Raw genomic sequence first — 226272 nt, 5'->3', positions numbered from 1 at the left:
CAGGCCCTTGAGCGCGCTGCCGCGCTGCACCTTCCAGACCGGCGGCAAGGGCAGCTGCCGGCCATCCGCCAGCGCGATGTGGCGCGAACCTGGCGGGCCGGACGGGCCGCCGCCGCGCCCGCCGTTCAACACCCGCAGCGCGATCACGTTGCGGCCGGCCTTGAACACGCCGGCCGGCACCGGATAGGCGCGCCACATCCACGGCGTGCTGGCGCCGCCCACGCGCACGCCGTTGACCCAGGTGGTGTCGTAGGTGTCGACCGGGCCCAGGTTGAGCTGCCTGGCCTGGGCGGCCTGCTCCGCCGTCAGCGTGATGGTGGCGCGGTACCAGGCCACGCCGTCAAAGTCCTTGAAGCCGGTCACGCCACTGTCCTTCCAGGAGCCGCCGGGCGTGATGTCCGGCCATGCGGCATCGTCGAACCGGGCGCCGCGCCAGCCGCGCTGGGCGGCGTCGGCCGGATCGTGCGCCGTCCACCACGCATCGTTGCGGGCCGCCTCGCCGCGCATGCCGGCCGCAGCGTCTGCGCCGTATTCGGCCACCGCGGCCACCCCGTCCCGGTAGGCGGGCAGCGTGCCCAGCGATCCGGCGCCTATCCAGCCCTGTATCGTGGTGCCGCCCCAGCTGGCGTGGACCAGGCCCACCGGCACCTGGTAGCTGGCCTGCAGCGAGCGCGCCATGTAATAGCAGACGGCGGAGGTCTCGCCCACCGTCTCCGGCGTCACCGGGGTCCAGGCCACGGCGCCCTTGAGTTCCTCCTGCGGCGTGGCGGCGCTGTGCTTTTCCACGTTCAGGAAGCGCATGCGCTGGTTGCGCGCACCCTGGATGGCTTCGGTGGCGCCGGTCGAGGCGCGCAGAGGGAATTCCATGTTGGACTGGCCCGAGCACAGGTAAACGTCGCCCACCAGGATGTCGCTGCGGCTGACGGTCTTGCCGCCCGAGGCCACCTGCAGCGTATAAGGGCCGCCGGCCGGCTGCGCCGGCAGCGAGACGCGCCACTTGCCGCGCGCATCGGCGCTGGCGCTGGCGCCCTGCCCGGCCAGGCTGACGGCCACCGTGGCGCCGGCCGGCGCCGTGCCCCAAACCGTCACAGGCTGGTCGCGCTGCAGCACCGCGTGGTCGGAAAAGATGCGCGCCAGGTCCAGCTCTGCCGCCTGCGCGGACCAGCACAGGCAGGCGGCCGCCAGCGCCAGCAGGGGCGCCGGCTTGCGTTTGGTCTCCATCGTGTCCTCGTGATTATCGTTGTGCCGCAATTGTGCGATCTTGCACGACGGCGGACAATTATGAAAATCACCAGTGGGCCGAACATAATTCATCAAAACCGCGATACCCGTTGGGCTGCGGCCTGATGGTGCGGCGTTTTCTGCCTGGGGGTTCAGTGCCAGCCCTGGCGCCAGCGCTGCGCATCGGTCAGCGCCCTCCAGTCCATGATGCGGCTGCGCCGGCTGTGGACCGCTTCCAGTTCCACCGAGACGATGGGCGCCTGCGGGTCCTCAGGCTGCAGCACGCGCACCACGAGGAAGTGTTTTTCCTTGTGTTGCGGCTGCAGCGCCGTCCATTTGCTCAGCAAGAGCTTGCGGGGATTGAGCTTGATGGCCATGGCTCAGCCGTCGCCGCGGTCCTGGCTGACGTAGGTCAGCTGCGCGGTATCAAAGCCCAGCAGCCGCGCCTGCGCCAGCAGCTGCGCCAGCACCTGGTCCGGGAGGCGCTTGTCGCGCGCCAGTATCCACAGGTAGGAGCGGTCATTGCCCGCCACCATGGACCAGCGGTAGTCGGGGTCGAGCGCCACCACGTGGTAGCCGCCGTAGAAGGGGCCGAAGAAAGACACCCTGAGCGAGCCGACTTGCGGTGCGCCATTGAACAGGGCCCTGCCCTGCGCTTGCTTCCAGCGTCCATCTTTGGCATCGTAGCCGCGGTTCACCACCTCGACCACGCCGTCGGGCCGCAGCGTATAGCTGGCGCTGACATCGCTCAAGCCACGCTCGAAGCGATGGTCGAGGCGCGCGATTTCATACCATTTGCCGCTATAGCGCTGCGCTTCGAAGTTGGTGACCGGCGTCATGCCAGGGGGTGGCGCACTGGCGCAAGCGGCCAGCAGCAAGCCGCAGAAGAGGACCAGGCAACGGGACAGGGATGGCGAGGACATACGTATTTTCCGGATAAACAGGCCATGGGCACGCCCGGCAGCGGGCGCAATCTACTTATCGGTAAACTTTACTACTAACGAGTAGCTTGCGCAACCATGGCACTGAATAGCTTCCCCTGCGCGATGGGAAGAGGCTGGCAGGCGGTCCCCGGGGCGGCTCGGTCAGTCCGGCGCCTGGGCGCCGGGGGTGGTGGAGGTGACAACATGCCAGCCATGCCGCTGCAGGCGGCGCAGCAGCAGGTCGTCGGCGCCGAACCAGGCGGTGATGCGTCCACCGTGCGGATGCAGGCCGGAGACCGCACGGCACAGCACACCGTCCACCACACGCAGGCGGCGGAAGCGCAGCCGCTGCAAGGTCGCCAATTGGAAGCCGCCCGCTACGCGGAACAGCAGTGTGTCGATGGTGTCCGCCACGCCGCGCGCAATGCCGGTGGGATGGTCGGACCGGGACTCTGCGGCCAGGGCGCGGTAGCGCTGCTGGACGGCCGCGAGGAACTCTCGTGCGGTAGCATAGTACATGCGGTATTTCTTCGTGTAGCTGACAGGGAGCAGCATGGTAGCGCACTTTCCACCGGGGCGATATGCAATGTTGAGCGGCCACCCGGCCTTGCACCAGCGGCTCCCGCCCCCATGTGAGGCAGGATGAACAAGCGCGCGCCCATCGCCAGCAGCTGGCATGACTTCCATCCGGCCGTCGCGGCCTGGTTCGGCGCGGCCTTCCCTGCCGCGACCGAGGCCCAGCGGCAGGCCTGGCCGCTGATACAGGCCGGCCGCCCGACCCTGGTGGCGGCGCCCACCGGCTCCGGCAAGACCCTGACCGCCTTCCTGGCCGCCATCGACGCCCTGGTGCGCGACAGCGGGGACGCTCCGCTGCCGGATGCAACCCAGGTGCTGTACGTGTCGCCGCTGAAGGCGCTGTCGAACGATATCCGCCTCAACCTGGAAGCGCCGCTGGAAGGCATCGCCCGCCAGCTGGAAGCCATGAACCTGCCGCCGCACGGCATCCGCGCCGCCGTGCGCACCGGCGACACCACCACGGCCGAGCGCAACGCCATGCGCCGCCGCCCGCCCCACATCCTGGTGACGACACCGGAATCGCTGTACGTCCTGCTGGGTTCCGACAGCGGGCGCGCCATGCTGTCGACCGTGCGCACCGTGATCGTGGACGAAATCCATGCCGTGGCCGGCAGCAAGCGCGGCAGCCACCTGGCCCTGAGCCTGGAGCGCCTCGATGCGCTGTGCGGACGGCGGCCGGTGCGGGTCGGGCTGTCGGCTACGCAAAAGCCGCTGTCGCTGGTGGCCGAATTCCTCGCCGGGCGTGGTGCGGCCGGGGGTGGCGCCGGCGGCGGGTGCGCCGTGGTGGACGTCGGCCACGTACGCGCGCGCGACCTGGCGCTGGAGCTGCCGCCGGTGCCGCTGGAGGCGGTCATGCCCAACGAGGTGTGGGAACGGGTTTACGACCGCATGGCCGAACTGTCGGTCCTGCACCGCACCACGCTGGTGTTCGTGAACACGCGCCGCATGGCCGAGCGCATCGCGCGCCACCTGGGCGACCGCCTGGGCACGGAACACGTGGCGGCCCACCATGGCAGCCTGGCCAAGGAATACCGGCTGGCTGCCGAGCAGCGCCTCAAGCATGGCCAGCTGCGGGTGCTGATCGCCACCGCCTCGCTGGAGCTGGGCATCGATATCGGCGACGTCGACCTGGTGTGCCAGGTCGGCTCGCCGCGCAGCATCGCCTCGTTCCTGCAGCGGGTCGGGCGCTCCGGCCACCACGTGGGCGGCATGCCCAAGGGCCGGCTGTTCCCGACCTCGCGCGACGACCTGATCGAGTGCGCCGCCCTGCTGGACTGCGTGCGGCGCGGCGAACTCGATGCGCTGCGGGTGCCGCCCGCGCCGTTGGATGTGCTGGCCCAGCAGATCGTGGCGGAAGTGGCCTGCCGCGAATGGGGCGAGGACGAGCTGTTCGACCTGGTCCGCCGCGCCCAGCCCTACGCCCGGCTGGAACGGGCCCGCTACGACGCCGTGCTGCGCATGCTGGCCGAGGGCTACACCTCGCGCAACGGCGTGCGCGGCTCCTACCTGCACCGCGATGCCGCCACCCGCACCCTGCGCGGCCGGCGCGGCGGCAAGTTGACAGCCGTGACCTCGGGCGGCACCATCCCGGACAATGCCGACTACACCGTGCTGCTGGAGCCCCAAGGCCAGCCGGTCGGCACTGTCAACGAGGATTTCGCGGTCGAGAGCCTGGCCGGCGACGTGTTCCAGCTCGGGAATACCTCCTACCGCATCCTGAAGGTGGACGCCGGCAAGGTGCGGGTCGAGGATGCCCACGGGGCCGCGCCCAACATCCCGTTCTGGCTGGGCGAGGCCCCTGGCCGCAGCGATGAACTGTCGGCCGGCGTGGCGCGCCTGCGCGCCGAGATCGATCACCAGCTGGCCGGCGGCGAGCAAGGCCAGGCCGCACTGCACCGCGCCGTGGCCTGGCTGGACCAGCACCTGGGCCTGAACGAGGACGCCGCCCGTCAGATCGTCGATTACCTGGCCCGCTCGCGCGCCACGCTGGGCGCACTGCCGACCCAGGACACGCTGGTGATGGAGCGCTTCTTCGACGAATCCGGCGGCATGCAGCTGGTGATACACTCGCCCTACGGCAGCCGCATCAACCGCGCCTGGGGCCTGGCGCTGCGCAAGCGCTTCTGCCGCAGCTTCAATTTCGAGCTGCAGGCCGCCGCCACCGAGGACGCCATCATCCTCTCGCTGTCCACCAGCCACAGCTTCCCGCTGGACGAAGTGTGGCGCTACCTGCGCTCCGCCACCGCCGAACACATCCTGGTGCAAGCCCTGCTGGACGCACCGCTGTTCAACGTGCGGTGGCGCTGGAACGCCACCACCGCACTGGCCTTGCCGCGCTACACGGGCGGCCGCAAGGTGGCGCCCCAGCTGCAGCGCATGAAGAGCGACGACCTGCTGGCCGCCGTCTTCCCCGACCAGGCGGCCTGCCTGGAAAACATCGTCGGCGAACGGGAACTGCCCAGCCATCCGCTGGTGGACCAGACCCTGGACGACTGCCTGCACGAGGCCATGGACAGTGCAGGCTGGCTGGCCCTGCTGCGCCGCATGGAAGCGGGCCAGGTGCGGCTGCTGGCGCGCGACCTGCCCGCGCCCTCGCCGCTGGCGGCGGAAATTCTCAATGCCCGCCCCTACGCCTTCCTGGACGACGCCCCGCTGGAAGAACGCCGCACGCAAGCCGTGATGGGGCGCCGCTGGAGCGATCCTGCCGCCACCGACGACCTGGGCGCACTGGACGCCGACGCCATCGCCAGCGTGGCCGACGAAGCCTGGCCTCAGCCGCGCAGCGCGGACGAGATGCAGGAAGCGCTGGTGGCCCTGGCCTGCGTCACGCAAGCCGAAGCGGCCGGCCAGCCTGGCTGGCCCGGGTGGCTGGAGCAACTGGCCCGTGCCGGCCGCGCTACCCGCCTGCGCAGCCACGAGGGCGCCGATTTCTGGGTGCCGCTGGAACGCCTGGCCTGCCTGCAGGCCGTGTATCCGCAAGCCATGGCCACGCCCGCGCTGGCGATACCGGACAGCCACGCCCTCGACGGCGAGGTCGCCTGGACCCGCGACAGCGCGCTGGTCGAACTGCTGCGCGCCCGCCTGACCGGCTTCGGCCCGCAGCCGCTGGCCGCCATCGCCTCCGCGCTGGCACTGCCGGAGAGCAGCGCCGCCATTGCCCTGGCCACGCTGGAAAGCCAGGGTTACGTCATGCGGGGACGCTACACGCCAGGCGCGGCGGACGAGCAATGGTGCGAACGCCACCTGCTGGCGCGCATCCACCGCTACACCATCAAGCGGCTGCGGCGCGAAATCGAGCCGGTCGAACGCCAGGACTTCATGCGCTTCCTGTTCGACTGGCAGCACCTGTCGGCGGATACCCGGCTGCATGGCCAGGACGCCCTGCCCAAGGTGCTGGAACAGCTGGAAGGCTACGAGGCGGCGGCCGGGGCCTGGGAAAGCGACCTGCTGGCGCTGCGCATGGCCGATTACTCCATCCTTTACCTGGATGAACTGTGCCGCGCCGGCAAGGTGGTGTGGACCCGCATCGGCGCACCGCTGTCGGCCTCCGGCGGCCCGGTGCGCGCCACGCCCATCGTGCTGCTGCCGCGCCGCCAGAGTGCGCTGTGGCACACGCTGCCGGCCGGCGCCGGCCAGCCCGAGGTGTCGCCGCGCGCGGCGCGCGTGCTGGAAACCCTGCGCCGCGACGGCGCCATGTTCTTCGACGAACTGCAGCACGACGCGCGCCTGCTGCCGGTGGAGCTGGAAACTGCGCTGGGCGAGCTGGTGTCGACCGGCCTGGTGAACGCCGACAGCTTTGCCGGCATGCGCGCCATGCTGCTACCGGCCAACAAGCGCGCCAGCAATGACAAGAAGCGCCGGCGCGGTTTCGCCCCGCCCGGGATGGACGAGGCGGGACGCTGGGCGCTGGTGCGGCGCGCGGCGCCGGAAGCGGAAGCGGCGGGCGGCAAGCCATCCCGCAAGCCGCGCCTGCCGCAGCAGCGCCTGCCGCAGGACACTTTGGAATATGTCGCCATGACCCTGCTGCGCCGCTACGGCGTGATGTTCTGGCGCCTGCTGGAGCGCGAGGCCGCGTGGCTGCCGTCATGGCGCGAACTGCTGCCGGTCTACCACCGCCTGGAAGCGCGCGGCGAAATCCGCGGCGGCCGTTTCGTGGCGGGATACTCAGGCGAGCAGTTCGCCCTGCCGGAAGCCATCCCGATGCTGCGCGAAGTGCGGCGCCGCCCACATGATGGTGGATTGGTGTGCATCTCCGGCGCCGACCCGCTCAACCTGTGCGGCACCTTGCTGCCGGGCGACAAGGTGCCTGCGCTGGCCGGCAACCGCATCCTGTTCCGCGACGGCCTCGCCGTGGCCACGATGGTGGCCGGGAAAATCGCCTACCTGGTCGATCCGGTACCGGACCGTGAATTGCTGCACGCCAGCCTGGTGGGCCGCCAGCGCTGAACTCACACGGCCAGGCTGGCCGAGATAATCTGGTTCAGCGCCGCCAGGTTGGCCGGCTTGGTCAGGTGATGATCGAAGCCGGCCTCGCGGGTCAGGCTCTGGTCGCGCTCCGTGCCCCAGCCGGTCAGCGCCACCAGCACCGGGCGGCGCTGCCAGTGCATGGCGCGCAGGCGGCGCGCCACCTCGTAGCCATCCATGCCGGGCATGCCGATATCGAGCAACACGATCTGCGCCGGTTCACGCTTCATCATGTCGAGCGCATCCGGTCCGCTCAGCGCCACCCGCGCCGCGTGGCCGGACAATTCCAGTATATCGGCCAGCATGTGGGCGGCATCGCCATTGTCGTCCACCACCAGGATGCTGCCCGGCGCAGCTTCGGGGATGGCGTCACTGGCCGCCTGCGGCGCGGCTTGCGGCAGCGCGGGCGCCAGCGGCAGCCGCACCGTGAAGCAGCTGCCCTGTCCCGGGCCGCCGCTGGCCGCATGCACGCTGCCGCCATGCAGCTGCACCAGTTGCCTGGCCAGCGCCAGGCCTATGCCCATGCCGCCCTGCGCGTGTTCCCGGGTGCTGCCGGCCTGCATGAACAGGTCGAAGATGGAGGGCAGGTCCTCGCGCGAGATGCCGATGCCGTTGTCCGACACCCGCACCACGGCCTGGCCGTTTTCCGCGCTGACATCCAGCCCGATGCGGCCGCCCTCTGGCGTGTACTTGGCGGCGTTGTTGAGCAGGTTGCCCAGCACCTGGGCGATGCGGGTGGCGTCGGCCTCCAGTTCCAGCGGCGCGTAGGGCTGGTTGACGATCAGCTGGTGCCGGCGCGTCTCGGCCAGCGGCCGCGCGGCCTCCAGCGCGGAATCGACGATGGCGCCCAGCCGCACGCGCTCCCTCTTGAGCGCCACCTTGCCCTGCGTGATGCGGCCTATGTCCAGCAAATCGTCCACCAGGTGCACCAGATGCGACAGCTGGCGCTCCATCATGCCGTGCACCCGGGTGGTGCCGTCCGCATCGCCCATTTTCAGGGGCAGCAGCGCCAGCCCGTTGGCGATGGTCGCCAGCGGATTGCGCAGCTCGTGCGCCAGCGTGGCCAGGAACTCGGTCTTGCGGCGGTCCTCCTGGCGCAGGGTCTGCATGGCGCGCACCCGTTCGATGTGGGCCCAGCAGCGCTCCACCACTTCCTGCGCCAGGGCCACCTCCTCCGGGCTCCAGCGGCGCGGTGTGGCCTGGTGCACGGCCATCATGGCAACCAGGCGGCCATCCTTGACCAGGCCGCAGCAGATGATGGCTTCGATGCCGATCGCGTTGAACATGGCGGCGCCGGTCTCGGCGCTCAGTTCGCGGCGCACGTCGTGTATCACCAGCACGCCGCCGCCGCGCAGCTCGGCCGCCGCGCGCGGGCCGAACAGGTCCAGCGAATACACGCCGGCCGTGCTGGCCACGCCGGGCGCGGTCCAGTCATTACGGATGGTGAAGATATCGTTGTCGTCCTCCAGGTCGGCGTAGGCGCAGCGCGTGGCGCCCAGGTACTGGCCCAGCAGGCGGGTGGTGATCTCCATGATGGCCAGGGCGTCGCTGCTGGCGCGCGTGGCCTGGCCGATGGCGTCCAGCAGGCGCAATCGTTCCTCCACGTTGCGCTGCCCTGTGATATCGCGCGAGATGCCCAGTAGCGCTACCGGTACGCCGGCGCCATCGCGCAGCGGCGTCACCGTCACGTTCCACCAGCGCAGCTGCCCGGCGGCGTTGCGGCGCTGGGCGTCGAACTGGCCGGAACCGCCGCTGCAGGCCGCCGCCAGCGCCACCGCGAGTTCATCGCGCACGCTGTCCGGCCAGGACAGGGCCCAGAATTTGCGCTCGCCCCCCAGCGGCTCCCGTTCCAGGCTGCGCTGGCACACCTGGTTCAGCGCGATCACGCGGCCGTCCATGTCCAGCAGCGCCAGGCAATGCGGACTGCTCTCGAACAGCCAGGTGAACGGCCCTTCGGCGGAAAATGGCAGGCTGGCGACGGCGGCAGGGGGCATGAAAGCTCGTGGTCTGGGAATACAGGCAGTGTAACAGCATGACGAAAAGTAACGTGCACGATCGCACATATGGGAGCGGTACGCACACCGCGCGGCATCCCGATTGCTATAATGGAAACCTGTCCGAACCCATCACAGGAGGATCGTCATGTCCCAGGAACTGATACTCGACCGCCAGCTGGATGCGGCCAAGAACATGGCATGGTGGCTGTATGTGCTGCACGGCCTGAGCCTGCTGTTCACGCTGGGCGCCCTGTCCTTCATCCCGCTGATACTCAATTACGTGCAGCGCCCCAGCACGTCCGGCACCTTCGTGCACACCCACCATACCTGGCAGATCCGCTCGTTCTGGTGGTATGTGGTGTGGATGTGCGTGAGCGCGGTGCTGGCAGCCACCATCATCGGCATCCCGCTGGCCTGGCTGGTGGGCGTGTGCGCCTGGCTGTGGAAAGCCTACCGCCTCATCAGCGGCATGCTGCGCCTGAACCGCAACGAAGCGGCGGCCGTCTGAGCGTGGCAGGCCGCAGCCGCGCCCTGCTGGCGGCCCTGCTGCTGACGCGGCTGCACGACCGCCTGCTGCGCACCATGGCATGAAGGACGACAGTGGCCAGCGCCACCGCGCCGAGTACGCGCGGCGCATCAACCGCGTGCTCGACCACATCGACACGCACCTGGACCAGCCGCTGGAACTGGCGCAGCTGGCCAATATCGCCAACTTCTCGCGCTACCACTTTCACCGCGTGTTCGCGGCCTGGATGGGCGAGACGCTGGGCGACTACGCGCGCCGGCGGCGGCTGGAAAAAGCCGCCTTCCTGCTGGCCTGCGGCCATAGCGCGACCGTGCTGGATGCCGCCATGGCCACCGGCTTCGGTTCCGGCGAAGCCTTCGCACGGGCCTTCAAGCAAAAGTTCGGCTGTCCGCCCAGCGAGTGGATGCAGGCTGCCAAGAGCAATCCTGATCAGGCCCGCCTGCCGGCGCGGCGCTACCATGAGCACTCCCCCAATGCCGAAGGAAGCCTGGACATGGACGTACAACTGCAAGACTTGCCCGCCGTGCGCGTGGCGTATTTTCGCCTGATCGGCCCCTATGGTCCCGCCATCGGCGCGTTCTGGCGCGGCACGGTGCTGCCCTGGATAGTAGCGAACGGGCTGCAGGCGCAAACCTGCTACGGCGTCGGCCTGGATGATCCCACCATCACCGCGTCGGACAAATGCCGCTACGACGCCTGCGTCGCGCTGCCGGACGGCTTCCAGCCCGGCCCGCAGCTTGCGCTGGCCGAATTGCCAGGCGGGCGCTACGCAGTGGCGCATTTCTCGGCCCCGCCCACGGACCTGGCGGCATGCTGGATGGAGCTGACACGCAGCTGGATGCCAGGCAGCGGAATGCAGTTCGACGACCGCCCCAGCTTCGAGCGTTTCGCTCCGGAAGCGCGTCCCGGCAGCAGCAGCGTCAACCTGGAATGCGACATTTGCATCCCGGTCCGGCCGCTGTGAACTGACCCCGCCCTTTATTTGAGCAGCTGCCGGGCGCTGCGCAGGCCGGCCACGATCACGTCGTAGGCTTGCCTGCGCGTCGTTTCGTCCGGTGCGCGCAGCACGTAGGATGGGTGGTAGACCGTCACCACCCAGCGCCCCTCGTGCTGGAATGGCGCGTCCATCACGGACTTCATCGTTGCACCGCCATCGCGCGTGATGGACTTGAGCGCGGTGCTGCCCAGCGCCACGATCACTTCCGGCTGCACCTGCTCCAGCTCCTGTTCCAGCCACACGTGGCAGGCGGCGATCTCGCGCTGGCCCGGGGTCTTGTGCAGGCGGCGTTTGCCACGCAGCTCCCATTTGAAGTGCTTGACGGCGTTGGTGACATAGACCCCACCGCGCTCCACGCCCGCCTCTGCCATGGCCTGGTCCAGCAGCGTGCCGGCCGGGCCGACAAACGGCAGGCCGGCCAGGTCCTCCTGGTCGCCCGGCTGCTCGCCCACCAGCATGAGGCGCGCCTTTTTCGGTCCCGCACCCGGCACGGCCTGGGTCGCATTGCGCCACAGCTCGCAGCGGCGGCACTGGTCCAGCGTGGAGGGTTGCTCCCGCTGCGGCTGCGCATCCTCGGGCGTGATCGGGATGTCGGATCCACGCCGCCTCCCCACGGCCACGGTCTGGCCGGTGCGCCGTTCGCCATTGGCGGCGCCCGACACCAGTTCCGGCACGATGGCTCCCTCCGGAAGATTCTTCCAGAAGCGCGACGGGATATGGCTGCGCATCAGCCCCGCGTTCAGGCGGGCAGGATTGAAGATGCTGCGGTAGTAGGTCAGCCACAGCTGCTCGCCGCCGTCCTCGATGTCGGCCGCGCTGCGCGCCACCGGTGGCCCCAGGTGCAGATGTTCGCCATCCCACAGTACGGCGGCATCGGGCGTGGCGATCATCCAGGTCACATTGCCCATGCGGCGCGCGAAGTGCGCGCCGACCTGAGGCAGGACTTCATGGGTGGGCTCGAACCAGGCCACGAAGCGCGGCGGCCCTTCGGCCTCGGGGCGCTCGCGGAAGCGCACGTAAGCGTGCATATCGTGTTCCTCCCTGCGCACGGCCTTGAGCATGGCGTACAGACGGGCGCCGTCTTCATCGGCAGCGGCCGCCACCTCGCGCTGGCCCAGGTGCCAGCGCCACACCACCTTGTACAGGAAAGCCCAGCGGTCCGGCGCGCGGAAGCAGGCGGCAGATTCCAGCATGTCCATCAACGCGCGCGGCAGGCGCAGCGCCAACACACCGGTCCCGGGACCACGCCCGTCCGTTTGCGCGGCAATAGCCGGTCCATGGCCAGCAGCGGAGCCAGCGTGAGCGGCGCCGGCATCATTGTCCGCCATGGCAGAGGCAGCGAACAGCCCGCCATCCTGCTCGTGCCCCAGCCAGTGCACGGACTCGGGCGGGATACCGCTGGCGACCAGCCCGCGTGCGGCGGCGCGCCATTCGTCGAAGGAGCGCGCCACACGCACCACGGTCTGGCTCATGCCGCCTGCAGCTCCGGCCACAAGCTCATCTGCTCCTGCGGCGCCTCGGCCATGGCGGAGCGCAGGCGCTCGCTGCTGGCGGCGTCCCGCGCCGGGAAATAGTCGGCCGTGATGATGAATGGGGCGATTTTCTTCATGCTGCAGCGCAGCCGCGACAAATCGGCATAGCGCACCTGGCGCAGCCGCCGCAGCTCGACGATGCGCTGGGCATTGCGCAAGCCGATGCCGGGCACACGCGCGATCATGTGCAGCTCGGCCCGGTTCAGGTCCAAGGGGAAGTGCTCGCGGTGGCCCAGGGCCCAGGCCAGCTTGGGGTCGATGTCCAGCGCCAGGTTGCCGCTGGCCGGCAGCAGCTCGCGCGCCTGGAAGCCATAGCCGCGCAGCAGGAAGTCGGCCTGGTACAGGCGGTGCTCGCGCAGCAGCGGCGGCGGCGCCAGCGGCACGCTTTTCGGACTCTGCGGAATCGGACTGAAGGCCGAGTAGTACACACGCTTGAGCTTGTAGCTGCCGTACAGGGTCTCGGCCGTGTTCAGGATCTGGCTGTCGTCGCTGGCGTCGGCGCCCACGATCATCTGGGTGCTCTGCCCCGCCGGGGCGAAACGCGGCGCCTTCGGTTCCTCGGCCTTTTCGTCCAGCTTGCGGCGGATGGAACCCATGGCCAGCTTGATGGTGTGCACGCTCTTTTCCGGCGCCAGGCGCTGCACGCTGTCCTGGGTGGGCAGTTCGATGTTCACACTGAGCCGGTCCGCATACTGCCCGGCCAGGGTAATCAGGGCCGGGTCGGCGTCCGGGATGGTTTTCAGGTGGATGTAGCCGCGGAACTGATGTGTCTCGCGCAGTTCACGGGCGATGCGCACCAACTGCTCCATGGTGTAATCGGCCGAGCGGATAATGCCGGAACTGAGGAACAGCCCATCGATATAGTTGCGCAGATAGAAATCCGTGGTCAGCTTGACCACTTCCTGCACCGAGAAACGGGCGCGCGGCACATTGGACGAACGCCGGTTGACGCAATACTGGCAATCGTACTGGCAGTAATTGGTCAGCAATATCTTGAGGAGCGAGACGCACCGGCCGTCTGGCGTGTAACTATGGCAGATGCCCATGCCGGTCGTCGCGCCCAGACCATCCTTGCCGATAGAGTTGCGCATGGGCGCCCCGCTGCTGGCGCAGGAAGCGTCGTATTTCGCCGCATCAGCGAGGATCTCCAGTTTGTCCCGCAATTCCATCTTAACCTCAATACTGTATGCCCATACAGTATGGTAGATGGCTCTTTGATTTAAATCAAGGGCTACCCAATTGTGCGAAGGCCTGCTGGATATCGGCAATCAAGTCCTTCACGTCCTCCAGGCCGACATTGAAGCGCACCAGGATGCCGGCGTCCGGCCAGTTCTGGCGCATGTGCTGTATGCGATAGGGCATCACCAGGCTGTTGGCGCCGCCCCAGCTGTAGCCTATCTTGAACAGCTTGAGCGCGTCCACGAAGCGGTCGGTCTGCGCCTCCGTGTAGCGCGCATCGAACAGCACCGAGAACAAGCCGCCCGCGCCGGTGAAATCGCGCTTCCAGAATGCGTGGCCGGGGCAATCCTCGAAGGCCGGGTGCAGCACCCTGGTGATTTCCGGCCGCGCCTTGAGCCAGGCCGCCAGGGTGCGCGCGGCCGCGTCGTGCGCCTCGAAGCGCAGCTTCATGGTCGGCAGGCCACGCGACACCAGGTAGGCGTCGTCCGCTCCCACGCCCAGGCCCAGCCGCATGTGCGCCGTGCTGAGGCGGTCGTGCAAGTCCCGGTCGCGCGTGATCAGCGCGCCCATCAGCACATCCGAGCCTCCCGACTGGTACTTGGTCAGGGCCTGCATGATGATGTCCACGCCCAGGTCGAAGCCGCGCAGGGCCAGCCCGGCCGACCAGGTGTTATCCAGCGCCACCACCACCCCCTTCTCGTGCGCGGCGCGGCAGATGGCCGGCAGGTCCGGCACTTCCATCGACACCGAGCCCGGCGCCTCGGTCCAGACCAGGCGGGTGTTCGGCTGGATCAGGGCCGCGATGCCATCGCCTATCATGGGATCGTAGTAGCGCGCCGTGATGCCGAAGTCGTCCTGCAGCCAGCGTCCCAGCTCGCTGTTGGGGTTGTAGACGTTAGCCGGCAGCAGCACGTCGTCGCCGCTTTTCAGCAGCGCGAAATCCACCATGGCGATGGCCGCCAGTCCGCTGGGCGCCAGCAGACAGTACTTGCCATCCTCGATCTCGGCCAGGCGCGCCTCCAGGGTGAAGGTGGTGGGCGTGCCGTGCAGGCCGTAGGTATAGGCGTTCTTTTCTTTCCAGTCGCCCGAGCGCATGGCCGCCACGTTCTTGAACAGCACCGTGGAGGCGTGGTGGATGGCGCTCGGGAAGGCCGCGAAGCCTTCCGGAGCCTGGTAGTCCGTGTGTATCAGCGCGGTCTGTACCGCCTTTTGCGTGGCCATGGTCAGCGCATGTTGCCGGTGTGGCCCAGCGAATAGCGGCCCGGCTGCGGCCACACGGTCAGGCCGTGCGGCTCCTGGCCGACCTTGACCTGTTTGACGTCGCCGTTGGCGGTGTCGAAGCGATACACCACATCATCGAAGCGGCCCGACAGCCACAGCCATTTGCCGTCGGCGCTGACATTGCCCATGTCCGGGCTGCCGCCACCAGGAATATCCCAGGTCGCCACCACTTTTTCGGTGGCGAAGTCGATCACGCTCACATGGCCCTTGCCCTTGCGCTTGCCGTGGATGCGGTGCGTACCGCGGTTGGCCACGTACAGCTTTTTCCCGTCGCGGCTGGGATACAGGCCGTGCGCGCCGACGCCGGTGGAAATGAATCCCACTTCCTTGAACTGGGCCGCGTCCACGATGTGCACACCGTCGGCTTCCATGTCGGCGATGTAGTAGCGCTTGCCGTCTGGCGAGATGCGTATATCCTGCGGCATGCCCTTCTTGGAGGTGCAGATTTCGCCGGGAGGGCCGCCCACGGGCGCCGATTCGGCAAAGCGCACGCTGGGCATCTGCAGCTTCAGGTAGCCCTTGACCTTGCGCTCGGCCAGGTCGATCTGGGCAATGGAGCCGTTGAATTCGCAGGTGAACACCACGGTCTTGCCATCGGGCGAAAAGTCGGCGTGATTGATGCCGCCGCACTGCGGCACGTCGATCGCGTACTGCACCTGCATGGTCCTGGGATCGCGGAAGTCCAGCCGGTGCAGGGCCTCGGCCACCACGATGGCCGATTTGCCGTCCGGCGTGAAGTACATGTTGTAGGGATCATCCACCGGCACCGAGGGGCCGGGCTTGCCGGTGCGCGGATCGATGGGGGTCAGGCTGCCGTCGGTGCGGCGCTCGGCGTTATTGGCCACCCACAGGGTCTGCAGGTCCCAGGCCGGCACCACGTGCTGCGGGCCGTAGCCGACCTTGAACTTGTCCACCACCTTGAGCGTGGCCGGATCGATCACGTACACGTCGTTGGAGCGCAGGTTGGGCACATACACGCGCTCCAGCTGGCCCTTGGTGACGGGCGATATCTGGTCCGGCGCGATGCCCTTGTAGACGTTGACCGACTCGGCGGCCGGGCTGGCAGCGGCAGCGGCCGGCGGCGCCGCCACGCTCCAGTGGTTGGCGGCCAGCAGCGCGGCCAGGCCAGCGCCGGCCGCCGAGGCGGCCATGATGCGGGGGGAAATCTTCATGATGTAGCTATCCTTTCTTTAATTGGCTGCGCCGTCGCGTGCGAAAGCGGCGATGGCGGCCACCGAGGCCTCCACCACGCGCTGCACGCCCAGCTTGCCCAGGTCGGCGCTGGCGCGGCGGGCGTCGCCATGGACGCCATCGCGCTCGGTCGGTTTGGGGCCGCGCGCCAGTTCTTCGGTGCGCACCAGCGATTTGTCGGTGGCCAGCATCAGGGCCGCGTCGGCCAGGCCGGCGTGGGTGCCGATCTCGCCCCTGGTGTAGCCGCGTCCCTCCAGGTCGGCCACGTAGCCGGCCTGGGTGACGTTGTAGTAATCGAGCAGCGCCAGCGCCTTGGCCTTGCCCTCTTTGGCCCAGGCCTTGTTCAGGCGGGCGGCGGCGGCCGACAGGTTTTTCTGGTAGCCGCCATGGTCGCCGATATACACCACGCGCCGGAAGCCGTGCTGGCGGAAGCTCTGCCCGGCCGAAACCAGCAGTTCCTCGAAGGTCGCTTCCGGGATCGAGATGGTGCCGGCAAAGCGCATGTGGGCGGCCGGCGGCGTGATGCTCCCCTCCGGCACATAGGACACCACGGGCGCCACGATGGCGTTGCCCAGCTTCTGGGCGATCATGCGCGCCAGGATGGTGGCGCGTACATTGTGCTTGCCCAGCGCAATGAAGGGCCCGCTTTGCTCGGTGCCGCCGACGGGAACGATGATGGTGGTGGCGCCCTCGCTGATGCGGGCGCGCAGTTCGGTGCTGGTCAGGTCTTCCAGCATCACGCTGGCGGAGGGAGCGGCCTGGGCCGGAACCGGGGCCGGAACCGCCACAGCCAGCAGCAGGAGCGCGCTGGCAGTCAGGCGGGACAAGGACAAATGGGGCATGGATGACTTCTTCTGGACGAAGAACAGCTTCAATATGGCTATCTTCAACGCTGGCAGCCGGACTGTCAACAGGGTCGCCGCACGCACCAGAAAAAAAGGCGGGACGCCGCCGCGTACCGCCTTTTCAGGATGTCATTGCCTGTCACTTAGGGACTGTTCCAACATGGCCAGGGCCAGGCGCTGGCCTGGGCCGGGGCGACGAAGACAGTGCGCTAGCACGGCGAGGAGCTGCAACGACGCCATGGTCATTTTTGAACAGTCTCTTATTGCGCCTGGCCCCACAGGTCGTGTGAATCGGCCGCATTGATCTTCACGTCCACGAACTGGCCCACGGCCAGCTTCTTGTGCGGCTCGAAGGCCGGTTTGACGTACACCACGCCGTCGATTTCCGGGGCGTCGGCGGCCGAGCGGCCGACGCCGCCGCTGCGGTCGATCTCGTCGATCAGCACGCGCACGGTCTGGCCCACCTTGGCCTGCAGGCGCTTTTTCGAAATCTCTTCCTGCAGCTGCATGACGCGGCCGCGGCGCTCCTCGCGCACTTCTTCCGGCACCGGATTGGCCAATTCGTTGGCGGTGGCGCCTTCCACCGGCGAGTAGGCGAAGCAGCCCAGGCGGTCGATCTGCGCTTCCTTCAGGAAGTCCAGCAGGTACTCGAATTCGGCTTCGGTCTCGCCCGGGAAACCGGCGATGAAGGTCGAGCGTATCACGAGATCGGGATTCATCTTGCGCCAGGCCTGGATGCGGTCCAGGTTTTTCTCGCCGCTGGCCGGACGCTTCATGCGCTTCAACACATCGGGGTGGGCGTGCTGCAGCGGCACGTCCAGGTAAGGCAGGATATGGCCGCCCTGCATCATGGGGATGATTTCATCCACGTGCGGGTAAGGATAGACATAATGCAGGCGCACCCAGGCGCCATACGACTTGGCCAGCTCGCCCAGGGCCTGGGTCAGCTGCGTCATGTGGGTCTTGACCGGGCGGCCGTTCCAGAAGCCAGAGCGGAACTTGACGTCCACGCCATAGGCCGAGGTGTCCTGCGAGATCACCAGCAACTCCTTGACGCCGGACTTGAACAGGTTTTCCGCTTCCAGCATCAGCTCCGCGATCGGACGCGACACCAGGTCGCCGCGCATGGAAGGAATGATGCAGAAGCTGCAGCGGTGGTTGCAGCCTTCCGAGATTTTCAGGTAGGCGTAGTGCTTGGGCGTGAGCTTGACGCCCTGGGCCGGCACCAGGTCGATGAAGGGCTCGTGCGGCTTGGGTAAATGGGTGTGGACCGAGTCCATCACCTCGGCCAGCGCGTGCGGGCCGGTCACGGCCAGCACCTTGGGGTGCACCTTCATGATGATGTCGTCGCCGGCCGCGTCCTTCTTGGCGCCCAGGCAGCCGGTCACGATCACCTTGCCGTTTTCGGCCAGCGCCTCGCCGATGGCGTCCAGCGATTCCTGCACCGCCGCGTCGATGAAACCGCAGGTGTTGACGATCACCAGGTCGGCGCCGTCATAGGACTTGGCGGTCTCGTAGCCCTCCGCCCGCAGCTGGGTCAGAATCTGTTCGGAATCGACCAGCGCCTTGGGGCAGCCGAGCGAGACGAATCCCACCTTGGGCGCGGGAGCGCTGGCGTCGGCGGGCTTGGGGATGCGGGAGATGGGTTGCGATTGCATGATGGGTTGCTAAACAAATGCGAGGGGTTGCAGGTAATTTCAGACCAATCGACTATTGTACACCATTCCGCCTCCTCCGCCCCCGTGTGCGCCGCCCGACCCGGTCGGCAGGAGCGAAACTCAGAGCCGCTGTCCGCTGGCGCCGTCAAACAGGGAAACGCCATCGGGGCGGATGGTGAAGGCAAGGCCGTCCCCGGCCTGCAGCGCCTGCCGGTCCGGCACCAGGCACGCTACCTCGGTGCCGTGGAAGTCCAGCCACAGCACGCGGTGAGCGCCCATGGCCTCCACCAGCGAGACGGCGGCGGGCCACGGCGGCAAGCCACCCTGGCCCGCCTCGCCGTAGGCAATAGCGATATCCTCCGGGCGCACGCCCAACACCACCTCCTGCCCGGCGCGCGGCGGCCGCAGCCAGGCGTAGGCGCTCACGTCCAGCTCCATGTGCGGGTTACGGAACCAGGTGCGGCCGCCTTCCAGCGCCAGCCGGCCCCGGAACAGGTTGATGCCGGGTGAACCGAGGAAGCCGGCCACGAACAGGTTGGCGGGACGCTGGTAGATCTCCTCCGGCGTGTCGAACTGCTGCACCACGCCGCCCTGCATCACGGCCATGCGCTGCGCCAGCGTCATGGCCTCGGCCTGGTCGTGGGTCACATAGATCATGGTGGCGCCCAGTTGCTGGTGCAGCTGCTTCAATTCGCGCCGCAGCTCGGTGCGCAGCTTGGCGTCCAGGTTGGACAGCGGCTCGTCGAACAGGAACACGTCGGCCTCGCGCACGATGGCGCGGCCGATGGCGACCCGCTGGCGCTGTCCGCCGGACAGCTGGGCGGGCTTGCGCTTGAGCAGTGGCCCCAGCTGCAGCATGCCGGCCGCGCGCGCCACCCGGCGTTCGATTTCGGCCCTGGGCGTGCCCTTGATGCGCAAGCCGAAGGACATGTTGCGCTCCACGTTCATGGTCGGGTACAGGGCATAGGACTGGAACACCAGCGCGACGCCGCGGTCCTTGGGGTTGGCCCAGGTCATGTCCCGGCCACCGATTTCGATCTGGCCGGCCATACTGTCGATCAGCCCCGCGATGGCGTGCAGCAGGGTGGACTTGCCGCAGCCGGAAGGCCCCAGCAGCACCACGAATTCGCCGGACTTGACGTCCAGGTTGAGCTGGTCGATCACGGTATGTCCGCCCAGCTGGATGTGCAGATTGCGTAACGCTACATTCGACATGGTGCTTATCCCTTGACTGCGCCGGAGGCGATGCCGCGCACGAACCAGCGGCCGGAAATGAAATACAGGCCCAGCGGCACCAAAGAGGTCAGGATGGTGGCCGCCATGTTGACGTTGTACCGGCGCTCGCCCGTGGTGGTGTTGATGATGTTGTTGAGCTGGACCGTCATCGGCAGGTGCTCGGGGCCGGCAAACACCAGGCCCAACAGAAAGTCGTTCCAGATGCCGGTCACCTGCATGATGGCGGCCACCACGATCACCGGCGTGGACATGGGCAGCATCAGCTGCAGGAAGATGCGCCAGAAGCCGCCGCCGTCGATGCGCGCCGCCTTGAACAGTTCCAGCGGCAGCGCGGCATAGTAATTACGGAACAGCAGCGTCATGACCGGCATGCCGAAGATGGTGTGCACCAGCACGATGCCGGGCAAGGTGCCAAACCAGCCGGCCGCCGCCAACAGACGCACCAGCGGATACACCATCACCTGCACCGGGATGAAGGCGCCCATCATCAGGATGGCGAACAGCAGGCCCGCCCCGCGCGGGCGCCAGAACGACAGCGCATAGCCATTGACGGCGCCGACTGCAATCGACAGGACGGTGCTGGGCACCACGATGCTGACGGAATTCCAGAAACCGCCCCGTATGCCCTCGCATTCCAGTCCGGTGCAGGCTGATTGCCAGGCCTGGCGCCACGGCTCCAGCGTGGCATGGGCCGGCAGCGCGAACAGCGTGCCCATGCGGATTTCCTCCATGGGCTTGACCGAGGTCGCCAGCATCACGTACAGCGGCAGCAGGAAGAACAGCGCCGCCACCAGCAGGAAGGCATAGATGCCGAGCCGGGCCGGAGTCCAGGCCAGGCTGCGCCGGCCGGCGCGCGGCGCGGCGCCAGTGCTGTCTCGCGCTTCGGATGGCGCTTGCATGGTCCGCTCCATCAGTGACGCTCCTTGCCCGCGCGTCCACGGGCAAAATACACCGGCGCCACGATGGCCAGCACGGTGGCCAGCAATACGATGGAGGCTGCCGAGGCCAGCCCGATGTTGGCGCGCCCGAACAGGTAATCCATGATGAACTTGGCCGGCACCTCGCTGGCCGTGCCGGGACCGCCCTGGGTCATGGCCACCACCGCGTCGTACACCTTGACCACCATCACGAACAGCAGCACGAAAGCGGTCGACAGCATGGGGCCCAGCATGGGCAGCACGATGCTCACGTAGACGCGCCAGCGCGGGATGCCGTCGATGCGGGCCGCCCACCACAATTCCTCGTCGATGCCGCGCAGGCCGGACAGCATCAGCGCCATCACCAGCCCGGACGCCTGCCACACGGTGGCGATCACGATGGTGTAGATGGCCAGGTCCTGGTCCAGGATCCAGTCCAGGCGCGCGCTGGTGCAGCCCATGCGGTGCAGCGCCTGCTGTATCCCGAGCTCGGGATTGAGCATCCATTGCCACACCATGCCGGTGGCGACGAAGGACATCGCGTACGGATACAGGAACACGGTGCGCAGCACGCCCTCGGCCATCACCTTCTGGTCGATGAACACGGCCAGCAGGAAACCGAGCACCAGGCAAGCCACAATGAACAGCGCGCCGTACACGGCCACGTTGTGCAGCGACAGCAGCCAGCGCTCGTTGTGGAACAGCCGGATGTACTGGGCGGCGCCGACGAAGTCGTTGGCTGGAAAGGTCCTGGAGCTGCTGACCGAGATCCGGGCCGACCACAGCATGGTGCCCAGGTAGGCCAGCAGCGCCGTCGCCGCCATCGGCAGCAGGGCTATATAGGCCGTCCACGAGGCCGTCCACGAGGCCGTCCACGAGGCCGCCAGCGAAGCTGCCGTCGCCCTCCCCTTGCGCACGGCCATGCTTATTCGTCCCGCAGGGCGCGGGCGAAGGCCTGCTGCGCGGCCTCCGGCGCCTGGTTCTTGTTCCAGTAGCTGGTCAACACGTCCTGCAGGGCGCCGTTGGTGTCCGGCGTGGTCAGCATCTCGGAATTGGGCAGCTGGCGCGTCCTGTCCTTGATGATGGCGACGCCCTGGCGTGCACAGATGTCCAGTTGCGTATCATCGACATCGGCGCGGATCGGTATGGAACCCTTGCGCACGCTGAACGCCGCCTGCGGCCCGGGCGCGGTCACCACGGAGGCCAGCAGCTTCTGCGCCTTGACCGCATCCGGATTCGAGGTCCGGGGAAACACGAAGGCGTCGCCGGCCACGATGTACGGGGCCTTGGGACCAAAACCGGGGAAGCAGCCGAAGTCCTTGCCCGCCACCTGCCTGGCCGACGAGAATTCGCCCTTGGCCCAGTCGCCCATGATTTGCACGCCCGCCTTGCCGCTGACCACCAGGGCGGTGGCGTCGTTCCAGTTGCGGCCCGGGGCGCCGGGGTCGGTATAGGCCTTGAGCTTCTTGAAATCGACCAGCACCTGGCGAAAGGCCGGCGACAGCACGGCTTTCTGGTCGCGGTCGCGGTAGACTTTCAAATAGAGGTCGGCGCCGCCCACCATGGCGAAGATGGCGTCGAAAGTGATCTTCTCCTGCCACACCTGGCCGCCGAAGGCCAGCGGGATCAGGCCTGCCGCCTTGAGTTTGTCGAGCTGGGACAGGAATTCATTCCAGCTCTGCGGCTCGGCCGTGATGCCGGCCTTCTTGTAGGCCGCCTTCGAGTAGAAGAACCAGGCCGGCATGTGGATGTCCACCGGCGCCGCGTAGAAATGGCCCTGGACCTTGATCGCGTCCAGTATCGGGGCCGGCATGATGCGCTCCCACCCGCCCCTGGCGGCAACGTCGTCGATGTTGTTGAGCAGGCCCTGCTCGGCGAACTCGCGGAACTGCCTGGAGGTGTTGAATTGGGCCGCCACCGGCGCATTGCCGCCGACGATACGGTTGACGGTGGTGGCGCGCGACTGCTCGGCGCCGGCGATGGCCTGGTCCACCCATAGGCCGCCGGCCTGGTTGTAGGCGTCCGCGAACTGCTTGATGGCGGCCGATTCGCCGCCCGATGTCCACCAGTGGATAACGGTGGCTTTCAATGGCGCCTGGCCCGGGGCGGCGTTGTGCGCCGCCATGGCCAGCGTGAAGGCGCCACCCAGCTTGACTGCATTGTTCATTCTGTCTCCCGTGAGCGTCTGGCGCACATTTTATTCGGATGACACCGCCCGGTCTACGGCGCGGCCTGCGTGCCGATCAGGGCGGCAGGCCGGGAGACTGCTGGCGGCCGCAGGCCACACGGACCGTGCAGGCGCGGCGGACAAATCGCAGCCGGCCCTTGACTAACTTGTCAAAACTGACAGAATGCACTTCCATGAAAAAGAAATTGCTCGCTGCCATCAGTGCCGCCCTCCTGTACGCCTCACCTGCCCGCGCAGCCGATGACGGCACCGATCCTTCGGTGACGGTGCTCAGGCACATGGAGCACTACGTCGTCCAGCAGGACGGCAGCTACACCCAGGTCCGGGAAGTGCTGGTGCAGCTGAACGAGCAGCGCGCCGTCGCCGCCGAGGCCCAGCGCGAGTTCCATTTCAACCGCACGCTGGAAGATGTGGAAGTGATCGAGGCATACACGGAAAAGCCGGACGGCCGCCGCATTCCGGTGCTGCCCGACCAGATCAAGCTGCAGCAGGAACCGGCCTACAGCGGCGCGCCCATGTTCCAGGACATGCAGGTCAAGACCGTGATCTATGCCGACGTGGCGGTGGACGACAAGCTGTATTCCAAAACCCGGCGCGTGCGCAGAACCGCCCTGTTTGCGGGCCAGTTCAGCGACACCACCTTCCCCTACTACCAGCCCACCAAACAGCTGACCGTGACCTACGACCTGCCGGACAGCATGACGCTCAGGGCCGATGAAGCCGGCTTCAAGGCCAGCGCGCCGATGCGCAGCAAGGGCCGCACGGTGTACCGCTGGGACTACCAGCCGGCCGAGAACCCGCGCATCGAATCCGACACCGTGGCCTATTGGGATTTCGGGCGCCACCTGATCGTCTCCACTTTCGAGGACTACGCCAGCGTCGGCCGCGCCTATGACCGCAGCGCGCTGCCGGCCACGGCGACCAGTGCGCGCATCACAGCGCTGGCGCGCGAGCTGACCGAGGGGCTGGACGACCCGCGCCAGCGCGCCCTGGCGATCGGCAACTGGATGCGCAAGAACGTGCGCTACGTGGCGGTTTACATCGGCAACGGCGGCCTGGTGCCGCACAGCGCCGAATCGGTGCTGGACAACCGCTACGGCGACTGCAAGGACCACGCCACCCTGACCGAAGCCCTGCTGCGCGCGGCCGGCATAGCCAGCACGCCGGCGCTGATCAATTCCGGCAACTCCTACAAGCTGTCGCCGGTGGCCAGCCTGGGGCAGTTCAACCACGTCATCAACTACATTCCCAGCCTGGACCTGTACCTGGACACCACGGCGGAGAACATCGCGGCAGGCTACCTGCCCTTCTGGGACCAGGACAAGCAGGTGATCCTGACCCGCACCGGCGCCATGGGCCATACCCCGCTCAGGCAGGACAATGGCATCCGCAACCACTACACGGTGCGCATCGCGGCTGACGGCTCGGCCACCTTCCAGTTCACGCGCGAGAACCTGGGGGCATGGGAAGAGGAAGTGCGCAACGAGCAGCGCAACTGGAAGAAGACCGACCAGGAACGCTTCGTGGCGGAGATATTGAAGTCGTCCGGGGTCAAGGGCAGCGGCGAGGTGGAGCTGGGCGACCTGAGCGGCAAGGACGCCGGCAAGGGCTACAGCTACACCTTGCGCGGCAGCGGAGAGGACTGGGTCTACCTGCCCGGCACCATCGGCGTGCCGGCTTCCAGCGCGCTGTATGCGGGCCTGGCCCAGCAAGTCTATGGCTTGACCAACGAGGCCACCCGCACCCAGCCCTACGTCTGCCCGGAGAACGATATCGAAGAAGACGCCACCTACGAGCTGCCCAGGGAGGCGGCGCTGCTGGCGGTGCCGCCCGACCTCAGCGTCAGCAGTCCCTATATCCAGTACCGCGCGCAGTTCAAGCGGGTCGATGGCAAGCTGCTCATCAAGCGCAGCTTCAAGAGCGGCAAGGCCGGCACCAAGGTGTGCACGCCGGAAGACTACCTGGCCATGCAGGCCGATATCCGCAAGATCGTGCGCGACCTGCGCAGCCAGTTCATCCTGCAGGTGCCGGAAGCGGCAGCGCTACGCACCGGCGCCCCCTGAACTTATTTTTTGGGCGCCACGGTTTTCGGCAGCGTGGGATGCTTGCCCAGCGCCTCCCTGGGCATCACCGGTTTTTTCTCGGCGCGGCTGATCTCGGAAGCGCAATCGGTATCCGGCACCCGGCCCACGTTCACCAGCGGCAGCACGGCGGCCAGCGGATTGACGACGGTGGCCAGCGCCACGGCGGCCCCGCCCTTGAGCAGCAGCGGACCTTTTTCCGGCCCCACCTTGGGATCGGCAAAGGTGCCCCTGGCGTACAGCGGCGTGCGCAGGGTGACGATGCGGGTGCCCTTGGTTTTCGGCCGCACCTTGAGGTCCAGCTGTTCGCTGGCCAGGTCCACATAGCCGGACACGTCGACCACGGCTTCATCGGTGTCCAGCACGAAGCGGTCGATATTGGCGTGGCCGTTGCGCACGTCCGTCTCGGCCGCCATGCAGTTCAGGTGCACCTGCTTGTCGCCAAACAGCTTGACGAATACCGCGTTGGCCACGTTCAGGCCGGCGATCTCCAGCACGAACTTGCTGACCGAGCCTTCCGTCACCACGGCGTTCAACTCGCCGTTAGAGCTGCCCAGCATGGCGGCCACGTTATTGCCCTTGCCGGCCAGCGCGGCGTCGCCATTGACTTCGCCGAAGCTGGCCTGCATGGATTGCAGCTTGGGGAACAGCTCGCGGATCTTCAGGTGGCGCGCCGCCAGCCTGGCCTGGGCGTCGATCACCTTGTCGCGCCCATCGAGGCGGATGTTGGAAGTGACGCGCCCGCCCGCCATGCCGAACTCCAGCGGGGTCAGGGTCAGCACCTTGTCCTTCAGGTGGATGTTGGTGACGATGTCGGTCAGCGGAATGTCGTGCGTGCGCACCAGGCGCTTGCCGGAGAACTTCACGTCCGCGTCCAGCGCGCCCCACTTCGCCGTGTTGAACTGGTCCACCGGCAGCGCCTTGCCAGGCGGCGGCGACTGCACGGCGCCGGCCTGGCGCGTGCCGGCGCCGGTGTCGGCGCCCACCGTGGGACCCAGGTCGGCCAGGCGCAGCTGCTCGGACACCAGCTCGCCGCGCAGGATGGGACGCGGCTTGCGCTGGGCATATTCCAGGGTGCCGGCAATGTCGCTGGCGCCCACCTTGCCGGCGAATTTCTGATAGGTGTAGCTCCACTGCCCGCCATTCTTCCGGGCCAGCAGGCGGCCGTGGGTTTCGTAGGGCGGTGTTTCGGGCAGCAGCACGCCGGTCAGCGGATACAGGTCGGCCATGCTGGCCCCAGCCAGGCTCATTTGCAAGTCCATGCCGGCCAGGGTGCGTGGATCGGTGACGGTGCCGCGCAGCGCCACCTTGTTCTCGCCCAGGTTGGCCCTGGCTTCCACCGGGAAGGTGACATGCTCATCGGTCAGCGTCAGCACGGCGCCGGTGCGCCCGCCCCCGGTGATGGCGGCCTTGCGGTACTTGCCGCCCAGTTCGAATGCAAGGCCATAGGGCTGGGCGTTGGCAATGCTTTTGGCCCTGGCGTTCAAGTCCAGCGCGACCGGCTCGTCCACGTAGCGCAGCTGGCCGCTATTGAAGGCCAGGCGCTGGATATCGACATCCCATTCGGAGGGGCCGTTATCCTTCAGGGTCCAGGAATTGCTGCCATCCTTGCGCCGCTGCAGGGCGATTTGCGGGCCGTCCAGGCGCAGGTCGGTGATGATGAAGTCCTTGTGCAGCAGCGGCAGGATGTGAAAGCCCATCTCGACTTTTTGCGCGCTGGCCATCTGCGGGCCGACGGTGCTCCAGGCCGGATTGCTCATGCGCACGCGCTCGGCGCTGACGTAGGGACGCGGCACGTAGCGGCGCCAGCCCGGCTCGGTATCCAGGCCACGGTAGAACTTCACGTCCAGCTTGCCATCGATGGCGAAATCGCGTCCGGTGGTCTCCGACACCTTGCGGTTGATGTAGGGGCGCAGCAAATTCCAGTCGAACAGCGCGATCAGGACAATCAGCAGCACGATGACACCCAGCACCCCGCCCGCGATTTTCACGGCCTTGGATTGTTTCATAATTGGCTCGGTCAGTGTAGGTAGAGCCTAGCGTACTCCCGGCCGGGGATAGCGTTTGTTAGATAAGTAGCATTAGCTGGTCACTAGCGGCATAGCATTCAGTGGGGACGAAAAAAAACAAACGGCGCGGCTGCCTTTGAGCAGCCGCGCCGTTGCGCTGAAGGCGGAGAGCCTTACTTCTTGTCCGCAGGCGGCACCGGCACGAAGGGGAAGGAACCGAACAGGTTCTTGCTCTGGTTTTGCATCTGCTCCTGCATCTGCACGAACAGGCTCTTGCTCTGGTCGATGTAGTTGTTCATCATGCCCTGCATCATCGGGCCCTGGACGTTCATGAACTGCGTCCACATCTCGGGGCTGAAGGCCTTGCCGTCGAAGCCGCCGGTCGAGGCGCTGGTGAACTTGCGCTGGATGTCGGTGAAGGCCTGTACATTCTTTTCCAGGTAGGAACCCATCATGCCCTGCATGGCGTGGCCGTAGAAGCGGATGATCTGGGCCAGCACGTCGCTGGAGAACATGGGCGCGCCGCTGGCTTCTTCTTCCAGGATGATCTGCAGCAGGATGCTGCGGGTCAGGTCGTCATTGGTCTTGGCGTCGACCACGGTGAATTCTTCGTTGTCCAGCACCAGCTGCTTGACATCGGTCAGCGTGATGTAGGAACTGGTCTGGGTGTCGTACAGGCGACGGTTGGGGTATTTTTTGATCAGGCGGTCAGCATTTTTTTTCGCACTACTCATCACAAGTCCACTTATTGCGCCGCAGCGCGTACTTTAACAATTCGAAAAAAAAGCGAACGTGGGTCCGCTTTCGCACTAGCCTACTTCACCTATTATAGAGGGTAATATACGCGATTTGCATAATTCGATATAAGTTTTAGCATTTATTGCAACGCAACCAGAATGGCAAAAACACAAGGAAGCAGGCCCCATGCGGGCTGGCGGCCCGCCGGGACTGTTGTTTCTTCGCTTCAATCAGCCTTTACTTTTACGTAACGGCCGGGCGCAGCCTCGATGGGCTTGTAGCGCGCATTGCCCAGCTTGGCCTTGGGCTTGACGTCCTTGCCGCCGTGCTCGGCCAGGAAGGCGGCCCATTGCGGCCACCAGCTGCCCGGCTGTTCCGCCGCCCCGTCCAGCCAAGCGGCGGCCTCGGCCGGCTGGGCCTCGTTGGTCCAGTAGCTGCGCTTGTTCTTTTTGGCCGAATTGATTACGCCTGCAATGTGGCCGGAGGCGCCCAGCACGAAGCGCTTGGGTCCGGACAGGATGGCGGTCGAGGCATAGGCCGAATGCCAGGGCACGATGTGGTCCTCGCGCGAGGCGTAGATGAAGGCCGGGGCGTCGATCAACCGCAGGTCCACCGCCTCGCCCGCCACCTTGAGCTTGCCCGGCACCTTGAGACTGTTTTCCAGGTAAGTGTTGCGCAGGTACCAGCAGAACATGGGGCCAGGCAGGTTGGTGCTGTCCGAATTCCAGTACAACAGGTCGAAGGCCGGCGGCTCGTTGCCCTTCAGGTAGTTGGATTGCACATAGTTCCATACCAGGTCGTTGGGACGCAGGCTGGAGAAGGTGCTGGCCAGGTCGCGGCCCGGCATCAGGCCGCCATCCTTCAGGGCTTGCTCGCGCAGGGCGACCTGGGTTTCATCGATGAACACGTCCAGCACGCCCGTGTCGCTGAAGTCCAGGAAGGTGGTCAGCAGGGTCAGGCTGGCGGCCGGCTTGTCGCCACGCGCGGCCAGCACCGCCAGCGCCGTACCCAGCAGCGTGCCGCCAACGCAGAAGCCCAGCATGTTCATCTGGTCCTGGCCGCTGATCTCGCGCACCACCTGGATGGCTTCCATCACGCCCTGCTGCACGTAGTCGTCCCAGGAGATGCGGGCCAGCGCCTGGTTGGGGTTGGCCCAGGAAATCATGAACACGGTATTGCCCTGCTCCACGGCGTAGCGCACCAGGGAATTGTCGGGCTGCAAGTCCAGGATGTAGTATTTGTTGATGCAAGGGGGCACCATCAGCAGCGGCTTCTGGTGCACGGTGGGCGTGGCCGGGCTGTACTGGATGAGCTGGAACAGCGGGTTTTCAAACACCACCTGGCCCGGGGTGATGGCCAGGTTGCGGCCCACCTCGAAGGCCGATTCGTCCGACAACGAGATATGGCCCTTGTTCATGTCGGCCAGCATATTGGCCAGGCCCTTGGTCAGGCTCTCGCCCTTGGTCTCGATGAGTTTCAGCTGCGCTTCCGGATTGGTGGCCAGGAAATTGGCAGGCGACATGGCTTCCACGATCTGCAGCACGGCGAAGCGGATTTTCTGCTTTTGCTGCGGGGTGGCTTCCACCGCCTCCACCATGGCGTTCAGGAATCTGGCGTTCAGCAGGTATGATGCGGCACTGAAGGCCGACATCGGGTTCTCCTTCCAGGCCGCCGACGAAAAGCGGCGGTCGGACAGCTCGGGCGCCTTGCCATTGATGAAGTCCTGCCACAGCGCCGAAAAATCGCGGATATAGTCGTTCTTGAGCTGCTCCAGCACTTCCGGCTTGATGATGGCGCCCACATCCTTGAGCAGCGCGGCGGCCGGATGGGCTTGCGCAGTTGGGGCCGCAGCGAACCAGGATGGCCATTGCCCAGGATCGCCCATGTGGGACATCCAGGCGTTGGCAATGGCTTGCGGGTCGGGCACATTCATAAGTGTTTCCTAAAAATAGTTAAACTTCTTAACAAACTCTGCTTATGCTGCTGATCGTTGCCATCGCGTGGGTGTATGTGGTCGGGCTGATGGCCCTGACCGAACCCACGGTTGTTGCGGGAATTGTAACGTTTTTGTTTTATTGCGTGTTACCGCTGGGGATAGTGGCCTATATCGCGAACAGCGGCAAGCGGCGGCGACGGCGCCAGGCGGCCAGAAACCGCGAATGATGCGCCGCCGCGCCAGCCTCATTTGATCCAGACCAGGGTGGCCTGGCGGCCGGTCACGCCGTCGCGCCGGAAGGAATAAAAGCGTGCCGAGTTGGACACGGTGCAGTATTCGCCGCCCGAGACCCGTGCCACGCCGGCCCGCTGCAGGCGGTGGCGCGCCAGCGCATAGATGTCGGCCAGGTACTTGCGGGGCTTGCCTTCGATGCCGCTGAAGGCGGCCTGCACATGGCGCGCGTCGGACTCGTTGTGCACGGCGCGCATGAAGGCTTGCTCCACGTCGGGACCGACCTCGAACTGGTACTGGCCGATGGCCGGCCCCATCCAGGCGGTCAGCTGGCCGGCGCCGGCAGCGCGCATGGCTTCCACCGTGCTTTCCAGCACCCCGGCCGCCAGCCCGCGCCAGCCGGCATGGGCCGCACCCACCACCCGGCCCTCCACGTCGGCCAGCAGCACCGGCAGGCAGTCCGCCGTCAGGATGGCGCACACCACGCCGCCCCGGGTGGCGATGCTGGCGTCGGCCTCGGGGACCTCCTGCGGCGCGACGCGGCCGGCATCCACCACCGCCGTGCCATGCACCTGCGACAGCCAGGCCGGCTCGGCGGGCAGCAGGGCGCGCAGGATTTCGCGGTTGCGGACCACATAGTGCGGCGCATCGCCCACGTGCACACCCAGGTTGAGGCCGCCATGCCCCATGCCGTCGTCATACGGCGCCGGGCTGACGCCGCCCCGGCGCGTGGTGGACAGCGCCCCCACCCCGGATGGCTGGTCGGGCCAGTGCGGCAGCAGCCATTGCTGCGCTCCGTTCATCAGGGGTTGTCCGGTTCGGTGATGCCGGCCTTGGCGATCAACTCGGCGAAATCCTGCGCCAGCGGCACCAGCCATTCGCATGGCTGGCCGGTGGCCGGATGGACCAGGCCCAGGCGGCGAGCCTGCAGGGCCTGGCGCGGGAACACGTCGGCCAGGTGCTGCTTGCCATAGACCGTGTCGCCCACCAGGGAATAGCCGAGGTGCATCATGTGCACGCGGATCTGGTGCGTGCGGCCGGTTTCCAGGCGGCACTGCACCAGGCTGACAGGACGGCGGTCCAGATCGCCCGTGGCCAGCACCTGGTAGTGGGTAATGGCGGGCTTGGAGGCCAGGCCGGTCACCACCGCCATCTTCACCCGTTCGCGCGGGTGGCGGCCCATGGGCGCATCGATGGTGCCGCTGGGACGCGGCGTGCCCCACACCAGCGCATAGTATTCGCGCTTGACGGTGCGGGCCGCCAGCTGGCGCACCAGGTCGGTCTGGGCCGCCAGCGTCTTGCCGACCACCATCAGGCCGCTGGTATCCTTGTCCAGCCGGTGCACGATGCCGGCGCGCGGCACGCCGGCCAGCTGCGGGCAGTGGTGCAGCAGGCCGTTGAGCAGGGTGCCGGACCAGTTGCCATTGCCGGGGTGAACCACCAGCCCGGCCGGCTTGTTAATGACGATCAGGTGCTCGTCCTCGTAGACGATGTTCAGTGGAACGGGTTCCGGTTTAAAAGCCTCGTCTTCCGGCGCCGCTTGGGGCAGAATAATGATCTTCTCGTCGCCGTACAGGGTGTGCTTGCAGCTGAGAACGACTTTGCCGTCCACGCTGACGTGGCCTTCTTCGATCCACATTTGCAGGCGTCCGCGCGAGAACTGCGGGACCAGCCCGGCAATGACCTTGTCCAGGCGCTGGCCGCAGGCCGCGTCCGACATTTCGAGTTCGATTGGAGACAGGCCGTCATCGTCGTCGCCGTCCAGCAGGTCGGCGTCCGGGCCGGTATCGGGGGTGGCGTCGGTCATGGAGGTAGGAGTTAATATCACAGCATTCCCATCGGCTATAATCAGCCTATTGTAAAACTTTGGTTAAACAGCTTCTTGCAAAACATATGCAAAAAAAATTATCGGTAGTTGCAGCAACTGTCGTTCTGCTTGGTTTATCCGCTTGCAGCTTATTGCCGGACAAGGTCGACGAGACCAAGGGCTGGAGCGCATCGAAATTATACTCGGAGGCGAACGAGGAACTGCAGGGCCAGCACTACGAGCGCGCCATCCAGCTGTATGAAAAGCTGGAATCGAGCTACCCCTTCGGCACCTACGCCCAGCAGGCGCAGATGAACATTGCCTACGCCTACTACAAGTCGCAGGACCAGGCCCAGGCGCTGGCCGCCGTGGAGCGCTTCATCAAGCTGCACCCCAACCACGCCAACGTGGACTACATGTACTACCTGCGCGGCCTGATCAACTTCAACGACCAGATCAGCTTCCTGAACTTCATTTACGAGCAGGACCCGACCGAGCGCGACCCCAAAGCCACCCGCGAAGCCTTCGCCGCCTTCAAGCAGCTGGTGGACAAGTTCCCGAACAGCAAGTATGCGCCCGATTCCATCGACCGCATGCGCTACCTGATCAACGCCATGGCTTCGTATGAAGTGCACGTGGCGCGCTACTACTACCGCCGCGGCGCCTACCTGGCGGCCGTCAACCGCGCCACCGGCGCCGTGACCGACTACCGCGATTCGCCGGCCATCGAGGAAGCGCTGTTCATCATGATACGCGGCTACGACAAGCTGGGCATGACCGACCTGCGCGACGACACCATGCGCGTGTTCAAGCTAAACTTCCCGAACAGCAAGTTCCTGGACGAGGGTGTCAAGCAGGAACGCAAATGGTGGAGGTTCTGGGGCTGAGCCCACCCCTATAAAAGGGCGTTTCAACATGAGCGTGGCAAGGCGCAGCTCCGAAGACAGTGCGCCTGCACGGCGAGGAGCTGCAACGACGCCACGGTCTTGTTGAAACGGCCGCCTATGCAGCTAGTTTGCGGCGGAATATCCAGGTCTGTTCATTGGAGGCTGCGCTGTCAAAGGCGTAGCCGTCCACATCGAACTTCTTCAGCCTGGCCGGATCGCTGATGTTCTTTTCGGCCGCGTAGCGCGCCATCAGGCCGCGCGCGCGCTTGGCGTAGAACGAGATGATCTTGTATTTGCCGTTCTTCCAGTCCTCGAACAGCGGCGTGATCACCGGGATGGCCAGTTCCTTGCGCTTGACCGACTTGAAGTATTCTTCCGAAGCCAGGTTGACCAGCACCTTGGCGCCCTGTTCGGCCGCCGTGCGGTTCAGGGCCCCGGTGATGGTGCTGCCCCAGTAAGCGTATAAATCCTTGCCGCGCGCCGTGTCCAGGCGCGTGCCCATTTCCAGCCGGTGCGGATGGATCAGGTCCAGCGGCCGCAGCAGTCCGTACAGGCCGGACAGGATGCGCACCCTGCCCTGGACGTAATCGAGCTGGCGCGGCGTCAGGGTGCGCGCCTGCAGGCCGCCGTAGACGTCGCCGTCGAAGGCCATCACGGCCTGGCGGCCTTCGCTGGTATCCTTGCTCCAGGATGCATAGCGGGTCACGTTCAGGGTGGACAGCGCGTCCGACAAGTCCATCAGCTGGCCCAGCTGGGCTGGCGAGAACTGGCGCAGGCGTTCGATCAGCTGGGCCGAGTGGTCGAGAAATTCGGGTTCGGTACGGATGTTGGTGGTAACGGGAGTGTCAAGGTCCAAGCTTTTGGCGGGCGACAGCACTATCAGCATAAGATTTCACAGAAAAACATTTCACACAGACTACATGATACCTGTTCCACCAAAACGCATCGTCATCGACACCAATGTCTGCCTGGACCTGTTCGTGTTCCAGGACCCGCGCTGGAGCGCCCTGCTGGCCGCCATCGAAAGCGGCGCGGTGGAAGCCATCACGCGCGCCGACTGCCGCGACGAATACAACATCGTGCTGCACTATGCCCACCTGCCGCTGACCGACGACACCCGTCCGCTCAGCGCAGCCCGCTTCGACCAGTACATCAAGGTGGTGGCGCCGCCGGCATCCGGCGTGCGCCTGCCGGTGTGCACCGACCGCGACGACCAGAAGTTCCTGGAACTGGCGCGCGACGCCGGCGCCGACATGCTGATCACCAAGGACAAGGCCCTGCTCAAGCTGGCCAAGCGGCTGGCCAGGGCCGGCATGTTCAAGGTCATCAAGCCGGAGCAGTGGCCCCCGGAATCCTGAGCCACACCAAGCGTGGCGGCTGCGCTAAAATGGGCCATCGTCCCCATACGCCGCCGCCATGAATAGTCCGCAGCATCCTCCCGTCACCCCCGTCCTGGCCAGCCGTTTGCCCGCCGTCGGCACCACGGTGTTTACCCGCATGTCGACGCTGGCGGCGCAGGTGGGCGCCGTCAACCTGGGCCAGGGCTTCCCTGACTTCGAGTGCGACGGCAGGCTGCTGGACCTGGTGGGCGCCGCCATGCGGGAAGGCCACAACCAGTACGCCATGATGAGCGGCGCGCCCGTGCTAAGGCTGGCCATCGCGGACAAGATCGCGGCCGTCTACGGCCAGCACTACGACGTGAACACGGAAATCACCGTCACGGCCGGCGCCACCGAGGCCCTGACCACGGCCATCCTGTGCGCCGTGCATCCCGGCGACGAAGTGATCGTGATCGAACCGGCCTACGACAGCTACCAGCCCGCCATCACCCTGGCCGGCGGCGTGCCGGTGCGGGTGCAGATGGCGCTCGGCGATGGCGGCTACGGCGTGCCGTGGGAGCGCATCGCCGCCTCCGTCAGCGGCAAGACCCGCATGATCGTCATCAACACCCCGCACAATCCCACCGGCACCGTGCTGCGCGCGGCCGACATGCAGGCCCTGGCCGACATCGTGCGCGGCACCGGCATCCTGATCCTGTCGGACGAGGTGTACGAGCACATGGTGTACGACGGCCAGCGCCATGAATCCATCAGCCGCCATCCCGAGCTGGCAGCGCGCGCCTTCGTGGTATCCAGCTTCGGCAAGACCTACCACGTGACCGGCTGGAAGGTGGGCTATGTGGCGGCGCCGGCCGCGCTCACGGCCGAATTCCGCAAGGTCCACCAGTACAACGTATTCTCGGTCAACACCCCCATGCAGCACGGGATCGCCGCCTACATGGCCGATCCGGCGCCCTGGCGGGAACTGCCGGCTTTTTACCAGCGCAAGCGCGATGTTTTCCGCGCCGGGTTGGCCAACAGCCGCTTCGAGCTGCTGCCGGCCGATGGCACCTATTTCCAGTGCGTGCGCTACGATCGCATTTCGACGCAAAGCGAGGCCGGATTCGCCGAATGGCTGACCACCGAGATCAAGGTGGCCGCCATCCCCGTTTCCGCCTTCTACCAGGATGGCCAGGAGTCCGGCATCGTGCGCTTCTGCTTTGCCAAGAAAGAGGCGACCCTGGCGCTGGCCCTGGAACGGCTGGCCGGGATCTGACATGGCCGACACCACCACCGGCGTGCAGAAGCCATCCGTGCTGCGCCAGCTGAACCAGTGCAACCGCGAGCTGGAGCGGCTGCTGCAAAATCTGCGCAACGAGGACCACGCCGAACGCGAACTGCGCCAGATCGCGCGCGACGTCATTGCCGCCGTGCGGCTGGATGCCGATATCGCCCTGGCCACCATATTCCTGAGCCAGATCGCCGGCACCTATGCGGTGCGGCACTGCATAGAAACCGCCGTGGTGGCCGAAGTGGTGGCGCGCGGCATGGGCAAGACGGAAGCGGAAATCCTGACCGTGACGGCGGCCTCGCTGACCATGAACGTGGGCATGCTGCGCCACAGCGACGGCTTCCAGCACAAGAGCAGCCCGCTCAGCCGCGAGGAAATGGCCATCGTGCGCCGCCACCCGGAGGAAAGCGCGGACCTGCTCAAGTGCGCCGGCATCGAGGACGAGGACTGGATCTCGTGCGTGCTGCTGCATCACGAGAACGATGAGGGGACCGGCTATCCGGCCGGCCTGGCCAGCCCGCAGGTGACGCAGAACGCCAAGCTGATCAGCCTGGCGGACCGCTATTGCGCCCAGGTCTCGGCGCGCAATTACCGCCGCTCCATCCTGCCGGACCGCGCCCTGCGCAATCTGGCCGAGGACCGGACGGCGCCGGCCGATCCCGCCCTGCTGGACGAATTCGCCCGTGAGCTGGGCAGCTATCCACCCGGCTGCCTGGTGCGGCTGCACAATGGCGTAACGGCGGTGGTGTCGCAGCGCGGCGCCGGCGGCCTGCTGCGCCTGCACGGCCTGCGCGACGCCAGCGGCGCCCCGCTGGATGCAGCCGGGCAGCGCGGCACCGAAGACCAGTCCAGCGCCATTGCCCAGGTGCTCAGCGAAGACGAGGCGGCGGTGCGCTTCAGCATGAAGCAGGTGTGGGGCGGACTGGCCAGCCTCTAGTATCCCGCACCGGCTGGCCGTGCGGCGCCCTGCCGTTCCAGCCGCGCCCAGCCTGCCCACGGCCGCCGAACACAGCGCTGCGGACGTCGCACCGGCAGCTGACAGGCCCAGGGAAGCGCTAGCGTGACAGCTGCTCCAGCTTGCGGTCCACGAAAGCCTGCAGCTCGGCCGTCATACCCTTGCCGTTGCGGGCGCGCTGGAACGCCTCGCGCGCTTCCGGCGCATGGCCGCCGGCTTGCAGCGAGATGCCCAGGCCCATCCACCATACGCCATTCTGCGGCGAGAGCTTCAGCGCCGCCCGATAGCGCTCGGCCGCTTCATCGTGGCGTTGTTCGCGCTGCAGCACGCCGGCCACGAAAGCCTGGTATTCGGGACTGCTGTCAGCATAGGGCAAGGTGCGCATCAGGGTGTCCAGCGCCGGGCCGCCGCGCTCGAGCTGCAGGCGCGCCAGCACCATGGCCAGGCCGGGCTGGCGCGGGTCTATGCCCAGCGCCAGGCGCAGCTGGCGAATGGCGTCCTCGGGACGGCGCTGTTCCAGCAGCAGGCTGATATAGGTCTGGCGCGCCGCCTCGTTGCGCGGATCGACTTCCAGCGCGCGCTCCAGGTGGCCCAGCGCCTCGCTGCTGCGGCCTTCCTGCAGGGCCGCCAGTCCACGGCGATAGCTGCCCTCGGACAGCTGGGCGGGGCTGAGGTTCTGGCGTCCGGTGTCCGCTGCATCGGCGGCGGCAGGCGTAGCCTTGCGCCTGCCGCGCGCGGCCGCGCCCTCCCCGGCCTGCGCCAACGCGGGCTGCGCGCCGGCCTTGTCGGCCTTGGAGCGCGCCGCCGTCTGCGGCGCGCCATCAACGCCATCGCCTGCCCCGCCAGCGCTGGAGCGGCCTGCGGCATGTTTCGGCGTGGCCCGGGCAGTGGAACGTCCGGTATCGGCATGCCGGTCCTGCATCACGGCGCCAGCCGCCAAAGCGTCTTGCGCATGCGCTGCCGGAGCGCGGTTGGCGGCTTGCGGCCCCGGCTGCGGCACGGCTGCGGCGCGGGCTGGCGCGGAACCCGGCGCGGACGCCTGTGAGGCGCCTAGCGTTACGCCCTGGACTGACACCGGCGCTGTATCTGAGGCCACAGCCGGGGCCGCAGCCGGGGCCGCAGCCTGGACTGTAGGACTGGCCGCCTGCGCGGCCAGGTCGGCCGCTTGCGGCGGCGGCACCGCCTTCACCTGGGTCACGGCGGGCGGCGGCGCGGCCGGCTTGTTGTGCCAGTAGCGCCAGCCCAGCCAGCCGGCCACCGCGACCGCGGCTATCCCCGCGGCGGCCGCGCCCAGCAGCGCCGGGCTGCGTTCACGCTCCGCGCGCGGCACCGCTTTCAGTTCCGCTTGATGCGGGCCGCCCTGGGCGCCGGCGCCGCCGCGCGCATCCAGGTCCTGCAGCATTTTATTGATCAGGCTCATTTGGTCAGCGCCCAGGTCAGGCCGCAAGCGGCAATCAGCAATCCGGCGCCGCCGGCCAGCCAGTGCCACCGGCGGCGTCCGGCGCCGGGCACGGTATCGTGCGCGGCCACGCTCACGTGGCTGCGCGCCACTTGCTGCCTGCCCTCGCCGTAGCTCAGCATCAGCGCCTTGTTGGCGATGATGTTGACCAGGCGCGGGATGCCGCCGCTGGTGGCGTACAGGCGCGCGATGGCGGCGCGGCTGAACAGCCGCCCGCCCGTGTAGCCGGCCACCCGCAGGCGGTGCGCAAGATAGTAGTCCATGTCGTCGCGGCTCAGCGGGCCGAGGTGGTAATGGAAGGTGATGCGCTGCGCCAGCTGGCGGATGGAGTTGGCCTCCAGGTGGCGGTTCAGTTCCGGCTGGCCGAACAGCACGATCTGCAGCAGCTTGCGCTTTTCCGTCTCCAGGTTGGTCAACAGGCGCAGCGCTTCCAGCGATTCGACCGGGATGGCCTGGGCCTCATCCAGGCACAGCACCACGCGCTTGTCCTGCGCCGCCAGTTCCATCAGCCGGGTGGTGATGGACTTGAGCAGCTGGTGCTGGTCGACGTCGCGCTCCAGGGAGATTTCCAGCTCGTCGGCCAGCGCCAGCATCAGGGTGCGCGGCTCCAGGTAGGGATTGGGGATGTAGGCGGTGACGAAGCCCTCGCCCAGTGTGGTGATGAATTTACGGCACAGCAGCGTCTTGCCGGTGCCCACTTCGCCCGTGATCTTGATGAAGCCCTCGCCGCTGCGCGCCGCCACCAGCAAGGTGTTGAGCGCTTCCTGCGAATGCGGGCTGGTGAAGAAAAAGCTGGTGTCGGGCGTGATCCCGAACGGCATTTCCCGCAGGCCGAAGTGTTGCTGGTACATGGCTACATGCCCCTCTGGCGCGGGTCCAGGTCCTTGACGCGGCGGCTGGAGTCCAGCATGTCCTGGTTCCAGTCGGCGCCGCTCTCGACGATGGTGGGCTTGATCAGCACCACCAGCTCGCGCTTCTGCACCACTTCCGCCGTATTGCGGAACAAGGCGCCCAGCACCGGCAGGCTGGCCGCGCCCGGCACGCCGGAGCGGTCGTTGGTGGTGGACTGGCGCATCAGGCCGCCGATGGCCACCACCTGCCCATCCTGGCCGCGCACCATGCTATCGATTTCCGAGGTGGCCGAGGCGGCCAGCGGCAGGGTCAGCGAACCGGCCGTCCCCAGGTTGACGCCCTTGCTGACGGTGGAGACCTGGCTCACCGAGGGGTGCACGTGCAGGGTCACATAGCCCTGCTCATCGATCTGCGGCGTCACGTCCAGCACCACGCCGGAGAAGAAGGGCTGCAGGGTGACGGTGGGCGTGGTGATGCCGGTGCCGCTGCCGGTGGTGGTGGTGGTGGTGCTGACACCGGTGACGTAGAACTCGTCGGTACCTATCTTGAGCACGGCCTTCTGGTTGTTCAGGGTGGCGATGCGCGGGCTGGACAGCACATGCACCGTGCCCTGCGACTCCAGGAAGGAAATCAGGGCCGAGAAGTTGGAGGTCTGGAACGCCAGGCCGATCAGCGAGCCGGCCGCCTCCGACGCCGCGCCCAGGGTGCTGCCGGCGCTGGCCGTGATGGAGGCGTTGCCGGCGCTGGTCTGCACCGTGACGGGATTGGTCAGCTGGGACAGCGTGGTGCCCGGAGACAGCACGCCGCCGGACACACGGCTGTTGTTGCCTTTGCCGAAGGCGGCCCAGTTCACCCCGCTCTGGAAGTTGGAATTGAGTTCCACTTCCAGGATCTTGGCTTCCAGGATCACCTGGCGGTCCACCGACAGCTGGGTCGCCTTCAGGTATTGCTCGACATTGCGCAGCTCGTCCGGCATGGCGCGTATCACGATCACCCCCGACTGCGGGCTGATCACAACGCTGCGGCCATCCTTGCCGACCGCCACCAGCAGTTCCAGCGACGCCTTCAGCTCGGTCCAGAAGTCGCTGACCGAGGTGGTCTGCACATTGGCGGCGTCGCGCTGGGTCGAGTTGCCGTTGCCGGTGCCGTTGTTATTGTTGCCGTTGTCGCCGTTGTTGTTATTGCTGTTATTGTTGTTGCTGTTGTTATTGCTGCCGTTGTTGTTCTGGTTGCCGCTGTTGCTGGTGCCCGCGTTGGCCACCGAGGTGGAGGACACCCGCAGGCTGGACGTGCCCTTGCGCGCCGCCGTCAGGTAATTCACATGGAACATGCGGGTCTGCATGGTCAGCGGACGGATGTAGATGCGCGTGCCTTCGATCTTGTAGTCGTAGCCGTACAGTTCGCGGATGGCGTCCAGCGCCTCGACCAGGGTCACGTCCTTGAGGTTGGCCGACACGGTGCCGCTCACCTCCGGGTTGATCAGCATGTTGTAGCGCGTTCCCGCCACCAGCGAGTTATAGAACTGCTGCACCGGCACGTTGTTGAACGAGACGTTGAAGCGCTCGTCCAGCACCGCGCGCGCCTTGGGCAGCTGGCCGGCCAGCTGCGACACCGGCGGCAGCAGCGCGCTGGCGACGGCGTCGTTCTGGGCCACGGGCGGCGCCTTGGCGGCAGCGGCCGCCGCCATATCCTGGCTGATCTTGTCGTAGGTGTCGTGTTTGGGGACGCTGGAACATCCGTTCAGCAGCAAACCCAGCACGGCCAGTATCAATATCTTTTGCATAGATCGTTCTCGTGGTTGGACTAGCGCTGGTGCGCCGCCGTCTTGCCGCCCGTTTCGGGGTACAAGGTCAAAACCTGTTTCGCGGCGCCACGCTGCAGCACCACCTTGTTCTTGCCGACTTCGACCAGCACGGCGCCCTGGTATTTCTCGCCCAGGCGCACGGTCTGGCCATCGATTACCGCCACCCGGCGGCCGCCCTCGCCGACCAGCACCGATTGCAGCCTCGGCCCGGCCACCGGCGCTTCGGCATCGGCCGCACCGGCCTGCCGCAGGGCTTCCGGTGGCGGCCGCGTCGGGTCCGCCAGGCCCTGGGCCTGGGCCCCGGCCTGCACGGCGCACACCAGCAGGCAGGCCGCCAGCAGGCGGGCGCGGGTCATAAGGTCATCCATTTCTGATCCAGGCTCAGGGTGTACAGGGTCAGGGTCAGGCGCGCGATCGGATACTGGCCCGCGTCCAGCCTGGCCTTGCCCCAGAATAGCTGGACCGGCAAGGCTTCCAGCGCCTCCATGTAGCTGACCATGTCCAGGTAGCCGCCCTGGAGCACGATTTCCACGCCATGGCGGTATAGCAGTTCGCGCGGCTTGACCCCGGCAGCGGCCGATGTAGGCGGGGCGGCCGGCGATCCGGCGGCAGGCGAACCTGCGGCCGGCGATCCGGCGGCAGGCGATCCTGCGGCAGGCGCACCAGGTGCGGCGCTACCAGCAACTGGCGCCCCGCCGACAGCCACCGAGGCCAGCGCCGGCGATACCCCGGCCTGCGCCGCCAAGGAAGCCGCAGGCGACCCGGCCGGCAAAGCGCCCTGCCCGGCCGTGGCCTCGCTCATGCCGGTCACCGGCAGGCTGCGCAGCGACACCAGTTTCAGCTTGCCATTGGCGCGCAGCAGCTGCTCCAGCAGCGGCACGATTTTTTCGGGCGCGACCAGGCCTTTTTGCACCGCCATCAGGGCCGCGCTGGAGCTTCTCATCTGCTTGCGCAGCTGATCCAGGCGGGCGCGCGTGGCGGCGTCGGGATCGGCCACGAAGCCTTGCGCCATGCGCGCGACCTCGGCGTCGATGCCGGCCACCTGGTTCTGCTGCTGGCTCAGCTCCGCCTGCAGGATGCGCTGGCGCGCCAGCTTGGGTTCCAGTTCCATCACATACAGGAGGAACAGCACCATGGCGGTGGCGGCGGCAAACAGCATGCCGCGCTCACGCAGGGTCAGGGCGTCGATTTTCGCGGCCAGTTTCAGCAATTGCTCCTTCATTTGGCCGTCCCTTCCACGCTCGACTGCAGGCTGAATTCCACATACGGCGCGCTGGCGGCCTGCGGCGCGGCGTCCGCGCTGGCCGCAGCGGCGGGCGCCGCGCCGGGCCGGGCGATATCGAGGCTGGCGAAGGTCTTGCCGCGCATGACCTTTTCGCTGGTCAGGCGCGCGATGTAGCTGGGGATCAGGGTCGGCTGCATGGCGCGGCCCTGCACCCCGATGTCATGGCCGGCGCCGCTGATGGTCAGTCCCGTCAGCCACAGGCCGCTCACGTTCTGGCGCGCCAGCGCGCGGAAGTATTCGGCATAGCCGGCCGTATTGCCCAGCGCCCCGCCCTGCAGCACCTGCTCCACGTCCTTGAGCGCGTGCAGTTCCTGTTCGGCCTGCGCCACTTCGGCGGCCAGCGCCGGGTTGAGGTGGCGCGGCGCGAACTGTTGCCTGGCCTTGAGCAGGCGCGCCTCGCGCTCCGCCACCAGGGTGCGGCCGGCGGCGGCGCGCTGTTCCAGTTCCTTCACCTGGTGGCTGGCGTACCAGCCCACCGCCAGCGCGCCCAGCACGATCACGCCCAGCGCCTGCGCCATGGGCAGCGCCGTGAAAACCTTCTTTTGCTTGAGGAAGATCGGGTTGTACAGGTTGATCTGCTGGCTCACAGCCGCACCTCCTCATCCCGCAGGGCGGCGCCCAGGGTCAGGAAGAAGCGCTGCTGGCGGCTCTCGTCCTGCTGCAGTTCCGGCACCCGGCTCAGGTCGAACACATCCCCCAATTCCATGGCCTCCACCGCCATGTACAGGTTGCTGGCCAGGTGCTCGTGCAGGCCGCTGGCGCCGGTCGGCGCCAGCAGCAGCTTGGCCACGCTCACGTAATGGAACTGGCGCTCGAAGTGGTCCATGGAGCGCTGCAGCTCCAGGGTGATCTTGTCGAAGCAGGCGTGCTGCTTGTCGGTGTCCGGCTCCAGCAGCTGCTGCAGGGTGACGTCGATGCGGCGGGTCAGGTACAGCTCTGCCTTGTAGGTCACGGTCAGCAGGCCGCCCTCGGCATCGAAGGACAGCATGGCCAGGCCACGCCCGGGAATCTCCAGCAGCGCGGAGATGTTACGCTGCGCCATCTCGGGGATGTCGATCACGGACAAAGGCAGCTCGGCTTCGGCAAACAGGTCCTGGCGCGATTGCACCACGCTGTTGCGGGCCGCCACCGCGAACATGGAATGGCCGCGCGCCGTGTTGCCGGGATCGACAGGAATGTCCAGCACGTCGATGGTGGCGTCGTCGATGTGGAAGTCCAGCATGTCCTTGAGGCGCCAGCGCACCGCCGTCTTCAGCTCATCGGGCGGGACGTTGGGCGCGTCCACCGTGAGTATCTGGTAGTCGCGCGCGCCCAGCATGGTGCCGCAGCGGAAGGCGGAGGCGCGCAATTCCTTGTCGACCCGCGCCAGCGCTTCGGCCGACAGCGCCGGCGCGGCCTCCACCAGGGCCGCCAGTTTCACCAGCGGCTTGGCGTCGCGCACGCGCTCGACACGGCCGGCATACACGCCGTCACCGCCGAAGGTGAGCGTGAGGCTGCCGTCCTTTTTTTTCGTCCTGTTGAAGAAACCCATGCCGGCTATCTGGTTGAAGTGGATTACGCGAAGTTTACGCGCTAGATGGTTGATTATATTCAAGTTACCACGGTTTTTTGCTGCAATTTCGTATCAGTACCGCAAAAACACACACATTTCCACATCTAAAGCTGGGCCTGGACCACGCGCTGCACATAATCCGGGCTGCGGCTGGCGTTCGGGCAGGCGCCATTGGCCGGTTCGTTGCAGGCGGTGGAGGTGATCAGGAAGTGCGAATAGGTAGCGCCAGCCAGCTTGACCGGCGTGCCGCAGCTCACCGTCACCGTAAAGGCCGACAAGGTGGTATCGGACGGCATGCGGAACGAATACGTGGCGGGACAGCCCAGATTGACCGCCGGATCGGCGTTCGACTGCGCCTGCAGGGCCTGGTACAGCGCCCACTCCACCCCGGCGCGCGCGGCCTGGTAGGCGCGTGCGGCCTGCTGGTCCTGCACCACGGTATTCTGCTGTCCGGTGGTGATGGAGACGATGGCAACGCCCAGTCCGGCCAGCACCACCAGCAGGAAGATCGCGGTGACGATGCCGATCCCGGCCTGCCGCCGCAACGCATGCACCCGGGGACGGAAAAGTGGATTCATGGCGTGTTGTCAACGTGGATTTGATGGACCAGCGTGGCCCGCTCGGCGTTGTTATCGGCGCGGGCCAAGGTCAGGCTCAGTCCCAGCAGGCCGTTCTGCACGTTGGCCAACTGGGTGTAGTCGAAGACGCAAGCGGTGACATTCGCGGCCATCAGCGCACTGGACCCACCGGAGGGCATGGCCTGGGCCAGGTTGTAGCCATAGTTCCAGTATCGCGTCAGGGTACGCGCGGTGGGGTCCCAGGCATAGGTAACGGGACGCGTGACCACGGCAAAGCGCTGGGTCGGCGACATGTTACGCGACGAGAAGGTGTTGCTCAGCAACGTCACCGTATTGCCGCTGACCTGGGCGACCTGGGCCCGGTTATTGCCCTGGTAGGCATCGGCGTCCTGGAAATCTGTCCCCAGGTTGTAGATCACGATGGAATCGCCCGCCATGATCGCGTAGGGCGCCACCGGCATGGGGCCGACCACATCGAAGGACAGGCCATGGTTGACGAAGTCGAGCGGATTTCCACTACTTTGATTATCCTGCACCGATAGATAGGTGCCGCCCGCCTTGGTCGGGATGAATTCCAGCAGCAGCACCCCATTGATCGCGGTGACGCGTATGCTGTTGGGCAGCGCACCACGCACCTCGCGCGCGATGCGGCGCAACGCCAGGTCGGCCACGTCGCTCAGCTCGGCCCGGCCGACCGCATCCACGTAGTTCTGTACCGGCTGGCGGATGAACAACACCATGATGCCGGCCAGGATGCTGGTCACCACCATCACCACGACGGCTTCCACCAGGGTGAAGCCGGATTGCCGGACGCGCGTCATGGCACCGACCTCGGCGCATAGCGGGTGCGGTAGCCGTCCAATGCGACGAAGTCATTGGCGCCGCCGCCGTAGGCGACCCTGACCGTGATGAGCAAGATGTTCATACTGGCCGGCAGCGTGGTGCCGGTGATGGCCCTGCCTGCCGGCCCCAGCGGCCTGTTACCTGGCGGCGCATCGACGCTGACCGTCACGGTGTAGCCCGCGAGCGCGCCACCGCCCAGCACCGCGCCGCTGGCGTCCAGCAGGACGCCGGACGCATTGGCCAGGCTCTTGCCGGCATAATCGTTGACGTTGTCGTAAGGCCGTGTATTGCCGCTCTCCGCACCAGGGGTGCCGAGCTGCTCCAGCGCGGCCGGACAGTTGATGGCGTCCGCGGCCTGGGCATTCATCGCGTTGGGATCGATCGGATCGCAGTAGGTGAAGCGCGCCATCTGGATTTCTTCCATATAGGCTTCAGCAATCAGCAAGGCTTGCTTGCGGCGCACCGGATCGGCACTGTTGCGGGTGGCCAGATTCATCACCTGCAGCACCGCGGCCGCGGCCACGCCCATCACCACCATGAAAATAATCAGCTCGATCAGGCTCAGGCCGCGCTGGCGTGGAAACGGCTCAATGCACATAGCCGGTCTCCGGTTCGACAGTGAGGGTATAGTTATTGCTGCCGCTGGCGAACCGCAGGACCAGCCGCTGGAAAGCGGAAGCGGTACCGGGCGCGTTGTTGACGTCGGCGGCGCCGTAAGGACGTCCAGCCGCGTCGAAGAAAAAGAACCCGCCGGGACCGGCATCGGCGGTGCTGCCTGCGGTGACGCTCAAGGCAACGTCGGCAGGCCTGCCCTCGCACACCCAGGCCGCAACATAGCTGCTGCCCACGGTGCAATAAGTCTTGGTGGCGCTGGCGCCGCTGTTGCTCCCGGCCGGCGGGCGCGCCAGATTGGCGGCCGAGCATGCGGCATCGAAGCAGGCGGCGAAGCTGTTGCCGTCGGCCCGCACGAACACATTGCGGTTCTGCGCGATGGCCAGCTTTTGCGCGTAGCGGATCACGGCCTTGGCCTGGTCCGCGTAGCCGCGCGCGGCGAAGGTGGTGTTATCGAAAAAGCGCGCCACGCCGATGGCGGCCAGCGCCGAGATCACGACCAGCACAGTCACCAGCTCCACCAGGGTGAAGCCGGCATTGCCAGCCGAGCGCTTGGCGGCGGCGCCCATGGCGGTGCTGGAATTTCGTTTACTTGCAGGCGGTGACGTCGATGGCCCAGGTCGGCTGGCCACTGGCGGGGGCCTGGGTATAGGAAATATAGCAATGCAGCGAGGTCGCCGTGTTGGCTATGCTGTTCGGCACCACCACCATGCCGTTGGCGGGTACGACGGGGGCCGTGGTGCCATCGCCGCCGGTGGTGGTGATGGTGTAATCAGCCGAGCCCAGACCGGCGCCAGTCGTAAAGTCCGTGGTGGCGGAAGGATAGCCATTGGTCACGGCTATGACCTTGCCCTCGTTGGTGACGCTGGCGGCGTTGACCGAGGGATTGACCAGATACTGCCCATGCACCATGGACGAAGTCGATTGCATCGCTCCATAAGCGGCCTTCATGCTGGCGGCGCGTGCATCGCCGCCCAGGTCTGCAAACTTGGGCAACGCCGTCGCCGCCAGGATGCCCAAAATCACGATCACCACGATCAGTTCGATCAGGGTGAAACCCGCTTGCCCCTGGGTGCGGATGGCCTTGTGTGCTGGTTGCTTCATTATCTTTCTCCGTGTACTACGTCAATTAGTCTGTTGTTCAAAGGCAACCCCAACACTGGAGGCGCCGGCAGGCTTGGCGTTGTCTTTGGGCAAGCTCAATAATTTTACCTTGAATTTCAAACGTTTCAATTGGGAACTTCCCAGCGGGTTTCGATTATTTAACAAATACACCAGGGTCTTGTCATTCCGGTCAAAACACCAGTTGCCGGGCCCGATCTGCTCGTCGGAGGGCGCGTAATATTCCCCTGCATAGTTGACAGGCTTGTCTTTCAGCCAATTAAACGGATTTTCTTCGGCCAAGGCAGGCAGATCCTGTGCTTTCCCCGGCAATTTCGCCTGAGCAAGCTTCACATCGAGTGCCGTGCGCACATTGGCCACAACATGGCGCACCGCAACATCCTCCGCCTGACCTTGATAAAACCACACGCTTTTCATCAAGAAACCGGCCAGGATGGCAACGATGGCCGCCGCCACCACGAACTCCAGCAGGCTCGCGCCTTCTTCAGCACACTGTTGCTTAATAGAGACGAAAGTTGCCAAGAATATCAACCCCGGTTGTGCAGCGCAGCCTTGCCCAGGTCCCAGATCGGCAGGAAGATGCCCAGCGCGAGTATCAGCACCATGATGCCGAGGAACACGATCAGGATGGGCTCGATCTGCGACGACAGCGTCTTCAATTCATAGTCGACTTCGCGCTCGTACATCTGGGCGATCTCGTCCATCAGCTCGTCCAGGGCGCCGGTCTCCTCGCCCACCGCGATCATCTGCAGCACCACGGGGGTGAACACGCCCGAGGCCACGGCCGTGCGCAATATGCTCTCGCCGCGCTCGACGCCGTCGCGCATCTGCTCGACGCGGGCCGACAGGTAGGCATTGTCCACCGTCTGGGCCACCACCGTCAGGCCCTGCACGATGGGCACGCCGCTGCGGCTGGACAGGGAAAAGCTGCGGGCAAAGCGCGCAAGCGTGCCCTTGAGCATGATCTTGCCGGCGATGGGCAGGCGCAGCTTGGTCTTGTCCCACTGGTAGCGCCCGGACGGAGTGGCGACCCAGGTACGGAAGCCCCACACCGCCGCCACCGCCGCCACCGCCATCCCCGGCCAGTAGCGCACCGTGAAGTCGGAGCTGGCGATCAGCATGCGCGTCATCAGGGGCAGCTCGGCGTGGAAACTCTCGAACACCTTGGTGAAGGCCGGGATCACGAACATGTTCACCACGATCATGGCGCCCACCATGGCCAGCACCACGAAACCGGGATAGCGCAGCGCCGTTTTGACGCGCTCGCGCATGTCGCGGTCGAACTCGAGGTGGTCGAACAATCGCAGGAATACCTCTTCCAGGCGGCCGGTCATCTCGCCCACCCGCACCATGGACAAATAAAACTGCGAAAACACGTCGGGATGGCGGCGCATGGCCGAGGACAGCTCGCGGCCGGCGTCCAGCGATTCGCGCAAGTCCTTGATGATCCTGGCGAAGGACTTGCTGGTGGCCGATTCCTGCAGCCCGGCCAGGCCGCGCATGATGGGCACGCCGGCTTTCAGCAGCGTGTACATCTGGCGGCTAAACAACTGCACGTCCATCGAAGTCACCTTCTTTTCCAGCAGCCTGCTCCACCAGGTCTCGCCATCGCCGCCGGCGGCCTTCTTGGTGACATTGATCTCGATCGGCGTCACCCCGGTGTTGAACAGCTGGTCGGCCACGGCGCCGCTGTCGGCTGCCTCCAGCACGCCTTGCATCAGCTCGCCGCGCGCATTGCGGCCCTTGTAGGCGTACAGTGGCACGGTCAATCCTCGGTCTGGTTACTGATGCGCATGGCTTCGGCAATGGTGGTGCGGCCCTGCACCACCAGCTGCACGGCGTGGCGGCGCATGGTCTGGCCGGCCATCTGCTCGGTCGCCACTTTCAGGAAATGCGAGGGGTCGGGATCGTTGGCGGCGTCGACCACGGTGCGCGTCATTTCCAGCAGCTCGTAGACGCCGGTGCGGCCGCGGTAGCCCATGCCGTTGCAGTGCGAGCAGCCCTTGCCGTGGAAGTACTTGGCCATGTCCACCTTGTCGCGCAACTCCAGGCTCAGCCATTCGCGCTCGGTCGGGGTCGGCTCGTAGGGGGCGGTGCAGCTTTCGCAAATCACCCGCACCAGGCGCTGCGCCAGCACTGCCTGCAGCGAACTGCCCACCATGTAGCGCGGCACGCCCATGTCCATCAGGCGCAGCGGGGTGCTGGCGGCGTCGTTGGTGTGCAGGGTAGACAAGACCAAGTGGCCCGTCATGGCGGCGCGCAGGCCGATCTGGGCGGTTTCCTGGTCGCGCATCTCGCCCACCAGCACGATGTCCGGATCCTGCCGCAGGGCCGAGCGCAGCACCCGGGCGAAATTCAGGTCGATCTTGTCGTTGACCTGCACCTGGTTGATGCCGGCCAGCCGGTATTCCACCGGGTCCTCGACCGTGATCAGCTTTTTTTCCACCGAATTGAGCTCGGCCAGGGCGCTGTACAGGGTGGTGGTCTTGCCGCTGCCGGTCGGGCCGGTCACCAGCACCAGGCCGTTGGGCCGCTGCACGATGGCGCGGAACTTGTCCAGCACCGGGCGCGGCATGCCGATCGCATCCAGGCGCAGATTCATGCCGCCCTGGTTCAACAAACGCATGACCACCGACTCGCCGTACTGGGTAGGCATGGTCGAGATACGCACGTCGATGCGCTGGTTTTTCACGCGCACGGCAAATCGGCCATCCTGCGGCAGGCGCTTTTCGGAGATGTCCAGGTCGGACATCAACTTCAGGCGCAGCGCCAGCGAGGGCGCGATCTTGATGTCGGCCTCGGTCTGCAGGTGCAGCACGCCGTCGATGCGGAAGCGGATCTGCAGCCGGCCTTCCTGCGGCTCGATGTGGATGTCCGACGCGCGTACCTGGGTGGCGTCGTCGAACACCGACTGCAGCAGCTTGACCACCGGCGCTTCTTCCAGGTTGGGATTGGCCGCCGCCAGCGCGCCGAAGTCCACCGAGGTGTCGCCCAGGTCCTGCTCCAGCTCGCGCGCCAGGTCGGAAATGTCCTCGGTGCGGCGGTAGATGCGGTCGATCACGCCCAGCACCTCGGTCTCGTTGACCACCGCCAGTTCTATGCTTTGCTTGACGATGCGGGCGATCTCGTCATACGCGAACAGGTCGGTCGGGTCCGACATGCCCACCAGCAGGGTGCCATGGCGGTCCTCCAGCACCAGGGCGCGGAAGCGGCGCGCCTGGGTCTCGGGCAGCATGCGCACGATCTCGGGATTGATGTTGTAGAACTTGAGGTTCAGGTAAGGTATGGACAGCTGGCGCGCCAGCGCGCTGGCGATCTGCTCCTCGGTCACATAGCCGTTCTCGATGAAGACCCGGCCCAGCTTGCGGCCACTGCGCTTCTGCTCGGCCAGCGCCAGGCCCAATTGTTCTTCCGACAGCAATTTCTGCTGCACCAGGATTTCACCCAGCCGGACTTTTTCTGGCCTTGCCATATGCTACCCCTCAAACACGATGCGGCCATTCTAGACCAGTTTGCCCAGGATCAACACTGTGTCACCGGCCGAATGGGGGATTTTCATAGTGCCCGCTAGCATTTTTTGTGCGGAATGCGCTACAGTATGGGTCGTTTCACTATGACGCACCCTCCCATGACCGTCCCCGCCCTGCGTTTCCAGCACGTGCACAAGCGCTATGGCGGCCAGTCCGTGCTGCGCGGGGTGGACCTGGAATTGCAGCGCGGCGAACTGTTCGGCCTGGTGGGCGTGAACGGCGCCGGCAAGACCAGCCTGATCAAGTGCATGCTGGATTTCTGCAGCATCGACGAGGGCCGCATCGAGATCTTCGGCCAGCCCCACCACCGTCCCGCCGCGCGCGCCCCGCTGGGCTTCCTGCCGGAACGCTTCACCCCGCCCTACTACCTGAGCGGGACGGAATTCATGCGCTACCTGCTGGGCTTGCAAGGCATCGCCTATGACGAGCAGGCCGCCCACGCCATGGCGGCGGCGCTGGACCTGGAGCAGGCCGCGCTGCGGCGCCCGGTACGCGACTATTCCAAGGGCATGACCCAGAAACTGGGCCTGGTCGCCTGCCTGCTGGCGCCCAAGTCCCTGTACGTGCTGGACGAACCCATGAGCGGCCTCGATCCCAAGGCGCGCGCCCTGCTCAAGCAAACCCTGCGCGCGCGCACCGGCGGCGCCTCCGGCAGCGGCCTGTTCTTCACTTCGCACGCGCTGGCCGATGTCGAGGAACTGTGCGACCGCATGGCCATCCTGCACCAGGGCCAGATCCGCTTTGCCGGCACCCCGGCCGAGTGCCGCGCGCGCTACGGCGCTGCCAGCCTGGAGCAAGCCTTCCTGGCCTGCATCGCGTGACGCCATGTACCTGACCCATTTCGGCCTGCGCGAAAGCCCGTTCGGCATCACCCCGAATCCGGCCTTTTTCTATCCCGGCAACACCCGTGGCGAGCTGCTGGAGGCGCTGCTGTACGTGGTCGGCCAGGGCGAAGGCATCATCAAGGTCACCGGCGAGGTCGGCAGCGGCAAGACCATGCTGTGCCGCATGCTGGAACAGCGGCTGCCGGCCCATATCGACGCCATTTACCTGGTCAATCCCAGCCTGTCGCCGCAGGAGGTGCTGTACGCCATCGCCGCCGAGCTGGGCCTGGCGGCGGGCGGGCTGCGCAGCGACGAGGTGCTGCGCCTGCTCAACGCGGAGCTGATCGCCCGCCACGGCGCCGGCCGCCAGGTGGTGCTGCTGGTGGAGGAAGCGCAAGCCATGCCGCTGGCCACGCTGGAGGAAATCCGGCTGCTGACCAACCTGGAGACGGCCCGCTACAAGCTGCTGCAAATAGTGCTGTTCGGCCAGCCCGAGCTGGACCAGCACCTGGCGCTGCCGGACATGCGCCAGCTCACCGAGCGCATCACCCACAGCTTCGAGGTGCCGGCCATGCCGCCGGCGGTGGTGCCGGAATTCCTGGACTTCCGCCTGCGCGCGGCCGGCTACCAGGGGCCGCCGGCCTTCAGCACGGCGGCGGCGCGCCTGATAGCCCGCGCCTCGGGCGGCATCGTGCGCCGTATCAACCTGCTGGCCGACAAGGCCCTGCTGGCGGCCTACGCGGCCGGCGCCGAGCGGGTCGAGGCCAGGCATGCGCGCCAGGCCGTGCGCGAGGCGCGCTACCGGGCCCTGCGCCCGCCGCGCCACCAGGGCGGACGCTGGCTCACCGTAATGCTGGCCGCGCTGGTGCTGCTGCTGGCCGGCGTGGTGGCCTGGCTCCTGCTGCAGCCGGCGCCGCAGCAGACCGGCCCGCAGGACGGCCGCCGCACCGCTGTGGTTAATCGGGCCGAATCCCCCCCTGAGCGCGCTTTTCAGGCGTGCAATCTTGCCGCTACACGGATTTTGTAAGATCATGTGGTCTAATATTGTAATAACACAACACTTTGTCTTCCCCTGGGGCGGAAAGAAACAATGAAATCATCCATGTCTCCCACCCTGCCCGCCGCCCTTGCCGCCGTCCTGCTGGCCGGCTGCGCCGCGCCGTCGATACCGCCCTCGCCCAACCACCTGAGCGAGCCGGCGCTGCCGGCCGGCGCCATCCCGGACGTGGTGCAGGAGAGCGCCGCCTTGCCGCCGCCCAAGGCCGCCCCGAAGTTGGAAACCTATAGCGTGACGGTGCACAAGGTGCCGGTGCAATCGCTGCTGTTCGCGCTGGCGCGCGACGCCGGCATGAACGCCGACATCCATCCCGCCATCGACGGCCTGGTGACGCTCAATGCGCTGGACCAGACCCTGCCCCAGCTGCTGTCGCGCATCGCCGGCCAGGTCGACATGCGTTATGAAATCAATGGCAGCACCCTGGTGGTGCAACCCGATACCCCGGTCTGGCGCAATTACAAGATCGATTACGTCAACATCGCGCGCAGCACCATCAGCAGCGTGAACATCGCGACCCAGATATCCACCACCGGCGGCAGCGGGGCCGGCGGCACGGCGGCGACGTCCAGCGCCAACTCGGCCAATGCCTCCGGCAGCTCGTCCACCGGCGCCAGCCAAACCGGCAACACGCCGGCAGGATATGGCACCAACAACTCCACCACGGTGGTCAACAACCGTTCGGATAACAATTTCTGGTACAACCTGGAAAAAAACATCCGCGACATGCTGCGCGCGTCCAACCTGTCCGACAATCCCGTCGATCCGCTGTCCAGCTTAGGCACCGCAGCCGGGACGGCAGGCGCCGCCGCCCCGGCCGCCGGGCAAAACCCGGCCGCACCGGCCCAGCCCGCCGCCCCGGCCTTCGACGCCTCCGCCTTTGGCGGCAGCCGCGCCAACAAGAACAGCAGCTCGGTGGTGGTCAACCCCGAAGGCGGCCTGATCGCCGTGCGCGCCACCGCGCGCCAGCATGAAAAAATCCGCGAATTCCTCGACATCGTACTGGGCGCGGCCAAGCGCCAGGTACTGATCGAGGCCACCGTGATCGAAGTCAAGCTGAGCGACCAGTACCAGCAGGGCATCAACTGGTCCAGCATAGGCAAGGGCGGGCTGACCCTGAAACAGGGCCAGGTTGGCAGCACCACCCTGCCCAGCGGCGTCAATCCCGGCACCTCGGCGGGACTGTTCGTGCTGAACTTCGCCAATGCCGGCTCGCGCCTGGGCAATATCGCCAGCACCATCCAGCTGCTGGAATCGTTCGGCAAGGTCAAGGTGCTGTCCAGCCCCAAGATCAGCGTGCTCAACAACCAGACCGCGATGCTGAAAGTGGTGGACAACAATGTGTTCTTCACCATCAAGGTGACCCCGGCCGTGATCAATTCCACCGGCGGCGTGACCACACCGGCCACCTACGAATCCTCGCTGCAGACAGTGCCGGTGGGCTTCGTGATGAGCGTGACGCCGCAGATTTCCGATGACGACCAGGTCACCCTCAATGTGCGTCCCACCATCACCCGCATCGTCGGCTACGAGAACGATCCCAACCCGGCCCTGGCGGACGCCAAGGTGACCAGCAAGATCCCCATCATCCAGGCGCGCGAAATGGATTCCATCATGAAGGTGCCGGGCGGCCAGATCGCCGTCATGGGCGGGCTCATGATGGACTCGGTCGACAACACGCGCGACCAGGTGCCGGGGCTGGGTTCGATCCCGGTGCTGGGCAACCTGTTCTCCTACCGTAACGAGACCAGCACCAAGACCGAGCTGGTCATCTTCATGCGGCCGGTGGTGGTGAAGGACGCCAGCATCAATGGCGACTACCAGGATTACCGCTATCTGCTGCCGGCCCCAGGCCAGGCGGCGCCCAACGCGGCGGCGCCAGCCGCGACTACCCAGGCGGGTGGATTATGAGCTTATTGATGCAGGCGCTCAAAAAAGCCGAGCGCGCCAAACAGAACAGCCTCCACGAGGAGGAACTGGACAAGCCGTCCGAGGCCTACGACGAGGTGCTGGAACTGGCCCAGGCACCGGCGCCGGCCAGTGCCGGCGGCGTGCGCCTGGACCCCGCCGCCACGACCGAACTGAGCCTGGAACCGCTGGGCGACTATACACCGCCGCCGGCCAACCCCTCGGCCCCCATTCCGGCGCCGCCGGCCGGCTTGGCCCTGGACTTCGCGCCCGATCCTGCCCCCGTGCAGCCGCTGGACGCCACCGCTGAGCCGCAAGCGGCGCCTACCCAGCCGGAAATACCGGCGCGGCTGGCGGAGCCCGCGCCCGCCTCCGGCGCGGCGCCCGCCGCGGCCCGCAAACCGCGCGTCGAAGCCGCCTCGGCGGCCCACGCTGCTGCTGCGGCAGCCGCGGCAGCGGCAGCCCAAGCGACAGCCGCCGGCGCAACGCGCGGCGGCGCGGCGCGGCGCAGCGTGGCCGGCACCCGCACCGGCGCGGCCGGCGGCGATGGCGGCGGTATCGACCCGGCCCGACTGCGCCTGATCGTCCTGTCCGGCATCCTGGTCCTGATCGTGGCCGTGTTCGGCTTCATGTACTGGCGCGCCATAGTGGCGCCGGGCGCCGGGGCCAAGCTGCCCATGGTGCCCATGCCGCCCTCCGGCGGCGCCGCCGGCGCAGGCCCCGCCAGCGTGGCTGTCCCCGGCGCACCGGTGGCGCCGGCCGCAGGTGCGGAAGGCGCCGGTGCGCAGGTGCCGGACACGGCCGCCGCAGACGCCATCGGCAACCCGGGCGTACTGTTCGCGGGCGCCAGCAATGCCGAACGCGAGGCGCTGGAGCAGCGCCTGAACCGAACCGAACAGGCCCTGGCCGCCGCCCAGCAAGCCATCGTGGCCGTCCAGGCCCAAGCCACGCAGCCGCGCGCACCGGACGTGCTGCCACCACTGGCCGCCCCGCCCAGCGAGGACATCCGGGTGGCGCGCAACACCCAGCAGCCCCAGGTCGACCCGGCCCTGCTGGACGCCTACCAGGCGCTGCAGGCCAACGACCTGGCGCGCGCCCAGCAGCAGTACGAGGCCGTGCGCCAGCAGGACCCCAACAACCGCGACGCCCTGCTGGGACTGGCCGCGCTGGCACAGCGCCAGGGCCAGCCGCAGCGCGCCGGCGCCCTGTACCAGCGCCTGCTGGAGCTCAATCCGGCCGACGGCGCGGCCCTGGCCGGCATCAACAGCCTGCGCCAGGGCGACCCGGCGCAAAGCGAGAGCCGCCTGAAAGACGCGCTGGCCAAGGACCCGGAATCGGCGCCGGCCCTGTTCGCGCTGGGCAACCTGTACGCGCGCCAGAACCGCTGGACCGAGGCCCAGCAAGCCTACTTCCGCGCCGTCGGCGCCGCGCCCGACAATGCCGACTACGCCTACAACCTGGCGGTGGGGCTGGACCGCTTGAACCAGCCCAGGCTGGCGCTACAGTATTACCAGCGCGCGCTGGACCTGTCGCAGGACAAGCCGGCGGCCTTCGACCGCGCGGCGCTGCGCCTGCGCCTGCAGCAGCTGGGCGCGGCGCACTGAGGACCAGCAGTCTCCATGGAACAAGTGAAACTCCCGCTCGGCAAGCTGCTGATCCAGAAAGGCGTGATCAGCGAGGACCAGTTGCGCATCGCCCTGATCGAGCAGAAGCGCGGCGGCGAACCGCTGGGCAAGCTCTTGATCTCGCTGGGATTCATCACCGAGGCCACGGTGCGCGAGGCGCTGTCGGAAAACCTCAAGACGCAGAGCGCCGACCTGTCCAACCTGGTGGTGGACGCCATCGCCCTGAAGCTGATCCCCAAGGACGTCGCCAAGCGCTACCGGGTATTCCCCATCGTGTACGAGCGCCACAGCGACAACCTGGTGCTGGCCATGTCCGACACCAGCAACATCGTGGCGCTGGACCAGATCAGCGCCATGCTGGTCAAGGGCATCAGCGTGACCCCGCTGCTGGCCAACGAGTCCGACATCCAGCGCGCCATCGACCAGTACTACGGCTTCGAGCTGTCGATCGACGGCATCCTGCACGAGATCGAGACCGGCGAAGTCAATTACGCCAGCCTAGGCAGCACCTCCGACGAATACAGCCAGCCCATGGTGCGCCTGATCGACGCCATCCTGGCGGACGCGGTGCAGCATGGCGCCTCCGACCTGCACTTCGAGCCGGAGCAATCGTTCCTGCGCATCCGTTACCGCATCGACGGCATCCTGCGCCAGATCCGCAGCCTGCACAAGTCCTACTGGCCGGCCATGGTGGTGCGCCTGAAGGTGATCTCCAACATGAACATCGCGGAAACGCGGGCGCCGCAGGATGGCCGCATTTCCATCAAGTTTTCCGGCCGCCAGATCGATTTCCGCGCCTCGGCACAGCCCACCACGCACGGCGAAAACTTCGTGCTGCGCGTGCTCGACCGGCAGAAGGGCATCGTGCCGCTGGACGGCCTGGGCCTGACGGAAGAAGCGCTGACCCTGCTCAAGCTGATGATTGCCCGTCCCGACGGCGTGATCCTGGTAACCGGCCCCACCGGCTCGGGCAAGACCACCACGCTGTACTCCATCCTCAACCACATCAACACGGAAAGCGTCAACATCATGACGCTGGAGGACCCGGTCGAGTATCCGATGAACATGATACGCCAGACCTCGGTCAACGAATCGGCCAAGTTCGGCTTCGCCGAGGGCATACGTTCCATGATGCGGCAGGACCCGGACATCATCCTGGTGGGCGAGATCCGCGACAAGGAAACCGCCGAGATGGCCTTCGCGGCCGCCATGACCGGGCACCAGGTGTATTCCACGCTGCACACCAATTCCGCCATCGGCTCGGTGTCGCGCCTGCTCGACATCGGCATCGTGCCCGACATCATGGCCGGCAACATCATCGGCATCGTGGCCCAGCGCCTGGTGCGCAAGCTGTGCACCCACTGCCGCCAGCCGTTCCAGGCCGAGGAAGTGGAGCGCCGCCTGCTGGGCCTGGAACCGGAAGACCCACCGGCCACCCTGTACCGCGCGGTCGGCTGCGAGCGCTGCGCCCACCAGGGCTACAAGGGCCGGCTGGCCATCATGGAATTGCTGAAGATGACGCCGGCGCTGGACGAGCTGGTGGCGCGCCGCGCCACCACGCGCGAGATCCGCAACGCGGCCCTGGCCGGCGGCTTCCATCCCCTGACCGACGACGGCCTGCGCCGCGTGCGCGAAGGCGTCACCACCCTGGAAGAGGTGGGCCGGGTGGTCGACCTGACGGAGCGCCTCTGATGCCGCAATACCTGTACCGCGCCATGGACGCCCAGGGCCAGGTCCTGCCCGGCAACATGGACGCCCTCAACGAGCCGGACCTGGAACTGCGGCTGTCCCGCATGGGCCTGGACCTGATCGATTGCCGCCCCACCCGCGCCAAGGCCATGGGCCGCAAGCGCAAGGTGACCCGCGCCGACCTGATCAGCTTCTGCTTCCACATGGAGCAGCTGAGCGGCGCCGGCGTGCCCATCCTGGAGGGCCTGGACGACTTGCGCGACAGCCTGGACCACCCACGTTTCCGCGAAATGATCACCGGCCTGATCGAGAGCATCGAGGGCGGCGCCCAGCTGTCGGTGGCCATGCAAGCCTATCCGGAAGCGTTTGACGAAACCTTCGTCAGCCTGGTGCGCGCCGGCGAGCAGAGCGGCAAGCTGGCCGAGGTCTTCAAGAACCTGGAGCAAAGCCTGAAGTGGCAGGACGAGCTGGCCGCGCAGACCAGGAAGATCGTCATGTACCCGGCGGTGGTCGGTGTCATGGTGGCTGGCGCCACCCTGTTCCTGATGATCTTCCTGGTGCCCCAGCTGACCTCCTTCATCAAGAACATGGGCCGCGAGCTCCCGCTGCATACGCGCGCCCTGATCTTCGTGTCCAATATCTTCATCGATTACTGGTACGTGCTCCTGGCCTTGCCGCTGCTGGCCTGGTTTGGCGGACGGGCATGGCTGGCCCGCAGCGAGCTGGCGCGCTACCGCTACGACGCCCTGCGCCTGCGCCTGTGGATGGTGGGTCCGGTGCTGCACAAGATCATCCTGGCCCGCTTCGCCACCTTTTTCGCCATGATGTACGGCTCCGGCATCACGGTGCTGGAATGCATACGGCTGTCCGAGGGCATCGCCGGCAACCGCGTGGTGGCGGCCGGGCTGCGCCGCGCCGGGCAGCTGATTTCCGAGGGCCAGGGCGTGACGGCGGCGTTCCAGAATACCGGCATCTTCCCGCCCCTGGTGATACGCATGCTCAAGGTGGGCGAGGCCACCGGCGCACTGGACGGCGCGCTGCGCAATGTCAGCTATTTCTACAACCGCGAGGTAAAGGAAACCGTGGAACGGGTGCAGGCCATGATAGAACCGGCCATCACCGTCGTGCTGGGCCTGCTGCTGGGCTGGATCATGCTGTCGGTGATGGGTCCCATCTACGACACCATCAGCTCGATTCGATTGTGAGGCCGCCGTGCGCAAACACCTGCTTTATCTGACCAGCGAGGCGCTGTGGGCCTACAAATGGAATGGCCGCAGCCTGGACCAGCCGCTGCGCTTCGAGCAAAGCCGCGCCGGGCTGGACGCCTTCGCCGATTATGTGGCGGGCAAACCCATCCCCTGCTACCTGCTGGCCGACCTGATCGAGGAAGACTTCCAGCGCGTGCAGCTCCCGCACGTGGGCGGCCGCGCCGGACGGCGCCTGCTGGCGCGCCGCCTGCAGCAGCAATACCGCGAGACGCCCTACCGCCAGGTGCAAATCCAGGGCCGCGCCCAGGAAGGCCGGCGCGACGACATCGCCCTGTTCTCCGGGCTCACCAATCCAACCCTGGTGCAACCCTGGGTGGAGATCCTGGAACAGCTGCGGGTGCCGCTGGCCGGACTGTACTCGGCCAGCATGGTCAGCGCCGGCCTGCTGCCCAGGCTGGGCCTGCGCCAGCCGCATCTGCTGCTGGTGACCCAGCACAGCGCCGGCCTGCGCCAGACCTACTTCCGCGACGGCGTGCTGAAATTCTCGCGCCTGACCCTGGCCATGGACCGCGACGGCCAGCCGGTCAGCGTGGCCAACGAAACCGCCCGCACCCAGCAGTTCCTGACCAGCATACGGCTGCTGGAGCGCGGCAGCGTGCTGCACACCGCCATCGTCGCGCCGCAGGCCCTGCTGGCGGCGCTGGACGCCCAGTGTGCCGACGGACCGGAAACGGCCTACCAGTTCATCGCGCTGGAGGCCGCCTGCTCCGCCGCCGGCCTGGACGGCCCCGCGCCGGCGCTGGCCGACACCATCCTGCTGCACCTGCTCGGACGCAGCCAGGCCGCCACCCAGTACGAGCTGGGCGAGGCGCGCCGCTATTTCCTGCTGTGGCGTTTGCGCCGAATGCTGCTGCTGGGCAGCGGTATCCTGGCCGCCTGCAGCGTGGTGTGGATCTGCGCCAACCTCGGACAGTACCGCGCCGACAACGCCGACGCCGAGCGTCTGCAGGCCGAGCGCCTGCGCTATGAAGCGGCCTATGCCAAGGCCATGGCAGGCATTCCGGTCCCGCCGGCCAGCACGGCAAACATGCGCGCCGCCGTCGCCATGGCGCAGATGCTGGCCAGCCAGGGACCATCGCCGCTGGGCATGTTGAGCGCAGTCAGCCAGGCACTAGAGCAGGCGCCGCAGATCCGCCTGCTCGGGCTGGACTGGAAGGTCGACTTGCCGGCTCCGGCCGCCGCCCCGCTCAACAGTGTCGATGGCACTGGCGCCGCGCCCCTGCCAGCCCTGGTCGCGGGGATTCCAGTCCGGCCGCCGCAGCTGCTGCGGCTGGAAGCCGAAGTGATGGAGCAGGCCGACGACTACCGCAGGGTGACGGAGATCATGAATCAATTTGCCCAGGACCTGGCGCGCCGTCCGCGCCTGTCGGTCGCCATCGTGACACCGCCGCTGGACACCCGGCCCTCGGCCAAGCTGAGCGCACGCGCCGGCCAGCAGGACAGCGGCAGCCGGCCCCGATTCGTGCTGACCGTGGGGTGGCGGCCATGAGCGCCTTGCCGCTCGCGGCCCGCGGGCGCCAACAGGCCCGCATCGCGCTGCCGTACTGGCTGCGCGAGTTCGCCCTGATACGCGGCGCCGTCCTGACCGCCGCCGCCTGCGTACTGCTGTGCGCCGCTGGCATAGGCTATACCGACTGGCTGCAGGAGCAAGCGCGCGAACGCATGCTGCTGGTGCACCATGCGCGCGAACGCGCCTACGCCCGCCACGCCCAGGTCGAGCAGGAGAAGGCGGACATCCGGCGCCTGCAGCCGGCGTTCCAACTCCTGCGCGCAAACGGGCTGGTGGGGGAGGAAAACCGGCTGGCCTGGGCCGACGCCATCCGCCAGGCCCAGCAGGGGCTGCGCATGCCCGCGCTCAGCTACGACATCGACGCCCAGCAGCCGCTGCGCCCCGATACACCGGTCGAGCTGGGCGATTACCAGTTGCGGGCCAGCCGCATGAGCCTGCACCTGTCGCTGCTGCATGAGCTGGAACTGTTCAATTTCCTCCGGGAATTGCGCCTGCACGGGTATTACACCGTGCAGGACTGCGCGCTCAAGCGGCTGGCGGCGGCGCCCTCACCGGGCGCGCCCAGCCTCGGCGCCGACTGCACCCTGGTGTGGGTCACGCTGGCGCCCGGTGCGCCGGAAGGGAGCCGGCCGTGAGGTTATGCGCGATCCTGGCCGCAGCGCTGGCTGCGCTCGCGGCGCCGGTCCAGCCAGCCGCCGCGGCCACGCCGGACCTGGGCCGGCTGTTCCTGAGTCCGGCCGAACGGCAACAGCTGGAAGCCGGGCGCGGCAGCTTGCCGGACGCCACCGGCGCGGCCGCCACGACCGCATCCTCTGCAGCGGGCACGCCGGTCGCCACGCCGCCGTCGGTACCGCCGTCGGCCGACCTGACCGCCCCCATCGCCCCCAGCCTGGCGCGCGCGGCCAGGCCGGCCGGTCCTTATACGCCGGCCCCCTACTGGGCGCTGACGCCCGGTGGTTCACGAGGCGCCATCGCCGGCCCGGAAAAACTGGGACCGCCACCTGGCCAGTTCCCGCCCACCGACCCCGTACCGGAAACGGCGCAAGCCGCTGCCCAGCCGGGCCAGGCGGCAGGAACCGCGCCGCAGGACGGCGGCGCCGGCAGCGTAGTGCTCAATGGAGTGGCGCTCAGCAGCAGTGGCCGCACCCTGGTATGGCTGAATGGACAGCTGCAGGTGGCGGCGCCGGCCAGCGTGCAGCGTGCCGGCGCGGCGCCGGTCTGGACGCCCACCATGCTGTCCGGCCGCCAGCTGCGGCTGCGGCCGGGTCAGCGCTACGACCAGGCCACCCAGCAGGTGCGCGATGGCGATGCGCCCTGAGCCGCGGCGCCAGCGCGGGGCAGCCCTGCTGCTGCTGGTGACCGTGCTCAGCCTGACAATGGCGTCCATCCTCATGGCGACCTACGCCGGCGCCCGACTGGATAGCCGCCGCGTGCAGCGCAGCCAGCGCATCATGGGGGAGGCACGCGACGCTCTGCTAGGCTACGCGGTCACCCATGGACGCCTGCCGCGCCCGGCGATATCGGCTTCTGACGGCCGCGAACAGCCGCAAGCTTGCGCCTCGGATGCCGACTGCAGCGGATTCCTGCCGGCCGTCACCTTGGGCGTGCCGGGCAATGACGCCTGGGGCAAGCGGCTGCGGTACAGCGTCAGTCCGGAGCTGACCCTGGAGCAGGCGCGCCCGCAAACCGCGCTCGCCAACCGCAGCGTAGCGAGCCGCGACGGCGGCGGCCGCTTGTTCTATCTGGCCGGCGGCGCCGGCTGCAGCGTGGACCAGCCCTGTCTGCCGCTGGTGCTGCTGTCCAACGGCGCCCGCAATTTCGGCAGTACCGATAGCGGTATCGTGCAAGGCAATGCCGGGATAGGCAATGTGGATGAGCAACGCAACGCCATTGCCACCGACCTGTTTATCGCCAGGCCCGCCAGCGCCGACGCCTATGCGCCTGGCGGCGAATTCGACGACCTGGTGCTCTGGGTCCCGCTCCAACAACTGATCAGCCGCATGAGTGTGGCCACCACCCTGCAATGAAACCGCACATGTCCGTCCAGATCCGTTTTCAGCGCGCCCTGCGCCAGCGCGCGTTTACCCTGGTCGAAGTGGCCATCGTGCTGGTCGTCGTCGGGCTATTGATCGGAGGACTGCTCACACCGCTGCAAACCCAGTTCGAGCAACGCCGCGCATCCGACACACAGCGCGGGCTGGAGGAAGCGCGCGAGGCCCTGTTCGGCTTCGCGCTGCGCAATGGCTACCTGCCCTGCCCCGCAATCTCGGCCAGCGACGGCCAGGAAGACCGCACCGGCCCCGGCTGCACCGAGGGCCGGCGCGCCGGCTATCTGCCATGGGCCACCCTCGGCGTGACGCGCCTGGATGGATGGAACCGCCTGTACTACTACAGCGTCACCCCTGCCTTCAGCAACAGCGCCTATCTGTTCACCCTCAGGACCCCGCGCGATATCAGCATCGCCACGCGCGACGCCGGCGGCCAGCTGGTGGCGGCCGCCGGCGTCGCCGACACGGTGGCGGTCGTCATGTCGGTCGGAAAGAACGGCTACGGCGGCACCAGCAGCCAGGGCCTGCGGCTGGCCGATGCCGGCAGCGGCAACACCGATGAAAAACTTAACCTGGCCAGCGGAGGTACCGCCTTCATCACCCGTGACCCAAGCGACAATCCGGCCGCGCCCGGCGGCCCCTTCGATGACATGCTGGTGTGGATTTCTCCCAACGTCCTGTACAACCGCATGGTGGCGGCCCAGCGCCTGCCATGACGGCCACGCCATCCCTGCTGCGTCCCGCCGCCGCCATCGCCCGCCATACCGTGCTGGAGGCGCGCCGCAACCGCTTGCTGCCGCTGCTGGCGGCGCTGGCGCTGGCGGCGCTGGCCGTCAGCGCCTACCTGCGCGAACTGGCCCTGGCCGAGGGCGCGCAGCTGCAGGCCGCCGTGCTGGCGGCCACGCTGCGCCTGGCGGCGGTGGCGCTGACGGCCGGTTTCGTGGTCACCAGCCTGGCGCGCGAGGCGGCCGACCAGGGCCAGCTGCTGCTGCTGGCCCTGCCGCTGCCGCGCGCCGCCTACGTGCTGGGCAAGCTCGCCGGGCACGCGGTGCTGGCCGCCATCCCGGTCGCCGTGTTCGGCCTGCTGGCGCTGCTGCTGGCGCCGTGGCAGCAGGCCGCGCTGTGGGCCGCCTCGCTGCTGTGCGAGTGCTGGCTGGTGGCTGCCTTCAGCCTGCTGTGCATGCTCGGCCTGGGCCAGGCCCTGCCGGCGCTGGCGGCCAGCGCCGGCTTCTACCTGCTGGCGCGCAGCATCGCCACCCTGCAGCTGCTGGGCCATGCGCCGCAGGCGGCGGCCGACGCCGGCCAGCGCTGGCTGGGCGCCGCGATCGACCTGCTGGCCCTGCTGCTGCCGCCGCTGGAACGCTATACCCGCAGCGCCTGGCTGGTGTACCACGACGGCAGCGCCGCCGCGCTGCTGGACATCGTGCTCCAGACCGCGCTGTACCTGGTGCTGCTGGGCGCGGCCGCCGTGATCGATTTCCAGCGCAGGAACTGGTAAGCCATGCGTCCGCGTCCCCTGTCCGGCGTGCCGCGCCCCGCCCTGTGGCTGTTTGCGCTGGCCTTGCTGGCGCAACTGCTGTGGGCGGCAAGCCGCACGGCGGCACCGCCCCGGGCCGAAGCCCTGCCACAGGCGCCGCCCCAGGCCGCGCTGCGGCTGGCGGCCCTGGGCGAGCCGGAGGCGGTATCGCGCCTGCTCATGCTGTACATCCAGGCGCTGGACGAACAGCCCGGCCTGAGCCTGCCGTGGCGCGGGCTGGACTACGGCCGCCTGGCCGGCTGGCTGGGGCTGGCCCTGGATCTCGATCCGCGCAGCCAGACGCCGCTGCTGGCCGCCAGCCAGCTGTATGGCGCCGTCAGCGATGAAGCACGGGTGCGCCTGATGCTGGACTTTGTCTACCGCCGCTTTGCCGAGGACCCCAACCGGCGCTGGCCATGGCTGGCCCAGGCCGCGCTGGTGGCGCGCCACCGCCTGCACGACCTGCCCTTGGCACGCCGCTACGCGAAGGCGCTGCGGCTGCAGGCCGGCGGCCCGCAGGTGCCGGCCTGGGCCCGCGAACTGGAGGTGTTCGTGCTGGAAGACATGAATGAACTCGACAGCGCACGGCTCCTGATCGGCGGCCTGATTTCCAGTGGCCAGATCAGCGATCCGCGCGAGCTGGCCTTCCTGGCCGCCCGTTTGCGCCGGCTGGAGCAGGCGGCCGCCTCCGGTGCGCCCTCGCACTAGCGGGCGGCGCTGGTTATAATGCCCACAGGCAGCATGGCTGCCGGTACTCTGCGAAAGGAAACTCCATGCCCGGCTCCCGCCACCGTCCATCCCGCCCGTCCGCGCACTCCGGCTTCACACTGGTGGAGATCGCCATCGTCCTGGTCATCATCGGCCTGCTGCTGGGTGGCGTGCTCAAGGGGCAGAGCCTGATCGACAGCGCCAAGGTCAAGAACATCATCCAGCAATCGAACTCGCTGTCGGCCGCCGTCAACGCCTACCAGGACAAGTTCCGCGCCCTGCCCGGCGACGATCTGCAGGGCACCCTGCACGCGCCCGGCGCCACCGGCAACGGCAACGGCGACGGCCAGATCACGGAATACGCGCTGGCGCCCCAGCACCTGGCGCTGTCCGGCTTCATCACCGGCGCCTACAACGGCACTACCGACTTCATGACCAGCGCCCAGGGCGGCGCGGTGTACATCTTCAACGACATCGTGGGCGGCCGCGGCGGCAACGGCATCCGGCTCGACAACCTGCCCGACAGCTTCGCCGAACAGATAGACAGCAAGCTCGACGACGGCAAATACAACACCGGCTCGATCCGCGCCACCGCGCCCTACACCAACAACGGCAGCGTAATCCAGCGCACCGCCGTATTCTTCTGACGCGGCGCCGGCGCTGTTGCGCCACGTACAATAAGGCTTTCTGAAAGCGTGCGCCTCGGCTACTATCGTGTTGCCTGCACGAACCCGGAGGCCCCGTAGTGACAGCAGAGACCCCGTCCCGCCTGCCCTCGATCCGCGCGCAGATCGCGCTGCTGGTGCTGGCCTGCGCCCTGCCCACCCTGATCGCCTTCGGCGCCGTGGTGCGCCAGTTCTACCTGCACGAAAGAAGCGCGCTGCGGCTCGACTCCCTGCAAGCGGCGCGCGCCGTGGCGGCCGCCGTCGACCGCGACCTGGCCCAGGCCCAGGGGGCGGCGCTGGCGCTGTCGTTTTCGCCCAGCTTGCGCGGCGGCGACCTGGGCGCGCTGCGCCAGCAGGGCGCCAACCTGCTGGGCCCGCAGTTCCCGGCCAGCCAGTTCCTGCTCAGCGACAGCGCCGGCCGGCTGGCCATGCAGGCCGGCGGCGCCACGCCGGTCCAGCTCACCCCGGAACGTAACGCCGTCCGCCTGCGCGCCCTGTACGCCCAAGGCCGCCCCCAGCTGTCGCTGATCCACGCCGGCGGCGCACCGCTGCTGGCGGTGGACGTGCCGGTGTACGTCGACGGCCGGCTGGCCTATGCCCTGAGCGCCGTGCTCAAGGCCGACCGCCTGGCGCGCATCCTGGAAGAGGAGCAGGTCGCGGCGCAGCAGGCGGTGGCGCTGTACGACGGCGACGGCGTGCTGGTGGCGCAACGCGGCGCGGCCTTCGGTGCACCCGGCACGCCGGCAGCGCCGGCCCGGCTGGCGCAGTTCCGGCGCCAGCCGGAAGGCCTGCTGGACAGCGAGGATGGACAGGCGCAGGCCATCTACCTGGGACATAGCCGGGCGCCGGTCAGCGGCGCCACGGTGGCGGTGGCCACCCCGCAGTCGTACGCGCTGGCCAGCCTGCTGCAATCCATCACCCACATCCTGCTGGCGGCCGGGGTGGTGCTGGTGGCCGGTTTCGGCCTGGCCTGGTCGGTGGGCGGGCGGGTGGCGCGCTCGGCGCGGGCCCTGCTGGAACCGGCCGCCGCCCTGTCCGCCGGACGCGGCTTCACGCTGGAGCCAATGGCGTTCCGCGAGGCCGAGGCCGTGGCGCGCGCCTTGCGCGTGCTGGAGGCCGATTTGCAGCGCCACCGGCACGGCCTGGAAAGCCTGGTGGCCGAGCGCACCGTCCAGCTGGAAAAGTCGCGCGCCCAGGTCGAGACCCTGTACGCCAAGGCGCCGGTGGGCCTGAGCTACGTGGACAGCGAGCTGCGCATCATCCGCATCAACGAGTTCCTGGCCGCCCTGAACGGCGTTCCGGTATCGGACCACCTGGGCCGCTACGCGCCCGACATGATCGCCGACCAGGCCATCCGCGCCGGCGTGCTGGAGGATTACCGCACCGTGCTGCGCACCGGGCGCGGCCTGGCTGGCGTGGAACGCGCCGGCCGCTCGCCCGGGGGCCAGGTGGTGCACTGGGTGATGAGCTATTATCCGCAGTTCGACGCCGATGGCAAGCTCAGCGCCATTACCGGCCTGGTGCAGGACATCACCACCCAGAAGCGCACCATTGCCGAGCTGCGCCAGTCGCGCCAGCTGTTCCAGTCGGTGGTCGAAAACATGCCGGTGATGCTGTTCGTCAAGCGCGCCACCGACTTCAGCTTCGAGATGTTCAACCGCTACGGCCTGGCCTTGCTGGGCCGCAGCCGGCAAGACCTGGCAGGCAAGAACGACTACGACATCATGCCCGGGGAACTGGCCGACCGCTACCGCCAGGACGACCTGCGCGTGCTGGCCAGCCAGGAGGCGGTCGAGATCGGCATCGAACCGGTGCTGGACGCGGCCGGCCAGACCCGCTACCTGGCCACCAGCAAGGTGGCCCTGCGCGACGAGCGCGGCCAGCCCACCCATGTGATGGGCATCTCGATCGACATCACGGAGCGCAGGCGGGCCGAGGAGGACCTGCGCGCGACCAGCGCGCGGCTGGCCGAGAGCGAGCAGTTCGTGCGCACCATCACCGACAACCTGCCCGGCATGGTGGCCTATTGGGACGCCGGCCTGCGCTGCCGCTTCGCCAACCGCTTCTTCCTGGAGTGGCACGACCTCAGCGCCGAGCTGATCCAGGGTGCGCTGATGGCCGACGTGCTGGGCGAACACGAGTTCGCCCGCAGCCTGCCCTACGTGGAAAGCGCCCTGGCCGGCCAGCCGCAGGGCTTCGGCGGCCAGCTGGCCTGGCCCTCGGGCGCCGTCAGCCACACCTGGATCAACTACATCCCCGACGTCGCCGAACAGGGCCGGGTGCGCGGCTTTTTCGTGCTGGTGTCGGACGTGACCGACCTCAAGGAAACCCAGCTGCACCTGCAGGAACTCAACGAGGAACTGGTGCGGGCACGCGACCGGGCCGAGGCCGGCAGCCGCGCCAAAAGTGAATTCCTGGCCAACATGAGCCACGAGATACGCACCCCCATGAACGCCATCATCGGCCTGGCCCGGCTGATGCAGGAAGCGCCGCTGGCGCCGCGCGAGCGCGGCTACCTGAACAAGATGCAGGGCGCGACCCAGCAGCTGCTGGGGCTGGTCAACGACCTGCTGGACTTCTCGCGTGTGGAAGCCGACCAGCTGGTGCTGGAGCACCTGCCGTTCCAACTCGAACAAGTGTTCGACGGCCTGGGCGCGCAATTGGCCGCGCTGGCCTGGGACAAGGGGCTGGAGCCGGTGTTCGACCTCGACCCGGCGCTGCCCCACAGCGTGCGCGGCGACCCGGTGCGGCTGCGCCAGGTGCTGCTCAAGCTGCTGCACAACGCCATCAAGTTCACCGAGCGCGGCCAGGTGGTGGTGGCGGCCCGCCCACTCGCGGAAGACGACCACGGCCAGGTGGTGCTGGAGTTCGCCGTGCGCGACACGGGCATCGGCATCGCGCCCGGCGAACAGGAGCGCATCTTCGCCGCCTTCGCCCAGGCCGACAGCGGCGCCAACCGCCAGTACGGCGGGGCCGGCATGGGCCTGGCCATCGCACAACGCCTGGCCGGGCTGATGGGCGGAACCATAGCGGTGCATAGCCGGCCCGGGCACGGCGCCGAGTTCGTGTTCCGCTGCCCCTTGGAGCGCGATCCGGGTCCGGCCCTGCCACCGGCCGCGCCGCCCGCGCTGTCGCTGCTGGTGGTGGACGACAACCCGGCCGTGCGGCGCGCCGTGCTGCACGCCTGCGCCATGCATGGCTGGCAGGCCGAGGCCGCCGCCAGCGTGGCCGAGGCCCTGGACCTGCTGCGCGCGGCCGTGTGGCGCCAGCGCGGCTACGACCTGGTGCTGCTGGACCACGCGCTGCCGGCCGGCGCCAGCGGGGCTCTGCTGCGCCAGCTCAAGTCCGAGGCCGGACTGGACACCCCGGTGCTGCTGATGGCGCCCGAGCCGCTGTGCGCCGACCTGGCCGCGCAGCAGCAGCCGGCGGTGGCCGGCGTGCTGGCCAAGCCGGTCACGCCGGCCCGGCTGCTGCGCCAGGTGCTGGCCCAGCGCGGGGTCCTGGACGGCGCCGGATCGGCCCCGCCGCTGGCCGGGCGCCTGGCAGGAATGCGCATCCTGCTGGTGGAGGACAATGAAATCAACCAGGAGGTGGCGCAATTCATCCTGGAACACGCCGGCGCCACGGTGGAGCTGGCGGCCAACGGCCAGCTGGCGGTGGAACGCCTGCGCCAAGCGCCGCAGCGCTACCATGCGGTGCTGATGGACGTGCAGATGCCAGTCATGAATGGCTACGACGCCACCATCGAGATCAGGCGCCAAGGGGCCCTGGGCCTGCCGGCCTTGCTGTCCCTGCCGGTGATTGCCATGACCGCCAATGTGATGGAGGATGACCTGCAGGACGCCGCCAGGGCCGGCATGACGGCCCACATCGCCAAGCCCATCGACATCGAGAACCTGGTGGCCACCCTGCAGCGCCATGCGGGGAGCGCCGTGGCGCCGGCCGAACCGGCAACGGCAAGCGCTGCGGCCATCGCTACCCCGCCACCGCAGGCGACGGCGGCCGGCGCACTGCCCGGCATCGACATGGCGGCCGCATTGCAGCGCCTGGGCGGCCAGCACGATGCCCTGCTGGCGCTGCTGCGGCGCTTCCGCCGCTCGCAGGGGGGCGCCGTGGACGAGGCGCGCGGCCTGCTGGCCGCCGGCCGTCGCCAGGAGGCGGCCCAGGTCCTGCACCGCCTGCGCGGGGTGGCCGCCAACCTGGGCGCCACCGAAGTCGCGCGCCACACGGCGCTGGCCGAGGCGGCCTTGCGCGCCGGCGATCCCGCACTGGACCGCACGCTGGCCGGACTGGGCGCGGCCCTGGCCGTGGTGCTGGAAGGCGCCGCGCCGGAGGATGCCGCCACACTGGAAAGTGGCGCGCTGGATGGCGCCGCGCTGGATGGCGCCGCGCTGGATGGCGCCGCCACCGGTGGCGCCGGGCCGCATGGCGGCGCCGCAGCCGGCCCTGCCGCAGCGCTTGCGCCCGGGCTGCGGGCCGGGCTGGCCGAGTTACATGGTATGCTGCAACAAAATAACTTGAAAGCCTTGGACCAGTTTCAGCAATTGCGCGCCGGGCTGGCCGCCGGCACGGCGGCCGCCCTGGCGGAGGCAATCGATACCCTGAATTTCAAGGCAGCACTCAATATGGTGGAAACAATCTTGCAGCAAGAGGCAAGCGCATGAGCTGGACCGGCCTGGCCAGAAACGGACGCATCCTGGTGGTCGACGACGCGATGGAAAACGTCCAGATCCTGCACCACGCCCTGCGCGACGAACACGAGGTGCTGTTCGCGCTGGATGGCGAGAAGGCGCTGGAGCTGGCCCAGCAGCAAAGTCCAGACCTGATCCTGCTGGACGCCGTCATGCCCGGCATGGATGGCTACGCCGTATGCGCGGCCCTGCAAGCCCATCCGCGCCTGCAGTCCATACCCATCATTTTCGTGACGGCGCTGAGCCAGCCCGAGGACGAAACCCGCGCCCTGGACGCCGGCGCGGCAGACTTCATCAGCAAGCCCTTCAACGTGTCCGTGGTACGGGCCAGGGTGCGTACGCAGCTCATCGTCAAGCGCCAGGCCGATGCACTGCGCGAGCAAAGCCTGACCGATGGCCTGACCGGGGTGGCCAACCGGCGCCACTTCAACGACATGCTGGACAGCGAATGGCGGCGCTGCGACCGCGCCAGCCTGCCGCTGTCGGTGCTGATGATGGACATCGACCATTTCAAGCTGTACAACGACCACTATGGGCACCAGGCCGGCGACCTGTGCCTGCAGCAGGTGGCGGCCGCCATGAAGGCCTGCGCCGCCCGGCCGCAGGATTTGCTGGCGCGCTACGGCGGCGAGGAATTCGTGCTGCTGCTGCCGCAGGAAGCGCTGCACGGTGCCGAGGTGGTGGCGCGCCGCATCATCGAGGCCATCGCCGCACTCGGCCTGCCGCATGCCGCCTCGCCGACGGCGCCGCGCGTCACCCTCAGCATCGGCATCGCCAGCATCGACCTGGCCAGCGAGGATGGCCAGCCGGCCGCCCTGCTGCGCAGCGCCGACGACCTGCTGTACCAGGCCAAGCAGGAGGGCCGCAACCGCTACCTGGCCTGAGCCGCCCTTCAGCCTGCACCGCGGCCCGCTCCGGCCCGCGCCTCAGGCGTGGGTGAAACCGGGCAGGCCGATGTAGCGGGTCAGGTGATGGTCGGTATCGCCCAGGGTCAGTTCCAGGGTGGTCAGGCGCTTGAAATGGTGGGCGGCCGGCAGCTCGTCGGTCACCCCCATGCCGCCGTGCAGCTGCACCGCCTGCTGGCCGATGTAGCGAGCGGCCTGGCCGATGCGGGCCTTGGCGGCCGATACCGCGCGCCGGCGCGGCTCGGCATCGCCGGCGTCGACCCGGGCCGCCGCCAGCATGGCCATGGAGCGGGCCTGCTCCAGGTGGATGTACATGTCGGCCATGCGGTGCTGCAGGGCCTGGAACTTGCCGATAGCCGCGCCGAACTGCTGGCGCGTCTTCAGGTACGCCAGGGTGGCCTGGAACAGCGCATCCATCACCCCCACCGCCTCGGCGCACAGCAGGGCGCAGCCATAGTCGGCCGCCGCGTCGAGGATGTCGCAGGCGCCGCCCAGGCGCCCCATCAGGTGCGATGCCGGCAGCGCCACGTTGCTGAACACCACCGTGGCGGCGCGCTGGCCGTCGATGGTACGGTAGTCGCGCACCGTCACGCCGGGCGCACCGGCCGGCACCGCGAACAGCGAAATGCCGTTGACGTCGCGCTGGCCGCCGCCGCTGCGGGCCGAGACGATGAACACGTCGGCCTGGCCGCCGTGCAGCACCACGGTCTTGGTACCGTCGATCAGGTAGCCCTCGCCGTTGACAATGCCCATGGTCTTGATGTCGGCCAGGTCGTAGCGCGAATGCTTTTCGCTCAGGGCGCAGGCCAGCTTGATGGCGCCATTCGCCACCCGCGTCAGCAGGGCCTGCTGGCCGCCGGCCAGCTTGAGGAAGCGCACCCCCAGCACGGTGGCGAAATACGGTTCCACCAGCAGGGCCCGGCCCAGCTCCTGCATCACCGGCAGCATGTCGACCGCCGTGCCATCGTAGCCGCCCAGGGCTTCCGGCACCGGCAGGGCGGTCAGGCCCAGTTCCACCAGGGCGTCCCAGGCCGGCTGCGAGACCCCGGCCGCCGAGTGCACGATGCGCTGGCGCGCCTCGAAGCCGTAGTCCTTGTCCAGCCAGCGGCGCAGGGCATCGGCGAGCTGGCGCTGTTCTTCGCTGAATTGAAAATCCATCCGCTCCTCACAGTCCCAATATCATCTGCGCGATGATGTTTTTCTGTATTTCATTCGAGCCGCCATAGATCGAGGTCTTGCGGTAGTTGAAATAGTAGCTGGCCAGCGGCGCGGCGGCGTCCTCGCCGGTGGCGGCGTGCTCGCTGCGGCCCTCCAGGTAGGCGCTGTCGAAGGGCAGCGCGTGCGGGCCCAGCACCTCGACCATCAGCTCGGTCAGCAGCTGCTGGATTTCCGTGCCCTTGATCTTCAGCATCGATGCTTCCGGTCCCGGGGTATCCTGGTCCAGCAGGCGCAGCACGGTGGTTTCCAGCGCCATCAGCTCGATCTCCAGCTGGGCCACCTTGGCCGCGAACAGCGGGTCCTGCAGCAGCGGCTTGCCCTGCTTGAAATTCTCGTGCGCCAGCTTTTTCAGGAATTGCAGTTCGCGCTTGCTGCGGCCCACGGCGGCGATGCCGCTGCGTTCGTGGGCCAGCAGGTACTTGGCGTAGGTCCAGCCGCGGTTTTCCTGGCCCACCAGGTTCTGCACCGGCACCCGGACGTTATCGAAGAACACTTCGTTGATTTCGTGATCCTCGTCCAGCATGATGATGGGCCGCACCGTGACGCCTGGCGCGTGCATGTCTATCAGCAGGAAGGAAATGCCCTCCTGCTTGCGCACGGTGGTGTCGGTGCGCACCAGGCAGAACATCATGTCGGCGTGCTGGGCCAGCGTGGTCCAGGTTTTCTGGCCGTTGACGACGTAGTGGTCGCCGTCCAGCACCGCCGTGGTCTTGAGCGCGGCCAGGTCGGAGCCGGCGCCCGGCTCGGAATAGCCCTGGCACCACCAGTCCTCGCAGCTGAGGATGCGCGGCAGGTAATAGGCTTTCTGCTGCTCGCTGCCGAAGGCCATGATCACCGGCCCCACCATGTTGACCCCGAACGGCAGGATGGGCGGGGTACCGGCCCGCGCGCACTCCTCTTCCCAGATATGGCGCTGCAGCGGGGTCCAGCCCGGACCGCCATGCTCCACCGGCCAGCCCGGCGCGGCCCAGCCCTGGCGCGCCACGATCTGCTGCCAGCGCACGTAGTCGCTTTTCTGCAGCCGCAGGTGGTTGCGCACCTTTTTCTGCAGGTCGCTGGGCAAATTGGTTTCGATGAAGCCCCTCACCCTGTCGCGGAACGCCAGTTCTTGCGCCGTATAGTTCAAATCCATGCTGCTCCCCTAAAGCACGACCGTTCTTATCATTGTAGGCCGGACGGGCAATTGTGACATTTTTGTTGCGCGCTGTATGCAGCCTTTAATCGACAGTAATGGCCAGATCGCGCTGTCGGGTAGCGATATTGCCGGCGTAGTCGGCTGCAATGATGCGCAAGATATAATTTCCCGGTCCCAGCCTGGCCACCTGCCAGGCGCCCGGCTCCGCCTGGCCCTTGAGGATACGGTTGTTGATGGCATACACGAAGCGGGTGGCGGCCGCGCCGTGCACGGTGATGCCGCTGGCCCCGGCGTAGGCGGTCTTGACGGCCTCGCGGTTGCGCGGCAGGCGGTCGTACTGCTGGGTGATGACGGGCTGCTCCATGCCGGGTATGGTGTCGCCGTCCGCGTTCAGCAATTGGTAGCCGAGGCGGTACAGGCCCAGGCGGCGGCGCGCCTGGTTGCCGCTGACCTGGTCCCAGGCCTCCACCGTGATCTGCAGCTCGCCCAGGCTGCGCGGCACCAGCAGGCGGCCGTCGCGCATGTCGGCCAGCGGCTTGCCCTGGCCGTCGAGCAGCGCGATGCGCTCGATCTCGGGCGCGATGCTGTCTTCCAGGCCGATGAAGGGCAGCACCAGCGGATTGACCGGCCCGCCGTTGGGCAGGTAATCGAGATGCACATGGGCCATGGCGTTGACCAGGCCCAGGGTGTCGCCAGCCGCGAAGCGGGCGCCGCGCCGCACGCGCACCTGCGCCGGCTTGCCCTTGCCATCGGCCAGCAGCTGGAAGCGCGGGTCCAGCGGCCTGCCGCCCGGGCCGCGTCCCACCGTCATGTGCACATAGCGCAGGCTGTCCAGCGCCATGCCTTCCGACAGCTCGCCAAAGCCCCAGGCCGCCAGCGGATCGGCGACCTTGGCCGGCGTGACGGCCAGCACCGGGGTGCCGGTGGCGGCTTGTACGTCCAGGCCGGCGTGGAAGTGGTCGCGGCTGTCGCCACCGGTCTTGCCCCGCACTTCGCCCATCACGCCCACCACCTCATGCGCCTGGTCCTGCGGTTTGACCGGCCACAGCATGGTGGCCGGATGCGATGGCAGCGGCGCGGGACCTTGCTCCGGCGGGGCGCTGTCGCCGGGTGCGGGAGGGGCGATGCGCAGCAGGCGGAAGGTGGCGGCGTCGGTGGCCAGCAGGGCGCCGTCCGGAGCCAGGGCCAGTCCGCGCGGCTGGTACAGGCGCACGCTGCCGTCCGGCCCGTAGCCGGGCTGGGCCATGTGGTCCACATCCACCAGGGTCACCGCCTCGCCCTTGGGCGTGACCTGCACCACGCGGCCATGGCGGTTGCTGGCCGCGTACAGATAGCCGTCGGCCGACAGGGCCAGCGCCACCGGGCGCAGCAGCAGCGCGTCGCGGTCGTCCTCGGGCGCGCTGGCAACGGTGGTGACGGCGCCGTCCTGGCCCAGCTTGCGGATGGCGTTGTTGCCGGCGTCGGCAATAAAGAGCACGCCGCCGGGCGCCGCCACCAGGGCGGCCGGGGTGTTGAAGCGGGCCTGGGCGGCCGGACCGTCGGCCAGGCCGGCGCGGCCGTCGCCGGCAACGGTGGTGACAGTGCCGTCCGGAGCGATGCGGCGGATACGGTCGTTATAGCTGTCGGCCACGTACACCACGCCGGCCGCATCGACCGCCACGCCCAGCGGGCCGTCGAAGCGGGCCGCCGCGCCTTTGCCGTCGCGGTAGCCGGGCAGGCCGTCGCCGGCCAGGGTGCTGACCATGCCGTCAGGGGTGATCTTGCGGATGGCGTGGTTGCCGGTGTCGGCCACGTACAGGTTGCCTTGGGCGTCCAGCGCCAGGCCGGACGGGGTGTGAAAAGCGGCCGCCTTGCCCTGCCCTTCGGCATAGCCTTCGATGGCGCCGGCCAGCACGCTGGTGGCACCATCCGGTGCGATCCTGCGGATGCTGTTGCCGTCGCCGCCATCGGCCACGAAGATGGTGCCGTCCGGGGCCACGGCCACCCCGTAGGGATCGGCGAAACGGGTGCGGCGACCGCCGCCATTGGCCACGCCCGGCAGGCCGTCGCCGGCAATGCTGGTCACGCGCGCGTTCCAGTGCGGCACCGTGGCGCGCAGGCCGGACTGCCCCTCGGCCGCCGGCAAGCCGCCGTGCGCGGGGCGCGTCGCCAGCCAGGCTGCCCCGCCGCCGGCCGCAGCACCGAACACGGCCAGGGCGGCCAGGGCTATCTTGAACTGGGTAGGCGTCACGGACATTCCTGGAGTTGATTTACAGAAATGAAAGCTTAACCTATCCCATCAGCAAAATACAGGCAAAAAAAAGCCCGCTACAGGGAGCGGGCTGAATCTATTTCCTTGGAGGAGAATAGAGGAGACAGGTCACATCATGCCCGGCTATCGCCTCGAATGCCAATTGCGAGTCGTGATAGCAGATATAGGCAGCCTGAATGAGTTGTCAGACAACATAGCCCAAACTGTGGCTGGCGGCGCTGAACGAGGCCGCGCCCAGGTCAACCAGACCGAGGATTTTCACGATGCTGTCCTGCGTAGCGTTAAAGCTTGTGCCGGCGCCTGCGCCGTTCTGCACCACATAGGTATCGCCCTGGAACTGGAACCAGCTGAGCACGCCGTCGGCCGAGCCGGCAATGGCGGCGTTGGCGGCATCCTGCAGCGTGGCGGCGCCGCCCACGGCCACCTTGGCCGACTGGAAACTGGCGGCCGAGGCCCCGAAGCGCAGGCTGTCCCCGGCGCCCAGGTCGGTGATGGTGGTGTAGGCGCCCAGCTTGCTGGCGGGGCTGGCCACGTCAAAGATGTCGGCGCCGGCGCCGCCTGTCAGGATGACGCTGTCGGCCCGCGCCACGAGGATATCGGCCCCGGCCCCGCCCTGCAGCACGTCGCCGGCATGGTTGGCGGTCAGCAGGTCGCTGCCGGCGCCGCCCTTGATGGTGGCGGCGGCAGCCGAGCTGGCGGCTGTGGCCACGGTCAGGCCGCCGGCCAGGCCGGAGGCGTCGACCAGGGCGACATTGTTGGCGCCAAGCGCGACGCTGACGTTGCCGCTGCCGATGATGCTGAGCGTGGTCACGCCGGACACCGCCGCGCCCAGGCTGACCGTGGTATCTGCCGCCACTGCCACATGGATGGTCTCGATGTTACGGATGGTGGCGGTGACGGGAATGGCCACCACGCCCGGGAGCACGATGTTCAGGATATCCTCTCCGGCGCCGCCGTCCAGGGTGTCGTAGGCGTTCAGCGGGTTGACACCGGAGGAATCGGGAACGGCGTTGAATAGGTCGGCGCCGGCGCCACCGGTGACGATATCGACCAGGAGCGTCAGCCCGTGCGTGGTGACCTGCTGGCCGGTCGGCAGCTGGGCGGCGGTGGCCACGTGGGCCTTGGCCGCGTCCAGTGCCGTGTTCGCCGCCGCAAGGGCGGCCGCCGCGTCGGTGCGGGCCTGGGCGCCGGCGGCGTCATCGACGCCGGTGCTGCTGGCCAGGGTGGCCATGACATAGGCGTCAGCCAGCTCGACCGCGTGCTGGGCGCTCACCACGGCGCTGCTGGCCTGATTCAGCTCGGCGGCGGCGGCGTCCACCGCCAGCTTGGCGGTGGCCACGCTATTGGCTTCCGCCAGCGCCTTGCCGGCGGCCAGGTTGGACCGGGTGGCGGCGCTGGCGGCCACCACGGCGTCACCGGCGGCGGCGCCGTAGGCCTGGGCCGAGCTGAGCACGGCCGAGAGCGCTGCCGCGTCCGCCACACGGGCCTTGGCGGCTTCGCTGGCAGCCGCCGCCAGTGCGTCATCCGCCGTCGCCACGGTTTGCGCCGCGGCCGCCACAAAGGACGCGGCGGCGGCCGCCGCCTTGCTGCCCGCACTGATGGCGGCTGCCACGGCGCTGCTGGCCTTGCCGGCCGCGGCCGACAGCGCCATGGCGGCATCGAACGCGCCCTGAAGATCGGCCGGGGCGCCGCTGGCGGCCTTGATCACGGCCTGGATCTGGGCCACCTGCGCCTTGCTGTAGGCTTCATTGGCGGCCACGGCGCCATCCACCTGGGCCACGGCTACGCTGTTGAGGCTGCTGGCTATCCAGCGCGCCAGGTCGGACGGAGATGCTGCGCAGCCATTGAGCGCCCCCAGGGTCTGCGCCAGCGCTTCCGGCGTGGTGGCCGCCTTCAGGGTGGCGTCGTCATACACCTGGCGCAGGTAGTCGGCGGCCCTGCCGATGGCGGTGCCGCCCGCATAGGCCGCCGCCCCGCCGTCCACGGCGCCGAGGAAATCAGTGAACGCCACGGCGGCCGAGACCTTGGCGTTAAAGGCCGCCAGGTCGGCGCCCTGCGCGCCGCCGGCGATGCTGGTCACGGCAAAGGCCGGAGTAAGCAGGCCTTTGTCGATCAGACCGGTCCAATACGCCAGGCCGGCACTGTCGGCCGGGTGGCCAAACAGGTTGATATAAATCCGTGCCACGATTTGTGTGGTGCTCAGGCCGGCAAAAGTGGCGGTATATTCGGGCGAAGTGGAAAACTGCCGCGACACCTCGGCCAGCGTGAGCCTGCCCGCGTCCAGTTGCGCCTGGTAGTAGGCCAGCCCGCCAGGATCGGCCGGCCGGCTGAAGTACGCCACATACAGCTGCTGCAATTCCGTGGTATGGCTGGTCATGCATTGATCCCTTTTCATTTATCAATTTAATAACCATATTAAGCTGATAATTGCGCTTACGCAAGCACAGTGGCAGGGCAAAAAAAAACCCGCTCAGGGAGCGGGTTGAATCTATTTCCTTGGAGGAGAATAGAGGAGACAGGTGCAATAATGCTGGAGCGCGCGATATTTAGCCAATTTATAGTTGTGATAGCTTATATGCGCGCGCTGAATGACAGCCTTATTTGCCGCCGGCGCTGCCTGCATTCAGGCCATAGGGCAGCACGCGCGAGGCCATGCGGGTATCGGTCTTGAGCAGTCCCACCTCGTCCGCCAGGATGTGCACGGCCTCGTTGAGCAGCACATCCTTGGCGGCCTTGGCGGCTTTCTCGGCGTCCAGCTCGGCCGTCAGCGAGCGTTCATCGGCCTGCAGGCCGTCGTCGGTGCGCAGCGCGCCCTTGACCGCCGCCACTTTGGGATTGGGCGCCGCCTTGCCGCTGGCCGGCTTGGCCGACACCGCCTTGTTCAGCGCATCCTTGGGATCGGGCACCAGCACCGGGTCGTCGCCGCCCGGGGTGGCCGCCAGCAGGCGCTGCTCGCGCAGCTTGGCGCGCGCCTCCTGCTCGTCGCGCTCCTTGCGGCGCGCCTTTTCGTTGAGCGAGATCAGGTTGTCCTTGCGCTGCTTGTTGGCCAGCGCGATATCCTCGGCCAGGTACTGGAAATCCTTGTCCTTGGCGATGCGGGCTTCGTGGCGCTTGTCCAGCAGCGGCACGATGTCCTTCATGTCGCCGGTGGCGATGTAAGGCGCCGGCTTGATCGAGGTCCATGGCAGGGCGTTGTCATAGCTCGATTCGCCGAAGCTGTCCGGATCGGTCATGGACGGCAGCTTGATGTCCGGCGTGACGCCGCGCAGCTGGGTGGTGCCGCCATTGATGCGGAAGAATTGCGCCACCGTCATCTTGAGGTCGCCGTAGCGCGACTTGTCGCTGCTGGCGTAACGGTCCAGGTTGATCATGGTCTGCACCGTGCCCTTGCCGAAGCTGGGTTCGCCGATGATGATGCCGCGCCCGTAATCCTGGATGGCGGCCGCGAAGATCTCGGACGCCGAGGCCGAGCCACGGTTGACCAGCACGCCGAGCGGGCCGTCCCAGGCCATGCCGGCGTTGGTGTCGCTTTCCACCTGCACCTGGCCGTCGCTGTTGCGCTGCATGACCACCGGGCCCTTGTCAATGAACAGGCCGGTCAGCTCGACCGCCTCGATCAGGGAACCGCCGCCATTGTTGCGCAGGTCGATCAGGACATTGTCCACTTTTTCCTTCTTCAGCTCGCCCAGCAAGCGGGCCACGTCGCGGGTGGCGCTCTTGTAATCCTTGTCGCCACGGCGGCGCGCCTCAAAGTCCAGGTAGAAGGTCGGCAGCGAGATCACGCCCACGCGGCGCTTGACGTTGCCATCCTTGACTTCCAGGATGGATTTCTTGGCCGATTGCTCTTCCATGCTGATTTTCTTGCGCACCAGGGCAACCGAGGTGTGCTTGCCATCAGGACCGGCATCAGCCGGCAGGATGTCCAGCCGCACGGTGGAATCCTTGGGGCCGCGGATCAGCTCGACCACGTCGTCCAGGCGCCAGCCCAGCACGTCGGTCATATTGCCCTTGGCGCCCTGCCCCACGGCCAGGATGCGGTCGCCCACCTTCACCTTGCCGGACAGGCCGGCCGGGCTGCCCGGCACCACTTCGCGGATCACGGTGTATTCGTCGCGGGTCTGCAGCACGCAGCCTATGCCTTCCAGCGACAGGCGCATGGCGATCTCGAAGTTGTCCGAGGCGCGCGGGCCCAGGTAGTTGGTGTGCGGCTCGATCGACATGGCGTAGGCGTTCATGAAGATCTGGAACACGTCCTCGTTGTTGAGCTTGCGCGAGCGGCTCTGGTAGTTTTCGTAGCGCTTGTCCAGGGTCTGGCGGATCGCCTTGTCATCCTTGCCGGCCAGCTTCAGGCGCAGCCAGTCATTCTTGACGCGCTTGCGCCACAGTTCCTTGATTTCCGCATCGCTCTTGGCCCAGTCCGCCTTTTCACGGTCATACTGGTAGCTCTCGTCCACGCTGAAATCGAATTTGCTCTTGAGCAGTTCGCGGGCGTAGCCTATGCGCTCGTTGAAGCGCTGCTGGTACTGGTTATAGATGGCGAACGGAATGCTCAGGTCCTCGCCGGCAATGGCGTCATCCAGTTTGGTGCGCGCGTAGCCGAACTGGTCGACGTCGGCCTGGGTGAAGAACAGCTTCTCGGCGTCCAGCGCCTTGAAATAGCGGTCGAAGATTTTCTCCGACATGGCGTCATCCAGGGGCATGGCCTTGTAATGGAAGCGCGACAGGATGCGCGAAGCCACTACCGCGGCCTGGGCTTGGGTGGCCTGGGGCTTCATCTGGGCGTCGGCCGCAGCCTTGTCCGGCGCGGCGGCGCCGGCCTGCAATGACAATGCCGCCAACACGGCCACCAACAGCATATGCTTCTTCATCGGCTTTGCTCCGAAAATCGTTGTTCAGGTATGACTTCATTCTACAGGATAGGCGGGCTGTCCATGGCGCAGTTTCCTGATACAAACTTAAGGGGCGCTGAAAGCAGTGTCCCGGAGTACGTGAAACTACTAACTTCCTGTCTATTTTTCCAATAAGCCATTGTTTTTAAAGAATAAATTGGAGGCCTGACTCCAAAGATGGAGTTGCCGCTCGGAAAAAATCTGCTATCATGACAGCTTAAATCCCCTGCCCGCCTCCGCATCCCCGAGGCACGCGCCTCATCCGCATTCCGCCCCCTGGCCGGCGCCACCAGGCAATGACGTTTTTAATAAGAAGAGAGCCATGACCAAGATTATTAATCCCCGCGACTGGGGTGTAGGTACCAAAATCACCGTATTTACGTTCGGCCTGATCAGTGTGATCCTGGCCATCCTGCTGGCCTTGATCAATGCCAGCACCGCGTCCATGCTGGAGGAGCGCGCCAAGAAGAACGTGGCCGACGCCCTGAACGGGATCAACGACACCGTGGAAGTGTTCCATATCGCCATGAGCAACGAAGCCGGCAGCTTCGCACGCCTGTTTGCCGCCCAGTTCACCGGGGCCTACACGCTGGACGCGTCGGCACCGGTGGAAATCGCAGGCAAGCCGGTACCGCTGCTGAAGAACGGCGGCCGCACCCTCAACCTGGACTTTTCGATACCCGACCAGTTCACCCAGTCCACCGGCGTGGTCGCCACCATCTTCGCTGCCAGCGGGGACGAATTCGTGCGCGTCACCACCTCGCTGAAGAAGGAAAACGGTGAGCGCGCGGTCGGCACCCAGCTGGACCACAGCCATCCCAGCTATCCGCTCCTGCGCGAAGGCAAGAGCTACATCGGCCTGGCCACCCTGTTTGGCAAGCAATACATCACCCAGTACGACCCGGTGCGCGACGCCGCCGGCAAGGTGGTGGGTGTGCTGTTCATCGGCCTGGACATTTCCAAGAATATGGAAATGCTCAAGGAAAAGATCAAGTCCATCAAGATCGGCCAGACCGGCTACATCTACGTGGTCAGCGCCGCGCCCGGCAAAACCTACGGCACCCTGCTGGTCCACCCCAGCAAGGAAGGGGTCAACCTGCTGGACGCCAAGAGCAGCGATGGCCGCAGCTTCATCAAGGAAATGCTGGAAAAGACGGAAGGCAGCATGGTCTACGACTGGGCCGACAAGGATGGCGCCAAGCCGCGCGAAAAGCTGGTCACCTTCGACATGTTCAAGGGCTGGGGCTGGCTGATGGTGGGCAGCGTGTACACCGACGAGATCACCAGCGAAGCCAGCCAGCTGCGCAACCGCTACGCCCTGCTTGGCCTGCTCTCCCTGGGCGTGTTTGCCGTGGCCCTGTTCCTGCTGGTGCGCGCCAACGTGACGCGGCCGCTGGCGCGCGCCGAGCAGGCGGCAGAGCGCATCGCCGAGGGCGACCTGGACGTGCATGTCGAAATCAGGAACAAGGATGAGATCGGCCTGTTGCTGCGCGCCCTGAACAGCATCAGCCGCAACCTGTCCGGCGTGGTGGGCCAGGTACGGCGCGGCGCCGAGCAGATCGCCTCGGCCTCGACCGAGATCGCCACCGGCAACCTGGACCTGTCCTCGCGCACCGAAGAACAGGCTTCCAGCCTGGAGAAAACCGCCGCCTCGATGGAGCAGCTGAGCAGCGCCGTCAAGCACAATGCCGACAATGCGGCCCAGGCCAACCAGCTGGCCCAGGCGGCGTCCGACATCGCCGCCCGCGGCGGCGTCGTGGTGGCGCAAGTGGTGGACACCATGGGGTCCATCAACGATTCCTCGCGCAAGATCGTGGACATCATTTCCGTGATCGACGGGATCGCCTTCCAGACCAACATCCTGGCCCTGAACGCGGCCGTGGAAGCGGCCCGCGCCGGCGAGCAGGGCCGCGGCTTTGCCGTGGTGGCATCGGAGGTGCGCACCCTGGCGCAGCGCTCGGCCACGGCGGCCAAGGAAATCAAGGCGCTGATCGATGACTCGGTCGGCAAGGTGGCGGCCGGCAGCAAACAGGTCGAGCAGGCCGGCAGCACCATGCAAGAAGTGGTGGACAGCGTGCGCCGCGTCACCGACATCATGGGCGAGATCACCAGCGCCAGCGAGGAGCAGCGCGCCGGCATCGTCCAGGTGCATGACGCCGTGGCCCAGATGGACGGCGTGACCCAGCAGAACGCCGCCCTGGTGGAAGAAGCGGCAGCGGCGGCCCAGGCCCTGCAGGACCAGGCCGCCGAACTGGCCCAGGTGGTACAGATATTCAAGCTGGGCGTCCAGGACAGCCAGGACCGGCACTACCCGGCGCTGCGCTAAGCCACCCCGTCCTCACCCGCCGCCGCATGCACGCGGCGGTTTTTTTTCGCCCACCGTTTTTATGTTGCCAGGAATGATATAGTTTCCTTTTATTCACATTCCTTGCCCCTATGCGCCGCCACTTCCTCGCTACGCTGTTTGCCACCCTGCTGTGCCTCGCCTGGCCGGGCCTGCCGTGGGCGCAAGCCGCGCCGCCCGGCACCGGCTCTCCATTCCAGCACGGCTCCGGCGTGGCGGTCACCAGCCTGACGCCGGAGCAAGCCGCCAACATCGCCACCCTGGGCCAGGTGTGGGGCTTCCTCAAGTATCACCACCCGCGCGTGACCGCCGGCGAGCTGCCCTGGGACGACGAGCTGCTGCGCATGCTGCCGGCCATCCTGGCCGCGCCCGACCGGGCCGCCGCCAGCGCCATCCTGCAGCGCTGGATCGCCGCCCTGGGCCCGGTGGCGTCCTGCCAGCCCTGCACCACGCTCGATACTCGGGACTTGCAGCTGCGCTCTGCGCTGGCATGGCTGGATGCCGGCGACCTGGGCCCGGAATTGCGCGCCACCCTGCGGGACATCTACCAGAACCGTCCGGCAGGCAAGGAGCAATACTATGTGCGGCACCAGCAGCCGGTCGGCAACCCGGTATTCGAGCATGAAGCGGGCTACCCGCAGCTGGTGTTCCCGGATGCCGGCTACCAGCTGCTGGGACTGTTCCGCTACTGGAACATGATCGAATACTGGGCGCCCTATCGCGACCAGATCGGGGAAGACTGGCACCAGGTACTGCGCGACAGCATCACCGGCGCCGCCCTGGCCAAGGACAAGGCTGCCTACGAGCTGCACATGATGGCCCTCATCGCCCGGGTCCACGACACCCACGCCAACCTGTGGAGTTCGCTCCAGGTGCGGCCGCCGCAGGGGACCTGCGCGCTGCCGGTGCGGGTGCGCTTCATCGATGGCCAGGCCGTGGTCTACGCCTACGCCGACCCGCAGGCCGGCCCGGCCACCGGCCTGCTGCCAGGCGACGTGATCGACAGCCTGGACGGCACGCCGGTGGCGCGCCTGGTGCAGCTGCGCAGTCCCTATTACGCCGCGTCCAACGACGCCGCCCGCCTGCGCGACATCGGCCACAGCCTGCTCCAGGGCACCTGCGCGCCCGCCCGGCTGCGCGTGCGGCGCGGGCAGGAAGCGCTGGCACTGGCGGCCATGCCGGAACCGGGGCTGGCGCTGAACCGGGAGCGCATCACGCACGACCGTCCCGGCGAGACCTTCCAGCGCCTGGGCCAGGATATTGCCTATCTCAAGCTGTCGTCGATCAAGTCCGACGATATTCCGGCCTACCTGGAAGCTGCGGCCGGCACCAGCGGCCTGATCGTCGATATCCGCAATTATCCCAACCAGTTCGTCGTGTACACGCTGGGCCGTCACCTCGTCAGCCAGCCCGTTCCTTTCGCCCGCTTCACCACCGGCGACGCCGCCAACCCCGGCGCCTTCCGCTGGGGCCAGCAAGCAGCCCTGTTTCCGGCCGCGCCGCACTACCCGGGCAAGGTGGTGATACTGGTGGACGAAATATCGCAAAGCCAGGCCGAGTACACCGCCATGGCCTTGCGCAGCGTGCCCGGCGCCAAGGTCATCGGCAGCACCACGGCCGGCGCCGACGGCAATGTGAGCCCCATCGTGCTGCCGGGCGGCCTGCGCACCATGATCAGCGGCATAGGCGTGTTCTATCCCGACCGCCGGCCCACGCAGCGCGTCGGCATCGTGCCCGACATCGAAGTACGCCCCACCGTGGACGGCATCCGGGCCGGACGCGATGAAGTGCTGGAGGCGGCCATCGCCGAGCTGCGCCGGGGGCAGCAGCCCTACAACGCGGCCAGCGTCCACCACCCGGCGGCCGCGATCAGCAAATAAGGCCAGGAGCGCAGCGAGATGCGCCAGTCGGCCGAAGACGGCCAGCAGGCCAGGAACTGGGGCGCGACGGCAAACGCCAGCGCCAGGTCCAGCCACTGGAAGTGCAGTCCGGCGCGGGTGCGCCACCATGCCACAACGAAGGGCAGCAGCAGCACCAGAAATGGTGCCAGCGCGGACGGGGCGGCGTTGTACCAGCGCACCCGGGTCAGCTTGACCGAGCCCAGTTCCCAGCCCTGCCCGACGCGGCGCGGTATCACCGTGAAAGTGGCGGGCCGGGCCCAGGTCAGCAGGCCGACGCAGAAATGCGCCAGCTCGTGGGTGATGGTGCCGGCCAGCGTGAACAGGAAGAACACCGGATGGCGCGCCGACAGGGCGCGTATGACCAGCGCCAGCAGCAGGGAGGGCGCCAGGTAGATCAACAGGTCGCGGTGGTGGCATAGCCACGCGGGCGCGAGCACTGAACAGTCGAGCAGGCTGGCCATGGCGCATGGTCGCATGCCGCCCGGGGCGCGTCAATTTCAGCGCGCCCCGGCCTTAAGGCGGAGCCGCCGCTCGCCAGTTCCAGGGATGCCCGCGGGCGCGCCGCTTCCTAGAATACCGGGACGCATCCGCGTCCACCATCTCTAGAGGCTATCATGAGTATCCTGCAAGACCTGCTGACCCCGCAAGACTGTGCCCTGGTGCTGCTCGACCAGCAGGCCGGCCTGCAATTCGCCGTCCAGTCCATGGACCGCCAGACCCTGCTGAACAATTCCGTGGCCCTGCTGGAAACGACACAGGCGTTTTCGCTGCCGGTGGTGGTGAGCACCTCGGCCAGCAAGGTCTACAGCGGCCCGCTGCTGCCCGACCTGGCGGCCCTGCTGCCGGACCATCCCGTCATCGAGCGCAGGAACATGAATGCCTGGGAGGACGCCAATATGCTGGCGGCGATCCAGGCCACCGGCCGCAAGCGCCTGATTTTTTCGGGCATGCTGACCGAGGCCTGCATCAGCTTTGCCGTACTGAGCGCCCTGCGCGACGGCTATGAGTGCTACGTGGTGGGCGACGCCTGCGGCGGCCTGACCGCCACCGGCCATGAGCTGGCGATGCAGCGCATGGCCGGCCAGGGCGCGCAGCCGACCAGCTGGATACAGGTACTGCTGGAGCTGCAGCGCGACTGGACCCGGCGCGACACCTACGACGCGGCGCGCGCCGTGGTCGAAAAACATGGCGGCGGCTACGGCGTCGGGCTGCGCTATGCGCGCCAGATGCTGCCGCCGCTGGCGCCGCCGCCGGCGGCCTGAAGCCGCGTTCGCGCCACCATCCGGCCGCCCATCCGACGGCCAGGCGCCGCTCAGGCGGCCAGCCTGCGCGACGGCGGCAGGGCGGCAGTCGGCTCCGCACCTATCCTGAACACGCTGACCGCCTGCGCCAGCCGCGCCGCCTGCGCTTGCATGGACTCGGCGGCGGCCGCCGCCTGCTCCACCAGGGCCGCGTTCTGCTGCGTCACCTGGTCCAGCTGGCCCACCGCAGTGTTAACCTCATCCAGCCCGGCGCTCTGTTCGCCGGTGGCGTGGGTGATCTCGGCAATGATGCCATTCACGCGCTGTACGCCGGCCACGATATCGCGCATGGCAGAACCGGCGGTCTCGACCAGCTTGTTGCCCTCGTCCACTTGCGCCACCGAGTCGACGATCAGCGCGCTGATTTCCTTGGCCGCCGAGGCACTGCGCTGGGCCAGGTTGCGCACCTCGCCCGCCACCACGGCAAAGCCACGGCCCTGTTCACCGGCCCGGGCCGCCTCCACCGCCGCGTTCAGGGCCAGGATATTGGTCTGGAAGGCGATGCCGTCGATCACCGCGATGATGTCCGCCATCCGGCCCGAGGAGACATGGATGGCTTGCATGGTGGCTTCCACCCGCGCCACCACGTCGCCGCCCTTGCGCGCCAGCTCGGCCGCGGCGGCCGCCAGCTGGTTGGCCTGGCGAGCGTTGTCGGCGTTGTGGCGCACGGTGGCGGTCAGTTCCTCCATGGAGGACGCCGTTTCTTCCAGCGAACTGGCCTGCTGCTCGGTGCGCACCGACAGGTCCTGGTTGCCGGCTGCGATCTCGGCCGACGAGGTGGCGATGTGATCCGTACCGCCGCGCACCTCGCTGACGATGGTCAGCAGGCTGGCATTCATGTCCTTGAGCGCGGCCAGCAGCTGGCCGCATTCGTCGCCGGAATGAACCTCGATGGCGCCGGTGAGGTCGCCGCCGGCCACACGCCGGGTCGCTTCGACCGCCGCCTTCAGGGGCCGCGTGATGCTGGTGGTCAGCAGCCAGGCCGATACCGCGCCCAGCGCCAGCGACAGCAGCGCCAGCACGGTCACCAGGGTGGCTGCGGTCTGGGCCAGATGCTCGACTTCGCGCGCGGTGGCGTCGATGGCCTCGCGCTGCATGCGCACCAGGTCCAGCACCAGCTTCTGGTACTGCGCCGTGCCCGGCAGGAACACCTGGGCGAACACGCGTTCAGCCTCCTCCGGCCGGCCAGCCTGTTTGAGCTTGATGATTTCGTCGCGCGAGGACAGGTACACTTTTCGCTGCTCCCCTATCTGGGCGAACAGGCGCTGCTCGGCCTCGCCGTCCAGCATGGTTTCCAGCTGTTTCTGGATTTCGCCCGACGCCTTGGACGACGCGGCCGCCTCCTCCTTGAAATAGGCGCCCAGGCTCAGGTCGCTGCTCTTGGCGATGGCCGTGGTGCGGCGTATGCCGCTGTCGATCTTGCCGTACCAGTCCGAAATCAGGCGTTCCTTGGCCAGCGGCAGCTGCATCATCTCGCGGGTGGCGGCGGCCACCTCGTTCAGGCGCCACACGCTGATGGCGGTAATGACCATCGAAAACAGCAATATCAGGGCAAACCCCAGTCCCAGCCGCCTACCTATTCCCCACCTTCCCAACATACGTGTTCTCCTGTGACAACCGCTCAGAGCAAACGGTTTCAGGGATTCTAGTTTTGTAATTTCCTAAATGCAATGATATAGCCGTTGTCATACAACCATGTGTTGTAAAGTTGCCAAAAGTCATTTTTTGCGCTACAAGGCCTTGATTTTTTTCTCAGGGCGATTCTGGGAATAGGCTGAATGAGGGATATGCCTAAGTAGTATATCTAGTTGTATGACAACGTACATCTCGGCTACGATACGCGCAACACAGTGTTCAGAAGGAGACCCGCATGACCACGCAGCAAAAAGCCAGCCGTGTGCGCTGGCTGATCCTGGCGATCCTGTTCATCGTCACCACCATCAATTACGCCGACCGCGCCACCATCGCCATTGCCGGTCCGGAATTGAAGAAAGTGCTGGGCCTGAGTCCGGTACAACTGGGCTTCGTGCTGTCGGCCTTCGCCTGGTCCTACGTGCTGGCGCAATTGCCGGGCGGCTGGCTGCTGGACCGCTTCGGCTCCAAGATCACGTATTTCTTCAGCATCTTCCTGTGGTCGGTGTTCACCATGCTGATGGGCACGGTCGGCTTCTTTGCCGGCGCCACCGCGCTGGCCGTGCTGTTTGCGCTGCGCCTGATGATAGGCGCTGCCGAGGCCCCCTCCTTCCCCGGCAACAGCCGCCTGGCCTCGGCCTGGTTCCCCACTGCCGAGCGCGGCACGGCGGCCGCCATCTTCAATTCGGCGCAATACTTCGCCACCGTGCTGTTCGCCCCCCTCATGGGCTGGCTGGTGCACGCGCTGGGCTGGCAAAGCGTGTTCTACGTGATGGGCGGCCTGGGCGTGCTCATGTCCTTCATCTGGCTGCGCACCGTGTACGGTCCCAAGGAGCATCCGCTGATCAACGCCGCCGAACTGGCGTACATCCAGGCTGGCGGCGCCCTGGTCGACCTGGAAAGCCAGGGCAAGGCGGCCACCGCCGTCAAGTTCGACACCTGGTCGGCCATCCGCCAGCTGTTGGGCAACCGCATGCTGCTGGGCGTATATATCGGCCAGTACTGCATCAACACCCTGACCTACTTCTTCCTGACCTGGTTCCCCATCTACCTGGTGCAGGAACGCCACATGAGCATCCTGAAGGCGGGCTTCGTGGCCGCGCTGCCGGCCATCGCCGGCTTCCTGGGCGGTGTGCTGGGCGGCGTGATTTCCGACGTGCTGATCAAGTCGGGCCGTTCGCTGTCGGTGGCGCGCAAGACCCCCATCGTGGGCGGCCTGCTGCTGTCCATGAGCATGATCGTGTGCAACTACGTGGAAGCCGACTGGGTGGTGGTGATGGTGATGTCGCTGGCCTTCTTCGGCAAGGGCGTGGGCGCGCTGGGCTGGGCCGTGGTGGCGGACACCTCGCCCAAGGAAGCCGGCGGCCTGAGCGGCGCACTGTTCAACACCTTCGGCAACACGGCCGGCATCACCACCCCCATCGTGATCGGCTACATCCTGGAAGCCACCGGGTCCTTCGCCGGGGCCCTGGTGTTCGTGGGCGCCAATGCGGCGGTGGCGGTGCTGTCCTACCTGGTGCTGGTCGGTCCGATCCAGCGCTTCGAGTTCAGCAAGCCGGTCACGCGCTAGGCTGGCCGCTGCCGGAAAACCGCGATTTTTCGCGGTTTTCATTGACATTCAAATGATAATGGTTATCATTCATATTCTCATTTGATTCATAGGATAGAGCTCCATCGTGCGCGCCTTCTGGACCCTGGTACACCGCTACGCCGGCCTGCTGACCGCCGCGTTTTTGTTCATCAGCGGGGTCACCGGCGCCATCATCTCCTGGGATCACGAGCTGGACGATGTGCTCAACCCGCACCTGATGCACGCGAGCGCCACGGGCGCGCCACAATCCTCACTGGAGCTGGCGCGCCAGGTCGAGGCCCGCTATCCGCTGGCGCGCGTCACTTTCGTCACCCTGCAGCCGGAACCAGGCGCATCGCTGGCCCTGGGCGTGAGCCCGCGCGTCGATCCCGCCACCGGCAAGGCGGCCCGGCTGGGCTTCAACCAGGTGTTTGTCGACCCTGTCAGCGGCGCCGAACTGGGCAAGCGCGAATGGGGCGCGGTCTGGCCCATCACCAAGGAAACCCTGGTCTCCTTCCTGTACCGCCTGCACTACACCCTGCACATCCCCGAGATGTGGGGCATAGACCGCTGGGGCATCTGGCTGATGGGCGGCATCGCCATGATCTGGGTGGTGGACAGCTTCGTCGGTTTTTACCTGACCTTGCCGGTACGGCGCCGCGCCGCCGCCGGCAAGACGGTCCCGGCAGGCAAGTCGTGGTGGCAGCGCTGGCAGCCGGCCTGGAAGGTGCGCTGGACGGGCGGCAGCAACAAGCTCAACTTCGACCTGCACCGCGCCTTCAGCCTGTGGACCTGGGGCTTGCTGCTGGTGCTGTCGTTCACCGCCTTCTCGCTCAACCTGTACAGTGAAATCTTCTTCCCACTGATCCAGAAGGTGTCCAAGGTAACGCCCTCGCCGTTCGACACCCGAGCGCCGCACGACGCCCACCATCCGATCGAACCCAAGGTGGCGTACGCCGACATCATTGCCCACGCCGGCGCCGAGGCGCGCCAGCGCGGCTGGAACGAACCGGTGGGCAGCGTGTTCTACGCCGACGCCTGGGGCATCTATGGCGCCAGCTTCTTCCAGCCGGGCGACGACCATGGTTCGGGCGGGGTCGGCCCGGCCGTGCTGTACTACGACGGCGTGGACGGCCGCCTGCTGGGCGACCGCCAGCCGTGGAAAGGTACGGCGGCCGACATCTTCGTGCAAGCCCAGTTCCCGCTGCACTCGGGCCGCATCCTGGGCCTGCCGGGGCGGATACTGATTTCCTTCATGGGGGTGGTGGTGGCCATGCTGAGCGTGACCGGCGTCATCATCTGGTGGCGCAAGCGCGCCTCGCGCGTGGCGACCGCCGCACGGCGTGCCCAGCAGCCAGCGTCACTGGGCGACGAGGTGGCGGCCTGACACTGTACAATACGCGCCGCCTCGTTCAGGAGTATTGTTCTCTTTTCAGGACGAACAGTACTCCCGACGCCATGAATAATCCCTCCCGCGCAGAGATGGACGCCAAGATCCAAAGGGCCGAAGCGCGCTTCGACGCCCGCTTTGCCGCCATCCTGCAAACCGGTGTCCAGATACAGGCGGACATCCGGAACCTCAAGATCACGACTATCATCACCGCCATCAGCTCCATCCTGGCGGTGGCGACCTTCAATGCAACCCTGCTGTCCGGCATGGTGGCCTCGCTGGAGTCGGGCAGAAACATGACGCAGGCACAAGCCGAGGTCAAACGGCAAATCGCCGAGACCGACGCCCTGCTCAAACGCGTCAGGGAGGACGCCGAACGGGCACGTGACGCGGACCGTGACAGCAAACAATAGCGCACTTGATGCCGCCCCAGGGCGGCATCGCCTTAGTCCGGGCTAGTGGCGGCCGGTGTAGAAGCAGCGGCCGCAAGCCTGGCGGTAGCTTTCGTTGCCGCCTATGCTGATCTGTTCGCCTTCCTGGATGCGCTTGCCCTCCTCATCCACGCGGATATTCATCGTGGCTTTCTTGCCGCAGGTGCAGATGTTCTTCAATTCCTCGATATCGTCGGCCAGCGCCAGCAGGTAGGCCGAGCCGGGGAAAGGCTCGCCGCGAAAGTCGGTGCGCAAGCCATAGCTGATGACCGGGATGCCGCGCACCTGGGCCAGCTGGTGCAGCTGCTGCACCTGGGCCGTGGTCAGGAACTGCGCCTCGTCGATCAGCAGGCAGGCGATTTTCTGGTCGATGATGTCGAGGAAGTTGGTGGCGGCGTCGAACACCTCGGTCTCGCGCTGCGGCCCCAGGCGCGACGTCACCTTGCCCACCCCGTAGCGGTCGTCGATGGCGGCCGTGAACAGGCGTACCGCCTGGCCCTGCTCCTCATAATTGTGGGCCACCTGCAGCATGGCGGTGGACTTGCCTGCGTTCATCGCAGAGTATCGGAAATAAAGTTTTGCCACTGCAGCCTTCCTGGTATGAGGACAGCCGGTTGACCCAGCTACAATATGGTGCGCGATTATAAACCCGGTCCCGCGAAAAAGTGCATACTGGCTGTTCCGTCAACCGCCGGAGTCAGATATGCCTACCCCCGCATTGTTCACACTGATCGGCAACACGCCCCTGGTCGAAGTCACCCGCCTCGATACCGGGCCTTGCCAACTATTCCTCAAGCTGGAATCGCAAAACCCGGGCGGCTCGATCAAGGACCGCATCGGCTTGTCCATCATCGAAGCCGCCGAGCAGGATGGCCGTTTGCAGCCGGGCGGCACCATCATCGAAGCCACCGCCGGCAACACCGGCCTGGGCCTGGCGCTGGTCGGCCGCCTGAAAGGCTACCGCGTGCTGCTGGTGGTGCCGGACAAGATGTCGACCGAAAAAGTCCTGCACCTCAAAGCCCTGGGCGCGGAAGTGCGCACCACCCGCTCCGACGTCGGCAAGGGCCATCCCGAGTACTACCAGGATGTTGCGGCCCGGCTGGCGGCCGAGATCCCGGGCGCCTTCTTCGCCGACCAGTTCAACAACCCGGCCAACCCGCTGGCGCACCAGACCACCACCGGCCCGGAAATCTGGGAACAGAGCGGCCACGCAGTGGACGCCATCGTGGTAGGCGTCGGCTCGTCCGGCACCCTGACCGGGCTGACGCGCTACTTCCGCGAGGTGTCGCCCCGGACCGAATTCGTGCTGGCCGACCCGGCCGGCTCCATCCTGGCCGAGTACATCAACACCGGCAAGCTCAGCGAAGTCAGCGGTTCCTGGGCGGTGGAAGGCATAGGCGAGGACTTCGTGCCCGCCATTGCCGACCTGTCCGGCGTGCGGCGCGCCTACACCATCACCGACCAGGAAAGCTTCGACAGCGCCCGCCAGTTGCTGCGCGCCGAGGGCATCCTGGGCGGCTCGTCCACCGGCACCCTGCTGGCCGCCGCCCTCAAGTACTGCCAGGCGCAAACCACGCCGAAAAAAGTGGTCACCTTCGTGTGCGACACCGGCACCCGCTACCTGTCCAAGGTCTACAACGACGGCTGGATGCACGACCAGGGCCTGCTGCCGCGCCCGCGCAGCAACGACTTGCGCGACCTGATCGGCCGCCCCTACGACGAGAACGAGGTGGTCAGCGTCTCGCCCGAGGACAGCCTGCTGGTGGCCTTCAACCGCATGCGCAGCGCCGACCTGGCCCAGCTGCCGGTGCTGGACCACGGCAAGCTGGTCGGCATCATCGACGAGTCCGACCTGCTGCTCAAGGTGGAGCACGACGCCAGCCAGTTCACCGGCCTGGTCGGCGCCACCATGACCGCGCGGCTGGAAACCCTGCACCCCCAGGCCGGCATGCAAGCCCTGCGCAACACCCTGGACAGCGGCCTGACCGCCGTGGTGGCCGACGGCCCCACCTTCTACGGCCTGATCACCCGCTTCGACCTTCTCAACCACTTGCGCAGGACGCTATCGTGACCGACCATACCAGGCACCGGCTGGCCACCCGCGTGATCCACGCGGGCCAGGCCCCCGATCCTTCCACCGGCGCCATCATGCCGCCCATTTACGCCACCTCCACCTTCGTGCAGGACAGTCCCGGCGTGCACAAGGGGCTGGACTACGGCCGCTCGCACAACCCCACCCGCTGGGCGCTGGAGCGCTGCGTGGCCGACCTGGAAAGCGGCGCCCAGGCCTATGCCTTCGCCTCCGGGCTGGCGGCCATCTCCACCGTGCTGGAACTGCTCGATGCCGGCTGCCACATCGTGGCCGGCGACGATATGTACGGCGGCACCTACCGGCTGTTCGAGCGGGTGCGGCGGCGCAGCGCCGGCCACCAGTTCAGCTACGCCGACCTGACCGACCCGGCCAACCTGCTGGCCGCGCTGCGTCCCGAGACGCGCATGGTGTGGGTGGAGACGCCCACCAATCCCATGCTCAAGCTGGCCGACCTGCAGGCCATCGCGGCCATCTGCCGCGAGCGCAACATCATTGCCGTGGCCGACAACACCTTTGCCAGCCCGCTGGTGCAGCGCCCGCTGGAACACGGTTTCGACATCGTCGTGCACTCCATGACCAAGTACCTGAACGGACACTCGGACATCATAGGCGGCATCGCCGTGGTGGCGGGCGAACCGCGCCAGCAGGCCTGGCGCGATCAGCTGGGCTTTTTGCAGAATTCGGTGGGCGCCATCGCCGGTCCGTTCGACAGCTTTTTGGCGCTGCGCGGCATCAAGACCCTGGCCATCCGCATGGAACGGCATAGCGCCAGCGCCCTGGAACTGGCGCGCTGGCTGGCGCGGCAGCCGGAAGTGCGCACCGTCTGCTATCCCGGCCTGGAGACGCATCCGCAGCACGCATTGGCCAGGCGCCAGATGCATGGCTTTGGCGGCATCATCTCCATCGACCTGGCTACCGACCTGGCCGGGGCGCGCCGCTTCCTGGAGCGCTGCGAGGTGTTCGCCCTGGCCGAAAGCCTGGGCGGGGTGGAAAGCCTGATCGAGCATCCGGCCCTGATGACCCACGCCAGCATTCCGGCGCAACAACGCGCGCGGCTGGGCATAGGCGATGGCCTGGTACGGCTGTCGGTGGGCATAGAAGACGTGGAGGACTTGCGGCGCGACCTGCGCAACGCGCTCGATGCGATATAAACGCCCCTAAAGCGCCTAAAACGCCCTCTTTTCCACGTTCCGGCTGCTGGACATCTTTGCTACCATCGCAATCCTGTGCAATTTGACTGCAAAGGATATGGAAATACTGCTGCTGGTGGCCGGCGTCCTGGTGGCCGGCTTCATCTACTCGCTGCTGGTGGCCGGGACCAGGCCCGTGGTCGGCAGCGACTACTATTCGGTGTCCAAGGACGGCCGCGTGATGGCCACGCGCAAGGGCAAGGTCAGCTGCCTGCGTCCGCGCACCACGGCCGAAGGCTTGCTGGTGCGCCTGCGCGCCGGCACCCGCACCGGCGAATTCCCGGTGCACGTACTGGTGGCCGAGGCCCACCTGCCCAATCCCGGCTATGAACGGGTGCGCCACAAGGATGGCAACATCCGCAACAACCATGTGCACAACCTGCAGTGGTTCTAGCACCGCAGTGTGCGCGATGGGACGTCCAAGTTTCTATCGATAAATATTATCGCGTCTGGGTTTCAGCATCGATCTTCGATCGTGCTGCGGTATCGCGCATACAGAGGCAGACAAGAAGGGTGCAGGCCATCACTGCGGTGGCGTACCAGTAGAAACCGCTTTCCATGTGGATCGACTTGAACCACAGCGCCAGATACTCGGCCGTTCCGCCGAAAACCGACACGGCGAACGCATACGGCACGCCGACGCCGGTGGCCCGGATGGTGGCGGGGAACAGCTCGGCCTTGACCAGCGCATTGATCGAGGTGTAGCCGGACACGATGATCCAGGCACAGGCGATCAGGGCGAATGCCTCCCAGGGACCGCTGGCATTACGGATGGCGGTCAGCAGCGGCACGGTAAACAGCGTGCCAAGCAGCGCAAAGCTCAGCAGCAAAGGGCGGCGCCCGATCCGGTCCGACAATGCGCCGTAGATGGGCTGCAGGCACATCGCGAACAGCAGCGACGCGGCCGAAACGGCGGTGGTCTGGCCGTCGGTAAGCCCGACGGACAGGCGCAGGAATTTCTGCATGTAGGTAGTATAGACATAGAAGGCCAGGGTGCCGCCCATGGTCAGGCCGACCACCAGCATGACCTCTTTCGGATGCCGGGCCAGCTGCTTCAGCCCGCCCATGGCAGCGGCTTTCTTGCGCGCCGTCTCGAACGACTGCGTCTCCGGCATGTTGTGGCGCATGCGCAGGGCCAGCACGGCGAGGACCGCGCCCGTGACGAATGGAATGCGCCAGCCCCAGGCGCGCAGTTGGTCGGCGTCGAGGAGGAATTTCTGCAGCAGGAGCAAAAGAAGCAAGGCCAACAGCTGGCCGCCAATCATCGTGACGTACTGGAAGCTCGTGTAGAAGCCCCGGTGCTTCGATTCAGCCATTTCCGCTAAATAAGTGGCGCTGGCGCCGTATTCGCCGCCCAGACTGAGGCCCTGCAACAGGCGCGCCAGCAGCAGCAGGCTGGGCGAAAGAATACCGGCAGTTGCATAGGTCGGCGCGCAGGCTATCAGCAGGGAACCGAAGCACATGAGCAGGACGGAAGCCATGAGGGCGGTTTTGCGCCCATGCCGGTCGCCTATGTGGCCGAACAAAACCCCGCCCAGCGGACGTACGAAAAAGCCAAGGGCGAAGATACCCGCCGTTGACATCATCTGCGCCGTCGGGTCCTGTGCCGGGAAAAACGCATTGGCGAAATACAGCGCGAAGGCCGAATAGCAGTAAAAATCGAACCACTCGACGAGGTTGCCGGCTGAGCCGACGAAGATGGCGCGCAGGCGCTTGCCGGAAATCCGATCGCTGCTGGCGGTACCTGCATGGGCCACTGTCGTTGTAACGGTGTTCATTGTTGTCTCCTTTTAACTGACGGGGGCTCCGCATGGCTCCCGTTGCGAAGCGTCCACTATCTCAGGCAATGGCAAGGCGCACATCCGCAACATCATCACGCCCTCCTCCGTAAAACTACGGAGGAGGATTCCAAACCGGCGAGGGAGCTGTTATCGTCTGCCAATGTGTCGATTAAGAAATTCAATGCCCTCCTGGCTGCAAGCACGTCATTGGCGCCGTTTCGCCGCTGCCGCCGGCGCGCTGATCCTGATCGCGCTTTCCGGGAACTGGGCCGAACAACACGAGCTGCAGTCCAGGATAGAGGCATTGCGCCAGGCCGCCGCAGCCAACACGCTGGGGCTGCGCGGCCTGGTGGAAAAGCACAACTTCCTGCCGTCCGCCGCAGCGCGCCACCCGGCCGTGCAGGACCTGCTGAGCGCCCCACGCGACGCGGCCCTGCAGGCGGTCGTCAACGACTACTTCGCCGACCTGCAGACCAGCACCGGCGCCACCGCGCTGTACCTGGTGGACCGGGCAGGATTGACGCTTGCCGCCAGCAATTGGCGCACCCCGTCCAGCTTCATCGGACAGTCCTACCGCCAGCGCCCCTACTTCAAGGACGCCGTGCAGGGCCGGCGCGGATTGTTCTATGGTCTCGGACTCACCACCGGCCAGTCCGGTCTGTTCATCGCGGAGCCCGTGCGGGTAAAAGGCGCGGTGCTCGGCGTCGTGGTCGTCAAGATCAGCCTGGAGCCATTGCAGGCGGCGTGGATGCGCGCAGCCGACCCGGTAGTGCTCAGGGACAGCCGCGGCATCATTTTCCTGAGCACCGTGCCCGCATGGCTGTTTCACGCGGTCCGCCCGGTTCCCGACACGGACCGGCGCTGGGTCGCTGAACATGGCCAGTACGGCAGCCGGGAACGCTTCGACGTGTTGCAGTGGGCGACCGAGGACGGCGGCACGCCCGGCTTCGTCCTGCATACCACGGTCAACGGACGCAGCATGGACCTGCTTGCGCTCGATACGCCGTTGCCGGAGCTGGGCTGGACCCTCACCGTCACCACGGACATGAAGGAGGTGATCCAGGCGCGCCACGCCGCGCTAGCGCTCAGCGCGCTGGCGGTCGCCTTGCTGCTGCTGGGCGTGCTGTACTGGCGCCTGCGCGAAAAGCGCTTCGTCGAACAGCGCGCGGCCCGCCTCGAACTGGAACGCCGGGTCGAAGAACGCACCCGCGACCTGCAGGAAGCGCATGCGTTCCGCCAGGCGATGGAAGACTCACTGCTGGTGGGGATGCGCGCCCGCGACCCCGAAGGCGCCATCATCTATGTCAATCCGGCCCTGTGCGCCATGGTGGGATACAGTGCCGAGGAATTGCTGGGCTGCCGGCCGCCTTACCCATACTGGCATCCGCAGGACCTGGAAAAACAGGCGCGCGAAAGCGACGCCGCCTTGCAGGGGCGCGCGGCGCCGCACGGCTTCGAATCGCGCATCCGGCACAAGGATGGACGCGACGTGATCACGATGGTCTATACGGCCCCGCTGGTGGATGCGCAGGGCGTGCACCGTGGCTGGATGAGTTCCGTGGTGGACATCACCGCGCAGAAGGCGGCCGAAGCCCGCCAGCGCGACCAGGAACTTCGTCTCCAGCGCAGCGCCCGCCTGGCCAGCGTCGGCGAAATGGCTTCCACGCTGGCGCACGAACTCAATCAGCCTCTGATGGCCTTGTCGAATTTCGCCGTGGCGGCGCGCGCACTCGCCACGCGCGCCGCCATGCCGGGCGACGCCGAACTGCTCGCCAGCACGCTCGACGACATCGTCGGCCAATCCAAGCGCGCCAGCGAAATCGTCAAGCACGTACGCGCCTTCATCAACCCGCAACGGGCGCACTACGAAATCGTCTCGATCGGCAGCGTGATCGCCCACGCGGAGACGCTGCTGAAGCCCGAATTGCAGCGCGATGGCGTCACCCTGCGGCTGGCCCTGGAGGACGCTCACGCGCTGGTGCGTGGCGACCGGGTCCTGCTCGAGCAGGTGCTCGTGAACCTGGTCCACAACGCCCTGCAGGCCATGCAGGAGCAGCCACGGCGGTCTTCCGGCCCCCGCAGCATCGAGTTGTCCAGCCGGCGCGTCGTTGAGGGCCTGAGCATCACCGTCGCCGACCAGGGGCCGGGCATCCCTCCCGAACAGCTGGAACAGGTATTCGCCCCGTTCTTCACCACCAAGCCCGAGGGCTTGGGCCTGGGGCTGAACATTTGCCGCACCATCGTCGAGGCCCACGGCGGCTGCATCTCGGTGGAAAACCGCGCCGGCGGCGGCGCCGCCTTCACCTACATCCTCCCTATCGCACCATGAAAGACATGCCACTCACGCTGTACGTCGTGGACGACGACGAAGCCCTGCGGCGCTCGCTGGTGCTGCTGCTGTTTCCGCAGGCGCTGGCCGTCCAGGCCTTCGGGTCCGGCGAGGCCTTCCTCGGCGCTGTCAACATGCGCCAGCCGGGCTGCGTGATACTCGATCTGCGCATGAAAGGGATGAGCGGTCTGGCCGTGTTCGAACGGCTGCTTGCCGAGCACAGTCCGCTCGTGACCCTGTTCCTGTCCGCGCACGGCGACATTCCAACGGCCCTGGAAGCGGTTCGGCGCGGCGCCTACGACTGGGTTGAAAAACCGGACACCCAGCAGTTGCTGGACAAACTACCGGCAGCCATCGACATGGCACGCACGCGCGCCCAGGCGCTACGGCTCTGGGCCGAGTTGACACCGCGGGAGCGCGAAGTGGCGCGCCTCGTGGGACTGGGCCAGCCCAACAAGGAAATCGCCCGTATCCTGGTGCCGCCCTGCGGTCCGCGCTCGGTGGAAACCCACCGCGCCAACATCTTCAGCAAACTGCAATGCGCCAACGACAACGAGCTAGGACGCTGGCTGGCTGCGCATCCGTGGCTGGACTGACGAGGCCCATTTCCGTTGCCGATGACATTTCCTGGCTAACGCTTCTCGTCGCTGATGTTGTAGCCGGTGACGCGCCAGGCGCCATCCTTCTCGTGGATGGTGGTGACGGACTCGCTCACCCTGGCGTTTTTTTCGAAGCGTGATTCATACTCGAAGGAGATGGACGCGCCCCCCGGCTTGGGGGTGGTCTGCTTCAGCGTGCGCGACTTGATGTTGCCCAGCGGTAGATGGGTGGCGCTGATCAGCGTGGTCCACGCGAACTTCGGCATGCCATCGCGCACCCCGGCCGCGCTGCTGTTGTAGGCCAGGCTGTACTCCTCCGCATCGACCAGCTTGAGCCACTTCTCGGCGGCGGCCTTGGCCTCTGCGATGTCGGCGGCGCTCTGGGCGCAGGCGGCGGAACTGGCAAGCAGCGCGCCGATCAACATGGCGGACGACAGAACTTTCACGGCAATCTCCCCTCGAAGTGACGATATGCCGAAATGATAACCTTCCCCGCCCCATTCCGCTCCCGGCCTGCGACGAACTGCACAATCCGGGGCACAGCCTGTCGAAACTTTGCGCTCGCTCAACCGGAGGATCAAGTCTATTTTAGGCGGCGACCCACCGCACAACATATTTGTTGTATCCTCAGAAAGATTGGTAGCGGGCTGGTACAGAGAATCAAGAAGGATCTCGGTCTGAAATAAAGAGGAGCCCAACATGCTGAACTATCCCGTCATCCTCACTCCTGACTCAAACGGGACTTATCTCGTCGATTTTCCTGATCTCCCGACAGTGCATTCCGTAGGTAATGACGAAGCGGATGCATTATTAGAAGCCGCTGACGCGCTGGAGACTGCGTTGTCGGTCTATTTTGACGAACGCCGCCCGATCCCCTTGCCGTCGGAAAAAAATACCGGAGACACTGTCGTCGCACTTTCTGCATTAAGCACCGCGAAAGTTCTGATTTGGAACGAAATGTTCGCACAGAAGATGCGTAAAGCCGATCTGGCGCGCTTGCTCAAGGTACATACTCCACAAATCGACCGTCTATTTGATTTGAAGCACTCGTCCAAGATCGAGTTCGTAGAACAGGCAGCAAAAGCGCTTGGCAAGCGGTTGAGTATCTCGCTGATTTGAACGGATCTGGTTCTGGCGCTCGATACACTTCGACATTTATCGTTACACCGCCCGGCCCCATCCCAACCTATACTGGCCTCTCCCTTACGTTGATCAGGAGACCACCATGAAACAATGGTTCCATCGCGCCGTCGCGCTTGCCGCTGTAGGCTACCTCGCGCTGGCCGGCCAGGCTGCTGTCGCCCAGGAAGATAAGGCCGAGAACATGAAAAAGCAGCTGGAAGCGCGCTTCGCCGCCGCCGACAAGGATCACGACGGCAAACTGAGCAAGGCCGAAGCGGAAGCCGGGATGCCGCGCCTGGCCAAGGCCTTCGACAAGATCGACGCCGAGCACACCGGCTACCTCACCCTGGCCCAGGTCGAAGCCTACATGGCCCAGATGCGCAAGCCACCGCAGTAAGGCAGCCGCTCCCGCAGCCCATCTCCGGACAGGCTGCCGGCCGTCCGGCAGCCTGGTTCGCCTATGGACGAGCCATAGCGTTTACACATCAGGATGTCCTTTCCTGGTTCGGAAATACGATGCAGCGCGTGTGGCGCTTGCTGTAGTATGGACGAACGCCTCTTCCTTGCATCGCGATTCCGACTCCCTGGCCGCTACGCGCCGCACCACGGTCACTGTGCACCGCCGGACCCGTGGTGCGCGACTGCCCACCGCCTCCGATCGCCGGTAGGGAACGGCATCCTAACTTCGACGCAAGGGAAACTGTCCAGTGAAAAACAATCCTTCGTTCACGACGACTGAACTTCGGCACCTCTTGCAGCTGAGCGGGGAACTGTTGAATACCACAGCCCCGCTGGATGCCCTGCACAGTATCGGGGTCGGCGTTTCCCGCCTGTTTCATCCCGGCGCTCTGGTCATCATCGTGGCCACCGAAGGCGACGCCCTGGCCATCGAATTCGATGGCGAAGGCGTGCGCCGCAAGCTCGGTTATCACGCCGGCCTCAGCGAGCTAGCCCAGCAGTTATTGGCCAGCGATACCGTATCACCGTCCATCGATCAAGCCGGTGGCGAGAACCGCTACGCGTGGGCGAAATTCCCCCCACCAAGCGCGGGGATCATCCTGGTGTCGTGGCCCAATACCGTTCAGACCAGGATGGTGTCATCGGCCCTGGCCATCGTACAGGATGTCGCCGAGCTGACAGGCGCAGTCATGGGAAAATTTCAGGAGCAAACGCGCTTGCGGCGGGAAATAGCCGATCAGGCGCAGGCGCTGGAGGCCAGCAGCTCGGCCCACGCGCTCGAACTGGACAGGCGCAACAAGGAAGAACACTCGCTGCGCATGCTGTCCTGCACCGACGAACTTACCGGGCTCAACAATCGGCGCGGCTTTTTTCTCGACGCTGAACGCAGCTTTCAAATTGCCCAGCGCCAACGGATGCAGTGCGCGGTCATTTTCGCCGATGTGGACAATCTCAAACGCATCAACGACCAGCAGGGGCATGACATCGGTGACCAGCTCCTGTGCGACGTTGCCGCCGTGCTGAGGAAGTCTTTCCGGAAAGCGGATGTGGTTGCGCGCCTGGGCGGAGACGAGTTCGCCGCGTTCACGGTCGCGGATGATTGCCCCGACCGCATCGTGGAACGCCTGGGCGCACGCCTGCAGGAATTCAACCGTACCCTGCCAGTCCGTCCCTATGATGTGGGCTTGAGCACCGGCATAGTCCGATGCGATCCCGATTCGACCATGAGCCTGGCGGACTATCTGCTGGACGCGGACAAAGCCATGTATGCCGTCAAGCTCGAACGCCGCAGCAAACAGCAACTATTTACGCCAGCAAAGTGATCTGCCGCTGCCACCGGCAGGCAATGCCTATTTCTTCATTGCCGATTTGGCGGCGACCAGTTGCAGCGCATTGCTGACAGCCTGGGTACTGGGGCGGCGATGGTGGGCGGGCGCGGATAACACGCGCAGCGCTGTCGCGTGCGGCACCCCATGGCTAACCATGTGCTCCAGCGCAGGTCCGATTCCGTCAACGGCCGCCAGCACCACCGCTTCATCAATCGATTCCACTGGACCGTCCGTCCGCCGCTCGGGCTCGTCTTCTCGCCTCTGTTTGATTCGCAAGTCCATGGCAATTCCCCCCCAAAACACCAGTGTTGGCCACTGCCAGCGTCCGCTCTGTACGCAGGCCCACATAGCCACGGGTTAGTGCGTCATCCAGTGAAATCCCGCCGCCGGCCCTATTCCCCCGGGTGGTATTTGCGCTCCAGATGCCGCTCCACGTCCTCGCGGTAGAACCAGACCTCCTTGAACTCGCCCTTGGTGTACATGGCCGCCTGGTCGTTGAAGTGCGGCGAGGCCGGATTGCTGCTCTGGCCGCCGGCCAGGATGCTGCGCGCCACGATGCGCGGGCCGAACTCCACCGCCGCCACGAAGCTGTTGCCCCGGTCACCGTAGATGTGCTTGGTCTTCTGCTTACCGGTCACGCCAAACGCGGCCAGCGAGCCCCAGTTGGCCGAGGCAAAAGCCACCGGCAGGCTGGGCTTGTTGTCGTCATGCGGCTGGACGATGTCGCCGGTCAGGCGCTGGAAGCGGTTGATCTCGCCCCAGGGCGTGCGCCAGGTGCCGAAATCGGCCGCCAGCTTGTCCGACGCGCGCAGCAGGGCTTGCAAACGCTGCTGCGGCGTCACGCATTCCCGGATGTAGTCCAGCACCGGCATCTCGCGCTGGCGCGCCTTGGGACCGAAGGCCATCGCCAGGTCCTGCACCCAGTAGATGGCCAGCGAGGTGGGCACCGATTCCAGCGTGTAGCGCATGTCCCAGCCGCGCAGGGCCTCGATTTGCGGCGCCAGCGCGGTGCGCTGCACGTCGTCCTTGCCCAGCTTGTCGTACGCGTCGAACAGCTGCGGCAGCAGCGGCTCGAAGGCGGGCAGCTGGTTGTCGTAGGCGGCCTTGATCAGGCTGTCCAGGGTGAAGTCCTTGCGGTTTTCCAGCACGCGCACGGCGTGGATGCCGCGCGGGTTCTCGCCGTTCTTGGACATATAGGCCGGATAATCGGCCTGCTTGGGACTGTAGGGCCCGGCCGCCGTGTACGGCCAGTTGTTGGTGTTCTGTATCCAGCCGTTTTTGGGATTGAACAGGTGAATGGTTTCCTCCACCGTGTGCAAGCCCTTCCACTCGGTGGCCGGATCGCTGCCGTCGACCGGGTGGGTCCAGTCGAAGCGCGGATCGCGGCGCGGGATGAAATTGCCGTGGAAGTAGGCGATATTGCCATCCGCATCCGCATACACCGTGTTGTTGGACGAGTTGGTGCGCAGCTCCAGCGTCTTGTAGAACTGGGCGTAGTTGCGCGCCTTGGTGCGGATGTACGATTGCGTCAGCGCCTTGAGCGGCTCGTTCATCAGCTTGACCGCAATCCAGCGCCCTTCGCGCGAGCGCACAATGGGGCCGTGGTGGCTGTAGTAGGCCGTGATGGTCTTCTCGGCCATGCCGGTGGCGCTCTTGTAGGGCAGCTTGATGTCCACCACCTTCAAGGGCCGCAGTTCCTTGCCGTAGCGGTAGAAATAGCGGCCATTCTTTTCCACCACGGTTTCCAGGTACTCATCGATCACGTCGCCGCCGCCCGAAGTGTGCATCCAGCCCACGCGGTCGTTGAAACCCTGGTAGACGAAGAACTGGCCCCAGGTCACGGCGCCGTAGGCGTTCAGGCCCTGCTCGCTGTGCACCTGCACCTCCGGGCGGAAGTAGAAGGAGGTATGCGGATTGATCATCAGCAGCGCGTGGCCGTTTTTGGTCTGCGCCGGCGCAATGGCGAAGCCATTCGACCCCTTGGGCTCGGCGTCGCGGTTCGGGCCGGGTTCCGGCACGGGACGGCCGGGCAGGTACGGCGGCCCGCCCGGCCGCGCCGGCGCAGGACGCGGCGGCCCGTAGAAGCGTTCCAGCTGCTTGAGGTCGACCGACTCGATATCGCCGCCTATGCTGCCCTCGCTGAAGCTGAGCGCCATCCACGGCTCGAAGCGCGTGATCAGCTGCGGCTTGACCTCGGGATGGGTGTGCAGATACCAGTTCAGGCCATCGGCCCAGGCCACCATCAGCTTTCTCAGCCAGTCCGGGCTGGCCGCGTACTGGCGCTTGAGTTCGGCCGGGGTGATGAACAGCTTCATGCGCAGGTCTCGGTACAGCTCGGCCTCGCCCTCCACCTCCGCCAGGCGTCCCATGGCGTTGATGAAGTTCAGTTCCACGCGGCGGAAATCGTCCTCGGCCTGCGCGTACATGAGGCCGAACACGGCGTCGGCGTCGGTCTTGCCATACACGTGGGGGATGCCCCAGGTGTCGCGCAGGATGGTGACGCGTTGGGCGGCGGCCTGCCAGCGGGCCGCATCGCCTGCCGGCGCGGAGGCTGGCGCCGCTGCGCCGGGCGCCGCTGCGCCGGGATCATGTAAGGCAAGCAAGGCAATCAAGGCCAGCGTGGGGCGCAGGTAGGACATGCGGTGGTAGCTCCGTGGTGTGATGGTTCAGCTGGCGTCGATCAGCTCGTCGATACGGGCCTGCAGGGCGGCATTCTCCGCCTTCAGGATGGCGTTGCGCTGACGCAGGGTGGCCACTTCGGCGCGCAATGCCTCCAGCTCGCTCGGCTCCTCGCCTTCCTGCGGCTCGCGCGGCGGCTTGGGCGGACGGGCGGCGGCGCGCTGTTCGCGCACTTCCTTGGCGGCCTGCTGCAGCTGCTTCTTGCCGCCCGCCACCGCCGCGACCTGGGCCGCCTCCGGCAGCGAGGCCACGGTGGCGGCCGCGTTGATGGAGATGGTGCCCGAGCGTACCGCCTCCACCAGTTCCGGGGTGGCGGTCTTCTGGATCTTCTCGATCTGGCTGATGGTGTTGGCGCTCAGGCGCGCGGCGCGGGCAATGTCCTCGCGCGAGGCCAGCGGCATCGCGGCCGGCTTGGCCTTGGCCTGTTCTTCGCCCGATGGCTCGGGCGGCGCGATGGCGGCATCCTCGGCGGCGGCCTGGGCCGACAATTCGGCCGCGCGCGCAGCCATGATTTCCTTCTTGCGCAGGGCCAGCACGCCACGCTGGAAGTCCGACACGCTGCGGCGGCCCAGGTGGTTATCGATCATCCACAGCTTGACGTCGTCCAGGTTGCGGAAGCTGGTGTTTTCCGTGACCTTGAACGGGATGCCGTGGCGCTGGCAGATTTCGTAGCGGTTGTGGCCGTCGACCAGCACATCCTGCCACAGCACCAGCGCGTCGCGGCAGCCCTCGGCCAGGATGCTGCGCTCCAGGGCCTGGAATTCGCTTTCGGTGAGGGGATCGATGTAGCTGCGCAGGGTATCGTTGATCTTGATTTGCATTCGGTTTTCCTTGAAATACGGACGCGCCGGGCCGCAACGCGGTGCGCCGTCCAGCATGCTACACCATATGGGCAGATGCAAAAACCTTGGATCTGGGGTTGGGGATGCAAATTGCAAGCAGCCCGCCGTGCCCCTGCATGCAATTTATACTTTCTATTTCAGCAACATGGTATGCTAGTCCAGATAAACTTCCCGCTCCAGGAGTCCAGATGCAGGTGCTCACCAATCCGATCGCTGTCATGTTTCTATCGTTCATCATCGGACTGTTCGCGGACTATGTACTGCGCAAGACATCTCTTTATGCATGGCTGAGCCAGCGCTACTTGTTTTCTGACGAACGAAGCTACGAAACGATAGGGGTCGGGCTGTATCGAAAAATCCTGTTGGCGACGCCGCTGCGCATGTTCAACCCCAACATCAAGCTGCCGAAGACGCGCGACCTGCGGCTGCTGAAGGATATAAGGCAGCACATGGCCACCGCAGAGGTGTCGCATTGGGCAGGCTTTGCCGTGATGATGGCGGTGACGGTGTACGCATGGAACGCCGCCGGGCCGAAGACAGGCGCCAGCTTTATAGTCTTGAATGCGGTTGGCAACCTTTATCCTTGCCTGCTTCAGCAATACAACAAGCGTCGGCTGCATCAATTAATTGCTGCCATGGAGAAGCGCCAGCCACTCAAGGTATGAGCAATATGCAACACAGCGCCGTTAGGTGCGCCAGGGCACAGAACAGCGCACCCCACCCGCCTATGCTCTTCTTTACCCTCAGAGGAACATACAGCGGAGAACGCCATGAAAGAGAAAATTGATTACAGGGGCTACAAAATCGAAATCCACGCCTCGCGCTACGAATTCGGCCCACGCAGCGGCTTGTGGAGCGGCGCCTACAAGTTCTGGGACCCGGGCACGCCCAAGGTAGTCCATATTGCCGGCTGCGGCGCCCTGCCCAGCGCCCAGGCCGCCCGCGCCAAGGCGCTGCAGTTTGCCTGCATAACCATCGACGAAAAAATCGCGGCCGCCCGCAAGTTCCTGGCCGCGATTCCGGTGTAATATGGTTTGAGCTACCGCAGGAGGTCATCATGCACGACACTTACACCCGCCAGCAAGGCGCTGGCCGCACCTACGATATCGAATACAGCGGCCTGCGCTACCGCATCGAACTCGATGGCAAGCTACTCAAGGAAATCAGCCTGCCGCTGGAACACGCGGCCCATGGCAGCGAGGCCGCCTGGCGCTCGGCCGTGGCCGATATCGAATACCTGCGCGGCATGCCGGAGAGCTGACCTGCCAGGTGGCAGCAGGCTGACTTGCGCACGGCCTCTATTCCTACTTACCGGACCCGGCGTTGAAGCGACAATGTCTTCACGCCGTCCTTCGGTAACCACGTAAGAATGGAGAATGTCATGCACATCAAGACCATCGCCGCTATTGCAGCCACCGCAGCCACTGTCGCCAGCTTCGGCGCCCATGCGCAAACCACGCCCACGCCGGTTGATACGCCGCCGGTGCAAAACGACGTCGTGCAGCAGCAACAACCGCAGCCGCAGCCGCAGCCGCAGCCGCAGAACGATGCCATGCAAACGCAGCAAGGCATGCAGTCGCAGCAGGCTATGCCAACCCAGCAGAATGACGCCGGCAAGCTGCCTACCGACCAGAACGTGACGCGCCAGCAGGAACGCACCGTCACCCAGCCGGGCATGCAAACCCGCGCCGATGTCCGCGCCGAAGTGAGCAACAAGAACCAGCCCTCGCACGTGCTAGGGGAAACCCGCACCGGCGCCCCTGATTCGACCGTAAACGGCTCGGCCGGCGCCATCCGGACGGCCAAGAAGGACGGCCAGCCGGAAGTGCGCTAAGCACCCGGGGCGCCCGGGAGTAGACCCGGCATGGCTGCCCGCCAACACAGCGGGTGGCCGATGCGGATAAACGCATGGCTGCACTGAACGGCACAGGCCGCAGTGCGGCCCTTTATTGCAACGGCAGCACTTCCAACGGCACCCCGCCGCGCGCCGTGCGCAGGTTCACCAGCTTGACCTCCTCCAGCGCATTCTCCGGCTGGCCATCGCTGGTGACTGCCAGTGCGATGGTGTTCTGGCCGTTCGGGTTCAGCACGCCGGGGGGGATCACGAAGGTGCGCTGCGGGCCGATATTGGCGATGAACTGGCCCATGTTCCAGCCGTTGACGAACAAGAGCGCGCGGTTCTCGCGGTCCGAGCGCGGCTTGCTGGCGTCGCCAAAGGCCAGGCCCAGCTGCACGTCATGGTCCCTGGGCAGGTCCAGCGCGAAGCTGGTCTTGAGCCAGTAGGTGCCGGGCGCCGGCGGCGCGTCGGTCAGTTTGGCGTCGCTCCAGCCGCTGGTGCCGGTGGTGGGCAGGTGCCAGCCCTCGCGCTCGCCATACAGGCCGCCATTGTTCAGCGGGCCGCGCAGCGCATCGACGATCTGCTCGCCGCCGCGCTTGCCCTGGATGCGCCATTCAATGGGCACGCCGTAGCGCTGGCCGCCCTTGGCGTGCAGCGAAGCCGAGATCAGACCGCGCGCCTCGCGGTGGTAATCGTCCGCCATCAAGTCCCAATTGTGCGAATTATTGCGCACCATGACCGAGATCACATGCTCGCCCGGCGCCAGCTGCCGGCCCAGCGAGAGCTTGATGCTGTCGGTGGTCTCGGGGAAGGAACGGCCCACGTCCAGCTCCTGCTGGCCCTGGAATTTGCCATCGACCCAAACCTGTATCAGGCCGGCGCCGCCGGCGCCATAGAACAGTTCCAGTTGGTTGGTCCTGGGATCGGTGACCTTGGCGCGGCCGCGGTACCACACATCACCATGATGGAAACCGTAGTCGCTCATGGACAGCGTGGGCTGGCCGCGTTCCGGCAGGGTCCAGGTCTGGGCTGCCGAGGCGCGGTGGTCGGCCTTGACCCACTGGCTGTCGTCAAAGCCCGGCTGCGCTTCCGGGCTGTCGGCGCGGCGCTTCCAGTTCAGCGTGGCCAGGTTTGGCAGCTTGATGGCGTCCGGTCCCTTGACGCTGCCGGTCTTCACGCTGCCATCGGGCTGGGTGGTGAGCGACAGGCGCTCGCCGTTGAAGGTGGCGGACGAAAACGCCGGGCCCCAGATCTCGAAGGCGCTGGCCTGGGTGGTGTCGCCGGTCAGTTTCAGCTGGCCGTTGGCCAGGGTGGCGCCGCGCACCAGGGCGGGCGTGAGCTGCAGCACCTGGCCGGCGGCCGTCTTCTGGGTCCAGAAATTCAGACTGTTCTTTTCATCGGCCAGCAGCAGCAACAGCGGGCTGCGGCCGCCGCCGCTGATGCGCACGCGCGCCAGGCCGTCATGCACATAGCGCAGTTTGAGGTCACCGGATTTGGCGTCGAAGCTGGATTCCACCTTGCCGGCCAGGACTTCGACCTTGGGCGCGCTGGTGTAGCGCAGCACAGTCTCGCCCTGTTCGCCGTCACGGCCATGCAGCAGGGCGATATCGCGTTCGCCGTTGCGCAAGTGGGTCTGCAGCTCGGAAGTCGAGTACACCAGGTGCTGCCGCTCCAGGGCGTAGCTGGCCAGCAGCATCTTGGCGTCCTGGCCTTTCAGGCGCAGCGGCAGCTGGTAGACGCCATCCCTGGTCGAGAGCTCGACGCTGAAACTGTCGTCGCTGGTCAGGCTGGACGGGCTGTGCACCGCGAACAGGATGTGGGTGCCCAGCTGCGGGTTGACGTTGTGGTAGACCTTGACCTTGGGCGAGGTAGGCTTGAGCTCCGGTCCCTTGTCCATGTAGGCAAGGGCCTGCTCGGCGGCCTGCACGAACATGCCCTGCTGCTTGAGCGCGATGGCTTTGGGGCGCAGGCCGCGGTCTTCTGAGATCGGCGCGCCGTAGTCGTAGGAGGTGTACACCACCGGACCGGCCAGCCAGCCCCACGACGTGCCGCCAAAGGTCATGTAGATATTGTGGATGGTGATGCGGTTGATCAGGTTGGTCCCGTAGAACACGCGCTGGTAGCCCTTGCCCTGGCGCTCGGCCGTGCAGTTGTAGGTGCCGTTGGAGCCCCAGTAGTCGAACCAGCCGCCGCCCAGTTCGGCCGCGAATCCGGGCGTTTTGGGCGAACTGAGGGCGCCAGCCTTGGGACCGGGCTTGCCGTACATGCCCCAGTCGGGCGCCTGGTTGGGGCCGGACGGATCGGCAAACACATTGCAGGTGCCGCCCGGGTAGCCGTCGAAGGCGTACATGTCGGTCGGGCCCTGGTTGGCCCAGGGCGCGGTGGAATCGGGCGGGGTCCAGTCGGGCAGGCGGCCGGCGGCGTTGTGGAAGAAGGGTACGGTGATGCCGTCCGCGCGCGCCTTCCTGGCCAGGTGGGCCATCTGGCGCACGTGCTTGGGTTCCACCTTGCCCAACTCATTTTCCAGCTGGTAGGCGATCACATTGCCGCCGCCGTTGGTCACCTGGTGGCGCGCGATGATGGCGTTAATCTGGGTCATCCACTCGTCGGCGGCGGCCAGGTAGACCGGGTCGTCGGTGCGCGCCTCGGCGCGGCTGCGGAACATCCAGCCGGGGAAGCCGCCGCCGGTCAGCTCGGCGTTCACGTAGGGGCCGGTGCGGGCAATGACGTACATGCCCTCCTCTTCCGCGATCTCCAGCGCGCGCTCGACATTGCGGATGCCGGAGAAGTCATACACGCCCGGCGCGGGCGAGTGGTAGCCCCAGTCGAAGTAGAAAGCCACGCCGTTGAAGCCGACCGCCTTCATCTTTTGCAAAATGTCGCGCCACAGCGAGGGGCTGGGCAGGCGGAACGGGTGGACCTCGCCCGACCACACCACGATGCGCTTGCCGTCCACCATCAGCGAATGCTCATCCCAGCTGACCTTGGCCGGTTTGCCGGCCGGCTTCAGGGTTTGCGCCAACGCCTTGCTGTCTTCGATCACGACGGCGGCGCGGCCGACGGCGCCGGATACGCCGCTGACCAGTTTTTTGCTGCTCCATTTATCCAGGCCGCCCTGGCTATCCACATACCATAGACGGCTGGCGGCGTCGCCAAAATACAGGCGCCAGCCGCCGTCGGCCAGGCGCAGCAGCGACTGTCCGCCGGCTGACTGGCCCCAGCCGGCCCAGTCGCCCTGTTTGGCGACGGTCCAGGGGCCGCTCAGTGAAGAAGCCGTGGCCAGCTCGATGTAGCCGCTGGCCGCGTTGCGGGCCAGGGCCGTGTAGCCTGCATCGGTGGCAGTAATGACGGTGTCGGTATGGCTGCCGGCCAGGCCCTGCAGCGCTTTCGGCGCGCTCCACTTGCCCAGGTCAGCGCTGGCCTCCAGCAGGTAGCCCCCGGCCAGCACCACCTTCAAGGTTCCGTCCTTGTCGCGCAGCCATTGCGGCGCGGCTGCCCTGGCCTGGCCGGGCAGCGCCACCGGCACGTTGCGCACGAATTGCCAGTGCTTCAGGTCTTTCGAGCGGCTGAGGCCCAGCTGGGCGCCGCTTACGTACACCACGTAGTAATGGCCATCGTGCCGGATCACGGCGGGGTCGCGCAGCTGGGCGCTGGCGTAAGCTTCCGAGGCCAGCGTGGCGAAGGTGGAACCATCGGACGAGGAAAACACGCTCAGCCTGTCCTGCGCACCGAGCGGCACCCCGACCATGAGGAAGCTGGAGCCGGCAATGGCGGCGCGCGACTGCGCATCCTGCGCGCCGGTGTCGGAGGCCTGGGGGATGCCCAGCTCCTGGGCCATGCCGTTCAGGGCCAGCGCGACCGCCGCCGCCCCCACGCCCAGTTTGAATACACGATGAAGGGAAAAATGGCGAGGCGTGGCGGTGAAGGTCATGGGTCTGGGCTAACAGTGGAGACAAGCGCAGATCATAAGTGCTTTTACCAAAAAACCAAGCCAACTATTTGTCAACAATTTGAGCGATTTGATCGATACCGTCCATTTTGCCGCCAGGCGCTGACGGCATGACGGGCTGTGCGCCTACAGGGCCGCCACGGGGTGAGGTTTATGCTGAAAGAAACAGCAATTTGATTTCAGGAGCACACATGCAAGAGTTACAGCACGATCCCGCCGCCACCCTGGCCACCGCCTCGGCCGAGGGCCATCTGCTCATCATCGGCGGCCATGAGGACCGCGAGGACGACAAGGAAATCCTGGCGCGCTTTGTCGAGCTGTCCGGCGGCAAGAGCAGCCGCATCGTCGTCATCACGGCGGCCAGCACCGTGCCGGACAAGGTATGGGACATGTACCAGCGCGCCTTCGCCGACCTGGGCGTGGCCGATTGCGTGCACCTGGAGATCGCCTCGCGCGCCGACGCCAACGCGCCGGCCAGCGCCGGGCTGCTGCGCGGCGCTGGCGGCATCTTCATGACCGGCGGCGACCAGAAACGCCTGCTGGCCAATATCGGCGGCACCGCCCTGGACGAGGAAATGCACGCCGCTTACCGCGAACGCGGCGCCTGCGTGGCGGGCACCAGCGCCGGCGCCTCGGCCATGTCCGGCCACATGCTGGCGGCCGGACAGGTCGGCACGCAGCCGGAAAAAGGCGCGGTCAACATGGGCGCGGGCCTGGGGCTGCTGCACGGCGTGGTGGTGGACCAGCATTTCTCCGAGCGGCATCGCCTGCCCCGCTTGCTGACGCTGGTGGCGCAGAACCCGTATCTGCTGGGCATAGGCATAGACGAGGACACCGCTCTGCTGGTGCGGCGCGGGGTCGGCATCGAGGTGCTGGGTTCCGGCACGGTGACCGTGGTGGACGGGCGCGACATGCATTCGACCATGGCCGACACCAAGCTGCACGACTGCCCGGAGCTGATCGACGTACGCCTGCACCTGCTGCCGTCCGGCAGCCGCTACTGCCTGGCGCCGCAGCAGCGGCCCGGCACCGGGGCCCCGGCCGGTTGCGAGGCGCCGGCGCCGCTGTTGGACTTCCTGCGCATGGTCACGGGACGCAAGGAGCATCACAGTGCGAGGTTGACTGTCGTGTAAGCCCCGTCCCACACAGTGTCGGGTTGCGCGCCGATTTGGTGCATCAGCTTGGCACTTGATAATTCCGTGCGGGCAAGAAGCCTCCCAGGCGGCTGGCCTTATCACTCCCAAATACTGAAGAGACCCTTTATGTCCACGTCCAACCTGGCATCCGCATTACCCCAGCGCGCCGCCGCCCCGGCCGCCCAGACGCAGCACGGCGCGGCAGCCAGCGCCAAGGAAGTCTACCTGTTCCTGCAGGGCGAACCGGACGAGCTGCGCCGCGCCGCCGCGCGCGCCTACCTGCGGCGCGAGATCGACGCCGCGCGCGCCTGCGCCATCGACCTGCCCCAGGACCCGGCCGCGCTGTCCACATGGTCGGCGCGTCATGCCGACGCCGTGGGCCAGGCCTACAGCGCCTACCTGCGCGAGCGCCGCGCAGGCAGCCCGCGCCGCTACTTCGGCAACCTGTCGCATGCCCGCTACTTCCTGCGCGCGGTGGCGCCCACCAAGCTGGTGGACGGCGCCTGGCTGTACGGCTGCCTGGCGCACTGGGACGATCCCGATTTCCGCCCCCTGATCCAGACCTACCTGGAAGAACTGGGCAACGGCGTGCCGGACAAGAACCACGTGGTGCTGTACAAGAAGCTGCTGGCCGATCACGATTGCGCGCACTGGGACGACCTGTCCGACGCCCACTTCGTGCAGGGCGCCATCCAGCTGGCCCTCGGTTGGAACGCGCGCCACTTCCTGCCCGAGATCATCGGCTACAACCTGGGTTACGAACAGTTGCCCCTGCATTTGCTGATCACGGCCTACGAACTCAATGAACTGGGCGTCGATCCCATGTACTTCACCCTGCACGTCACGGTGGACAATGCCGGCACCGGCCACGCCCACAAGGCCATCGAGGCGCTGCGCCAGCTGCTGGTGCAGCACGGCGACGAGCCGGACTTCATGCGCCGCGTGATGGACGGCTATCGCCTGAACGAACTGGGCGCCGGCACCACCAGCGTGATCGCCGAATTCGACCTGGAGACGGAACTGGTGCGCATCCTGTCCGACAAGGCCGCTGTCGGCAAGAACATGCACTCCGATTACTGCCGGGTGGCGGGCCGCAGCATCAACGACTGGCTGTCCGACCGCGCGCAAATCCCGGCCATGCTGTCCGCGCTGGAAGCGGCGGGCTGGATCAAACGCGGCGTAGCGCCGGAGCACAGCCGCTTCTGGCGCCTGATCCAGGGCGAGCGGGCCGAGATGTTCGGGGTGTTCAGCGCCTACGAGCAGCAGGTGCTGGCCGACTGGATCGCCAGCACGCGCGACGGCGCGGGCAGCGCACAGAGCCCGCGCGTGGCCAGCCACCGTGCCCGCATGCGCGCCCTGGATGCGCTGGGCGATGGTCCGCCGCCGCGCCAGCACGACGGCCGCCTGCGCGGCATCATCCGGCGCCGCTATGAAGATGGAGAGGCCAGCCTGGCGGCCGGCGGCTCGGCCCTGTACCAGCTGGAACAGCAGGTCGCAGCCCAGGGCAGCAAGCGCGCCGCCATGGAACTGCTGCAGACCCAGATGTCGCCGGCCCGCCACCACGGCGCGCGCGGCCTGATGGCCACCCGCCTGTTCTGCCAGTTGCTGGATTGCGCATGAACGCGCCCGTGTATTCCGTCAGGGTGGTGGTGCACGGCGGCGCCGGCGCCTCGCGCGACCATGTGGACGGATGCGTCCAGGCCGCCGGAGCCGGACGCAGCGCCCTGCTACGCGACGGCGACGTGCTGGCCGCCGCCATCGCCGCCGTCACTGTGCTGGAGGACGACCCGCGCTTCAACGCCGGCACCGGCTCGGTGCTGCGCATGGATGGCCACACGGTCGAAATGGATGCCGCCGTAATGGATACCCATGGCCGCCTGGGCGCCGTGGCCTGCTTGCGCCGGGTGCGCAACCCGGTGCAGGTGGCCGAGGCCGTGTCGCGCACGCCGCACTGGCTGCTGTGCGGCGAAGGCGCGGACCGCTTTGCCCGCAACGCCGGTTTCGCGTTATACGACTGCGTGACCGACCAGGCCCGCAGCCGCCACGCCGCGCTGATGGCGCAGCTGCGCACCGATACCGAGGTACGGCACGGGGTCTCCAACCCGGCCTTCCTGCGCCTGTGGAACTACCCGGATGCGCCGCCAGCCGGATCGCATGCCTGCGACACCGTGGGCGCGGTGGTGCGCGGCGCCGACGGCCACTTCGCCGTGGCCGCATCGACCGGCGGCGCCGCACCGTCCCTGCTGGGCCGGGTGGGCGACACGCCCATCGTCGGCGCTGGCTTCTACGCCGGCCCGGCCGGCGCGGTGGCCGTCACCGGCATCGGCGAACACATCGTGCGCCATTTGCTGGCGCACCGGGTCTATCAATGGCTGGCCGGCGGCACGCCACTGCAGCAGGCCCTGGACCAGGGCGTGGGCTTGTTCGACCGCGAGATCGACGTCGGCCTGATCGCCGTCACCGCCACCGACAGTGGCGCGGCCAGCAACCGCGACATGCCCTGGGCTCAAGCCTGAACCTCACCGGATTTTCTATCATGCACATCGTAGAACAACGGCTGCTGCGCGGCCCCAACCTGTACGCGGGCATCCCCTGCCTGCTGACCGTGATCGAGCTGCAGGAGCTTGGCGCCAGCAGCGCCGCCCTGCCCGGCTTTGCCGGGCGCCTGCTGGCATTGCTGCCCTCGCTGGAGCGGCATCCCGGCCCTGGCGGCCAGCCGGCCGGCTGGGGCGACCACCTGCGGCGCGGCTGCGGCCTGGCCCACGTGCTGCGCCACGTGGCCATGGAATTGCAGGCGCTGGCCGGGGCGCCGGGCAGCTACTCTCGCACGCGGCGCGAGCGCAGCCACACCGGCCGCTACCGCATCGTCTGCGCCTACCAGCTGGAAGCCGTGGCGCAGGACGCCTTCGCGCTGGCGCTGGACCTGGTGGCGGCGCTATCGCGCGGCGAAGACTTCGATATGGACGCCCCGCTGGCGGCCCTGCGCCAGCAGGCCGAACGACGCGCCATCGGCACCAGCACCGGCGCCGTGCTGGAGGCGGCGCGCCGCCGTAGCATCCCCTGTCACCGCCTGAGCGAGGAAGGCAACCTGTTCGTGCTGGGCTGGGGCGCCAAGCAGAAGACGCTGCAGGCCACCATCACGGGCGACACCGGCACCATTGCCGTCCGTATTGCCAGCGACAAGCAGCTGACCAAGACCCTGCTGTCCGAAGCCGGGCTGCCGGTACCCAAGGGGCACACCGCCGCCAGCGTGGAGGAAGCGCAATCCGCCGCGCGCCGCCTGGGCGGCATCGTCACCATCAAGCCGCTGGACGGCAACCAGGGCAAGGGGGTCACCACCATGTGCCAGACTCCGGAGGAAGTGGCAGCCGCCTATGACTTTTCGCGCCAGTACAGCCGCCGCGCCATTGTCGAGCGCTACGTGCAGGGCCGCGACTACCGCGTGCTGGTCACCGGCGACAAGGTTGCCGCCGCCTCCTGCCGCCTGCCGCCCGCCGTGACCGGCGACGGCCAGCGCACGGTGCGCGCGCTGGTCGAGATCGAGAACCAGAATCCGGCCCGGGGCGAAGGCCACGCCAATATCCTGACCCGCATCCCGCTGGACGCGGCGGCCGAGGCCATCGTGCGCGCCCAGGGCCTGGAGCTGGACAGCGTGCCGGAACCGGGCCGCTACGTCACCCTGCGCGGCAACGCCAACCTGTCCACCGGCGGCACCGCCGAGGACGTGACCGACCTGCTGCCGGCCGAGACGCGCGACATCTGCATCCGCGCCGCCCGCAAGATAGGGCTGGACGTGGCCGGCATCGACATCGTGTGCCAGGACATCGCCCAGCCGCTGCGCGAACAGGGCGGCGCCATCATCGAGGTCAACGCGGCGCCCGGCATCCGCATGCACCAGTATCCCAGCCGTGGCCAGAGCCGCGACGCCGGCGGCGCCATTGCCGACGCCATGTTCGGCGGCGACCAGGGCCGCATTCCCGTGATTGCCGTCACCGGCACCAACGGCAAGACCACGACTTCCCTGCTGCTGGGCCATACGGCGCGCCTGGCGGGCCGGCGCACCGGCGTCACCACCACCGAGGGCATCTACATCGACGGCCAGCGCATCACCAGGGGCGACTGCTCCGGCTACTGGTCGGCGCGCACCGTGCTGGGCGCGCCGGAAGTCGATTTCGCCGTGCTGGAGACGGCGCGCGGCGGCATCCTCAAGCGCGGCCTGGCCTTCGACCGCTGCGATGTCAGCGTGGTGCTCAACGTCAGCGCCGACCACCTGGGGCTGGACGGCATCGATACCGTGCGCGCCCTGTCGCGCGTGAAGGCGGTGGTGGCCAAGGCCGCCTCGCGCGCCGTGGTGCTGAACGCCGAGGACAGCCATTGCGTGGCGATGGCCGCGCAGCTCGATCCCGGCGTGGAAGTGCTGTACTTCGCCCTGTCGCACGACCACCCGGTGCTGGCGCGGCACATGGAACAAGGCGGACGCGGCGCCTTCCTGCAGGATGGCATGCTGGTGCTGTGCAATGGCGCGCGGCGCCAGGAACTGCTGGACGCGGCCGCCATGCCAATGTCGCTGGGCGGCCATGCGCGCTTCAATATCGCCAACGCGCTGGCGGCCGCCGCCGCGCTCAGCGCCAGCGGCTTCGACCCGGCCCAGATCGCGGCGGGGCTGGCCACCTTCGTCTCCGACAACAAGACCAACCCGCTGCGCGCCAATGTCTTCAAGCTGGGCGGCGCCACACTGATCGTGGACTATGCCCACAACCCGGCCGCCTACAAGGCGCTGGGCCAGGCCGCGCGCGGCATGGCGCGCGGGCGGCTGATCGGCGTCATCACCGCGCCCGGCGACCGGCGCGACGCCGACCTGCGCGAAGTGGGCCAGGTCTGCGCCGCCCACTTCGACGATCTCACCGTCTACGAGTCCAGCCTGCGGGGCCGTGCGCCCGGCGAGCCGGGCCGGCTGATCATGGCCGGTGCGCAGGCAGCCGGCACCGCTTGCCGCCTGCAACAGATCGACGACGTCCGGACCGCCCTGCGCCTGGCCATTTCCGCGTGTGCACCCGGCGACGTGCTGGTGTTCAGCTGCGCCTCGGCGCTGGCCGACGTGGTCGAGGCGGTACGCAGCGAACTGCCGCCCGCCGCCGCCGAGATGGCCGCCGACCTGGCCCTGGCCGCCGAAACAGCCTGATAGCGGCCTCACAGCACCCAGAGCGCCGCGCCTCCCCCGGCGCGGCGCTTTGCTTTTTGCACGCATACCCCGTTAGAATGTGTACGCCGGATGTGATCGTTATCATGCGGCGAGCCGCCGGCACCGGCGCCCATCATCCGGAGAGTCCATGTTCGACAAGACCTTGGGCTCCGGGACCGCCGCCCATGCCGTCATCGGGCCATTGGCGGCGAAAACCTGGATTACACTGACATGAATGTGCTGGATATCTGCCAGCTCAAATAAGGGACAGCGCATATGCACCATCTGTTTGACCTGAGCGGGCGTGTGGCGCTCGTCACTGGCGCCGACACAGGCCTGGGACAGGACACTGCCGTGGCGCTGGCCGCAGCGGGCGCCGACATCGTCGCCGCCGGCCGCAGCGATCCATCCGACACGCCCGCGTGCGCGCCAGCGGTCGATGGCGGATGGCTGGCGCGATGAGCATCTTTCCTCCCTCATCCAGTGCCGTGGTGTGCTTCGGCGAACTGCTGCTGCGGCTGGCCGCGCCGCGCGGCGAACTGCTGCTGCAAAGCCCGCAGCTACAGGCCTGCGTGGGAGGCGCCGAGGCCAATGTGGCGGTCTCGCTGGCGCACCTGGGCCACACGGCGCGGCTGGTCAGCGCCATCCCCGACCAGGCATTGGGCCGCCATGCGCGCGACGTGGTGCGTGGACATGGCGTGGATACCGGCGCTGTCGGCTACGCGCCCGGCCGCATGGGCCTGTACTTCCTGGAAGCGGGCGCCATGCTGCGCCCGGCGGACATCATCTATGACCGCGCCGGCTCGGCCTTCGCGGCCCGCGCCGCGTCCCGCTACGACTGGGACAGCCTGCTGGCCGGCGCCGGCTGGCTGCACGTCTCCGGCGTGACGCCAGCTGTCAGCGCCGAGGCGGGACAGGCGGCGCTGGATGCGGTGCGCGCCGCCTCGCGCCAGGGTGTGCGCGTCTCCTTCGACGGCAACTACCGCGCCAAACTGTGGGAAGCGCGCGGCGAGAGCGGCGCCGCCATCCTGAGCGCCATCGTGGAGCATGCCGACCTGGCCTTCATCGAACAGCGCGACATCGCCCTGCTGCTGGGTGCTCCCGCACTGGCGGACGGTGCGCGGGCCGATGCCATGGTAGCGGCCTTCGATGCCTTCCCGCGCCTGGCCGCCATCGCCGCCACCACCCGCGTGCAGCACAGCATAGACCGGCACGAACTGTCGGCCGCGCTGTACACCCGCGGCGGCGTGGCGCAGACGGCGGCCACGGAAATCAGCGGCATTGTCGACCGCATCGGCACCGGCGACGCGTTCGCGGCAGGCATCCTGCACGGCCTGCTGCGCGGCTGGGAAAGCATGGACTGCGCCCGCTTCGCGCTGGCCGCCGCCTGCTCCAAGCACAGCGTGACGGGCGACTTCCATCCTTTGTCCGAAGAGCGCATCCTGTCCATGATGGAAGGCTCGCTGGACGTGCGCCGCTGAGCGCCTAGCGTACCTGGCGGATGGCGCCGCCGTCCGTGTATTCCAGTGGCGCGATGGTGATCGAGCGCCGGTAACTGCCGCCGCCAGGCAGCAGATTATCGTGATAAAACACGTAGCTTTTGCCTTCGTGTTCGATGATGGCCTGGTGGTTGGTGGAGATCTTCAGGTAATCGATCACCACGCCGCGATAGATGAAAGGTCCCAGCGGCGAGTCGCCGGTGGCATACAGGATCTGGCCCGGCCAGCCGCTCGAGAAGGTGAAGTAATACACGCCGCCATGCTCATGCAGGAAAGGCGCTTCGCCATACTTTTTCTTGGGGTCGCCGGCCGGCAGGCCCTGGATCACCACGTCCTGGATGGCGCCATCCAGGCTGGCCATGTCGGCCTTCAGCTTGACCACCTTGGGCACGCGGGTGCCGAAGTACATGTAGGCCTGCCCCTGCCGGTCCACGAACACGGCCGGATCGATGGGCTCATCGCCAGCGTTGGCGTCGCGCGCCTTGTCCACCAGCGCATCGGCGCGGGCGTCGGCAAAGCCGCCGTCCGGACGGCTGGAGACGGCCACGCCTATCTTGTCGCCGCCTACTGGCGCATAAAAGTAATATTTGCCATTGCGGTAAGCCGCCTCCGGCGCCCAGGCCTTGGCATCCGGCTTGGCCCATTTGAATACGGTGACGTCCAGCGGGATGCCGGCGTCGGTCCAGGTCTTCATGTCCGGCGAAGTGTACAGGCGCCAGCTGGTCGAATCCCAGTACTTACCGGAGTTGGAGGCGTCATCGGTGGCGTACAGGTAAAAGCGGCCGTTGAAAACATGCGGTGAAGGATCGGCGTTGAAGCGCGGCGAAATCGGTTCGGCGGCGAACGATATGGCCGGCATGGACAGGGCCATGGCCAGCAGGGCGGCAAGCGGATATTTCATGGCAGACTCCAGATAGCGGAACAGTGCGCGCATGCTAAGCGCGCGGCCGGTGCCTGTGTGCCACCCGGGCGGCCGCCGCAGCAAAAACTCACTATCTTGAGCAGCTCGGTGCCAAGGCGGGAGGAATGTAACGGCGGAAAAAGGAAAGCCCCGAACAAGCGGCAACTTGACGGGGCTGGGGTCAGTTCGTGGAGAAAGCACGTTTTGACTGAGTGCAATGATAGGCTGCGATTCTTAAATTTCAATTAATCTTATCGAACAGGCTGGAAAATGCTATCGCGCAGACCTGAGCAGCAGCCCAGGCTGGTGATTTTGTCTACCTTTGTGCTAGAATCCTGCCCTCCCTCCCTCGCCCGGATGGTGAAATTGGTAGACACTGGGGACTTAAAATCCCCCGCCTGCAAGGGCGTGCCGGTTCGACCCCGGCTCCGGGCACCAATAACCCGTAGGGCTACTTAGAAATGCTGAAAATTTGTGCAGTTCCGCAAATTTGAGCTTGTTCCGCATTCACCGTGGAAGATTTATTGTTACTTAAGTAAATCTGCACAGAGATGGCGCCTGCGCGGGATCAATGCGATCCTCATATTAGCTAATAAACCAGCTTTCCTCTGATGTAGACATGCCTCAACTGACTGATGATCGGCCCGATACCGAGACGGCCACCATCGTCGGCAAGGGCCTGACCATAAGCCGGATGTGCTGACAGTCTCGACTGGTGCCCTTTGCGCTCGACGGCATCGTTAATCCGGTGTGCGTGGACCCGTGGGTGCAGGACGGGCCAATCGAGAAATGGTATCCGCCGGTAGTGATGCGCCTGTGCGCGGGCCGTAGGCAGACACCCTACCAGCGCAGCCTCCAACTCTGCCTCGTATTTCCGCCCGCGCGGCCAGTCACGCGCCAGCGCCTTCTCACCATCACTGGCCGCTAACGCCAACGGGCACTAGTCACCGCATGCGCTGCGCCGTACCGGCGCGACGATGATGCCGGGCCTGGGCGTGTCGCTGGACGCCATTGACCGCTCCCAGAACCACGTGCTCTGGGCAGCAAGGTCCGGCGGCACTACATGCATCACGACTACGCCGAGGAGAATCTCGCGGCTTGGGCGGCGTTGGGCGCGCAGTTGCGAACGATCTTACGATAGGAGATGGCCATGGATGCCAGAGGGAAGACAACACGTCTTGAAGCTAATAGCTTCCAGCGCCGCAGAGCTGGAGACTATGCTGAAGCGCATTGCCGGGGATGCATGAGTGGCAAAAATATTATCTACCGGGTCGATGCTGGCAACAACTTTCCAGAAAACCTTTGCCAAATTATCCCCGCAACAAGGAAAGAGGCCATCTCATTCCTCGGCCAGCTGATCCTGCTTGATACCGACCACCCGCCAGCCTAGCTGCACTTTCACCCCTTGAAGAACTGCATGGTTCCGTCCGTGCGTGATCCAGCGAAAAAGGTGAAGGTCTACACCATCCACATCACGACCGATGACACCTACAAGGCCAGCTTCACCTTGGAGGATGGGATCGCGCACATGCGGGTATGTGGCGGCCACGATCAGGTCGACAAAAATCCCTAACGTCCATTCAGCAAGCAAAAAAATCAGAAAACGGGAACTGAATCCATTCCATTTTGTCCGTTAGGGGCATCGGTCAGGGCATTAAACGGCCGAGCTAGCCAGACTTGGCCTGCATTTTAAACGCACATGCGAACTCTGCGGTTCCCGCTCTGGCACCAATAGGCTGCTCCCATACTGAAGATTTGAGCAGCTTCCCCTCAGATGGAGGCGTCGCGGCGACGAGTATTATCTGCACGGCGCCGACGGGCCGCCGCGCTAATCAAACCCAACCCGAGTAGCAGCATAGTGTAGGTCTCGGGCTCAGGCACTACTCCGGCAGAAAGAACCATGTCATCTATCATCAGGTACCCGTAGCTAAGGCCGAATATGTTGATATAGTCTGCGCCCGAGAGATTAATGTTTAGCAATTGGTAGCTGTCAGTAATTGCGAACACCTTCCTGTCAATTTCTTTCCCGTCTTTGTAAGCGGCCACATACAGCGAGCTGTTGTCGGGTAGTGCGCAGCACACCCGCGCCCACATACTGGTTAACGAAATATTGCGCCCCTTTATATTCAGTCCGTCCAGGAGAGGACCGGTCAACAAATTGTTACCCGAATGGGCCACGCTGGAGCCAGCTTGCACCACGCTAAACTCCGGCTGATCGTATCGTCCAGACCCCCAGTGCACGCCGTATTCCGTCGTGAGTGTGTGGAAGTAAGAGTTACTGTATGGGTCCTTGGTGAAAGTGGTGATGTCTTCAAAATCAATGCTAGCGGCGCTCGATGCTGTCGACGCCAGGAGACTGGTCAACATCATCAACCCGCAGAAGAGTTTTTTATACATGATAAAACCTATAAAGAAGTGGCTGGAGTTGCATAATTTATCATTTTATATTCTTTTTTGAAAGCTTTATATATGAGTCAGACTGATAAGTTCGCGCATTGTCGATGGGGGGCCATCGGCGTTCGCAGAAGCATTACCGATATGTAATTTTCACTGTCGCTAGCAGTGCTACGATGTCTCTGCATCACCCTGAAGTGGTTTTTGGGCCGCGCTCTTCCGCGCGGCCATTTTTTTGCTGCAGTGCAACGTGCGCGTTGCAAGCAACCCACAGGCAATCGCTTTCCTCCCAAAAGTCAGCGCAATGTCCAAGGCAGGCAGCGCTGACGTGCTATATTTTTGGGCAGGCGGTTTTCTCCGCCTGCGCCCGCCGCCCACCTCAGACCCGTGAGCGTTCGCCGCCATGACGAACACCAGCCGACCAGGCAACACTCTCGGGGATAGACCATGATGGCAGAACGCCGACACAACCGCGCACTCACGGCCGTGATTGTACAAACCATAGCGCTGGACCGCATCCGGGGCTGCGCTGTGGCGTGGGCATATGGCTGCAAATGGGGCATACCGGCCAGCACGCTGACCCGCGTGCTTTCCAGCGAAGGCAGGCGGCGCACCACCGACCTCCCGGCCGATGATCATCCGCTACACCTGCACCCATACGCGATACCGGACAGCGACCGCATTGGCGGTGTCGCGGGACATATCCAGCCCAACGCAGATTTTTCCAGCTGAGCGCGGCCGGCCGCAAGCCAGCCTGCCAGCCTAGTCCCAAGTGCCGTAGAATCGCGTCTAGCATGCGCACGACATGGGGAGACATTATGCAGCTGAAAGACATCATGAGCAGGGACGTCGTCACGGTGGAACTGGACGACAAGCTGGCCCTGGTCCAAGAGATATTCCACCACGGGAAGTTCCACCACGTGCTGGCCATGGAAAAAGGCGAGCTGCTGGGCGTGGTCTCGGACCGCGACCTGTACAAGGCGCTCAGCCCCAACATCGGCACCGCCACCGAGAGCTACAAGGATACCGCCACCCTGAACAAGAAAGTGCACCAGGTGATGTCGCGCCGGCCTGTGGTGCTGCGCGAGGAATCCACGCTCGATGACGCCATCGACGTCTTCACCAGCCACGACATTTCCTGCATCCCCATCCTGTCCCAGGCCGACAAGCTGGTCGGCATCGTCAGCTGGCGCGACGTGCTGCGCGCCCTGCGCAGCAGGCCGGCCTGACCGCCAGCGGCCAACGGCGCGTCGCCGTCGCCCGCCATTGGCTATAGTCGCCGCTACAGGAGGAGCGATGGCCCGGGGGCGTATCCATATCGGCATTTCAGGCTGGCGCTATGCGCCGTGGCGCGGGGTATTCTATCCGCAGGGCCTGGCGCAGGCGCGCGAACTGGAATTCGCCTCGCGCGCCCTGCCCACCATAGAACTCAACGGTTCCTTTTATTCGCTGCAGCGGCCGGCGTCCTATGAGGCCTGGTACGATGCCACGCCGCCCGGCTTCGTGTTTGCCAACAAGGGCAATCGCTACCTGACCCACATCCTGCGGCTGGGCGATGGCGTGGAGCAGGCGCTGTGCAATGTGCTGGCCTCCGGCCTGTTCAAGCTGCGCGACAAGCTGGGCCCCATCCTGTGGCAGTTCCCGCCCAATTTCCGCTTCGATGCGGAGCGGATGGAGCGCTTCCTCAGCCTGCTGCCGCACGACCTGGAACACGCCCAGGCCATGGCCCGCCGGCATGATGCGCGCATGAACGGCAGGGTAGCGCTGGAGATCGACGCCAACCACAAGCTGCGCCATGCGCTGGAAATCCGCCACGAGAGCTTCGCCGATCCCGCCTTCGTGGCCCTGCTGCGCAAGTACAAGGCGGCGCTGGTAGTGGCCGACACCGCCGGCAAGTGGCCCTATTACGAGGACGTGACGGCCGATTTCATGTATCTGCGCCTGCACGGCGCCGAGGAACTGTACGCCAGCGGCTACGATGACCAGGCGCTGCAGCGCTGGGCTGCGCGCATCGCCGCCTGGGCCAGCGGCGGACAGCCGGACGACGCCCGCCTGATCTCCCAGCATGCGCCGCCCAGGCGGGCCTCGCGCGACGTCTACTGCTACTTCGATAACGACATCAAGGTGCGGGCGCCGTTCGATGCGCGCTCGCTGCTGTCCAAGCTGGGACTGGACGACGGCCTGGCGCCGTTGGGCGTTTAAACCGTTGGCGGCCTGCGGTCGCGTCCCACAGGCGGCACGCGGTGCTTGGGACCGGTCCGCTGCGCGCGGTAGATGCCGACATAGCCCGAGCACAGGTAGCTGGTCACGCAGGCCAGCGCCGCGAAGGGGCCGATCTGCGGCCCGAACAGTTCGATCGCCATGATGGTTGACGCCAGCGGCGTATTGGCGGCGCCCGCGAACACGGCCACGAAACCCAGTCCCGCCAGCAGCGGGAACGGCAGCTGCAGCAGCGGCGCCAGCGCGTTGCCCAGGGTGGCGCCGATGAAGAACAGCGGCGTCACCTCGCCGCCCTTGAATCCGGCGCCCAGCGACGCCACGGTGAACACGAACTTGCCGGCCCAATCCCACGGCGCCAGCGGATGCTGGAAGGCTTCCACGATCACGGGTATGCCCAGGCCGATGTAGCGCGTTCCCAGCCACCACACGGCCAGCGCCACGGCGGCGCCGCCCAGCATGGGCCGCAGCGGCGCATAGCCCACGTGGCGCTTCATGAAGGCGCTGGCGCCATGGGTGGCGCGTGCGAACGCCATCCCGGCCAGGCCGAAGACGATCCCGGCCAGCATCACGGCCAGCACGCTCCAGGGCGTGATGGCGGTCATGGCGCTGATCGCGTAATGGGTGTGGTGCACGCCCCAGGCGAGGCCCACCTGGTCGGCCGCGATGGCGGCCAACATGCAGGGGAAGATGGCGTCGTAGCGCAGGCGGCCGATGGCCAGCACCTCCAGCCCGAACACGGCGCCGGCCAGCGGGGTGCCGAACACGGAAGCGAAACCGGCGCTGATGCCGGCCATCAGCAGGATGCGGCGATCCTCGTGGCGCAGGCGGAACACGTGGGTCAGCTGGTCGGCCAGGGCGCCGCCCATTTGCACGGCCGTCCCCTCGCGGCCGACGGACGCGCCGAAGAGATGCGAGGCCACGGTGCCGAACAAGACCAGCGGCGCCATGCGCAGCGGCACCACCTTTTGCGGGTCGTGGATCTCGTCGATCAGCAGGTTGTTCCCCGCCTCGACCGTGCTGCCTGTCTTGAGGTAGATCCAGCCGACCGCGAACCCGGCCAGCGGCAGCAGCCAGACCAGCCATGGCCGCGCCTCGCGCGACAGGGTGGCCCAGTCCAGCGCGAACAGGAACAAGGCCGAAGCGCTGCCGCCCAGGGCGGCCACCAGCACCGCCAGCGCGGTCCATTTACCCAGGTAGCGCAGCAGGGCAAGCTGTTCAGGGTGGCGCGACAATTTCATACGGCAGGGCAGTCTCCAGGCAGGGCCGAATCGGGTTCAATCCGGCATTCTGCCATGGATGAGGCTAGTGGTGGTGCTGCATGCCGCCGTCGCGCGTCACGTTGACGGCCGGGGTGTCGGTAGGCGCAGTACCACTGGCCGGTGCGCCGGGAGCGCGCGGGGCGTCCGGCAGCGCGCCGGTCCACTCCTGCGCCAGCGTGCCCTTGGGATGCTGGTACCAGCCCGGATCCTTGTAGTCGCCGCGCGCCAGCCCTTCCCTCACCTTCAGCGTGGTGAACATGCCGCCCATCTCGATGCCGCCGAACGGGCCTTCGCCCGTCATCATGGGCAGGGTGTTTTCCGGCAGCGGCATGCGCATGCCGCCCATGGAGCCGCCCTTGTCGCCCATCACCATGTAGCCCGGCACCAGGCTGTTGATCTTCTCGGCCACGCCGCTGTGGTCCACTCCTATCATGGTCGGCACCGAATGTCCCATGGCGTTCATGGTGTGGTGCGATTTGTGGCAGTGGAAGGCCCAGTCGCCCGGCTCGTCGGCCACGAACTCGATGGCGCGCATCTGGCCCACGCCGATGTCGGTGGTGACCTCGGGCCAGCGCGCCGAGGGCCGCACCCAGCCGCCATCGGTGCAGCTCACCTCGAAACTGTGGCCGTGCAGGTGGATGGGATGGTTGGTCATGGTCAGGTTGCCGGCGCGGATGCGCACCCGGTCATTCTTGCGCACCACCATGGGATCGACGCCGGGAAAGGCGCGGCTGTTGAAGGTCCACAGGTTAAAGTCCAGCATGGTGTTGATGTTGGGCGTGTAGCTGCCCGGGTCGATGTCGTAGGCGTTCAGCAGGAACACGAAGTCGCGGTCCACCGCATGTAGCGCCGGGTCCTTGGGGTGGGTGACCCAGAAGCCCATCATGCCCATCGCCATTTGCGCCATCTCGTCGGCGTGCGGGTGGTACATGAAGGTGCCCGCATGTTTGGCGATGAACTCGTAGACAAAGGTCTTGCCGGGGGCGATGCCGGGCTGGGTCAGGCCGGTCACGCCGTCCATGCCGTTCGGCAGGCGCTGGCCGTGCCAGTGGATGCTGGTCTGCTCCGGCAGCTTGTTGGTGACGAAGATGCGCACCCGGTCGCCCTCCACCACTTCGATGGTCGGGCCGGGGCTCTGGCCGTTGTAGCCCCATAGATTGGCTGTCATGCCGGGGGCGATCTCGCGCACCACCGGCTCGGCCACCAGGTGGAATTCCTTGACGCCGTCCTTCATGCGCCATGGCAGGGTCCAGCCGTTCAGCGTCACCACCGGGTTGTAGGGACGGCCGTTGGGCGGCGCCAGCGGCGGCGCGGTGGCGGCCGAGGATTGCTGCGGCGCTTCCGGCAGCGAGGCCGCGCCAGCCTTGCTGACCATGCCGGCGCCGATCAGGGCGGCGCCTCCCAGGAATGCTCTGCGTGTGGTCATGGCTGTTCTCCGTGCATGTGGTGTTGGCCGGCCTCGGTTGCCGGCTCCTTGGCCTGCATGTGTTGATGGTGGTCGTGCTGCGCCGGGGTGGCCGGGGTGGCTGGCGCTGCCGGTGCGGCCGGTGCTGCCGGTGCGGCATGCGCAGCGTATGCGTCCGGCGCTGCGGGCTCGGAGGCGCGCTCCAGCCTGCCGCCCAGGGCGGCTTCCAGCGCGGCCTGTGCGCTCCAGAATTCCTTCAGCGCGTCGATATAGGCGCTGACGGCCGACGCCTGCTCGCGCGCATCGGCCAGCAGTTCAAATACGCTGATCAGCATGCCGTTGTAGCGCAGCAGGGTCTGGTCGGCGATCTGCTTGCGCACCGGCAGCACCTCGTCGCGGTAATGGCGCGCCAGCGCGTACGCGGAGCGATAGGACGCATAGCGCTCGCGCGCCTCGCTTTGGGCCGCCACGGCGATATCGGCCAGGTGGTTCACCGACTGCATGTAGGTGGCTTCGGCACGCGCCACGCGCGCGCTACCCCAGTCGAACAGCGGCACTTCCAGGGTCAGCTCGTAGCCGCGCGGCTGGCTGGCGCCTTCGCTGTTGCGCACCGCGCCCAGTTCCAGCACGTTGATGAAGCGGGTGCCGCGCGTGAGGCCCAGCGCGGCCGCGCTTTGCTCGGTCTCCAGTTTCGCAGCCCGGATCTCGAGCCGCTCCCGCAGCGCGGTCTGTTCCACGTCCGCCAGGTCGCGCGGCGCGGACGGCAGTTCCGGCAGCCGGTCGGGCAACTGGTATTCGCGCGCCTGGGCGCCGGACAGGCCCAGCAAACGGGTCAGCTTTTCGCGCGCGGCCACGGCGGCGCGCTCGGCGCGGCTGACGTCGGCCACGGTCTGCGCGTGGTAGGCGCGTTCGCGGGCCTGATCCAGTTCGCTCCAGTTGCCGGCGCGACGCATGCGGCCGGCCAGTTCCGCGCTGGCGCCGGCCGACGCCTCGACCTGGCGCGCATAGGCGGCGGTTTGTGCGGCGGCCACCGCGTCTATCCAGGCGCCGCGAGTCTCCGCTGCCGTGGCCAGGGCCGCATTGGCAACCAGCAGCCTGGTTTGCTCGTAGCGGCGGCCTTCGATGCGGCTGGCCAGCGGCGCCGTCAGCAGGTTGACCAGGTTGAAGGTCAGCGTGCGCTCGATCCCGATGTCCCCGCCATCGTGGGTGCGCTTGAAGCCGAGGGTCGGGTTCTGCAGGCGGCCGGCCTGCACCAGGTCGGCCTCGGCCACGCCCAGCGACCAGTAGGTGGCCTGCAGGCTGCGGTTGTTCAGCAATGCCAACTGGACCGCGCCGTCGGCCGTCAGCGGCTGTTTCAATTGTTCGGCAATCAGGGCTTCCAAGGCGCGCCTGTCGTCCTCGTTGCGCAGCAGGCGCGTGTCGGCGCCGGCGCGCTCGCGGCTGGCCTGGGCCACGGCGCCGAAGCCGCCATCGGCCGATAGCGAGGCGCAGCCGCCCAGCAGCAGCGCCAGCGCGGCGCCGCCCGCAAGTTTATGCAGACATGTCATGTCTTACACCTTTACTCTATGATGTGGGAATGGAATGCGGGCGCTAGCCGCCCGCGCGCAGCTCAAATGCGTGCGGCTTGGGGAGGACGCTCGGGATGCGCCAGGTGGACTGCGGGGATGGTGTCGGAGTAGAAGGACACCGGCGCCGAGGGCAAGGCCAGTGCAGGCAGCGCCAGGGCGCAATCGGGCGCCAGGGCGGCGCCCACGCAGCAGGCAGCGGCGCCGCCGCACTTGATGGCGCCATGCGCGGTCTTGGCGGCGTGGCCGCCGTGCATGGCAAGCTGGGCACCGCCGTCGACCTGCGCGGCAGATACGCCGACGTGATCGCCATGCGCAGCGGCATGCTGCCCGCCATCGCCGGGCTGTGCGGCATAGGCGCGGGCGTGATCGCCGTGCATGGCCGCCATCATGGCGGCGTGGTCATGTCCGGGCTGGCCCATCTCCATCAACGGCGCCGGCGCGGCGGGCGCGCACAGCATCATGCTGGCCGCCGCGTAGCCCTGGAAGGGCAACGCCAGCAGCATCAGCCAGACGATGAAGGAACGGAACAAGGCGGTCATGCCGCCCATGTTAGCACAGCCGCCGCCTGATGCACTACGCGAGGCGGATGTCCGGATTGGCGATCAGGTTGTCGATCTGGCGCGCGGCTTCCTCGGTGGCGGCGGCCAGCGCCTCGTGTTCGCTGTCGCGCACGAATTGCGCGGTGGCGCCTTCGAACACTTCCAGCCCGTCCGCGCCCACGCGCTGCAGGTCGCAGCTGGCGCTCCAGCGATGATCGCTAGTGGGCAGCGCCACCGGGACGATGTTCCAGCCGCGGTAATGTATAGTCTTGTCCATCACAGCCTCCTTACACCTGGCTCAGCGCCAGGCGATTGTCGATTTCCGTGCGGGCCAGCTCCAGGCCGGCACGGGCTGCGATCTCGGGCGTCAGGTGGCCGCCCATGGTGTGCTTGCGGATGATGGATTGCGCCCCGTCCAGCTGCTGCGGCACGCCCAGCCGCGCGATGGAATACTGGAAGTCCCACAAGTCTTCCCGGTCCTTGATGGCGGTGACTTCAATCGCGTACCCACGGTATTCTTCGCTCACTGAACTCATCCTCGGCCTCCGTCAGCAATGTTTGCAGCAAGACTACCATGAAGCGGTATTGCCTTGCGCACGGCTGTCTGTCCTTAAATCAAAAAATGCATAAGCTTATGCAATATAGTTATAATGGAGTCTTTTGCAGCTCAGCGGAACCGTAACATGCAGCCCCAAATCCACGCTTTTCACGACAGCGTCACCGGCACCATCAGCTACGTGGTGCATTCCGGGCGCGGCAGCGACTGTGCCATCGTCGACTCCGTGCTCGACTACGACCCGAAATCCGGGCGCACCGCCACCGCGGGCGCCGACCAAATCCTGGAGCTGGTGCGCTCGCTTTCGCTGCGCTGCGCCTGGCTGCTGGAAACCCATGCGCACGCCGACCACCTGTCGGCCGCGCCCTACCTCAAGCAGCAGCTGGGCGGCCGCATCGCCATCGGCGCCGCCATCGCCCTGGTGCGCAAGGAATTCGCGGGTGTGTTCCCGGGTGGCGTGGACGGCTTCGACCACCTGTTCCAGCCCGGCGAGGAATTCATGATAGGCGCGCTGCGCGCCTATGCCCTGCACGTGCCGGGGCACACCCCGGCCGACATGGCCTACCAGATCGGCGACGCCGTCTTCGTGGGCGACACCCTGTTCATGCCGGACGTGGGCACGGCGCGCTGCGACTTCCCGGGCGGCTGCGCCTCCATGCTGTACCGCTCGGTACGGCGCTTGCTGGCGCTGCCGCCGGAGACGCGCCTGTACATGTGCCACGACTACCCGCCGGCCGGGCGCGCGGTGCGCTGGGAGGTGACGGTGGCCGAGCAGCGCCGCGACAACATCCACGTCCGCGACGGCATCGCGGAGCACGACTTCGTCGCCATGCGCACCCGGCGCGATGCGACGCTGGACATGCCGGTGCTGCTGCTGCCGGCCATCCAGGTCAACCTGAACGCCGGCCAGTTGCCGGCGGCGGAGGAAAACGGCGTGCGGTATTTGAAAATACCGCTCAACGCCCTCTAAGTTACCTGGGCGCCTTGCCCTCGTTGATATTGCGGCCGATGGGCTCGTCGATGTTGGCCAGGTACCAGCTCAGCGCCGACAGCACCGCCACGTGGCGCTGCAAGTCATACGGATTGACCTTGTCCAGCGTATCGGCCGGGGTGTGGTGGTAGTCGAAGTAGAAGTGGTTGTCCACCAGCGGTTCGAACACCGGCACACCGGCCTGCTCCAGCGGATTGAGGTCGGCCGCGCCGGCCACGTCGCGCTGCTGGAACACGCTGGCGCCTATGGGTTCCAGCGCCTTCTGCAGCGGCGCGAACAGCGGCGCCGCCGCCGGACGCACGCTGGAAATCAGGCCGAAGGGACGGCCGCCACCGGAATCGCTCTCGATGCCGGCGTAGTGCTTGGCCACCTTGTCCTGGTTGGCCGCGTAATAGCCACGGCCGCCGCGGGTGCCGTTTTCCTCGTTCATCCAGGCGATCATGCGGATGGTGCGGCGCGGCTTGAGGTTGAGCTTTTTCAGGGTCTCGAGCACGCCCATGACACCGGCCACGCCGGTGCCGTCGTCATGCGCGCCGGTGGCCAGGTCCCAGGAATCCAGGTGGCCGGAGACGATCACGATTTCGTCGGCCTTGTCGGTGCCCGGCAGGTCGGCGATCACGTTGAAACTGTCGGCGTCCGGCAGGATCTGCGGGGTCAGGGTCAGGTGCATCCTGATCGGTCCGCGCGCCGACAAACGGCTCATCAGCATCGCGTCCTCGGCAGTGACGGCGGCGGCCGGGATGCGCGCGCCGTCCACCACGCCGGTGGCGCCCGTATGCGGGATGCGGTAATTGGCGCCGCCCACGGAGCGCACCAGGGCCGCCGCCGCGCCCAGTTCAGCGGCCAGCTTGGGGCCCTGGAAGCGGTAGCTGGAGCCACGGCCGTAGGCCGGACCGGCCAGGCCGCGCTCCGCCATCTCCTGGTCGAAGGCCACGTCGAACAGCACGATGGCGCCCTTCACTTCCGCCGCGCGGGCTTTCAGTTCATCGAAGTCGCGCACCACGATCACCGGCGCCGTCAGGCCGGCCGCCGGGGTGGCGCCCGAGCCGCCCAGGGCAGTCAGCACCACGCGCTGGGTCACGCCGTTGGGACGGCCCTTGTAATCGACCAGTTCCGCTTTTTCCTCGCCGCGCACCCAGTGCGGCACTTTCACCGGCTGCAGGGTCACGGTGGCGCCCAGCTTGCGCATGGCGTCCGCCACCTGCTCCACCGCCGCCGCCGCCCCGGCGGAACCGGACAGGCGCGGCCCCACCAGGTCGGTCAGGTCGGCCAGGCGCTCGTAGGCGTAGCCGCTGCTCATGGCGCTGTCGCGGATGCGGCCCAGGGTGGCGGGATCGTTGGCTGGCGCGGCCCAGGCGCACGCCGACAGCAGGCTGGCGGCAATCACGGTGAATACTGGCTTGCGGACGGATTTCATGCGGTTCCTATAAGATGAAAAGAATGACAAAAACGATCTCAACGATAGCGCATTGTGGCGCACTTGTCATGCATGTTGATTTGTCATTCCCCTTGCACTACCATGGAATCCCGATTTCTCTGGAAGGCCGCCATGCTCAAGGGGCAGCTTTGCACGGTCCGGCACCTGCTGACGGCCGACCTGAACACCTTCATCGCGCTGGTCAACGACCTGCCCTCGCGCGGCGATTATTTCTCGACCCATTTCAAGTCTCCGGAGACCATGCGGCGCGAATTCATGCAGCATGGCTTCGTCACCGAAGACAGTGAATTGTTCGTGATCGAGGATGCGCGCCACCATATCGTCGGCGTGATCACCCATTTCAAGGCGCGCACCCCGGTGACCCGAGAGATCGGCTACCGCCTGTTCGACCCGCACTTGTCCGGGCGCGGCTACGTCACCGAAGCATGCCGGCTGCTGGTGGATTATCTGTTCAATGTGTATCAGTACCACCGCCTGGAATTACTGATCGCGCCGGAAAACGCGCCCTCCATCCGCATCGCCCAGAAATGCGGCTTCAGCGCGGAAGGCACGGCGCGCCAATCCTTCTTCATCCATGGCCGCTACTGCGACGTCACCATATTCAGCCTGCTGCGCCCGGAATGGGAACGGGGACGTCTATAGCAAGTCAGGAAGCTCGCAGCGCTGCCGCAATTGCCTCGCCCAGCGTCGTGGTTTTCCGGCCGATGAGTTCCGACAAGGTGCGTGACGTGCTATCGAGCTCACCTGCCTGCGCCTTGATGTCCGCGTCGATCACCACGTCGATGATCATGGGCGGCAAGCCAAAGGACGCCAGTGCTGCGGCATAGTCCTGCGGCGGCAGGTCCTTGTATCCGATGTGCTTATCCGTCTGGGCCGAGAGTTCGGCGGCAAATTCGGCCATCGAAAAGGAGTGGTCACCTGCCAGTTCGTAGGTCTGGTTGGCATGGCCGGCGCTGGTGAGCACCTTGACCGCCGCCGCCGCGTAGTCCGCACGGCTGGCGGAGGCGAAGCGGCCTTGCCCCGCGCTGCCGATGACAGCGCCGTTGGCGATTGCCGCCCCGACCGCACCAGTATGATTTTCCAGATACCAGCCGTTGCGCAGGATGACGTATTCGAGCCCGGACTGCTTCACATATGCTTCGGTTTCGAGGTGTTCGCCGGCGAGTATGAGGCTGGAGGTATCGGCGCGCAGCATGCTGGTGTACGCGATCGATGTTACGCCCGACTGTTTGGCCGCATCGATCACGGCCTGGTGCTGGCGCAGCCGCTCTCCGGGCTGGACGGCGGAAATGAGCAGGAGCTTGTCCACGCCGCGCAGGGCAGCCAGCAGGGTGTCCGGGCGGTCATAGTCGCCCAGGCGCACCTCCACACCCATGGCATGCAGGGCCTGCGCCTCTGCCGGGCGGCGCACCAGGCCAACAATGCTTGATGCGGGAACGGCGCCCAGCAAGCCCTGTATCACCAGCTGCCCCAGCTGCCCATTTGCTCCAGTAATAGCGATCATGTCGATTCCTTCCGAAAGTGAATGTGGCTAGATGGTAGCCAGAACCACACCAGGGAAAAACACGCTCGGCGGTAATTGATTGTTCAGCTAAAATTGACAATATCTTTTGGAGTGGAAAGCCTGGCCGTGGAAATCAATTTGAACCGCATGCAGGCCTTCGTCAGCATCGTGGACGCCGGCTCCCTTACCCGGGCCGCGCACAACATGGGACTGACGAAGGCCATGCTCAGCATGCACTTGAAGCAACTGGAGCGGGAACTGGGCTGCAGCCTCCTCACCCGGACCACGCGCGCACTGGCGCTGACCGATGTCGGGGAGCGCTTCTACCACGATTGCGTCAGGCTGCTGGGCGACGCCCAGCGCGCCATCGACGCTGCACGCTCCGGGCAAACCAGGCTGAGCGGCGAGCTGCGCGTGACTTCCACGCTGGAGTTTGGTGTACACGCGGTGATTCCGGCCCTGGCTGCCTTCGCCAGGCAGCACGTCGATCTAACGATCGATTTTTCCGGATCGACAGGCTTGGCGAATCTGGTTGCGGAGCGCTTCGATCTCGCGGTGCGCCTGGGGCGGCTGGAGGATTCCGGCTACCATGCCACCACACTGGGGTCGTTCGGGATAGTTCTGGTGGCGTCACCCGACTATGTACGCGAGCATGGCGTCCCCACCTCACCGCAAGACCTGGAACGCTTGCGCTGGATCGTGCTGTCGGGATTCGATCAACGTATCCGCATGACCAGGCGCGATGGAGGCGCGACACCTTTCGTCGTTCCCTTCCGGGGCGCCATACAGGCAGACAGCGCGGAAGCCAAGCGGCACTTCACACTGGCCAGCGCAGGCATTGCCGTGCTGCCGGAATGGATCGTGCAGGACGACTTGCGGGATCAGCGGCTGGTACGTCTGCTGCCGGACTACCACATGCCGCGCCAGGGCATCCACGCCGTATATCCGCAAACACGGCACGTCCCGGCCAAGGTGCGCCATTTCATCGACTTCCTGCGCGAGTACATCGCCACCCCGAAGCGGCGCCCGCCATCCAGGGCATAAGGTTGCGCTATTGAAATTGCCTCCAGATGTTACAAGCCATTACCGCGCAACAGTGTATGTAAGAATCTGTATATGACGTGGCGATTTTCTTCTGGCCGGATATAGTGAACACCAAGCAGTACAACTTCAGGAGAGTGCCATGTTGAACAAGAAAATTCTGGGTGGTGTGATGTTGGTAGCGGCAGCGGCCGTGTCGAGCGGCGCGATGGCCGCCGGCGACCGTGACTTCAACACCGCCGCCGGCGCCGTGATCGGCGCAGCCATCGGCAGCAATTCCGGCCCGAACGGCGCCCTGGTGGGCGGCCTGGTCGGCGCCGCCGTGGGCAACGCGATCACGCCCAACGACCGCTACTATCGCGGCGGCCGCTATGTCGAGACGCGCGTCTACACCAACCCGGCTCCTGTCTACTACGAACCGGCCCCGGTGTATTACGCTCCTCCGCCGCCCCCGCCGCGCTACTATGCCCCGCCGCGCGTGGTGTACGTGGAACCGGCCCGCCCCTACCGCGAGGTGCGCGAAGTGCGTGAATACCGCCGCGATTACTACTACGACGACCGCGGCCACCATCACCACGGCCGCTGGTAATCCCTCCCCTCCCCGCAAGCCCGGCCCCGCGCCGGGCTTTTTTTTGCCGCCTGCTTTCCTGCTCCCTCCGCTAGACGAGTCCAACAGGAGGGAGCATGACCACGACGGACGCCATCATCACCTTGGAACTCGGCCACTACCGGCTGCGCGAGCAGATAGGCGGCTCGGCCTATGGCGTGGTGTGGCGGGCCGCCGGGCCCTGCGCGCTGCAGGACGTGGCCCTCAAGCTGATCAACCGCGAGCAGATGGCGCGCGCCCAGCCGGCCCAGCGCGAACGCTGGATACAGTGCGCCCGCAACGAGATCGCTTTCCTGCAGTCGCTGGAACCGTGGGACGAGCGCCACATCGTACGGCTGCTGGACAGCGGCTGGCACGACGGCCTGCCGGTGCTGGCGCTGGAACTGATGGGCAGCGACCTGGGACGCCATACGGCCGCCATGCGCGGCCGGGGCGAGACGGCGCCGCTGGCGCACATCCTCGGCTGGATGGGGCAGATCAACCAGGCCCTGGCCAAGGTGCACCAGTATGGCTGGCGCTATCTCGACCTCAAGCCGGCCAATGTGCTGCTCGATACTGAGCTCAACACGGTCAAGCTGGCCGATTTCGGCACCAACCGCGAACTGGGCAACCTGGCCGAGCATTCCTACGCCGGCACCGCCAACTGGCAGGCGCCGGAGCAGTTCTTTCCCGCCGCCGGCGGCGGCTATGCGACCGGGCCGCGCAGCGACTACTTTTCGCTGGGCGCCCTGCTGTATTTCCTCGTATGCGGCGGCGTGGCGCTGCGCTTCTGCACCGATTGCGGCCAGGCCTACCGCGCGCACCACACGGCCGGCGCCGGGCTGCTGCGCCAGGCCCATGGCGGCGCAATACCGGCCATCCTCTCCCGCCAGGAAGAACAGCGCTTCGCCGCCGCCCTGCCCGCCAGCGCGCGCGATCCGGCGCTGGAATTGCTGCGCGCGCTCCTGCAGGCGGATCCTGGCCAGCGTCCGCGCCACGCGATACAGATCAGCCGCATGCTGAACGCCATCGTGGAGGCGCTGCCGGACACCCCGATGATGGCGCAGCACGACATGGCGCATGCCGTGGCCCATACCGTGGCACGACCTAGCGCCGCCAACGGCTGGCGCCACTTCCAGGGGGTGCGATGAACGCCGCGATCTGGTCCCATCCGCAAATGGCGCGCGGCCTGGCGGCGTATCCCGGCAACCGCCACTTGCAGGGGCCGCAATGAGCGCCGCGATCTGGTCACGCCTGCGGATGGCGCGCAGACACCCGGCGCCTCACGGCAGACGCCTACCTGGGCAGCGCGGCACGACGGCAGGCGGCGCGGCAGGCGCCAGTCCGGCCGAAACAGCCCAGCCAGCCGCCCCGGCGGGCAAGGCGCCATCCGGGCCGCCTGCGCCTGGCGCTGGCCACGGCGCCGGGACCGGAGCGGTGCGGCGCGTCAGGGCCAATGAGGGCGGCCCGGGCATTTTCGCCGCCCTGGCCCGGCAGGCGTGGTGCTACGCGCTGCGGCATGCGGCAGTCAGCGCCACGCTGTCCGCCCTGGCCCTGCTGTTCCTGCTACAAGCCTGGACCTTGTGGCGCGCGCCTCCGGCCTGGTATCCGTCGGCCGTCACCGTCACGCTGCGCCCGGGCGAGGAAGTCGTCCTGGGCAGCCGCGAACTGGCCGCGCCCCAGGCCGACCAGCGCCACCTGGCGCTGCGGCGCGATGCCGATGGTGCGTGGCAGGTGCGCAACCTGAGCCCCGGCCGCCAGCTCATCCTGCAGGACGGCGCGCGTGAGCACCGCCTCGGCAGCACGCCCCTGCAGGCGGGCCAGCGTTTCCAGGTCGACACCCACGTATTCGACGTCAGCGGCGCCGACGGCAGTGCGGTTTCGTTCACGCAGGGCGGCCATCAATGGCGCTACGATGGCGCCACCGTGTACCGCGACGGCCGGGCGCAGGACAGTTGCCCGGACGCCGGCCTGGCTGCGCGCCTGCTGGCAGGCTGGAACCGCTGGGTTGCGTCACCCATCGCTGTTTCGCGCCCGCTCAGCGTGGGCGGCAACCTGTATTGTGGCAACCGGCTCGGCCTGCCCATGGTGACGCCCGGTGCGGCGCAGATCAGCCGCAGCGATGGCGCCTTTCAGCTCCTGGCCGGCAACCCGGACGGCGAGCGCGCCGCGGTGCTGGCGCGCGGCGCGGACGGCGCGCTGGACCTGCGCCGCCAGGAGGCGCCGCTGGCCGGCGTGGCCGCCATCGTGGCCGGCCACACGCGATTGCAGCTGGCTGCACGGGACGGCCAGATCAGCCTGGCGCCCAGCCGTCACGTGGCACTGTATGCACAACCCGACCAGCCGCTGCCGCCGCAGGTCGCATGGCAGTGGCGGCAACGCGGCCTGTGGCAGGCCGGCCAGGACGGCGCGCTGTGGGCCGGATTGGCGCTATGCGGCGCCGCCCTGCTGGCTGTCCGCGCACGCAACCATGCCGGCTGGCCGCTGGTCTGGGGCGCGCTGGCGTGCGTGCTGCTGCTGGCCTGCGGGACGGCGGCGCTGCTGCTGCAGCGCGGCGGCCATCCGCCCGCTGCGGCCTGCTCGTTGGCGCTGGGCGCGGCGGCGCTGCTGCTCTGGATGCTGCTGCCCGGCCGCCTCGCCCTGCCCTGCGCCGCCGCCGTCGTGCTGCTCGCTGCCGGCTTGCTGTCGCAGCTGGAGCTGGGCCTGGGTGCGCCGGAATCGTCCTGGCTGCGCTACTACCAGAAAAGCTGCGCCCTGCTGGCCATCGGCTGCGCCGTGGGTGGGCTGGCGCGCATGGGGGCCATGCACCACGTCCGGCGCCGCCTGCCGCCGCGCCAGCGCGCCACCGAATGGCTGCTGGCCGCGCTGGCGGCCGTCGCCCTGGCCGCGCTGGCCGCGCAAGTCCTGTGGGGCGATGAAACCGGCGTGTTCGACCTGCAGCCGGTGGAACTGGCCAAGCTGGCCCTGACCGCGCTGAGCGCCCACTGCCTGGCGCTGCGCTTCGGCTGGCACGCGCAGCCGGCGCCGCTGCGCACCAGCTGGCGCGACCATGGAGCACGCTGGCTGCGCCTGGCCGCTCCGGCCCTGCTGTTCCTGGCGCTGCTGGGACTGGCCCTGGTCCAGGTCGACGATTTCTCCCCGCTGGTGCTGCTCATGGTGTGGAGCGCCGGCATGGCCTGCGCCTACGCGCTGGCCGCCCGGCGCCCGCTGCTGCTGGCCGCCGTCTGCCTGGCGGGACTGGCGGCAGTAGCTGCCCTGGCCTGGCTGCGCCTGCAGAACGGCGACGAGCTGGTGCGCTGGGGCTTTTACGCCGACCGCTTCCAGGTATGGCTCGATCCCGGCCGGCATCCGCACACCGGCCAGCAGCTGCTGCTGGGTGCGCGCGCCGTGGCCGAGGGCGGCTGGCTGGGCGCCGACCACTGGCTGGGCCTGCGCACGCTGGGCCAGGCGGCCGCCGACGCCGTGCGCATCCCGGCCGTGCAGGACGACTTCGCCGCATCCTTCTTTCTGTACCGCCACGGCCTGGCCGGCGGGCTGCTGCTGTGGATGCTGCAAGCGGCATTCCTGGCGGGCCTGCTGCTGGAAGCACGCCGTGCCCACGCCGGCGCCGCCGCCGCGCGCCACTTCCACCGCGCCTGGAGCGCGCGCTTGCGCTACTTCGCCCTGTGCGGCGGGGCCGCCTTCGTGCTGGGCCACTTCCTGCTGTCGTGGGGCACCAACCTGGCCATCTTCCCCATCATGGGGCAACCGATGAGCTTCCTGTCGGCCGGCGGCAGCCATCTGCTGTTTTTCCTCTGCCCCCTGCTAGCGCTTGGAGCGGTCAGCACGCAATCACCAGAGGAGTAAGCCATCATGCCCATCTACGTACAACACCAGGTTCTGGGACGCATCCAGGATGTCTTCAACGCGGAAGCGATCTGGCAGGCGCCTGGATTCTCGCTGTTCTCGCGCCGCCCGCTGCTGCGCGACTTGCTCGAACGCAGCCCGCGCGAGCACCGCGGCCGCGCCGCCACGCGCTGCTTCTCGCACGTGACCCTGATGCTGCCGCAGGAGGACGTGGACGACGACTACCACCTGACCCGCGGCGCCCGCGCGCGCGACCTGGCGCAAACCCTGGCGGCGCTGCACCAGAAGGATTTCGGCGACCTGCTGGGCGGGGACCAGGTGCGCTACGACGTGGTCGGCGACGACACCCTGCCGCCGGGCCAGGTCGAGGTGCGCTTCGGCCATGCGGTCTACCTGCCGGCGCCGGACGAGAAGGTGCTGCACAACGTCAGCGTGTCGCGCGACAGCGCCGTGTGGACCCCGGTCTGCCCGATCTACCCCAACCAGCGCCTGGCCCTGCTGGGCGGCGAGGGCAGCGACACCAGCTACAACGTGCCCGGCTGGCAATTCGGCCCGGATGCGGCCATCCTCATCATCAATGACGGTCCCGACGCCCCGCCGGTGGTGCAGATGCGCCCCAAGGAAGGCTACGAATGCCGCTACGACCCGCGCGCCGGCTATTACACCATCCGCCCGGCACGCGGCGACGAGACGGGCGGCGGCCCGCGCCTGCTGCTGCGCATCACGCGCGCCCAGTCGTGGGGGCAGGCCCTGCGCAGCCAGGCGGTTGCCGACGGTGCGGCGCCCGCCCCGAACCATCCGGCTGCCGCCAGCCGACCCATCGCGCCGGGCGCCGCGCCGCAGCAAGCGGGCGGCGCGGAGGGCGGGGCCCAGCGCCCCGCCGTGTGGCAAAGCCGCAGCCCGGCGCAGGCGGAACAGACCGCCGCACCACTGACCCGCATCCCGTCCGGCCAGCCGGCGCAGCATCCCACCAACCGGCCTGGCGAAAGCGACGCCACCTACGCTCCCGTGGCGCGCCAGCGCGTCAGCCTGGTGGCGCTGGCCCTGCCGCGCCTGAGCCGCTACAGCGACACCGGCGCCAGCGCGCTGGAACTGCCGTTCGACCGCAACCTGACGCTGGCCGGCGGCGCCGCCCCGGCCATCAGCATCACCGTCAACGCAGCCGATGAACTGTACGCCAGCACCGACGCCGGACGCGAACGCATCAGCGCGCCGTCCACCTTCACGCCGGTGGACGCGCGCGCCATCGCCCTGCAGCCGGCGGCGCCCGGAATGGCAGACCGCTACTGCGCCCTGCTGTCGCTGCCGCAGCCGGTCAGCGCGCCGGTGGCGTCCGGGGTGCGCTTCGTGTTCGGCCGCAGCAGCGCCATGCTGGCTGCCCTGCGGGTGCTCGATTCGCCACGTTTCCTGCAGCGCACCGGCGGCGCGGACGGCGCCAGCGCGGACCGCATCGGCCTGTCGCGTAACGCCTTCAGTTTCGAGGCGGCGCCGGACGGCTTCCGCATCAGCCGCCTGTCGGCCAGCCAGGCGCTGTACCACCTGGACGACAAGCTGGAATTCGTGGCCGCCATCGCCGACGCCGATCCGGCCCGGCCCTACCTGCTGCCCTCCGGCCACCACCTGGCGGCCGGTCACTACGTGCTGCGCTTCGAGGCCTGAGCGTCATGGACCTGCATGATCTGCGCAGCCCCGCTGCCTACGCGGCGGGCCTGGCGCTGACCCTGTTCCTGTGCGCCTACCTGACGCCGCGCAGCTGGTGGCGCAGGCTTACCGCCCGCGCCCTGCTGATCTCGGGCGCAGGCGCCTGGTGCTTCGGCAGCCTGCTGCAGGCACTGGGGCCGGCCGGCGCGCAGGCGGCGGCCGCCCCCCTGAGTACCGCAGCAAGCGGCGCGTTCCCGCCCGGCGGCGACGGCCGCGCCCTCCCGGCGCCGTCCACTGCTCTCCCCTGCCCGCCTTCCCCGGACCGGCATGCGGCTGGCGCCCCTGCCGCTTCGGCGCACGGCCTGGAGGCCGATCCTGGCGCGCAGGCGTCGCCACGCCCCTGCCCCGGCCATGCCGGCTGCACGGGACCGGCGCCCTGCGCCGCATCAGCGTCCTACACCGTCCACCGGGACCTGAACCTGCGCGCAGGCCCCGGCGTGCACGCCGATCGCCTGGCCACCATCCCGGCAGGCGCCGCCATCACCGCCACCGGGCCCCGCCAGGGCGACTGGTGGCAGATCCGCACCACCGTGGATGGACGAGAGCTCAGCGGCTGGTCCAGCAGCCTGTGGCTGCGCCGGAGCGGCGAATGAACCGACTGTGGCCCTTCCGCGCCGCCGCCCGCAGCGCCGATGGCCCGGCGCGGCGCGCGGGCGGCCAGGACTTCGGACCCCTGCTCGATATCGCGGCCCGCAGCAGTCCCGGCGTCAGCAAGCTGCCCCTGGAAAACCAGGACAACCTGCTGCTGATCGACGCCCACGGCCACGCTGTATTCCTGCATGACCAGCAGCAGTGCGGCCTGCAGCTGGAGGGCTGGCCCGCCGGCCACGTGCGCCTGGCTGTCCTGGACGGCATGGGCGGCCACGGCCAGGGGCGCGAAGCGGCCGAAGCGGCCGTCCAGGGCCTGCTGCGCGTTCCAGCCTGCAGCGGCGAGGAAGAACTGTCGCTGCGCCTGGACGCCCTGCACGCCGAGCTGCAGCAGCGCTTCCGCCAGCCGGGCGACAGCGACAGCTTCCGCCGCCCCGGCACCACCCTCACCCTGCTGGAGCTGCCGCCCGGCCAGGCGCCGCTGCTGTACCACGTGGGCGACTCGCGCCTGTACGAAATCACCGCCGCCCAGGCCGCGCCGCTGACGGTGGACCACGTACCGGCCACCGCCTGCGCCATGCAGGGCATGCTGGACGAGCACGAATGGCGGCGCCAAGTGCACCACGAGCACCGCGTGCAGATCGCCCAGGCCTACATCCTCGGCAACGCCTTCGCCTATCCCCAGGTGCTGGATGATGGCCTGCGTCCACTGGACGGCGGCTCGCTGCCGGCCTTCCTGCGCCATCTGCCGGACCGCCGCGCCCTGCCGCTGAATCCGGACGCGCTCTACCTGCTGGCCACGGACGGCTTCTGGTCCTGCGCCAGTCCGCACCGTTGGACCGCGCGCTGGCCCGCCCTGCTGGCCTCGGCGCCCACGGCGGCCGCTGCGCTGGACCGCCTGTTCGGGGAATTCAGCGACCATCCGCCGCCGCAACTGCATATCGACAACCTGACCGCCATCATGCTGCGCTACCGCCCGATACTTGCCGAGGCGGCCATCAACATTGACGAAACGGCACTGCCCGAGGACCTGCGCTGAGCGCCGCCCCGCTGCCCGCCACGCCAGGCGTTGCAGCCCGTCCAAAACAGTGCAGCGAAGGCCGCTATCGATGGCCTATCGATTGCCAAACCGGGGCGAAAACGCATAAACTCATGGGTATCGATCCGGCTGGGACACCATGAATAAATGCAGCAACCCGCAGCATCCGCATTGCACCTATTGGGTCATGCCGGGAGCGCAATCTTGCGAAGGCGGCCACGCCCAAGCGGAGCCTTCCAGCTATGAGCTGCTCAGTGCCTTGCGCAGCCACCGTTCCGGTCCGCCGGCCACGGCGCCTGCGGCCGCACCTGTCCACGATAGCGCCGGCCAAGGCTACGCCCGTCCGCAACGCGGCCAGGCCGAACGTCCCCAGCTGCACATCAGCGGCTTCGATCCGCGCGCGGCCGGCGGCCGCCAGACCCTCAAGATGGAATTGCGCGGCATGCCGGAGTCCTGCGCGCCGCAGTTGTCGCTGCAGCTGCAGTCCGACCTGATCCCCAACGGCGCGGCGCGCCTGCAGTTCGTGCGCGCCACCGGCGGCGAATGGCGGCCCGTGTTCGTTGAATTCTCCTCGCGCGGCATGGAGCACGGCCAATACCCGATCAATCTCGAGCTGCTGAGCCAGCACGCCGGATTGGCCTCCCGCAAATGGGTGTGCACCTTCGTGGTCCTGGTGCCGCGCCTGGACGCCAGCCTGACCGAGATCCACCGCATCTTCCTCAGCACCCACAAGAACGTGCGGGTGATGGCGGACGACGCTTCCATCGCCCGCGTCAGCGCCCAGGGCGGGGACAGCCTGGACATCGATGTCACCGCCCGCAATGCCGGCATCGCCCACCTGGACTTGAACGCGCCGGCCGGCAAGGTCGACCTGGGCTTTTCCACCATCGCCTGGGACGAGGACCTGATCGAGATCGACATGCCGTCCACGGCCGCCCTGCACCCACACCCGAGCCGCGCGGCCAGCCTGGTGAACGCGGCGCCGGAGGGCGGCGCGGCGCGCCAGATCCGCCTGTTCGCGCTGGACGAATGCGTGTTCGGCCGCTTCGAGCTGGTCGATCCCGAGGCCGACGTGCTGCTCAACCACTACAGCGGCGACGGTCCCGATACCAGCGGCCTGACGCGCCGCCTGTCGGGCCGGCACGCGGTCATCCGCCGCACCCGGGGCGGGTTCGAGATCGAGGATGTGTCGCGCTACGGCCTGCTGCTGGACGGCGTCTGGCCCGGCAAGCACAAGCCGGTGCCGCTGCGGCTGGGCATGCGCATCGAACTGAGCGCCAGCATCAAAGGCATCGTGGTGCTGGCCGTGACGGCCATCCTGCCGCACGCCGTCATCCTGCACCGCATGGACCATGGCGCGCGCGCCGAATGCTATTACCTGATGGCGCCGGACACCCATCCCGGCTACCCCATGCCCGGCTACAAGGCCGCCCCTCAGGCGGCCGCGCTGCCGCTGCTGCTGCACCGCGACGGCGGCTTCTGGCACCTGGACCAGCTGACCGGCAAGGAGACGGCGCTGGCGCCCACCACCCCGCTGGACAAGCTGAGCCGCATCCCGCGCCACAACCGCTTCGCCAGCGATCCCTACCCCGAACACTGGATCATCCGCACCGGCGCCAGCGGCCTGCACGGCGCCGCGGCGGTGCAGGATATGCAGACGGCTTGACAGGCGTCAGGGTACCTTGCGCGGCGGCAGCGGGATGAAGTCGGTTTCACCCGGTACGGGGACGAAGCGCTGGGCGGTCCAGTCTTCGCCGGCCTGCACCACGCGTTCCTTGCGCGAGGAGACGAAGTTCCAGAACATGTAGCGGTGGCCGTCCAGCGGTTCGCCGCCCAGCACCATGAACTGGGCGTCGGAGGTTGCCGTCACGCGCGGCGAGCTGCCGCTGTCCAACAGCACCATGGTGTGCAGCGCCAGCGCTTCGCCATCGACCGCCAGTTCGCCGCTGATCGGGTAGATGGCCGCTTCCGGCGGCAGCCCCGCCAGGCCGATCGCCTGGCCCGCCTTCAGCACCACGTCCAGGTACAACGTCTGCATATAGGTCTTCACCGGCGACTGGTGGCCGAAGGCGCTGCCCACCAGAACCCGCACCTGCGCGCCATCCACCGTCAGCTGCGGAATCGCGCTGGCCGGGGTGTGATGGAAGCTGGGTGCATCCTCTTCATTGGCCACCGGCAGCGCGGCCCACAGCTGCAGGCCGTGGGTGCGGTGCGGCCGGCCCACCAGGTCCTTGGGCGTGCGCTCGGAATGGACGATGCCGCTGCCGGCCGTCATCCAGTTGATGGCGCCCGGCTCGATGCGCTGGAAGGAACCCAGGCTGTCGCGGTGGTCGATGGCGCCCTCGAACAAATACGTCACCGTGGCCAGGCCGATGTGCGGGTGTGGACGCACGTCGTGGTCGGCGTCGTGCGGCACGTCGATGGGGCCGAAATGGTCGAAGAAGATCCACGGACCCACGGCCTGCTTGACGGCGGCCGGCAGGAAGCGGCGCACCACGAAGCCGCCGCCCAGGTCCTTCTCATGGCCCTTGAGTACGTTCGTGATCGGCATGGTTCAGCCCAGTACGGTGGTCACTTCGGTGGTCACGGCTGTCATCAGCTTGTGGATCGGGCACTTCTGCGCCACGCCCAGCAGTTCGGCGCGCTGTTCGTCCGTCAGGTTGCCGCCCAGGTGCAGGGTGGCGGTCAGGCGGTACACGCCCTTGCGCTCGTCGCTGGCGTCGCGCTCCATGGCCACCTGCACGTCCTCCAGCGGGATGTTCTTGCGCTTGGCGTACCACACCAGGGTCAGGCCCTTGCAGGCGCTCAGGGCGGCGTCGTACAGGTCGTGCGGCGAGGGTCCGGCGTCGTTGCCGCCTTCCTCGATGGTGGCGTCGGCCGGCAGGATGTGGTTGCGGACGTGGACAATGTGCCGCATGGGCAGCGACTGGTCGCGGATGGCGGTGATGGTCATTCGGTGTTCCTTGTGGGTGGGTTCAATACCCGACAATGTACACCGAATGACAGGCGCGCGCCTCTGCTATCTAGCCGACCACCTTTTTCACGAATTCCGTCTTCAGGCTCATGGCGCCGAAGCCGTCGATCTTGCAGTCTATATCGTGGTCGCTGTCGACCAGGCGGATGTTCTTGACCTTGGTGCCGACCTTGACCACGCCACCGCCGCCCTTCAGCTTCAAGTCCTTGATGACGGTGACGGTATCGCCATCCTGCAGCACATTGCCGACCGCGTCGCGGTAGACGCGCGGCCCCTCCTCTGCCGCTTCGGCCTGGGCGCTCCATTCATGGGCGCATTCGGGGCAAACGTAGTTGGCGCCATCCTCATAGGTATATTCGGACTGGCATTTGGGGCAGGCGGGCAAGGCGCTCATGGTGTGATCCTGATGAAAAAGGCCCGCAGTATACACCCAGGGCCGCGTCACGCCAGCTTGCGGGCCACCCGGAAGCCGACAATGTCGTTGGCCAGCACGGCCGAGTAGCCGTTGCGCGCCGCCGAGCGCAGGTAGCGCGGACTGTACAGCCAGGAGCCGCCGCGCAGCACGCGGCGGATCTGGTCGCCGCCTTCTTCCCAGGCACTGCCGTCCACCGGAGCGCCTTCATAGCTATCGTGCACCACGTCCTGCACCCACTCCCACACGTTGCCATGCATGTCGAACAAGCCCCAGGGATTGGGCGGGAAGGCGCCGACCTTGGTGGTGCCCTGCCGGAACTGCCCCTTGGGGCCGGCGTTGTAGGTGTAATTACCGTCGTAATTGGCCTGCTCGGGGCTGATGGTGTCGCCGAAGCTGAAAGCCGTCCGGGTGCCGGCGCGGCAGGCGTATTCCCATTCCGCCTCGCTGGGCAGGCGGTACAGCTGGCCGGTGGCCTCGGACAGCCAGCGCAGGTACAGCTGCACGTCGTTCCAGCTCACGCCCACCACCGGATGCTCATCGGTCTGGGCGAAGCCGGGCAGGCGCCAGTCGGTGTCCGACTGCGATTCCCAGCCGGTGGCGCGCACGAATTGCTTCCACTGGCCGACCGTGACCGGATAACGGCCCAGCGCGATCGAATGGGCGATGCCGACCCAGCGCTGCGGCGTTTCGCGCGCCAGCCAGGTCTTCTGCGCGCCGGCCTTGAGGGCCGCCGCATGCTCATGTTCGTTGGACCCCATCTGGAAGCGGCCGGTCGGGATCAGCACCAGCTCAGGACCCGCGCCGGCGCCATCGAGGAAGCGGTCGCGCAGCACGCCCTCGGCGTCGGCCACCGGGCTGGTGGGCGTGGGCATCAGGGCCGCCAGCTCGGCCGCGTGGCGCGCGGCCTGTTCCTTGCGGTGGCGTTCCTGTTCGGCGCGGTAGGCGGCTTCCGCCTTGATCTGCCGGGCCTTGCGCTGCTGTTCCTCGCGCTGCTCGCGCAGCTTTTGGGCGTCCGCCTCGCGCCGGGCCTGCAGTTGCTCGCGCAGCTGCTGCTTGCGCTGTTGCGCGGCCGCCTCGGCCTCGGCGCGCTGGCGCGCCTCGAGTTCGCGCCGCGCGCGTTCCTGGCGCTGCTTTTCCAGCGCGGCGGCCTGCGCCGCCTGGGCCGCCGCCTCGGCTTCGGCCTGGCGCCGCGCAGCCTGTTCGGCGGCGCTCTGCTGGCGCTGCTGCGCCACGCGGGCCTGCTCGGCACGCGCTGCAGCTTCCTGCCGGCGGCCTTCCTCGCGCAGGCGGGCCTGCGCGGCGGCCCGCTCGGCCTCTTCCTGCGCCAGTTGTTCCGGCGAGGGCCCGGCGGCGCGCTGCAGGCGCTCCAGCAGTTCCGCCACGTTACCGGGCCGGTCCTCCTGGCGATAGGCGAAGCCGCTTTGCAGCACCTGCCACTGGCGCGCGGTGAGGCAGGGCGGTGCGGCCGGCTCCACCTCCGCCACGCGCGCCTCGTCGAATGGCATGCGCCCTTCCAGCAGCTGGTAGATCATCACCGCCACCGCATACACGTCCAGCTTGGGACTGGGCTGGCGCGTGCTGGTGCCGGCTTCCGGGGCGCGGTAGCCGGCCGTGCCGGCGTTGGGCGTTTGCACCCCCAGGCTGCTGCCCGCGTTGCGCACGCGCGAGGCGATGCCGAAGTCCAGCAGCTTGGCTTCGCCGCGCCGGGTGAGGAATACATTGCCGGGCTTGATATCGCGGTGCACCAGCTTGTGCTTGTCCCAGGCGTATTGCAGGGCGTCCGCCATGGGCAGCAGCAGGCGGTAGACGGCGTCCAGCGGGAGCGCGCCCTCGCGCGCCAGATAGGCGTCCAGGTCCTCGCCTTCCAGGTACTCCATGATGATGAAATAGCTGGAGGTGGCCGGGTCCTGCGCCCATTCGTACACCCGCACGATGTTCTCGTGCGCCAGCTTGCGGGCCTGAGTCGCTTCCTCGATCAGCAGCTTGGCGTGCGGCGCGCTCATGGTCAGCTGGGGCGGCAGTATCTTCAGTGCCACCTGGTCACTGTGGCCCAGCTCCGCATGGGTGGCCAGGTCGGTGGCCAGCCACACCTGGCCCATGCCGCCCAGGCCGATCAGGCGCTCCAGCCGGTAGCGGCGGTTCTGCGGCCCGATCTCCTGGCCCGGCATCAGTCCCAGCTCCGTACCCTGGCGCACCTGGATGGGCGCGGCGCTGCTGCCGGGCGGCGCGTACTCGGCGTCCAGGATCGCGTTCTTGCGGCGGTCGAACTCCTGCAGGCTCAGCAAGCCATCTTCATGCAGGGCGCGCAGTTCGCGTATCTTGTCTCTTGCTGTTTGCATCATGATGGTCTAGTGCAGCGGCGCTCCGCATTCGGCGCAGAACTTCGCTGACGGCAGGCCGGCCGGTGCCGGGTGGCCGTTGGCGCAGCGGCGCGGCTGCGGGGCAACCTGCGGCGCCGGCCCCATGGCCTGCGCCACCCCGACGCCCAGCTGGCTCTGGGTGCCCAGTGCGTTGGCGCTGGCCGTGTTTTGCAGGTTGAGCAGGTCCAGCTGGTGGCGGCGGTCCTTGTCCAGCTCCGTGTCGCGGTGGGCGCGTTCGGCCTGCACGCGCTCATGGGCCAGGCGTTCCGCCTCGGCCGGCGTCATGCCGTGTTCCGCGCTGACCACCTGGGCCAGGGCCTGGATCTGGTCGGCCGTCATGCCACCCGTGATCTGCATTTTCATGATGGCGGTCAGGGCTTCGGCGTTGGGCGCGGCGGCGGTGGCCACCTTGCCCATGTCGCTCAGGCGGCCGATGGCCTCGATGCGGGCCAGCTCGTGCGCCTGCTGCGACTGCAGCACATCGAATTCACCCTTCCAGCGCGCGAATTTTTCCTCACGTTCGTGTTCCAGCTTGCGCAGCTCCTGCTGCCACCGGGCTTCGTGTTCGCGCTGGCGCAGCAACAAACGCTGTTCCTCGACCGCCAGCTCGTCCAGCGCGGCCTGTTTGGCGTTGGCCTGGTTCTGGCGCGCGTGGATGCCATCGGCTTCGATGGTGCGCAGCAGCTTTTCGTGCTGGGCAATGGCGTCGGCCTGGGCGCCACTACGGCGCAGGTCTTCGATCTTCTGGCTGACCTGTGCGATATCGACGCTGTTGGCGGCTTCCTTCACGGCCTCGCCACGCAGCAGTTCGCGCTGGCGCGCCAGCTGCTGCTGGTCTTCCCATTCCTGCATGCGCTCGGCCTCGCGGCGGCGCGCGGCGTTGGCCAGGGCCAGTCCCTGGAAACGGGCGCTGTGGTGTTCGGCCTCGATCTCCGCTTCGCGCTGGCGCTCCTGGGCTTCGCGCTCGCGCAGCGCGGCCAGCTCCTTGCGGCGCTGCGCCTCATCCTCGATGGCCTGGGCTTGTTCCATCTGGTTCCGGATGGCCTGCAGGCGCACCTGGTGCGCCAGGCGCTGCTGGGCCAGCTGGCGCAGCCCGGCGCCCTCCTGCTGCGATAGTTCCAGCTCGGTGCGCATCTTGATCTGGGCCAGCTGGCGTACCTGCTCCCACTCGGCCGCCTCGCCGGCGCGCGCGCTGCGCTTGTGCGCCAGCTCGTGTTCCAGGTCCGCCAGCACGGTGCCGGCGCCCTTCTCCAGCGCCACCTTGCGGGTGTTGGAGTCCATCACGCGCGCATACAGCTCGACCTCGCGCGCCCGCAAGGCCTGCTGGCGTTCCGCTTCCCTAAAGGCCAGTTCGGCGTCCTGCGCCTTGGCGTCCTGGCGCAGCTCGGCGCGGCGGTACTGGCTGCGCATCTTCTGCTCCTCGCGCCAGATGGCCTGCCATTCTTCCTCGTCGTAAATCTGGTCCAGCTGTTTGGTGTGCTCCAGCTGCACATGGCGTTCGTCCGCCACCAGCCACAGGGTGCCGATGCGGGCGCGGTTGTGGTCGAATTTATCGTGGCGCAAGGCCACGGTTTCCACCTGCACGGCGGCCAGGCCATATTCGGCCAGGCGCAGCTTGAGGGCGGCCTGCAGGCGCTCGTCCAGCTGCAGGCGCAGGTTGGCGTTGTGCGCCATGTCGCGCATGGAACGGCCGCCGATGAATTCCGCCGCCAGCTGGCGCACCGAAGGCGCCAGCAATTCCTGCAGGTGGCGCGTGGTGATGGTGCCGGGCGCGGTCATGAAATGCTGGGCAAAAGCGGCAACGTTCTCGATGCGCAGACCGATGGTGAAGCGGGCCGATATCTGCAGGTGCTCGGCCGTGGGCAGGTCCTCGAAGCTGAACTCGACAGGCAGCGGCGCGCTGCGCGTGATGAGGATTTCGGCGTGCTGGTTGCGCAGCAGGTGGTTCAGGCGGGTGAAGAAGCCTTCGATCTCGTACTCGCCCTGCGGCACTTCGGTGGCCTTGTCGGCCTGCAGGATGTAGGCGCGCGCGGTGGCCGGCACGCGCAGGGTCCTGGTGAAGATGCCGGACAGCTGGCTGACGCCGAAATACACGGCCAGCTCGTCCTCGGCCGGGATCCAGCGGTTATCGCGCAGCAACGGGGCGCTGCGCGGCGCGCCCAGGGTCAGGCCGCAGCGCGCGCAGTAGCCCGACTCGCCGTCGTTCTTGTGCCCGCAACGGGGACACTTCACGCCGCCGTAACCCAACTTTTGGAACATGTTCACTCCTTCATACCAGCCACCACGATTCTAGCAGGGGCCGGCGGTTATGCGCTCGCGCACGATTCCTCATCATGCCTCACAGCATGCCGATGCGGTCTATACAGGCCAGGCTGGCGCCCCGTGCGCGCAGGGCGCTGGCGTAACCGGCCGGCAGGCTGTCCTGCCATTGCCTGGGAAGCAAGATACGGTCGCCTGCCGCCGCTTGCCGCATGATCAAGTCCAGCTTGGCCGGGCCGCCCTCGACCGTATCGACCCGGCCCGCATGCCAGGCGGCCGAACAGCCGCTGGCGATCAGGCGGCCGCGCGGGACGTATTCGCGGCCACGCGCCAGGCGGTCGGCCATCACCAGTGCCAGCTGGTAGGACTGGCCCTGGAAGCGCTGCGGGCCAAAGCGCACCACGGTACGCCAGCGGCCCAGGCCGCGTCCATCGAAGTGGCGTGCGCCGGACAGGGTATGGCGCACTTCCTGCTGGGCGGCCGCATCCAGGCCGGGAGCGGCGATGGTCTGCTCCTCCTCGCTGGCCCCCCCCTCGTCCAGCGGGTAGACACTGACCTCGACCCAGGCCAGGCTGTCGTTGACGCCGCCGCTGTGCAGCGGGAACCAGCAGCGCACGCTGGACACGGCGGCGGACGGGTCCGCGTGGCCGCTCAGGGCGCCCAGGTGGCTGATGGTCCAGACCCCGGGCGCGCCGACCGTGCCGCCGACGATGGCCAGGGCGCCGTCCCAGCCGTCCCAGCCGGCGAAGGCGTGGCCGGCGCCGCCCCGCACCTGGCCCAGGTGCCACTGGTCGGACCAGCCGTAGGCGATCACCGGCTGGCGCGGCGGCTGGTAGGCGCCGCGCACCATGCGGTCGGCCAGCACGGCAGCCAGTTCCCAGCCGCGCTCGCCTGGTGCTGGCAGCATGTCCATGCTGAGCACCACTTGATCGCGGCTGTCGAACAGCGGCTCGGTCAGGCGGGCGATGCGCACCACTTCCTGCATGCGCGCCGCCAGCTCGGGGGCGCCGTCCACCACGCATTTGACCTCGGCGCGATTGGCGCGCTGGCGGCGGCTGGCCGTGATGGTGAGCAGGCGGCCGTCCGCCAGCGGGCAGCGGCACTCGGCGTTGGTGGGCGGAGCGTTCAAGGCCAGGCTCATGCCGCAGGCTCCTTGCGCAGTTCTCCGGCTGGGCCCAGGGCGGCGCGGCGCCCGGCCAGGTGGTGTTCGAGGTTGGCGCAGATGCGGTCGGCGTCGTCCAGCAGCGGGGTCCAGCTGTCGTCGGTAGCCAGCCGCAGGCAGGCCAGCAGCGCCCATCCTTCGTCCAGCGCGGCGGCGGCCGCCATGCTGTGCTGGATACGGCGGGCCTGGCGCGGCGCAGGTAAAGCCTGGCCGGGCGCGGCCCAGGCCAGCGACGGCATGGTGTTGACGTCCAGGCTGGCCAGGTGCAGGCGCTGCATCAATTCCTGCTGCTGACGGAACAGCTCCAGGCCTGGAGGCCACAGCAACTGGCGCAGGCCGCCGGTCAGCGCGGGCAGTTCAAGGAACAAGCGGCGCAGGGCCCGGGCGTCCGCTTGCGGAGAAAAGGCTGCGGCAGCGCCCTGCGCGGCGGCGGCGGCCGCCGGCGCCGGACAGGCCTGCGCTCCAGCGTCGGCGTGCAGCTTGCGGGCGGCGGCCGCCGCATCCGGCTGCGCCTGCGGCACGGCGCGGTCGCCCATGTCGCGCGCGCCTGCGCAGGCGTCCGGGCGCGGCTGGGTCTCGGCGCGGGCTTGCGCGGCGCCGGACGAAGGGGCGCCAGGATGCACCTGCGCCGTGGCACGCAGGGGCGCCTCGTCCCTGGGTGCACCGGTCCCGGCGAGGGTGGCGGCAAAGGCAACAGCCGGCGCTGGGGCTGGCGCCGGGCCAAGGATGGGCTCGCGCCGGCCGCAGGCGACCGTGCCGGCGTCCCTTCCGGCTTGCGGCGCCGCTGCCGTGCGGGCGCTTTGCCGGATTGCGCTCGCCGCCGCTGCCGCAGCAATGGCGGGGACGGCGGCGGGCGGGGCCGCGCGTGCCGCACGCTCACGCAGGATGGCGGCGTAATCGACCTGTACGCCCAGGTCGATTGGCAGGCAATCATCGACGATCACGCCGAAACGGGTGTACAGCAGCTGGTTCAGCCCGGCGCGGAAGCTATTCCATTCCTCCAGCGAGGTACAGGGCGGCAGCTCGATGCTGCCTTGCGCCAGCGCCTGCCGCAACGCCGCCTGCGCGGCGTCGCGGAAGTCGGCCACGCCCAGCCGCAGGCCCGCCTCGCTGTACAGGTACAGGTCGAAACGCTGCTGCTCGATGCGCGGATTGGCCGCGTCGACCAGGAAGCGCAGCCGCAGCCCCCATTCCGGCGCCTGGGCAAAGGGCGACAAGTCGATCTCGAACGGCCCTGGATGGAAGCAGTAAATGGTCTCGCTCTCATCTCGCGCCACGCGGCCTGACCGCAGGCGGCGCGCCTGTCCGGCCGCATTGAAACACACCACCGTGCACGGCGCAGGGGCAAGATCGCCGTGGCCGAGACGCATCGCGATCAGGGACTGTCCCAGCGCGCTGGTGTCTGCGGCCGGCTTGCGGCGCCGTGCGAAGAAGTTCATGGCCCGGACACCGCCGGTTCGACGGCAAATGTGGCGCCGTACAGGTGGAAATGCGCGGCCGGTTCGGCGGCCAGGGTCCAGGGACGCTCGCATTCGCCATCCGCATCCAGCCGCCCCTGCAGCACGATGGCGCCGCCGCCATCCATCACCCGCAGCAAGGGCTGGGCGCGCAGCAGCTGCGCGGCGAACGGCGCCTGGGGCGACAGCGCCAGGATCACACTCCAGCCTTCGCCTTCACGCACGAAATCCAGGGTCCAGTGGCCATCGTCGGTGACCAGCTGGGCCAGCGCGGCGCCGCTGGCGGCGGCGCGCAGCATGCCGGCGCTGCCCTGCCAGCCGATGTACGTGGCTGGCAGCGGCCCGGCGCCGCGCTGCCGGTTGATGTCCGTGGCCGGCCGCAGGTGCGCGCCGCCCTGCCCGCCGGCTTCAGTGGCTGGCTGCGAGCCGGCGCTGCCCAGCCCGCCGGCTTCGGTGGCTGGCTGCGAGCCGGCGCTGCCCTGCCCGCCGGCTTCGGTGGCTGGCTGCGCGCCGGCGCCGACCTCTCCGCCTCCGTCCGTGCCCGGCCGCGCGGCAGCGCGCCGTTCCAGCGCCAGTTGGCGGAAGCGCCGCAGCGTCAGGGGCGACTGCTGCAGCGCATCGCGTTCGTTGGGTGTCAGCGGGCGGCTGCCGGCCAGCGCCGCCAGCAGCGTGGCGTCGGCCAGCATCAGCCGGTCGCCAGGCGCGGCGCGTCCGAGCAGCAGACGCTCGCGCAGGCGCGCTTCCAGCTTGTCCTTGTCCTGTGCAGAATTCACTCCATTCCCCTTCATCGCCGCGCGGCGGCGCCTGCCGCCTGCAGCTTGGCTATCGCTTCGTTACGGCGCTTGCGCAAGGTCGGCATCGAGATGCCGTCCAGCGCCGCCAGCTGCTGCAGCGTGGGCAGCTCACCAGTGTCCGGATGCAGCCAGGCCTGCGGATACGTGTCGTCGGCCGCGCCCAGCAGCTTGTGGTAGACAGCCAGCCGGATCGGCAGGGATTCCTGCGCCAGCATGCGCAGGGTCCAGCTGCCCGCATCCTGGGCGGCGCGCGCCAGTTCCAGATAGCGGGGGGGCAGGGAAAGCCCCTCGGCGACGGCCTGTTCGGCGGCCAGCTGCAGCGCATCGGGCTGCGGCCGGGCCAATCCGGCGGACGGCGGTCCCGGCTCCTCGCCAGGCAGCCAAGCCCGGCCCCCGACCGGCTCGCCGTGCTGGCGCAGGTCCTGCCCCTGCTCCCACTCCTGGCGCCGCCCCCGGTCCTGCCGCTCGCCTGGACCCTGCCGCCATCGGCCTGGCCGCTGCCCGCCATCCTCCGCCTCCTCCAGCGCCGGTTCCCATGCCTGCTGCAGCGCTTCCTGCGGCGGCGCCGCCAGTATACGGTCTTCGTCCAGCGAGGCCGCCGCTTCCGACTCGCCCATCACGCGCCAGTAGTCCTCCAGCCAGGCCGAGGCCTCGCCGGCGGCCGCCTGCCAGTCATCGGCCCGGTCCATATTGGCCGACAATTCCTCGTAATCGCCGATTTCCACCAGCATGGCGGCGATGTTGTCCGGGCTGTTCTTCAGGCTGGAAAAGCGCTTGGAGCGCGTATGCAGGGGGCCCGGCGACCCGGTATGGCGCTCCAGCGTCTCGCTCCATCGCACGATCCACTCGGGCTTGCAGCCGGCAATCGAACGCATCTGGCGGACCTCGATGGGTGACCCATGCAGCTCGCGGCCCAGGATGGCGCCGACCTGGGCCGCGTTGGCCTGCCAGTTGGCGAACAGGGCCGCGATGTCGCGGTAGGCCATGTCCAGCATACGGTAGGTGTAGATGCGGTTGGGCGAGCAGTCGCGCCCGGTGGCGGCGATATAGTTGTCGGCATCGACCTTGTCGCGCAGGCCGGCGTACATATCGTTGACCTTTTTGCGCAGCATGGCTTCGCCGCAGGCGCCGTCGTCCGGCAGCACGGCCGTGAAGGCCTGCCAGAACGCGGGATGGGCCTGTAGCTCGAACAACAGGCTGAGCGCCAGTTCGCCCACGCTGTCGCCATAGCTGTTGCCGGGTGCGCCAGCGCGCGAGGAGCGGATGGCCGCGCCCAGGAACTCGGCCATGGCGTCGGTATAGGCGTCCAGTTCCGGCTGGCGCAGGCCGAGGCGCTGGAAGGCTTGCAGGGAGCACTGTCCCAGCAATTTGCGCACTTGTTCCCAGCCGTGCTCCTGGTAGCGGGTTCCTGGCAAGCGCATACTGTGTCGTCTCTGCTGTGGGATAGGGGTCCGCCAACCGCTGGCGGATGCTCTCCCATCATGCCACGAGACGGCCCCGCGCATTGTTCAGTACACGCGGCTATTTCCCCTTCTGTTCTTGCTTCTGCCGCGCCAGCGTGCCCAGCAAGGCAGCCACGATGGGTGCGGCGTGCTCGCCGCCGGTGGCTTCGGAATGGCTGACGAAGGCCGCGAACGCCAGCCGGTGGCGCTGCCCGGGCAGGCTGCCCGGCTCCAGCCAGCCGGTGAACCAGACCGTGGCCGTGTCCTCGCCACTGGGCGCGGTGCCGGTCTTGCCATACAGGGCGGGACGCAGCGCCGCCAGCGCCGGTCCGCCAAATGCGCCGGCGCCGGTGCCGGCGTCCACCACGCCCTTCATGCCGGCGCGGACGCGGTCCAGGCGCACGCCCAGCGGCACGGGCCGCGGCGGCGCGGCCTCGCTGCTGCCCAAGGCCAGCAGCAAGCGCGGCGCGACCAGTGTCCCCTGGCCGATAGCGGCCGAGGCCAGCGCCATCTGCAGCGGCGTGGCCTGCATGCGCAGGCCGATGGCCATCTGGCGCAGTTCGTGGCGGGTGTGGATGGGATCGATGTGGGATGGCGTGGCTTGCAGCGCGTCCCAGGCGCGCCAGTCGAAGGTGGCCGGCAGCAGGCCGCCGTCCAGGCGCAGCGCTTGCTCGAAACCGAGCTTGCGGGCCATGGCGGCGATGGGACGCACGGCATCGAGCGCATCCGCGTCCAGCGCCTGCAGGTCGGGCGCGCCGCCGTCCGGGCGTCCGAACAGGCTGCGGTCGCTCAGTTCGCCGGACCAGGCGAACCAGGTGTTCAGGCTATAGGTCAGCGCCTGGGCCAGCCCCAGCCGGCCATCCTGAGCGCGCCGGTCCAGGCTTTGCTCGCGGTAGTTGGTGATGCGCGCCAGGCGCGGGTCGAGCGGGTAGGTGGCGGCATCGGTCTGGAAGCCATAGCCGCGCTGGCGCGCCATGGCATTGATGGTGGCCAGCGGCAGGCCGCCCAGCAGCTGGTCCAGCTGGGGATCGCCGCGCGCCGCCAGTTCCAGGCCCAGCGCGCTGACCACCTTGAAGGTGGAGCCTGGGCTCTGGTGGGCGCCGCCGTCGTGCTGCAGGGCGGGCAGGCGCAGCGGGCTGCGGGCCGGGTTGCTGCGGTCGAAGTCGCGCACCTCGGCCCAGTTGGCGGCGTCCACCACCCCGGCGCCCGCGCCGGCGGCGGCCAGCACGTCGCCGTTTTCCGTGTCCAGCAGGACCAGCCCGGCGTGGCGGCCTTCCGGGGCGGCATGGCCGCCGATGCAGGCGCGGCCATCCCAGCGTCCGCGCCGCATGCCGACGCAGTCCAGCACCTGCTGCGCCAGGGCTTGCAGGGGCAGGTCCAAGGTGAGCCTGGCGCTGACTGCCACGCCAGGCGGCGGCGCGGCGCTGTCCGGCGCCGCACGGCCCTGCGCACCCGTCACGGCCAGGGACGCCCCGGCGCCTGCCAGGCCGCCAGCATGGGGGCCGCCCACGATGCCCGGCATGCCAGGTGCGGCCAGACCCGCCAGCGCGCGGTCGGCCGTAGGCAAGGCGGAACTGGCGGCATCGAGCGGCAGCCGTCCCAGCATCCCGGCAATGCTGCTGGCGTGGCCGGCGTTCACACCCAGCAGCGTGGCCAGCCCCGCACTGGCGGCGGCGCCGCTCGGGGCGCCGTCGGCCCACAGCACGCTGCCGTTGCGGTCCTGCAGCAGCACCGGCGAGGGTTCGGCGGACGGCGCGGCCGCCACCGTGGACAGCGGCTGCCACACCGCCTTGCCGTTCTCAACCCGCAAGTGGCGGTATTTGCGGTCTTCCGGCGCGCTGACGGCCAGCGGCTGCACTTCCAGCCTCACACTGCGCGCACCCGGCTGCACGGTGAGGAACACGGCTTGCACGTCGGCCGCCGTGGCGCAGGCGCGGCCGCTGCAGACAGGCTGCAGGCGCATGCCGGCGCCGGAAGCCCACAGTACCCGGCCCGCCACCATCAGCCGCAACGCTTCGCCGCCAACGGCAGGCCGCGCCAGCGGCAGCACCAGGCCGACCGCCGCAGGCCCTGCCTGCGCGGCCAGCGGCAGCGGCCAATACGCGACGCGGGTCCAGCCGCCCCAGCCCTGGGGCAGCGCGGCGAACAGGCGCGAGGCGGCCAGCGGCATGCGGCTACTGGTGGCCAGGGGCGCGCCAGACTCCGCGTTCCATTGCGCCGTATCGCCGGCCGGCACCCGCCAGGCCAGCAAGCGGCGCTCGCTGTTGTGGATATCGACCTGCTGGCGCACATAGGCGCCGTCGGCCTGGTAATAGAGGCGCTTGAGCAGCCTGGCGGCGTCCGGATCGGCTACCGCAGCCTTCCAGCCGTCCAGCGCGGCGGCGCGCGCGGACGCCGGCGCAGCGGCCCATTGCGGCAGGTCGCGCGGCGCCAATTCGATCGCGCCGGAAGCGCTCACGCGAACCAGGCCATGTTCCTGCAGGCGCTGGAACAGCGTCTGGTCTTCCAGCGCGGCGGGCGGCGCGGACGGCACCTGGTAGCGGCCCGCCGCCAGCATGACGGTGACCGGCTTGCCGCGCGCCGGGAAGGCGGCCACCAGCGCGTCCGATACAGCCCCGGCCCGGCCTTCCGCTCCGGGCAAACGGTACATCTGCAGCACCAGCTCGCCCGCCTGCGGGCACAGCGCGTTGGCACGCCGTTCGATGTGCAACGCCGAGCCGGCGCCCCACAGCAGCCAGCCCTGCTGGCGCAGGGCCACCTGCCCCGAGGCGCCCTCTTCGATCTGTCCAAAGCCGGCGTCGCCCAGCCAGCGCGCCTGGCCGCGCCATTCCAGCTGCAGCGGCTCTGCCGTATCGCCGGATCCGCCCCGCGCCGCGCCGGCCATGCGCACTTCCGGCATGGCGGCCGCGCCGTCGGACAGCAGCAGCACGTTGCGCAACTGGCTTGCACCGCCCTGCTCCACCCAGCGCCGCACATCGGCGTAACGGTAACCCAGCCGCAGCGGCACCAGGCGCGCATCGCCGGGGGCGCGCAGCTGGCTGCACAAGTCGACCCGCACCGGCGCCGCCGCCTGCAACCCGGACAGCACCAGCAGCGCGCCATCCTGGCTGCGCTTCACAACCACGCCGGGAGGCCCGGGCACCTCGAAAGACATCCCCGGCAGCGCACCCTGCAGGGCGGCGACGGCACGCTCAGCGCCGGCCTGCGGCGCCGGCGCCGACAGGGCCAGGTGGCGCGCGTGCCCGGCAATCAGCAACGCCCCGGCCAGGGTCGCCAGCAGCAGCGCGCCATACAGCCAGGCGGCCGGCAGCCCATGCTGGCGCTTGCGCTGCAAGGCGGCTGCCATCAGGCCCTTCCATGCTGGCGCCGCGCCGCTGCCGGCCACTTCGCGGCGGCCACGGCCTGCGCCATCGCGCGTCAGGCGCGACGTTCGGGCGCTGCCAGCGCGCAGATTGGCGTGGCGCCGGCGTTCGCGCCCGCGCACCGCCCAGGCTTGCAACAGTGTAGGAATCAAGCGCCGCATGGGCTCCTCGCGCAGTGACTATGGGACATGCCCGCACTTAGCGGAGGGAGCGCGAAAACCGGCTGTGTGCGCAGGCGTACACAGGCCGGCAGCCGCTTTGTGTCATTTGTAATAAGTTGAATCAGGCACAGTGGCACTGAATCGTGCTTGCTATAGTGAATCCAAGCGTATGGCACAGAGCCTGTGGCATACCGGACCCAATGGCAGTGCCTATAATAAGGAGGACATCATGATCAAACGCTCGCACACCATCTACGCCGCCGCCATGCTCGCCATGAGCGCAGCCGCCTTCGCCCCCGCCGCCGCGTCGGCGCAGGTCGGCGTCAGCATCGTGGTCGGCAATGCTCCGCCGCCACCCCGCTTTGAAAGCGTGCCCGCGCCGCGCCACGGCTATGTCTGGGCGCCCGGCTACTGGAACTGGAACGGCCACCGCCACGTGTGGACGGCGGGCCGCTGGGAACGCGAACGCGTGGGCTATGAATACCGCAACGCCGTGTGGGTGCAGGACGGCGGCGGCTGGCGCCTGGCGCCCGGCGGCTGGGTCGCCACCGCGCCCGTGACCACCATCAGCTACGTCGACGTGGCGCCGCCGCCGCCGCGCTATGAACCCATCCCCCGTCCGCGCCCCGGCTACATCTGGTCGCCCGGCTACTGGGACTGGCGCGGCAACCGCCACATCTGGATAGGCGGCAGCTGGGTGGCCGAGCGGCCGGGCTACGTCTATGCCCAGCCGCGCTGGGTGCAGCGCGAAGGCCATTGGTACCGCGAACAGGCACGCTGGGACCGCGGCGACCGCGACCATGACGGCATCCCCAACCGCTACGACCGTGTCGACAACCGCATCGCCCGCAATGACCGCGACCACGACGGCATTCCGAACCAGTACGACCGCTACGACAACCGGGCCCGCGCCGGCCGCGACCGCGACCATGACGGCGTGCCGGACCGCTTCGACCGCGACCGCGATGGCGACGGCGTGCCGAACCGCCAGGACCACCGTCCCGACAATCCGCGCCGCGACTGACCAGCGGCTGGGCTGGCGGCCAGGCGCGCCCAGCCCTGGCCGCGGCGCCAGCCTTGCGGTATGCTGGCATCCCACCCATACGGCCAGGCCATGCCTGGCCTTTTTGCCATGAGCCGCAATCAGGACCCAACCAGCAGCAGCACCGCAGCCGCCCGCCGCGCCGAACGCCAGCGACGGCACAATGAACGCATGGCGCGCCGCTATGAGCCGGCGCTGGTGCTGCCCGGCGCCTGGAGCGCCTGGTTCGATGGCTCGGCCCTGCCCAATCCGGGCCGCATCGGGATCGGCGCGCTGCTATGCGGGCCGCACGGCCAGCGGATAGAAATCAGCCGCGCCGCCGGCGAGGGCAGCAGCAGCGTAGCCGAATACCTGGCGCTGATCGCCGTGCTGGAGGCGGCGCTGCCGCTGGGCGCGCCGCAGTTGCTGGTGTACGGCGACAGCCGCGTGGTGATAGACGATGTGAACCAGCCCGGTCCGGGCGGCGCCAGCGGCCTGCAGGCGCTGCGCGCGCGGGCGCTGGAATTGATGGGGAAGATGGAGGCGGTCAGCCTGCACTGGCTGCCGCGCCACCGCAATGCGGCGGCGGATGCGCTGTCGCAACGGGCCCGAGGACAGGCCCCGAATCAGGCCCCGAGTCAGGCCGCCAGCGGCTGAGGATCGATCAGGCCCATCTCGTCGCTGGACATCAGGCGGTCGATGTCGATCAGGATCAGCATGCGCTCTTCCAGCGTGCCCAGGCCGATGATGTAGTCGGTCTTCATGGTCGAGCCGATTTCCGGAGCCGGCTTGATCTGGTCGGGGGTCAGTATGGTCACGTCCGACACCCGGTCCACCACCATGCCCACGGTGCGCTGGCCGATGTTGAGGATGATGACCACGGTGAACTGGTCGTAGGTCGGGGTCCCCAGCTGGAACTTGATGCGCATGTCCACGATGGGGACGATGGTGCCGCGCAGGTTGATCACGCCCTTGACGAAGCCGGGCGCATTGGCGATACGGGTCGGCGACTCGTAGCTGCGGATTTCGCCGACTTTCTGGATGTCGATGCCGTATTCTTCCTGGCCCAGCGTGAAGGCGAGGTATTCGGCGGCGGAGGACGTGAGCACGTCGCTGGCGGTGATGGACATGGGGGTTTCCTTAATGAGGTAGCCTGATCCCATAATGTTACCCTACATCAAGATAAAACGCATCAAATAAATGCATTGGGGCAATAATTTTTCCTCGAATCATCACATTCCCCAGTGGCTGGGTTGCCATAAACGTACGCCCCGCCGCCGCGCCTGCGGTATCATGCCGTAACAGCAGCAGCCCTCACGGAGAAAGATGAACACATTGCTCAGCAGCTGGCATCCGCGCCTGGTGGCGCTGGCCGCCGCCGCGTCCGGGGCCGACGGAGCCCATGACACCAACCACCTGCACCGCGTGTGGCGCAACGCCACCCTGCTGCTGGACGACCATCCCGAGGCGGACGCCCTGGTGGTGCTGGCAGCCTGCTACCTGCACGACCTGGTCAACCTGCCCAAGAACCATCCGGAACGCCACCTGGCCTCGCGCCAGGCCGCGCAGCTGGCCACCCGGCAGCTGGCCGAACTGGACTTCCCTGCGGCCAGGCTGGGCGCCGTGGCGCACGCCATCGAAAGCCATAGCTTCTCGGCCGCCATCCGCGCCGAGACCATCGAAGCGCAAATCGTGCAGGACGCCGACCGTCTGGACGCGCTGGGGGCGGTCGGCCTGGCGCGCCTGTTCTACACGGCCGGCCGCATGGGCAGCGCGCTGGCGCACCCGGACGATCCGATGGCCCTGCAGCGCGAGCTGGACGACAAGGCCTATGCGCTCGACCACATCGACACCAAGCTGGCCACGCTGCCTGGCAAGATGCAGACCGCCGCCGGCCGCCGCCTGGGCGAGGCCCGCATGCGCGAGCTGACCGCGTTCCGCGATAACTTCATCGCCGAGTGGGCCGCCAGCCCGGCCGCCGCCGCATGACGCCCGCCAGCGACAGCAAGCACAGCACGGCGGCGCCCTCCGCCCCGGCCGGCAACCTGAATTTCGTCCTGATCTGCGTCTTCATCGACATGCTGGGCATAGGCCTGATCGTGCCGGTGCTGCCGGTGCTGGTGGGCGAATTCACCGGCAGCCGCGAAAGCCAGGCCAGCTGGTACGGCGTGCTGGGCGCCACCTTCGGCCTGATGCAGTTCCTGTTCATGCCCATGCTGGGCGCCATCAGCGACCGGGTCGGACGCCGGCCGGTACTGTTGTATTCCATGGCAGGCATGTGCGCCAACTTCCTGACCACGGCCTGGGCGCCCAACCTGGCCTGCCTGTTCATCGGGCGCGTGATCGGCGGCATGTCCTCGGCCAGCATGTCGGTGGCCTCGGCCTACGCGTCCGACATATCCACGCCCGACAACCGCGCCAAGAGCTTCGGCAAGGTCGGCGCCGCCTTCGGCCTGGGCTTCATCTGCGGCCCGGCCCTGGGCGGCCTGCTGGGCAGTGTCGACCTGCACCTGCCGTTCTATGTGGCCGGCGCCCTGTCGGCCGCCAACTTCGTGTACGGCTACTTTGCGGTGCCGGAATCGCTGCCGCCCGGGAAGCGCGCGCCGTTCTCGTGGGCGCGATTGAATCCGCTGGGGGCGCTGCTGCGCCTGGCCGGGCGGCGCGACATCGGCGGCCTGGTGCTGGTCTACACCCTGATCACGCTGGCCCAGATGATGCTGCAATCGACCTGGGTGCTGTACACCAGCTTCCGCTTCAACTGGACTCCGGGCCAGAACGGACTGGCCCTGTTCTGCGTGGGCGTGGGCGCGGTGGGGGTGCAGGCAGGGCTGCTGGGCATCCTGATCAAGCGCTTTGGCGAAGTGAAGCTGTCGCAGCTGGGCATGGTCTCGGGCTGCCTGGCCTACCTGGCCTACGGCCTCACCACCCAGGGCTGGCTGATGTATGTCTTCATCCTGTGTAACATCCTGTCGTTCACGGTGGGGCCCGCGCTGCAGGGCATCATCTCCAAGGCCACCGGCGCCGCCCAGCAGGGCGAGCTGATGGGCTCTCTGCAATCGATCAGCAGCATAGGCGTGATCGCCATGCCGCTGGTGGGCGGCGAAATCCTGGCGCGGGTCAGCCACCTGCCCGCCAGCGACTGGCGCGTGGGCAGCACCTTCTACCTGTGCGCGCTGATGCAGGCCCTGGCCATCCTGGTGGCGTGGCGCTACTTCCGCCGCCACCACACGGCAAGCTGAGGCCGGGCATGGCATCGCGCCGCTTCCTGACTTTAGGCCGCGCCGTGCTGCTCGGCGCGCTGGTCTCGTGCATGGCGCCCGCCACGGCTGGCGGTTGCACGCGCGAGATCGTGGTGCCGGTGTCGGCCAACGGCATGAGCGTGTCCACCGACGGCGGCACGGTGCGCGGCATCTATCCCGACCTGCTGCGCAGCCTGGGGGCAAAACATGGCTGCAGCTTCAGCTTTCCCATCGTGCCGCGGGCGCGCCAGCTGGCCATGTTCGAGACCGGCGCGGCCGACTTGCTGCTGCCCTCCTCGCCGACCGAAAAGCGCGACCGCATCGGCGTGTTCGTGCCCATGATAGGCCACCGCGCCGTGGTGATAGGCACCGGTGCGCTCCAGCCCATCGCCAGTTTCCAGGACCTGCTGGCGCGGCGCGGGCTGCGGGTGGCCGTGGTGCGCGGGTTCGACTACGGCGGCGACTACGAGGCGCTGCTCAAGCGCCTGGCCGACCAGGGCCGCCTGTACGTGGAAGTGGACGTCAAGGCGGTGGCGCGCCTGCTGCATTCGGGAGCGGCCGATGTCACCATCATGGGGCCGCCGCTGATGGAGGGGGCGATACGCAATGAACCGCGCGTGGCCGGGCTGCTGGACAAGCTGCGCTTCTATCCGATACCGGAAATCCCCTGGTCGCACAGCGGCATCTATGTCTCGCGCAGCTCGCTGCCGGCGGCCGACCAGGCCCTGTTGCGCGACATGCTGGAGCGCGCAGCGCGTTCCGGCGTGGTGCTGGACGGCTACCAGCGCCTGTTTGGCCGCGAGGTGCTGTCCAGCAGCGTGCGCGGCCGCTAGCCCGTCTCCCTTCCTACTCCACCACCGGCAGCTCCACCGCGCTGGCCGCGCCACCGGCGTGGTAAACACGCAGCGTGGCCTTGCGGTAGTCGCCCGGCTGGGCGTGGAAGATGTTGTTCACATAGGTCTGCGGATTACGGTCATACAGCGGGAACCAGCTGGACTGGATTTGCACCATGACGCGGTGGCCGGGCAGGAACACATGGTTGGCGTTCGGCAGCGCGAAACGGTAGCGCTGCACTTGGTTGGGCGGGATGGCCGAGGGCTGCGACAGGCTGTCGCGGTAGCGGCCGCGGAAAATGTCCATGGCCACGCCCAGCTGGTAGCCGCCCATCTGCGGCTGCGACGGCACCTCGTCCGGATAGACGTCGATCAACTTGACGATCCAGTCGGCGTCGCTGCCGGTGGTGGACGCATACAGGTTGACCATGGGCGCGCCGGAGATGGTCAGCGGCGCCTTGAGCGGCCCGGTGACGTAGCTCAGCACATCGGGACGGTCGGCCACGAAGCGCTGGTCCTGCACCAGCCAGGGGCGCCAGACACTGGCGTCGCCCATGCGCACCGGGCGCGGCACGAAGGGCACCGGCTTGGCCGGATCGGCCACGTATTCATCGTAGCCGTCCGTACCGGGCGCGGCCAGCCCCAGCTGGTAGCCATCCTGCAGGTACATGGGCCGCAGCGGCGCCGGGCAGCCCTGCGCGCAGGCCAGCGGCCATTGGTGGAGACGCTGCCAGCGGTTGCTGCCGGTCTGGTAGAACAGCACCGGCGGCGTATCGGCGGCCGGCGCGCCATCCTTGAGGTACTGGTTGAGGAAGGGCTGCATCACATCTCGCCGGAACTGCAGCGCGGTGTCGCCCGTGAATTGCAGGGGACCGAGGCTGGCGCCGTCGTAATTGACGCCGCTGTGGCGCCACGGCCCCACCACCAGGTAGTTCCTGTCGTTGTTCCTGTCCTGCGGCTCGACTGCCGCGTAGGTGGCGTAGGCGCCGTAGATATCCTCCTGGTCCCACTGGCCGACCACGTACATGGTCGGCACCTTGAGCGGGCGCGCGGCCAGGATTTTGTCCAGTGCCTGCTGCTGCCAGTAGCTGTCGTAGGCCGGATGCTCGAACAGCTTGCGGGTGAAATTGAGCTGGTCCAGGCCGAAGCGCGCGGCGTAGGACGCGATCGAGCCGGCGCGCAGGAAGCCCTCGTAATCGTCGTACACGCCGGTGGGCAGCGCGTCGCCCGCGCCCTTGACGCTGGTCTGGCCGGCGATGTATTGCAGGTTGGGGGCGCGGAAGGCGCCGTTGTGGAACCAGTCGTCGCCGCGCCAGCCATCCACCATGGGACTCATGGGCACCGCCACCTTGAGCGCCGGGTGCGGATCGGCCAGCGCCATGAGCACCGTGAATCCCTCGTAGGACGAGCCTATCATGCCGACCTTGCCGTTCGATTCGGGCACGTTCTTGACCAGCCAGTCTATGGTGTCCCAGGCGTCGGTGGCATGGTCGGTGCGGGTGTCGTTGAGCGGGCCGCGTATCGGCCGCGTCATCACATAGTCGCCCTCCGAGCCGTATTTGCCGCGCACATCCTGGAACACCCGGATATAGCCTTCCGACACCAGCACCTCGTCGCCCTGCTGCAAAATCGACTGCATGGACGGGCTGCGGCTGCGCTGGGCGCGGTTGCTGGCGTTGTAGGGCGTGCGGGTCAGCACCATGGGCGCGTGCCGCGCGCCTTTCGGAATGACGATCACCGTGTGCAGCTTGACCCCATCGCGCATGGGGATCATGAGGTCGCGCTTGATGTAGTCGGCCTGGCCTTCCGGCGGCTGGAACCTGGCCGGTATGTCGGGCGCCATGGGCGGCGTCTGGGCCTGGGCGGTGGTACCTATCAGGGTGGACAGCAAAGGGGACAGCAGAATGGTGCGCAGGCGCATGTGGCGGCTCCAATGGACGGGCCCGGATCAGGCTCGGCGCCATCTTAACGTACGCGCAAGTTTCCCGCTCACCTTGACAGACCGCCGCCGAACTGCAACCATACGGGCCATGAAATTTTGCCCCGCATCCCGCACTGGCCTGAATTGGCGCCGCTCCTAGCGCGCGGCCACTGTCTTACCATAGTGATGTGATATTTTTATCAACGCCGCCCACGATCTGGCGGCGTAACGATACGGGCGCGCCAGGCCAGGGGCAACGCAAAGGAACCCTAGATGAGTCTGCCTGACCAGTCCAAATCCCCTTCCGTCATCCTGACCGGCGACCGCCCCACCGGACCGCTGCACCTGGGCCATTACGTCGGCAGCCTGCGCAACCGCGTCGCCTACCAGCACGAATACCGGCAGTTCATCATGCTGGCCGACTCCCAGGCCCTGACCGACAACATGGACGACACCAACAAGGTGCACCGCAACGTGGTCGAGGTGGCGCTGGACTACCTGGCCTGCGGCATCGATCCGGCCAAGTCCACCATCCTGATCCAGTCGCAAATCCCCGAACTGGCCGAGCTGACCTTTTATTACCTCAACCTGGTGACGGTGGCGCGCCTGGAGCGCAATCCGACCGTCAAGCAGGAAATCGTGCTGCGCGGCTTCGAACGCGACATCCCGGCCGGCTTCCTGACCTACCCGGCCAGCCAGGCCGCCGACATCAGCGCCTTCAAGGCCGCCATCGTGCCGGTGGGCGAGGACCAGATTCCCATGATCGAGCAGACCAACGAGATCGTGCGCAAGTTTAACCGCCTGGTGAACAAGGACATCCTGGTCGAATGCAAGGCGGTGGTGCCCGAGGTGGGCCGCCTGCCCGGCATCGACGGCAAGGCCAAGATGTCCAAGTCGCTGGGCAATGTGATCAACCTGGGCGCGACCGCCGACGAGATCAAGGCCGCCGTCAAGATGGTGTACACCGATCCGCAGCACCTGAAGGTCTCCGATCCCGGTCATCTGGAAGGCAACGTGGCCTTCATCTACCTGGACGCCTTCGACACCGACCAAGCCTCGCTGCAGGAAATGAAAGACCATTACGTGCGCGGCGGCCTGGGCGACAGCGTCGTGAAAAAGCGCCTGGAAGCCGTGCTGCAGGACATGCTGGCCCCGATCCGCGCCCGCCGCGAAGAGCTGGCCAAGGACAAGGGCTACATCATGCAGGTGCTGAAGGAAGGCACGCTGCGCGCGCGCGAAGTGGCGGCCCGGACCTGCGACGAAGTCAAGGCCGCGCTGGGCCTGAGCTACTTCTAAACCGTGGACCGGCCGCCCGCCGACGCCGGACGCCGTACCCGCCACAGCGGCGGGCGGCGGGCGCAGGCGGACGAGCGGCGCGCACACGACGGCGGCACCAACGCGGGCGCCGATGCGCCCCTCCCGCCCACGGCGCGGCGCAAGCAGCGCGGCGCCAAGGCGGGCTCCGGGACTGGCGCACAAACACCGGGCCGGGGCCCGCATCATGCCAAGCGGGCTGCCCGCCCGCTGCCGGACGCCACCGGCTACCTGGCCATCCTGGCCCTTATCCTGCTGTACGCCATCGCCGTGGTGAAATGGAATACGCCGTTATGGCCGGCCGCCATCTACGGCGTGGCCAGCGTGGTGACCTTCATTGCCTACGCAGTGGACAAGTCGGCCGCCCGCGACGGCCGCTGGCGCACGCCGGAGCGCAGCCTGCTGCTGCTGGGCGTGGCCTGCGGCTGGCCGGGCGCCATCCTGGCCCAGCAATGGCTGCGGCACAAGTCCAGCAAGCGTTCGTTCCGCATCGCCTTCTGGTGCGGCGTGGCCATGAATGTCGCGCTGTTCAGTTGGCTGGCCATGCGCATGGCCCACCTGGCCTGATCAGTCCAGCAGGCCGGACTCGGCCAGCATGTCCTGCACCAGTTCCAGGCGCAGCACGGGGTTTTCCTGCATCAGCAGGCGCTCCTTCTGGTCCAGGCCGACCCGCAGCAGCTCGCACCAGCGGTTGGCCACCCAGCCCGCCTCGTCCAGCCGGAACGGCGGCGTCAAGGCCATGCGCGACAGCGAAATCTGCTTGGTCTGCATGGAGCGTATCAGGGTGCCGAGGGCATTGGCCACGTCCTGCTGGTCTTCAGGAATGGGAATGGCGCGGTCCTCATCGATAAAATCGGCCTCGCCCATCCATAAACCATGCTTGAGCTGGCTGGCGGAGCGCAAATGAAAACGCCGGGTGCCTATGCATTCAATTTGCAGCAAGCCCGGCATGGGCGCCGACCATTCCTGCACGCGCGCCATGGTACCGGCCCCGGCCAGTAATTCCAGCTGCTCGGGGCGGCGCACCTCACTGCCCTGCAGCAGCGGCACCACGCCGAATTCCTCGCCGCTGTCGATGCAGCGCTTGATCAAATCCAGATAGCGCACTTCAAACACTTGCAGCGGCAGCCGGCCGTCCGGAAACAGGATGGTATTGAGGGGAAAGAGGGAAATGGAAGGCATGGGCGCCATCATCGCATGAAAACCGCATCGCCGCACCTTGGCGTCATTGGGAACACAAGGAGGGCCGGGCTTGAATAACGGCCGGGTAAAACCGGGAAAGCAAAGAGCCGGCATAAATACCGGCTCTCGAATAACATTACTTGATCAGGAAATCATCCTTGTTTTTACCTTCCAGCCATTTCGGCGCACGGCCGCGGCCGGTCCAGGTCTGGCCGGTGGCGTCGTCACGGTACTTGGTGGGCACCGGGGCACGCGACTTGACAGGCTTCTTGGCCGGATTGCCCAGATCGGCGAGGGTCAGGCCGTAGTCGCGCATGATGGCGGCGATTTTATCCTTGGCTTGCTGGATTTCGTTCTTGCGGGCGCTCTCGGCCAAGCCTTCCAATTCGGCGATCTTCGCTTTGTATTCCTGGTAAGTCGTCATCTTTACATCCTTCTTATCAGCGGTGAGGGATTTAAAATCGCACGTGAGAATGTGTGAGATTTCATTTCTACGCAAATTTACCATACATTTGGAGAAACACTCCAGACTTTCCTCTACAAATATCAATATAGGAACAAATCTGGAGAAATTCTACAACTGTTTGCGGACCCTGCGGCGCGCAGCTGGAATTGAATCGAAGCGAGGGAAATAAGGCAGGACGGGAAACTGCAGGGGCTTTAAATCGGGCTATGGCGCGATGTCCATAGCCCGCAAAACTGTGCTTAGAAGCCAGCGTTTACTTGCAGGAATACCGAACGGGACTGTCCGGCCACCTTGCCGAGATTCAGGTCGGTGTTGCGGGTGTAGCTGATCTTGTTGCCGATATTATTTACCCCGGCCTGGATGCGCACCTGGTCCTGGCCCGGCACCTTCCACGAGATATTGGCGTTCCACAGGCGGTAGGCAGCGATTTCACCCACGCTGCCGTCCGCGCTTTCGGCCACGGTATTGGCGGCGTCCGCATACTGGTGCGACTGGTAGGTGCTGTTGACGTCCACGGTCCAGGCGCCGCGCTGGTAGCGTACGCCTTCAGTATTCACGTTGCGCGAATAAAACGGCACGTCCTTGCCCTGATAGGCGCCATAGCGCTGGGTGGCGTCGGTATAGGTGTAGCTGGCGTAGGCGCTGAAACCGCGCAGCGGGCCGGCCTTGGCGAAACGGTATTCGGCGTGCGCTTCCAGGCCTTGGTGGCGGGTCTTGCCCAGGTTCTGGTAGGACAAGGGACTGGCGCTCATGTACACGATCTGGTCGGAATACAGGGTATGGAACAGGGCTCCGTCCAGCTTCCACTGCTGGCCGGCGTAGCGCGCGCCCAGTTCCGCCGTGCGCGCCGTTTCCGGCTGCAGGTTGTCGGTGGAGGCGGCCAGCGCCAGCATCTGGTGCTGGGCCGTGGCAAAGGCGGTGCTGTAGTTGCCGAACAGCGTGACGCTGGGGCTCAGCAGATAGCCGACGTTCAGCGAGGGCAGCGCCTTGCTGTTGCGCAGTTCCTGGCGGTAGGCGGTCAGCACGTTATCACGCTCCATCTCGACGTGCTCGTAGCGCAGGCCGGGCGTCACGCGCCAGCGGCCGTAAGCCACCTGGTCCTCGACATAGACGGCGTGGGCGTCGGTGCTGACGCCGGTCGAGCGCGACGTGGTGGTGGCGCCGGTGGTGGCGCTGATCAGCAGCGCGCGTTCCTCGCCCTTTTCGCGCAGGTAGCGGTAGCCCACCGACACGTCGTTGCTGACGCCGCCGATGTTCAGGCGCTGGGTGTAGCGCGGTTCCACGCCCAGCACATTGTAGTAGCGCGGCTGGCGCGAGGCGCTGGCAAGGCTGGCGTCCTGGGCGTCGGTGCGCTGGCTGATGACGGCGGTCTTGGCGTACCAGGTGCGCACCTCCAGCTGGCGGGTATCGGACAGCGCGTTCACATAGGTCAGGTCGGCGCCGGTGCGGCGGCCCTTCCATGCGTCGTAGCTGCGCAGCGACTGCAACGGATCTGCCGCGAACTGCGCCGTGGTCAGGCCGCCCGGCAGTTCCGAGCGCGCGTCGGCATAGGAGAACTTGCCAAACACCTGGGCGCGCGGCGTGAACGCGTAGCTGTACTTCAGCGCCACATCGTTCTGGGTGGTGCTGCTGTGCTGGCGGGCGGTCTTGCCATCCTGGCCCGAGTACAGCAGGGCCAGGCCCAGGCCATCGTCCAGGCGGGTGCCGACAAAGGCGTTGTACTGGGTGCTGCTATTGCCGCCCTCGTACTGGGTGACGCGGGCGCCGGCGTCGGCCACGGTCTGGCCGGCGGCCGGGATGGCGCGGGTGCGGAAGTTGATCACGCCGCCCATGGTGTTGGGGCCATAGCTGGGGCCGGTGCCCCCGCGCAGCACCTCGATGGCGTCCAGGTTGCCCAGCAAGACCGGAGCGAACGAGGCTTGCGGCATGCCGTAGGGCGCGGGCGCCAGCGGGATGCCGTCCAGCAGCAACTGGCTGTCGGTGGTGTAGGTGCCGTCCAGGCCGCGCACACCCAGGCTCAGCGAGCTGCCGCTGCCGACCGCGGCGCCATTGCCGCTCACTTGCACGCCGGGCACGGTGCGCATCGCATCTTCCACACCGGCGGCGCCGGTGGCGTCGATTTGTTCGCGCTGCAGCACGGTGCGGGCGCCGGGGTAGGTATCCACCGGGGTATCAATGTCGGACTGCTGGGCCCAGGCGGCGTGGGCAAACATCAGGGAGCAGGCAATGGCGATGGCGCTGCGCGCCGGAAGCATGGGATGGGTAGTCATGTGAGTGCGGTGTCTGAAACGGAGGCCGGATTATACGGACAAAATGACACAGGCTTAACCTTTCAGCCGAGTAACGATACACTCTTTTACATACTTTAATTACGTACACAAGGGCGCCGGGGCCAAAGTGCCCGCCGCCACCTCCCGTATCATGCCGGCCAGGCGGCAGGTGGCGGGCCCGGCGCCGTCCGGATCGGCCACCACCAGCGACAGCGACATCTTGTGGCGCTGCCCCACCCGCAGCGGCAGCGGCAGCAGCACGCCGCGCTCGAGCTGGTCCCGCATCTTGTGCAGCGGCACCCAGCCAAAGCCGATGCCGTTGCACAGCATGTCCATGCGGGTGCCGGGGCTGGTCACGGTCCAGCGCTGGCCGGAGCCCAGCCAGCCGGCCTCGCGCGGATTCAGGGTGCCGGAATCGCGCACCACGATGTGCAGGTTGCGGTTCAAATCATCGATCTCCAGCGCGCGCCCCAGCGCATGCAGCGGGTGGCAGGGATGGGCCACGGCCACGAATTCGATGTCCATCAGCGGGTCGCCCAGGAAGCCGGACGGGACCTTGCTGACGATGGCGATATCGACCCGCTTGTCCACCAGGGCATCCTCGGAACCGGACAGCACGGTTTCCTCCAGCATCAGCCGGGTGTGGCTGGCCCAGGGTTCGAAGGCGCGCAGCACCTGCACCAGCATCTCCATGGGGAACAGGCTGTCGACCGCGATGGCCACCTGCGGCTCCCACCCTTCGCTGAGGCTGGCGGCGATACGCTCCAGCTGAAAGGAATCGCTGAGCAGTTCGCGCGCCCGCGCCAGCAGGGTTTCCCCGGTTCGGGTCAGGCGCGCGCGGCGGCCGTCGATTTCCAGCAGTTCAACACCCAGCTGCTCCTGCAGCTTGGCTACCATGTAGCTGACCGAGGACTGGCTGCGGTGCAGGGCCTCGGCCGCTTGCGCATAGCCGCCGCACTCGACGATGGCTTGCAGCACCTGCCACTGTTCCAGGGTACTTTTGGGGATTTTCATAGGAGCTCCATAGTGCTCGCATGCTACCCCGGCCCGGCTTATAATGCACCTCTTTGTCTCCCCCCCAGGATAAACCCATCGTGTCCGACCGCCTTGCCGTATTGCCGCAGTATCTGCTTCCCAAGGGAGCGCTGACCAACTTCGCGGGCCGCGTGGCCGGCGCCAAGGGAGGCGCCATGACCACGCGTTTGATACGCTGGTTCGTGGGGCGCTACGACGTGAATATGGACGAGGCCGCCAATCCGGATATCGCCAGCTATCCCAGCTTTAACGAATTCTTCACCCGCGCCCTGAAGCCTGGCGCACGGCCCCTGGCTGACGCCGAGTTCATCTGCCCGGTGGATGGCCGCATCAGCCAGTTCGGCGCCATCGAGGATGACCAGATCTTCCAGGCCAAGGGCCACAAGTTCAGCACCACGGCCCTGGTGGGGGGCGACGCCGCGCTGGCGGCGCAATTCCAGCATGGCAGCTTCGCCAACCTGTACCTGAGCCCGCGCGACTACCACCGCATCCACATGCCCTGCGAAGGCAAGCTCACACGCATGATCTATATCCCGGGTGAGCTGTTCTCCGTCAATCCGACCACGGCGCGCGGCATCCCGGGCCTGTTCGCCCGCAACGAGCGCGTGGTGTGCGTGTTCGACACCGCTCATGGCCCGTTTGTCATGACGCTGGTGGGCGCCACCATCGTCGGCAGCATGGCCACCGTCTGGCATGGGGTGGTCAACCCGCCGCGCCAGCCGCAAATTTGCGAGTGGCGCTACGAGGACCAGGACATCGTGCTGAAACAGGGCGAGGAACTGGGCCGCTTCCTGCTGGGTTCCACCGTCGTCATGCTGTTCCCCAAGGATACGCTGACATTCAATCCGGCCTGGCAGCCGGCCGCCCCCATCCGGCTGGGCGAGGAAATGGCGCGCCTGGCGCGCTAATCATCGTGCAGGCTGGCATCCTCGCGCTCCTTGTCGGTCTTGCCCAGCCAGCGCGCATGCAGCCGGCGCTCGATCGGGTGCCCGAGCAGGAATAACAGCAGCACCAGGACCAGGGCGATGCCGGCCACGCGCCACTCGCCCATGCCGCACACGATGCCGATGGCGGCCGTGACCCAGATCGAGGCCGCCGTGGTCAGGCCGCGCACCTTGGACGCGCCCTTGTCGATCACGATCACCCCTGCCCCGAGGAAGCCGATACCCGTGATCACGCCCTGCACGGCGCGGCTGAGCGCGTCGCGGCTGTAGCCGCCGGACAGGCTGGCGAACTGCATGCTGGCCATGGTCGCCAGGGCAGCGCCCAGGGCCACCAGGCCCAGCGTCTTCATGCCGGTGGGCTTGCCATGCAGGTTACGGTCCAGCCCGATCACGCAGCCGAACAGCAGCGCCACCAGCAGGCGCCAGCACACGTCGCCGTAATCGATGGTCATGGTACGTAGGCCAGTAGCGCCAGCCAGCCCACCTGGCGCGGTTCGGTACGGAGCTGCTCGGTCATGATGGCGGCGTCGGCAGAGGGAAAAACCCATTATCGCCGCTGCCTGGCGTTTCTTCAATCAGCAGATTGATTATCTTGCATTATCAAGCTGACTATAATGGCTGGATGAAAACCGTTTGCGCCTTGCTCGCCTTGCTGCTCTGCCTATCTGCAGTGGCGCAGGACGACCCGGAGGTGCCGGTGGTGAAAGTGCCGGGCCAGGGCATCCGCTCGATGCGCGACTATCTGCACCTGCTGCCCGGCGTGCGCGAGTTTGGCGCCCACCATGCCCTGGCGCCCGATGCCGAACTGCATTTCGGCCTGGTGACCCTGGGCTTTCCCATGAAACCGCTGCCGCTGGAACACGCCAGCCTGGAGGCGGCGGGAGCGTGGTTCAGCACGGCCTGGAGCCAGGACCTCACGGTGCTGGAAGATGGCTGGTTCGTCCTGCCCGACTCGGCCGAGGCGGAAAAGCGCGGCGCCAAGCTCTACGTCTCGCTGCGCAAGAAGGCGCGGACGGCCAGCTGGGTGGTCGACGTACACACGCCGGGCTTGCCGCCCGCCATATACCGCCTGGGCGACCTGCGCCTGGAATGCCGGGTTTATCTGGCAATTGAATGGCATTCCTCGCGCGGACGCAAGCTGATGGGGGAACCGACTCCCGCCCCCATAGGCCCGCCGATGAATGAATTATGCGGCGGCCAGGATGCCATATTCTTCAATACCCGCCCGTGGCCGCGTCTGCAGGCTTATACGATTACCGACGGCGCCCGCACCGAACGGCATGAATTAAACGGCCACAGTATCAGCGCCGCATCACTAATGCTGGAATTAAAGGGCAAGCGCGCCTCCTGGTCCGACGATGCGCGCATTGAATTCATCTTCTATGACCGTTCGCACTGGACCGAGCGCAAGGATATTCCCTCCGCAGACCAGCACCCCCCCTGACCCTGGCTTATTTATGCCAGCCGCTAGCGGGAGGACAATTGACTGTCTTGGCGGCACTCGGGTCATGCAAAATGCCGGGCGCGTAATTGACGTTGGCACTGATATAGCATTGCATGCGGCCATTCTTTTTCATGCGTATATACCCTACCCCATCCGGCGACGTGTAATAGTCCGCAGTCATTTCACTGTTACCGATATACGCCTGGTCTATCTTCCCGCTCAACCTGTCCTTCCCGTCATCGCGTTGCTCGGGGACTGGCGGCGTTTTCCCGCGCAATTCCTTGTCGATCTTGCCGATCTCGCGCGCGGTCACGGCGCGCGGCGGCGGGTCGCCGGCAAACACGGGCTCGCCCGCGCCGGCACAGGCGTTCCACAGCCAAGTCATGCCAAATATTAGCTTTTTCATGCAGTTTTTTAGCGAGTCCGGGGTAGATGCTGCATTAAATCATTGCAGCTGGAGAGTGGCAAATGCTTCCTGCAGCATATCGAGAAATACCCGCGTCTTGGCAGGCATTAATTTACGCCCCGGGAATACCGCCCATGCGGTCACTTCCGGGAACGACCAATCCGGCAATACCCTGACCAATTGTCCCGACTTCAAGAATTGCGCGGCCAATTGTTCGGTACTGGCGCCGATGCCGATCCCGGTGGCTGCCATGCGCACCAATAACTCAGGAGAATTGGCCAATAAGCGCACCGGCAACTCGCGCTCCCAGCGTGTTTTCCCGCGCAACAGGGTCCAGCGTATCAATCCATTACTGCGCGGCGGCAGGCTGAGCAGGTCATGCTTGAATAAATCGTCCGGGTGTTCCGGCAGGCCGCATAATGTCGTATAAGAGGGCGCCGTATATAAGGCCAAATGGGTCATGGTCACGGGCCGCGCCGCCAGCGTCGTATCATCAGGCAGATTACCCATTCGTATGGCCAGGTCGAAATTCTCCGCCACCAGATCAACCCGGCGCGGCGACAAATCCAATTCCAGCGAAATATCGGGATAACGATCCAGGAAGCGCGCCAAGGCCTGGCCCATATATGGATTGGCAAAATCGGCGGGCATGGACACTCTTAATAATCCATTGGGCGCACCCTGGCGGTGCTGGGCCAGGGCGCCGGCCGCCTCGGTTTCCTGCGCCACGCGGCGCGCGTGCTCCAGCAGGCTGGCGCCGAATTCCGTCAGCACCAGCTTGCGCGTGGTCCGATGCAGCAGGCGCTCGCCCAGCTTGCCTTCCAGCAGCGTGATGCGGCGCGACACGGTGGACTTGGGCAGCTGCACGCGCTCGGCCGCAAGGCTGAAACTGCCGCACTCCACGATGCGGGCAAACAGCAGCAGGTCGGCGGGATCGATTTCCATAGATTGTTCCATCAGTGGATGAATGCTATCCATTCTATTGGATTCTCAGCGGGATTTGAAACGACTAAAGTACACCCATCGCAGCAGCAAACCCCTACACCCCGGAGAACAGTCATGAACATCCTGCAAATCAATTCCAGCGCCCGCAGCACCGGTTCCGAATCGACCCGCCTGGCCGACACCATCGTGGCAAAACTGCAAGCCGCCAACCCCGGCGCCACCGTGGCCCGCCGCGACCTGGCCGCCAACCCGCATCCGGTGCTGGACGAAGCCGCCTTGCAAGCCCTGTACACCCCGGCCGAACAGCGCAGCGCCGAGCAGGCCGCCCGGGTGGCCCTGGACGACGCCCTGATCGCCCAGGTGCAAGCGGCCGACGTGGTGGTGATAGGCGCGCCGATGTATAACTTTGGCATTACCGTGCAGCTGAAAAGCTGGTTCGACGCCATTGCCCGCGCCGGCGTCACGTTCAAATATGGCGCCACCGGCCCCATCGGCCTGTTGACCGGCAAGAAAGTCTACGTGGCCCTGGCCCGTGGCGGCGTGCACCGTGGCGCCCCCACCGACACCCAGCTGCCGCACCTGAAAATGTTCCTGGGCTTCCTGGGCATGACCGACGTGCAGTTCGTCTACGCCGAAGGCATGGGCATGGGTCCGGAAGCCGTGGCCAAGGCGCAGGCCCAGGCCGAAGCTGAAATCAACGCCGTGCTGGTCTGAACCCGCAGCCGGCGCCGACCTAACTTGAGGAGAATGCCATGAGCACCATGAAAGTCCAGCAATCGCGCACCGTGGAGCGCCTGATCAACGGCCAGGCCGTCATGGACGGCGCCGGCGTGAAGATCAACCGCGTACTGACCCAGCCCCTGCAGCGCCGCCTGGACCCGTTCCTGATGCTGGACGCCTTCGGCAGCGACCAGGCCAACGACTACATCGCCGGCTTCCCCAGCCACCCGCACCGTGGCTTCGAGACGGTGTCGTACATGCTGACCGGCCGCATGCGCCACAAGGACAGCGCCGGCAACGAAGGCTTGCTGACCAGCGGCGGCGTGCAGTGGATGACGGCCGGGCGCGGCGTGATCCACTCCGAGATGCCGGAGCAGGAGGAAGGCGTGATGGAAGGCTTCCAGCTGTGGCTGAACCTGCCCGCCAGCGACAAGATGCGCAAGCCCTGGTACCGCGACTTCAACGGCGACCAGGTGCCGGGCTACACCACGGCCGATGGCGTGGCGGTCAAGGTGATCGCCGGGAGCAGCAACGGCGTGGATGGCGCCGTGCAGCGCGAAGTGACCGAACCGCTGTACCTGGATGTGGTGCTGCCGCAAGGCGCCGCCTTCGAGCAGGCCATCCCGGCCGGCCATAACGCCTTCTTCTATGTGTACCGGGGCGAGGTGACCGTGGGCGGCAAGGCGGTGGCGGCCGGCCGCATGGCCATCCTGGCCAATAACGAAGGGGCCGACGGCGTGGCCATCAAGGCCGGTCCGGAAGCCAGGCTGATCCTGATTGCCGGCAAGCCGCTTAACGAGCCGATCGCGCAGTACGGCCCCTTCGTGATGAATACCCAGGCCGAAATCTTCGCCGCCGTCGAGGATTTCCGCGCCGGCAAGCTGGGCGAGGAAGCCCAGGCCTGACTGCCGCACCGTCTCCCGTGTATATCCCTTTTGGGCCGGCTGATTGCCGGCCCCTTTTTCATTCCAGCCCGCGCTGGTCTAGAATGCCGGAATGATACCGACCATACTCTCCTGGCTCAGGCAGCTGAGCCGCATCCTCGGCTTCGAGACCGCCGACTCCTTCCCGCCCGGCCATCCCTATGAACGCACACGCTGGAACGGCGCTTATTTCGATATCGCCTCGGACGTCAATCCGGAGCAGATCGAGGCGCGCCTGTGCGACGCCATCAGCAATACGCCGCTGGTGTTCGGCTACATCACCAACCCTACGCCGCGCATGCAGCGCGCCCTGCTGGCGGTGCTGGAACAGCGCATGCGCAACAACCGGGGCCGCGCCAGCGAGCTGGCCATCCTGCTGGTGGAAGCCTACGACAGTCCGCACATCAGTGAAATCATCCCCGGACTGCGCGCCGCCGTTGCCGCCACCCGGGGACAGGATTCGGGTGAACGGGCGCGCGCGCTGATGGCCTACCTGGCTTCGACCCAGTCGCCATTCGACGTGATCGACATGCATTGAACGAAAGACATGACCAGTCCCGCAATGGCCCTGTATAGTTGCACTTGCATGCTTGGCTTACATGCCTGTATTTCCATGATCCCATGAACCGCCGAGGTACCAACTTTGAGAATACATCGTATTCACATAAAAAATTATCGCTGTTTCGATGACCTTGAAGTTGAATTCGATCCTCAACTGACGGTAATAGTCGCGCTTAACGGCCAGGGAAAAACTTCATTGCTGGATGCTATCAAGGTTGCCATCTGGCCTTTTGTAGCCGGATTTGACCTTGGCAGCACAACCAACGACATTACCGGTATCCATATCGACGACGTACGCCGCGAACGCCAGCGGGAGCATGAGATGGAATGGCGTCTTCCCTCCTTCGTCGAAGGCAAGGGCATTATCGATGCCCGCCACTTGAGAGAGGATGGCCGGCTGTCTGCCGATATGCCGGCCGATACGCTCTGGTCGATGCGCAGATATCGCGACAGCGTTAAAAAAAACACTAAAACGAAAACGGCCGGAGTTGAGGGATCGCTGAGCCTGGAGGCATGTGCAGCAGCGTTTGAAGAGCGCATATTTTCTGATCGGACCGCCGCCCCCGATGACCTGCCTATGCTCGGATACTACGGCACAGGACGCTTATGGAGCCAGAAAAAATTGACGGGCGTGGCTGGTCAATCTGAAAGAGAAGCGTTCTCCAGGACTTTCGCGTATCGCGACTGCCTTGATCCTGCATCCAGCTACAAACATTTTGCGCAGTGGTTCACCCTTGCGTTCAAGGCGCTGCGCGATGCTCAGATCAGACAACTGGAACAGCGCAATCCGGTCAATGAAGCGATTCCGGAGGGCTTGCTGGCCCCGATAAAAGCCATCCAAAACGCTATCGACTCCGTCCTGGAGAAACATACTGGATGGCGGCGGCTGGAATACAGCGCTGAACATCAGGAGCTGGTGCAGGAACATCCCGAATATGGCTGGCTTAAGGTCAGTCAACTCAGTGATGGCATACGAAACATGCTGGCACTGGTTGGCGACATCGCTTATCGCTGCTACAAACTGAATGCCCACCATGGAGAGGATGCTCCCATCCTGACGCGTGGGATAGTGCTGATAGACGAAGTGGACATGCATTTGCATCCTGAATGGCAGCAGACAGTGCTTCCAGATTTGAGGTCCGCCTTCCCCCTGCTACAGTTCATCGTGACCACCCATAGCCCACAAGTCATCACGACGGTGGCGGCGCAATCCATCAGGCGCCTGGTTCATGAGTTCGATGAGGATCTCCAGCGCCACACGACGGTTATTCGACCCGTCACGCAACAGACCCTGGGCATAGCCAGCTCGGACGCCTTGGCCGAAGTCATGGGCATTGATCCAGTCCCCGACGTGGAAGCGGTGCGCGAATTGAATGAATACCACTCCCTTATCCAACAGAATCTACATGACAGCAAGCGAGGACAGGAGTTATTGTCCCGGCTGGTCAGGCACTTTGGCGCCGGCCATCCATTGATGTTGAACTGCCAACGGCTGATCCGTTTTCAGCAGTTCAAGCAGCAGCTGCCAATGAAGAAAGCTAACAATGCATAAGCTCCATCGAGGAGCAGCTCCCGCTTGCCTGTCCAGCTATCGCCATGGCTTACATAATTGGAGCGCCGTTACTCCGGCAGACAAGGAGCTGATTTGGCAGGCGCTACAATCCATGCAGGGCCAATATTGTGCATATTGTGAGTGCGATATTAGCAATGGCAGGCGCCACATAGAGCATTTCCGGCAAAAAGGCAGGGACGCGACGCAAACTTTCAACTGGAGCAATCTGTTTGGCTCGTGCCTGCGGACGGATAGCTGCGGCAAATTCAAGGACGAGCTTCCGCCCTACGATCCGTTAGCGTTGATCAAGCCCGACGCCGAAGATCCCGAAGAGTTTCTGATTTTTTTGAGCAACGGTGCAGTGGATGCTCGTGTTGGTCTTGTTGCCGCCAAGCGCCACCGTGCTCTCGAAACAATCAGGATTTTCAATCTGAACGGCTCGTTAAGGCAGATACGGCATTCTTTCGTTTCCCAATATGAAGCCCAGGGACAGGAGGCGGCGCGGATGGTAGCTGCCGGCGAATGCACCATTGAGGATTGCGCGTCTTTTTTTGAAAACGAACTTGCCGCCGCTGCAAACGGCCCATTCGTGACTGCTATCCGCCATACACTGCCGCCGTTCTAACAGCAAGCCGAACTGCCGGCGCACTGCGGTCCGGCAGCCATATGACAGGGAGACATATGACAGGAGACCATGGACATGCCCTCCACCGCCAGCCGCACTTCAAATCCCTCCAGTACAGTGGCTTGACAGACGGGCCGCGCCTGATCGTCACCGGCGCCGTGCACGGCAACGAGACCTGCGGCACGCGCGCCATCGAACGCGTGCTGCGCGAGCTGGACGAGGGCGCGCTGCGCATCGTGGCCGGCAGCGTGACTTTCGTCCCGATCTGCAATCCGCTGGCCTACGCAAAAGGCGAGCGCAGCGGCGACCGCAACCTGAACCGCAGCCTGTTCCCCACCGCGCACCCGGCCGACTTCGAGGACCGTGTCGCCAACTGGCTGTGCCCCTTGTTGGCCGAGCACGATGTGCTGCTCGACATGCATTCCTTCAGCGCGGTCGGCACGCCGTTCGTGATGATGGGGCCGCGCGACAACGATGGTCCCCTGCAGCCCTTCCGGCACGAGCGCGAGGAACGCGCGCTGGCGCGCCGCCTGGGCGTGCACCGTTTCGTCGAAGGCTGGCTGCAGACCTATGGCCAGGGCGTGCGGCGCCGCCTGCAGGGCAGCGAACAGCTGGAAACCACGCTGCGCTACGGCGTCGGCACCACCGAATACATGCGCAGCACCGGCGGCTACGCACTGACGCTGGAGTGCGGCCAGCACGGCGATCCACAGGCGCCGGAAGTGGCTTACCGCGCCATCCTCAACACCCTGGCCCACCTGGGCCTGAGCGGCGCGCCCGATCCGGCGCCGGTGGAGGAAGCAAGCATGGAGGCGCTGCGCATGGAGGAGGTGCACGACCGCCTGCACGAAGGTGATGTGTTCAGCCGGCCCTGGTCCAGCTTTGACCGGCTGCGGTCTGGCGAACAGATAGGACGGCGCGCCGACGGCACCCCGGTGCTGGCGCCGTGGGACGGGGTGATCCTGTTCCCGGCGGCCGACGCCGAGCTCAACACGGAATGGTACTACCTGGCCCGGCCCTATCCCGCCAGCGAGGTCTGATCCGGCATAATCGGGCCACCATCAAAGAGAGGAGCAAAAATGCAAGTACTGGCGACCATCGTGACCGGCTTGGTCATGCTGCTGCATGTCTACATCGTGCTGCTGGAGACGGTGCTGTTCCGCACCCGGGGACGACGCGTCTTCGGGCTGGACCGGGAACGGGCCGAGATCATGCGGGCGGCCATGTCCAACCAGGGCTGCTACAACGGCTTTCTGGTGGCGGCGCTGGCGGTGGGCTTGCTCCATCCTGTACAAGCCGTGGCGGCAGCCTTCACCACCTACGGCCTGCTATGCGTGGCGGTGGCCGGAGTGTGGGGCGGGATGACCGTGAAGCGCTCTATCCTGTTGATCCAGACCCTGCCGGCGGTGATCGCATTGGCACTGCGCGCCCTGGCTTGAAGTACCTCCTGCAAAATTTTCGCTCATATCGTAGAATTCCGATATTGAAATCGAGAGTAAGCGATACATATATCGTTTTATCTCGATGAGATAGACAAGGTAAGCAAGATGGATATCGATGCCATACACAAGGCGCTGGCCAATCCGGTGCGGCGCCAGATCCTGGCTTGGCTCAAGGAGCCGGAAACGTACTTCCCCACGCAGGAGCATCCGCTCAGCCTGGGGGTGTGTGCGGGCCAGATCGACCATCGGGCGGGATTGTCGCAATCGACCATCTCGGCCCATCTTGCGACCCTGGTCAAGGCCGGGCTGGTGACTTCGCACCGGGTCGGCCAATGGAATTATTTCAAGCGTAATGAAGCGGCCATCCAGGCCTTCATCCATCACATGAATACGGGCCTGTAAGCGGCCCGGCTACATATCAAGGGAATACATCATGGCGAATCTGTTTGATCCTGTCACCATCGGCGACTTGACACTGAAGAACCGCATCATCATGGCGCCGCTGACCCGCTCGCGCGCCAACGGCGGCGGCCGCGTGCCGAATGCGCTGATGGCGAAATACTACGAGCAGCGTGCCTCCGCCGGCCTGATCCTGAGCGAAGCCACCGCCGTCACCCCGCAGGGCGTGGGCTATGCCGACACCCCCGGCCTGTGGTCGGACGAACAGGTCGAAGGCTGGAAGCAGGTCACCGCGGCGGTGCACGCGGCCGGCGGCCTGATCTTCGCCCAGCTGTGGCACGTGGGCCGCATCTCCGACCCCAGCTTCCTCGATGGCCAGCCGCCGGTGGCGCCCAGCGCCATCGCGGCCAAGGGCCATGTCAGCCTGCTGCGTCCCGAGCGCCCCTACCCGGTGCCGCGCGCCCTGGAGACTGAAGAAATCGCCGGCATCGTCGAGGCTTACCGCAAGGGCGCGGAAAACGCCAAGAAAGCCGGCTTTGACGGCGTGGAAATCCACGGCGCCAACGGCTACCTGCTGGACCAGTTCCTGCAGGATTCCACCAACCAGCGTACCGACGCCTACGGCGGCCCGATCGAGAACCGGGCCCGCCTGATGCTGGAAGTGACCGACGCCTGCATCAGCGTGTGGGGCCCGGACCGGGTGGGCATGCACCTGGCGCCGCGCCGCGACGCGCACGACATGGGCGACTCCACTCCTGCCGAGACCTTCGGCTACGTGGCGCGCGAGCTGGGCAAGCGCAAGATCGCCTTCATTTGCGCCCGCGAAGCGATCGGCGAGGACAGCCTGGGCCCGCTGCTGAAGAAGGAATTCGGCGGGGTCTACATCGTCAACGAAAAGCTGACCAAGCAGAGCGCGCAACAGGCGCTGGATGAAGGCCGCGCCGACGCGGTGGCGTTTGGCAAGGACTTCATTTCCAACCCTGATCTGCCGCGCCGCCTGCAGATCGACGCGCCGCTGAACCCGTGGAACGCGCAAACCTTCTACGCGCCTGCCGAGCAGGGCTACACCGACTATCCGGCCCTGGCCTGACAACTCGTCCCGGCCAACACCGACGTTGCCGCCGGTGTCCGCACCCCGGCACCCCGCACCCCGGTGTCAGATCTGCCATTAGTACATGAGTACGCCTACCCAGGCAGGCCCATGTACCATTGGCAGACCTGACACCGGTTTTGTGACAAGATCTGCCATTAGTACATGAGTACGCCTACCCAGGCAGGCCCATGTACCATTGGCAGACCTGACACCGGTTTTGTGACACCAGTGTTGACGCCGGATTTGTTTGTTAGCGCGGCTGGGTGTAGCTGACCGGGATGAACTGGTAGTCCTTGCCAGCTGTTTTCACGTGCCCCAGGGCCGGGAACGACAGGTGGGCGGCGCCGATCAGGTAGCCGCCCTTGGCTGCAGCCGCAAACGCCGCCTTGCGCTCGGCGATGGCTTTCTTGCTGTCCGTGTCGAAGGCGATGCCTACGCCCGGATCGTCGAACTGCACCGCCTGCACGTGCAGCAGGTCGCCCAGCAGCACCATTTTCTGCCCCTTGCTTTCCACGATATAGGTGACGTGGCCCGGCGTGTGCCCCCCGTTCCAGTGCGCCTTGATGCCCGGCGTCAGCTCGGCGTCGCCCGTGATGGGCTGGAATTTGCCGGCCTGTACGTAGGGGTTGACCGAGGCCTGGGCGCCGTCGAACATGGCCTTGATGTCGGCCGGAGCCTTGTCCTGCTCGGCCTTGCTCAGCCAGTAATCGGCATCGGCCTTGCCGCCGCGCAGCACGGCGTTGGGGAACACCAGCTTGCCGTTCGCGCTCAGGCCGCCAACGTGGTCGGGGTGGAAGTGGGTGATGTAGATTTCATCGACCTGCTCCGGCTGGTAGCCGGACGCCTTCAGGTTGGCCAGCAACTGGCCCAGCGTGGGGCCGAACAGGCCGGAGGCGCCGGTGTCGACCAGCACCAGCTTGCCGCCCGTATTGATCAGGAAGGCGTTGACCGAGGTTTGCAGGGGACTTTTCTGGAACGATTTGGCCAGCGCGGCATCGGTCTTGGCGGCCGGCTGCTTGAGCAGCTGGTTGACCGGCAAGTCCAGCGTGCCGTCATTGAGCACGGTCACCTCGAAGTCGCCCAGGGTGGTACGGTAGAAGCCCGGCGCCTGGAACTTGGCGAAAGGGGCGGCGGCCTGTGCAGGCAGGACGGCGGCGGCCAGCAGGGCGGCAGCGGCGCAAGACAGCGGCTTGAAGGTCATGGTGTTCCCTCTTTTTGGAGTTGTTCAGACCTCTACAATACCTTAAAAACAATTTGCTGGTACGCAACGGCCCTGCTTGCCCCTGCGTCCGCCCCCAGCTAGAATGCCGGGCTAGTTTTTGAGCGGGGGACAATAATGAACGAACATGACTTGCTGCCGTCGGCGCTGCCGACCTGGCGCCAGCGCAGCGCGCTGCGCGTGCTGCACCTGTTCGGCTGGCGGCTGCTGTACCGCCCCCTGCCCGGTCCCCGCGGCATCGTGGTGGTGTATCCGCACACCTCCAACTGGGACTTCCCCATCGGCCTGCTGGGCAAATGGGCGCTGGACCTGCCGTTCCGCTGGCTGGCCAAGGATACTCTGTTCAGGATACCGGTGCTGGGCCGCTGGTTCCGCTGGCTGGGCGGCGAACCCGTGGAGCGCGGCACGCCGACCGGCATGATCAAGTCGCAGGCCGCTCGCATGCACGCGGCCGACTGGTACTGGCTGGCCATCACCCCGGAAGCCACGCGCTCCTACCGCCCCAACTGGAAAAGCGGCTTCTATCACCTGGCGCTAGAGGCGCGGGTGCCGCTGCTGCTGGTGTATATCGATTATCCCAACAAGATCCTGGCCGTGAAGGACCACCTCACGCTGAGCGGCGACCAGGAGCAGGACCTGGCCGCCATGCGATCCGTGTACCAGGGCCACCACGGCAAGTATCCGCAGAACGAAGCGCCCATCGTGCTGTCCGAGCGCCGTTCCGAACCGCGCGACTGAGGACAGTTCCGCGCGGCGCGACTGCGCGCGCTTTCCGCTCAGGCGGCGGCCACCAGGGCCACGCCGGCCGCCGCGATGGCGGCGCCGGACAGCTTGACGGCCAACGCCGGGCTGGCGCGGCCCAGCACGCGGCCTGCTCCCAGCAGCAGCGCGCTGGCCGCCAGCATGCCCAGCGAGGCGGCGGCGGACGGCAGTTCATGGCCGTGCGCATTGCCGTGCAGGACGGCGAACATCCCCACCATGGCCATCCCGGCGCCGGCCGGCAGACGCACGGCGGCGGCGATCAAACAGCCCAGCAGCGCCACGGTCAGGGCGATGCCGGTTTCCAGGCCGGGGATGGCCAGGCCCATCACCCCGCTCAGCACACCCACCAGCAGCATGCCGAGGAAGGTCAGCGGCAGCGCCTTGCCGGCCGCCTGGCGCGCGCTCCACACGCCCACCGCCAGCATGGCCAGCAGGTGATCGAGACCGGTGAAAGGATGGGCGAAGCCGTCCAGGAAGCCGTGCGCATGCGGCAGGCCCTGGCCGGTGTGGGCGTACAGGGGCAGGCTGGCGGCGGCCAAGGTCAGCGCCACCGCGCCGGTGATCGTGGTTTTGTTCATATGCTCTCCTTATGCGTTGGCCGCGCCCGGGCCCAGCAGGCCCTGGTCGCGGATGAATTCAAACACGGCCTCCACGCCCTCCCCGCTGCGCAGGTTGGTGAACACGAAGGGACGCTCGCCGCGCTGCTGCTTGGCGTCGCGCGCCATGATGTCCAGGTTGGCGCCCACGTGCGGGGCCAGGTCGGTCTTGTTGATGATCAGCAGGTCGGAACGGGTGATGCCGGGACCGCCCTTGCGCGGGATCTTCTCGCCGCCGGCCACGTCGATCACGTAGATGGTCAGGTCGGACAGCTCGGGGCTGAAGGTGGCGGCCAGGTTGTCGCCGCCCGATTCGACCAGGATCAGGTCCAAATTGGGGAAATCGGCCTGCATGCGGGCGATGGCTTCCAGGTTGATGGAGGCGTCTTCGCGGATGGCGGTGTGCGGGCAGCCGCCGGTTTCCACGCCCATCAGGCGCTCGGCCGGCAGGGCGTCCGCGCGCAGCAGGATTTCCATGTCTTCCTTGGTGTAGATGTCGTTGGTGATGACGGCCATGTCGTAATGGTCGCGCATGCGCTTGCACAGCATTTCGCACAGCGCGGTCTTGCCGGAGCCGACCGGGCCGCCGATGCCGACCCGCAGGGGATTGGATGGTGTCATATTCTCTATATCGTTGGTTTCATGGTTCAGGAGCGGTACAGGCGGCTGTACTGCACTTCGTGGCGCATGGACAGCAGCGACAGGCCGGGCGCCCAGTTGCTCATGTCGTCGTCGGCCACCGTCATGGCGTGGCGCGCGGCCGCCTCCAGCTCGGGACGCAGCGACAGCAGCAGGCGCTGGCCCGCCACCTGCCCCAGCGGCACCGACTTGACGCACACCAGCACCTGGTTCTCGGCCCAGGCAAACAGGCTGGCCAGCAGCGCTTCCTCGTGCGGGATGCCGAGGGCCGCCACGGCGCAGGCATAGGCCGTGGGAAGGGCCACGTCCGGCTCGCGCTGCAGCATGGCCAGCAGCTCGGCGTCGGCGATACCCAGTTCGGCGATCAGGCGCGCCAGGGAAAAGCCCATCTGTATGGTCTCGGCGCGGAATTCCGCGCTGTCGCGCGAGGCAATGAAGCGTGCACTCCACTCGGCCACGGCGGCGCCGTCGCGCCGGCTGTAGGCTTGCATCAGCCGCCAGCAGACCGGCGCTTCCCACTGCGCCATGACCTCGTGCAGGTGATGCACGATCCAGGCGCGCGCGCTGCCCGCATCATGCACCTGGCCCGTTTCCAGCGCCGCCTCCAGGCCCTGCGAATAGCTGTAGGCGCCGATCGGCAGGGCCGGACTGGCAAACTGCAGCAAATGCAGCAGGGACGCCGCCTGCATGCTCATTCCTGGTCGCCGGGACGGTGTATCTTCTGGCGCAGCGGGATGGGCGCCAGCGGACCGTCGTGGTGATGGTGGCCGTGGCCACCGCCGTAGGCGCCGGATTCGGGCTCAAACGCGGCCTCTTCCTCCACCACGGTGGCGCCCAGGCCGTGCAGCATGTCCTTGAGCACGGCGTCGGCGCGGATGCGCAGGTAGCCTTCGCCGACCTGAGCCTGGGTGTGGCGGTTACCGAGGTGGAAGGCGCAGCGCAGCAGCGCGTGGGCGTCGGGCGCGGTAACCTTGTAGGTCGGCTCGGGCGCGGCCACCACCTGCACCACGCGTTTGTCTTCGCCGGTCAGCAGGTCGCCGTCGCGCAGCACCGTGCCGCGCACGGTGAACACGGCCACTTCCTCGCCGTTGTCCAGGGTGGCGCGCAGCCGGCATTTCTCGCGCAGTTCGTAGGGCAGCACCAGGCGCGCGTCAAACGATGCGGCGTGGGCCAGCTTGGTATGCAGGGTCAGCATGGGTCTTGAGACTCCGATATTCAGAACAGGAAGTAGCGCTGCGCCATCGGCAGCCGGGCCATGGGCTGGCACACCAGCAGCTCGCCGTCGGCGCGCACTTCGTAGGTTTCGGGATCGACATGCATTTCCGGCGTGAGGCCGTTATGTATCATGTCCTGCTTGCGCACATTGCGCATGTTGCGCGCCACGATGAGGGTCTTGTTCAGCTTGAGGCGCTCGCCGATGCCGGCGTCGTAGGCGGCCTGCGAGACGAAGGTGAACGATTTTTTCAGGCCGCCGCCGAAGGCGCCGAACATCATGCGGTAGTGCACCGGCTGCGGGGTGGGGATGGAGGCGTTGGGGTCGCCCATCTGGGCCGCCGCGATCATCCCGCCCTTCAGTATCATCGAGGGCTTGACGCCGAAGAAGGCCGGCTTCCACAGCACCAGGTCGGCGATCTTGCCCGGCTCGATGGAGCCCACCACGTGCGAAATGCCGTGCGCGATGGCGGGGTTGATGGTGTACTTGGCGATGTAGCGCTTGGCGCGGAAGTTGTCGTTTTTCGGGCCATCCTCGGCCAGCCGGCCGCGCTGCACCTTCATCTTGTGGGCGGTCTGCCAGGTGCGCATGATGACCTCGCCGACCCGGCCCATGGCCTGCGAGTCGGACGACATCATGGAGATGGCGCCGATGTCGTGCAGGATGTCCTCGGCCGCGATGGTCTCGCGCCGGATGCGCGATTCGGCGAAGGCCACGTCTTCGGTGATGGCGGCGTCCAGGTGGTGGCACACCATCAGCATGTCCAGGTGCTCGTCCAGGGTGTTGATGGTGTAGGGGCGGGTCGGGTTGGTGGACGAGGGGAGCACATTGCCCTGCCCTACCGCCGCGATGATGTCGGGCGCATGGCCGCCGCCCGCGCCTTCGGTATGGAAGGTGTGGATGGTGCGGTCCTTGAAGGCGGCCAGGGTGCGTTCCAGGAAGCCGCCCTCGTTCAGGGTGTCGGTGTGGATGGCGACCTGGATATCCATGCGGTCGGCCACGGACAGGCAGTTGTCGATGGCGGCCGGGGTGCTGCCCCAGTCCTCGTGCAGCTTGAGGCCGATGGCGCCGGCCTCGATCTGCTCTTCCAGCGGCGCCGGCAGGCTGACGTTGCCCTTGCCGAGGAAGCCCAGGTTCATGGGGAAGGCGTCGGCAGCGCCCAGCATGGCGTGCAAATGCCAGGGGCCGGGGGTGCAGGTGGTGGCGGAAGTGCCGGCCGCCGGGCCGGTGCCGCCGCCTATCATGGTGGTGACGCCGCTCATCAGCGCTTCCTCGATCTGCTGCGGGCAGATGAAGTGGATGTGGGTGTCGATGCCGCCGGCCGTGACGATCATGCCCTCGCCCGCGATCACCTCGGTGGCCCCGCCTATGGGCAGGGTGACGCCGGACTGTATGTCCGGGTTGCCGGCCTTGCCGATGCCGTAGATCAGGCCATCCTTCAAGCCGATGTCGGCCTTGACGATGCCCCAGTGGTCGATGATGACGGCGTTGGTGATGACGGTGTCCATCACCTCGGCGCGCACGCGCTGGGACTGGCCCATGCCATCGCGTATCACTTTACCGCCGCCGAACTTCACTTCTTCGCCGTAGATGGCGTAGTCTTTTTCGATTTCGATGAACAGATCGGTGTCGGCCAGCCGGATACGGTCCCCGGTGGTGGGGCCGAACATCTCGGCGTAGGCCTTGCGCGAAATGGTTGCCATGTCAGCCTTTAGGTGGATTGGGATTCAGTTTGCCCATGACTTCGCCATTGAAGCCGTAGACCTCCTGGTCGCCGGCCAGCTTGACCAGTTCGACCGTGCGTTCCTGGCCCGGTTCAAAGCGCACGGCGGTGCCGGCCGCGATGTTCAGGCGCATACCGTAAGCCTTCCAGCGCTCGAACTGCAGCGCCGAATTGGCTTCGAAGAAATGGAAATGGGAGCCGACCTGGATGGGACGGTCGCCACGGTTGCGCACCACGACGGTGGCGGTCTCGCGGCCTTCATTGAGGGCGATGGCGCCCTCTTCGAGTTGGTATTCGCCCGGTATCATCGTGCGCTCCTTCAAAAACAGAAAACGTTCAGGGTATGGGCTGGTGCACGGTCACCAGCTTGCTGCCGTCGGGGAAGGTGGCCTCGACCTGGATGTCGGGGATCATCTCCGGCACGCCTTCCATCACGTCCTTGCGGGACAGGATGGTGGTCCCGTAGTGCATCAGCTCGGCCACGGTCTTGCCGTCGCGCGCGCCTTCCATGATGGCGCAGGTGATGAGCGCCACCGCTTCCGGGTAGTTCAGCTGCAGCCCGCGCGCCAGGCGGCGTTCGGCCACCAGGCCGGCGGTGAAGATCAGCAGTTTGTCTTTTTCTCTTGGAGTCAGGTCCATTGCGTATTCCTGTTCAGGTTAGCCAGATGCGCGGGGTGGCGGCGCCGCGGCCCAGCAGCCGCGGGCGCAGCACCGACCACACGGCCAGCATGATCCCGCGCGCGGTTTCGCTGTTGTCGCCCAGGTGGCGCGCCACCAGCACGCCCCTGGTTTGGGTAACGCCGAAGGCGGGGCCATCGCCATGGCGTTCGGCGACGGCGGCGCGGATCTCGGCCAGAAGCGTGGCCGGCTGCTGGGCGCAGGCGGCGATCAGGGTGGCGCACACGGTGTGGCCGCCCATGCCCAGCGGGCTGTCCAGCCGGCCGCCCAGCAGGGCGCCCTGCTCCCACCACAGCAAGCGGCCGTCGCGGCGTATGCTGGTGCGCTGCGCCACCTTGCCGGTGTCGAAGGTCTCGCCGGAAGCGCGCCGGCCCATGCACAGGATTTCGCAGCCGAGGTAGACCGCGTCGCCATCGAGCTGTATGTCCTGGCGCAGGGCGACGTCGGCCTGGTCGAAGAAGATGGTTTCCTGCGGCAGCCATTCGAGCGAGCCGCCGGCGCCCACGCGCAGGCTGACATCCTGGCTGGAACGGCGCCCGTTGGACTTGTACCACTTGGCGGCGCCGGGGGTGCTGATGAAGGCGCGCGCGCCGGCCCCCACTTCCACACCGATACGGAGCTGGTCGCCCCCCACCACGCCGCCCGGCGGGTGGACAATGATGGCGTGGCACACGGCCTTGTCTTCCGGGTAGAGCGCTTTCTGCACCCGCAGCGGGCCGACGTGCTGGTTGCGCAGCATGCGCGTGGTGCCGGCGTCGTCGGCAAAGCCCAGCGCGAGGCTGGCCTGCCAGGAACCATGGCTGGCGGCGCTGTCGCTGGGCTGGGTGCAATCGGGCATGACGGATGATCCTGGTGATGATTCCGTTGAGTAAGCAATGTATATGCCAGCGCTTATGTAAGTACTTTAGTTTGTTTTTGAACCAATATGGTGCAAATAGCCATAATTGCACCTTATCGGTGCACAATTCTTAAATTTGCCAGTCGAAAGTGCCGACATAGCGGGCGCGCGGGCGTATCAGCCTGCCCTCCTCTATCTGTTCATACGCATGAGCCAGCCAGCCGGCGCTGCGACCCAGGGCGAACAGGATCTGCGAGGCGCCGGACGGAAGTTCGAGAGTGTGTTCGATGGCGGCCAGCGCGAAGTCGATGTTGGGCGCTTGCCCGGTCAGGCCGCTGGCTACGCGGGCGATGGCGTTCACGGCCTCGGCCCCGGGCAGCATGGACAGCAGCAGCCGGGCGCGCGGGTCGCCGTCCGGATACAGGGGATGGGCGAAGCCGGGCAGGAGGGCGTCATAGCCGCTGCCGCTGCTGTCACTGCCGCGCAGGTGGAGGCGCAGCGCGGCCTGCATGTCGGGCGCGTCCTGGACCGCGCGGACCAGGGCCAATGCGCGCAGCGTTTCGCCGCCGTGGCGCTCGCCGGACAGCGCGGCCAGTCCGGCCACTAGCGCCATGGACAGTTGCGCGCCGCTGGACGCCACGCAGCGCACCGTGAAGGTGGACACGTTCAGTTCGTGGTCGGCGCAGGCCACCAGCGCGGCGCGGATCAGGGCGTCGTGCTCCGGCGCCAGCCCCCAGGCGTGGCGGCATTGTTCGTGCAGTGGCAGGGTATCGATGTCGCGGTCCAGCAGCGCGGCGGCCATGGCGCGCATCAGCGCCGGGCGCGGGTCGGCTGCCGCCGCACGGGATGGTGCAACTACAGGTTCAAATCCAGGGACAAGCGCCGCCGCAGGCGCCGCGCCGCCTGCGGCAGTCGGCGGCAAGGATACGGCCATGGCCGCCATGAGCGCGGCAGCGCGATGCAGCGGCGGGCTGCCGCCGTGAAGCTGGCGCAGCGCGCGCCATTGCCCGGCGCAGGCGGGAGCGGTGGCGGGCGCGCTATCGAAGATGCTGGCGCGCTGGTTCCACAGGATCGCGGCGGTTTGCTCCAGGGTGGCGCTGCGGGCCAACTGGATGGCGTCGTGGCCACGGTAGCGGATCACACCATCGCGTATCAGCGTGATGCGCGACTCCAGTATCGGCTTGCCCCAGCCAATGGCCTGCTCGACCGCGTGCCCGGCCTGCTTGCCATCCCTGCGGCGCGCCGCCAGCCGCTGCACTTCGCCGTGGTCGTAGCGTTTGCTGCGCACGCCCTGCTCCGCCAGCGACGCCAGCAGGCCCCGGCTCACATACGAGTACAGCGTGGCGGCGCTGACACCCAGTATCTGTGCGGCTTCCCTGGCGGTGACGGTTCTCTTCATAAGGGAATTTGTATCGATTGCGGGTATCAAGATTGACGCTGGCTGGCACCAGATTCTAGACTGATTCCAGAGACCTGGCGAGGAGAGACCATGAACCCTGCATCATTGGCTGCAACCCTGTGGCGCTGCGCCGGCGGCCATCCCGGCGCGCTCGACCAGCTGCGCTTCCACCACGACGATGCGCAGCTGCCGTCGGTATTCCAGGTCGGCGCGCTGGCCTCGGCCAGCATCGCGGCGCAAGCGCTGGCGGCGGCCGCATTGTGGCGGCTGCGCGGCGGCCATGCGCAGCAGATCGATATCGACCAGCGCCACGCGCTGGCCATGTTCCGCAGCGAGCGCTATCTGCGCCTGGACGGCGCACCGCCGCCGGAACCGTGGAGCCCGCTGTCCGGCTATTACCAGGCCGGTGACGGCCGCTGGATACAGCTGCACACCAATTTCCCGCACCACCGCGACGGCGTGCTGCGCGTACTGGCATGCGGCGCCGAACGGGCCGAGGTGGCCGCCGCCATCGCGCGCTGGAACGCGGCCGATCTCGATGCGCGGCTGGCGGCGGCAGGCATGTGCGCCGCCATGATACGCACGCCCGAGGAATGGCAGGCCACGGCGCAGGCGCGCGCCATCGCCACGCTGCCGCTGTTCAGCGTGGACAGCGCCGGCCAGGCGCCGCCCGAGCCGCTGCGTGGCGGCGTGGCGGACCGCCCGCTGGCCAGGGTGCGGGTGCTGGACCTCTCGCGCGTGATCGCGGCCCCGGTGGCGGCGCGCACGCTGGCCCAGCACGGCGCCGAGGTGCTGGCCATCAGCGCGGCGCATTTGCCGAATCTGCCGGGACTGATCATGGATACCGGGCGCGGCAAGCGCAATGCGCAGCTGGACTTGCGCACGGACGCGGGCCGCGCCACGCTGCGCGCATTGGTCACGGACGCCGATGTCATCCTGCACGCCTACCGCCCCGGCGCGCTAGCCGCGCTGGGCTTCGACAGCGCGGCCTTGCAGGCGCTGCGGCCCGGGCTGGTGGAGGTGAGCCTGTGCGCCTACGGTGCGGCCGGACCCTGGCAGGCGCGGCGCGGCTACGACAGCCTGGTGCAGTCGGCCAGCGGTATCGCGTGGGAAGAAGGCGCGGCGGCCCACTTGCCGCAGCCGGGCAAACTGCCGTGCCAGGCGCTGGATCATGCCACCGGCTATATCGGCGCGCTGGCGGCCATGGCTGGATTGGCGCGGCGGGTGACGCAGGGCGGCGGCTGGAAGGCGCAGGTGTCGCTGGCGCAGACCGGGCGCTGGCTGCAAAGCCTGCCGCGCCTGGAAGACGGCTTGCAGTATGAGGACATGTCTGCGGCGGACGCCGCGCCGTGGATGGAGACCGTGCAAGCGAGCTACGGCGCGGTCAGCGCGGTGGCGCCGGTGGAGCGCATGGCGGCCACGCCGCCGCGCTTCGAGCGTCCGCCGGCGCCGCTCGATGCCGGGGCAGCGCGCTGGAGTTAGCCTTTACTGCCGCGCTGGCGCCGGTTCCGGCGCGGCTGGCGGGGCGGACGCCGGTTGCGGCGGCACGGGGACAGCAGGTTGCTGTTCGCCTGGCGGCGTCAAGGTCACGGTGCGCATCACGGTGGACGCCATCGGGGTGCGGCCCTGCCTGGCCGGGGTCCAGCGGCATGCGTTGGCTGCGGCCGCCGTGGCCGCGTCGAAGTCGGGCAGTCCGCTGGGTTTGACGATGGTCACCTTGCGGGCGCGGCCTTCCTTGTCGATCTCGTAGCTCAACACCAGCTCGGTGGGGCTGGTGACCGGCGGTTCCGGCGGCCACTGGCACTGGCCGGGAATCTCGGCAGCGCCGGTGCGCTCGCCAAAGATATCGTCCGAGGCCAGGTTGGGCAGCTCGACCTGCTTGCCGTTGAAGGTCAGCCGTCCGTGGTTGACCTCGACCTGCGACCGCAGCTCGTCATCCTGGAGCGTGGCGAAGCCGCCGCCGACCAGCTTGCCCACCACCACGTCCGTCATCTGCTTGGCGGCCAACTGCACTTGGGATTCGTCACCGCCCTGCTTGCGGGCGACGGTCAGGGCCACTTCGCGCACCAGCGCCAGCGGGACACGGATATCGACCTTGGCCACCATCTTGCGCGCCAGGCGGATGGGGTCGTCGAGGTCGGACGCCACGGCGCGGTCGAAGGCCACGCTGCCCGTCACGGTAAACGCCTGTCCATGGTAGGACGCACCCAGCTTGTCCAGCCGGATCGATGCGCCGCGCTCGACCATGGAGCGCGCCAAGGCCTTGAGCTGTTTCACCACTTCGGCCGTGGACTGCTCCGGCGCCAGATCGGTGCGCGCCTGCACGGCCGCCATCTCCTTCTGGTAGCGCGCCAGTGCGGCGGCGTCCAGGCCGATCACGCTGCTGTCGAGGTGGATCTGCTCGACATGCTCGCCGGCCACCTGCAGCCTGGCGATGCCGACGCGCGAGACCATGTCCACCAGCTTGCCGCGCTGCTTCATCTCGGCGCTGACGCCCATGCCCTCCATGCGCAGCGGCCCCAGCGAGGCTGTGCGCTTGACTTCCTGCTTGCCCTGCACATTGAGATCGGCGGTGGCGGTCAGCTCGCCGTCGATGGCCAGGCTGCCGACGCGGATATCGGTCACGCCGAACCACAGGCCCTGGTAGCCCAGGCGCTGGCGGGCGCTGGCGCGTATGTCCTTGACATGGATGGCCTCATCGCCCTGGCGCACGTCGAACGATGGCAAGTCCAGGTCGACCACCAGGCTGCGGCCGCCGCGGTCCGTGCTGGCCCGGGCGGTCAGGGTGGTCCAGGACAGCTGCTGTCCGTCGGCTTCCGTGTAGGTGTGCGGCAGCAGGCGCGCCACGTAGCTGATACGGCCCTTGGCGGCGGCCACGCGCTCCGGCACCATGGGGCGCTCGCTGCCGAACACCTGCTTCAGCCGGGGGCGCAGTTCGGCGGAATACTCGAATTTGCTGAGCTTTTCCAGGGCCTTGGCCTTGTTCTGCTGGTCCAGTTGGGCCTTGCTGATTTCCTTGGCGGCCGCCATGGCGGTCAGCATCATCTCGCTGCTGATCTCGGCGGGCTTGGGCTGGGCCGCGTGGGCGCTCACCAGCGCCAGCGCGGCGGCCCATGGGTAGATCGATTTTTTCAGGAACATGTGCGGTGTGTAGTGATGATGAGCGGGCATTGTAGCGAATGCAGCATGCACCAAAATACACGCATTGTCACTCGCGGGGTATGATCCCGGCATGAAGATAGGAATGCAAACCTGGGGCAGCCATGGCGACATGCGGCCCTTTATCGCGCTGGCGGAAGGCCTGCAGGCAGCCGGCCATGAAGTCATGCTGGTGCTGACCTGCGTGGACAGCGCAGCCTATGCCAGCTATGTGTCGCCGCACGGGGTGCGGGTGCGCAGCGTGGCCTCGCCCGTGTTCAGCGAGGAGGAAGCGGCGCAGATAGGCTTGCAGGTGCTGGGCGAGCGCGATCCGTTCAAGCAGCTGGCGGTCATGATGCGCCTTTGCTACGCCCCGGCCGAGGAGGCGATGTACGCCGCGGCGCTGGAACTGGCAGAGGAATGCGAGCTGCTGGTTGGCCATTTCATGATGCACCCGCTGCAGATCGCGGCCGAACATGCCGGCAAGCCCTACGCCAGCGTGCTGTTGTCGCACGTGATGGTGCCCAGCGCCTGCAACCATCCGATCAGCACCTTCAGCCTGGGCAAGCCGGTGAACCGCGCGCTGTGGTGGTACACGCGCAAGGCCATGCACCGGGTGCTGCATCCCTACGCCGACCGCTTGCGAACGCGGCTGGGCATGGGGCCTGCGCCCGACATGCTGACCGGGGTGTGGATGTCGCCGTATTTCACGCTGCTGGGCGTCAGCCCGCAGCTGTGCGAACGGCAGCCGGATTGGCCGGCCTCAGTGCATGTGTCGGGCTTCCTCGACATGCCCAATATCGCGCTGGAGGGCGGCGTGCCGGCGCAACTGGCGGATTTCCTGGCGGCCGGCGCGGCGCCGGTCTACATGACCCTGGGCAGCTGGATGCCCAAGGATTTGATCAACCAGCGCGACACGCTGGCGCTGCTGACGGAGGCTGCCCGGCTGGCCGGCTGCCGCGCCATCATCCAGGCGCCGGCGGCGGCGCAGTGCGGATACCGTTCCAGCGACGAGGTGCTATACGTGGCGGCGGCGCCGCACCACGCCATCTTCCCGCTGTGCGCGGCGGTGGTGCATCACGGCGGTGCCGGCACCACGCAGTCGGCCACGCTGGCGGGCAAGCCCTCGGTCGTGGTGGCGCACCTGGGCGAGCAGGAACATTGGGGCAATGAGCTGCGCCGCATCGGCGTGGCCGGGCGGCCGCTCAGGCGCGTGAGCGTCACCGCCGGCACGCTGGCGCGGCGCATACGGCAAGCGCTGGATGCGCCGCAGATGCGGGTGCAGGCCGAGGCCGTGGCGCACCGCATGCGGCAGGAGAATGGAGTCGCCACGGCGGTGGCCATGATCTCCGCACAGCAGCCTGGGGCGGCGGCGCGCGTCGGGGGGCAAGCGCACGGGCCGGTCGAGAGTGGACATGGTAGGTCTCCCAATAAACCGGGTTTTACTAATCCTCCCTAAACCATGCGATAGCAACCTAAAGCCCTGCAGCTCAATCCTTGGGATACGGGTTCTTGCCGCCCTCGGCAATGAAGGTATCGATGCGCGCCTCCAGCACCGGCAGCGGCACCGAACCCAGCTGCAGCACCGTATCGTGGAAGTAGCGGATATCGAACTTGGACCCCAGCGCCGCCTCGGCCTTCTTGCGCGCCTTGATGATGGCCATCTCGCCCAGGTAGTAGGACAGCGCCTGGCCCGGCCAGGAGATGTAGCGGTCCACTTCGGTCTCGATCTCGTGGTCGGCCAGCGCCGTGTTTTCGTGCAGGTAGGCCTGGGCCTGGGCGCGGGTCCAGCCCTTGGCGTGGATGCCGGTATCGACCACCAGGCGCGAGGCGCGCCAGGCCTGGTAGCTCAGCATGCCGAACACCTCGTACGGCGTCTCATACATGCCCATCTCGGCGCCCAGGCGCTCGGTGTACAGGGCCCAGCCCTCGCCATAGGCCGAGATATAGGCCTTGCGGAAATTGGGCAAGCCTTTCTGCTCCATGGCGATCGGCATCTGGAAGGCGTGGCCCGGCGCCGATTCGTGCAGGGTCAGGGCCGGCAGCGAATACAGCGCGCGCGCCGGCAGGTTGTAGGTGTTGACCAGGTAGGTGCCCGGGCCGCCGCGGCCGGCCGTGTAGAACGGGGCCTGGTCGTCCGGCACAGGAATGATGGCGAAGCGGCGGCGCGGCAGGTAGCCGAAATACTGGCCCACCTTGCCGTCGAATTTCTTGGCGATCCAGGCCGCGCGCATCAGCAGTTCCTCCGGCGTCTTGGCGTAGAAGCGCGGGTCGGTGCGCAGGAACTTGAGGAAGGCCGGCAGGTCGCCCTCGAAGCCGACCTTCTTGATCACGTCCAGCATCTCGGCGCGGATCTTGGCCATTTCGTCCAGGCCGATCTGGTGGATCTGGTCCGGGGTCAGGCTGGTGGTGGTGTACTCGACGATCTTGGACTGGTAATAGGCTTTGCCGTCCGGGAGCGCCTCGGCCGCCAGCGACTCGTTGGCCTTGGGGATGTACTCCTCGCGCATGAACTTGAGCAGCTTGGCGTAGGATGGCTGCACCTTGTCGCGGATGATCTGCACCACCTGGGTGCGCAGCTGCTCCTGTTCGGACGCAGGGATGGTGGCCGGCATGGTCTTGAACGGGGTATAGAAATAGGTATCCTGCGGGGTCTTGGCCTCGCTCACCGAGGTGATGGAGCTGTCGCGCCCGATCAGGGTCACGCGCGGCGGGGTGAAGCCGCGCGCCAGGCCGGCCCGCATATTGGCCATTTCGTCATCGAAGTAGCGCGGCAGGTCCTGCAGCTGCTTGACGTAGTCGCGGTATTCCTTGACCTTGCGGAACGGACGCCGCGCGCCATACGACAGGTTGGACCAGAACGAACTGTCGGCATTGAGCGGCTTTTCGTATTCGCGGAAGCGCTGCTCGGCGACGAAGGCGGCGATCTGAGCCTTGTAGACCTGGTAATTGATGCGCTCCGCGGCCGACAGCTTGTCGAAGGCCACGCCGTCCAGGCGTTTCAGCACGCCCTGCCAGTATTCCAGGCGGCGCTGCTGGGTGGCGGGATCGACGTGCGGCATGCTGGCGCTGGCGTCGTTGTCGTCATCCTCGTCGCGCTCCATCTGCTGGCTGACGCGCCATTTCCATTCATCGGTGTAGATGGCCTTGAACTGTGCGTCGGCGCTGCCTGCCGCCGCGTACACCGGGGCCGACACGGCCAACATGATCCATGCGCCCGCCAAGGCGGCGCCCAACTTCCTGTTCATAGCTCTCCTGGGTATAAGACAATCAAATCTAGATGGCCAGCGTGCGCCGTTCCTGCAGCAGCCGGGTGAAATCGGCCACGCTCACGGGACGGCTGTGGTAATAGCCCTGCATTTCATCGCAACCGCGTTCGGCCAGGAAGCGCACCTGTTCGGCCGTCTCCACGCCTTCCGCGATCACCCGCATATTCAAATTGTGTGCCAGCGAGATCACCGACAGCGCGATGGCGGCGTCGCTGGCGCTGGTGGCGACATCGTCGACGAAGGATTTGTCGATCTTCAGCACATCGATGGGGAAACGCTTGAGGTAGCCCAGGCTCGAATAGCCGGTGCCGAAGTCGTCCAGCGCGATCGAGACGCCGATGTCCTTCAGGCGGCGCAGCGCGGCCACCGCCTTGTCCGGATCGCCCATCACCGTGCCTTCCGTGATTTCCAGTCCCAGGCAGGCGGGCGCCACCCCGGCCTTGCGCAGCGTGCTTTCCACGTAGGGCACCGTGTCGTCGTTGGCGAACTGGCCGGCCGACAGGTTGACCGAGACCTTGATGCTGCCCAGGCCCTGGTCCTGCCACACGCGGATCTGGGCGCACACGCTGTCCAGCACCCACTCGCCGATGGCGTTCACCAGCCCGTATTCCTCGGCCAGCGGGATGAAGCGGTTGGGCGGCACCCGACCCAGCAGCGCGTTATTCCAGCGCAGCAGGGCCTCGGCGCCCAGCATGGCGCCGGTCTTCAGGCACATCTGCGGCTGGTAGTGCACCTCGAACTCGCCGCGCGCGATGGCGCCGCGCAGCTGTCCCTGTATGGCCAGCTTGTCGCGGATCTCGGCGTCCATGCGCTCGGTGAAGAAGGCGTAGTTGTCGCGCCCGGTCTCCTTGGCGCGGTACAGGGCCGTGTCGGCGTTGCGCACCAGTTCATCGAAGGTGGCGCCGTCGGTCAGGCTGACCGCGATGCCGATGCTGGAGGTCAGCAGCACCTGCTGGCCGTCGATGGCCAGTTCCTGGCGCAGGCCGTTCAGGATCTTCTGCGCCAGCGCCAGGGTGGCGTCCAGCTGGCACTCGTCCGGCACGATGATCTGGAATTCATCGCCGCCCTGGCGCGTCACCACGTCGCCCTCGCGCACGGTGTCGCTGAGGAAGCGGGCCACCACCTGCAAGGCCTTGTCGCCCACCTGCTGGCCATAGGAATCGTTGATGCTCTTGAAGCGGTCCAGGTCCAGCGCCATCACCGCCACGCAGCGGTTCTCGCGGCGGGCGGCGGCCAGCAACTGCTCGAAGCGCTCACGCGCCAGGCTGCGGTTGGGCAGGCCGGTCAGGGCGTCGTGGTGCGACAGGAAATCGATCAGGTGCTGCTCGGCCTTGCGTTCGCTCAGATCCATGAACACGGCCACGTAGTTGATCACCGAACCCTGCTCGTCGCGCACCAGCGAGACGCTCAGGAGGCCAGGGTACACGTCACCGTTCTTGCGCCGCGCCTGGATCTCGCCCGACCAGTGGCCGGCGCCGTGCAGGGCCTGCAGCAGCTTGGGATGGGTGGCCGCCTCCTGTTCGCCGGCGTACAGCAGCGAAATGCCCTTGCCGCGCACTTCGCCGCCCTCGTAGCCGGAGATGCGGGTGAAGGCCGGGTTGGTGGCCACGATCAGGCCGGCGACGTCGGTCACCACGATGGCGTCCTGGGTGGCTTCGAACACCTTGCTGGACAGGCGCAGGAATTCCTCATTGGCGCGGCGCTGCTCGACCTCGCTCTCCAGCGAGGCCGCCAGCTGGGCCAGTTCGGCGGTGCGCTCGCGCACGCGCTGTTCCAGCAGGGCGCGCTCGGCGGCCAGGGCCTGCTGGGCCCGGCCCAGCCGCACGTGGGCGTCGGTGCGGGCCAGGATTTCCTCGGCCTGGAACGGCTTGGCAATGAAGTCCACGGCCCCCAGGGCGAAACCGCGCACCTTGTCGTCGGTGTCGTGCTGGGCCGACAGGAAGATCACCGGCACCTGCTTCAGTGACGGGTTGGCTTTCAGCCTGCGGCACACCTCGAAGCCATCGATGCCGGGCATGCGTATGTCCAGCAATATCAGTTCCGGCGGACGCGACTCGGCGGTCCACAAGGCCAGTTCACCGTTGGGCGCCTGGCGCACATAGTAGCCGGCCTCAGTCAGCAGGTCGCTCAGGAGCTTGAGCGAGGCCGGCGTATCTTCCACGATCAGCACTTCGCCCTTGGTGTGTTGTTCCGACAAATCCCTGTGCATGAAAACTCTTTCCGCCCGATACACCAATTGTTAACGCCGGCCTGCCGCCAGCCAGCCCGCCATCATATACCGCCGCCGGCCGCCTTGCCTGCACGCCTGGCCTGCATGCCCAGCCTGATGATCCGCCACGACGGTGCGGCGACGGCCATCACAGCACCGGCTCCAGCCCGGCTTCGTCCAGCAGCGCGCACAGCTGCGGATACTGGTGCAGGCCCACCATATGCTCGATGCGCGCCACCACTTCCTCCAGTTCCTGCGGCAGCGGCGCCAGCAGCGCCGCCACCCGGCCCAGGTTGAGTTCCTGCAGGGCCGTCTTGAGCTCCTCGCGCAGCGGCGCCGCCAGGCGCGCCAGATCGGCGCCCGACAGCGGCGCCGGCAGCACGGCGCGCGGGCTGTGGCGCCGCACCAGGCGCAAGCCCAGCTGCTGTTCCAGCACCTGGTACAGCAGCTCCTGCTCGACCGGCTTGCGCAGGAATTCGTCGGCCCCGGCCTGCAGCGCGGCGCTGCGCTCCTCGGCGTAGGCGGACGCCGTCAGCATCACCACCCGCGGCTGCTGGCCACCGCGCGCGCGCAGGATGCGGGTGGCCTGCAGCCCGTCCATGACCGGCATGCGCCAGTCCATGAACACCAGTTCCGGCTCCCAGGCCGCGATGCGTTCCAGCGCGGTCCGGCCGTCGCCGGCGCAGGCGACCTCGAAGCCCAGCGGCTCCAGCAAATCCACGATCAGGCGGCAGCCGTCTTCGTTGTCGTCCACCACCAGCACCCGGCGCCCGCCGCCCTGGCCGTCGCTGGCGAGGGCGGCCACCACGTCGCCGGCCGGCGGCGGCGCATTGTCAGCCAGCTGCACCTGTATCGCGAACAGGAAGGCCGCGCCCTGCCCCGGCGCCGATTCCAGCGACAGGGTCCCGCCCATCAGCTGCACGAATTCGCGCGAGATCGCCAGGCCCAGGCCGGTGCCCTCCTTGGCGCCCGGGCCGTCGGCCTGGATGAAGGGTTCGAAGATGCGGGCCTGGTCCTGCGGCGCGATGCCGGGACCGGTGTCGATTACCGCGAACGACAGCTCGCAGCCGCCGCCGCGCGGCTGGCAGCGCACCCGCAGCGTGACCTTGCCCTGGGCCGTGAACTTGACCGCGTTCGACATGAGGTTGAGCAGCACCTGGCGCAGCTTGGTGCCATCCAGGCGCGCGCCGCGCGGCAGTCCGGCCGCGTCCAGCTCCAGCTCCACCCCGCCCTGGCCGGCGCGCATGCTGACCATGTCCATCACCTCCTGCAGCATCTCGTGCAGGTTGACCACCTCGGTCTGCAGCACGGCGCGCCCGGCCTCGATCTTGGACAGTTCCAGGATGTCGTTGATCAGGGTCAGCAGGTGCTGCCCGGAGCGGTGGATGATGGCCAGGTTACGCTTCTCCTCGGCCGACATGTGCTTGGAATCGGCCATCAGGCGCGAGAAGCCGATCACGGAATTGAGCGGCGTGCGCAGCTCGTGGCTCATGTTGGCCAGGAAGATGCTCTTGGCCTGGTTGGCGGCCTGGGCCTGGCGCACCGCCACCGACAGCGCCTCGGTGCGCTCGGTCACCAGGTCTTCCAGGTGAATGCGGTGGCGGCGCAGTTCCAGCTCGGCCATCTTCTGGTCGGTGATGTCGTAGTTGACGCCCACCATGCGCGCCGGGCGCCCATCGGGGTCGCGGAACAGCATGGCGTCGCCCTTCAGGTGGTGCACGCTGCCGTCGTTCCACACCACCCGGTACTCGGCGTCGAATTCGTCGTGGCCGTCCAGGGCCCGCTGCAGCAGATCGCGCACCGGCGCCCGGTCGTCCGCATGCATCATGCTTTGCCACAGCTGCAGCGGCTCGGCCACGCGCCTGCCCTCCATGCCGTACAGGCGGTACATCTGCTCGTCCCACACCATCTGGTCGCTGATGATGTTCCAGTCCCAGATGCCAATCGAGGCGGCGCTGGTGGCGATCTGCAGCCGTTCTTCGCTGGCGTGCATGGCCACGTAGCGGCTGTCGAGCAGGCGCACCATCTCGCGGATGGAGGCGTTCAGGGTTTTCAGCTCGCCGAAGAACCAGTGGCGCGGCGGCGCGGCGCCCGGGTTCTGTCCGGCCTTCACATAGGCGGCATAGCGCTCGATGGCGGTCAGCGGCTTCAGGATCAGCTGCCACAGCAACAGCGACAGGCTGAGCACCAGGGTCACATCCAGCACCAGTATCATGCCGCCTATGGTAAACAGGCGCTGGCGCAGCTGCTCCAGCAGCACGGCCGGCGAGGCGTACACGGTGATGGTGCCGATGTGCTGGCCGGCCGCCACGATGGCGCGCGTCTCGGCCAGCAGCTCGGGACGGTCCGGCAGGGCCTGGGCCGCGACCAGTTGGCCGGCCTCGTTGCGGGTCAGGATGAAGGGATGTTCGCTGGCCGCCGGCACCACGGCGCTGGCGTACAGGTCGCGGTTGCTGAGGCCGCTTTTCATGATGGTGACGATCTGGGTCTCGTCGAAGTTCCAGGCCGGCAGCGCCACGGCGGCGGCCAGCTCATCGGCGCTGGTGGCCAGGGTCTGATGCAGCTGGTCCCAGCGCTGGGCCCGCTCAGCCTGGTAGAAATACAGGGCGAAAGTGGCCAGCACCACGGTGACGACCGCGGTCAGTGCGACGCTGACGAAGACGGCAATGGAAACATTGCCCGCACGGCGGGCGATACGTTGCAGCATCGGATAACCATTTTCTGGGGTTGCTCGTGAAAGCTTCTCCAGATCATAGTTTCTATTGTGCGGCAAGTCCAATCATTTGTTGCATGAAGGCACTAGTTTGGTATTTTCTCCATCTTGCGCTTCCGATTCGCGCCATACCGCCGCCATGGCCTCGTTGAGCCGGTCGCAGGCCATGGCCGTGCTGAGGAACAACTGGCCGTTGAGGCGCTGCAGCAGGCTGCTGCCGCGCAGCCGGTCCATCACCGGCCCCTTGACCTCGGCCAGATGCAGGCCGATGCCGCGCCGCCGCAGGCTGTCGTTGAGTTCGCTCAGGGCGAACAGGGCCGTGGTATCGATGGAATTCACGGCCGACATCACCAGCACCAGGTGGCGCGCGCCCGCATGGCTGGCCAGCTCGGCTTCCAGGCGCTGGCCCACCGCTTCCACATTGCCAAAGAACAGGTTGGCGTCGATGCGCAGCACCAGCAGTTCGGGCCGGGTTTCGGCCGGATAGCGCTCGATATTGCGGAAATGCTCGCTGCCGGCGATGCGCCCCAGCACGGCAATGTGGGGCCGGCTGGCGCGCCAGATCAGGGTGCCCATGGACAGCGCCACGCCCACCACCACGCCCGCCTCCACGCCCAGCAGCAGCACCCCGGCGCAGGTGGCGCCCCAGGCCAGGGCGTCGCTGCGGTCATAGCGCCAGGCCGTGCGCAGGGTGTCGAGCTCCAGCATGCCCAGCACCGCCACCATGATGGTGGCGGCCAGGGTCGGCAGCGGCAGCAGGGCCAGCCAGCCGGTCGGCGCCAGCAGGGCCAGGGCCAGCAGCACGGCGGAGATCAGGCTGGCCAGCGGCGTGTTGGCCCCGGCTGCGAAATTCACCGCCGAGCGCGACAGGCTGCCGGTAACGGGAAAACCGCCGCTCAGGGCGCTGGCCACGTTGGCCGCACCCAGCCCCACCAGCTCGCGGTTGCTGTGCAGCTTTTCATTGCGCTTCTGGGCCAGGCTTTGGGCCGCCGACATGCTCATCAGGAAAATGATGAAGCCGATCAGCAGGCCCGGCTGCAGCAAGGCGCGCCAGTGCGCCGCCGAGGTGGCCAGGTTCAGCTGCGGCAGCCCGGCCGGCACCGGCCCGGTCAATCGTATGCCCAGCTGCGGCAGATCGGTGTACGCCATGGCGGCGGTGGCGGCAATCACCACCAGCATGGGCGCCAGCCGCCCGCCCACGTCGGCCGCCTCCGGCCCCAGGCCGCAGCCCCGCAGCATGGCCGCCAGATAGCGCTTGCCCAGCACCAGCAGCGCCAGCGACACCAGGCCCAGCGCCAGGCTGGGGACATGCACATGGGGCAAGGCCGCACCGGCCAGCTTGGGCACTTGGTCCCAGGCGATCAGCAGGGCCGAACCGACTGTGAAGCCGCTCATCACGGGCCGGGAAAAGAAATTGGCCAGGAAGCCCAGCCGCAGCGCACCGCACAGCAGCAGCACCATGCCCGCCACCAGGGCCAGCTGGGCCGCCAGCACCGTGTACAGGCCGGAGCCGGCCGCCGCCAGCGGCGCGATCACGGACGCTGTCATCAGCGACACGATGGCCATCGGCCCCACCGACTGCGTCATGCTGGTGCCGAACAGGGCGTACACCATGGGCGGCAGGATGCTGGCGTAGATGCCGGCCACGGGCGGCAGGCCGGCCACCATCGCATAGGCCATGCCCTGCGGGATCATCATCATCGCCACCACCAGGCCGGCGCTGATATCGCCCGGCAGGTACGCACGCCGGTACTGTCTTGCCCATTGCAACATCATGTTCTGTCGTGCTCAAACGAAACCGCCAGCCTACGCCATCCCGGCCGCAGGGTCCAGAACTTCATGCGTTTTTTATGCTTATATATTCGTTTTTTGCATATCGAGCAGTTGCGCAAGCTGGGCCTGCAGGATTTCCTGCGCCAGCGCCTCGTCATCGACGGCGCGCGCCAGCACCACGGCGCCGACCATGCCGGCATACACGGCCAGCGCCCGGCGCCGCTTTTCCTGCGCCGAAGCGCCCGGCACCAGCTGTTCCAGGACCGCCAGCTGGCCACGCGCGCCGCCGGTCAGGGCCGCCCTGGCCTTGGCCCCCAGGCGCGCGACGTCGGCCCCCAACGAGGTGACGGCGCAGCCGGTGCCCGGATGCTGCAGGTGATACTCCGACAAATAACTATGGGCGATGGTCTCCAAAGCCTGTTCCGCGGCCTGCCGCGCCGCGTCCTGCCAGCGCTGCACGGACACTTGCAGCGCCCGCTCACACGCCTCGGCCAGCAATTCCTCCTTGGAGGCGAACTGGCCATAGAAGCCGCCATGGGTCAGGCCGGCCCCCTTCATCAGGTCGGCCACGCCGATACCGTCATAGCCGTGCTCGCGGAACAGCCTGGCCGCCGTCTCCACCACCCGTTCGCGGTTCTGCGCCGCCTGTTCCCTGCTGACTTTCATGGCTGTCTCTGTCTTATGTGGAGTTGACAGTATACATGACAGGCGTAATATATCAACGTTTTGATTATGAACGTCATTTAAAGGAGCAGTCATGAAAGCAGTCATCAGCGCCTATGCCCGTTCGCCCTTCCACTTCTCCCGCAAGGGCAAGCTGGCCGGGGTGCGGCCCGACGACCTGGCCGCGCAGGTGGTGCAAGGATTAATGCGGCGCACCGGGATCGCGCCCACCGGGCTGGACGATGTGATCCTCGGCTGCGCCTATCCGGAAGCGGCCCAGGGCAACAACCTGGCCCGCATCGTCAGCCTGCTGGCCGGCTTCCCGTTCGAAGTCAGTGGCATGACCATCAACCGCTTCTGCGGCTCGTCCATGTCGGCCATCCACATCGCGGCGGCCCAGGTCGAAGCCGGGCTGGGGGAGGCCTACCTGTGCGTGGGGGTGGAATCCATGACCATGGTGCCGCAAGGGGGCTTCAACTTCTCGCCCCATCCGGAGCTGCTGGCCCGCACCGACACCTACATCAGCATGGGCGACACGGCCGAGAACGTGGCGCGCCACTATCAGGTGGCGCGCGCCGACCAGGAAGCGCTGGCCCTGCAGTCGCACCAGAAGGCGGCGGCTGCCCGCGCCGCCGGCCTGCTGCAGGGCGAGATCATCCCCATCACCACGCCTGACGGCGAGGTGGTGGCCGAGGATGGCTGTATCCGCCCCGGCACCACGCTGGAAGCCCTGGCCGCCCTGAAACCGGTGTTCGATCCCGAGCATGGCACGGTGACGGCCGGCACCTCCTCGCCGCTGACCGACGGCGCCTCGGCCGTGCTGGTGACCAGCGAGGAGTTCGCGCGCCGCCACGGCCTGCGGCCCAGCGCGCGCATCATCGCCATGGCGGCGGTGGGCTGCGATCCGGCCGTGATGGGCATAGGACCGATCCCGGCCACCCGCAAGGCGCTGCAGCGCGCCGGCCTGGCGGCGGCCGACCTGGCGGTGGCGGAAATCAACGAAGCCTTCGCCTCGCAAGCGCTGGCCTGCGTGCGCGAACTGGGCATCGCGCCGGAGATCCTGAATATCGATGGCGGCGGCATGGCCATCGGCCATCCGCTGGGCGCTACCGGGGCCCGCATCACGGGCAAGGCGGCCGCCCTGCTGCAGCGCACGGGCGGGCGCTATGCGCTGGCCAGCCAGTGCATAGGCGGCGGCCAGGGGGTGGCCACCATCCTGGAAGCGGTCTGATTCAGATCGGCTGGGTTTCCGCCATGGGCGACAGGTCCATGCTGTTGCGCCCGGACCGCTTGGCGCGCTGCAGGGAAGCGTCCAGGCGGTCCAGCGCGGCGGCGCCGTTCTCCTCGCCGCCCACCTGCAGCACGGCCAGGCTGATGTTGACCTGCCCGCAGCCGGGCAGCTCCAGGCCGGCCACGGCGTCGCGCAGCTTGGCGGCCAGCCTGGCGGCGTCCTCGGCCCGGGTATGGGTGGCCAGCACGAGGAATTCCTCGCCGCGCATGCGCGCCAGGGTGTCCGAACCGCGCAGGCGCGCGCCCACGTGCTCGGCCACGATGCGCAGGGCGACGTCGCCCACCGGGGCGCCGTACAGCTCGTTCTCAGAACGGAAATGATCGACCTGGAAGCTCAGCAGCGACAGCGGCAGGCCGTAGCGCCGGGCCCGCGCGATTTCCGCGTCCAGCAAGTCCTCGCCCTTGCGGCGGTTGGCGGCCCCGGTCAGGGCGTCCACCGTGCTGGCCTGGCTCAGCTGCGCGGCCAGGCTGTCATTGCGGTATTTCAGTTCGCTCATGCCTAGCGCAAAGCTGATGAATTGCGCCAGGCTGCCGAAGGCGGCAAACTGCTCGCGCGAGAACTGGATGTGGCGGTCGAACATCACGCTGATGGAACCGGTGACCGGGCCGCCCACTTCGGCCCGCAGCGGCAGGGCCAGCAGCATGCGCACGTCGCGCCCGTGCAGGCTGACCGCCAACTCCGGGTCGCCGGCCTTTTCAGGCGCGTCCAGCAGCACCAGCTCGCCGTTGGCGGAGGCCAGCAGCGGCGGCAACACGTCGCGCAGGGCCGACTGCAACAGGCGGTCGCTGCGCTGCATCAGGCGTCCCAGGTCCAGGTGGTTGCGGGACTCCTGGGCCACCAGCTGCAGGTCGCCGCGCTCCTTCAGGTACAGCAGCGCCGTGTGGCGCACGCCTGGGAAGCTGCACAGGGCGCGGCAGATTTGCGAGGCCAGGGCCGGCACCTCTTCCATGCCGCCCAGGGCGCGCTGCACGCTGCGCTGCAGGGTCAGCAGGTCGCGCAGCTCGATTTCCTTGTCCAGCAGCTGCTGCTGGGCGGCCGCGACCGGATCGCTGGCCGGCGCCAGCATTTGGGCGATGGCCTGGCGCAGCTCCTCGTCCAGCAGGGGCGTGATGCGGTACTGGAAGGGCCCGTAGGCCATCAGTTCCGGCAGCCAGGCCGAGTGCTGGAACGGGCACAGCACCAGGGTGGGCGCGCCGTTGCGGCCGCGTATCAGCGCGCCAATGCCGGCCAGCTCGGGCAGGCTCTGGTAGCCGTTCAAGTCCAGCACCACGATGTCGGCCGGATGCCGCGCCACCGCGGCCGCCGCCATGTCCACATCCTCAGCCAGTATCACCCGGCCGAACTGCTCCCCTATATTCCCCTGGAATCGGGCCCGGTGGTCGCCGCTGGTACTCATGTAAATACCGGTATGTACGACCCGGCTCTGCAGTTCCGCCATCTGTGATCTCCTCTGCCGTGATAGCTGTAAGTATATGCGCAAGTGGCGGCCTGTATGCATGGCCAACAGTATTTTTTCTATCACAGTTTTGTCTTTCTGATCACGGTTATACGTATCGTTTTATGTGAAGGAGCGCACCGTCGCCCCTGCGGCCCGCGCCGATACTCAGGTCTGGCATGGGAGGACATCAAATGACGCAATCAGAGAACAAGGCTGACCCGGGCGCGGGCAGCCAGCAGCGCGCGGTGCAACAGCAACAGGACCAGCGCGACCAGCAGCACCAGGGAGCGGGCGGCGGCCAGGAGCAAAAAGGGCCGGTGCAAACCTCGTCCCACAACTATCCGGGCACACCGCTGCCCTCGCAGCACCTGGCCAAGCCGGGGCTGGAGGCGGAGATGGAGCAAAAACCCGAATTCCTGGCGCCGGACTACTGCGGCAGCGGCAAGCTGGCCGGCCAGGTCGCCATCATCACGGGCGGCGACTCCGGCATAGGCCGGGCCGTGGCCGTGCTGTATGCGCGCGAAGGCGCCGACGTAGCCATCATCTACCTCGACGAACACGAGGATGCGGAACAAACCAAGCGCTACGTGGAAGCCGAGGGCCAGGCCTGCCTGGCCATTGCCGGCGACGTGCGCGACCCGGCCTTCTGCCGCGCCGCCGTGCAGCAGGTGGCCGAGCGCTTTGGCCGCATCGACATCCTGGTCAACAATGCCGCCTTCCAGGAACACGCGGAAAAGATCACCGACCTGTCCGAGGAACGCTTCGACCTGACCATGAAGACCAATGTGTATGGCTACTTCCACATGGCCAAGGCGGTGGTGCCCCATCTCAAGCGCGGCGCGGCCATCATCAACACCGGTTCCGTGACCGGGCTGCAGGGGTCCAAGCAGCTGCTCGACTATTCGACCACCAAGGGCGCCATCCACGCCTTCACCATGTCGCTGGCCTCCAACCTGCTGGACCAGGGCATACGCGTGAACGCCATCGCTCCGGGGCCGGTGTGGACGCCATTGAATCCGGCCGACCAGCCGCCGGAAAAAATCAGTGAATTCGGCCAGCAGACCGACATGCGCCGTCCGGCCCAGCCGCAGGAACTGTCGCCGGCCTATGTCTTCCTGGCCTCGGCCGTGTGTTCCAGCTACATCACCGGCATCGTGCTGCCGGTGACCGGCAGCGTCGGGAGCTGAGCCATGGCGCGCTCGATGTGGAAAGGCGCGATCAGCTTCGGCCTGGTGCACATTCCGGTCGAGCTGTATTCTGCCGTGCAGGAGCACGACCTTGACCTGCACATGCTGGACCGGCGCGACTTTTCGCCGATAGGCTTCAAGCGCTACAACAAAAGCACCGGCAAGGAAGTCTCCTGGGACAACATCATCAAGGGTTACGAATACGAGGACGACGAATACGTGGTGCTGAGCGACGAGGACCTGCGCCGCGCCAATCCCGAGGCCACCGGCACCATCGATATCCAGGCCTTCGTGGACGCCGCCGAGGTTCCCCTCACCCACTACGAAACGCCCTACTACCTGGCGCCCGGCAAGGGCGGCGCCAAGGTCTACGCCCTGCTGCGCGAAACCCTGCGCAAGACCGGCAAGATAGGCATCGCCACCGTGGTGATACGCACCAAGCAGCATTTGTGCGCCCTGGTCTGCATCGACGACAAGATCGTCCTCAATACCCTGCGCTACGCGGCCGAGATCCGCTCCACCGAGGAACTCAAGCTGCCGCCCAGGACCGCCAAGGCGGCCGGCATCAGCGACAAGGAACTGCAGATGGCGGTCTCGCTGGTGGAAGGCATGAGCGACGAGTGGAACCCGGACCAGTACCACGACACCTACAAGGACGACGTGCTGGCCATGGTCAAGAAAAAGATCAAGGCCGGCCAGACCAAGACCATCACCGCGCCGGAGAAGGAAAAGCGCGACAGCACGTCTGGCAACGTGGTCGACCTGGTGGCGCTGCTGCAGCAAAGCCTGGGCGGCAAGGGCAAGGCGAAACCGCCCGCCAAATCCGCCGCCGAAGAAGAACAGGACCAGGATGGCGAGTCCGACGATGCCGATGAAGACGGCGGCAGCAAGCCATCCGAGCGCCGCAGCAAGCCGTCCGCCAAACCCTCAGCCAAGGCCGCCGCCAAGCCGGCGGCCAAGTCCGGCGCCCGCGCAAGCGCCAAGGCGCAGGCCACGGCTGCCGGCAAGGCCGCTGGCGGCAGCGCGGCCAAGCCGGCGGCAAAAAGCGGCGCCGCCACGCGCAGCCGTTCCGCCTCCCACCCCACCAGCAAGGCGGCTTGAGCCGGCATGAACATGTCCAGCGAATTCAAACCGGGCGACAAGGTCGAGTGGCATGCATCCCAGGGAGCGGTGCACGGCACCGTCAAGCGCAAGCTGACCGCGCCCACCCACATCAAGGGCCACCAGGTGGCGGCCTCGCCCGACCATCCGGAATACCTGGTGGTCAGCGACCAGACCGGCGCCGAGGCGGCGCACAAGGCCAGCGCCCTGAAGAAAATCCGCTGACCATCGCGCGCCCTGGAGCGCCCGATGGTCAGGGCGCCTTGAAACCCAGCTTTTTCATGGCGGGCGCCAGTCCCCTGGCGGATTTGGCGTAACCGTCCCACGGCGTGTTGCCCACGTCTAGCCGGGTATGCACGGTCTTGACGGTCCAGTGGTCGCCGCCGCGCAGGTGGCCCAGCTCATCCCACGATACTGGTACCGAGATGCCCAGGCCGGGCCGGGCGCGGGCCGACCAGGCGGCGGCCGTGGTGGCGCCGCGTCCATTGCGCAGGTAGTCGATGAAGATCTTGCCGACCCGGTTGCTGCCGCCGCTCTTTTGCACGAAGCGCTCCGGGATGGTCTCGGCCATGTGGGCCACCACGGCCTGCGAAAAGCCCTTGACGGTGTCCCAGTCGTAGCCCGGCTTGACCGGCACCACCACGTGCAGTCCCTTGCCGCCGCTGGTCTTGAGAAAAGCGGGCAAGCCCAGCTGGTCGAGGAAGGCGCGCATCAGCTGGGCCGCTTCCTGTATCTGCTCCCAGCTGACGCCCTTGCCGGGGTCGAGGTCGAACACCATGCGGTTCGGCTTTTCATAGCTGGAGGCAATGGCGTTCTGGGTATGGAACTCCAGCACGTTCCACTGGGCGCAGGACAGCAAGCCCTGCGTGGTCGACACTTCCAGCATGGGCGGATGACCGGCGTCCAGGGCCTGCGGTAGCTGCTTCACGCCGGGCAGCTTGCCGACCTCCGAGTGCTTCTGGAAGAACAGCTCGCCGCCCACGCCGGCCGGGGCGCGCACCAGCGACACCGGCCTGCCCTTCATGTGCGGCTGCATCAGCGCGCTGACCAGGGCGTAGTAGCGCACCACCTCGATCTTGGTGGTCGCGCTGGCGGCGTCGATCAGGCGGTCGGGATTGGTGACCTTGAGCGAGGCCGGCAGCTTGCTGTGCAGCGCCGGCGCGTGCGGTCCCGGCGCCGCCCCTGCACCCGACGCGCGCACCGCTTCGCCCCTGCCGGCGGCGCCGCGGCCGCTCTTTGCTGGCGCCCCATCGGGGCCGTCCGCGCTGGTTGGCGCCGATCGTGCGGCGGCGCGGCCACGCCTGGCCGGCGCTTCGGTTTCCACGTTCTGTTTCAAGTGCACGGCAGACTCCCTGCGGATATCCTTGGCTTTTTTATCGGTGCGCAGTCCCTGGAACACGGAATGGCGTATCGACCCGGACCGCGTCCACTCGCCGAAGGCCACCTCCGCCACCAGCTTGGGTTGGACCCAGTGGGCGCGCTTGGCGATGTCCTTGCTGGGGGCGAACGGGCTGCTGTCGGCGCCCAGCTGGTCCAGCTTCGCCTTCAGCCCGGCCAGGGACTCGGCATTGAAGCCGCTGCCCACATTGCCGGCATAATGCAGCGTGCCCTCGTCATCATAGGTGCCGAGCAGCAGCGAGCCGAAGCCCTGGCGCGAACCCTGCGGGTCAGTATAACCGCCTATCACGAACTCCTGCCGCTGCCCGCATTTGAGCTTGATCCAGTCGCCATTGCGGCGCGAGGAATAGCGCGCATCGCGCCGCTTGCCGATGATGCCTTCCAGCCCCATGCGGCAGGCCGCGACCATCATCTCATCCGGGCCGGCGTCCAAGGTGGCGCTGAAACGCACGGTTTCCGAGGCCGGGGCCTGTTCCAGCGCCGCCAGCAATACGGCGCGGCGCTGTTCCAGCGGCACGCCGCGCAGGTCGCGCCCCGCGTGATACGGCGCGTCGAACAGGAAGTACACGATCCTGCTGGTTTCCGAACCGTCGAAGGCGTTTTGCAGCAGGCCGAAATCGGGCCGGCCGTTTTCATCGTGGACCACGATCTCGCCATCGTACCAGCCTGGCGGCAGCTTCATCTTCGCCAGCGCATCGTGCAAGGGATTGAGCTTGTGGGTCCAGTCGTTGCCATTGCGGGTGATCAGGCGGATATCCTTGCCGGCTATACGGGCCAGCAGGCGGTAGCCGTCGAACTTGATCTCGAACAGCCAGTCGCCGGGCGCCGTGGGCGCATGGTCCACCAGCGTGGCCAGTTGCGGCGCCAGCGTTTCCGGCAGCTCCACCCTGGGCGCCATGTCCTCCAGCGCAGCCTCGGTTTGCTCTGCCGCCCGGGCGCTGGCGCGGCGGCTGCGCGGCCTGGCCTTGGCGGCGGCGCCGGCATCGTCCTGGCCAGCGCCGGCGCTGGCCGCCGCCACACGTGGCGCGGCCACCTTGCCCGGCATGGGCAGCGCCTTGACGCTGTCCGGCATTTCATCGACCACGCTGAACTCATCGGCGGGCCGCGCGTATTCGTCGTGCTCCTTGATCAGCAGCCAGGGCTCCTGCTTCTCGCCCTTGCCGCGCATGCGCACCAGCACCCAGCGTCCATGCATCTTGTGGCCATTGATTTCGAATTTGAGGTTGCCGGCCTTGAGCGCCTGGTGCGGATCGTCCAGCGGGCGCCAGGTGCCCTTGTCCCAGATGATCACCTTGCCCGCGCCATATTGCCTGGGCGGGATGGTGCCCTCGAAATCGTTGTAGGAAATCGGATGGTCTTCCACGTGCACGGCCATGCGCTTGTCGTGGGTGTCGTAGCTGGGGCCCTTGGGCACGGCCCAGCTCATCATCACGCCATCGAGCTCCAGCCGGAAGTCGTAATGCAGGCGGCTGGCCCAGTGCTTCTGGATCACGAAGGACAGCGTCTCGCCGCCCTCCTCCCCGCCTTCGGACGGCTCGGGGGTGATGGCGAAGTCGCGCTTGGCCTTGTATGTCTTGAGTGCGTCTTTCATGGGCCTACGGTAGCGCCGCCATCCTGGACCCACCGTGCGACAGCACACACAGCCAGCAAAGCGCCTGGCGGCACACCGCGCTTACTGCTTCAGGATCACCTTGAATACCCTGGTGACTGTGTTGTTGGGTATGCTGTCCTTGTCGCCGGCGGCATCGCTGCTCGTCATCCACAGGTTGCCATCGATGGACGGCTCCACCGTGCGCAACCTGTCATAGGTGCCGGCGAAGAACTGCCTTACATTGGCCAGGTTGTCGCCACTGATATCGCTGCGGTACAGCCGCTTGCCGAACAGGCAGGCCACGTACAAGGATTCGCGCACGATGGCAATGCCGCTGCATGAACCATCCACATTGGGATACGTATATTTGGGCGCGATATAGCCCGCGATGCCGCAGCCGTTACCGCCGTGCCACATGACGCCTTCGCAATTGGGCCAGCCGTAGTTGCCGCCCTTGACGATCAGATTGGTTTCATCCTGGGTATCGCCGAATTCCTGCTCCCACAAACGGCCTCGCGCATCGAAAGCCAGCCCCTGGGGATTGCGGTGGCCATAGCTCCAGACATAGTTGCCGAAAGGATTGTCCGCCGGTACGGTGCCGTTCGGATTGAGGCGCAATATCTTGCCGTTCAAGTGCTTGATGTCCTGTGCATAATCACCGTTCTGGGCATCGCCGGTGCTGGCATACAGCTTGCCATCAGGGCCGAAGCGCAGGCGTCCGCCATTATGAAACTTGTTACGGCTGATACCCTGCAGCAGGACTTCCAGCGTTGTGGTATCGAGTGCGCCGTTGCGGTAGCGGATGCGTACGATGCGGTTGTCGGTGGCGCTGGTGTGATAAATGTAGAGCCACGTATCCTGGTCCGGGAATCCGGGCGGGATGGCCAACCCCAGCAAGCCGCCTTCGCCATCGGTACCCTGGACATTGGGGATCATGCCCAGGCTACGTTTCGCGCCGGATACCGGGTTCAACAGGATGATGTCCTGCGCGTCGCGGCGGCTGTACATCACTGTACCGTCCGGCAGCGCCACCAGGCCCCACGGAATATCGGTCTCGGCCGCCGCCTGAGCCACCGAGCAAATGACATCCACGCAGGCGCTGCCCGAGGTCAACGACAAGGTAGTCCCGCGTGGCGAGACATTGCCCTGGGCATCGCGCGCGGCCAATGTGTATTGATAAGTCGTGTTGGCCGCCAAACCGGTGTCGGTATAGCCGAGCGCGCTGGTGGAGCCCACCTTCACGTTGTTGCGGTAAATATCATAGGCGACCACGCCGACGTTGTCGGTCGAGGCGGCCCAGCTCAAGCTCACGCTCGTGCCCGACACGGTGCCGCGCAGGTCACCGGGCACGGATGGCGCCTGGGTGTCGGACTGGCATTGCGGCACCTTGACCTGCAGCGAGGCGCTGGCCTGCGACACATTACCGGCCGCATCGCGGGCATTGACGTACAAGCCCCAGCTCGCGCCCGGCGTCAGTGCCAGCGAGGCGGCCAGCGCGCTGGCGTTGACGGTACCCAGCGATTGGCCGTCGTGATAGATATCGTAATACGCCACGCCCACGTTATCGGTCGATGCCTTCCAGCTGAGTTGCACGGAACGGCAGGTCAGGCCGGCCAGCGCCAGGCCGCTGGGCGGCGTTGGCGCCTGGGTGTCGGCTGGCGGCGTCCGCAGCGGAACGGCGGACCATTGCTGATGGGTGCTGGCTTCACAGCGCCATATATCGATCCCCGTTTCATTGGCGGTGGCGCCGCCTATCACAGTCAGGCACAGGCCAGACTGCGGATTGAGGATGGTCTTGTCCGATCTCAGCACCCATTTTTGGTTGCCACCGCCATTGCAGGGATAGGACTGCACGATAGCTTGTGGCTGCGAGCTATTGGCGCGGATATCCAGGCAGCGGGCGCCGCCGAAAGTGCGCATCTCCCCCGCCGCCGTGAACTCCCATTGCTGGTTGATGCCGCCATGGCAATCGAAAATAATGGCGGGGGTACGCGGCTCCTGGCTGCCGTAGGTAATGTCCAGGCAGCGCTGCGATGCGCTGCTCACTATCTTCACAGGATCGGCCGCATATGCCGTAACAGTCGCAAGCGCATACGTCAGCGCAAAGATGTAAGCGTGCGGGACATAGTTCATGGAAGCACCATCCTCAGCCAGCCTATGCTCGACATGAGCGCGCTGTGCATGCAGGGTAGGATGCGCACCATTGAACCGCAAGCACTACCTGGATTGTGGCAAGCCAGCCACGCTGGGGCGCGCTGGCACTGTTTGTAAGCGTTTGTAATCAGGGTCAACGATGGGGTAGCGGACAGCGTTTTTTGCTCAGAGACACGGGAAAACTCCCGGGCCCGAAACCTGATAAACCACTGGAGGACTTCATCATGAACAAAATCGTCGCTACCCTGATCGCTGGCCTGTTCGCTACCGCTGCCTTCGCACAGACCCCGGCCCCCACCACCGTGCCGGCTGCCAAGGCCGAAGCCAAGGAAACCAAGGCTGCCGCCAAAGCCGACGCCAAGGAAGCCAAGGAAGTGGCCAAGGCTGACGCCAAGGAAGCGAAGGCCGTCGCCAGCGCCCATGAGGAAGTCGCCAGCGCCAAGGCCGACGCCAAGCTGAAGAAAACCAAGGCCCACGCCAAGGCTGAAAAAGCCAAGGCCAGCGCCGCCGCCGAAGCCGCTCCGGCCAAGTAAGCCAGGGCAGTCGCCGGCCGCCAGCACGCGGCCGGCAACGGCACGGACGCGCTGGCAGACCGCCGCATCAACGCGCGGCGGAGTTCTGCCGGACGCCCTTGCCGCCGCCGTAGCCAGGCGGGCGTGCGCAGCACGCAAAAAAGGCGGGCCGCTTGCGCGGGCCCGCCTTTTTCATTGCAGTGTTGGCGCCTGGCGCGCTTGGTAACGCTTGGTAACGCTTGGTGCCGCTTGGTGCCGCTTTTTGCCGCTTAGTACCACTTAGCGCCGTTTGGCGGCGCTAAGTGGACCTTACTGGCGCCTGGTGCCGCTACTGGCGCGCGAGCGCGGAGGCCTGCACCTGCGGTTGCGCTTGGGCCTGGGCTGGCACCGAATCGCCCCAGCCACCGCCCAGCGAACGTATCAGGGCAACCGTGGTCACCGCGCGGCTGCCGCGCAGCTGCACCGCGCTGCGTTCCACCGCCGCCAGGTTGCGCTGGGCGTCCAGCAGGTCCAGGTAGCTGGAACGGCCGGCCTCATACAGCTTCTGCGCCAGTTCGGCCGAGCGGCGCGCCGACACCAGCGCATCCTCGATCTGCGCCGTCTGTCCGGACAGGATGCGCAACCCGGCCAGGTTGTCCTCGACTTCGGCAAACGCATTCAGCACGCTCTGGCGGTAGGTTCCCACCGATTCCTCCAGCGCCGCTTCGCTGCGCGTGATGTTGGCCTTGTTGCGGCCGCCATCGACCAGCGGCATGGACATCAGCGCGCCCAGCAGCCAGGAGCGGCTGCTCCACTTGAACACGTCGCCGAAGCCGTCGGCCACGCCGCCGCCGTTGGCGTTCAGGGTCAGGGCCGGGAACATGGCCGAACGGGCCACGCCGATGCGCGCATTGGATGCTTCCATGGTGCGCTGGGCCGCCACGATGTCGGGGCGGCGCTCCAGCAGCGTGGACGGCAGGCCGGCCGGAATCACCGGCAGCAGCGCGGTATCGAGCAGCGGGCTGGCGCCGGCCGTGTAACTGGCGGCCGGCTTGCCCAGCAGGACCGCCAGCGCATGCTCGGTGTTGACGCGCTGGCGCTGCAGGCCGATGGCCTCGGCGCGCGCTGTGGCCAGCTCGGTCTTGGCACGCGACAGGTCGAATTCGCCGATGTCGCCCAGGTCGAAGCGGCGCTGGTTGACCTTGACGTTTTCCTCGCGGGTGCGGACCGTGCGTTCCAGCGTTTCCAGCTCGGCGTCGGTGGCGCGCAAACGGAAGTAGGTCTGCGCCACGTCGGCCTGCACCGACAGCAGGACCGAGCGGTAATTGGCTTCCACCGTGGCCGCGTCGTTGCGCGCCGCCGCCACGTTGGACGAGACGCGGCCGAACAAATCGACTTCGTAGCTGGCCGTCAGCCGCGCCGAGTAGGCGTTACCGATCGGTACGCGGGTGCCGGGCGGCAGGTTGGCCTCCAGCGGCGACTGCTGCACGCGCTGGGCGCCTACGTTGACGCCGACCTGCGGGATGCGGTCCGCCTCGGCGATGCCGGCAATGGCGCGCGCCTGCTTGACGCGGGCTGCCGCCACCGCCAGGTTGGCGTTGGCGCGGGTGGCCTCGGCGATCAGCTCATTCAGGGCTGGATCGTTGAAGGCCAGCCACCATTCGCCGCGCGGCTGCGCTTCGGCCGGACGGCCCTGTTTCCAGGTGCTGCCGTCGGCCGCCGTCTGCACGGCGTTGTTGGCGGGCGCCTGCGGTTCCTTGAATGCCGCAGGCACCTCGATCGTGGGCTGCTTGAATTCCGGTGCGGCGCACGCGGTCAGCAGCAAGGCGGCCACCAGCGGGGCCACGCCTTTTGCAATCATGGTTTTCATCTCAATGGGTCCCTTCCAGTTGGGCGGCGGCGCCATCGGCGGCCACCACCGGGGATTTGTTCTTTTCCAGCCTGACCGCCAGGGTGCGCAACAGCACGTAGAACACCGGCGTCAGGAACAGGCCGAAGAAGGTCACGCCCAGCATGCCGGCAAACACGGCCACGCCCATGGCATGGCGCATTTCCGAGCCGGCGCCGTGCGAGAACACCAGCGGCACCACACCCATGATGAAGGCGATAGACGTCATCAGGATGGGACGCAGGCGCAAGCGGCATGCTTCCAGCGCGGCCTGCACGATGCTGCGGCCGTGGTGTTCCAGTTCGCGGGCGAATTCCACGATCAGGATGGCGTTCTTCGAGGCCAGCCCCACCAGCACGAACAGGGCGATCTGGGTGAACACGTTGTTGTCGCCGTGGGTCAGCTTGACGCCGATCAGGGCGCACAGGATGGACATCGGCACGATCAGGATCACGGCCAGCGGCAGGGTCCAGCTTTCGTACTGGGCGGCCAGCACCAGGAACACCAGCAGCACGCACAGCGGGAACACGTAGATCATGGTGTTACCGGACAGGATGTCCTGGTAGACCAGCTCGGTCCATTCGTAGGAGATCCCTTTCGGCAGGGTGTCCTGCACGATCTTGGTGATCTCGGCCTGGGCCTCGCCCGAGGACACGCCAGGAGCCGGGGCGCCGTTGATCTCGGCCGCCACGTAGGCGTTGTAGCGCTGCACGCGGTCCGGGCCATAGCTGTCCTTGATGCGCATCAGCGAGGACAACGGGATCATCTCGCCCTTGTCGTTGCGGACCTTGAGCTGGGCGATATCCTCGGCGTGCGAACGGAACTGCTGGTCAGCCTGCACGCGCACCTGGTAGGTGCGGCCAAACTGGTTGAAGTCGTTCACGTACAGCGAGCCCAGGTTGATCTGCAGCGTCTGGTAAATGGTCTGCAGCGGCACCCCCAATTGCTTGGCCTTGGCGCGGTCGATGTCGGCAAACAGCTGCGGCACGTTGATCTGGTAGCTGGAGAACACGCCGGCCAGCTTGGGATTCTGCCAGGCCTTCATCTGCACCGCCTGCACCGCCTTGTACAGCTCATCGGGACCGAGGTTGTCGCGGTCTTCTATCATCAGCTTGAAGCCGCCGGTGGTGCCCAGGCCGTTCACCGGGGGCGGCGGCAGCACCATCACGAACGCGCCTTCGATCGCGCCCATGCGCTTGTTGATCTCGGCGGCGATGGCTTCGGCCGATTCGCTTTTCTTGGTGCGCTCGTCGAACGGTTTCAGGCTGGTGAACACGATGCCGGCGTTGGGCGCATTGGTGAAGCCGTTGATCGACAGGCCGGGGAAGGCAATCGAGCTGTCCACGCCGGGGATTTCCTTGGCGATGTCGGACATCTTGCGGATCACGGCGTCGGTGCGGTCCAGCGAGGCGGCGTCCGGCAGCTGGGCGAAGCCGATCAGGTACTGCTTGTCCTGGGCCGGCACGAAGCCCGGCGGCACCACCTTGAACATGAAGCCGGCGGCCACGCCCAGCACTGCGTACACGATCAGCGAGGCGCCCTTGCGGCGCAGCACGCCGGTCACGCCGGTTTCATAGCTGTGCGAGGCGCGGTTGAAGAAGCGGTTGAACCAGGCGAAGAAGCCGCCGAAGATCTTGTCCATGCCACGGGTCAGCGCATCCTTGGGCGCACCCACGGGTTTGAGCAGCGATGCCGCCAGCGCAGGCGCCAGGGTCAGCGAGCTGAAGGCCGAGATCACGGTCGAAATCGCGATGGTCAGGGCGAACTGCTTGTAGAACTGGCCCGACAGGCCGGACACGAAGGCGATCGGCACGAACACGGCGCACAGCACCAGGGCGATGGCGATGATGGGACCGCTCACCTCCTTCATGGCCTGGATGGTGGCGTCGCGCGGCGACAGGCCGTTGTGGATGTTACGTTCCACGTTTTCCACCACCACGATGGCGTCGTCCACCACGATACCGATGGCCAGCACCAGGCCGAACAGCGACAGCGTGTTGATCGAGAAGCCGAAGCCCAGCATCACGGCAAAGGTACCGACCACCGACACCGGCACCGCCAGCAGCGGGATCACGGAAGCACGCCAGGTCTGCAGGAACACGATCACCACCAGCGCCACCAGCACGATGGCTTCAATCAGGGTGTGGATCACGGCGCGGATCGATTCGCGCACGAACTGGGTGGGGTCGTACACCACGCTGTAGGTCACGCCTTCCGGGAAGTCCTTGGACAGGCGGGCCATGGTTTCGCGCACGTCGTGCGACAGCTGCAGGGCATTGGCGTTGGGCGCCTCGAAGATGGGAATGGCCACCGCCGAGTTATTGTTCAGCAGCGAACGCAGGGCGTAGGAGTTGGAGCCCATTTCCAGGCGCGCCACGTCGCGCAGCTGGGTCACGGCGCCATCGGCGTTGGTCTTGAGGATGATGTTGCCGAATTCCTCTTCGCTCTGCAAGCGTCCTTGCGTGTTGACGGTCAGCTGGAAGTCCGCATTCTTGGTCGGACCCTGGCCGATCACGCCGGCAGCCACCTGCACGTTCTGCTCGCGGATGGCGTTCACCACGTCGCCGGCGGTCAGGCCGCGCGCCGCCACTTTCTGCGGATCGAGCCAGACGCGCATGGCGTAGTCGCCGGAACCGAACAGCTGCACCTCGCCCATGCCGGGCAGGCGCGCCAGCTGGTCCTTGATGTTCAGCACCGCGTAGTTGCGCAGGTACAGGTCATCATAGCGGCCGTTGGGCGACTGCAGGTGGACCACCATGGTCAGGTTGGGCGACGACTTGACGGTGGTCACGCCGATCTGGCGCACCTCTTCCGGCAGGCGCGGCAAGGCGCGCTGCACGCGGTTCTGCACCGCCGTTTCAGCCTGCTCGACATTGGTGCCGATCTTGAAGGTGACGGTCAGCGCCAGCGCGCCGTCCGAGGTGTTTTGCGAGGACATGTACAGCATGTTCTCGACGCCGTTGATCTGCTCCTCCAGCGGCGCGGCCACGGTTTCGGCAATGATCTTGGGGTTGGCGCCCGGGTACTGGGCGCGCACCACCACCGAGGGCGGCACCACGTCCGGATACTCCGAGATCGGCAGCTTGAAGATGGCAATCAGGCCGGCCACGAAGATCAGGATGGACAGCACACCAGCGAAGATGGGCTTGTCGACGAAAAATCGTGAGATGTTCATATTGTTATTCCCTTATTCCTTCTTGGCGGCCGGCGCGGCGGCGGCCACCTTGTCGTCTTTTTTCGCTTCCGGCTTGGCGGCGGCGGGGGCCAGCGGATCGAAGTCCATGGCCACGGTCTGGGCCGTGATGGGCGCGCCCGGATGCACGCGCTGCAGGCCGTTGACCACGATTTTCTCGCCCGGTTTCAAGCCGTCGCGCACCACGCGCAGGCCGTTGGCTTGCGGGCCCAGCTGCACGGGACGGTATTCAGCCTTGCTGTCGGCGCCCACCACGAACACGAACTTGCGGTTCTGGTCGGTGCCCACGGCGCGGTCGGTGATCAGCAGCGCGGGCTTGGCCGATTCGCCCTCGGACAGCTGCACGCGGGCAAACAGGCCGGGCACCAGGGCGCCGTCGCTGTTGGCCAGGGTGGCGCGCATGCGCACCGAGCCGCTCTTGGTGTCGAGCTGGTTGTCCACGAATTCCAGCTTGCCTTCGTGCGGGAAGCCGGTTTCGTTCGCCAGGCCGATGCGCACCACGGCCGGTTTGCCGGCATGGGCGGCGGCGCCCACACGCAGATAGGTGTCCTCGTCGCCGTCGAAGCTGGCGTAGATCTTGTCCAGCGAAACCACGGAGGTCAGCACGGCCGAGGCGTCCACCAGGTTGCCCAGGGTGATTTCCGCCTTGCCGACGCGGCCGTCGATGGGCGAGGTGACCTTGGTGTAGCTAAGGTTGAGGGCGGCCGCCTCGTACTGGGCCTGGGCCGCGCGGGCGCTGGCGTCCAGTTCCTTGAAATTGGAAGCTTTCTCGTCGTATTCGCGCTGGGCGATGGCCTTGTCGGCCAGCAGTTTTTCCGAGCGCGCCAGTTCCAGCTTGGCCAGGTCGGCCTTGGCGCGCGCCGAGTGGGCGGCCGCTTCGGCGCGGTTGGCTTCGGCCTGGTAGGGGCGCGGGTCGATCACGAACAGCACCTCGCCCTTGCGCACGGTGCCGCCCTGCTTGAAGTTGATGGCGGTGATGTAGCCGCCCACGCGTGGACGGATCTGCACCTGCTCGATGGCTTCCAGGCGGCCCGAGAATTCCTGGGTTTCATTGATGGTTTTCTCGACCACCACGGCGGCCGATACCGGCGGACCGCCGGCGGCAGGCGCCTCGGCTGTCTTGCCGGTTGCTTCCTCGCAACCCGAGAGGCCGAACGCGGCCAGTCCCGCCAGCGCCAGGGCAGCGGCGAGCGGCCTTGCCTTGGCGGTCATTGAGTTAATGTTTTTCATGTTAATCCCTTTTTATATGAAAATAATTAATAAAGATGGCGGCACCGGGCGTCCCGGATAAAAATACGAGATGACACGGTACTTCACGCTCACCAGCATGCCGGTGGCGTGTTGCTTCAGAGACTGCTTGGGTGTTGGGGAAACCTTATATGGCTGGAGGTGTCTCGGTCCGTTCCAGGCCAGCAATGAAGCTGGTCATTTCTCCCAGCGCGCTTTGCCTGCACGCGCATTCGTTGCGGGCCCCCGATTCATGCAGGGGCGCCGGCTGCAAGCGCCTGACCGTGGTCTTGGTGCCACAGGAAATCAGCTTGGCGCCGTATTGTTCCGCTTCGTCACGCAGCGGGTCGTCCTCGGCGGACAGGATCAGGGCCGGCGGCAAGTTCTTCAGGCGGCTCGACTGCAGCGGCGATGCGTACGGATGGGTGCGGTCGGCCGCGTTGGGCAGGTAGCCGCGGTAGGCCGCCGCGCAGGCGTCCGCCACCTCCACCATTTCCGGCGCGGCCGGCAGGTCGCGCATGGAGCAGGTGGTCAGGCCCGGGTCCAGCATGGGCATGATCAGGATCTGCCCGGCCAGCGCCGGACCGCCCCGGTCGCGCGACATCAGCGCGCACACGGCCGCCAGGTTGGCGCCGGCCTCGATGCCGGCCACCAGCAGCTGCTTGCCGGTCCAACCCAGCTTGCTTTTGTTCTTTTTTGCCCACAGCAGCACGGCATGGGCGTCCTCCACCGCCGCCGGGAACGGCTTGACGGTGGCCAGGGTGTAGTTCGAGGCCAGCACGGCCAGGTTTTCATGGCAGTTGACCAGGTGCCGCAGGAAGATATCCGCGTCGTCCAGGTCACCGCCGACGAAGCCGCCGGCGTGGAAGAACACCAGCAGGCCGTCGCGCTTCTGGCCCGCCGCGCCGCAGGTGTACAGGCGGGCAGCCAGCGGCTGCTCGGCACCGCGCACCTCGAGGTCGCGTACCTTGAGGGTGTCCGACAGGGGCAGCAGGCCGGCGGCGGGCTGGTTCATCGCTGCACCGTGGCGGAGACGGCCGAGGACAACAACGTCGCTTCAGCGGCTGGCTGGGCGGCGGGCTGCACCACCTGGTCGGCGTCGCAGATCATGGCCTCGCCCTGCAGGCGTTCGGTCAGCGCCTGCAGGCCCAGGGCCTCGCTGCGCGCCGCCTGGCTGTAGGCGTCCGTGTGCAGTACGCCGGCCAGCGCCAGCGAGCTGACCGCCAGTGCCAGGGCGGCAAATAATACGTTACGGTATCCCATGATCTTCTCCTGTCTTATGCTGCAGTACAACAATGATAAACATGATCTACAATCTGATAAAGTCGTCTATGTCGAATTGATTGTTCAGGATTCCGAACAATGATGGGTCAAAATGAATAAACTGCAAGCGATGGAAGTATTTGTGCAGGTGGTGGATGCCGGCGGCTTCACGCGCGCGGCGGAAAACATGCAGCTGCCCAAGGCCACCGTCTCCACCTTGATACAGTCGCTGGAGACGGCGCTGTCGGTCAAGCTGCTCAACCGCACCACCCGCCATGTGAGCGTCACGGCCGACGGCGCCGCCTATTACGAACGCTGCCTGCGCATCCTGTCCGATGTGCGCGAGGCCGAGGAATCGCTGTCGCGCACCCGCCTCAGTCCCAGCGGGCGGCTGCGCGTGGACGCTCCCACCGGCCTGGCCAGCGACGTGCTGATCCCCGCCCTGCCCGATTTCTTCGCCCGCTATCCGGACATACAGCTCGAGCTGGGCTGCAGCGACCGTCCGGTCGACCTGATCGAGGAAGGGGTGGACTGCGCCGTGCGCGGCGGCGAGCTGGGCGACTCCAGCCTGATCGCACGCCGGGTCGCCATCCTGCATTTCGTCAGCTGCGCCGCGCCCAGCTACCTGGCGCGCTACGGGCGTCCCGGCCACCCCAACGATTTGCTGCGGCACCGCTGCGTGAATTATTTTTCTGCGCGCACCGGCAAGATCTATGACTGGGATTTTTCGCGCAACGGCGAGCGGGTGCAGGTGGCCCTGCCTGGCCATATCGCCCTGAACGATTCCAACGCCTATATCGCGGCCGGGCTGGCCGGGCTGGGCATCGTGCAGTCGCCCAATTTCATGTTCGAGCCCTATATCAAGGCCGGCAAGCTGGAAATGATACTGCCGGACTGGGTGTCCGATCCCCTGCCCATCCATATCGTCTATCCGCAGAACCGCCACCTGTCGGCCAAGGTGCGGGTGTTCGTGGAATGGGTGGCCGAACTGTTTTCGCAACATCCCGGCATGCGCCTGTCCCGCACCGGCGTGCCGCCATTCACCGCCCTGGAGGCCGCAGCATGAGCAAGCACCGCATTGTTTTCCTGGACCGCGACAGCGTGATCGCGACTATCCGCCGTCCCGCCTTCGAGCACGGCTGGGAGGAATACCCGGCCACGCTGGCCGCCCAGGCCGTGCAGCGCCTGGCCGGCGCCACCATCGCCATCACCAACAAGGTGCCGCTGCGGGCGGCGGAGCTGGCGCAGCTGCCGGACCTGAAGCTGATCGCGGTAGCCGCCACCGGCACCGACATCATCGACCTGGCGGCTTGTCGCGAGCGCGGCATAATCGTCAGCAACATCCGCAACTACGCGGTGCATACCCTGCCCGAGCATACCTTCGCCCTGATGCTGGCCCTGCGCCGCAACCTGATCGCCTACCGCGCCGATATCGAGGCCGGACGCTGGCAGCAGTCCGACCGCTTCTGCCTGCTCGACCACCCGATCGCCGACCTGGCCGGCAGCCGCCTGGGACTGATGGGCTATGGCGCGCTGGGCAAGTCGGTGGCGGCGCTGGCGCGCGCCTTCGGCATGGAAGTGGTGGTATGCACCCGTTCACCGGTGGACGACCCCGCCGTGACCCAGGTCGGCTTCGATGAACTGCTGGAAAGCTCGGACATCATCAGCCTGCACCTGCCGTTGACGGAGCACACACGCAATCTGTTTGGCGCCGCCGAGCTGGCGCGCATGAAGCGCAGCGCCCTGCTGATCAACACGGCGCGCGGCGGGCTGGTGGACGAAGCGGCGCTGGCCGACGCCTTGCGGCGCGGCGTGATCGCCGGCGCCGGGTTCGACGTGCTGGCGCAGGAACCGCCGCCGCCCAGCAACGTGCTGCTGAATTTGCGCCTGCCGAATTTCATCCTCACGCCGCACACGGCCTGGGCCAGCGGCCAGGCCATGCAGGTGCTGGCCGACCAGCTGATCGACAATATCGAGGCGTGGCAGACCGGGGCACCGCGCAACGTGGTGGCTTGATGTAGCGCAGGCCATCACCGTGGCAACGGCGTATGCTGGCGTGACCACGGCGTGGAGGAAGACATGGAAGCAGACCAACACCGGATAGATCACAGGCTCGATCATATCGACACCAGAATAGGCCAGCTGGAGGGTTTTGCTTCGCAAGCCGGGGAGCGCCTGGCACGTATCGAAGAACGCCTGGAACATACGGCGACCAGGGCGGATATCTCTGAACTGCACCGGGAGATGCAGAAAAACGCAGCGGACACTGTCAGATGGATCGTTGGAACCGCCATCGGCATCACGGTGAGCGGTATCACGGTAATGACCTTTGTGCTGAACAATGCAGTGCCCAAACCTGCGCCGGCGGCAGCGCCGGCACCGATCGTGATCTACCTCCAGCCTCAGGACACCGGCGCGGAAAAGAAAAAGGGGCCAGACCCGAAGATCTGACCCCACAATTCTGGTGCGGCTGGCAGGAATCGAACCCACGACCCCTTGGTTCGTAGCCAAGTACTCTATCCAGCTGAGCTACAGCCGCAAATACTACATCGCACATCATAACGACATTTGCGTTTTTAAGGAACACAAAAACCCTGGTGCGGCTGGCAGGAATCGAACCCACGACCCCTTGGTTCGTAGCCAAGTACTCTATCCAGCTGAGCTACAGCCGCAACGTCACAACATCATAACAACATTTGCGTTTTTAAGGAACACAAAAACCTTGGTGCGGCTGGCAGGAATCGAACCCACGACCCCTTGGTTCGTAGCCAAGTACTCTATCCAGCTGAGCTACAGCCGCAA

The 226272-nt window shown here is 67.0% G+C and carries 196 protein-coding genes and 4 tRNA genes (1 of these 200 only partly in view); 94 read left to right on the top strand and 106 right to left on the bottom strand.

Annotated elements, in window-relative coordinates; all coding sequences use genetic code 11:
* From ACLB1G_RS06635 to ACLB1G_RS06620, 4 genes are all read right to left on the bottom strand, one after another.
* Nucleotides 1-1221 carry the 5' portion of a sialate O-acetylesterase gene (locus tag ACLB1G_RS06635; protein ID WP_491626406.1) on the bottom strand. It extends 738 nt beyond the left edge of the window, so only the first 1221 of its 1959 coding nucleotides appear in the window; it begins with the start codon at nt 1219-1221; its stop codon lies beyond the left edge, outside the window.
* Nucleotides 1222-1373: 152 nt separating this feature from the next.
* Nucleotides 1374-1598 (bottom strand): TIGR02450 family Trp-rich protein, encoded by a 225-nt coding sequence (locus ACLB1G_RS06630; protein WP_491626405.1) that lies wholly within the window; start codon nt 1596-1598, stop codon nt 1374-1376.
* A 3-nt stretch (nt 1599-1601) separates the two neighbouring features.
* On the bottom strand, nt 1602-2144 hold the full coding sequence (locus ACLB1G_RS06625) for a lipocalin family protein (protein WP_491626404.1): 543 nt from the start codon (nt 2142-2144) through the stop codon (nt 1602-1604).
* A 162-nt stretch (nt 2145-2306) separates the two neighbouring features.
* The gene (locus tag ACLB1G_RS06620; RefSeq protein WP_491626403.1) at nt 2307-2699 is read right to left on the bottom strand and encodes a hypothetical protein; all 393 of its coding nucleotides are present in this window, start codon (nt 2697-2699) and stop codon (nt 2307-2309) included.
* Nucleotides 2700-2786: 87 nt separating this feature from the next.
* Here ACLB1G_RS06620 and ACLB1G_RS06615 point away from each other — a divergent pair, with 87 nt between their 5' ends.
* Nucleotides 2787-7166 (top strand): DEAD/DEAH box helicase, encoded by a 4380-nt coding sequence (locus tag ACLB1G_RS06615; RefSeq protein WP_491626402.1) that lies wholly within the window; start codon nt 2787-2789, stop codon nt 7164-7166.
* A 2-nt stretch (nt 7167-7168) separates the two neighbouring features.
* Here the strand turns inward: ACLB1G_RS06615 and ACLB1G_RS06610 are convergent, their stop codons facing one another.
* A complete protein-coding gene (locus ACLB1G_RS06610) occupies nt 7169-9178 on the bottom strand; it encodes a hybrid sensor histidine kinase/response regulator (RefSeq protein ID WP_491626401.1) in 2010 nt (669 codons plus the stop codon).
* 148 nt (nt 9179-9326) lie between these two features.
* Here ACLB1G_RS06610 and ACLB1G_RS06605 point away from each other — a divergent pair, with 148 nt between their 5' ends.
* Together ACLB1G_RS06605 and ACLB1G_RS06600 are read left to right on the top strand one after the other, a co-directional pair.
* A complete protein-coding gene (locus ACLB1G_RS06605) occupies nt 9327-9689 on the top strand; it encodes a DUF4870 family protein (protein ID WP_491626400.1) in 363 nt (120 codons plus the stop codon).
* A gap of 79 nt (nt 9690-9768) precedes the next feature.
* Entirely contained in the window at nt 9769-10671 is a 903-nt protein-coding gene (locus tag ACLB1G_RS06600) for an AraC family transcriptional regulator (RefSeq protein ID WP_491626399.1), read from the top strand.
* A gap of 14 nt (nt 10672-10685) precedes the next feature.
* Here the strand turns inward: ACLB1G_RS06600 and ACLB1G_RS06595 are convergent, their stop codons facing one another.
* The 10 genes from ACLB1G_RS06595 to ACLB1G_RS06550 all read right to left on the bottom strand — a co-directional run bounded on the left by ACLB1G_RS06595 (nt 10686) and on the right by ACLB1G_RS06550 (nt 22668).
* On the bottom strand, nt 10686-12176 hold the full coding sequence (locus tag ACLB1G_RS06595; protein ID WP_491626398.1) for a UdgX family uracil-DNA binding protein: 1491 nt from the start codon (nt 12174-12176) through the stop codon (nt 10686-10688).
* Nucleotides 12173-13405, bottom strand: coding sequence for a putative DNA modification/repair radical SAM protein (locus ACLB1G_RS06590; RefSeq protein WP_491626397.1), 1233 nt, complete (start codon nt 13403-13405; stop codon nt 12173-12175). Before ACLB1G_RS06590 ends, ACLB1G_RS06595 begins: the two co-directional genes overlap by 4 nt.
* A gap of 55 nt (nt 13406-13460) precedes the next feature.
* Nucleotides 13461-14636 (bottom strand): cystathionine beta-lyase, encoded by a 1176-nt coding sequence (locus ACLB1G_RS06585; protein ID WP_491626396.1) that lies wholly within the window; start codon nt 14634-14636, stop codon nt 13461-13463.
* A gap of 2 nt (nt 14637-14638) precedes the next feature.
* Nucleotides 14639-15868 (bottom strand): YVTN family beta-propeller repeat protein, encoded by a 1230-nt coding sequence (locus ACLB1G_RS06580; protein WP_491626395.1) that lies wholly within the window; start codon nt 15866-15868, stop codon nt 14639-14641.
* 18 nt (nt 15869-15886) lie between these two features.
* Complete coding sequence (locus ACLB1G_RS06575) at nt 15887-16729, bottom strand: creatininase family protein (protein ID WP_491626394.1); 843 nt, start codon at nt 16727-16729, stop codon at nt 15887-15889.
* Nucleotides 16730-16992: 263 nt separating this feature from the next.
* On the bottom strand, nt 16993-18390 hold the full coding sequence (gene rimO, locus ACLB1G_RS06570; protein WP_491626393.1) for a 30S ribosomal protein S12 methylthiotransferase RimO: 1398 nt from the start codon (nt 18388-18390) through the stop codon (nt 16993-16995).
* A gap of 120 nt (nt 18391-18510) precedes the next feature.
* Nucleotides 18511-19605, bottom strand: coding sequence for an ABC transporter ATP-binding protein (locus tag ACLB1G_RS06565; protein WP_491626392.1), 1095 nt, complete (start codon nt 19603-19605; stop codon nt 18511-18513).
* A gap of 5 nt (nt 19606-19610) precedes the next feature.
* On the bottom strand, nt 19611-20525 hold the full coding sequence (locus tag ACLB1G_RS06560; protein ID WP_491626391.1) for a carbohydrate ABC transporter permease: 915 nt from the start codon (nt 20523-20525) through the stop codon (nt 19611-19613).
* Between the two features lie 11 nt (nt 20526-20536).
* Nucleotides 20537-21367 (bottom strand): carbohydrate ABC transporter permease, encoded by an 831-nt coding sequence (locus tag ACLB1G_RS06555; RefSeq protein ID WP_491626631.1) that lies wholly within the window; start codon nt 21365-21367, stop codon nt 20537-20539.
* 101 nt (nt 21368-21468) lie between these two features.
* Nucleotides 21469-22668 (bottom strand): ABC transporter substrate-binding protein, encoded by a 1200-nt coding sequence (locus tag ACLB1G_RS06550; RefSeq protein ID WP_491626630.1) that lies wholly within the window; start codon nt 22666-22668, stop codon nt 21469-21471.
* 236 nt (nt 22669-22904) lie between these two features.
* On the opposite strand from ACLB1G_RS06550, the gene ACLB1G_RS06545 reads away from it, so the two are divergent.
* Nucleotides 22905-24794 (top strand): DUF3857 domain-containing transglutaminase family protein, encoded by a 1890-nt coding sequence (locus ACLB1G_RS06545; protein WP_491626390.1) that lies wholly within the window; start codon nt 22905-22907, stop codon nt 24792-24794.
* 2 nt (nt 24795-24796) lie between these two features.
* On the opposite strand, the gene ACLB1G_RS06540 is transcribed toward ACLB1G_RS06545, so the two are convergent.
* The 3 genes from ACLB1G_RS06540 to phaC form a co-directional block, all read right to left on the bottom strand.
* Nucleotides 24797-26821 (bottom strand): AsmA family protein, encoded by a 2025-nt coding sequence (locus tag ACLB1G_RS06540; RefSeq protein WP_491626389.1) that lies wholly within the window; start codon nt 26819-26821, stop codon nt 24797-24799.
* A 173-nt stretch (nt 26822-26994) separates the two neighbouring features.
* Nucleotides 26995-27555 carry a polyhydroxyalkanoate synthesis repressor PhaR gene (gene phaR, locus ACLB1G_RS06535; RefSeq protein ID WP_491626388.1) on the bottom strand — a complete coding sequence of 187 codons (561 nt, stop codon included), beginning with the start codon at nt 27553-27555 and terminating at the stop codon, nt 26995-26997.
* A 230-nt stretch (nt 27556-27785) separates the two neighbouring features.
* Complete coding sequence (phaC, locus tag ACLB1G_RS06530) at nt 27786-29492, bottom strand: class I poly(R)-hydroxyalkanoic acid synthase (protein ID WP_491626387.1); 1707 nt, start codon at nt 29490-29492, stop codon at nt 27786-27788.
* 44 nt (nt 29493-29536) lie between these two features.
* On the opposite strand from phaC, the gene ACLB1G_RS06525 reads away from it, so the two are divergent.
* Entirely contained in the window at nt 29537-29722 is a 186-nt protein-coding gene (locus tag ACLB1G_RS06525; protein ID WP_491626386.1) for a hypothetical protein, read from the top strand.
* Nucleotides 29723-29740: 18 nt separating this feature from the next.
* On the opposite strand, the gene pgeF is transcribed toward ACLB1G_RS06525, so the two are convergent.
* Entirely contained in the window at nt 29741-30529 is a 789-nt protein-coding gene (pgeF, locus tag ACLB1G_RS06520; protein WP_491626385.1) for a peptidoglycan editing factor PgeF, read from the bottom strand.
* A complete protein-coding gene (locus tag ACLB1G_RS06515) occupies nt 30529-31533 on the bottom strand; it encodes an RluA family pseudouridine synthase (RefSeq protein ID WP_491626384.1) in 1005 nt (334 codons plus the stop codon). The genes pgeF and ACLB1G_RS06515 overlap by 1 nt, the downstream gene beginning before the upstream one ends.
* An 86-nt stretch (nt 31534-31619) precedes the next feature.
* Here ACLB1G_RS06515 and ACLB1G_RS06510 point away from each other — a divergent pair, with 86 nt between their 5' ends.
* The gene (locus tag ACLB1G_RS06510) at nt 31620-32420 is read left to right on the top strand and encodes an outer membrane protein assembly factor BamD (protein WP_491626383.1); all 801 of its coding nucleotides are present in this window, start codon (nt 31620-31622) and stop codon (nt 32418-32420) included.
* Between the two features lie 115 nt (nt 32421-32535).
* Here the strand turns inward: ACLB1G_RS06510 and yaaA are convergent, their stop codons facing one another.
* Entirely contained in the window at nt 32536-33306 is a 771-nt protein-coding gene (gene yaaA, locus ACLB1G_RS06505; RefSeq protein ID WP_491626382.1) for a peroxide stress protein YaaA, read from the bottom strand.
* Between the two features lie 34 nt (nt 33307-33340).
* Between yaaA and ACLB1G_RS06500 the strand changes: the two genes are divergently transcribed.
* From ACLB1G_RS06500 to ACLB1G_RS06490, 3 genes are read left to right on the top strand one after another with little or no spacing between them, the layout of a single operon-like run.
* Nucleotides 33341-33778 carry a putative toxin-antitoxin system toxin component, PIN family gene (locus tag ACLB1G_RS06500; protein WP_491626381.1) on the top strand — a complete coding sequence of 146 codons (438 nt, stop codon included), beginning with the start codon at nt 33341-33343 and terminating at the stop codon, nt 33776-33778.
* 58 nt (nt 33779-33836) lie between these two features.
* Nucleotides 33837-35015: a pyridoxal phosphate-dependent aminotransferase gene (locus tag ACLB1G_RS06495; protein WP_491626380.1), complete on the top strand. Its 1179-nt coding sequence runs from the start codon at nt 33837-33839 to the stop codon at nt 35013-35015.
* Between the two features lies 1 nt (nt 35016).
* Entirely contained in the window at nt 35017-35967 is a 951-nt protein-coding gene (locus ACLB1G_RS06490) for an HD-GYP domain-containing protein (protein ID WP_491626379.1), read from the top strand.
* Between the two features lie 118 nt (nt 35968-36085).
* Here ACLB1G_RS06490 and ACLB1G_RS06485 read toward each other — a convergent pair whose 3' ends face one another.
* The 15 genes from ACLB1G_RS06485 to ACLB1G_RS06415 all read right to left on the bottom strand — a co-directional run bounded on the left by ACLB1G_RS06485 (nt 36086) and on the right by ACLB1G_RS06415 (nt 49564).
* Nucleotides 36086-37405, bottom strand: a complete 1320-nt coding sequence (locus tag ACLB1G_RS06485) for a tetratricopeptide repeat protein (RefSeq protein ID WP_491626378.1) — start codon at nt 37403-37405, stop codon at nt 36086-36088.
* Nucleotides 37402-38295 (bottom strand): ExeA family protein, encoded by an 894-nt coding sequence (locus ACLB1G_RS06480; protein ID WP_491626377.1) that lies wholly within the window; start codon nt 38293-38295, stop codon nt 37402-37404. Before ACLB1G_RS06480 ends, ACLB1G_RS06485 begins: the two co-directional genes overlap by 4 nt.
* 2 nt (nt 38296-38297) lie before the next feature.
* Nucleotides 38298-40079 (bottom strand): pilus (MSHA type) biogenesis protein MshL, encoded by a 1782-nt coding sequence (gene mshL, locus ACLB1G_RS06475; RefSeq protein WP_491626376.1) that lies wholly within the window; start codon nt 40077-40079, stop codon nt 38298-38300.
* A 20-nt stretch (nt 40080-40099) separates the two neighbouring features.
* Entirely contained in the window at nt 40100-40456 is a 357-nt protein-coding gene (locus ACLB1G_RS06470; RefSeq protein WP_491626375.1) for an MSHA biogenesis protein MshK, read from the bottom strand.
* Nucleotides 40453-41322, bottom strand: a complete 870-nt coding sequence (locus ACLB1G_RS06465) for a type II secretion system protein M (protein ID WP_491626374.1) — start codon at nt 41320-41322, stop codon at nt 40453-40455. The genes ACLB1G_RS06470 and ACLB1G_RS06465 overlap by 4 nt, the downstream gene beginning before the upstream one ends.
* The gene (locus ACLB1G_RS06460) at nt 41319-41972 is read right to left on the bottom strand and encodes a hypothetical protein (protein WP_491626373.1); all 654 of its coding nucleotides are present in this window, start codon (nt 41970-41972) and stop codon (nt 41319-41321) included. The genes ACLB1G_RS06465 and ACLB1G_RS06460 overlap by 4 nt, the downstream gene beginning before the upstream one ends.
* The gene (locus tag ACLB1G_RS06455; protein WP_491626372.1) at nt 41969-42916 is read right to left on the bottom strand and encodes an agglutinin biogenesis protein MshI; all 948 of its coding nucleotides are present in this window, start codon (nt 42914-42916) and stop codon (nt 41969-41971) included. Before ACLB1G_RS06455 ends, ACLB1G_RS06460 begins: the two co-directional genes overlap by 4 nt.
* A gap of 125 nt (nt 42917-43041) precedes the next feature.
* Nucleotides 43042-43515, bottom strand: a complete 474-nt coding sequence (locus tag ACLB1G_RS06450) for an agglutinin biogenesis protein MshP (RefSeq protein WP_491626371.1) — start codon at nt 43513-43515, stop codon at nt 43042-43044.
* Nucleotides 43512-44336 carry a prepilin-type N-terminal cleavage/methylation domain-containing protein gene (locus ACLB1G_RS06445; protein WP_491626370.1) on the bottom strand — a complete coding sequence of 275 codons (825 nt, stop codon included), beginning with the start codon at nt 44334-44336 and terminating at the stop codon, nt 43512-43514. The genes ACLB1G_RS06450 and ACLB1G_RS06445 overlap by 4 nt, the downstream gene beginning before the upstream one ends.
* Nucleotides 44333-44956 carry a type IV pilus modification PilV family protein gene (locus ACLB1G_RS06440; protein WP_491626369.1) on the bottom strand — a complete coding sequence of 208 codons (624 nt, stop codon included), beginning with the start codon at nt 44954-44956 and terminating at the stop codon, nt 44333-44335. The genes ACLB1G_RS06445 and ACLB1G_RS06440 overlap by 4 nt, the downstream gene beginning before the upstream one ends.
* Nucleotides 44946-45539: a prepilin-type N-terminal cleavage/methylation domain-containing protein gene (locus tag ACLB1G_RS06435; protein ID WP_491626368.1), complete on the bottom strand. Its 594-nt coding sequence runs from the start codon at nt 45537-45539 to the stop codon at nt 44946-44948. The genes ACLB1G_RS06440 and ACLB1G_RS06435 overlap by 11 nt, the downstream gene beginning before the upstream one ends.
* A 19-nt stretch (nt 45540-45558) precedes the next feature.
* The gene (locus ACLB1G_RS06430; RefSeq protein ID WP_491626367.1) at nt 45559-46074 is read right to left on the bottom strand and encodes a type II secretion system protein; all 516 of its coding nucleotides are present in this window, start codon (nt 46072-46074) and stop codon (nt 45559-45561) included.
* A 21-nt stretch (nt 46075-46095) separates the two neighbouring features.
* Nucleotides 46096-46614: a hypothetical protein gene (locus ACLB1G_RS06425; RefSeq protein WP_491626366.1), complete on the bottom strand. Its 519-nt coding sequence runs from the start codon at nt 46612-46614 to the stop codon at nt 46096-46098.
* Between the two features lie 5 nt (nt 46615-46619).
* The gene (locus tag ACLB1G_RS06420; RefSeq protein WP_491626365.1) at nt 46620-47855 is read right to left on the bottom strand and encodes a type II secretion system F family protein; all 1236 of its coding nucleotides are present in this window, start codon (nt 47853-47855) and stop codon (nt 46620-46622) included.
* A gap of 2 nt (nt 47856-47857) precedes the next feature.
* Entirely contained in the window at nt 47858-49564 is a 1707-nt protein-coding gene (locus ACLB1G_RS06415) for a GspE/PulE family protein (RefSeq protein ID WP_491626364.1), read from the bottom strand.
* Between the two features lie 156 nt (nt 49565-49720).
* On the opposite strand from ACLB1G_RS06415, the gene ACLB1G_RS06410 reads away from it, so the two are divergent.
* The 16 genes from ACLB1G_RS06410 (at nt 49721) to ACLB1G_RS06335 (ending at nt 70012) form a co-directional block, all read left to right on the top strand.
* Nucleotides 49721-50443 (top strand): ABC transporter ATP-binding protein, encoded by a 723-nt coding sequence (locus tag ACLB1G_RS06410; RefSeq protein WP_491626363.1) that lies wholly within the window; start codon nt 49721-49723, stop codon nt 50441-50443.
* A 4-nt stretch (nt 50444-50447) separates the two neighbouring features.
* Nucleotides 50448-51473: an ExeA family protein gene (locus ACLB1G_RS06405; protein ID WP_491626362.1), complete on the top strand. Its 1026-nt coding sequence runs from the start codon at nt 50448-50450 to the stop codon at nt 51471-51473.
* A 75-nt stretch (nt 51474-51548) separates the two neighbouring features.
* Nucleotides 51549-53411, top strand: coding sequence for a pilus (MSHA type) biogenesis protein MshL (gene mshL / locus ACLB1G_RS06400; RefSeq protein WP_491626361.1), 1863 nt, complete (start codon nt 51549-51551; stop codon nt 53409-53411).
* The gene (locus ACLB1G_RS06395) at nt 53408-55012 is read left to right on the top strand and encodes a tetratricopeptide repeat protein (protein WP_491626360.1); all 1605 of its coding nucleotides are present in this window, start codon (nt 53408-53410) and stop codon (nt 55010-55012) included. Before mshL (ACLB1G_RS06400) ends, ACLB1G_RS06395 begins: the two co-directional genes overlap by 4 nt.
* A gap of 15 nt (nt 55013-55027) precedes the next feature.
* A complete protein-coding gene (locus ACLB1G_RS06390) occupies nt 55028-56725 on the top strand; it encodes a GspE/PulE family protein (RefSeq protein ID WP_491626359.1) in 1698 nt (565 codons plus the stop codon).
* A complete protein-coding gene (locus ACLB1G_RS06385; RefSeq protein ID WP_491626358.1) occupies nt 56725-57927 on the top strand; it encodes a type II secretion system F family protein in 1203 nt (400 codons plus the stop codon). Before ACLB1G_RS06390 ends, ACLB1G_RS06385 begins: the two co-directional genes overlap by 1 nt.
* A gap of 7 nt (nt 57928-57934) precedes the next feature.
* Nucleotides 57935-59479 (top strand): hypothetical protein, encoded by a 1545-nt coding sequence (locus ACLB1G_RS06380; RefSeq protein ID WP_491626357.1) that lies wholly within the window; start codon nt 57935-57937, stop codon nt 59477-59479.
* Nucleotides 59476-60135 carry a hypothetical protein gene (locus ACLB1G_RS06375; protein ID WP_491626356.1) on the top strand — a complete coding sequence of 220 codons (660 nt, stop codon included), beginning with the start codon at nt 59476-59478 and terminating at the stop codon, nt 60133-60135. Before ACLB1G_RS06380 ends, ACLB1G_RS06375 begins: the two co-directional genes overlap by 4 nt.
* Nucleotides 60132-60818 carry a hypothetical protein gene (locus ACLB1G_RS06370; protein ID WP_491626355.1) on the top strand — a complete coding sequence of 229 codons (687 nt, stop codon included), beginning with the start codon at nt 60132-60134 and terminating at the stop codon, nt 60816-60818. The genes ACLB1G_RS06375 and ACLB1G_RS06370 overlap by 4 nt, the downstream gene beginning before the upstream one ends.
* Nucleotides 60802-61527 carry a hypothetical protein gene (locus tag ACLB1G_RS06365; RefSeq protein ID WP_491626354.1) on the top strand — a complete coding sequence of 242 codons (726 nt, stop codon included), beginning with the start codon at nt 60802-60804 and terminating at the stop codon, nt 61525-61527. Before ACLB1G_RS06370 ends, ACLB1G_RS06365 begins: the two co-directional genes overlap by 17 nt.
* Nucleotides 61528-61535: 8 nt before the next feature.
* The gene (locus ACLB1G_RS06360) at nt 61536-62264 is read left to right on the top strand and encodes a prepilin-type N-terminal cleavage/methylation domain-containing protein (protein WP_491626353.1); all 729 of its coding nucleotides are present in this window, start codon (nt 61536-61538) and stop codon (nt 62262-62264) included.
* Nucleotides 62261-63046 carry an ABC transporter permease gene (locus tag ACLB1G_RS06355; protein ID WP_491626352.1) on the top strand — a complete coding sequence of 262 codons (786 nt, stop codon included), beginning with the start codon at nt 62261-62263 and terminating at the stop codon, nt 63044-63046. The genes ACLB1G_RS06360 and ACLB1G_RS06355 overlap by 4 nt, the downstream gene beginning before the upstream one ends.
* A gap of 3 nt (nt 63047-63049) precedes the next feature.
* Nucleotides 63050-63772, top strand: coding sequence for a hypothetical protein (locus ACLB1G_RS06350; protein ID WP_491626351.1), 723 nt, complete (start codon nt 63050-63052; stop codon nt 63770-63772).
* Nucleotides 63773-63837: 65 nt separating this feature from the next.
* Nucleotides 63838-64419 carry a prepilin-type N-terminal cleavage/methylation domain-containing protein gene (locus tag ACLB1G_RS06345; RefSeq protein ID WP_491626350.1) on the top strand — a complete coding sequence of 194 codons (582 nt, stop codon included), beginning with the start codon at nt 63838-63840 and terminating at the stop codon, nt 64417-64419.
* 98 nt (nt 64420-64517) lie between these two features.
* Nucleotides 64518-69101, top strand: coding sequence for a PAS domain-containing protein (locus ACLB1G_RS06340; RefSeq protein WP_491626349.1), 4584 nt, complete (start codon nt 64518-64520; stop codon nt 69099-69101).
* Complete coding sequence (locus tag ACLB1G_RS06335; protein ID WP_491626348.1) at nt 69098-70012, top strand: diguanylate cyclase; 915 nt, start codon at nt 69098-69100, stop codon at nt 70010-70012. The genes ACLB1G_RS06340 and ACLB1G_RS06335 overlap by 4 nt, the downstream gene beginning before the upstream one ends.
* Nucleotides 70013-70054: 42 nt before the next feature.
* Here ACLB1G_RS06335 and ACLB1G_RS06330 read toward each other — a convergent pair whose 3' ends face one another.
* The 5 genes from ACLB1G_RS06330 to ACLB1G_RS06310 form a co-directional block, all read right to left on the bottom strand.
* Nucleotides 70055-71191, bottom strand: coding sequence for an acyl-CoA dehydrogenase family protein (locus ACLB1G_RS06330; protein ID WP_491626347.1), 1137 nt, complete (start codon nt 71189-71191; stop codon nt 70055-70057).
* A gap of 7 nt (nt 71192-71198) precedes the next feature.
* A complete protein-coding gene (locus tag ACLB1G_RS06325; RefSeq protein WP_491626346.1) occupies nt 71199-72383 on the bottom strand; it encodes an acyl-CoA dehydrogenase family protein in 1185 nt (394 codons plus the stop codon).
* Between the two features lie 85 nt (nt 72384-72468).
* Nucleotides 72469-74622: a gluconolaconase gene (locus tag ACLB1G_RS06320; protein ID WP_491626345.1), complete on the bottom strand. Its 2154-nt coding sequence runs from the start codon at nt 74620-74622 to the stop codon at nt 72469-72471.
* A gap of 199 nt (nt 74623-74821) precedes the next feature.
* Nucleotides 74822-77014, bottom strand: coding sequence for a DUF4214 domain-containing protein (locus ACLB1G_RS06315; protein WP_491626344.1), 2193 nt, complete (start codon nt 77012-77014; stop codon nt 74822-74824).
* Between the two features lie 220 nt (nt 77015-77234).
* Nucleotides 77235-79505 carry a carboxy terminal-processing peptidase gene (locus ACLB1G_RS06310; protein ID WP_491626343.1) on the bottom strand — a complete coding sequence of 757 codons (2271 nt, stop codon included), beginning with the start codon at nt 79503-79505 and terminating at the stop codon, nt 77235-77237.
* Nucleotides 79506-79848: 343 nt separating this feature from the next.
* Between ACLB1G_RS06310 and ACLB1G_RS06305 the strand changes: the two genes are divergently transcribed.
* Together ACLB1G_RS06305 and ACLB1G_RS06300 are read left to right on the top strand one after the other, a co-directional pair.
* Entirely contained in the window at nt 79849-81852 is a 2004-nt protein-coding gene (locus ACLB1G_RS06305; RefSeq protein ID WP_491626342.1) for a methyl-accepting chemotaxis protein, read from the top strand.
* 110 nt (nt 81853-81962) lie between these two features.
* On the top strand, nt 81963-83750 hold the full coding sequence (locus tag ACLB1G_RS06300) for a S41 family peptidase (RefSeq protein ID WP_491626341.1): 1788 nt from the start codon (nt 81963-81965) through the stop codon (nt 83748-83750).
* Here ACLB1G_RS06300 and ACLB1G_RS06295 read toward each other — a convergent pair.
* Nucleotides 83702-84232, bottom strand: a complete 531-nt coding sequence (locus ACLB1G_RS06295) for a hypothetical protein (protein WP_491626340.1) — start codon at nt 84230-84232, stop codon at nt 83702-83704. The genes ACLB1G_RS06300 and ACLB1G_RS06295 overlap by 49 nt on opposite strands.
* Nucleotides 84233-84385: 153 nt before the next feature.
* Between ACLB1G_RS06295 and ACLB1G_RS06290 the strand changes: the two genes are divergently transcribed.
* Nucleotides 84386-85033, top strand: coding sequence for an isochorismatase family protein (locus ACLB1G_RS06290; protein WP_491626339.1), 648 nt, complete (start codon nt 84386-84388; stop codon nt 85031-85033).
* A 50-nt stretch (nt 85034-85083) separates the two neighbouring features.
* Here ACLB1G_RS06290 and ACLB1G_RS06285 read toward each other — a convergent pair whose 3' ends face one another.
* Entirely contained in the window at nt 85084-86670 is a 1587-nt protein-coding gene (locus ACLB1G_RS06285) for a methyl-accepting chemotaxis protein (RefSeq protein WP_491626338.1), read from the bottom strand.
* 272 nt (nt 86671-86942) lie between these two features.
* On the opposite strand from ACLB1G_RS06285, the gene ACLB1G_RS06280 reads away from it, so the two are divergent.
* The 3 genes from ACLB1G_RS06280 (at nt 86943) to ACLB1G_RS06270 (ending at nt 90077) form a co-directional block, all read left to right on the top strand.
* Nucleotides 86943-88274: an MFS transporter gene (locus ACLB1G_RS06280; RefSeq protein ID WP_491626337.1), complete on the top strand. Its 1332-nt coding sequence runs from the start codon at nt 86943-86945 to the stop codon at nt 88272-88274.
* A 106-nt stretch (nt 88275-88380) separates the two neighbouring features.
* The gene (locus ACLB1G_RS06275; RefSeq protein WP_491626336.1) at nt 88381-89661 is read left to right on the top strand and encodes a PepSY-associated TM helix domain-containing protein; all 1281 of its coding nucleotides are present in this window, start codon (nt 88381-88383) and stop codon (nt 89659-89661) included.
* A 95-nt stretch (nt 89662-89756) separates the two neighbouring features.
* The gene (locus ACLB1G_RS06270; protein ID WP_491626335.1) at nt 89757-90077 is read left to right on the top strand and encodes a hypothetical protein; all 321 of its coding nucleotides are present in this window, start codon (nt 89757-89759) and stop codon (nt 90075-90077) included.
* A gap of 42 nt (nt 90078-90119) precedes the next feature.
* On the opposite strand, the gene ACLB1G_RS06265 is transcribed toward ACLB1G_RS06270, so the two are convergent.
* A complete protein-coding gene (locus tag ACLB1G_RS06265; protein ID WP_491626334.1) occupies nt 90120-90680 on the bottom strand; it encodes a thymidine kinase in 561 nt (186 codons plus the stop codon).
* 118 nt (nt 90681-90798) lie between these two features.
* Here ACLB1G_RS06265 and ACLB1G_RS06260 point away from each other — a divergent pair, with 118 nt between their 5' ends.
* From ACLB1G_RS06260 to ACLB1G_RS06250, 3 genes are all read left to right on the top strand, one after another.
* The gene (locus ACLB1G_RS06260; protein ID WP_491626333.1) at nt 90799-92166 is read left to right on the top strand and encodes a pyridoxal-phosphate dependent enzyme; all 1368 of its coding nucleotides are present in this window, start codon (nt 90799-90801) and stop codon (nt 92164-92166) included.
* Nucleotides 92163-93338 carry a trans-sulfuration enzyme family protein gene (locus ACLB1G_RS06255; RefSeq protein WP_491626332.1) on the top strand — a complete coding sequence of 392 codons (1176 nt, stop codon included), beginning with the start codon at nt 92163-92165 and terminating at the stop codon, nt 93336-93338. Before ACLB1G_RS06260 ends, ACLB1G_RS06255 begins: the two co-directional genes overlap by 4 nt.
* 97 nt (nt 93339-93435) lie before the next feature.
* Complete coding sequence (locus tag ACLB1G_RS06250) at nt 93436-93771, top strand: hypothetical protein (protein WP_491626331.1); 336 nt, start codon at nt 93436-93438, stop codon at nt 93769-93771.
* Between the two features lie 46 nt (nt 93772-93817).
* Here the strand turns inward: ACLB1G_RS06250 and ACLB1G_RS06245 are convergent, their stop codons facing one another.
* On the bottom strand, nt 93818-95155 hold the full coding sequence (locus ACLB1G_RS06245) for an MFS transporter (RefSeq protein ID WP_491626330.1): 1338 nt from the start codon (nt 95153-95155) through the stop codon (nt 93818-93820).
* Between the two features lie 184 nt (nt 95156-95339).
* Here ACLB1G_RS06245 and ACLB1G_RS06240 point away from each other — a divergent pair, with 184 nt between their 5' ends.
* Together ACLB1G_RS06240 and ACLB1G_RS06235 are read left to right on the top strand one after the other, a co-directional pair.
* On the top strand, nt 95340-97487 hold the full coding sequence (locus ACLB1G_RS06240) for a sensor histidine kinase (RefSeq protein WP_491626329.1): 2148 nt from the start codon (nt 95340-95342) through the stop codon (nt 97485-97487).
* The gene (locus tag ACLB1G_RS06235; protein ID WP_491626328.1) at nt 97484-98083 is read left to right on the top strand and encodes a response regulator transcription factor; all 600 of its coding nucleotides are present in this window, start codon (nt 97484-97486) and stop codon (nt 98081-98083) included. The genes ACLB1G_RS06240 and ACLB1G_RS06235 overlap by 4 nt, the downstream gene beginning before the upstream one ends.
* Nucleotides 98084-98118: 35 nt before the next feature.
* Here the strand turns inward: ACLB1G_RS06235 and ACLB1G_RS06230 are convergent, their stop codons facing one another.
* Nucleotides 98119-98532 (bottom strand): DUF4019 domain-containing protein, encoded by a 414-nt coding sequence (locus ACLB1G_RS06230; RefSeq protein ID WP_491626327.1) that lies wholly within the window; start codon nt 98530-98532, stop codon nt 98119-98121.
* Between the two features lie 253 nt (nt 98533-98785).
* Between ACLB1G_RS06230 and ACLB1G_RS06225 the strand changes: the two genes are divergently transcribed.
* From ACLB1G_RS06225 to ACLB1G_RS06215, 3 genes are all read left to right on the top strand, one after another.
* Nucleotides 98786-99205: a type II toxin-antitoxin system HicB family antitoxin gene (locus ACLB1G_RS06225; protein WP_491626326.1), complete on the top strand. Its 420-nt coding sequence runs from the start codon at nt 98786-98788 to the stop codon at nt 99203-99205.
* Between the two features lie 106 nt (nt 99206-99311).
* Nucleotides 99312-99605, top strand: a complete 294-nt coding sequence (locus ACLB1G_RS06220) for an EF-hand domain-containing protein (protein WP_491626325.1) — start codon at nt 99312-99314, stop codon at nt 99603-99605.
* A gap of 310 nt (nt 99606-99915) precedes the next feature.
* Nucleotides 99916-100989, top strand: coding sequence for a GGDEF domain-containing protein (locus tag ACLB1G_RS06215; RefSeq protein ID WP_491626324.1), 1074 nt, complete (start codon nt 99916-99918; stop codon nt 100987-100989).
* Nucleotides 100990-101016: 27 nt separating this feature from the next.
* On the opposite strand, the gene ACLB1G_RS06210 is transcribed toward ACLB1G_RS06215, so the two are convergent.
* From ACLB1G_RS06210 to ACLB1G_RS06200, 3 genes are all read right to left on the bottom strand, one after another.
* The gene (locus tag ACLB1G_RS06210; protein WP_491626323.1) at nt 101017-101277 is read right to left on the bottom strand and encodes a hypothetical protein; all 261 of its coding nucleotides are present in this window, start codon (nt 101275-101277) and stop codon (nt 101017-101019) included.
* A gap of 110 nt (nt 101278-101387) precedes the next feature.
* Nucleotides 101388-103634, bottom strand: coding sequence for an acylase (locus tag ACLB1G_RS06205; protein WP_491626322.1), 2247 nt, complete (start codon nt 103632-103634; stop codon nt 101388-101390).
* 27 nt (nt 103635-103661) lie between these two features.
* A complete protein-coding gene (locus tag ACLB1G_RS06200; protein WP_491626321.1) occupies nt 103662-104495 on the bottom strand; it encodes a hypothetical protein in 834 nt (277 codons plus the stop codon).
* Between the two features lie 209 nt (nt 104496-104704).
* Between ACLB1G_RS06200 and ACLB1G_RS06195 the strand changes: the two genes are divergently transcribed.
* From ACLB1G_RS06195 to ACLB1G_RS06180, 4 genes are all read left to right on the top strand, one after another.
* On the top strand, nt 104705-105181 hold the full coding sequence (locus tag ACLB1G_RS06195) for a glycosyl-4,4'-diaponeurosporenoate acyltransferase CrtO family protein (RefSeq protein ID WP_491626320.1): 477 nt from the start codon (nt 104705-104707) through the stop codon (nt 105179-105181).
* 105 nt (nt 105182-105286) lie between these two features.
* A complete protein-coding gene (locus ACLB1G_RS06190; RefSeq protein WP_491626319.1) occupies nt 105287-105544 on the top strand; it encodes a hypothetical protein in 258 nt (85 codons plus the stop codon).
* 29 nt (nt 105545-105573) lie between these two features.
* A complete protein-coding gene (locus ACLB1G_RS06185) occupies nt 105574-105777 on the top strand; it encodes a hypothetical protein (protein WP_491626318.1) in 204 nt (67 codons plus the stop codon).
* 120 nt (nt 105778-105897) lie between these two features.
* On the top strand, nt 105898-106350 hold the full coding sequence (locus tag ACLB1G_RS06180; RefSeq protein ID WP_491626317.1) for a hypothetical protein: 453 nt from the start codon (nt 105898-105900) through the stop codon (nt 106348-106350).
* 112 nt (nt 106351-106462) lie between these two features.
* Here the strand turns inward: ACLB1G_RS06180 and ACLB1G_RS06175 are convergent, their stop codons facing one another.
* A complete protein-coding gene (locus ACLB1G_RS06175; RefSeq protein ID WP_491626316.1) occupies nt 106463-110284 on the bottom strand; it encodes a beta-galactosidase in 3822 nt (1273 codons plus the stop codon).
* Between the two features lie 209 nt (nt 110285-110493).
* On the opposite strand from ACLB1G_RS06175, the gene ACLB1G_RS06170 reads away from it, so the two are divergent.
* From ACLB1G_RS06170 to ACLB1G_RS06145, 6 genes are all read left to right on the top strand, one after another.
* The gene (locus ACLB1G_RS06170; RefSeq protein ID WP_491626315.1) at nt 110494-111435 is read left to right on the top strand and encodes a cyanophycinase; all 942 of its coding nucleotides are present in this window, start codon (nt 110494-110496) and stop codon (nt 111433-111435) included.
* A gap of 129 nt (nt 111436-111564) precedes the next feature.
* The gene (locus tag ACLB1G_RS06165; protein WP_491626314.1) at nt 111565-113058 is read left to right on the top strand and encodes an iron-containing redox enzyme family protein; all 1494 of its coding nucleotides are present in this window, start codon (nt 111565-111567) and stop codon (nt 113056-113058) included.
* Nucleotides 113055-113954 (top strand): isoaspartyl peptidase/L-asparaginase, encoded by a 900-nt coding sequence (locus ACLB1G_RS06160; RefSeq protein WP_491626313.1) that lies wholly within the window; start codon nt 113055-113057, stop codon nt 113952-113954. Before ACLB1G_RS06165 ends, ACLB1G_RS06160 begins: the two co-directional genes overlap by 4 nt.
* Before the next feature lie 20 nt (nt 113955-113974).
* Complete coding sequence (gene cphA, locus ACLB1G_RS06155; RefSeq protein WP_491626312.1) at nt 113975-116620, top strand: cyanophycin synthetase; 2646 nt, start codon at nt 113975-113977, stop codon at nt 116618-116620.
* Nucleotides 116621-116896: 276 nt separating this feature from the next.
* Nucleotides 116897-117082, top strand: a complete 186-nt coding sequence (locus tag ACLB1G_RS06150) for an SDR family NAD(P)-dependent oxidoreductase (protein WP_491626311.1) — start codon at nt 116897-116899, stop codon at nt 117080-117082.
* Nucleotides 117079-118101, top strand: a complete 1023-nt coding sequence (locus tag ACLB1G_RS06145; RefSeq protein WP_491626310.1) for a PfkB family carbohydrate kinase — start codon at nt 117079-117081, stop codon at nt 118099-118101. The genes ACLB1G_RS06150 and ACLB1G_RS06145 overlap by 4 nt, the downstream gene beginning before the upstream one ends.
* 4 nt (nt 118102-118105) lie before the next feature.
* Here ACLB1G_RS06145 and ACLB1G_RS06140 read toward each other — a convergent pair whose 3' ends face one another.
* On the bottom strand, nt 118106-119020 hold the full coding sequence (locus ACLB1G_RS06140) for a family 43 glycosylhydrolase (protein WP_491626309.1): 915 nt from the start codon (nt 119018-119020) through the stop codon (nt 118106-118108).
* 351 nt (nt 119021-119371) lie between these two features.
* Here ACLB1G_RS06140 and ACLB1G_RS06135 point away from each other — a divergent pair.
* The 3 genes from ACLB1G_RS06135 (at nt 119372) to ACLB1G_RS06125 (ending at nt 120593) form a co-directional block, all read left to right on the top strand.
* Nucleotides 119372-119458 (top strand) — tRNA-Leu (locus tag ACLB1G_RS06135).
* A gap of 712 nt (nt 119459-120170) precedes the next feature.
* Nucleotides 120171-120410 (top strand): hypothetical protein, encoded by a 240-nt coding sequence (locus ACLB1G_RS06130; RefSeq protein WP_491626308.1) that lies wholly within the window; start codon nt 120171-120173, stop codon nt 120408-120410.
* 27 nt (nt 120411-120437) lie between these two features.
* Nucleotides 120438-120593, top strand: coding sequence for a hypothetical protein (locus ACLB1G_RS06125; protein ID WP_491626307.1), 156 nt, complete (start codon nt 120438-120440; stop codon nt 120591-120593).
* Between the two features lie 197 nt (nt 120594-120790).
* Here the strand turns inward: ACLB1G_RS06125 and ACLB1G_RS06120 are convergent, their stop codons facing one another.
* Nucleotides 120791-121417, bottom strand: a complete 627-nt coding sequence (locus tag ACLB1G_RS06120) for a PEP-CTERM sorting domain-containing protein (RefSeq protein ID WP_491626306.1) — start codon at nt 121415-121417, stop codon at nt 120791-120793.
* Between the two features lie 444 nt (nt 121418-121861).
* Between ACLB1G_RS06120 and ACLB1G_RS06115 the strand changes: the two genes are divergently transcribed.
* The 3 genes from ACLB1G_RS06115 to ACLB1G_RS06105 all read left to right on the top strand — a co-directional run bounded on the left by ACLB1G_RS06115 (nt 121862) and on the right by ACLB1G_RS06105 (nt 123616).
* Entirely contained in the window at nt 121862-122146 is a 285-nt protein-coding gene (locus ACLB1G_RS06115; RefSeq protein WP_491626305.1) for a hypothetical protein, read from the top strand.
* 86 nt (nt 122147-122232) lie between these two features.
* Nucleotides 122233-122643: a CBS domain-containing protein gene (locus tag ACLB1G_RS06110; RefSeq protein ID WP_491626304.1), complete on the top strand. Its 411-nt coding sequence runs from the start codon at nt 122233-122235 to the stop codon at nt 122641-122643.
* 67 nt (nt 122644-122710) lie between these two features.
* Complete coding sequence (locus ACLB1G_RS06105) at nt 122711-123616, top strand: DUF72 domain-containing protein (RefSeq protein WP_491626303.1); 906 nt, start codon at nt 122711-122713, stop codon at nt 123614-123616.
* On the opposite strand, the gene ACLB1G_RS06100 is transcribed toward ACLB1G_RS06105, so the two are convergent.
* The 6 genes from ACLB1G_RS06100 to ACLB1G_RS06075 form a co-directional block, all read right to left on the bottom strand.
* Nucleotides 123613-124872, bottom strand: coding sequence for a voltage-gated chloride channel family protein (locus ACLB1G_RS06100; RefSeq protein ID WP_491626302.1), 1260 nt, complete (start codon nt 124870-124872; stop codon nt 123613-123615). The two genes, ACLB1G_RS06105 and ACLB1G_RS06100, sit on opposite strands and share 4 nt — an antisense overlap.
* Nucleotides 124873-124936: 64 nt before the next feature.
* Nucleotides 124937-126319 (bottom strand): multicopper oxidase family protein, encoded by a 1383-nt coding sequence (locus ACLB1G_RS06095; protein ID WP_491626301.1) that lies wholly within the window; start codon nt 126317-126319, stop codon nt 124937-124939.
* Nucleotides 126316-127845: a TolC family protein gene (locus ACLB1G_RS06090; RefSeq protein ID WP_491626300.1), complete on the bottom strand. Its 1530-nt coding sequence runs from the start codon at nt 127843-127845 to the stop codon at nt 126316-126318. Before ACLB1G_RS06090 ends, ACLB1G_RS06095 begins: the two co-directional genes overlap by 4 nt.
* Nucleotides 127846-127907: 62 nt before the next feature.
* Entirely contained in the window at nt 127908-128405 is a 498-nt protein-coding gene (locus ACLB1G_RS06085) for a hypothetical protein (RefSeq protein ID WP_491626299.1), read from the bottom strand.
* Nucleotides 128406-128439: 34 nt separating this feature from the next.
* Nucleotides 128440-128682 (bottom strand): hypothetical protein, encoded by a 243-nt coding sequence (locus tag ACLB1G_RS06080; protein WP_491626298.1) that lies wholly within the window; start codon nt 128680-128682, stop codon nt 128440-128442.
* A gap of 10 nt (nt 128683-128692) precedes the next feature.
* On the bottom strand, nt 128693-128941 hold the full coding sequence (locus ACLB1G_RS06075) for a hypothetical protein (RefSeq protein WP_491626297.1): 249 nt from the start codon (nt 128939-128941) through the stop codon (nt 128693-128695).
* 147 nt (nt 128942-129088) lie between these two features.
* On the opposite strand from ACLB1G_RS06075, the gene ACLB1G_RS06070 reads away from it, so the two are divergent.
* Nucleotides 129089-129931, top strand: coding sequence for an MBL fold metallo-hydrolase (locus ACLB1G_RS06070; protein ID WP_491626296.1), 843 nt, complete (start codon nt 129089-129091; stop codon nt 129929-129931).
* A 1-nt stretch (nt 129932) separates the two neighbouring features.
* Here the strand turns inward: ACLB1G_RS06070 and ACLB1G_RS06065 are convergent, their stop codons facing one another.
* Nucleotides 129933-131369 (bottom strand): M20/M25/M40 family metallo-hydrolase, encoded by a 1437-nt coding sequence (locus tag ACLB1G_RS06065; RefSeq protein WP_491626295.1) that lies wholly within the window; start codon nt 131367-131369, stop codon nt 129933-129935.
* Nucleotides 131370-131471: 102 nt separating this feature from the next.
* On the opposite strand from ACLB1G_RS06065, the gene ACLB1G_RS06060 reads away from it, so the two are divergent.
* Entirely contained in the window at nt 131472-132032 is a 561-nt protein-coding gene (locus ACLB1G_RS06060; RefSeq protein WP_491626294.1) for a GNAT family N-acetyltransferase, read from the top strand.
* Between the two features lie 4 nt (nt 132033-132036).
* Here ACLB1G_RS06060 and ACLB1G_RS06055 read toward each other — a convergent pair whose 3' ends face one another.
* Complete coding sequence (locus tag ACLB1G_RS06055; protein ID WP_491626293.1) at nt 132037-132894, bottom strand: SDR family oxidoreductase; 858 nt, start codon at nt 132892-132894, stop codon at nt 132037-132039.
* A gap of 111 nt (nt 132895-133005) precedes the next feature.
* Between ACLB1G_RS06055 and ACLB1G_RS06050 the strand changes: the two genes are divergently transcribed.
* From ACLB1G_RS06050 to ACLB1G_RS06015, 8 genes are all read left to right on the top strand, one after another.
* Nucleotides 133006-133938, top strand: coding sequence for a LysR family transcriptional regulator (locus tag ACLB1G_RS06050; protein ID WP_491626292.1), 933 nt, complete (start codon nt 133006-133008; stop codon nt 133936-133938).
* Nucleotides 133939-134077: 139 nt separating this feature from the next.
* Nucleotides 134078-134524, top strand: a complete 447-nt coding sequence (locus ACLB1G_RS06045; RefSeq protein WP_491626291.1) for a glycine zipper domain-containing protein — start codon at nt 134078-134080, stop codon at nt 134522-134524.
* Nucleotides 134525-134619: 95 nt separating this feature from the next.
* Complete coding sequence (locus tag ACLB1G_RS06040) at nt 134620-135672, top strand: protein kinase domain-containing protein (RefSeq protein WP_491626290.1); 1053 nt, start codon at nt 134620-134622, stop codon at nt 135670-135672.
* Between the two features lie 286 nt (nt 135673-135958).
* Entirely contained in the window at nt 135959-138367 is a 2409-nt protein-coding gene (locus ACLB1G_RS06035; protein WP_491626289.1) for an FtsW/RodA/SpoVE family cell cycle protein, read from the top strand.
* Nucleotides 138368-138373: 6 nt separating this feature from the next.
* Nucleotides 138374-140026, top strand: a complete 1653-nt coding sequence (locus tag ACLB1G_RS06030; RefSeq protein ID WP_491626288.1) for a hypothetical protein — start codon at nt 138374-138376, stop codon at nt 140024-140026.
* A 5-nt stretch (nt 140027-140031) separates the two neighbouring features.
* Entirely contained in the window at nt 140032-140661 is a 630-nt protein-coding gene (locus ACLB1G_RS06025; protein WP_491626287.1) for an SH3 domain-containing protein, read from the top strand.
* Nucleotides 140658-141695: a PP2C family protein-serine/threonine phosphatase gene (locus ACLB1G_RS06020; protein WP_491626286.1), complete on the top strand. Its 1038-nt coding sequence runs from the start codon at nt 140658-140660 to the stop codon at nt 141693-141695. The genes ACLB1G_RS06025 and ACLB1G_RS06020 overlap by 4 nt, the downstream gene beginning before the upstream one ends.
* Before the next feature lie 139 nt (nt 141696-141834).
* Complete coding sequence (locus tag ACLB1G_RS06015) at nt 141835-143361, top strand: FHA domain-containing protein (RefSeq protein WP_491626285.1); 1527 nt, start codon at nt 141835-141837, stop codon at nt 143359-143361.
* A 6-nt stretch (nt 143362-143367) separates the two neighbouring features.
* Here the strand turns inward: ACLB1G_RS06015 and ACLB1G_RS06010 are convergent, their stop codons facing one another.
* From ACLB1G_RS06010 to ACLB1G_RS05965, 10 genes are all read right to left on the bottom strand, one after another.
* On the bottom strand, nt 143368-144246 hold the full coding sequence (locus ACLB1G_RS06010) for a pirin family protein (protein ID WP_491626284.1): 879 nt from the start codon (nt 144244-144246) through the stop codon (nt 143368-143370).
* Between the two features lie 3 nt (nt 144247-144249).
* Nucleotides 144250-144648, bottom strand: coding sequence for an OsmC family protein (locus ACLB1G_RS06005; protein WP_491626283.1), 399 nt, complete (start codon nt 144646-144648; stop codon nt 144250-144252).
* A gap of 70 nt (nt 144649-144718) precedes the next feature.
* Nucleotides 144719-145063, bottom strand: a complete 345-nt coding sequence (locus ACLB1G_RS06000; protein WP_491626282.1) for a zinc ribbon domain-containing protein YjdM — start codon at nt 145061-145063, stop codon at nt 144719-144721.
* A 47-nt stretch (nt 145064-145110) separates the two neighbouring features.
* Nucleotides 145111-147426: an SUMF1/EgtB/PvdO family nonheme iron enzyme gene (locus ACLB1G_RS05995; RefSeq protein ID WP_491626281.1), complete on the bottom strand. Its 2316-nt coding sequence runs from the start codon at nt 147424-147426 to the stop codon at nt 145111-145113.
* A 6-nt stretch (nt 147427-147432) separates the two neighbouring features.
* Entirely contained in the window at nt 147433-149703 is a 2271-nt protein-coding gene (locus ACLB1G_RS05990; protein WP_491626280.1) for a hypothetical protein, read from the bottom strand.
* Nucleotides 149704-149782: 79 nt separating this feature from the next.
* Nucleotides 149783-150844 (bottom strand): hypothetical protein, encoded by a 1062-nt coding sequence (locus ACLB1G_RS05985; RefSeq protein WP_491626279.1) that lies wholly within the window; start codon nt 150842-150844, stop codon nt 149783-149785.
* Nucleotides 150841-152304: a hypothetical protein gene (locus ACLB1G_RS05980; RefSeq protein WP_491626278.1), complete on the bottom strand. Its 1464-nt coding sequence runs from the start codon at nt 152302-152304 to the stop codon at nt 150841-150843. The genes ACLB1G_RS05985 and ACLB1G_RS05980 overlap by 4 nt, the downstream gene beginning before the upstream one ends.
* Nucleotides 152301-153095, bottom strand: a complete 795-nt coding sequence (locus ACLB1G_RS05975) for a hypothetical protein (RefSeq protein WP_491626277.1) — start codon at nt 153093-153095, stop codon at nt 152301-152303. Before ACLB1G_RS05975 ends, ACLB1G_RS05980 begins: the two co-directional genes overlap by 4 nt.
* An 11-nt stretch (nt 153096-153106) precedes the next feature.
* Entirely contained in the window at nt 153107-154537 is a 1431-nt protein-coding gene (locus ACLB1G_RS05970; RefSeq protein ID WP_491626276.1) for a hypothetical protein, read from the bottom strand.
* A 100-nt stretch (nt 154538-154637) separates the two neighbouring features.
* Entirely contained in the window at nt 154638-158081 is a 3444-nt protein-coding gene (locus ACLB1G_RS05965) for a penicillin-binding transpeptidase domain-containing protein (protein ID WP_491626275.1), read from the bottom strand.
* Nucleotides 158082-158310: 229 nt separating this feature from the next.
* Between ACLB1G_RS05965 and ACLB1G_RS05960 the strand changes: the two genes are divergently transcribed.
* Nucleotides 158311-159105 carry a hypothetical protein gene (locus ACLB1G_RS05960; protein WP_491626274.1) on the top strand — a complete coding sequence of 265 codons (795 nt, stop codon included), beginning with the start codon at nt 158311-158313 and terminating at the stop codon, nt 159103-159105.
* Nucleotides 159106-159213: 108 nt separating this feature from the next.
* Nucleotides 159214-159759, top strand: coding sequence for a ribonuclease HI family protein (locus ACLB1G_RS05955; RefSeq protein ID WP_491626273.1), 546 nt, complete (start codon nt 159214-159216; stop codon nt 159757-159759).
* On the opposite strand, the gene ACLB1G_RS05950 is transcribed toward ACLB1G_RS05955, so the two are convergent.
* A complete protein-coding gene (locus tag ACLB1G_RS05950; protein WP_491626272.1) occupies nt 159741-160232 on the bottom strand; it encodes a chemotaxis protein CheW in 492 nt (163 codons plus the stop codon). The genes ACLB1G_RS05955 and ACLB1G_RS05950 overlap by 19 nt on opposite strands.
* Nucleotides 160233-160428: 196 nt before the next feature.
* Here ACLB1G_RS05950 and ACLB1G_RS05945 point away from each other — a divergent pair, with 196 nt between their 5' ends.
* Genes ACLB1G_RS05945 through ACLB1G_RS05935 form a run of 3 tightly spaced genes read left to right on the top strand, consistent with a single transcriptional unit; the run spans nt 160429 to nt 163174 of the window.
* On the top strand, nt 160429-161091 hold the full coding sequence (locus ACLB1G_RS05945) for an HD domain-containing protein (protein ID WP_491626271.1): 663 nt from the start codon (nt 160429-160431) through the stop codon (nt 161089-161091).
* The gene (locus tag ACLB1G_RS05940; protein ID WP_491626270.1) at nt 161088-162341 is read left to right on the top strand and encodes a TCR/Tet family MFS transporter; all 1254 of its coding nucleotides are present in this window, start codon (nt 161088-161090) and stop codon (nt 162339-162341) included. Before ACLB1G_RS05945 ends, ACLB1G_RS05940 begins: the two co-directional genes overlap by 4 nt.
* Before the next feature lie 8 nt (nt 162342-162349).
* On the top strand, nt 162350-163174 hold the full coding sequence (locus ACLB1G_RS05935; protein WP_491626269.1) for a substrate-binding periplasmic protein: 825 nt from the start codon (nt 162350-162352) through the stop codon (nt 163172-163174).
* A 13-nt stretch (nt 163175-163187) separates the two neighbouring features.
* Here ACLB1G_RS05935 and ACLB1G_RS05930 read toward each other — a convergent pair whose 3' ends face one another.
* Nucleotides 163188-165095, bottom strand: coding sequence for a CocE/NonD family hydrolase (locus ACLB1G_RS05930; RefSeq protein ID WP_491626268.1), 1908 nt, complete (start codon nt 165093-165095; stop codon nt 163188-163190).
* A 273-nt stretch (nt 165096-165368) separates the two neighbouring features.
* Between ACLB1G_RS05930 and trpS the strand changes: the two genes are divergently transcribed.
* Nucleotides 165369-166391 (top strand): tryptophan--tRNA ligase, encoded by a 1023-nt coding sequence (gene trpS, locus ACLB1G_RS05925; RefSeq protein ID WP_491626267.1) that lies wholly within the window; start codon nt 165369-165371, stop codon nt 166389-166391.
* A 3-nt stretch (nt 166392-166394) separates the two neighbouring features.
* Nucleotides 166395-166976 carry a DUF1294 domain-containing protein gene (locus ACLB1G_RS05920; protein WP_491626266.1) on the top strand — a complete coding sequence of 194 codons (582 nt, stop codon included), beginning with the start codon at nt 166395-166397 and terminating at the stop codon, nt 166974-166976.
* Here the strand turns inward: ACLB1G_RS05920 and ACLB1G_RS05915 are convergent, their stop codons facing one another.
* The 4 genes from ACLB1G_RS05915 to ACLB1G_RS05900 all read right to left on the bottom strand — a co-directional run bounded on the left by ACLB1G_RS05915 (nt 166977) and on the right by ACLB1G_RS05900 (nt 171341).
* The gene (locus tag ACLB1G_RS05915; protein ID WP_491626265.1) at nt 166977-167591 is read right to left on the bottom strand and encodes an LON peptidase substrate-binding domain-containing protein; all 615 of its coding nucleotides are present in this window, start codon (nt 167589-167591) and stop codon (nt 166977-166979) included.
* A 136-nt stretch (nt 167592-167727) separates the two neighbouring features.
* On the bottom strand, nt 167728-168015 hold the full coding sequence (locus ACLB1G_RS05910; protein WP_491626264.1) for an H-NS histone family protein: 288 nt from the start codon (nt 168013-168015) through the stop codon (nt 167728-167730).
* A 281-nt stretch (nt 168016-168296) separates the two neighbouring features.
* The gene (locus ACLB1G_RS05905; protein ID WP_491626263.1) at nt 168297-170327 is read right to left on the bottom strand and encodes a TonB-dependent receptor family protein; all 2031 of its coding nucleotides are present in this window, start codon (nt 170325-170327) and stop codon (nt 168297-168299) included.
* A gap of 99 nt (nt 170328-170426) precedes the next feature.
* On the bottom strand, nt 170427-171341 hold the full coding sequence (locus ACLB1G_RS05900; protein WP_491626262.1) for a LysR family transcriptional regulator: 915 nt from the start codon (nt 171339-171341) through the stop codon (nt 170427-170429).
* Nucleotides 171342-171421: 80 nt separating this feature from the next.
* Between ACLB1G_RS05900 and asd the strand changes: the two genes are divergently transcribed.
* Complete coding sequence (asd, locus tag ACLB1G_RS05895; protein WP_491626261.1) at nt 171422-172270, top strand: archaetidylserine decarboxylase; 849 nt, start codon at nt 171422-171424, stop codon at nt 172268-172270.
* Here the strand turns inward: asd and ACLB1G_RS05890 are convergent.
* Nucleotides 172267-172758: an MgtC/SapB family protein gene (locus tag ACLB1G_RS05890; protein ID WP_491626260.1), complete on the bottom strand. Its 492-nt coding sequence runs from the start codon at nt 172756-172758 to the stop codon at nt 172267-172269. The genes asd and ACLB1G_RS05890 overlap by 4 nt on opposite strands.
* A gap of 170 nt (nt 172759-172928) precedes the next feature.
* On the opposite strand from ACLB1G_RS05890, the gene ACLB1G_RS05885 reads away from it, so the two are divergent.
* Nucleotides 172929-173750 (top strand): hypothetical protein, encoded by an 822-nt coding sequence (locus tag ACLB1G_RS05885; protein WP_491626259.1) that lies wholly within the window; start codon nt 172929-172931, stop codon nt 173748-173750.
* A 7-nt stretch (nt 173751-173757) separates the two neighbouring features.
* Here the strand turns inward: ACLB1G_RS05885 and ACLB1G_RS05880 are convergent, their stop codons facing one another.
* Both ACLB1G_RS05880 and ACLB1G_RS05875 read right to left on the bottom strand, forming a co-directional pair.
* Entirely contained in the window at nt 173758-174156 is a 399-nt protein-coding gene (locus tag ACLB1G_RS05880; RefSeq protein ID WP_491626258.1) for a hypothetical protein, read from the bottom strand.
* Between the two features lie 39 nt (nt 174157-174195).
* Nucleotides 174196-175101, bottom strand: coding sequence for a LysR family transcriptional regulator (locus ACLB1G_RS05875; RefSeq protein ID WP_491626257.1), 906 nt, complete (start codon nt 175099-175101; stop codon nt 174196-174198).
* Nucleotides 175102-175215: 114 nt separating this feature from the next.
* Here ACLB1G_RS05875 and ACLB1G_RS05870 point away from each other — a divergent pair, with 114 nt between their 5' ends.
* The 9 genes from ACLB1G_RS05870 to ACLB1G_RS05830 all read left to right on the top strand — a co-directional run bounded on the left by ACLB1G_RS05870 (nt 175216) and on the right by ACLB1G_RS05830 (nt 182413).
* The gene (locus ACLB1G_RS05870) at nt 175216-175815 is read left to right on the top strand and encodes an FMN-dependent NADH-azoreductase (protein WP_491626256.1); all 600 of its coding nucleotides are present in this window, start codon (nt 175216-175218) and stop codon (nt 175813-175815) included.
* Nucleotides 175816-175853: 38 nt separating this feature from the next.
* Nucleotides 175854-176726, top strand: coding sequence for a pirin family protein (locus ACLB1G_RS05865; protein WP_491626255.1), 873 nt, complete (start codon nt 175854-175856; stop codon nt 176724-176726).
* A gap of 91 nt (nt 176727-176817) precedes the next feature.
* Complete coding sequence (locus ACLB1G_RS05860; RefSeq protein WP_491626254.1) at nt 176818-177282, top strand: hypothetical protein; 465 nt, start codon at nt 176818-176820, stop codon at nt 177280-177282.
* Nucleotides 177283-177387: 105 nt separating this feature from the next.
* On the top strand, nt 177388-178857 hold the full coding sequence (locus tag ACLB1G_RS05855; RefSeq protein WP_491626253.1) for an AAA family ATPase: 1470 nt from the start codon (nt 177388-177390) through the stop codon (nt 178855-178857).
* Nucleotides 178850-179482, top strand: coding sequence for a retron Ec78 anti-phage system effector HNH endonuclease PtuB (gene ptuB, locus ACLB1G_RS05850; RefSeq protein WP_491626252.1), 633 nt, complete (start codon nt 178850-178852; stop codon nt 179480-179482). The genes ACLB1G_RS05855 and ptuB overlap by 8 nt, the downstream gene beginning before the upstream one ends.
* A gap of 56 nt (nt 179483-179538) precedes the next feature.
* Nucleotides 179539-180522: a M14 family metallopeptidase gene (locus ACLB1G_RS05845; RefSeq protein WP_491626251.1), complete on the top strand. Its 984-nt coding sequence runs from the start codon at nt 179539-179541 to the stop codon at nt 180520-180522.
* A 39-nt stretch (nt 180523-180561) separates the two neighbouring features.
* The gene (locus ACLB1G_RS05840; protein ID WP_491626250.1) at nt 180562-180921 is read left to right on the top strand and encodes a DUF1304 domain-containing protein; all 360 of its coding nucleotides are present in this window, start codon (nt 180562-180564) and stop codon (nt 180919-180921) included.
* Nucleotides 180922-181029: 108 nt separating this feature from the next.
* Nucleotides 181030-181326 (top strand): ArsR/SmtB family transcription factor, encoded by a 297-nt coding sequence (locus tag ACLB1G_RS05835; RefSeq protein WP_491626249.1) that lies wholly within the window; start codon nt 181030-181032, stop codon nt 181324-181326.
* A gap of 31 nt (nt 181327-181357) precedes the next feature.
* Nucleotides 181358-182413, top strand: coding sequence for an alkene reductase (locus tag ACLB1G_RS05830; protein ID WP_491626248.1), 1056 nt, complete (start codon nt 181358-181360; stop codon nt 182411-182413).
* A 253-nt stretch (nt 182414-182666) separates the two neighbouring features.
* Here the strand turns inward: ACLB1G_RS05830 and ACLB1G_RS05825 are convergent, their stop codons facing one another.
* Complete coding sequence (locus ACLB1G_RS05825) at nt 182667-183617, bottom strand: MBL fold metallo-hydrolase (protein WP_491626247.1); 951 nt, start codon at nt 183615-183617, stop codon at nt 182667-182669.
* A gap of 135 nt (nt 183618-183752) precedes the next feature.
* On the opposite strand from ACLB1G_RS05825, the gene ACLB1G_RS05820 reads away from it, so the two are divergent.
* The gene (locus ACLB1G_RS05820; protein ID WP_491626246.1) at nt 183753-184373 is read left to right on the top strand and encodes a 1-acyl-sn-glycerol-3-phosphate acyltransferase; all 621 of its coding nucleotides are present in this window, start codon (nt 183753-183755) and stop codon (nt 184371-184373) included.
* A gap of 38 nt (nt 184374-184411) precedes the next feature.
* Here ACLB1G_RS05820 and ACLB1G_RS05815 read toward each other — a convergent pair whose 3' ends face one another.
* The 9 genes from ACLB1G_RS05815 to ACLB1G_RS05775 all read right to left on the bottom strand — a co-directional run bounded on the left by ACLB1G_RS05815 (nt 184412) and on the right by ACLB1G_RS05775 (nt 191483).
* A complete protein-coding gene (locus ACLB1G_RS05815) occupies nt 184412-184975 on the bottom strand; it encodes a HupE/UreJ family protein (protein ID WP_491626245.1) in 564 nt (187 codons plus the stop codon).
* A gap of 9 nt (nt 184976-184984) precedes the next feature.
* Entirely contained in the window at nt 184985-185614 is a 630-nt protein-coding gene (ureG, locus tag ACLB1G_RS05810) for an urease accessory protein UreG (RefSeq protein ID WP_491626244.1), read from the bottom strand.
* A 26-nt stretch (nt 185615-185640) separates the two neighbouring features.
* On the bottom strand, nt 185641-186321 hold the full coding sequence (locus ACLB1G_RS05805; protein ID WP_491626243.1) for an urease accessory protein UreF: 681 nt from the start codon (nt 186319-186321) through the stop codon (nt 185641-185643).
* Nucleotides 186322-186323: 2 nt separating this feature from the next.
* Nucleotides 186324-186827, bottom strand: a complete 504-nt coding sequence (ureE, locus tag ACLB1G_RS05800) for an urease accessory protein UreE (protein WP_491626242.1) — start codon at nt 186825-186827, stop codon at nt 186324-186326.
* A gap of 20 nt (nt 186828-186847) precedes the next feature.
* Entirely contained in the window at nt 186848-188548 is a 1701-nt protein-coding gene (gene ureC / locus ACLB1G_RS05795; protein WP_491626241.1) for an urease subunit alpha, read from the bottom strand.
* 1 nt (nt 188549) lies between these two features.
* Nucleotides 188550-188876 (bottom strand): urease subunit beta, encoded by a 327-nt coding sequence (locus ACLB1G_RS05790; RefSeq protein ID WP_491626240.1) that lies wholly within the window; start codon nt 188874-188876, stop codon nt 188550-188552.
* A 28-nt stretch (nt 188877-188904) separates the two neighbouring features.
* Nucleotides 188905-189207 carry an urease subunit gamma gene (ureA, locus tag ACLB1G_RS05785; protein ID WP_491626239.1) on the bottom strand — a complete coding sequence of 101 codons (303 nt, stop codon included), beginning with the start codon at nt 189205-189207 and terminating at the stop codon, nt 188905-188907.
* Between the two features lie 13 nt (nt 189208-189220).
* Nucleotides 189221-190084, bottom strand: a complete 864-nt coding sequence (locus ACLB1G_RS05780) for an urease accessory protein UreD (protein ID WP_491626238.1) — start codon at nt 190082-190084, stop codon at nt 189221-189223.
* A 130-nt stretch (nt 190085-190214) separates the two neighbouring features.
* The gene (locus ACLB1G_RS05775; RefSeq protein ID WP_491626237.1) at nt 190215-191483 is read right to left on the bottom strand and encodes a citrate/2-methylcitrate synthase; all 1269 of its coding nucleotides are present in this window, start codon (nt 191481-191483) and stop codon (nt 190215-190217) included.
* A gap of 90 nt (nt 191484-191573) precedes the next feature.
* Between ACLB1G_RS05775 and ACLB1G_RS05770 the strand changes: the two genes are divergently transcribed.
* Nucleotides 191574-192965, top strand: coding sequence for a CoA transferase (locus tag ACLB1G_RS05770; RefSeq protein ID WP_491626236.1), 1392 nt, complete (start codon nt 191574-191576; stop codon nt 192963-192965).
* A gap of 3 nt (nt 192966-192968) precedes the next feature.
* On the opposite strand, the gene ACLB1G_RS05765 is transcribed toward ACLB1G_RS05770, so the two are convergent.
* Complete coding sequence (locus tag ACLB1G_RS05765; RefSeq protein ID WP_491626235.1) at nt 192969-194624, bottom strand: DUF945 family protein; 1656 nt, start codon at nt 194622-194624, stop codon at nt 192969-192971.
* Nucleotides 194625-194715: 91 nt separating this feature from the next.
* Here ACLB1G_RS05765 and ACLB1G_RS05760 point away from each other — a divergent pair, with 91 nt between their 5' ends.
* Nucleotides 194716-196080, top strand: a complete 1365-nt coding sequence (locus ACLB1G_RS05760) for a glycosyltransferase (RefSeq protein ID WP_491626234.1) — start codon at nt 194716-194718, stop codon at nt 196078-196080.
* A 31-nt stretch (nt 196081-196111) separates the two neighbouring features.
* Here ACLB1G_RS05760 and ACLB1G_RS05755 read toward each other — a convergent pair whose 3' ends face one another.
* From ACLB1G_RS05755 to ACLB1G_RS05735, 5 genes are all read right to left on the bottom strand, one after another.
* Nucleotides 196112-197869, bottom strand: coding sequence for a DUF885 domain-containing protein (locus tag ACLB1G_RS05755; protein ID WP_491626233.1), 1758 nt, complete (start codon nt 197867-197869; stop codon nt 196112-196114).
* 28 nt (nt 197870-197897) lie between these two features.
* Nucleotides 197898-200099, bottom strand: coding sequence for a two-component system response regulator (locus tag ACLB1G_RS05750; protein ID WP_491626232.1), 2202 nt, complete (start codon nt 200097-200099; stop codon nt 197898-197900).
* 148 nt (nt 200100-200247) lie between these two features.
* A complete protein-coding gene (locus ACLB1G_RS05745; RefSeq protein ID WP_491626231.1) occupies nt 200248-202806 on the bottom strand; it encodes an ATP-binding protein in 2559 nt (852 codons plus the stop codon).
* A gap of 72 nt (nt 202807-202878) precedes the next feature.
* The gene (locus ACLB1G_RS05740) at nt 202879-204585 is read right to left on the bottom strand and encodes a SulP family inorganic anion transporter (protein WP_491626629.1); all 1707 of its coding nucleotides are present in this window, start codon (nt 204583-204585) and stop codon (nt 202879-202881) included.
* An 81-nt stretch (nt 204586-204666) separates the two neighbouring features.
* Entirely contained in the window at nt 204667-205251 is a 585-nt protein-coding gene (locus ACLB1G_RS05735) for a TetR/AcrR family transcriptional regulator (protein ID WP_491626230.1), read from the bottom strand.
* 91 nt (nt 205252-205342) lie between these two features.
* Between ACLB1G_RS05735 and ACLB1G_RS05730 the strand changes: the two genes are divergently transcribed.
* Nucleotides 205343-206479 carry a thiolase family protein gene (locus ACLB1G_RS05730; protein WP_491626229.1) on the top strand — a complete coding sequence of 379 codons (1137 nt, stop codon included), beginning with the start codon at nt 205343-205345 and terminating at the stop codon, nt 206477-206479.
* A gap of 1 nt (nt 206480) precedes the next feature.
* On the opposite strand, the gene ACLB1G_RS05725 is transcribed toward ACLB1G_RS05730, so the two are convergent.
* The gene (locus ACLB1G_RS05725) at nt 206481-207977 is read right to left on the bottom strand and encodes a GGDEF domain-containing protein (RefSeq protein ID WP_491626228.1); all 1497 of its coding nucleotides are present in this window, start codon (nt 207975-207977) and stop codon (nt 206481-206483) included.
* 191 nt (nt 207978-208168) lie between these two features.
* Here ACLB1G_RS05725 and ACLB1G_RS05720 point away from each other — a divergent pair, with 191 nt between their 5' ends.
* Genes ACLB1G_RS05720 through ACLB1G_RS05710 form a run of 3 tightly spaced genes read left to right on the top strand, consistent with a single transcriptional unit; the run spans nt 208169 to nt 210490 of the window.
* A complete protein-coding gene (locus ACLB1G_RS05720) occupies nt 208169-209164 on the top strand; it encodes an SDR family oxidoreductase (protein WP_491626227.1) in 996 nt (331 codons plus the stop codon).
* 3 nt (nt 209165-209167) lie between these two features.
* On the top strand, nt 209168-210265 hold the full coding sequence (gene ku / locus ACLB1G_RS05715; RefSeq protein WP_491626226.1) for a non-homologous end joining protein Ku: 1098 nt from the start codon (nt 209168-209170) through the stop codon (nt 210263-210265).
* A gap of 6 nt (nt 210266-210271) precedes the next feature.
* Nucleotides 210272-210490 carry a hypervirulence associated TUDOR domain-containing protein gene (locus ACLB1G_RS05710; RefSeq protein WP_491626225.1) on the top strand — a complete coding sequence of 73 codons (219 nt, stop codon included), beginning with the start codon at nt 210272-210274 and terminating at the stop codon, nt 210488-210490.
* A 28-nt stretch (nt 210491-210518) separates the two neighbouring features.
* On the opposite strand, the gene ligD is transcribed toward ACLB1G_RS05710, so the two are convergent.
* Both ligD and ACLB1G_RS05700 read right to left on the bottom strand, forming a co-directional pair.
* Nucleotides 210519-213254 (bottom strand): DNA ligase D, encoded by a 2736-nt coding sequence (gene ligD, locus ACLB1G_RS05705; RefSeq protein ID WP_491626224.1) that lies wholly within the window; start codon nt 213252-213254, stop codon nt 210519-210521.
* Nucleotides 213255-213335: 81 nt separating this feature from the next.
* Nucleotides 213336-215300 carry a PQQ-dependent sugar dehydrogenase gene (locus tag ACLB1G_RS05700; RefSeq protein ID WP_491626223.1) on the bottom strand — a complete coding sequence of 655 codons (1965 nt, stop codon included), beginning with the start codon at nt 215298-215300 and terminating at the stop codon, nt 213336-213338.
* A gap of 332 nt (nt 215301-215632) precedes the next feature.
* Between ACLB1G_RS05700 and ACLB1G_RS05695 the strand changes: the two genes are divergently transcribed.
* Nucleotides 215633-215941: a hypothetical protein gene (locus ACLB1G_RS05695; protein ID WP_491626222.1), complete on the top strand. Its 309-nt coding sequence runs from the start codon at nt 215633-215635 to the stop codon at nt 215939-215941.
* Nucleotides 215942-216248: 307 nt separating this feature from the next.
* Here the strand turns inward: ACLB1G_RS05695 and ACLB1G_RS05690 are convergent, their stop codons facing one another.
* The 5 genes from ACLB1G_RS05690 to ACLB1G_RS05670 form a co-directional block, all read right to left on the bottom strand.
* The gene (locus ACLB1G_RS05690; RefSeq protein WP_491626221.1) at nt 216249-217769 is read right to left on the bottom strand and encodes an efflux transporter outer membrane subunit; all 1521 of its coding nucleotides are present in this window, start codon (nt 217767-217769) and stop codon (nt 216249-216251) included.
* Between the two features lies 1 nt (nt 217770).
* Complete coding sequence (locus ACLB1G_RS05685; RefSeq protein ID WP_491626220.1) at nt 217771-220962, bottom strand: efflux RND transporter permease subunit; 3192 nt, start codon at nt 220960-220962, stop codon at nt 217771-217773.
* Between the two features lie 12 nt (nt 220963-220974).
* Nucleotides 220975-222192, bottom strand: coding sequence for an efflux RND transporter periplasmic adaptor subunit (locus tag ACLB1G_RS05680; RefSeq protein ID WP_491626219.1), 1218 nt, complete (start codon nt 222190-222192; stop codon nt 220975-220977).
* Nucleotides 222193-222355: 163 nt separating this feature from the next.
* Nucleotides 222356-223222, bottom strand: coding sequence for an alpha/beta hydrolase (locus ACLB1G_RS05675; RefSeq protein ID WP_491626218.1), 867 nt, complete (start codon nt 223220-223222; stop codon nt 222356-222358).
* The gene (locus ACLB1G_RS05670; protein WP_491626217.1) at nt 223219-223470 is read right to left on the bottom strand and encodes a hypothetical protein; all 252 of its coding nucleotides are present in this window, start codon (nt 223468-223470) and stop codon (nt 223219-223221) included. The genes ACLB1G_RS05675 and ACLB1G_RS05670 overlap by 4 nt, the downstream gene beginning before the upstream one ends.
* A gap of 112 nt (nt 223471-223582) precedes the next feature.
* Between ACLB1G_RS05670 and ACLB1G_RS05665 the strand changes: the two genes are divergently transcribed.
* From ACLB1G_RS05665 to ACLB1G_RS05655, 3 genes are all read left to right on the top strand, one after another.
* Complete coding sequence (locus tag ACLB1G_RS05665; RefSeq protein ID WP_491626216.1) at nt 223583-224536, top strand: LysR family transcriptional regulator; 954 nt, start codon at nt 223583-223585, stop codon at nt 224534-224536.
* Nucleotides 224533-225486, top strand: a complete 954-nt coding sequence (locus ACLB1G_RS05660) for a D-2-hydroxyacid dehydrogenase (protein ID WP_491626215.1) — start codon at nt 224533-224535, stop codon at nt 225484-225486. The genes ACLB1G_RS05665 and ACLB1G_RS05660 overlap by 4 nt, the downstream gene beginning before the upstream one ends.
* 63 nt (nt 225487-225549) lie before the next feature.
* On the top strand, nt 225550-225921 hold the full coding sequence (locus tag ACLB1G_RS05655) for a hypothetical protein (RefSeq protein WP_491626214.1): 372 nt from the start codon (nt 225550-225552) through the stop codon (nt 225919-225921).
* Nucleotides 225922-225932: 11 nt separating this feature from the next.
* On the opposite strand, the gene ACLB1G_RS05650 is transcribed toward ACLB1G_RS05655, so the two are convergent.
* The 3 genes from ACLB1G_RS05650 to ACLB1G_RS05640 all read right to left on the bottom strand — a co-directional run bounded on the left by ACLB1G_RS05650 (nt 225933) and on the right by ACLB1G_RS05640 (nt 226270).
* Nucleotides 225933-226009: transfer RNA gene (locus tag ACLB1G_RS05650), tRNA-Arg, on the bottom strand.
* Nucleotides 226010-226065: 56 nt separating this feature from the next.
* A tRNA-Arg gene (locus tag ACLB1G_RS05645) sits at nt 226066-226142 on the bottom strand.
* Nucleotides 226143-226193: 51 nt separating this feature from the next.
* Nucleotides 226194-226270: transfer RNA gene (locus tag ACLB1G_RS05640), tRNA-Arg, on the bottom strand.
* Nucleotides 226271-226272 lie beyond the last annotated feature (2 nt).

The sequence above is a fragment of the Duganella kummerowiae genome (assembly GCF_053572355.1).
The sequence above is the reverse complement of the archived record's forward strand: the minus strand, read 5'-3'. Positions and strand labels throughout refer to the sequence as shown.

Excerpts from the sequence above, each read along its gene's own strand:
- ACLB1G_RS06630 (WP_491626405.1), bottom strand. The coding sequence starts at position 1,598 with ATGGCCATCAAGCTCAATCCCCGCAAGCTCTTGCTGAGCAAATGGACG.
- ACLB1G_RS06625 (WP_491626404.1), bottom strand. The coding sequence starts at position 2,144 with ATGTCCTCGCCATCCCTGTCCCGTTGCCTGGTCCTCTTCTGCGGCTTG.
- ACLB1G_RS06620 (WP_491626403.1), bottom strand. The coding sequence starts at position 2,699 with ATGCTGCTCCCTGTCAGCTACACGAAGAAATACCGCATGTACTATGCT.
- ACLB1G_RS06615 (WP_491626402.1), top strand. The coding sequence starts at position 2,787 with ATGAACAAGCGCGCGCCCATCGCCAGCAGCTGGCATGACTTCCATCCG.
- ACLB1G_RS06610 (WP_491626401.1), bottom strand. The coding sequence starts at position 9,178 with ATGCCCCCTGCCGCCGTCGCCAGCCTGCCATTTTCCGCCGAAGGGCCG.
- ACLB1G_RS06605 (WP_491626400.1), top strand. The coding sequence starts at position 9,327 with ATGTCCCAGGAACTGATACTCGACCGCCAGCTGGATGCGGCCAAGAAC.
- ACLB1G_RS06600 (WP_491626399.1), top strand. The coding sequence starts at position 9,769 with ATGAAGGACGACAGTGGCCAGCGCCACCGCGCCGAGTACGCGCGGCGC.
- ACLB1G_RS06595 (WP_491626398.1), bottom strand. The coding sequence starts at position 12,176 with ATGAGCCAGACCGTGGTGCGTGTGGCGCGCTCCTTCGACGAATGGCGC.
- ACLB1G_RS06590 (WP_491626397.1), bottom strand. The coding sequence starts at position 13,405 with ATGGAATTGCGGGACAAACTGGAGATCCTCGCTGATGCGGCGAAATAC.
- ACLB1G_RS06585 (WP_491626396.1), bottom strand. The coding sequence starts at position 14,636 with ATGGCCACGCAAAAGGCGGTACAGACCGCGCTGATACACACGGACTAC.
- ACLB1G_RS06580 (WP_491626395.1), bottom strand. The coding sequence starts at position 15,868 with ATGAAGATTTCCCCCCGCATCATGGCCGCCTCGGCGGCCGGCGCTGGC.
- ACLB1G_RS06575 (WP_491626394.1), bottom strand. The coding sequence starts at position 16,729 with ATGCCCCATTTGTCCTTGTCCCGCCTGACTGCCAGCGCGCTCCTGCTG.
- rimO (WP_491626393.1), bottom strand. The coding sequence starts at position 18,390 with ATGCAATCGCAACCCATCTCCCGCATCCCCAAGCCCGCCGACGCCAGC.
- ACLB1G_RS06565 (WP_491626392.1), bottom strand. The coding sequence starts at position 19,605 with ATGTCGAATGTAGCGTTACGCAATCTGCACATCCAGCTGGGCGGACAT.
- ACLB1G_RS06560 (WP_491626391.1), bottom strand. The coding sequence starts at position 20,525 with ATGCAAGCGCCATCCGAAGCGCGAGACAGCACTGGCGCCGCGCCGCGC.
- ACLB1G_RS06555 (WP_491626631.1), bottom strand. The coding sequence starts at position 21,367 with ATGGCGGCGACGGCGCTGCTGGCCTACCTGGGCACCATGCTGTGGTCG.
- ACLB1G_RS06550 (WP_491626630.1), bottom strand. The coding sequence starts at position 22,668 with ATGGCGGCGCACAACGCCGCCCCGGGCCAGGCGCCATTGAAAGCCACC.
- ACLB1G_RS06545 (WP_491626390.1), top strand. The coding sequence starts at position 22,905 with ATGAAAAAGAAATTGCTCGCTGCCATCAGTGCCGCCCTCCTGTACGCC.
- ACLB1G_RS06540 (WP_491626389.1), bottom strand. The coding sequence starts at position 26,821 with ATGAAACAATCCAAGGCCGTGAAAATCGCGGGCGGGGTGCTGGGTGTC.
- phaR (WP_491626388.1), bottom strand. The coding sequence starts at position 27,555 with ATGAGTAGTGCGAAAAAAAATGCTGACCGCCTGATCAAAAAATACCCC.
- phaC (WP_491626387.1), bottom strand. The coding sequence starts at position 29,492 with ATGAATGTGCCCGACCCGCAAGCCATTGCCAACGCCTGGATGTCCCAC.
- ACLB1G_RS06525 (WP_491626386.1), top strand. The coding sequence starts at position 29,537 with ATGCTGCTGATCGTTGCCATCGCGTGGGTGTATGTGGTCGGGCTGATG.
- pgeF (WP_491626385.1), bottom strand. The coding sequence starts at position 30,529 with ATGAACGGAGCGCAGCAATGGCTGCTGCCGCACTGGCCCGACCAGCCA.
- ACLB1G_RS06515 (WP_491626384.1), bottom strand. The coding sequence starts at position 31,533 with ATGACCGACGCCACCCCCGATACCGGCCCGGACGCCGACCTGCTGGAC.
- ACLB1G_RS06510 (WP_491626383.1), top strand. The coding sequence starts at position 31,620 with ATGCAAAAAAAATTATCGGTAGTTGCAGCAACTGTCGTTCTGCTTGGT.
- yaaA (WP_491626382.1), bottom strand. The coding sequence starts at position 33,306 with ATGCTGATAGTGCTGTCGCCCGCCAAAAGCTTGGACCTTGACACTCCC.
- ACLB1G_RS06500 (WP_491626381.1), top strand. The coding sequence starts at position 33,341 with ATGATACCTGTTCCACCAAAACGCATCGTCATCGACACCAATGTCTGC.
- ACLB1G_RS06495 (WP_491626380.1), top strand. The coding sequence starts at position 33,837 with ATGAATAGTCCGCAGCATCCTCCCGTCACCCCCGTCCTGGCCAGCCGT.
- ACLB1G_RS06490 (WP_491626379.1), top strand. The coding sequence starts at position 35,017 with ATGGCCGACACCACCACCGGCGTGCAGAAGCCATCCGTGCTGCGCCAG.
- ACLB1G_RS06485 (WP_491626378.1), bottom strand. The coding sequence starts at position 37,405 with ATGAGCCTGATCAATAAAATGCTGCAGGACCTGGATGCGCGCGGCGGC.
- ACLB1G_RS06480 (WP_491626377.1), bottom strand. The coding sequence starts at position 38,295 with ATGTACCAGCAACACTTCGGCCTGCGGGAAATGCCGTTCGGGATCACG.
- mshL (WP_491626376.1), bottom strand. The coding sequence starts at position 40,079 with ATGCAAAAGATATTGATACTGGCCGTGCTGGGTTTGCTGCTGAACGGA.
- ACLB1G_RS06470 (WP_491626375.1), bottom strand. The coding sequence starts at position 40,456 with ATGACCCGCGCCCGCCTGCTGGCGGCCTGCCTGCTGGTGTGCGCCGTG.
- ACLB1G_RS06465 (WP_491626374.1), bottom strand. The coding sequence starts at position 41,322 with ATGAAGGAGCAATTGCTGAAACTGGCCGCGAAAATCGACGCCCTGACC.
- ACLB1G_RS06455 (WP_491626372.1), bottom strand. The coding sequence starts at position 42,916 with ATGGGTTTCTTCAACAGGACGAAAAAAAAGGACGGCAGCCTCACGCTC.
- ACLB1G_RS06450 (WP_491626371.1), bottom strand. The coding sequence starts at position 43,515 with ATGAATCCACTTTTCCGTCCCCGGGTGCATGCGTTGCGGCGGCAGGCC.
- ACLB1G_RS06445 (WP_491626370.1), bottom strand. The coding sequence starts at position 44,336 with ATGACGCGCGTCCGGCAATCCGGCTTCACCCTGGTGGAAGCCGTCGTG.
- ACLB1G_RS06440 (WP_491626369.1), bottom strand. The coding sequence starts at position 44,956 with ATGTGCATTGAGCCGTTTCCACGCCAGCGCGGCCTGAGCCTGATCGAG.
- ACLB1G_RS06435 (WP_491626368.1), bottom strand. The coding sequence starts at position 45,539 with ATGGGCGCCGCCGCCAAGCGCTCGGCTGGCAATGCCGGCTTCACCCTG.
- ACLB1G_RS06430 (WP_491626367.1), bottom strand. The coding sequence starts at position 46,074 with ATGAAGCAACCAGCACACAAGGCCATCCGCACCCAGGGGCAAGCGGGT.
- ACLB1G_RS06415 (WP_491626364.1), bottom strand. The coding sequence starts at position 49,564 with ATGGCAAGGCCAGAAAAAGTCCGGCTGGGTGAAATCCTGGTGCAGCAG.
- ACLB1G_RS06410 (WP_491626363.1), top strand. The coding sequence starts at position 49,721 with ATGACCGTCCCCGCCCTGCGTTTCCAGCACGTGCACAAGCGCTATGGC.
- ACLB1G_RS06405 (WP_491626362.1), top strand. The coding sequence starts at position 50,448 with ATGTACCTGACCCATTTCGGCCTGCGCGAAAGCCCGTTCGGCATCACC.
- mshL (WP_491626361.1), top strand. The coding sequence starts at position 51,549 with ATGTCTCCCACCCTGCCCGCCGCCCTTGCCGCCGTCCTGCTGGCCGGC.
- ACLB1G_RS06395 (WP_491626360.1), top strand. The coding sequence starts at position 53,408 with ATGAGCTTATTGATGCAGGCGCTCAAAAAAGCCGAGCGCGCCAAACAG.
- ACLB1G_RS06390 (WP_491626359.1), top strand. The coding sequence starts at position 55,028 with ATGGAACAAGTGAAACTCCCGCTCGGCAAGCTGCTGATCCAGAAAGGC.
- ACLB1G_RS06385 (WP_491626358.1), top strand. The coding sequence starts at position 56,725 with ATGCCGCAATACCTGTACCGCGCCATGGACGCCCAGGGCCAGGTCCTG.
- ACLB1G_RS06375 (WP_491626356.1), top strand. The coding sequence starts at position 59,476 with ATGAGCGCCTTGCCGCTCGCGGCCCGCGGGCGCCAACAGGCCCGCATC.
- ACLB1G_RS06365 (WP_491626354.1), top strand. The coding sequence starts at position 60,802 with ATGGCGATGCGCCCTGAGCCGCGGCGCCAGCGCGGGGCAGCCCTGCTG.
- ACLB1G_RS06360 (WP_491626353.1), top strand. The coding sequence starts at position 61,536 with ATGTCCGTCCAGATCCGTTTTCAGCGCGCCCTGCGCCAGCGCGCGTTT.
- ACLB1G_RS06355 (WP_491626352.1), top strand. The coding sequence starts at position 62,261 with ATGACGGCCACGCCATCCCTGCTGCGTCCCGCCGCCGCCATCGCCCGC.
- ACLB1G_RS06350 (WP_491626351.1), top strand. The coding sequence starts at position 63,050 with ATGCGTCCGCGTCCCCTGTCCGGCGTGCCGCGCCCCGCCCTGTGGCTG.
- ACLB1G_RS06345 (WP_491626350.1), top strand. The coding sequence starts at position 63,838 with ATGCCCGGCTCCCGCCACCGTCCATCCCGCCCGTCCGCGCACTCCGGC.
- ACLB1G_RS06335 (WP_491626348.1), top strand. The coding sequence starts at position 69,098 with ATGAGCTGGACCGGCCTGGCCAGAAACGGACGCATCCTGGTGGTCGAC.
- ACLB1G_RS06330 (WP_491626347.1), bottom strand. The coding sequence starts at position 71,191 with ATGGATTTTCAATTCAGCGAAGAACAGCGCCAGCTCGCCGATGCCCTG.
- ACLB1G_RS06325 (WP_491626346.1), bottom strand. The coding sequence starts at position 72,383 with ATGGATTTGAACTATACGGCGCAAGAACTGGCGTTCCGCGACAGGGTG.
- ACLB1G_RS06320 (WP_491626345.1), bottom strand. The coding sequence starts at position 74,622 with ATGTCCGTGACGCCTACCCAGTTCAAGATAGCCCTGGCCGCCCTGGCC.
- ACLB1G_RS06315 (WP_491626344.1), bottom strand. The coding sequence starts at position 77,014 with ATGACCAGCCATACCACGGAATTGCAGCAGCTGTATGTGGCGTACTTC.
- ACLB1G_RS06310 (WP_491626343.1), bottom strand. The coding sequence starts at position 79,505 with ATGAAGAAGCATATGCTGTTGGTGGCCGTGTTGGCGGCATTGTCATTG.
- ACLB1G_RS06305 (WP_491626342.1), top strand. The coding sequence starts at position 79,849 with ATGACCAAGATTATTAATCCCCGCGACTGGGGTGTAGGTACCAAAATC.
- ACLB1G_RS06300 (WP_491626341.1), top strand. The coding sequence starts at position 81,963 with ATGCGCCGCCACTTCCTCGCTACGCTGTTTGCCACCCTGCTGTGCCTC.
- ACLB1G_RS06295 (WP_491626340.1), bottom strand. The coding sequence starts at position 84,232 with ATGGCCAGCCTGCTCGACTGTTCAGTGCTCGCGCCCGCGTGGCTATGC.
- ACLB1G_RS06290 (WP_491626339.1), top strand. The coding sequence starts at position 84,386 with ATGAGTATCCTGCAAGACCTGCTGACCCCGCAAGACTGTGCCCTGGTG.
- ACLB1G_RS06285 (WP_491626338.1), bottom strand. The coding sequence starts at position 86,670 with ATGTTGGGAAGGTGGGGAATAGGTAGGCGGCTGGGACTGGGGTTTGCC.
- ACLB1G_RS06280 (WP_491626337.1), top strand. The coding sequence starts at position 86,943 with ATGACCACGCAGCAAAAAGCCAGCCGTGTGCGCTGGCTGATCCTGGCG.
- ACLB1G_RS06270 (WP_491626335.1), top strand. The coding sequence starts at position 89,757 with ATGGACGCCAAGATCCAAAGGGCCGAAGCGCGCTTCGACGCCCGCTTT.
- ACLB1G_RS06260 (WP_491626333.1), top strand. The coding sequence starts at position 90,799 with ATGCCTACCCCCGCATTGTTCACACTGATCGGCAACACGCCCCTGGTC.
- ACLB1G_RS06250 (WP_491626331.1), top strand. The coding sequence starts at position 93,436 with ATGGAAATACTGCTGCTGGTGGCCGGCGTCCTGGTGGCCGGCTTCATC.
- ACLB1G_RS06245 (WP_491626330.1), bottom strand. The coding sequence starts at position 95,155 with ATGAACACCGTTACAACGACAGTGGCCCATGCAGGTACCGCCAGCAGC.
- ACLB1G_RS06240 (WP_491626329.1), top strand. The coding sequence starts at position 95,340 with ATGCCCTCCTGGCTGCAAGCACGTCATTGGCGCCGTTTCGCCGCTGCC.
- ACLB1G_RS06235 (WP_491626328.1), top strand. The coding sequence starts at position 97,484 with ATGAAAGACATGCCACTCACGCTGTACGTCGTGGACGACGACGAAGCC.
- ACLB1G_RS06225 (WP_491626326.1), top strand. The coding sequence starts at position 98,786 with ATGCTGAACTATCCCGTCATCCTCACTCCTGACTCAAACGGGACTTAT.
- ACLB1G_RS06220 (WP_491626325.1), top strand. The coding sequence starts at position 99,312 with ATGAAACAATGGTTCCATCGCGCCGTCGCGCTTGCCGCTGTAGGCTAC.
- ACLB1G_RS06210 (WP_491626323.1), bottom strand. The coding sequence starts at position 101,277 with ATGGACTTGCGAATCAAACAGAGGCGAGAAGACGAGCCCGAGCGGCGG.
- ACLB1G_RS06205 (WP_491626322.1), bottom strand. The coding sequence starts at position 103,634 with ATGTCCTACCTGCGCCCCACGCTGGCCTTGATTGCCTTGCTTGCCTTA.
- ACLB1G_RS06200 (WP_491626321.1), bottom strand. The coding sequence starts at position 104,495 with ATGCAAATCAAGATCAACGATACCCTGCGCAGCTACATCGATCCCCTC.
- ACLB1G_RS06195 (WP_491626320.1), top strand. The coding sequence starts at position 104,705 with ATGCAGGTGCTCACCAATCCGATCGCTGTCATGTTTCTATCGTTCATC.
- ACLB1G_RS06190 (WP_491626319.1), top strand. The coding sequence starts at position 105,287 with ATGAAAGAGAAAATTGATTACAGGGGCTACAAAATCGAAATCCACGCC.
- ACLB1G_RS06185 (WP_491626318.1), top strand. The coding sequence starts at position 105,574 with ATGCACGACACTTACACCCGCCAGCAAGGCGCTGGCCGCACCTACGAT.
- ACLB1G_RS06180 (WP_491626317.1), top strand. The coding sequence starts at position 105,898 with ATGCACATCAAGACCATCGCCGCTATTGCAGCCACCGCAGCCACTGTC.
- ACLB1G_RS06175 (WP_491626316.1), bottom strand. The coding sequence starts at position 110,284 with ATGACCTTCACCGCCACGCCTCGCCATTTTTCCCTTCATCGTGTATTC.
- ACLB1G_RS06170 (WP_491626315.1), top strand. The coding sequence starts at position 110,494 with ATGCAAGAGTTACAGCACGATCCCGCCGCCACCCTGGCCACCGCCTCG.
- ACLB1G_RS06165 (WP_491626314.1), top strand. The coding sequence starts at position 111,565 with ATGTCCACGTCCAACCTGGCATCCGCATTACCCCAGCGCGCCGCCGCC.
- ACLB1G_RS06160 (WP_491626313.1), top strand. The coding sequence starts at position 113,055 with ATGAACGCGCCCGTGTATTCCGTCAGGGTGGTGGTGCACGGCGGCGCC.
- cphA (WP_491626312.1), top strand. The coding sequence starts at position 113,975 with ATGCACATCGTAGAACAACGGCTGCTGCGCGGCCCCAACCTGTACGCG.
- ACLB1G_RS06150 (WP_491626311.1), top strand. The coding sequence starts at position 116,897 with ATGCACCATCTGTTTGACCTGAGCGGGCGTGTGGCGCTCGTCACTGGC.
- ACLB1G_RS06145 (WP_491626310.1), top strand. The coding sequence starts at position 117,079 with ATGAGCATCTTTCCTCCCTCATCCAGTGCCGTGGTGTGCTTCGGCGAA.
- ACLB1G_RS06140 (WP_491626309.1), bottom strand. The coding sequence starts at position 119,020 with ATGAAATATCCGCTTGCCGCCCTGCTGGCCATGGCCCTGTCCATGCCG.
- ACLB1G_RS06130 (WP_491626308.1), top strand. The coding sequence starts at position 120,171 with ATGGATGCCAGAGGGAAGACAACACGTCTTGAAGCTAATAGCTTCCAG.
- ACLB1G_RS06125 (WP_491626307.1), top strand. The coding sequence starts at position 120,438 with ATGGTTCCGTCCGTGCGTGATCCAGCGAAAAAGGTGAAGGTCTACACC.
- ACLB1G_RS06120 (WP_491626306.1), bottom strand. The coding sequence starts at position 121,417 with ATGTATAAAAAACTCTTCTGCGGGTTGATGATGTTGACCAGTCTCCTG.
- ACLB1G_RS06115 (WP_491626305.1), top strand. The coding sequence starts at position 121,862 with ATGATGGCAGAACGCCGACACAACCGCGCACTCACGGCCGTGATTGTA.
- ACLB1G_RS06110 (WP_491626304.1), top strand. The coding sequence starts at position 122,233 with ATGCAGCTGAAAGACATCATGAGCAGGGACGTCGTCACGGTGGAACTG.
- ACLB1G_RS06105 (WP_491626303.1), top strand. The coding sequence starts at position 122,711 with ATGGCCCGGGGGCGTATCCATATCGGCATTTCAGGCTGGCGCTATGCG.
- ACLB1G_RS06100 (WP_491626302.1), bottom strand. The coding sequence starts at position 124,872 with ATGAAATTGTCGCGCCACCCTGAACAGCTTGCCCTGCTGCGCTACCTG.
- ACLB1G_RS06095 (WP_491626301.1), bottom strand. The coding sequence starts at position 126,319 with ATGACCACACGCAGAGCATTCCTGGGAGGCGCCGCCCTGATCGGCGCC.
- ACLB1G_RS06090 (WP_491626300.1), bottom strand. The coding sequence starts at position 127,845 with ATGACATGTCTGCATAAACTTGCGGGCGGCGCCGCGCTGGCGCTGCTG.
- ACLB1G_RS06085 (WP_491626299.1), bottom strand. The coding sequence starts at position 128,405 with ATGACCGCCTTGTTCCGTTCCTTCATCGTCTGGCTGATGCTGCTGGCG.
- ACLB1G_RS06080 (WP_491626298.1), bottom strand. The coding sequence starts at position 128,682 with ATGGACAAGACTATACATTACCGCGGCTGGAACATCGTCCCGGTGGCG.
- ACLB1G_RS06075 (WP_491626297.1), bottom strand. The coding sequence starts at position 128,941 with ATGAGTTCAGTGAGCGAAGAATACCGTGGGTACGCGATTGAAGTCACC.
- ACLB1G_RS06070 (WP_491626296.1), top strand. The coding sequence starts at position 129,089 with ATGCAGCCCCAAATCCACGCTTTTCACGACAGCGTCACCGGCACCATC.
- ACLB1G_RS06065 (WP_491626295.1), bottom strand. The coding sequence starts at position 131,369 with ATGAAATCCGTCCGCAAGCCAGTATTCACCGTGATTGCCGCCAGCCTG.
- ACLB1G_RS06060 (WP_491626294.1), top strand. The coding sequence starts at position 131,472 with ATGGAATCCCGATTTCTCTGGAAGGCCGCCATGCTCAAGGGGCAGCTT.
- ACLB1G_RS06055 (WP_491626293.1), bottom strand. The coding sequence starts at position 132,894 with ATGATCGCTATTACTGGAGCAAATGGGCAGCTGGGGCAGCTGGTGATA.
- ACLB1G_RS06045 (WP_491626291.1), top strand. The coding sequence starts at position 134,078 with ATGTTGAACAAGAAAATTCTGGGTGGTGTGATGTTGGTAGCGGCAGCG.
- ACLB1G_RS06040 (WP_491626290.1), top strand. The coding sequence starts at position 134,620 with ATGACCACGACGGACGCCATCATCACCTTGGAACTCGGCCACTACCGG.
- ACLB1G_RS06030 (WP_491626288.1), top strand. The coding sequence starts at position 138,374 with ATGCCCATCTACGTACAACACCAGGTTCTGGGACGCATCCAGGATGTC.
- ACLB1G_RS06025 (WP_491626287.1), top strand. The coding sequence starts at position 140,032 with ATGGACCTGCATGATCTGCGCAGCCCCGCTGCCTACGCGGCGGGCCTG.
- ACLB1G_RS06020 (WP_491626286.1), top strand. The coding sequence starts at position 140,658 with ATGAACCGACTGTGGCCCTTCCGCGCCGCCGCCCGCAGCGCCGATGGC.
- ACLB1G_RS06015 (WP_491626285.1), top strand. The coding sequence starts at position 141,835 with ATGAATAAATGCAGCAACCCGCAGCATCCGCATTGCACCTATTGGGTC.
- ACLB1G_RS06010 (WP_491626284.1), bottom strand. The coding sequence starts at position 144,246 with ATGCCGATCACGAACGTACTCAAGGGCCATGAGAAGGACCTGGGCGGC.
- ACLB1G_RS06005 (WP_491626283.1), bottom strand. The coding sequence starts at position 144,648 with ATGACCATCACCGCCATCCGCGACCAGTCGCTGCCCATGCGGCACATT.
- ACLB1G_RS06000 (WP_491626282.1), bottom strand. The coding sequence starts at position 145,063 with ATGAGCGCCTTGCCCGCCTGCCCCAAATGCCAGTCCGAATATACCTAT.
- ACLB1G_RS05995 (WP_491626281.1), bottom strand. The coding sequence starts at position 147,426 with ATGATGCAAACAGCAAGAGACAAGATACGCGAACTGCGCGCCCTGCAT.
- ACLB1G_RS05990 (WP_491626280.1), bottom strand. The coding sequence starts at position 149,703 with ATGTTCCAAAAGTTGGGTTACGGCGGCGTGAAGTGTCCCCGTTGCGGG.
- ACLB1G_RS05985 (WP_491626279.1), bottom strand. The coding sequence starts at position 150,844 with ATGAGCCTGGCCTTGAACGCTCCGCCCACCAACGCCGAGTGCCGCTGC.
- ACLB1G_RS05980 (WP_491626278.1), bottom strand. The coding sequence starts at position 152,304 with ATGAACTTCTTCGCACGGCGCCGCAAGCCGGCCGCAGACACCAGCGCG.
- ACLB1G_RS05970 (WP_491626276.1), bottom strand. The coding sequence starts at position 154,537 with ATGCGCTTGCCAGGAACCCGCTACCAGGAGCACGGCTGGGAACAAGTG.
- ACLB1G_RS05965 (WP_491626275.1), bottom strand. The coding sequence starts at position 158,081 with ATGCGGCGCTTGATTCCTACACTGTTGCAAGCCTGGGCGGTGCGCGGG.
- ACLB1G_RS05960 (WP_491626274.1), top strand. The coding sequence starts at position 158,311 with ATGATCAAACGCTCGCACACCATCTACGCCGCCGCCATGCTCGCCATG.
- ACLB1G_RS05955 (WP_491626273.1), top strand. The coding sequence starts at position 159,214 with ATGAGCCGCAATCAGGACCCAACCAGCAGCAGCACCGCAGCCGCCCGC.
- ACLB1G_RS05950 (WP_491626272.1), bottom strand. The coding sequence starts at position 160,232 with ATGTCCATCACCGCCAGCGACGTGCTCACGTCCTCCGCCGCCGAATAC.
- ACLB1G_RS05945 (WP_491626271.1), top strand. The coding sequence starts at position 160,429 with ATGAACACATTGCTCAGCAGCTGGCATCCGCGCCTGGTGGCGCTGGCC.
- ACLB1G_RS05940 (WP_491626270.1), top strand. The coding sequence starts at position 161,088 with ATGACGCCCGCCAGCGACAGCAAGCACAGCACGGCGGCGCCCTCCGCC.
- ACLB1G_RS05935 (WP_491626269.1), top strand. The coding sequence starts at position 162,350 with ATGGCATCGCGCCGCTTCCTGACTTTAGGCCGCGCCGTGCTGCTCGGC.
- ACLB1G_RS05930 (WP_491626268.1), bottom strand. The coding sequence starts at position 165,095 with ATGCGCCTGCGCACCATTCTGCTGTCCCCTTTGCTGTCCACCCTGATA.
- trpS (WP_491626267.1), top strand. The coding sequence starts at position 165,369 with ATGAGTCTGCCTGACCAGTCCAAATCCCCTTCCGTCATCCTGACCGGC.
- ACLB1G_RS05915 (WP_491626265.1), bottom strand. The coding sequence starts at position 167,591 with ATGCCTTCCATTTCCCTCTTTCCCCTCAATACCATCCTGTTTCCGGAC.
- ACLB1G_RS05910 (WP_491626264.1), bottom strand. The coding sequence starts at position 168,015 with ATGACGACTTACCAGGAATACAAAGCGAAGATCGCCGAATTGGAAGGC.
- ACLB1G_RS05905 (WP_491626263.1), bottom strand. The coding sequence starts at position 170,327 with ATGACTACCCATCCCATGCTTCCGGCGCGCAGCGCCATCGCCATTGCC.
- ACLB1G_RS05900 (WP_491626262.1), bottom strand. The coding sequence starts at position 171,341 with ATGAAAATCCCCAAAAGTACCCTGGAACAGTGGCAGGTGCTGCAAGCC.
- ACLB1G_RS05890 (WP_491626260.1), bottom strand. The coding sequence starts at position 172,758 with ATGACCATCGATTACGGCGACGTGTGCTGGCGCCTGCTGGTGGCGCTG.
- ACLB1G_RS05885 (WP_491626259.1), top strand. The coding sequence starts at position 172,929 with ATGAAAACCGTTTGCGCCTTGCTCGCCTTGCTGCTCTGCCTATCTGCA.
- ACLB1G_RS05880 (WP_491626258.1), bottom strand. The coding sequence starts at position 174,156 with ATGAAAAAGCTAATATTTGGCATGACTTGGCTGTGGAACGCCTGTGCC.
- ACLB1G_RS05875 (WP_491626257.1), bottom strand. The coding sequence starts at position 175,101 with ATGGAAATCGATCCCGCCGACCTGCTGCTGTTTGCCCGCATCGTGGAG.
- ACLB1G_RS05870 (WP_491626256.1), top strand. The coding sequence starts at position 175,216 with ATGAACATCCTGCAAATCAATTCCAGCGCCCGCAGCACCGGTTCCGAA.
- ACLB1G_RS05865 (WP_491626255.1), top strand. The coding sequence starts at position 175,854 with ATGAGCACCATGAAAGTCCAGCAATCGCGCACCGTGGAGCGCCTGATC.
- ACLB1G_RS05860 (WP_491626254.1), top strand. The coding sequence starts at position 176,818 with ATGATACCGACCATACTCTCCTGGCTCAGGCAGCTGAGCCGCATCCTC.
- ptuB (WP_491626252.1), top strand. The coding sequence starts at position 178,850 with ATGCATAAGCTCCATCGAGGAGCAGCTCCCGCTTGCCTGTCCAGCTAT.
- ACLB1G_RS05845 (WP_491626251.1), top strand. The coding sequence starts at position 179,539 with ATGACAGGAGACCATGGACATGCCCTCCACCGCCAGCCGCACTTCAAA.
- ACLB1G_RS05840 (WP_491626250.1), top strand. The coding sequence starts at position 180,562 with ATGCAAGTACTGGCGACCATCGTGACCGGCTTGGTCATGCTGCTGCAT.
- ACLB1G_RS05835 (WP_491626249.1), top strand. The coding sequence starts at position 181,030 with ATGGATATCGATGCCATACACAAGGCGCTGGCCAATCCGGTGCGGCGC.
- ACLB1G_RS05830 (WP_491626248.1), top strand. The coding sequence starts at position 181,358 with ATGGCGAATCTGTTTGATCCTGTCACCATCGGCGACTTGACACTGAAG.
- ACLB1G_RS05825 (WP_491626247.1), bottom strand. The coding sequence starts at position 183,617 with ATGACCTTCAAGCCGCTGTCTTGCGCCGCTGCCGCCCTGCTGGCCGCC.
- ACLB1G_RS05820 (WP_491626246.1), top strand. The coding sequence starts at position 183,753 with ATGAACGAACATGACTTGCTGCCGTCGGCGCTGCCGACCTGGCGCCAG.
- ACLB1G_RS05815 (WP_491626245.1), bottom strand. The coding sequence starts at position 184,975 with ATGAACAAAACCACGATCACCGGCGCGGTGGCGCTGACCTTGGCCGCC.
- ureG (WP_491626244.1), bottom strand. The coding sequence starts at position 185,614 with ATGACACCATCCAATCCCCTGCGGGTCGGCATCGGCGGCCCGGTCGGC.
- ACLB1G_RS05805 (WP_491626243.1), bottom strand. The coding sequence starts at position 186,321 with ATGCAGGCGGCGTCCCTGCTGCATTTGCTGCAGTTTGCCAGTCCGGCC.
- ureE (WP_491626242.1), bottom strand. The coding sequence starts at position 186,827 with ATGCTGACCCTGCATACCAAGCTGGCCCACGCCGCATCGTTTGACGCG.
- ureC (WP_491626241.1), bottom strand. The coding sequence starts at position 188,548 with ATGGCAACCATTTCGCGCAAGGCCTACGCCGAGATGTTCGGCCCCACC.
- ACLB1G_RS05790 (WP_491626240.1), bottom strand. The coding sequence starts at position 188,876 with ATGATACCGGGCGAATACCAACTCGAAGAGGGCGCCATCGCCCTCAAT.
- ureA (WP_491626239.1), bottom strand. The coding sequence starts at position 189,207 with ATGGACCTGACTCCAAGAGAAAAAGACAAACTGCTGATCTTCACCGCC.
- ACLB1G_RS05780 (WP_491626238.1), bottom strand. The coding sequence starts at position 190,084 with ATGCCCGATTGCACCCAGCCCAGCGACAGCGCCGCCAGCCATGGTTCC.
- ACLB1G_RS05775 (WP_491626237.1), bottom strand. The coding sequence starts at position 191,483 with ATGAAGAGAACCGTCACCGCCAGGGAAGCCGCACAGATACTGGGTGTC.
- ACLB1G_RS05770 (WP_491626236.1), top strand. The coding sequence starts at position 191,574 with ATGAACCCTGCATCATTGGCTGCAACCCTGTGGCGCTGCGCCGGCGGC.
- ACLB1G_RS05765 (WP_491626235.1), bottom strand. The coding sequence starts at position 194,624 with ATGTTCCTGAAAAAATCGATCTACCCATGGGCCGCCGCGCTGGCGCTG.
- ACLB1G_RS05760 (WP_491626234.1), top strand. The coding sequence starts at position 194,716 with ATGAAGATAGGAATGCAAACCTGGGGCAGCCATGGCGACATGCGGCCC.
- ACLB1G_RS05755 (WP_491626233.1), bottom strand. The coding sequence starts at position 197,869 with ATGAACAGGAAGTTGGGCGCCGCCTTGGCGGGCGCATGGATCATGTTG.
- ACLB1G_RS05750 (WP_491626232.1), bottom strand. The coding sequence starts at position 200,099 with ATGCACAGGGATTTGTCGGAACAACACACCAAGGGCGAAGTGCTGATC.
- ACLB1G_RS05745 (WP_491626231.1), bottom strand. The coding sequence starts at position 202,806 with ATGCTGCAACGTATCGCCCGCCGTGCGGGCAATGTTTCCATTGCCGTC.
- ACLB1G_RS05740 (WP_491626629.1), bottom strand. The coding sequence starts at position 204,585 with ATGTTGCAATGGGCAAGACAGTACCGGCGTGCGTACCTGCCGGGCGAT.
- ACLB1G_RS05735 (WP_491626230.1), bottom strand. The coding sequence starts at position 205,251 with ATGAAAGTCAGCAGGGAACAGGCGGCGCAGAACCGCGAACGGGTGGTG.
- ACLB1G_RS05730 (WP_491626229.1), top strand. The coding sequence starts at position 205,343 with ATGAAAGCAGTCATCAGCGCCTATGCCCGTTCGCCCTTCCACTTCTCC.
- ACLB1G_RS05725 (WP_491626228.1), bottom strand. The coding sequence starts at position 207,977 with ATGGCGGAACTGCAGAGCCGGGTCGTACATACCGGTATTTACATGAGT.
- ACLB1G_RS05720 (WP_491626227.1), top strand. The coding sequence starts at position 208,169 with ATGACGCAATCAGAGAACAAGGCTGACCCGGGCGCGGGCAGCCAGCAG.
- ku (WP_491626226.1), top strand. The coding sequence starts at position 209,168 with ATGGCGCGCTCGATGTGGAAAGGCGCGATCAGCTTCGGCCTGGTGCAC.
- ACLB1G_RS05710 (WP_491626225.1), top strand. The coding sequence starts at position 210,272 with ATGAACATGTCCAGCGAATTCAAACCGGGCGACAAGGTCGAGTGGCAT.
- ligD (WP_491626224.1), bottom strand. The coding sequence starts at position 213,254 with ATGAAAGACGCACTCAAGACATACAAGGCCAAGCGCGACTTCGCCATC.
- ACLB1G_RS05695 (WP_491626222.1), top strand. The coding sequence starts at position 215,633 with ATGAACAAAATCGTCGCTACCCTGATCGCTGGCCTGTTCGCTACCGCT.
- ACLB1G_RS05690 (WP_491626221.1), bottom strand. The coding sequence starts at position 217,769 with ATGAAAACCATGATTGCAAAAGGCGTGGCCCCGCTGGTGGCCGCCTTG.
- ACLB1G_RS05685 (WP_491626220.1), bottom strand. The coding sequence starts at position 220,962 with ATGAACATCTCACGATTTTTCGTCGACAAGCCCATCTTCGCTGGTGTG.
- ACLB1G_RS05680 (WP_491626219.1), bottom strand. The coding sequence starts at position 222,192 with ATGACCGCCAAGGCAAGGCCGCTCGCCGCTGCCCTGGCGCTGGCGGGA.
- ACLB1G_RS05675 (WP_491626218.1), bottom strand. The coding sequence starts at position 223,222 with ATGAACCAGCCCGCCGCCGGCCTGCTGCCCCTGTCGGACACCCTCAAG.
- ACLB1G_RS05670 (WP_491626217.1), bottom strand. The coding sequence starts at position 223,470 with ATGGGATACCGTAACGTATTATTTGCCGCCCTGGCACTGGCGGTCAGC.
- ACLB1G_RS05665 (WP_491626216.1), top strand. The coding sequence starts at position 223,583 with ATGAATAAACTGCAAGCGATGGAAGTATTTGTGCAGGTGGTGGATGCC.
- ACLB1G_RS05660 (WP_491626215.1), top strand. The coding sequence starts at position 224,533 with ATGAGCAAGCACCGCATTGTTTTCCTGGACCGCGACAGCGTGATCGCG.
- ACLB1G_RS05655 (WP_491626214.1), top strand. The coding sequence starts at position 225,550 with ATGGAAGCAGACCAACACCGGATAGATCACAGGCTCGATCATATCGAC.